This window comes from Thalassotalea euphylliae (assembly GCF_042682785.1).
Classification (GTDB): domain Bacteria; phylum Pseudomonadota; class Gammaproteobacteria; order Enterobacterales; family Alteromonadaceae; genus Thalassotalea_F; species Thalassotalea_F euphylliae.
On sequence record NZ_JBHUIB010000003.1, the window covers coordinates 692,058 to 922,743 of the forward strand.

Below are 230,686 nucleotides of genomic sequence, written 5' to 3' on the forward strand. Positions count from 1 at the left end.
CATTCCACCGCTCAGATTCACAATTTGGTGATTCAAACTGGTCTAACAGTAGTCAGTTAATGTATGTACCGACAGTGAACGATCCGTTAGTGACATACGCTGATGGTTTTGACGTTGATGGTTTCCACCAATGGATTGATGATGCTGGTTTAGGTAAGTACCGTGGTGGTATTGCACCTCGTAACCAATTAGACGCGGGTTGGTGGACAAAAGTTGACCTTAAAATCAGCCAAGATCTTCCTGGTCTAGTTGAAGGTCACAAAGGTAAAGTATTCTTCGTAATCGAAAATATCGGTAACATGATTAACGATGATTGGGGTGTATTGAAGCAATATAACTTCAACACGCAATCTGTTGTTAGCGCAGAAATCGATGCGGCTACGAACACATACATTTACGACGGTTTCCGTGACCCAGAAGCAACTACGCAACCTGTATCAACTTGGGAAATGCGTTTAGGTGTAGAATACAAGTTCTAATTGAACCTATTGCTTAAAAGAAAAACCGCACAACTTTGTGCGGTTTTTTTATTTTTACGCTAGTAATTACCTAAGCTGTGCATTAATATTTATATGTTGACCAAATGGTCAGGATGTTAGGGTGATTACAAAAATGAAAAAATCTAACTGGGGCGAATTAAAAGATAGAGCAAAGCTAGGTTACGACAACGCCTATGCTCCATATAGCCAATTTAAAGTAGGTGCAGCGTTGCAAGTAGGGAATGGCAGCGTCTACCACGGTTGCAACGTTGAAAACGCCTCGTACGGATTAACTGTGTGTGCGGAGCGTAATGCTATTGCGCAGGCAGTTATCGACGGTCAACAAGACATAACTGCACTGGTCGTTTACACCGAACAGGATAAACTGACGCCGCCTTGTGGCGCATGTCGTCAAGTTATCGTGGAGTTTATGGAACAAGACGCGACAGTAAAAGCAGTAAATCATAAAGGTGAAGAAATCTCTTGGCAGGTTAAGGACCTGTTGCCCAATGCTTTTACTCCTAAAGATCTCAAATAAAGGAACATAGATGATGTTACCGCAGGAAATTATTCGAATTAAGCGCAATGGTAAAGCACTTAGCGGCGATCAAATTAGACAGTTTGTTGAAGGGATCACGACAGGCGGATTTAATGATGCGCAAGTGGGCTCAATGGCGATGGCAATCTATCAACAGGGGATGAACACAGACGAGATAGTAGCATTTACGCAAGCCATGATGCATTCAGGTACAGTGTTGTCCTGGCCTGAATTAGACAAACCTGTTGTTGATAAACACTCGACTGGCGGTGTAGGTGATAAAGTCAGCTTTATGCTAGCTGCTATTGTAGCCAGTTGTGGCGTCTATGTGCCGATGATTGCAGGCCGTGGCCTTGGCCATACAGGTGGCACTGTAGATAAGCTTGAAGCGATAAATGGTTTTAATACCCAGCCTAGCATTCCACAGTTTAAGAAAATGGTGAAAGAATTAGGAATGGCAATTATTGGCCAAACATCTGACCTAGCACCAGCAGATAAGCGCTTGTACGGTGTTCGCGATATTACTGCAACGGTAGAGTCTATTCCACTTATTACCGCTTCTATTCTATCTAAAAAGTTAGCGTCGGGCCTGGATGCATTAGTTATGGATGTAAAAGTTGGTAACGGTGCCATGATGAACAATATCGAGGATGCAAAAGCACTGGCTCAAAGTATTGCCAACGTTGCTAACGGTGCAGGCGTGAAAACTGAAGCCATTATTACTGATATGAACCAAGTGTTAGGTGATAGCGCTGGTAATGCCTTGGAAATTATAGAAACGGTTGACTATTTGACTGGCAAATATCGCGAGCCACGTTTGCATGCTGTTACCGTTCGTTTAGCACAAAGTATGCTAGTAAATACTGGTGTAGCTAAGGACAATGATGAAGCTTTAGCTAAAATTAATCAGGCTTTAGACAGCGGTGCTGCGGCAGAATTATTTAGTAAGATGATTCATATCATGGGGGGGCCTTCTAATATACTGAACTCACCATGGGATGTAATGGAAAAGGCCAACACGGTTCAAGATATTGTTGCTCCGCATGATGGATATATCTCGAGCATGGATACGCGTGCTATTGGAATGACGATTGTATCTATGGGAGGAGGCCGTTCTGGTTCAGGCCAAGATATCGATCATAGTGTTGGTTTGGATGCTGTTAAGCCAGTTGGCACTCAAGTCTCTAAAGGCGATGTCATTGCACGCATACATGCGTCTAGCGCTGAACAGGCAAAAGAGGGTACTAATGGTTATATAAGTGCACTCAAATTTTCAGAAAAAGCGCCTGAAACTGTTCCTGAAATATATGATGTCATCAAATAGGGCCACTAAAGATCGGAAATAAAAAAGCGGCTTCTGCCGCTTTTTTATTATCACTTAAGAGTAATTGTCACTAAACAATTGTTCCAAACAGCTTATCACCAGCATCACCTAAACCTGGCAAAATATACCCTTTTTCGTTTAGCTTCTGGTCAACTGCAGCGATATATAAATCAACATCTGGGTGAGCTTGTTGCATTGCCTCTATACCTTCCGGTGCCGCTACAAGGAATAGGGCAACGATATCTTTAGCGCCTGACTCTTTAAGTAAATCGATAGCAGCAATTGCAGACCCGCCTGTTGCTAACATTGGATCGATAACCATAGCTTTGCGCTCGGCAATATCACTGACGATGTTTTGATAGTAACCTTCAGGTTCAAGTGTTTCTTCGTTACGTTTTAAACCAACCACACTGATTTTGGCACAAGGAATCACATTTAATGCGCCGTCTAACATGCCCAACCCCGCGCGCAATATAGGAACGAGCGTTGGGTTTTTATCCGCCATAATCGGTGCCGAAATGTTACCAGACCAACAAGAGATTGGTGCGTTTTTTAGTGCAATATTCGACGTAGCCTCAACGGTAAGTAAAGTGGCTATTTCATTGGCTAACTCCCTAAAAGACTTAACAGAAATAGAGTCTTCACGAAGTAAGCTAACTTTGTGTTTAACGAGAGGGTGATTACTTGCAAAAACAGCCATTTTATTTATTCCTTTTATTATTGCCAAACCAATTCTTTAAAGTGCTTACGGCACATTGATTCGTATTTTTCATTACCACCAACGTCTACCTGAGCGCCGTCTTTGATGGCCTTGCCATTCTCATCTAAACGTACTACAAAATTGGCTTTTTTACCGCAATGGCAAATAGTTTTTAACTCAATTAGTTTATCAGCCCAAGCTAATAACGCTGCACTTCCAGAGAAGGTTTCCCCTTGAAAATCGGTACGAATGCCGTAGGCAAGCACAGGGATACCTAACGTATCTACAACATCTGTTAGTTGCTTTACTTGTGCTTTAGTTAAAAACTGAGATTCATCAACCAGCACGCAATCTAATTTCTCAGCGTGATGTGAGCTATTAATTTGATCGAGCATGTTAGTGTCACTGGTAAACAACTCAGCATCTGCATGAATACCGAGTCGAGAAGCGATTTTCCCTTGCCCAAATCTATCATCTAGCGCCGCGGTAAATAACACACAACGCATTCCGCGCTCGCGATAGTTATAGGCTGATTGCAATAAGTGTGTAGATTTTCCTGCATTCATTGCAGAGTAATAAAAATAAAGTTGCGCCATTAGTAAGAACTTTCAGAAGGGGTGCTATCAATGCCAAGTGTACCTAGAAGTGCAGCGAGTAAGCTACTTGCTCCAAATCTGAAGTTGTCAGGCGTTACCCAGCTGTCGTCCATGATTTGTTTGGCTAGTTCTATATACTCTGCAGCATCTTCCGTCGTTTTTACACCGCCAGCAGCTTTAAAGCCGACTTTTTTACCGCTGTCTTTAATTGCAGTAATCATTACTTTGGCAGACGCTAATGTGGCGTTAACAGGTACTTTCCCTGTAGAAGTTTTAATGAAATCAGCACCTGCATTAATGCAAATCTCACTTGCCTTGCGAATAAGTGACTCTTCTCCCAATTCACCACTTTCGATGATTACTTTCAATAACACGTTAGAGGTTGAACATGCTTGTTTACATGCTGAAACCATATCAAAGCCTAATTGCTCATTACCTGACATTAACGCTTTGTAAGGGAAAACAAGGTCAACTTCATCTGCGCCATATGCAATTGCAGCTTTTGTTTCAGCAACGGCGATATCGATATCATCATTACCATGTGGAAAGTTCGTCACAGTAGCTATTTTGATATGTGCGGCGCCAACGTCACTGAGTGTTTTTTTAGCTAGCGGAATAAAACGCGGATAAATACAAATTGCCGCTGTGTCGCCGCCCTGATTGTGAGCTTGATGACACAGCGCGATAATATCTTCACTTGTTTCATTATCGGTAAGGCTTGTTAAGTCCATCAGCGAAATAGACTGTTTTGCGTAGTCTTGTGCAGAAATCATGAAAGTCTCCAGCTTATAGTCCGATAAATACGCCAGCAATTGCCGCGCTCATAAGGTTTGCTAACGTAGCAGCTAACATTGCTTTTAAACCCAGACGCGCTATGTCATGGCGACGAGAGGGTGCCATTGAGCCAATACCACCAAGTAAAATCGCGATTGAAGATAAGTTAGCAAATCCACAAAGAGCAAACGTGATAATTGCTTGAGTAGATTGACTCAATGTTTCTTTTACTTCAACAAACTGTACATATGCAAAAAACTCATTTACAACCACTTTTTGGCCTATAAAGCTGCCAGCAGTCAACATTTCATTAAATGGAACGCCAACGATAAACGCAATAGGCGCAAACAAGTAACCTAAAATCCACTCAATCGTAATACCTTCGAAACCTAAGAAGTTACCAATGCCTTGAACCATTGAATTTAGCAATGCTATTAGGGCAATGAAGGCTAGCAACATAGCGCCAACATTTACCGCTAATTTAAGACCTGACGCTGCACCAGATGCTGCCGCATCAATCACATTTGTTGGTCTATCTTCTTCTTTATCTTCTTCTATTTTGTCGCTTTTCAGTTTATCGGCTGGCTCTGTTTCTGGCATGATGATTTTAGCCATCAATAGACCACCAGGCGCGGCCATAAAAGAAGCTGCAATCAGATATTTAAGTTCCACACCTAAACCTGCATAACCAGCTAAAACAGAACCAGCCACCGATGCTAGACCGCCAACCATAATGGCGAACAACTCTGATTGGCTCATGTTTTTAATATAAGGACGAACGACTAAAGGGGCTTCTGTTTGCCCCACAAAAATATTGGCTGTTGCTGACAGAGATTCCGGTTTACTGGTTTTTAGTAATTTTTGTAAACCACCACCAATCACCTTTACCACTTGCTGCATAATGTTTAAGTAATAAAGGACGGCAATTAGTGAAGAGAAGAAAATAATGACAGGAAGAACACGTATAGCAAAGACAAAGCCTACACCATTTTCAAACATAGCATCGGTGCCGAGGCCGCCAAATAAAAATGCAATGCCTGCTTGTGCTGAGTCGATAACATGTTGTACGCCATTAGACATCGACGCTAACACATCTTTACCAAAAGGTATGTAAAGAACGAAAGCACCTAGCGCTATTTGTAGGGTAAATGCTAGAGAAACCGTTCTAAAATTGATACTTTTGCGGTTGTAGGACAGGGCATAAGCAATTGCTAATAAAGCAACAATACCTAACACTCCCCTAAGTGCAGTTACTTCCATAACTTCCTCATTTTTATAATTTTAATTGTTATTATTAGTTAGTTGTCTAATTTTTGCTTTGATGACTTCAATAGCCATACGATTTTTTCCGCCACGTGTAATAACAATATCAGCGTGTGCTTTAGCTGGCTCAATAAACTGATAATACATAGGGCGAACGGTTGATAAATATTGCTCTGAAATTGATTCGACCGTCCGGTCACGCTCAATCGTGTCGCGCTTTATTCTACGAAGCAAACAAATATCCAGCGGTGTATCCATATATACCTTTATATTGAAAACATCACGGAGTTTGGGGTTTGTTAACAACATGATGCCTTCAACTAACACTATTTGCGTTGGTTTGACAGGAGTTGTTTGGTCAATTCGAGTATGTGTTTTGTAGCAATAGACAGGGCTTTCGATAGCATTGCCGTCAATCAATGACAATAAATGATCATGCAAAAGCTCATGTTCAAATGCGTTAGGGTGGTCATAATTGGTTTTAACTCTTTCTTCCATTTCCAAGTGTGTTTGATCACGGTAATACGCGTCTTCCTTGATAATAGAAATTGCGTTATGACCTAACTCTGGAAGAAGCTCATCGTAAATCGTTTGTGCAAATAATGATTTGCCAGACGCTGACGCGCCAACTACTGCTATCAAAGTTGGTTTCATTCGGTAAAAAGATTCCGTAATCAAATTTAAAAGAAAGGTTACGTGTTATGTAATAACTGCTCTATTTTGGCTTATTTTCATTTCTTTTGCTTCTTTTATTACCTCTTACAGCGATAGTTAGTCGGCGCAAGGGTAAAATACCTTCGAAAAGATGAAAAAATGCACAAATTAAAGCCAGAATAACTGACCTTGGAAAAATTCCGTCAAAAATAACATAAGTTGACCGAATGGTCATGTTTGCTGTTAAAATAATTATTAGTTTTTCAATTAAAGGTAATTACACGAACATTAAACAGCCTTTGATTGATACGATATAATTAACTCTATGAGAGCTGTGTTAGTAACCACATAACGTTACTCACCAAAGATAGTCAGGAGAGAAAATGGCTCGCGTTATTTTAATGGTAATCGATGGGTTTGGTGTCGGACATGCGCCAGATGCAGATACGTTCGGTGATATTGGAGCCAATACCTTTGGTAACTTGGCAGGTGTTTTCGAACAACAAGAAGGTCGAAAGCTAATGTTGCCAAACCTTGGCAGTATGGGGTTGTTTGAATTAGCCAAGGCGTCATCAGGCTTTGACCAAACGCAAGACGTGACTCAAATCAATGGGGCGTACGGTTACGCAGCAGAATTAAGTACAGGTAAAGACACACCGTCAGGTCATTGGGAAATGGCCGGCGTCCCAGTTTTGTTTGATTGGGGGTATTTTACTGACAAAGAAAATAGCTTCTCTCCTGAGCTAATGGCTGAAATTAACCAAGCGACTGGCTATGAAGGTATGCTAGGTAATTGTCATGCCTCTGGCACTGTCATTATTGAGAAGTTAGGTGAAGAAAGTATCCGTACAGGCTTACCAATTTGCTACACAAGTGCAGACAGTGTTTTTCAGGTGGCAGCACACGAAGAGCATTTCGGGTTAGACAACCTTTATGAATATTGCCAAATAGTCCAAAAAATTGTTGAACCAATGAACATTGGGCGCGTTATTGCTCGTCCTTTTGTTGGTGATGATGCAAAATCATTTACTCGCACGGGTAACCGAAGAGATTACTCTATTTTACCTCCAGCGCCCACGGTGCTTGATCGCATCTCTGAGTCGGGTGGTACGGTTGTTAGTGTCGGTAAAATTGCTGATATTTATGCTCACCAAGGCATAACGTTGAAGACAAAAGCAACGGGTATTGAAGCGTTGACCGATGCAACCATTGAGCACATGGAAACGGCACCTGATAACAGTATTATTTTTACTAATTTGGTCAATTTTGATCAAGACTTTGGTCATCGTCGTGACCCCGTCGGCTACGGCCATGCGTTGGAAGCGTTTGATAAGCGTATAGTCGACATCAAAGCCGCGATGAAAGACGGTGATGTATTAATGTTTACCGCAGACCATGGTTGTGATCCAACATGGAAGGGCAGCGATCATACGCGCGAATTTGTCCCTGTGATTGCTTATCATTCGACCATTGGGTCAGTAAACCTTGGGCAAAGAGACACCTTTGCAGATATTGGGCAGACAATTGCAGAGCTTTTAAATGTAACAAAATTGTCTTACGGGACAAGTTTTTTAGACGAGCTTGCAATAAGGTAGTACAATGCACTCCCGAAATGGTTGGCTATAGTTAATAAGAACAATAAATTAGCCACTAATAAAAGCTTATATACCACTTCGGGAGAATATAATGAAACTGTTAAAACAGTCTTCAATTGCACTTTGCGTGCAAGCCGCTCTATTTTCTTCTGCAGCTGTAACTACTGTTGCACACGCAGAAGAAGCCGACAAACCAACTCAATTAGAAGTTATCGAAGTTACTGCACGTAAGCGTGTAGAGAACGCTCAAGAAGTTCCTGTTGCTGTTTCTGCTCTACAAGGCGAAAACCTAGACGCTATCAGCGATGCTGCAATGGATATTCGTTTCTTAAACGCTAAAATTCCAAGCCTTTCAGTTGAATCATCATTTGGTCGTACTTTCCCGCGCTTTTATATGCGTGGTTTAGGTAACTCAGATTTCGATTTAAATGCCTCTCAACCAGTATCGTTAGTTGTTGACGAAGTGGTACAAGAAAACCCAATTTTAAAAGGTTTCCCTGTATTCGATGTTGAGCGTGTTGAAGCGCTTCGTGGGCCACAGGGTACGCTATTCGGTCGTAACACACCTGCCGGTCTTATTAAGTTCGATTCTGTAAAACCGTCTCAAGACTTTGATGGTTTTGTTTCTCTATCATACGGTAGTAAAGAAACGTCTGATTTACGAGCAGCAGTAGGTGGCGGTTTAACTGACAAGCTATCTGCTCGTGTTTCAGTATTGCACCAAGATCGTGATGATTACATTGACAACCGTGCGCCAGGTTTTGAAGCTGATGACGTAACAGGTGGTTATACAGATAAAGCTGCGCGTATTCAGTTCTTGTATGAAGGCGATGATTTCAACGCTTTATTCAACTACCACATGCGTGACTTAGACGGTAAGCCAATCGTATTCTACGCAAACGCATTTAAGCCAGGCTCTAACAACTTAGTGAGTGGCTTCGAGCGCGACACTGCGTTTTTAGACTCGGCAGAGCGTTTAACACAAGACGTTGAGACTGAAGGTGCAAGCTTAAAATTAGAGTTTGATTACGGTGAATACACAGTTACGTCAATTACTGGTTGGGAAAGTGCTGAAATTTTCTCGCGTGGTGACGTAGATGGTGGTTACGGTGTTAACTTCATTGGCTTCCAAGGCCCTGGTGAAATTACTATCAGCTCAGAAACAGCTGACGCTATTCCTGATCATGATCAGATCACTCAAGAGCTTCGCTTAACAAGTAACTTCGATGGCAACTTCAACTACCAAGTAGGTGTTTTCTACTTTGACGAAGACTTAGAAATTGAAAGTTATTCATACGATGCATTGTTCACTGGCGGTGCTCAAAATGGTTTCGTTGTTCAAAAACAAGAAACTACTGCATGGGCGGTGTTCGGTTCATTCGACTACGATATCAGTGATGAAACTCAAGTAACGTTAGGTCTTCGTTACTCTGATGATGAAAAAGATTTTTCAGCTGAACGTTTCCAAGGTCCTTTAGCGGGCTGTTGTGGTCAACCTGACACAGCGTACGGTGAAGCCAACCCAGAAGATACACACGTAAGCTGGGACTTAAGCATAGTTAACAAAGTCACTGACGACGTAAATGTATACGCTCGCGTAGCGGATAGCTTCCGTGCACCAAGTATTCAAGGTCGTTCATTATTTGCGTTTGACGACGGTATTTCTGTAGCAGATTCTGAAACTATTCTTTCTTTCGAGACCGGTTTCAAAGCTGACGTTATGGATGGTTTAGGCCGTGTTAATGCGTCTGTATTCTACTTTACAATGGATGACCAACAGCTAACTTCTGTAGGTGGCGATAGCAACACAGCACGTCTTCTAAATGCAGACGAGACGACGGGTTACGGTGTAGAAGTTGATTCTGAGTGGGTTGTAACTGACAACTTAATCATGACAGCAAGCATCAGCTACAACAATACAGAATTAGATACTGATAACACTGTACCAGTATGTGCACTATGTACCGTAACTGATGAAGTGGTAGACGGCCGTGCAGTTATTGATGGTAACAGCCTTCCACATGCTCCAGAGTGGATCTCTGTAATTACCGCGCGTTACTCGAAAGAAATTGGTGAAGGTGAGTTATACGTTTACACAGATTGGTCATACCGTAGCGAAATTAACTACTTCCTATATGAAGCGAAAGAGTTTGAAGGTAAAGACCTATTAGAAGGTGGTTTACGTGTAGGTTACCAGTGGTATGCTGGTGACAACGAATACGACTTCGCTGTATTTGCTCGTAACATTACTGATGAACAGCAAGCAATTGGTGCTGTTGATTTTAGTAACAACACTGCAATTGTTAACGAAGAACGTTTCGTTGGTGCAGAATTTAAAGTGTCTTTCTTCTAAGCACTTTACGTTACGTATAAAAAAGCCGAACGTTATGTTCGGCTTTTTTGTTTTTGCATGTCGATGCTTTAATTTCTATAGAACACTTTCTAGTGTTAATTCCATCATGTCTTTAAACGTATTTTCACGCTCATCAGCAGTGGTTTGCTCACCTGTTTTAATGTGATCACTCACGGTAAAAACAGCTAGCGCTTTTTTGCCGTACTCAGCTGCTACACCGTAAAGGCCAGCAGCTTCCATCTCAACAGCCAGAATGCCGTGATTTTCCATCGTTTTAAACATTTCAGGCTGCGGTGTGTAAAACAGATCTGCGGTAAATACATTACCAACATGCACTTTTTTACCAATGCGGTCTGCAGTATTAACAACGCTTTGTAGCAAACCAAAGTCTGCACAGGCGGCAAAATCACAGTTGTTGAAGCGCTGACGGTTTACGTTTGAATCTGTGCTAGCTGCCATTCCAACAATCACGTCACGTACTTTGATGTCATCGCGAACTGCACCACATGAACCTATTCGAATAATATTTTCTACGCCGTAATCTTTGTATAGTTCTGTCGCATAGATTGAAATAGATGGGATACCCATACCTGAACCCATTACAGAGACACGTTTGCCTTTGTATGTGCCAGTATAACCAAACATATTTCGCACGCGCGTCACGCATTTTGCATCTTCTAAAAAGTTATCTGCAATAAATTTGGCACGAAGCGGATCGCCCGGCATTAATACCGTTTCTGCAAAATCGCCCGCTGCTGCTTCAATATGAGGTGTTGCCATAATAAAACCTTTTCAATGTTAGGTTTCAGTAAGTTTCAAGCCAGATTACTCTGCTATCAAGGGTTTTTTACTGAAGGTTGATAGTAAATGTGTGTAATTTTATTAACTAAAAAAACGTTCGACTAGCCAAGTGTAGCCTAAACCGCCAAGATAAATACCTACAATACCTGCGATACCTGAAATGACAGGTGGCGCTGGTAATGGCAGCTTAAATAATGAGAAAACAATTCCCACTACGGCTCCAGTAGCTAGTGATAAAAGCACTTCTGCCATAATCACTCCCTCAATGAGTTATATACTATTAAGTAGCGCTTTTTTCTCGCTGCTGGACAAGAAACTCATCTCAATAGCGTTTTGCTGAAGCTTGGTAAATTCGTCTTTACCAAAACCAAGCATTGAGTGCGCTAACTCGAATTCCTGTTTAATTTCGGTGTTTTCTACGGCTGGATCGTCAGTGTTTAAACACACAAGGTTGCCATTCGCTAAAAACGTTTTAATCGGGTGTTGCGATAAATCTGCCACAGTGCCCGTTTGATAATTCGACGTTAAACAAGATTCGAGCCCGATATTATACTTGACCATGTAGTCAAGTAAATCCTGATCTTGATAACTATTTACGCCATGTCCAATTCTTTCAGCTCCGAGAAGCTTTATTGCCTGCCATACACTATCAGGGCCTTGGGCTTCCCCTGCGTGGACAGTTATCCGCATGTCGTGATCACGTGCTTTTTTGAATAGGTCAACAAATAGCTCACAAGGGTAATTGGTTTCGTCACCAGCCAAGTCTAGACCCGTTATATGATGACGGTGAGTTAATATAGCTTCTAGTTCCGTGTTGCAATGTTCAACACCGAATGTTCTGCTCAGAATACCGAGAAGTTTAATTTTTACCGGATAATCTTTTTGTCCCAGAGTGATTCCATCAATCACAGCGGCGACTACGTCAGCAACTGGAAGGTTATGCGTCATTGCCATGTAAAAAGGTGAGAAACGTAATTCAGCATAGTGCAATCCAGCTTTGAAAGCGTCTTCAACATTTTCATAAGCAACTCTTTTTACATCATCGAGTGTGGCCAGTACTTTTACACCCCAATCAAGTTTTGCTAAAAACGCCAGTAAGTCGGGTTCGCTCTCTTGAATTTGAACATGAGGAAGTAATTCTTCTATGTTGTTGGCTGGCAATTTAATACCGTTTTTCTCAGCCAGCGACATGATGGTTGTTGCACGGATGTTGCCATCAAGATGACGGTGTAAATCGAGTAGGGGAAGTGATTGAATTACGTGAGACATTGGTACCTTAATTTTTAGAATATTTGTAAAGTAGCAACCTTTATAGAATAGGGTTTACTGCGTATTTTTAAATTATACCGCGATTTTCGTATTTATGGTTGGTATTAGCAAAATATCCTGATAGATTAACGGCGGGATTAGTAATTTAGGCGTCTAGACGTAAATTAAAACTAAGTAAAATACATTAAGTAGTAAATATAAAGAGAAAACACATGTTATACCAAACTGACGATGTTCGTATTAATCAAATCAAAGAGTTATTGCCACCAGTCGCGTTAATTGAGCGATTTCCGGCAACTGAAAAAGCATCTGAAACCGTGTTTAGCGGCCGAAAGGCTATCTCTAATATTTTTAATGGTAAAGACGACCGCCTGCTCGTTGTTATTGGTCCTTGCTCTATTCATGATCCAAATGCGGCAATTGACTACGGTAAAAAGTTAGTTGAGCTTAGAGAAAAATATAAAGATAACTTAGAGGTTGTGATGCGGGTCTATTTTGAAAAACCACGCACAACAGTTGGCTGGAAGGGACTGATAAATGACCCTTATCTAGACAATAGCTTTAAGTTAAATGATGGTTTGCGCATGGGACGCAAATTATTGCTTGATCTAAACGACCTGGGTCTTCCGACAGCCGGTGAATTTTTAGATATGATCACGCCACAATACATGGCAGATTTTATGTGTTGGGGGGCCATTGGCGCGCGTACAACAGAAAGTCAGGTACACCGTGAACTTGCCTCCGGTTTGTCTTGCCCTGTAGGCTTCAAAAATGGCACTGACGGTACTATCAAAATTGCGATAGATGCGATTGGTGCAGCCAGTGCATCACATCATTTTCTGTCAGTAACAAAACATGGGCACTCTGCCATTGTTGAGACAAGTGGAAATCCAGACTGCCATATTATTTTACGCGGCGGTAAAACAACGAATTATGATAGAGAGAGTGTTACAGATGTCACGTCTCAACTGGCATCTGCCAATCTCAATACAAAAATCATGATTGACTTTAGTCACGCAAACAGCAAAAAACAGTTCAAAAACCAAATGTTAGTGTGTGAAGATGTTGCCGGTCAAATTTCTTCAGGCAACGATGATATTTTTGGTGTCATGGTTGAAAGTCATTTGGTTGAGGGACGTCAGGACTTGGTTGACGGTAAAGCGTCTACGTATGGACAAAGTATTACTGATGCCTGTATTGGTTGGGAAGATACTGAATCTTTACTCGCCACTTTGGATGCTGCTGTCGCAGCGAGAAAAGCAAAGTAGCCTGTTATTGGTTAAAAAAGAAGCCGCTATAAGCGGCTTTTTTTGTGTTATTCGAAAACAGTTTTATGAATGTTGCCTTCTAGGCTCTCTAAATCGCTTACTATTAAGTCCTTTCTATTAACATCGAAGCTTGAAAAGCCATTGACTACAAACTTTTCCTTTGTATCAACATTAGACAAAGGAATAGAGTATAGATATTCACGCCCTTCTTCGGTTACAACGAAATAAAGGATATTTGAATCTATCTTTGCGTGATAAAAGCCTTGCGGAAGTGATATTGATGTTGAGATAAATTCATATTGTGTAGAGTCAAACAGTGCTATTTCTTCGCTAAGTAAGCCAACAAACAATGAATTTGTTTTTTGTTCAATGAAATAGATTTTTTTGGGGTTTTGCTTGTCACCCATCCCATACGCCCATCGTTCGCTTCGTACTATAGCACCTTGCTTTTGTAGGTTAAGTACCGTTAGCTCAGGATTACCATTTCTAACTAAGGTTAAAGAGATATCTGTTTCACTTAACCAATCAATAGCGATGATAGGGTGTTCACTTTTATAAACAGAATACTCTGATTTTAGCTCTGTCAGTATATTTGTTGTTAGCTCTGCAATGGGGACAATGAACACCTCGTTGTTCAAGGTAAGTAGTAAATATTTATCGCAAGGAGAAACTGCTAGAAGACCAAGCCAATTGGTGTCGGGTAGGTTGGTGACGACACGACTTGCCTTTGATTTTCTGTTTGCAAAATGAAGCTGCCTTGTACCCGTTCGCTTGGAAATAAAGAAATAGTCTGGACTTTCGTGGAGCATTGCAGGCGCAGTGTCATATACGGTTGAATTATCAAAAAATAATGTCTGCTGTGCAGAAGTAATCTGGCGCAAACCAAAATTCTTATTGGTTGTGTGAAATAAAATATTTTTATTATCGGGTATTCTGATTATTTTAGGTGCAAGTTCATTAGTTGCATTTACGATCGTCTTAGCATTGCTTCCATCAAAGTTACTCATCACTACAGTTTGAGAAGGAGGCGCACCAAAATAATATATTTGAGAGGAGTTGTGATGCCAAATGGCTTCGTAAACAGGGTAGTCGAATTTGATACCGATAGATACTTGATTCGTTAACAGGTCAAGTGACAGCAATTGGGTTTTAAAATCACTGTCTGTGCTCATAATTAGTAGTTTCTTGCCATCAGGAGATATATCGATACTGTGGTGTCCCCATCCAGTTGGCTTATTCTGGGAGACTATGCTGTGACGACCAGTATCGATATTGTATGCGTAGATGTGGTTGGGCCAATAATTCTTTGGTTGTGCGGTGTAATAAATTTTGTTTTGCTGGTAGTGAAAATCGATATCCTTAACCCGTTTATCGCTGCAATCAAACAGCCTTTCTGGTTCTTCTAACACTTGGTTTTCATCGCCAACCTGAGATAGCCACCCTTGATAAACGCCACAATTTTCCTGATGGATTATCGCGTAAATTAAGCGCAACTTATTGCTGCTAGGCTCTTTTTTAATGGCGATCAGGTGTGTCATTTTCGATCGCGCAATGTTTACTTTGCTCAGCAGCCCTGTTGCTATATTTTTTACAAATAAAGATGTAGTAAGCTCTCCATTATCCAATGTGTTTCTCTTCAGATAATAGAGGTGGGTGTTGTCAGGATGAAATACAGGTGACTCTTCAGTACCCGCATCTCTAGTCAATACAACAGTCTGATTGCTACTTTGATTACTTTCACCGAAATCGAGTATCAATAGTGAACTGAGAAAACTAATAAAAATGGCTATGGTTATGAATAGGTGTTTTAACGTAGTTGACGTAATTAGGTTGTGTGTTGAAAGCTTTGCGTCTCTATCAGTGGTTTTGAGTGGCCTATTAGATATCTCATCCGTATTTATTACTTTTTCGTCGATAGAGGGAAATTCAAAGTCAATGACATTGCAAATAAAACGGTATCCTCTCTTAGGAACAGTTTGAATATAACGAGGCGCCTTTACATCATCACCAAGTAGCTTTCTGAGGTTACCAATGGCTTTGTTAATCGCATTATCCGTTACTATTGAGCCCTGCCAAACAGTGTCGAGAATATCTTGTCGAGAGATAGTTTGTTTTGGTGTATTTAGCAACAGTATTAAAAGTTCCAAAAGTTTAGGGTCTATATGGATATCTTGTTGACCATCCTTTTCCCATAAACGTTTCTGCTCTTCGTCAACAATAAACTCACCAATTTGTTTCATAAAGTGTTTTCTAGGTTAATTTTTGAGTATATGTCGTATGAGGGTATCACAAGCTAAATTTTAAACAAAAGCAATTGGTTAGGTATACTGTTAAAAGCGCCGATATAGCAAAATTCACTTTTTCTTCACCTTTTTATCCCTCTTTTTTCATTACTCTTATCACCATTCAGAAAATGCTTATCAGTATATTCATGTGTCAATTAAACAAGGATTAATATGCTGATTAAAACAACGCTTTTCTTCATAGTCGTGATCGGAACATTTTCATGTCAAATTCAAGCAAAAGTAAGAGGTTACACAAGTACCGATGGACTTTATTCAAAGATACTGGATGAAAATAGGGAATTACTCATTCATTTACCTAATAGTTACCACCAAGCACCGAAACGTAAATATCCAGTCATGTACTTGTTAGACGGGCTAAGGAATTTTAACCATGCTGCAGGAACATTAGATTTGTTGAATCAGTCTTTTATAACTGAAGAAATGATCATAATAGGCATCAAAAATACGCACCGAACGAGGGATTTTACGCCCACTTATGATGAGAGCTATAACAAGTGGGGAATATCAGGTGGCGCAGACAATTTTTTGGACTTCTTGGAAAAGGAGTTAATTCCATACATAAATTATCGATATCGAGCCAATGATATAAGAATATTGTCCGGACATTCTCTTGGCGGCTTGCTCGCTGTTTACTCATTACACACTAGACCGTCGCTATTTCAAGCTCATTTTGCATTTAGTCCGAGCCTATGGTGGCATAATCGTGTTGTTTTGAAAAACGCCTTACAGTTTTACGCTAACGAGAAAACTGTGAGTAATTTTCTTTACATCAATATGGGGAATGAAGGAGGGCATATGCTAGAAACCTTTCAAGCATATAAAACCGTTCTCGATGAGGTATCAACAAAAAATGTAGCGTATCATGCTGATTTAATTGAACATGAAAACCACAATACAACCGCAATGGTAGGGCACAATAGCGCATATAGAGCGTTGACGTCTTATTTTAGTTGCCCAGACGACGAACTTTTGAAGGGAATTGAGAAAATAAGTGAATGCTATCAAATTAAGTCAAAGAGATACGGCATAACAATTACGCCTTCCTATCGCACAATTCGAGATGCTGCAAATTTGGCATTTAAAAATAAGGAAATGGATAGAGCGGTTTCAATCTACAAAACACTCATATCAACTTACCCTGATCACGCTGACGCACATTTCAGGTTTGCTTACGTACTTGAGGAAATAGGCGAACTAGACAAGGCTCTAGATGAAGTTAAAAAGGCGTTGGCAATAAGTGTTGAAGAAAATGTTGAAAACAATGCATATAAGACATATCGAGACTACTTAATATCTCGTATAAAAGACTAATTTTCCATTTTTCAAGAAAGGGCTAGGTTATTCTTAATAACCTAGCCAAAAAGCATTGACCTAACCACCTAGCATCGCTTTTAGCTGACCTAGTATAGCTATCTCGCGTTCGTCCAAATCTACTGGGGCTGTGCACCTCGGATCCGTTTTTTGAATCACTTTAATCATTTCTTTGGTAATAGGAATAGGATCACAGCCGTGACCTGTCTCACAAATCATATCAAACTCAGGACGCGCTTTTTTATGACAATCTAAGCAGTTACCACCGAATTTGTTCTTCACATTGTCAAAACCACGTGTAGTGAAAGTATTGCCCTCTTTTGACACGGCTAATTCAAAAAACTCCCAATCATTTGTTGTCGGATTTGTTCCTTTAGCGTGTTTAACCATGACTTCCGTTGGGACGAGCTGGACAATAGAACCTTCGGGATATTCACCTTGTCCGGCTTTGGCAACGGCAAGTGTTTTGTCGAGATTCTTTTTATTCAGATTATCGACAAAAAAGTCTCTAACAGGGCTCATATCGTTGATACACGTAAATGTAGATTCATCGACCTTAAGCAGTTGTTTTTGCTCATCAGCTAAGGCACTGTTCATGGTAAGTATTAGCGTGCTAAGACCAACTATTTTTGCGATAGTTTTCTTGAATGTTTTCATTATAATTTCACCATCAATTTTCCGTTATTACCGCCGGTAAAAAATAGATTTAACCCACTTATTGCAGACGTTAATCCTTGGAGGACATGGCTGCGATATTTGATTTTTCCTTGCATGACGTAAGGGGTGAGTTTTGTTAAAAGTGCCGGAATATCGCCGAAGTGATCTGGCATCGCATACCCTTGAACGGTTAAGCGCTTTTTAATCATAGGTATCCAATTGGGACCAGGCGATGGAACTGCTTTAGCATAATCTGCAATCATGCCACAGACCGCAATGCGGCCATGTACATTCATTCGGTCAAATACATGTTGCTGAATATCGCCACCGGTATTTTCAAAGTAAATATCAATGCCATCTGGCGTTAGGTCAGCGAGTTTTGATGCCAGATCATCAGTTTTGTAATTGATGGCGCCATCAAAGCCCAGTTCTTCTGTTATCCAGTTTGCCTTCTCGTCACTGCCGACAATACCGATTACGCGTAACCCATCAGCTTTAGCTAATTGTCCAACAATAGAGCCTACTGAGCCTGCGGCACCTGAAACTACAATAGTTTCCCCAGATACCGGCTTACCAATACTAAATAAGCCTTGCGTGGCAGTTAGCCCTGGCAATGCAAAAACAGAAAGAATGGTTTCGTCAGGTAAATCATTCTGAACTTTGTTAATGCCTTTCCCCGTTGATACTAGTAGCTCAGTCCAACCCAATAAACCCGTTACACGGTCCCCAACGGTAAAGTCGGGATGTTTACTTTCCACGACTTTTCCAATTCCACTGCTTCGCATTACTTCACCCAGCGCAACAGGTGGAATATAACTGTCGGTCGCTGGACTCATCCAGCCAAACATTGCTGGGTCTAAAGACATATGCGTTTGCTGGATGAGGAACTCACCGTCATTTATTTCTGGTTTGGGTAAATTGACGACTTCAAACAGCTCGTCGCTAATCGGTCCGCCACTTGGGCGAGCGATTAATTTTATCGCTTGGTACGTTTCCATCATGATGCTCTCTGCGTGTTGTTTATTTTTATTTTAAATACGTTAATGCTGTAGGAGTGTCTCTATCGGGCGCACATTTTCTGTTGTTTGGTTCTCAATGAAATCATGAAGGCCTTCTGCTAATTCGTCACTTCTTTCTAATACGTGGTGCCAAAGTTCAATGCGCTTACTAGTTTCAATGTCAGTAAAATCGGTTCTGTCCGGTATTTTCTGATTTGGAAGCGATTTAACGAATGCCTTTGACGGACAGAGCACGACGACATTATCGTAATTATCTGCACGTACTTTTCTTGTGGTGCTTTTATCGAACCAACCTGCTCGCAGTGAGTGGCTAAAATGAGGATAGAGAACCAATCCAGGATTGTGGAACTTTATATCAAAGTGATAATCGATAATGCCCCCATCTCTATACATACCTGGCGGGCAGTCTGGAATATCACGAATACCCTCCATTACCATGGGAATGGAGCCCGATGCCAAAAGGGCTGGCTTTAAGTTAGCACTACTCAGGTAGGTAATCTGCGTTGTAAAGTCATCGGGGTCGCTAATGGCTAAGCGACTTGTTTCTGGTTGGAATACAAATCGCTCATATTGGCTTCGTAAGCAGGTTCTGCTGAGTTTGTTTCTGGCGAAACTACTGGCAAGGCCAACGCCTTGCATTAATTTGTTTTCGCTAGCGACTAGACCGTTTGTTTTTGCGACGACAAAATGCGCTTTTCTTATCGGGTTTTCAATAATTTCTGTAACGCCGCTATCACCAAGTACTGTGTCTAACAAAATTCGACCAGTCTCGGTAATTTCTGCGGGCGATGGCTTGTTTGAGGCATAGACCGTATTTGCGTAATTTGTCGCTAACCGCTTTATCGCTGCAACAGGATCGTTTTGCCCAAAACAAGACGCTCTAAATGCGCCAGCACTAGAACCGACTATGTTTAGGGCTTCAGTGCGTTTGTGAAAGAATTGACCAAACAGGTATTTATCTAAGCCAAACAAAGTAAACCATTTAGGCCCTCCGCTTGCGCCAATAAAGCCTGTAAATAATTCTTGAGAAAAACCTTTTTCTTTAATGGTATTAAGCGCGGTGTTACCCGCGTATATCTCTATCATGAGTAGGGAAGTGTTCCTTATAAAAATGCGCTGCAGCCTAGGCCGCAGCTTTTTCCGACGCTAACGCGCGTAATTCTTTACGCAGTATTTTACCGACATTCGATTTGGGCATCTCATCGATAAACACAATTTCTTTCGGTACTTTGTAATTCGTCAGGTTTTCACGGGCATGGGCAATAACTTGGTCTTCGGTGAGCCCGTTATCACTCTTAACAATATAAACTCGTATTTTTTCACCTGTTGCTTCACAAGCGATACCAATAGCCGCGGCTTCAAGCACACCTTGGTGCATCGCCATGACTTCTTCAATTTCATTAGGGTATACATTAAACCCTGAGACGATGATCATATCTTTTTTACGATCAACGATTCGGAAATAGCCATCATCGTCCATCGTGGCAATATCACCTGTTTTCAACCAACCATCTTCAATGGCCTCTTCCGTAGCGTCAGGACGGTTTAAGTAACCCTTCATGACTTGTGGTCCTTTCACCCACATTTCACCAGGTTCGTCTATGCCTACGTCATTGCCTTGGTCATCTACCAAGCGAATGTCCGTTGAGGCGGCCGGTAGACCAATTGACCCATTGAATTCTGTTTGGTTATACGGGCTGATAGTGACCATTGGACAACACTCTGTTAAGCCATATCCTTCCAGTAGTCGGCAACCAGTTATCTTTTGCCATTTTTCGGCAACAGGTCGTTGTACCGCCATACCACCACCAAGCGCCGCTTTTAACCCTGAAAAGTCGAGTTTTTCAAAGCCTGGCGTATGCACTAATCCATTAAACAGGGTGTTTACGCCAGTAATTGCGGTAAAACGATATTTCGACAGTTCTTTGACAAAGCCAGGCATGTCTCTTGGGTTGGTAATAAGTAGATTCGTACCGCCATACGCTATAAAACAAAGACAATTCGAGTTGAGCGCAAATATATGGTATAGAGGCAGGGCAGTGACCATAATTTCTTCATTCACATCGAAAATAGGGTTTGTCATCGCTTTTGATTGTTCTAAGTTGGCAATCATATTTCTATGGGTCAACATAACACCTTTTGAAGGCCCTGTTGTACCGCCTGTATATTGCAAAAACGCAAGGTCTTCTGGCTTTGTATCAACGGCCTTATATGCCTGTTTACTGCCTTGTGCTAGTACGTGATTAAACTTAACAGCCTGTGGTAAATCGTATTTTGGTACCATCTTTTTGATGTGTTTAACGACGGTATTTACCATCATGCCTTTTATGGTGCCAAGCCTGTCGCCAAGACCCGTAACGACAACGTGTTTTACATTGGTTTTATCGATAACCGACGCTAGTGTGTTGGCAAAGTTTTCGATGATTAAAATGCCTTTAGCATCCGAATCTTTTAATAAATGTTCCAATTCGCGAGCGGTATAAAGAGGATTAACATTAACCACTGTGCAGCCAGCGAGTAAGCCGCCAAATAGCGCTATCGGGTACTGTAGACAGTTTGGCATCATAATCGCGAATTTATCGCCAGGCTTGAAACCCCATGTGTTTTGCAAAAAAGCAGCAAACGCCTTTGCTTGGTCTTCTAGTTCTTGGTAGGTGATGCTTGCTCCCATATTGACAAAGCTAGTGTTAGTCGAAAACTGCTTTGTGTAAGTCAGGAACATTTCACTGAGTGAAGAAAATTTATCAGGATCAATCTCGAACGGCACCCCAGGCGGGTAGCTTTTCTCTAGCCACACTTTTTCCATAATCTATCCTTCTATCTGAACGTATTGTAATAATTGTAAGTTGTATTCTTGATTACTGGCTTTTAATAAACTCTTGTTATTTCAGTGGTCTTTTTTAAGCCATGTCTTTTTTGTTGTTATAACGCTAGCTTTATTCTAGTCGCTATTTCTATCTTGACACTGTCTACACTAGCAAAGTTATGTATTAAAAAATAATCAAATTTATCTTTTTTATAACACTTCAAATAAACCCGCTGCTCCTTGACCACCGCCAATGCACATAGTGACTACAACATATTTAACACCACGTCGTTTTCCTTCTAATAGTGCGTGCATGACCAAGCGCGCGCCACTCATGCCGTAAGGGTGGCCTATCGAAATAGCACCTCCGTTAACGTTTAATTTATCCATATCTATGCCTAAATGGTTTGCACAATAAAGTACCTGTACTGCAAACGCTTCGTTAAGCTCCCATAGGCCAATATCGTCAATAGTTAGTCCATGACGTGCCAACAGTTTAGGAATGGCATATATTGGGCCTATGCCCATCTCATCGGGCTCACAGCCAGCAACTGCAGTTCCGCGATAAACGCCAAGGGGAGTTAATCCTTGTTGAGCGGCTAGTGATTTTTCCATTAAGACTAATGCTGCTGCCCCATCAGAAAGTTGAGACGCGTTGCCGCCTGTAATAGTCCCATTGTCTTTTACGGTGCGAACACTATTTAAGCCCTCTATCGTCGTATCTGGTCTGTTACCTTCGTCTTTTGTCAGGGAGACTTGTTGTGATGATATTTCGCCTGTTTCTTTGTTTTGGACAAGCTTCATGGTGGTGACGGACACAATCTCATCATCGAATAACCCTTGCTCTTGCGCTTTAGCCGTTCGTTGCTGCGACAATAAGGCATATTCATCTTGTTGCTCGCGTGAAATGTTGTAACGCTTTGCAACCACTTCTGCGGTATCTAACATTGGCATGTACACAGCGGGTGCGTGCTCTTTAACTAAATCATCGACGGCGCGATGCATATTCATCTTGTCGGTTTGTGCCAGAGAAATCGATTCACAACCGCCAGCCAACACTATATTTGAGCCGTCACATACAATTTGATTAGCTGCTGACGATACCGCCATTAATCCTGATGCACACTGTCTGTCGATGGTCATGCCTGCAACGGTTACTGGCAGCTTTGCGGCCATAGCCGCTTGACGCGCAAAATTCATCCCTTGCGTGCCTTGCTGAATAGCGGCACCCATAATGCAGTCATCAATTTCACTCGCGCTGATGTTTGCTTTGTCTAAAGCAGCATTTATCGCAACAGCAGCGAGTGAAGGGGAGGTCAAATTATTAAATGCTCCGCGGTACGCTTTACCTATTGGTGTGCGCGCTACTGAGACGATTACAGCTTCTCTAGTCATGCTATTTCTCCTTGGAATGTATGCGCGATTATCCGTTTTTCATTGACGCCATTGCTTTGCCAACAAATTTTTCACCTTGTTTTACGCCCGCTTCAAGCGCCTGATGATGAGTGGTGTCAGTAACCTGTTGCCATTTTTCTCTTATTGCCTCAGGGGTTTGTTGTTCTGGGCTTAAGAAAATGCCATCTGCCTCATAAATACTTGCTGTTGCATAACCACCAGCGCCCGCTGCTAATATCGTGCGATTAGGCGCATCGTCATCACATAAGGTCAATACGCCTGGCGTGACAAATTCTGGCGCAAACATTTTTAAGATATTTTCAGGCATGAGATCTTCGGTCATACGAGTACCGGCAGTAGGGGCGACGGCATTAATACGAATATCGTTTTTAGCGCCCTCTAGCACTAAAGTATTCATCAACCCCAGCACGGCCATTTTTGCAGCACCATAGTTACTTTGACCAAAATTACCGTACATACCGCTAGAGGATGTTGTCATCACAATGCGGCCGTAGTTTTGCTCGCGCATAATGTCCCAAACGGCCTTAGTACAATTTACTGAACCCATAAGGTGTACATCCATCACCAACTTGAAGTCATCAAGTGACATTTTGGCGAAAGATTTGTCGCGTAAGATACCGGCATTGTTAATCAAGATATCAACTCGCCCCCATTTATCCATGGTTTGCGCGACCATGTCTTGCACTTGTACAAAGTCAGCAACATTCGCACCATGACTAAAGGCTTCGCCGCCAGCAGAAGTAATTTCAGCGACGACCTCTTGTGCAGCCTCTGATGATTGTCCGCTACCATCTCTCGCGCCTCCTAAATCGTTTACCACGACTTTAGCTCCACGTTTAGCGAGAGCTAATGCATGCGATTTTCCTAAACCGTTGCCGGCGCCCGTGACGATAGCAACTTTTCCTTCAAAACTAATTGTCATGATTATATTCCTACTGATGCGTTACTTAACCATTTGAATACCAATCCACTCAGCAATTAATGCTGGCGTGTCTTGGCCTTCAATTTCCACACTCACTTCTGTTTTTATGCGAAATTGATTGGGTTTAGTCTCTTCTATATGAGTAACTTTGGCGTGCGCACGGATATTGCTGTTTACTTTTACGGGTGCTAGAAAACGGACTTTATCGAAGCCCGAGTTAATTCCCATGTAAACACCGTCTATCACTATGCTGAAAGACTCTGCAAAATGTGAAAGCATCGACAGTGTTAAAAAACCATGGGCAATTGTGCCGCCAAACGGCGTTTGCTTCGCCTTTTCTTCGTCAACATGAATGAACTGATGATCTAACGTGCAATCAGCAAAGTTGTTGATTTGCGATTGTGTGACCTGATGCCATGCGGTTGGCTCGGCTTCAAATCCAATGTAGTCATCAATTTGATCTTTTTTTATTATTGTCGGCATCTTTAATCCTTTTATGGGTTTACCATTTTTAAACGGTTAGAACCAATCGCCTTGCATGGCGTACGTAGTATCGTCTAAGTCGTTGAGCACTGCAGACCAGGTATAAATCTTAGGGAGTTCGTATCTGAAGAAAAATTGCATCGCCTGACACTTGCCCTTATAAAAAGCGACTTCATTTTCATGTAAATTTTCAGAAAGCGCTGACTGAGCGATTATGCCTTGTTTAAGCCATAACCAACTGATGACGATATGACCAAACATAGACAGGTAATGCACTGAGTTGGCCAGTACTAGATCAATGTTTTCACTGCCCATTGCTGTAAGCAAGGTATCAGTCGTTTTATTCAAGTGTTCAACAGCTTTTCCTAGCGATGTCGCTGGTTCACTTAATCCATCCATAGTGCTTGCGGTGACAATGGTGCTATGTATTTCACCTAGCATTGCTTTGTAACCAGCTAAACCATTCATTGGCACTTTTCTCGCTAACAAGTCCAAAGACTGAATCCCGGTCGTTCCTTCATGGATTGGATTTAGGCGGTTATCTCGATAGAACATCTCTACTGGGTGTTCGTTGATATAACCAGCACCACCAAGAACCTGGATAGCAAAGTCATTAGCCTTGGGGCCATATTCAGAAGGCCAGGTTTTAATAATTGGCGTTAAAAAATCGAGCAATACACTTGCGCGGGATCGCTCTTCATCGCTTAATGCAGTTTTCTCATCGTCGGATAACTGGCTACCAAGACAAACCAAAGCAAGTGCACCTTCGGCATAAGCTTTTTGTGCGAGCAACATACGCTTAATATCAGCATGCTCAATGATGTACACCATCGGGGAATGCGGATCTTTACATGACGGAAGGCGGCCTTGCGGGCGATTTTTTGCATAATCCAATGAATATTGAAATCCTGCTGAGGCAAGCGCAGCTGCGCCTGAACCTACCATAATGCGAGCTTCATTCATCATATGGAACATGTACATTAACCCCTTGTTTTCTTCTCCAACAAGGTAGCCTACAGCACCGCCATTTTCACCAAAACTAAGGGCAGTGGAGGTTTGTGCTCTACCGCCCATTTTATGGAAAAGACCCGCCAGTGCGACATCATTTTTCTCACCAAGTGAGCCGTCTTCATTCACTAGAAATTTAGGAACAACAAAAAGCGAAATACCTTTCGTTCCCTTAGGAGCACCTTTGACACGAGCAAGTACCAAATGAACAATGTTTTCGCTGAGGTTGTGATCGCCACCAGAAATGTAGATCTTATTACCGGTTATTAAATAATGACCTTCTTCTGTTTTCTCCGCCATGGTGATTAAGTCAGCTAACCCTGAACCAGCACCTGGTTCTGTCATGGCCATCGTACCCTGGTATTGCCCAGTACGAAGCGGCTTTACCCACTTTTCGATGAGTTCTTGGCTGCCGTGGGCTTGCAGTAAGTTCGCATTAGCTGTCGTCAACATGCTATAGCCTAAAGCAGTTCCACCTGCAATCGTCAGGTAGGCTCCAGCGAGATTGGCGACGATAGGGGGGAGCTGCATGCCGTTAAACTCATAATCAGCAGTCGCAGAAGGTAGACCTGATTCAATTAGCGCATCTAATGCTGGTTTTAGTTCATCGATTAAATGTACTTGCTTACCGTCAAACGAAGGCTCCTGTTTATCGAGTTTTCCTCTTATTGGCAAAAAATGTTTTTCAGCAATCTGTTTCGCCGTAGAGATAACTTCATTGAAGGTGGTTTTATCGTGGTCAGCATAGCGCTGACGTTCGCATAGCTTTTCCGTATCAAATAGTTCATACAATAAGAACTGAATATCACGTTCGTTTATCATGGGTGCAGACATAGCATTTCCTATCATTTACATGGCTGATACGCCGCCGTCGATGGCGATACACTGACCAGTCATAAAGGTATTTGCAGGGGATAGTAGTAACATCATAGTCGCTACCACTTCTTTGGGTTCAGCAAGTCGTTTCATAGGCGCTCGTCGTGCAAGGCCTTTTCTTCCTTCTTCATCTGAAACATCGGTAACCATGTTGGTAAGCGCAAAAAATGGACACACAGCGTTAATGCGAATATTGCTGCTTGCGTATTCAACGGCACCTGATTTTGTAAGCCCTACGACAGCATGTTTAGCGGCTGCGTAAGAGGAAATTGTAGGAGCTCCGCCAAGGCCTGCCATTGAGCTGACGTTTAAAATGACGCCTTGTTGCTGTTTGAGCATTTGCGCTATTTGGTGTTGCATGCCAAATTGCACGCCTTTGACATTGACGTTAAATTGTTTGTCTAATGTTGACTCATCGGTAAGGTGCAAAGGTGAGAACGCTGGGGCAACACCGGCATTATTGACTGCAATATCGAGTTGGCCAAATTCATTTACTGCTAAATTTACCAGTTGCTGTGCATAATCGTTAGAAGCAACATCGCCCGCTAGGTAAGCAACTTTTGCCCCTGTGGCTTTGAGTGATTCTGCGGTATCGGTAAGCTGCTCTGACTTGATGTCTCCAAGTACGACAGCAGCGCCACGTTCTGTCATTGCTGCTGCTAAGAGTTTTCCAAAACCTTGTGCTGCGCCGGTGATGAGTACGACTTTATCAGAAAAATTCAGCATGGAATCCATGATTGTTCCTCACTTTACAGTGTTAATGTTCGAATTGTTTTATGAGATTACGGCCTAGCTGCATCATATGTACTTGGTCTGGACCGTCGGCCAAGCGAAGCGTGCGTTGTCCTGCGAACATATGTGCTAAAAAGGTATCTTGCGAAACGCCGACCGCGCCATAAATTTGAATGGCTCTATCTAGTACGTCTAGTGCCATGTTTGGCGCGACAATTTTAATCATAGCGATTAAATCTTTGGCTGCCTTGTTGCCTTCTTCATCCATTTTTTGAGCAGCTTTCAACGTGAGTAAACGTGCTTGTTCAATTTGGCATGCTGACTTTGCGATGTCTTCACGTACGGATTGATTTTTGCTCATTGGCTGACCAAACACGTGACGTTGATTAACGCGCTCACACATCATATCGAGTGCTCTTTGTGCAGCACCAATCGCTCGCATACAGTGGTGTATCCTACCTGGGCCAAGCCTACCTTGAGCAATTTCAAAGCCTTTGCCTTCACCAACCAAAATATTACTAATAGGCACTCGCACATTATCAAATGTAACTTCAGCATGACCCTCAGGAGCATCGGTATAACCGAATACATGCATAGGCCTTACAATGGAGACACCAGGCGTGTTCTTCGGGACTAAGATTTGTGATTGTTGTATATATCGATTGGGGTTATCTGCATCAGTTTTTCCCATAACGATAAGAATTTCACACTGTACGCGACAGGCGCCGCTGATATAAAATTTTCGTCCATTGATGACATATTCATTGCCATCTCGTTCAATCCGGGTTTCTATATTGGTAGCGTCACTCGACGCAACGTCAGGTTCTGTCATCGCAAACGCTGAACGTATTTCACCATTGAGCAGAGGCGTTAACCATTTTTGTTGTTGTTCTTTGTTACCATATTTAGCCAATACTTCCATATTGCCGGTGTCTGGCGCTGCACAGTTAAACACCTCAGGTGCCCAATAGACTTTGCCCATTTCTTCCGCGAGTGGCGCATACTCGAGGTTTGTTAAACCTGCACTATGCTCGCCATAATTCACTGGGAGAAATAAGTTCCACAGACCTTTTGCTTGCGCTATTTTTTTAAGCTCTTCCATAAGAGGAGGTGTTGACCACCCATGCTCTTGGATTTGGTCATGCATCAATTGCTCGTTTGGATAAATATGTTCATCCATGAACGATTTTACCTGTGCAATTAGCTCGGTAACTTTCGGAGAATAGTTAAAGTCCATCTAGAAGCCCCTTTCATTTTTGATTTTCTACGTTATTGAATTGCTTAGCCGATCAAGTAACCGCCGTCGACATTGATTGCGGTGCCTGTTGTGTAGCTAGAGGCATTAGAGACGAGATAAAGCACAGTACCTGCCATTTCATCGGGTTCAGCAACGCGTCTCATCGGCACATGCTGCATTGCTTGTTCTAATATTTTGGGGTTTTTGACGAGTGTAGCTGCAAACTTGGTATCGGTGGCACCTGGTAATAATGCATTCACACGTATGTTGAAAGACGCGCATTCTTTTGCGAATGCTTTTGTCATTGAAATAACCGCTGCTTTGGTGATTGAATAGATACCTTGGAGGTCTCCAGGAATCACACCATTTACCGACGCAACATTTACAATGGCACCGCCGCCATTTTGCTTCATCAGGTTAGCGCCTTTAGTAGACATGAAAAAGTACCCTCGAATATTGACGTCGACTGTTTTTGTATACGCGCTCAAATCTGTTTCAAGGATATGGCCAAAATAGGGGTTAGCAGCAGCGTTATTCACTAAAATATCTAGCCGACCATGTGCTGATTCAATATGACCGTATAGCGAATCGACCTGTTCTATTTCGCCAATATGGCAGGCGAACGCTTCGGCTGAACCGCCAGCTTCTTTAATTTGGTCAACAACTGCTTGGCAACCTTCAATTTTTCGGCTAGATACCAGGACATGGGCACCATAAGCAGCTAGTGTTTTAGCAATACTTTCACCAATACCACGGCTCGCACCGGTGACTAAAGCAACTTTGCCCGTGAGATCAAATAAATTATTCATATCGTTGTCCTTGACCATGCGCTCATTACAGCAGCGCAAAATATGTGTGTTAAAAATCATATTATTGAGCTAACCTAAATTACACAAATGAATAATAGTTATCGGTCACTATTCGTGTGCCGAATTAATTACTCTAATAAAAGTAGGCAGTTTTAATGAAAATTGACTTAAATTTGTTTGTCGTGTTTGAAGCGATCTATTGTGAGGGCAATATCAGCAAAGCCGCCTCTGCATTGAATTTGTCACAACCAGCAGTCAGTCACTCTCTTGCTAAGCTAAGAGATCATTTTGGCGATAAACTCTTCGTTCGCCAAGGTAATCAAATGCGCCCGACGACGGTTGCAAAGAATGTTATAGGCGACGTGCGCGAAGCATTGAACCAGTTACATACTAGTTTGTATCAGTCACAAAAGTTTGAGCCGGCGACATCCAGAAAATACTGCACTGTCTCAATGCATAGCTCTTTGGAAGCGTCCTATTTACCGTATTTTGCAGAGAAGTTAATCACAGAATCGCCCAATTTGAACTTTACCAGCAAGCGTGTTCGGCGAAGTGAAATTGAAACCAAATTGGCCAGTGGTGATATTGATTTAGCCATAGATATATTGTTGCCTGTGAGCAACAACATCATGCATACACAGCTTACCAAGGACAAATTGGTCGTCGTGGCTAGAGAGGGGCACCCTATATTTACGGGTAAATTTGATATGCAGCGCTACTTGAGCCAAACACACGTTGTTGCTTCAGCTAGGACAACAGGACCAAGTGTTGAAGATTATGAACTAGGCCGACTGGGAATACAGCGAAAGGTTGGCTTGAGGTGTCAACATTTGCTGTCGGCATGTCGAGTGATTACAAACAATGATATGTTACTGACACTCCCCGAAAATTCTGCTCGTATGTACAAAGCTTTGCTACCCATCGGCATTGTACCATTGCCTATAGATGTCCCACCACTTGACGTACATATGTATTGGCACAAAAACCAAGACAAAGATCCCGCAAATTGTTGGTTAAGAAATAAAGTCTCTAGCAGTAACATATAGAGCGTTTACATCTGCAAACAATAAGAACTTGCTTATACTTTAATGAGTTATAGAGAATTAATTAACGTATAGGCAAGGGATATGTTCACTCCTACTACAATTGCTCCCAAGAAAATCCTTCTATTCCTTCTAGCATTTGCGACATTGTTTATGTGCAATTTCACGGCAGTAGCTAGCGATGCTTCACATCAAAATATAGCGTGGTCAGAAGCCTTCATGGGCCTTTTAGGCGGTTTGGCGCTTTTTTTATTTGGTATGGAACAAATGTCTGATGCGCTTAAGTCAGCACTAGGTGACCAAATGAAGATGCTGCTTGCGAAACTGACTAAGAACAGGTTTACAGGTGCGTTGACCGGGGCATTTGTCACAGCAGTTATTCAATCATCCTCTGTTACTACTGTATTAGTTGTTGGCTTTGTTTCGGCAGGCATGATGACAATGTCCCAATCTATTGGCGTCATCATGGGGGCCAATGTGGGTACGACAATAACAGCTCAAATAGTTGCTTTCAAAGTGGAGGAAGCCGCTTTATGGATGGTCGCATCTGGCTTTTTAATGATGTTTGCTGGGAAACGCGAAAAGACTAAACATTATGGGAATATGTTGATGGGACTGGGCTTAATTTTCTATGGCATGAGCCTTATGGGAGAAGCAATGGAGCCATTGCGACGCTACCCGCCATTTCTTGAGCTGATGGTTAAAATGGATGAACACCTGCTCGCTATTATGGTAGGGGCACTCTTTACCGCGTTAGTTCAGTCTTCATCGGCTACGACTGCCATTGTTATAACGATGGCTGGACAAGGTTTGATCAGTTTGGAAGCCGGCATTGCTCTCGCTTTTGGTGCGAATGTTGGTACTTGCATAACAGCGCAACTCGCCGCTTTGGGTAAATCAAGGGAGGCACTCAGAGCTGCGGTTGTCCACCTTGTTTTTAACTTAGGAGGGGTATTAATTTGGTTACCGTTTATCGGTGTTTTAGCGAGTTGGATTGTTACGATTTCGCCACAACACCCAGAACTTTTCGGGACTGCTAGACTGGCAGCCGAAGTGCCTAGACAAATTGCTAATGCGCATACGGTATTCAATGTTTTCAATACGCTGTTTTTTCTGTCGCTTACCGGTTTTCTAGCGCAGCTTGTGTTAAAGCTAGTGCCTGAAAAAGCTGAGTCATTGTCTGTCATAATAAAACCTAAGTTTCTTGATAATACTTTGATTGATACGCCGAGTTTGGCAATTGAGCGCGCAAGACTTGAAGTAGCGAGAATGGCGTCTATTGTCACTAATATGTTTGAGAAAATTCGTGAAGATGCGCAAAAGCGGGATGGAAATCTATTTACAAGAATCAAGCTAGAGGACGACAAAGTTGACCTGCTGCAAGGGGAAATATATCGATATTTGTCTGACATAAGAAAGCAACCGCTAAATGAGCAACAAAGTAAAGAGTTAAGTACGGTCATGCTTATGGCTGATGAAATAGAAAGTGTAGGGGATGTACTTGAAAACGATTTAGCGAGAGTGGCCAAAACAATTTATGACAACAACCTCAAATCCAGTAACACTATTAGGTACATATATCGGGAAATAGGTGACAAGTTATCTGTTGCTTTACAAAACTCGACACTGGCTATTAAAGACAACAACCAAATCGCTGCACAATCGGTGCTATCAATAAAAGGAGAGATAGATACATTGATTAAGCAGGCTTTTGAATTGCAAACCGAAAAGTTTACCGATGAAAACATAGAACTCGTGCGTCACGAGATGACCATTTTAGAAAATCTCAAACGGATTCATACATACTTGAAGCGCATAGCCAAAAGAGTTGTACCGCAAGAAATTGATGACTAGCTCGATGGATGGAGTTGGTAAAATGTTTTTACAGGCACTGCAAATGACAGTTTCAATAAGGTAGCAGCCATTATTTTGGTTATGGGCGTCGTTTGTTTTTTCAGAGAAGGAACCGATGAAATACGGTCATGTATCGCCAATAATATTGGTTCTTGTTGGTCGATAAGAAGCGTTGGTTGCGGGAGCCCTGTATTTTAACTGAAAGGGAACCGACGACCTAAGGTCGTGAATTACAACCCAACGTTTGTTTTGTTTCTAATGTTGATAAGAATTGGTTGCGGGAGCCGGATTTGAACCGACGACCTTCGGGTTATGAGCCCGACGAGCTACCAGGCTGCTCCATCCCGCGTCCGAATGGTTTACCGAAGTAAACGAGCCAAGGTTGTTTTGATTCTGACCTACAAAAGAATTAAGAATTGGTTGCGGGAGCCGGATTTGAACCGACGACCTTCGGGTTATGAGCCCGACGAGCTACCAGGCTGCTCCATCCCGCGTCCGAATGGTTTACCGAAGTAAACGAGCCAAGGTTGTTTTAATTCTGACCTATAAAAGAATTATGAGTTGGTTGCGGGAGCCCTGTATTTTAACTGAAAGGGAACCGACGACCTAAGGTCGTGAATAACAACCCAACATTTGTTTTGTTTCTAATGTTGAAAAGAATTGGTTGCGGGAGCCGGATTTGAACCGACGACCTTCGGGTTATGAGCCCGACGAGCTACCAGGCTGCTCCATCCCGCGTCCGAATGGTTTACCGAAGTAAACAAGCCGATAATGTTTGAATTCTATTATCAAAGAATTGTTTCACCTCTGTGAAAGCGAGGCGTATGTTAAGGATAGTTGAATTAATTTGCAACCTATATTTACGCTATTTTTACCGTTGGCCTATTAATTGTACGAAATGAAGCATATTTAGGCGTATATCGGATTTTCCTTACGTAAAATTACATAAATTTGACCGATAAATTACCGTAATGCCTAGGTAATCTATCTATGGTTGTTTATAATTGCCGCCAATTTTTCTGATGGAATACTTCTATGTTTCAATTTTTGGCGCTTACTTCTCCCGGCATTGAAATTTTGCTCGCTGATGAAATAAATCAACTTGGCGGAGAACAAGTGGTTCAAAAACCTGAAGGAGTTTATTTTTCTGCCGATTTGGCTACTGCATACAAGGTCTGTCTATGGACGAGGCTTGCAAGTCGTGTTTTGTTAAAGCTATCGGAAAGTGAAGCGAATGACAAAGACTCGCTATACGCAGGTGCTAAAGCCGTCGAATGGCCTGAAGTGTTTAATGTACAAAGTCCTTTCGCGGTTGATTTTGTGGGTAAATCCAAGGAAATAAGAAACAGTCAGTTTGGCGCACTAACGGTAAAAGACGCTATTGTTGATTGTTTTCGTGAGAATACTGATGTAAGACCGTCTGTAGACAAATCATCACCTGATATCCGTATTCAAGCGCGTTTGTTAAAAGGTAAAGTGAGCTTCTATCTTGATTTTTCTGGAAGAGGGTTATTCCAACGTGGTTATCGCAGAGACAGTGGTTCTGCTCCTTTGAAAGAAAACTTGGCAGCGGCAATCGTACTTCGCTCAGGCTGGTTATCGGATACCTCAAAACCATTAGTGGATCCTATGTGTGGTTCAGGTACTGTGCTCATTGAAGCTGTTTCAATGGCAACGGGGCAAGCGCCAGGCTTGGATAGGAGCTTCTGGGGCTTCGAATATTGGCTAGGAAATGACGAAGCAAGTTGGGAGTCTGCACTAAACGATGCAAAACAATTGTCAATCAATAACTTCGATAACTTTACTGGAAAAGTGTACGGCAGTGATATCGACCACAGAGTGATTAAAACGGCTAAACAAAATGCTGCCAAAGCGGGTTTTTCAGATTTAATCGAGTTTAGTTGTAAAGATGCCGGCAAAATTACCAATGTATTTTCAAAGCCAGGTGTTTTGTTGTTTAACCCTCCTTATGGTGAACGTATAGGTGAATTACCTGAGCTCGTAGAATTATTTAGCGAGTTTGGCCAAAAGCTCAAACAGCAATATGCCGATTGGACGGTGGCGATCCTAACTGCCAATCTTGAATTGCTTTCATTACTGAAGCTTGCGAGCACTAAACGCTACAAATTTAAGAATGGACCTCTTGATGCTGTGCTTGCAACATACCTGATCGATGAAAAACAAAAAGAGCGTGATGTTGCCCATGGCACCGTAGATTTAAATCAACAAGATTCAGATTTTGCCAACAGATTGAAGAAAAACTTAAAGTCACTCAAAGGTTGGATTAAGTCAGAGGGAGTAGAGTGTTATCGTTGCTACGATGCGGACATTCCTGAGTATAATGTCGCTGTTGATGTTTATGGAGAATATCTGGTTATTCAAGAATATGCTGCTCCAGCTAAGATTGCGCCAGAAAAAGTAGCAAAGCGTTTACAAGAAGTTATTTATTGGGCGCCTAAAGTGACTGAAACACCCACAAACAATGTGGTTCTAAAAACGCGTCAAAAACAGAAAGGCAGTAATCAGTATCAAAAGCTAAATAAAAAGAATCATGAACTCGTGATTCAAGAGTATGGTGCAAAGCTAAAAGTCAATTTGTGGGACTACCTCGACACAGGTTTGTTTTTAGATCATCGAAAAACCCGACAGATAGTAGCAAAGCTTGCCAAAGGAAAAACTTTCCTTAACTTGTTTGCTTATACTGGCTCTGTCTCAGTGCATGCGGCATTGCATGGTGCAGACTCCGTTACAACAGTAGATATGTCTAAGACTTATTTGACTTGGGCCGAAGAGAATTTTGCGTTAAACAAACTGCAAAGCCACAAATATGAATTTATTCAAGCTGATTGCCTTTCATGGTTAAAAGATAACGGCCGAAAATTCTCGTTTATTTTTATCGACCCACCTACCTTTTCAAATTCAAAGCGCATGGACGATACATTTGATGTACAACGTGATCATGTTGATATGCTCACTGATGCTTACAACGCATTAGAGCAAGGCGGACAGATTATGTTTACTAACAATAAGCGCAATTTCAAAATGGACTTAGACGCCATGAAAGGGCTAGGCTTCTCTGTTGAAAATTTAACAGAGCGCACGCGTGATAAAGATTTTGCTCGTAATAAGCATATCCATAACAGTTGGTTACTTACAAAAAAATAATATGTTAGAAAACGGATTCCTTTTATATAGCAGCGAAGGTTGCCACTTGTGTGAGGACGCGCTCGCGTTATGTCATCACTTGCCAGTTCCGATTATGTTGACTGTGGTTGATATTGTTGATGAGGAAGATTTAGTGAAACACTATGGGCAACATATACCGGTAATACAACGAGATATTGATGGTAAAGAACTATTCTGGCCATTTGACTTAGCGACATTGACTGCGTTCGTTACTGAACAAGTCGAAAAAGAGGCATAGCGTGGAACTAATAAGAATTACTAATGCTGAGCTTGCTTACGGAGATGGCAAAATTCTCGATGATGCTGACCTTAGAATAAACAAAGGTGAGCGTGTCTGTTTGGTTGGTAAAAACGGTGCCGGCAAATCTTCATTATTAAAAGTGATCAGTGGAGAACGTCAGCTAGACGATGGACAACTGAACTACTCAAATGAAATTCGGATTGCTATGTTGGCACAAGATCCCCCTGAGTCTTGTGAAGAAACTATTTTTGCCTATGTGGCTGAAGGTCTTAAAGACAATGCTGAACTAATCAATCAATACCATCAGTTGGTGGCACTGGTTGCAAGCGATCCTAGCGAAACTAACCTAGAAAAGTTGGCAAACTCTCAACAGAAACTGGAACAAGCAAATGCCTGGCAAGACGAGCAACGCATAGAGCAAGTGTTGAGTACTTTATTACTTGAGCCTGATGGAAAAGTGAGTGATTTATCTGGCGGCTGGTTACGAAAATTGGCATTGGCGAAAGCTTTGGTCACTAATCCTGATGTATTGCTGTTGGATGAGCCGACCAACCATCTCGATATCGATAGTGTGTTGTGGCTAGAGTCGTTTCTGAAAAATTACACAGGAACGATAGTCTTTATTAGTCACGATAGGGCGTTTATTCGCAAAATGGCGACAAGAATTGTCGATTTAGATCGTGGTAATTTAACGTCTTATCCTGGCGACTATGACAAATACATCGAGCAGAAAGAACACGATTTGAATGTTGAAGCGCAGCAAAATGCATTGTTTGATAAAAAGCTCGCTGAAGAAGAGACTTGGATTAGGCAAGGTATAAAAGCGCGAAGAACCAGAAATGAAGGTAGGGTTCGCGCGCTAGAAAAATTACGAGTCGAACGAAAGCAACGTCGCGAACTGAAAAAGCAGGGCGACATTGAGATATCGTCTGGCGATCGCTCTGGTAAGCTTGTTCTCGAAGCAACTGATATGAGTGTGAGCTTTGGTGACAAACACGTAATAAAGCATCTTAATTTACTTATAACCCGTGGCGATAGAATAGCGTTAGTTGGCGCTAATGGGACGGGTAAATCAACATTGATTAAGGTGTTAATGGAACAGTTAACGCCGAGCTCAGGCAAAGTACGCATAGGTGTCAACCTAAATATAGCCTACTTTGATCAGCACAGAGAACAACTTGATCCTAATAAAACGGTTCAAGATACCGTTGCTGACGGCAAACAAGAAGTGATGTTAAATGGCCGAAGTAGACATGTTTTGGGTTACTTACAAGATTTCTTGTTTAGCCCTAAACGTGCACGTACGCCGGTTAGAGCATTATCAGGTGGTGAGAAAAACCGCTTGTTGCTCGCTCGTCAGTTTTTACGACCCAATAACCTATTGATACTGGATGAGCCAACGAACGACTTAGATATTGAGACCCTAGAACTATTAGAAGAAGTGGTAGCAAACTATCAGGGCACTGTTGTGTTGGTTAGCCATGATAGGGACTTTGTGAACAATTGCGTAAACAGCTGTCTCTATTTCGATGGTAGTGGTCATATTGAGCAGATTGTTGGTGGCTATGATGATGTTGAACAGCACCTCGCATACAAGGCATCTCAGGCAAAACAAGCCGCTGAAATTCATGAAAGTAAAGTAAAAGAAGTATCAAAGAAGCCAACTAATCAGCAGACTAAGAAAAAATTGTCGTATAAAGAGGCAAGAGAGCTTGAAGCTTTGCCTGATGAAATAGATAATCTGGAATCTTTGATTGGTTCTCTGCAAGAACAAGTCAATCAGCCTGACTTTTTTACACAGGATAATGAGTCCACGCAGAAAATATTGAACCAGCTGCAAGAATATGAGTCAAAGCTCGAAGCTGCTTTCGACAGGTGGCAAGAGTTAGACGAAAAATAATAAGTGAGATAAGTAGTTAAATGAATAATATCGTAAAGTCTTTAGTCGCTGTTGGCGTGGCAAGTGCCATCTCAATTGCCAATGCAGCAACATACACAATAGTCGATAAAGGTGATGTAAGCTCACTTAAGTACACATATACACAACAAGAGAATGCAAGTTCAGAAACCGCAATCTCTGGCACAGAACTGTACAACTTTCCTGTCCAATTTGATGAACTGGATGAAGACGACTACGACAGTATCGTGAATCTTGCTGATGCTACACATGAAATTGTCCTTGCATTAGAAAATATTGAAAATGAAGAATTATTGCGTGCAGGGACGCCTACCGCCAATGATTTTGCTTGGACAGTAAGATGGTTAAGTGGGCGCAACAATAACTTCTATCAGCGTGTTGGTGACCAGGTTGCGATGATAAACGACGGTATCGAAACCAAAGAAGTTGTTGTATTTGATGAGCCTTTTGAAGGAACAGATACATTAACACGCTCAGTGTCAGATTTTGCCAATGGTATATCTGACAGAGGTTGGTTGTACGGCAATGGTTCTGCCCCTTATTTGCCACTGGTCTTTACAGACAGCGATGGCGATGACGATACATGGTGGCTGCGAGATTTTAATACTCGAGCATTTGTATCTGTTGATAATGGTGAAAGTGTTATTCCTGTTCTCCCCCCAGAGACAAGTTTCTATGAGGGTGAGTCTGCAATCCTTGACATGCGTGGCTTAATTGCCGTTGGGTACGCATCTGTCAGTACAAATCCAGAAATTGTAGAACGTATAGAAGATGAAACTGGCGGTTGTGCCGATCCAGATGTTGTCGACGATATTCCTTACTTAGCTTGTGTCCAAAACCTGTCGGCCAATTTATACAATTTGAACGCTTACATTTGGCGCTTTGACGAGAGTGGGAATATAGTTGATGAAGAAGCGTTAGGTATTTTGGTGACACCAGCAGAAGGTGATGACCGTACGTATCAAAGTTTCGGTCAAGCAGTAAATTCACAAGGTGTTGTTGTTGGCTATTCTCATGCATGGATCGACGAAACTGAGACTACACCTGGTAATAATGAAGATCGCTGGTTCTATGCATTTGTATACAAAGATGGCGAAATGGTCAGCTTAACACGTGACCATAGCGAATATTACGATTCTCGAGCATACGACATCAACGACGCTGGTATTGCAGTTGGACATGCAAGAACCAGTGTAAATGGTCGAATTCGCTCGAAATTTTATTACATCGATACGAATGTCCCGTCTGAAGAGCTTCAGCTAATATTTCCTGAAGATTTCTTTACTGGTTCGTCGAGCACAGCACGCGCGATAAATGAACAAGGATTTGTTGTAGGTGAAGGTGAAGTAGAAACCCAGAACAGTGAATTGCGACGCACCCACGGTTTCTTGTATGACATCAACAACGAAACATTTACCGATTTAAATGACTTCCTATCGTGCGACTCTGCGTATACGATTATCGAAGCTCGTGATATCAATGAACTTAATGAAATATCAGCAACTGCAATTGTCAAAGTACCTCGTAGAGATTCATATGGTGAACTTATGTTCGATGACAATGGTGACCAACTTGTAGAAGATGTGGTACGTGCTGTGACGATGAAGCCTATCGACGGTGAAATTGAAGACTGTTCAGAGGTTGAAGAAAAAGTAGAACGGAACGGTGCTAGCTTTGGTTTTGGTTTATTCGCCTTTTTACTGGGCCTTGGTGTAAGGCGACTGACAAGGTAGTATAAAAAGCGCTCACTGAGCGCTTTTTTTTGATCTATTTGTGCCTGTGAATCAACATATTACTTATTTGAGGAATAAGTAGCATTGCAATTCCCGCGTCTTTCTTCTATTCGTTAATATTGCGTCAAACGATTATAAATAAAGAAGGAGAGCGCACATATGATGAAAAGGCAAAAACGTGATCGTCAAGACCGAGCGCATTCTAGAGGATATCAAGCAGGCATTTCCGGTCGTTCTAAAGAAAATTGTCCATATCAAGCAGCAGATGCAAAATCAGAATGGTTAGGTGGTTGGCGAGAAGCTATTGCCGATAAACAAAATGGTTTAGTGAAATGAAAAAAGCCCGGTAACACCGGGCTTTTTTATAGTATAGCTTTAAACTTTATTGTTAAAAGCTAGATGTGTCTGCGAATAAGCCAACTTTTAAGTCTGTAGCTGTGTAAATAACTTTTCCATCTACAGACACTGTACCATCTGCAATACCCATAAATAATTTACGCTTTATGACGCGTTTAAGCTGAATATTGTAGGTAACTTTCTTTGCTGTTGGTAAAATCTGCCCAGTGAACTTCACTTCGCCCACACCCAATGCGCGACCACGACCGGGACCGCCAGCCCAAGCTAAGAAAAAACCGACTAACTGCCACATAGCGTCTAATCCCAGACAACCTGGCATAACCGGGTCGCCTTGGAAATGGCAATCGAAGAACCAAAGATCTGGGTTAATATCTAATTCAGCAACAATTTCACCTTTGCCGAATTCACCGCCTTCTTCAGTAATTAAGTTGATGCGATCCATCATCAACATATTGTCTTTTGGAAGTTTACTGTTACCTTCGCCGAAAAAGTCAGTCGTTCCAGCTAAAATAAGGTCTTCTTTTGAATAGGCGTTTTTTTGTTCCATGCGTAATAATATCGTTTGAAAATTTAAAGGCAGTACTTTAGCGAACACTTGTACACTAAACAACTCTGAACAGTTATTTTGTTGCATTTTGATAGGTTATGCGTAACCTATGTCGCTATACATACAGGCTAACTATAGCAAAGGATTATTATGGCGCTTTCAAACGCAGAAAAACAAAGAAGATTTCGTGAAAGGCAAAAAGAAAAAGGCAGAAAAGAAATGCGCGGTTATTTGTCAAAAGAAGCGATTGAGTGTTATGAATTGATTTCTGAACAAACACAATGGTCAGATTCGGTCATTTTAAGTAACGCTATCAGACTGACATATGCAGCATATAAAAATGGGCAAATAGGACTGCTTAATAATTGGCTTAACAAAAATGGATTGTAGTCTAAACTTTACTAATTATGACGAGTTGAATAGCTATTCATGATTAAGAGATTGAGTTGCAAACTAAATCGCTATATATTGCTGAAATATTCTCGTAACACGTTCGTAGTTGCGAGTTTTTATCGGGTTAAATAAGAATAAAGGGTAAACAGCTTGATTAATGTTCTTTTAGTAGACGATCACGAGTTAGTTCGTACAGGTATACGAAGAATTCTAGATGACGTTAAAGGCATTAAAGTCGTCGGTGAAGCGCAAACGGGTGAAGATGCTGTATCTTTATGTCGCAAGGAAGAACCGGATGTCGTCTTAATGGATATGAATATGCCGGGAATAGGTGGCTTGGAAGCGACTAAGAAAATTATCCGGTATGCGCCTGATGTAAAAGTCATTGTACTAACAGTTCATAGTGAAGATCCGTTTCCGACAAAGGTGATGCAAATAGGAGCAGCGGGTTATCTAACAAAGGCTGCTGGTCCAGATGAAATGGTTAACGCAATAAGAGCGGTTAATAGTGGGCAGCGCTACATTACTCCCGATATTGCGCAGCAAATGGCTTTGAATCAATTCAAATCAGCAGAAGAGAACCCATTTAATGCACTTTCTGAACGTGAACTGCAAATTATGTGGATGATCACACGTGGTGAGAAAGTGCCTAACATTTCAGAGCAACTTATGTTGAGCACGAAGACGATAAATAGCTATCGTTACCGCATGTTCGAAAAACTAAAAGTAAGCAATGACGTAGAGCTAACTCACTTGGCAATACGCCACGGTATGCTTAAAACAGAAAAACTATAAGTTTTGCCAGATAACAACTCATTTGATTCTCAAGCTTTTCTTAAAACGGTTACTGAAAAAGCAGGTGTTTATCGTATGTATAACCTCGAGCAAGAGGTTATATATGTGGGAAAAGCAAAGAACCTAAAAAAAAGACTCAGTAGTTATTTCAGAAAAGACGTCAATAGTGTTAAAACCAAAGCCTTAGTAAGGCAGATATTGGCTATTGATGTCACCATTACCCATACAGAGGGTGAGGCGCTCATTCTTGAAAATAACTACATCAAAAAGTATCAGCCTAAATACAATATATTACTTAGGGATGATAAATCTTATCCTTATTTACTGATTACTCAACACAAACACCCGAAATTGGGTATGCACCGTGGCTTTAAACGCCAAAAAGGTGAATATTTCGGCCCATTTCCGACTGCTGGCGCAGTTTGGGAGTCTCTGCGTCTAATGCAGAAAATATTTCCTATTCGTCAATGCGAAGACAGCTACTATAAAGCGAGAACAAGGCCGTGTTTGCAACACCAACTCGGTCGTTGCTCCGCACCTTGTGTTGATAAAATTTCAGTTGATGACTATGCCCAACAAGTTGACATGGCTAAGTTGTTTCTCCGAGGCAAAAGTTCAGACGTTATCGATATGTTGGTCGATAAGATGGAGCAGGCTAGCTTGGCATTAAAGTTCGAGCAGGCCGCGCAATATCGTGATCAAATAGCAACTCTACGCAAAGTACAACAGCAGCAATTTGTCAGTGGCGTTGCCGCAGAGATGGATGTGATAGGGGTTTACAGGCAAAAAGCCCAAGTGTGCATTCATTTGCTCTTTGTTAGAGACCATAAAATTTTGGGGAGCAAAAGTTATTTCCCAACAATTATGGCTGAAGATAGTGAAGAGGAGATTATTGCAGCGTTTATTGGTCAGCACTATTTAGTGAACGAGGCATTCCAAGGTGCAATTCCTAAAGAGATTGTCATCAGTCATGCAATAGAGAATGCAGCAGAGCTGGGTAAACTGCTCTCTATCCAATCTGACTATGAGGTAAAAATCTCAAGTAATGTCAGACAAGAAAGAAAACAGTACTTAAAGTTAGCCACCACGAATGCGGAGCAAGCACTTATCACTCGAAACAGTGAAAAAGAGTCAATGCAAAAGCGTTTTGAAAAACTTAATGAAGTATTTGAATTGCCACATGAAATACAGCGACTTGAGTGTTTTGACATCAGCCACACGATGGGCCAGCAAACGGTTGCATCTTGTGTTGTTTTCAATACAGAGGGCCCTTTAAAAAGTGATTACCGTCGATACAATGTTGTTGGTATTACACCTGGTGACGATTATGCAGCGATGTCTTTTGCCTTAAACAAACGTTATGGCAAAGTAACCGATGTCGATAAACTACCAGATGTTGTATTTATCGATGGGGGCAAAGGTCAGCTGGCTAGGGCAGAGGAATTTTTTCAGCAGCTTGCTCTCGATAGAACGCCATTGTTAGTTGGGGTTGCCAAAGGGGAGTCTCGAAAGCCAGGTCTTGAAACATTGATTATGGCGGGTAGTCACCAGTTAATTTCTTTACCCGGAAATTCTCCCGCGCTGCATTTGGTGCAACATATACGAGATGAAAGTCACCGTTTTGCAATAACGGGGCATCGTGCCAAGCGCCAGAAGAATGCGAAAACGTCGACATTAGAGAGCATTCCAGGTATCGGCGCTAAAAAGCGCCAGGCATTATTAAAGTATTTGGGGGGAATGCAAGAAGTTAAAAATGCGGACGTGAAAACGTTAGAAAAAGTCCCGGGTATTAGCACTGCACTTGCTCAGAATATTTATGACGCCTTGCATGACAATTGATTTAAAACACGTGTAGAATGCATTTAAAACGCCTTAACAATAAAGGCGAGTATAATAGTAGAAGTTGTTATGTGGACTATTCCGAATCAAATCACCCTGTTTAGAATTATTCTAATTCCTGTATTCATCATCGTTTTTTATCTACCGACCGATTGGAACCATTTTGGCGCGTTTGCCATTTTTTGGTTAGCTGCAATTAGCGACGCACTTGATGGGTATCTAGCTAGAAAATTAAATCAATCTTCTGCTTTTGGGGCATTTATTGATCCTGTTGCTGATAAGCTTATGGTTGCCGCTGCACTAATCATGATTGCTGAAGATTTTGCTGTTTGGTGGATTTCGGTGCCCGCGATGATCATGATTGCACGAGAAATTTTCATCAGTGGATTAAGAGAGTTTATGTCTTCTCGAGGAAAAAGAGATACGGTGGCCGTTTCGACCCTGGGGAAATATAAAACAGCAGCACAAATGCTCGGTATTATGGGGTTAATTTGGCAACCAAATTACGATATTCCATTAATTTTGTTCAATTTCCCTTATGAAATTTTGATGTTTGCAGCATACACGTTCTATTTTGTTGCGACAGTGCTCACTGTTTGGACAATGGTGTTATATTTCAAAGCTGCTTGGCCTGAATTGCGTGCAAAATAAGGCCATTAAAGCCAAAAAATCATCATATTAGACGCTTTTTAATCACTTGAAATATTTTTGAAATTAAATGGTTGACTCGCAGTAATTTCAATGTAGAATGCACCACCAGTTGACAGGGAGTCAACCAGGAAAGCGGCTGTAGCTCAGTTGGTAGAGCACCACCTTGCCAAGGTGGATGTCACGAGTTCGAGCCTCGTCAGCCGCTCCAAAATTTCCAAAGGAATACTACCCAACGTCGTAGTGAATATGGCGGGTTGGCAGAGTGGCTATGCAGCGGATTGCAAATCCGTGGACCTCGGTTCGACTCCGGGACCCGCCTCCATGTTATGCCCGGGTGGTGGAATTGGTAGACACAAGGGATTTAAAATCCCTCGCTTGTAAGAGCGTGCCGGTTCAAGTCCGGCCCTGGGTACCATTTCACTCGGTTGAAGGTTGTATTAGGAAAAAAGGTGCGTTAGAATGCGCGCCCTGAATTGAAAGGCGGCTGTAGCTCAGTTGGTAGAGCACCACCTTGCCAAGGTGGATGTCACGAGTTCGAGCCTCGTCAGCCGCTCCAATTTTCAATTCAAACTTTGATGTAATCAAAGATAAAGCGGCTGTAGCTCAGTTGGTAGAGCACCACCTTGCCAAGGTGGATGTCACGAGTTCGAGCCTCGTCAGCCGCTCCAATATTTTATCACTCGTTCTAGATGAATAAGTGGCCTTAGTGCCCGGGTGGTGGAATTGGTAGACACAAGGGATTTAAAATCCCTCGCTTGTAAGAGCGTGCCGGTTCAAGTCCGGCCCTGGGTACCATTTCATCTAAGAACACACTCAATGCGGCTGTAGCTCAGTTGGTAGAGCACCACCTTGCCAAGGTGGATGTCACGAGTTCGAGCCTCGTCAGCCGCTCCAAATCTTACAAACTTCACTTATCAGTAAGTAACGTTTTATCAAAAAATTCAGCTACATAGCGTTAGAGTTTTTCCATATCGCGTTTCGTCATCTCTGTACCAATTTTTTTGTCTCTGGCCTTTTTGGCTTATTATCTTGATAAATAAACAAAATACTGTTGCTGCTTCCTCTAAATTCCGGTAGCTTTTTACATATAATAATAAAATTTAAGCAACTCAATGAGCGTATCCCAACGTTTAAGTGGTTACAAAGTTGTGAAAAGAGCCAGTAAATCGAATTGTAATTAACTGTTATAATTTGTAAGGCTTATGTATTTATTATCTGAGTAAAACTAAACGTTACGGCGCACCTGGTAGGCTAGTTGTTTGAAAAAGTTAACCCGCAAATTATTAAACACCTTTTCACTTTCTTTCGCTTTGATCTGTTTGACGACGTACGTTTTACTGGTTTCGATGATTGCAAGAGAGTTAGAAATTCCAGAAGTTCTGCCACAACTTGACGTTCAAGGACTGCAAGAGCAGTCGTTAAGCGCTAAAGAGCGAATTCTCGTCGATGTTTTGTTACTTCCCGAAGTGAAAAAGTATGGTGAGATACTCGTTATTGAGTATCAAGACAATACAGGCCAAGAAAAAGCGCTAATTGTCAAACTTACAGTATTTAAAGCCTTGCTTGATATTCTTTTTCCGGTTTTTGCTTTGCTTGCTGTATCAATCATTATGTTCGTCATGTCAGGGAAATATCACAAAAGCAAGATTAATAGTTTGCTGCATGGACTAGCAAGTAAGGCAGAATTCTCTGCCAAAGCGCTTGGTAAAGATGTGCAAAGTGACCTTGATATGTCGCACTCGTCGCTGATGAGAATAAGTATGGCTCTTGAAGACTTGGCATCTTACACAGATTCTTATCAACAACGCTCTGAAGTAAATGCTTTTAGAGATAGACTGACCAAGTTAGTAAATCGGCATAAATTTCTTGACCACATTACGGAACAACTCGAATGTAGTGAGAAAAAGCAGTCAAAAAGTGGTTTATTGTTTATTGACCTAGATGGGTTTAAACAAGTGAATGACTCGTTCGGACACTCTTTTGGTGATGAAGTACTGATTCAGGTCGCCGAACGCTTAAAAACAATCGTAAGAAAAGAAAAGCTTTACTTTGAGTGCGAAAATGCAGAGTTAGAGTTAAATTTGGCGAGATTAGGTGGAGATGAATTCACGCTCTACATTAGCCAACTCGAAGATTCTGAGTACGCCGTTAATATTGCCAAACACGTGTTAAAAGAATTAGAGAAAGATTTCATTCTTGGTAACAAGGAAATCAAGATCAGCGCAAGCATTGGTATCGCTGTTTACCCTGATAGTGCCAATACGCCTGATGCCTTAGTGCAGATGGCTGATGTAGCTATGTACAGAGCTAAAAAGGAAGGGCGCGGAATATATAGAATTTACTCCCCAGAAATGGGTAGTACCATTCGGAGATACCACTATTTGCTAGAAGAAATGCGTATAGCGCTGGATACCAATAGCTTTTTCCTTTCTTTCCAACCTATTATTCATGTAGATGGCAGCGCCATTAGTTATTTCGAAGCCCTAGTGCGATGGCAACATCCAGTCGAAGGCACTATTTCTCCGGCAGAATTTATTCCCATTGCTGAAGATTCAAATTTAATTCTCAGATTAGGGGATTGGATTTTAGAAGAAGCGTGTCGTCAAATGTATGCTTGGCACAGTGCTGGTATGACAAAAACGAGAATGTCAGTTAACTTGTCTGGTGTTCAGTTAAAGCACAGACCTATCTTTGATTGGGTTATGAGTGTTTTAGATAAAACGCATTTGCCGCCTCGTTCACTGATGTTGGAAATTACAGAATCAAGCTTTGTCGATCTGTCAGATGATGTAGTGGAGCAACTCAACAAACTAAGAGAGCAAGGCGTAGTGATCGCCATTGATGACTTTGGTACAGGCTTCAGTTCCTTATCTGTATTGGCTAACTTGCCAGTAGATGTCCTGAAAATTGATAAGCTATTTATTAGTGAAGCGACCAAAAACAAAAAATACCATAAGATTTTGCATTCTATTGCAGAACTGTCGAATAAGTTAGACCTAAAACTTGTTGCTGAAGGGATAGAAGAAATAGAGCAGCTAGAGTTACTCAAATCTCTAGGGGTTGGCTACATTCAAGGTTACTTGGTTAGTAGGCCTGAATCTTCAGCTCACGTTGGTAGTCGGGTATTGAAACAAAGCGCAAATCATTTATCGATGACGGGCACAGGTGTTTGGCCTCCACAAAGCTCTCGAGTCATAAACACCATTGCCAATTAAACGTTTTGTAAAGTAACGTAAAGTGGTGTTTTCACAGCACTAAGTGATCCATATTATTAACCTTTTTCGAATATAGAGCATATATTTTATATAGCTCTAAACAAAAAGGTTAAGGCGTGGGCATTTCGAAGCAATCTTTTTATAAATCCCTCATTTTTGTTGCAATAACAACTGCCATTTCCGCATGTACTAATTCTAGCCATATATCCAAACAAGCAACGGCACCATTGTTGCCGGTTAGTTGGTCTGATGCTCAAAATGTATCCTCGGATAAAGAAAAGTTTTTGGGTGACTGGCAATTTATTATTGATGATGTCGCGTTGCAAAGCGCGATTAACACAGCATTAGAAAATAACTTTACGCTAAATGCCAAATATCAAGAGTTTCTCATAGCAAAGCAGCAACTTATTGTGAGTAATGCAACGGATTTACCTGAGTTGTCGTTAGGCGTTGATCAAAGTAGGCGGAAAACGGTTAATAGCAGCAATATATATTCTAACGATGCATCAATCTCCTTAGAGCTGCAATACGAAGTAGATATTTGGGGAAAGCTCAGAGATGAGCAAAAACAAGCGCAATTGCGTTTTCAAGCTGCAGAACTCTCTTTTCTTCAGGAGAAAAATCAAGTCATTACTAATGTAGTGAACGCCTGGTTTAATCTGGTAGAAGCGAGAACGCTAGAGAATCTCTACATTGAAAGAGCAAACAATCTTCGAAATAACCTAGAGATCATCGATGCGTCTTATCAGTTGGGTTTAAGTCAAGCGCTTGATGTTTATTTGGCGCAGAATGATGTTAATAGTGAACTCGCTCGCATTGAACAACAACAGCAAACCGTTTCAGAGCGAAAAAGGTTGTTGGAAATTCTGTTGGGTTACTACCCGTCTGGACAACAGTTTTCTGATATTACGTTAGAACTGCCTTCTTTAAACAATGAACTTTTTATAGATTTACCTGCAAACACATTAACCGCAAGTTATAGCATTCAAGCGAAATGGTTTGACTTGTTAGCGACAGATATGGGTGTTGCTATCGCTCATAAAAATCGTTTTCCTAGTTTTCGGTTATCTGCAAGCGGTGGTGACTCTAGTGATGAACTCAGTAATTTACTTGATGGTGGTTCGCTAGCTTGGTCGGTTGCTGGCTCTATTACAGCACCACTGTTTAATGCTGGCAGGCTAAAAGCGTTAGAAGAGCAAGCCAAGCTAACAGTTAAGCAGAAAGAGCAAGAATACTTGTTGTCGCTCTACAATACGTTTAGCGATATCGAAAACAATATTTCTAACCACTTCGCGCTCAATCAACAGCTGAATTATTTTGAAAAAGCGAAAGAAAATGCGTTGGCCGCTGAGTCACTCTCTTTTAACCAGTATCTAAAAGGTCTCGTTGAATATAGCACGGTACTAGAGGCACAGCGACGCGCGTTCGATGCGCAAACCAATGTAATACAACTGGCTAATCAAATTATTCAGAATCGTATTGCACTCTATGCAGAGCTTGGCGGCAGCCAGCTTTCTGCAGAATTCAAAGACAAGTTTACTGCACAACGTCAGGTGTCAAATGAACAGTTATAAGAAGTATATCCCTTTCGCCGTTTTGTTCGGCTTTTTGTTGCTAGCCTACATTGTTGTTAGTAATCCACCTCAATCAAAGCGCGGCAAACCAAGTTTAGCACCTCAGTTGAATGTTGAAGTGGTCACGCTACGCAAAGAAGACTTGGCGTTGAAAATTGACAGTTATGGCACAGTGCAGCCACGCACCAAAAGTATACTGATGCCACAAGTCTCGGGAGAGATTATGTATGTTAGTCCAAATTTTAGAGATGGTGGCTTTTTTGAAAAAGGTGATGTGCTAGTAAAATTAGATGACAGGGACTATCAAGCAGAAATCAATATTGCTAAAGCGACGTTGTTTAGTGCTAAACAAGCATTAAGCGAAGAACAAGCTAGAGTTGAGCAAGCGAAACAGGATTGGGAGCGGTTAGGCAATGAAGATATTGCTCCTGATCTTGTGTTAAGAAAGCCGCAATTATTAGCAGCGGAAGCAAGTGTTTATTCTGCTGAAGCGTCACTGACGAAAGCGCAACTCTCTCTAGAACGCACAGAAATTAAAGCGCCTTATACTGGGCGTATTTTGAAAAAATCTGTTGATATTGGGCAAGTCGTTTCCTCTAACACTCAGCTAGCTGAAGTGTATGCTGTCGATTATGTAGAGGTAAGGCTACCCATAAAAAACAGCGACCTACCATTCATGGTACTGCCTGAAGGAACACGATTTGAACAAGAATCTGTTCAACAACAACCAGCGGTGTCAATCTTTTCAGAGCTTGTCGCGCAACAAAAATGGTTTGGTAAGGTTGTTCGCACAGAAGGCGCATTTGACGAAAACTCGCAGCAATTATTTGTCGTAGCACAGATAGACGATCCATACGGAACCGTCGCTATGCAGGGCTTACCGATAAAAATTGGTCAATATGTCCGTGCTGAAATAAATGGCAAGGTCGTGAGTGACGCAATTAGAGTTCCTAACAAAGCGGTCTATCAAGGGTCTTATGTTTTTGTTGTAAATGACCAAGGTTTGCTCATGCGAAAAGACATTTCAATCGCATGGCAGAATAATAGTTTTTCGATGATAGAAACCGGATTGACAGAAAATGAACTACTTGTGCTTACTCCTTTAGGACAAGTAAATTCAGGTACACCGGTTGCTATATCGGTTAAAGATGGAGTTGCGATTAAACGCCAACAGTCTGCAAATGAAAAGGCTGGCAAAGACGGCAAAAAGCGAGATAAACAACAAAGTGATAAGCAAGGAGTAAACTCATGATAGCATGGTTTGCTCGAAATCATGTTGCTGCAAACTTACTAATGATCACTATTTTGCTAGTAGGCCTGTTGTCATTAAATTTGCGCATTCCTTTGGAAGTTTTTCCCTCATTTGAATCAGATGTCATCTCTGTGAATGTCACGTTGCGCGGTGCTACGCCTGAAGATGTAGAACAGGGTGTTGCGATAAAAGTTGAAGAGGCAGTACAAGATCTCGAAGGTGTAAAAAAGATCACTAGCCGATCACTTGAAGGTTCAGCCAGTGTCAGTATTGAAGCTGAGAGTGGCTATGATGCCAGAGAGCTTCTCACTGATATAAAAAGTCGAGTTGATGCTGTTAACACTTTTCCTGCTGACGCAGAAAAACCCATTATTGCGTTAAGGCAAAGACAACGCGAAGTTATCGCGGTAACAATCGCGTCAAATTACGGTGAAAAGGAATTAAGAGAATACGCAGAAAAAGTGAGGGACGATCTTCTGCGTTTGCCAGAAGTGACCCAGCTTGCGTTAGATGCGGTGCGTGATTATGAAATTAGTATCGATGTGACACAAGATAGGTTACGAGAATTTAATCTTTCTCTTGATAACATCGCGAATGCTATTAGCGACAGCTCAGTTGATTTATCAGCGGGCAATATTCGCACCGAAGGTGGTGATGTACTTGTACGTAGCAAAGGGCAGGCTTACCGTAAAGACGAATTTGAAAACATTGTCGTTAAAACAAACCCAGATGGCACTATCGTTAAATTACGCGATATCGCTGTTGTAAATGATGGTTTTGAAGAAACCAAATTAAGAGCGCGCTTCAATGGACAACAAGGCGCATTAATAGAGGTTTACCGTATTGGTCAGCAAAGTGCTATCGAAGTAGCTGATGCAGTAAAAAATTATATCGATGAGCAGCAAGCATATTTACCAGCTGGCTTTGTACTGAGTTACTGGGATGATGACTCTGAAATTGTTAAAAGTCGCCTTAACACGCTAATTTCAAATGCAATGCAGGGTGGCTTTCTCGTCTTATTGTTATTGACGCTATTTTTAAGGCCATCTATCGCATTTTGGGTGTTTATTGGTATCCCTGTAAGCTTTATGGGGGCGTTTGTATTCATGCCGTTGTTCGACATTTCTCTCAATATCATGAGCCTTTTTGGCTTTATATTGGTGCTTGGTATTGTTGTCGATGATGCGATAGTCACAGGAGAAAATATCTATCGGCATAGCCAGTTCTCAAAAACAGGTATTGAAGCGGCTGTAAATGGTACGCAAGAGGTCGCAACGCCAGTGACTTTTGGTATTTTAACGACAGTTGCAGCATTTTTGCCGCTAGGGTTTATAGAAGGTATGCGTGGCGCTTTGTTTGCTCAAATACCTGTCGTTGTTATCCCTGTATTATTGTTTTCGTTGATTGAGTCTAAGTTTGTCTTACCTGCCCACCTTAAAAACCTAAAACTTCGTCATGAGAAAAAAGAAACAGGTAAATTGACTGAATTACAACAAAAGTTTGCAGACGGGTTTGAGCATGCAATTATTAAGTATTATAAACCTCTTCTGAACAAAGCAATTAATAATCGTCTAACGACCTTATTTGGTTTTATCGGCGTTTTTATTTTGATCCTCTCTTTTATTACCAGTGGTTGGACAAAGTTTACTTTCTTCCCTCGGATTCCAAGCGAAACGGCGAGAGCGAATGTGACTATGCCTGTTGGCACTAGCTTTGATGTCATTGACAGTTATGTACAAAAAATGTCGAACGCTGCCAGTCAATTGCAGGAAAAATATCGAGATGAAAATGGCGAAAGTGTAATAACCAATGTGCTTGCGATTACAGGTGGTTCGTCGAATAGCAATGTAGGACGGGTACGCTTTGAAATTTTGCCTGCGGATAAAAATAATACAGGTGTAACCATAAGAGAATTGGTTAATGAATGGCGTGCGTTAATTGGGCCGTTACCAGGTGCAGAAAGCTTAACCTTTCGAGCCGAAATAGGGCGTGCGGGTGACCCGATTGACATTCAGCTCAGCGCAACTGATTTAACACTGCTAAAAACCGTTGCAGAAAAGGTCAAAGAAAGGCTTGCTACCTATCCAACAGCATTTGAAATCTCCGATAGTCTCTCAAATGGTAAGGAAGAAATCCAAATTGAGCTAACAGAGCAGGGCCACGCAATGGGAATGTCGGTAACATCCATCACACGCCAAGTGAGAAACGCGTTTTTCGGCGCTCAAATACAAAGAATTCAACGAGGTCGAGATGACGTTCGAGTGATGCTGCGATTCCCTTTAAAAGAAAGAGCATCGGTTGCGAACTTGTCTAATATGCTCGTCGCTACACCTACAGGAGGAAATGTACCACTGTCTCATGTTGCTGAACTAAGGCCAGGTAAGAGCCCTTCAGAGATTAATCGTATTGATCGTTATCGTACTGTGAATGTCACAGCAGATGTTGATAAAGAAAGTACCAATATGACGGTGTTGAATGCGGATCTAAAACCTTATTTAGATAAACTGATGGTGAAATATCCAGGTGTAAGCTACACCATGGAAGGTGAAGCACGTGAACAAAGCGAATCTTTTGGCAGTATGTTTTATGGATTGCTGTTTGTCTTTTTCATTATTTACTGCTTATTGGCAATACCGTTCAAGTCGTATTTGCAACCGATCATCGTAATGTCTGTAATACCCTTTGGTGCGATAGGTGCTGTACTTGGACATTGGATAATGGGTATGAACCTTACCATTATGAGTATGCTTGGATTAATGGCTTTGATAGGTGTCGTCGTAAATGACAGCTTGGTCTTAGTAGATTTCGTCAATAAAAAGCGAGAAGAAGGCAAAGCGTTAATGGAGGCGGTGTTAACGGCAGGGCAATCACGATTTAGGCCGGTTATGTTGACATCGTTAACAACATTTATTGGTCTAATGCCTTTATTATTCGAAAAGGCAACACAGGCTCAGTTTCTTATTCCAATGGCAGTCTCCCTAGGGTTCGGTATTATCTTTGCCACGTTTATCACATTAATTTTAGTGCCAGTGAACTACTTACTTGTTGAAGATCTAAAAAGTGCTGTAAAACCAAGTTCAAGTGATACACTGATGACAACCGGTTAATTTCAAGGATTTTTTAATGTCAGCCCAAACACCAGAAGAAACAATTTTTTCGAAAATTATTCGTCAAGAGATACCAACAACCTTGTTATATCAAGATGAACTGGTAACGGCTTTTCGAGATATTTCACCACGGGCCAGCACACATATTCTCATCATCCCCAACAAATTAATACCGACGGTTAATGATGTAAGTGATGATGATGAACTAGCGTTAGGTCGTTTGTTTACCGTAGCGCGAAAGTTGGCAAAAGAAGAGGGGATTGATGAAAACGGCTATCGCCTTATCATGAACTGTAATGAACATGGCGGCCAAGAGGTATTTCATATTCATATGCACTTATTGGGTGGTGAACCTTTAGGTCCTATGATCAGTAAATAAAACACTGTAATAGGCGGCATATTGTTGATATTATGCCGCCGCAAACCAAGGGGTGCCAACTAGGTTGGCTGAGACAGAAATGAACCCTTTGAACCTGAACCAGTTAGCACTGGCGTAGGAATGGTTAATTCAAAGCGACATGTTCTCGCTCGTGTCCCAATCATGCTGCGCTAGTGATATCAAAGAGAACAGCATGAAAATAACAAAGTCTTCACTTGCTACTGCTATATCGGCAGCGCTCCTTTCTTCATCATTATCGGTAATTGCCGAAGATAATATTGAAGTCATCACAGTTACAGCAGATTTTCGCAATTCTAGCTTACAAGCTTTACCTTCATCAGCAACCGTATTAGGCGATGACGACATTGCCATGCGTAATGCACAACATCTGGAAGAAATGATAGCGTTAGCGCCTAATGTCAGCTTTAGTCAAGGAACACAACGTGCACGCTACTATCAAATTCGCGGTATAGGTGAGCGAAGCCAATTCCAAGAGCCCATTAATCCGTCTGTAGGTATTATCATTGATGATGTTGATTTCACAGGCGTTGGTGGAATTAGCTCAATGTTTGATGTTGCCCAAGTAGAGGTTCTTCGTGGACCGCAAGGCACAGAGTTTGGCGCCAATGCACTCGCAGGTATTATTAATGTCAAAACGAATTCGGCAAGTGATGCGTTTGAAGGTCGAGTAAAACTCACTGCTGGAAATTATGATAGCTATGGTGCTGGAATAATGCTTTCAGGTCCTGCAACAGATACTGCGAATTACCGCCTGTCTGTTGAACAATATCAAAGCGATGGATTTATTGAAAACACGTATTTAGATGTTGAAGACACAAACGACCGAGACGAACTTACCGCTAGAGCGAAAATTGATTGGCAAATTAACAACCATTTATTAGCAAACATTGGTCTTTACGTGTTTGATTTCGACAATGGTTATGATGCTTTTTCTTTAGATAATAACCGAAAGACACGCTCTGATAATCCTGGTTTTGACAAACAAGATACCAAAGCAGCAAGCGCGAAATTTACATACACAAAATCGACAAATGCTAACCTAGAAATCATCATGTCTCACGCTGATAGCGAAATTGATTACGGTTACGACGAAGATTGGACGTACGAAGGATTTCACCCGTGGGAATACAGCTCAACTGACCACTACTTCCGTGACAAAAAAGTCACGACAGCGGAGATTCGCTTTACATCAAGCGAAGCAGGTCAACTTTTTGGTAATACTGACTGGGTACTTGGTGGTTATGCAAAAACCGAAGAAGAAGATTTGCTTCGCGAATATACGTACTTGGTGACTCCTTTTGATTCTTCTTTTGAAGCAGATACTTCTGCTATTTACGCTCAGTTTGATACCCAGTTAAATAGCAAACTAACAATCATTACAGGTCTACGTGTTGAACAAAGAGACTTTGAATACGACAACAGTGATGGTTATTCAGCGAGTCCTGATGAAACAATGGTTGGTGGAAAGCTTGTAGCAAATTATGCGTTAGATGAATCGTCAATTGTATATGCGTCTGTAAACCGCGGATACAAAGCCGGTGGTGTAAATACTGATGGTACTTTACCGGAAGAATTACGCGAGTTTGATAAAGAAACGGTCTGGAATTACGAGTTAGGGTACAAAGCTAGCTTTGATGATGTTTACCTACGTGCAGCAGCTTTTTATATGGATCGCGAAGATATGCAGGTTAAGTCGTCAAGAACCGTTACACGCCCCGACGGTAGCTCGGAATTCGTTCTATATTTGGGCAACGCAGCAAGTGGCACGAATTACGGCGTAGAATTGGAGTCTGGTTGGCAAATGACTGAAGCATTAGAGTTAGTCGCTAGTGTTGGCTATTTAGATACCGAATTGGATGATTACATCAACCAAGATGGCGTTGATGTATCAGGAAGGGAACAAGCACATGCGCCAAATTACACGGCGCACCTAGGTTTAAATGCTGTACTGACAGACAATTTAACTGCGCATGTTGGTATTGATGCCAAAGACGAGTTTTATTTTTCAGACAGTCACAATGAAAAGTCAGATTCTGAAGTCTTATTAAATGCTAGCGTTACGTATTCTGTAGATGCATGGACAGTTACCGCGTGGGGACGTAACCTTACTGATGAAGATTACAAAACACGTGGTTTTTACTTTGGTAATGACCCTCGGGATGGTTACGAAGCAAAACAGTATTATCAGTTAGGTGAACCGGCTGTTTATGGCGTGACTGTTGATTATCAATTTTAGAAAACAATATTTAGTGGGCGCTTTTTTGCGTCCACTAAGAATAAATAATTATGGAAATTTCTATTGAGCTCAGCCTTTACCCATTGGCTGAAGAAAAATATAAAGACGAAATTTGGTCTTTCATCAGCAGATTAAAAGCAAATACTGGCATTCGTGTAGAAACGAATGGCATGAGTACACAAGTATTTGGTCCCTATGACGAAACGTTGCAATTTGTGATGAATGAAATGAAATTAGTACATCAGGCTTGTCATTCAGCTGTATTTATACTCAAAATTATTGCAGCAGATCGACAACGACAATACGCATAATCAAATTCCTATGTGGTCTGAAACACTTTCTTATTACTTAAATACTTCTTATCTAGAGTGGCTCGCTGTAATTACAGCATTAGCTTACGTTGTGCTGGCTGCCAGAGAAAATATATTATGCTGGCCTGCAGCACTTCTAAGTACTTGCCTTTACACGTATATTTTTTATGAATATTACCTGTGGATGGATAGTGTACTTCAGGTTTACTACTTTGTTATGGCAGTCTATGGCTGGTACTGTTGGAAAGGCAGACATTTGCAACAAGAGGCGGTAAGCCTCAATCAACTTAGTTGGGGGTTTCACGCTACAACTATAGTTATTTTATCGGCAGTGTCAGTAGCTGTAGGTTACATCATGGATAACTATACGCCGACCACCTTTCCTTATATTGATGCAGCAACAACAGTATTTGCAGTATTTGCGACTTACCTCGTCACGCAAAAAGTCATCGAAAACTGGCTCTACTGGGTCGTAATCGATATTGTCTCTATCTATGTATATCTTGAAAAAGGTTTAGCACCAACTGCTGCCTTATTTATCGTTTATGTCTTTATTGCTGCATATGGCTATATAAACTGGCAGTCACAATATAAAAGGCAGGCAGCGATTGCTTAGTGATAAAAGCAATGCTCCAGTAAGCGAGCTAACGTCGCTTCGTTGCTTTTCAAGAAAAGACGTGACTGTAAAGTCTCTCCAAGGGGGGCTTCACAATAGTGTTTACCTTGTAAGTGAAAATGTCGTCGAAGAGACGAGCAGCGATTCTTCATTCACACAAATAGCACCTCAGCATTGGGTCGCTAAACGATTAAAATCTCCTTTAACAGCACAATATGAAGCAAACGCACAACGTATTGCTTCTGATCATGATATTGGTGCCAACGTTATAGATGTTGAGGGGCCTTGGATTGTCAGTGAATGGATACCGGGTGTACTGTTAGCCGATGAATCATTCCCAATCGAGTATAAGGTTCAGGTTCTGGTTGAAGTGCTTTCTCGGCTTGGGAGTCTGACTATTGAGACTAAAAACAATTTCAATCGACTGAGTATTCAATCGGTTCTTGAAGAATTATCTTTCGACGTCCGTTTAACAGATCTGCAACGAAAACTGCTTAGCTCAGCAAATAAACAAGCGACTAATTTAGATACGTCAACAAATGAAGAGTTACTCCAATTGGTGCATGGAGATCTAAATTTTTCAAATATCCTGATAGAAAACGAAAAATTTAAAGTAATCGACTTTGAATCTGCTGCTTTAGCTTCGCAAGAGTATGAGTTAGCCATGGCTATTGCGGTTAATGAAATTCCTCTAGATGTATTAAAAGAAATATTTGGAAAACTATGTAAATACAAGGGAATAGTTGAATTTGAGGTGGTTATGCGTAACCTTTTTTGTTGTTATTTAATTAACGCGCTTTGGTATGAAAACCAATATTTAGAAACAAAACAGCGGCAATTTTCAACGCTAGCGGCAAAACAGTGGAGACTTGCTGAAAACTTACATGATGAATTGATGAAATGAGATAAGCTGACAAAAAGTCGCGATTAAGTGTAGTGCGCCTAAACGGTTGATCTCTCATAATTATAAATGAATGTCATGTAATGGTTATATTTTGTGAATTGGAAAGAACTCATCGAAAACCGCAATAGATTTTTTTGGATTCTACATACCTGTGGATGGTTCGGTTTTGCGTTAGCACAATTTCTAGGTTCATTGCTCCACGATCTACGTGATATCTTCGTCATTGTCATTTTCTTAAACAGCTACGCCGGTTGGTTGCTTACTGTACCGCTACGATATGTATACCGCAGAGCTTGGAATTTAGCGCCCATTAAAATGATAGCGGTTATCATCATTGCGTCTTATTTGACGGCAGTTGTATGGCAAGTAATTAAGAATATTAACTACTGGGAAATATATAAGCACGGTTGGAAACCTGAATTCTGGCTGTATTACACGCAATCGAGTGTATGGTCTTTCTATATTATTTTAAGTTGGAGTGGTTTGTACTTTGGGATTAAGTACTACCAGATGTTGCAGAAAGAAAAACAAAACGTGTTCCAAGCGAACACATTGGCGCATCAAGCACAATTAAAAATGTTGCGTTACCAACTAAATCCTCATTTTCTATTTAACACGTTAAATGCAATTTCTACCTTAATTCTCGTACAGGAGAATAAGACAGCAAATGGCATGGTAACGAAATTAAGCGAATTTTTGCGTTATTCGTTGGATAAAGACCCAATGAAGCGAGTAACGCTAACCAGTGAATTGCATGCGTTAGAGTTATACCTAGATATAGAAAAGGTGCGATTTGAAGAGCGCTTGTCAGTTAGTCTTAATATTGCAGATGATTGCCAAAACGCTTTGGTGCCAAGCATGATTTTGCAACCGCTTGCTGAAAACTCTATTAAATATGCTATAGCGGTTAAAGAGAATGGCGGCACAATAACGGTGTCGGTCAATCGCTTTGGTAACGATTTGTTGCTTGAACTAGCTGATGATGGCCCTGGTGCTGAAATCAAAAATGGTAACTTACATCGCGAAAATGGTGTCGGTTTGGCCAATACGAGAGAGCGTTTAACAGCACTTTATAAAGATAATTATTCACTAGTTGTCTCCAATAATGTACCTTCTGGTGTTAAAGTTAACATAAGAATTCCGTACGAATTAGGAAGTTAGTATGTCTTCAACGCTATCAACCATCATCGTGGATGATGAACCGTTAGCGCGCAAGGGGTTAGCTATTCGACTAGCTGACCACCAAGATATCAACGTAATTGCCCAATGTGCCAATGGCCGAGAAGCGATTGAAGCGGTACGCGCTCATCAACCTGACCTTATGTTCCTTGATATTCAGATGCCAGGTATTAATGGCTTTGAAGTACTGGAGCAGTTAATCGAACAAGAATTACCAATGCCAGTGGTGGTGTTCGTAACCGCTTTTGATCAATATGCGATAAAAGCATTTGAAGTACACGCGGTTGACTATCTTATGAAGCCAGCTGACGAAGCTAGATTGGAACAAGCACTCGTTAAAATTCGTGAACAGATAAAGCACAAAGAAGATGCAGAGCATAAATCTAAGTTAGTGCAACTGGTGAGTGACGTAACGGGTAACGATCAAGAAACGATTCTAGAAGAGTTGGCAACCAATCAAGAAGTGTCGCTTTCACAATATTCAGATGTTTTACCGATTAAAGATGGCGGTGAGTTGAGCAGGGTACCTGTTGAAACCATCCTTTGGATTGATGCTGCTGGTGATTACATGTGTGTTCACACCAGTGAAGGCACGCACATTCTGCGTAAAACCATGAAGCAACTGGAAGAAATGCTAGATCCTCGCATTTTTATACGCAGTCATCGCTCTACGATTGTAAACAAGAATTATGTACAGAAATTCTGTAGCCAGTTAAATGGCGAGTACTATTTAGTGATGACCAATGGCAAAGAATTAAAAGTGAGCCGAAGCTATAAAGAAAAAGTGAAAACAGCCGTCACATCATAAATACGGCTGTTTACGATTGTCTACCTATTTGAATGGCAGCCAAAGGCCAGTATATCTTTGTGTGCCGCAACCATGTTCTCCGCTACATTTTTCGTATGCTGAATCGCGGTGACTAAAGGTACAAAAGACACTTCGTTATTTATCTCACCAATCATAATATTGGTTTTACCATCTTCAATCGCCTGAATTGCTTCAACGCCTAATTTAGTGGCTAGAATTCTATCTTTTGCTACGGGTGACCCCCCGCGTTGAATATGCCCAAGGATACATGTGCCTGTATCTATGTCGGCGCTAGCCAACGCATTGCTTAAATGAGTCACTCCACCTGGCCATAAGTTTTCAGCGATAACAATTAAATAACTAGCGTCTTTGTTTTCCTTGCTTTGCTTAACTTCTTTGATGATTTCTGCAACTTTTGTTTCTGTGTCGCCATGATGGAAATTTTCAAAAGAAATGATCTGCTCTGCGCCTGTAGCTATGCCAACATGGAAGGCAATATGACCACTGTGTCTGCCCATTAACTCAACAACAAAAACGCGATCAAAGGCATTTGCAGTGTCTCTTATTTTGTCGATTGCATTGATGGCAGTATTGATTGCCGTCGAAAACCCTATGGTTAAATCTGTGCCGTCGAGATCATTATCGATAGTCCCCGGTAAGCCAATCACTTGCCCATCCCAGTGTTCGGCAATTTTACTTAATCCGGTAAAAGAGCCATCACCACCAACAACGATAAGGGCATCTATTTTCAGCTTAATTAATGTATTAATTGCTTGATTAAAGCCTTCTTCCGTTTTTAATTCAGGACAGCGTGCGCTTTTTAACGTTGTACCGCCTAAATGAATAATGTTATCAACGGATGCTTTGTCGAGGAGAGAGCATTCACTGTTTATCAGACCATTGTAGCCATGGAAAAAGCCTATCACCTCATACTCCTTTATCGCTGAGGCAAGCACTACTGCTCTAATAGCTGCATTCATTCCGGGCGCGTCACCGCCACTGGTTAATATGCCAATCCTTTTTTTCATGGTAGCTCCGCAATATTTACTAACAGATTAACTAGTTACAAACTTATTCCATAACGATAACGTACAGTATACATTTAGTGTCGATTATTTTTATTAAAGTAAATCAAGGAAAGGTAAGGTTGCATGTTCACGGCAAACATCTGCAAAAAAGCGACAGTCGCATTAGGCTCTGTATTTTTAATTTCCGGCTGTAGCTTTAGTTTTATCTACAACAATTTAGGCTGGTGGACGAATTGGTATTTAGACGACTATGTATCGTTAACTGATGAACAACAAGCAGCCTTTGATGATGCGTTTGATGACCTGCATTTGTGGCATCGAAAAACACAACTTAATTTATATGCCGAGCAATTAACTGCGCTGAAGGCTGAGGTAAATGCTGGTATCACCGAAGAGCAAGTAGACAGTCAATTGGGCACGTTTCGTGAACATTGGGTTACTGCAAGAGAAAAAGCGAAACCAGAACTTGTAGAGTTAACTTACATGCTGTCGCCAGAGCAACGAGATACGTTAATAGAAAATTTAGAAGAGAATAATCGTGAAATCTTAGAAGAGCGAGAAGACCTCTCTGTTGAACAACGTGCTAAAAAAACGTGTCAGTCTCAACAGAAACAATTTCGAAAATGGATCGGTAAGTTAACGAAATCACAGAAAGAGAAAGTTTGTGAAATCTCTAAAGGTTTTGTGTCTACTTTTGATGAATGGATGACGTATCGAGGTGCGTGGCTTACTGATTTTAAATTAGCGATGTCGCCTGAAACTGCCAAGCAAGAATATGAACGTTTATTTGCGGAGCTCATTAGTAACCCTGATCAACTTAAATCTGAAAAATATATTCAAGACCAGGCTGCAAATAACAAAGTATTCAGTGAGTTGTTTGTTTACTTAATGAATAATTTGACGAAAAAACAGAAAAATAGATTTAATAATCGTATTGATGATTTCATTGAAGATTTGAATGATTTGGAAAGCGATAGCTAAGGTTAGACATTTTCGTAACTTAATTTAATAAAAAAGGGGACTTGCGTCCCCTTTATTGATTTTACATGTTGGTGTAAAAACAACGCTTATTTCAATAAGCTTTTAGTGACTTTCAGAATTTTCATGGTGTTCGTTGCACCAACGGTTTCCATTAAGTCACCGTGTGTAAATATCACTTTGTCACCTTCTTTAAGGTTACCCACTTTGATGACTTCTTTTAATACGTCTTTCGATAACGATTGATCGCTAGACTGTTTTGAATCAAACAACACCGGATAAACACCGCGATAGATAGCAGTTTTGTTTAACGTTTTGTTGTGGCGAGACAAGGAGTAAATAGGTAAACCAGACGTAATGCGCGACATAATCTTTGACGTTTGACCAGATTCTGTCAGTGCAATAATGGCTTTAACACCGTTAAGGTGGTTCGCTGCATACATTGCTGAAAGTGCTAACGTTTCAGAAATTTCTTCGAACATCAGCTCAATTCTATGTTTCGATGAGTTTACCGATCTGTGTTGCTCTGCACCGATACATACAGAGGCCATCGCTTGGACAGTCTCAACGGGGAATTTACCTGCAGCTGTCTCTGCAGAAAGCATAACTGCGTCAGTTCCATCAAGTACAGCGTTAGACACGTCCATTACTTCTGCACGCGTTGGCATAGGCTGTGAAATCATCGTCTCCATCATTTGTGTCGCTGTAATCACTACACGGTTTAGTTGACGAGAGCGAGCGATTATATGTTTTTGCTTACCGACAAGGGCAGGGTCACCAATTTCAACACCTAAATCGCCACGCGCAACCATCACAACATCAGACGCAAGTATAATATCATCCAATACTTTGTCGTCGTTGACCGCTTCAGCACGTTCAATTTTTGACACTAGGCGAGCCTCACAACCAGCTTCTTGAGCGAGTAACCTTGCTTCACGCATATCTGCTGCATCACGCGGGAAAGAAACTGCTAGGAAGTCAGCTTGTAATTTGGCTGCTAGTTTAATGTCTTCTTTGTCCTTGGCTGTTAATGCTGGCGCAGTTAAACCACCACCTTGGCGATTAATACCTTTATTATTTGAAAGAGGACCACCCACTACAACTTCTGTAAAGACGCTCGTACCTTCAGTGCTCAATACTTTTAATTGAACACGGCCGTCGTCCAATAACAAAACATCTCCACTGCTAACATCGCCAGGCAATTCTTTGTAATCAATGCCGACTTTTTCCTGCGTACCTTCGCCTTTTGGCAAAGCGGCATCAAGCTCAAACTTATCGCCAACATTTAGTTGAATAGGGCCGTTTTTAAACGTAGAAACTCTAATTTTAGGGCCTTGTAAATCGCCTAATATACCAACGTAAATGCCTAATTCTGCGGATATTTCACGTACAAGGTTTGCACGATTAATATGATCTTCAGGTGTACCGTGTGAAAAATTTAGACGTACTACATTAACACCTGCTGCAAGTACTTTTTTTAGCGTTTCTCTATCATCAGTTGCTGGACCAAGTGTCGCAACAATCTTCGTTCTTCTAGGCATGGTTGTCCTTCGCTAGTAAGTTAGTTTAATCAAAAAAGGCATACCATTTGGTATGCCTGTATTTTATTCGCGTCGCTCGAATCTAGAGCTACGTAGACTGTCTTTAACCTTTTTAAGGTTGTCTCTAAATTTGCTGCCACGTCGAAGTGTAAAGCCCGTCGCTAAAATATCGACTAATGTTAGCTGAGCAATACGTGATGACATCGGCATATATAAATCAGTGTCCTCTGCTACATCCACAGAAAGGACAAGGCTACATTCTTTAGCCAATGGTGTACCTTCTGTCGTAATACCAATAACAGTAGCATCGTTTTCTTTGGCCAGTGCAGCGACTTCAACCAATGATTTTGTGCGGCCTGTATGCGAAATAACAATGACAACGTCGCCTTGTTGACTGTTTATCGCACTCATTCTTTGCATTAGTACATCATCGAAATAAACAACAGGCACATTAAAGCGGAAAAACTTGTTTTGTGCGTCATGTGCTACAACGGCTGAAGCACCGAGACCAAAAAACGAAATTTTGTTCGCTTGAGTCAACAAATCAACTGCGCGGTTAACAAGCGTTGTATTTAAGCTTTTACGGGCTAATTCTAAACTAGCCATTGTTGACTCAAATATTTTGGCGGTGTACTCATCGGCAGTATCGTCTTCATCAACGTGACGATTAACATAAGGGGTTCCATTCGCCAGGCTTTGCGCCAAATGAAGCTTAAAGTCAGGGTAGCCTTTCGTGTCTAAACGACGGCAAAAGCGGTTAACTGTAGGTTCACTAATGTTCGCTTGCTTAGCGAGTGCGGCTATACTTGCGTGAATAACTGTATTTGGCGACGCTAGGATGACTTCAGCAACTTTTCTTTCTGATTTGCTGAATGTATCTAGTTCATTGGCGATCTTTTCTAAAATGTTCATTTAATTATCCAGATCTTTTTTGTAATAACTGTAATTAATTTTCTGCCTAAATAACAGAATAAATGAAATTTTCTTTCAAATATGCGCTTAATATAATCTATTCCGCAAAAAATTTGCAAATGTTTAATAAATAATCAGGAAGAAAAGCTATAATATATGCCATTAGAAAAAGGCTTCTTGGTATTGTAGTAAAATTACAAAAAGTTCTTTACTGTACTTAAAACAAGCGCTAAATTAACGGCAAATGTAGTTTAGTTACAATAGGTAAACTAGAGATAATTATATGAAAAATGCACAAGGCAACACGGCAGTAGACGTAGTATTATTTGGCGCCTTAGGTGACTTATCACGTCGCAAATTACTTCCTGCACTCTACCAGCTTGATCTGGCTGGGCTTCTGCATAGTGATACACGCATTATCGGTGTAGCAAGACATGACTACAGCGACGAAGACTTTGTGTCCTTTACCACAGAGAATTTAAACACTTTTGTGAAAGAGGGCATTAATGAGGATGTGTTCAAACGCTTTGTCGCACGTTTGGTTTATCAACAACTAGATTTTAAAGAAACTGAAAGTTACGGCGCGCTGGCAGACGTACTTAAGATTAAAAACTGCGAGCACATGTACTACTTCTCAACACCGCCGGCTATATACGGTGATATTACAGAAGGGTTATACAACGCAGGACTTATTAACCCGGAAGATCGTGTTGTGATGGAAAAACCGATTGGTCACTGCTTAGAGTCGTCTAAAGTGATCAACGACATGGTATCCAAGCATTTTAAAGAAAATCAGATCTATCGTATTGACCACTATTTGGGTAAAGAAACGGTACTAAACCTTTTGGTGCTACGATTCGGAAACTCATTGTTCACCAACAACTGGGATCGTAACTACATTGACCATGTTCAGATTACCGTCGCTGAAAGCGTTGGTATTGAAGGGCGCTGGGGCTTCTATGATGAAGCAGGTCAAATGCGCGACATGGTACAAAATCACTTATTGCAAGTCTTATCGTTGCTAGCAATGGAGCCTCCAGCAGATTTAAGTGCTGACAGTATTCGCGACGAAAAACTTAAAGTTATCAAAGCATTGGTTCCTATCACTCGTCAAAATGTGAAAGAAAAAACGGTGCGCGGTCAATATACGGAAGGTTTCTTGGGTGGCCAGGCTGTACCAGGTTACCTTGACGAAGAAGGTGCGAATAAAAGCAGCTCGACTGAGTCATTTGTAGCCATTAAAGCGGAAATCGATAACTGGCGCTGGACAGGCGTACCATTCTATTTAAGAACTGGTAAAAGAATGCCAGCCAAGCACAGTGAAATTGTTATTCACTTCAAAGAGCAGCCACATAATATCTTTAAAGATAGCTATGAAGACTTACCAGCCAACAAGCTAACCATCCGTTTGCAGCCAGACGAAGGTGTAGAGCTTCAAGTTCTCAACAAAATCCCAGGCATTGCATCTCAAATGAATATTCACGAGAACAAGCTTGATTTGAGTTTTTCTGAGACTTACGAAGACGAGCGCGTTGTTGATGCGTACGAACGTTTAATGCTCGAAGTTATCAATGGAAACCAATCATTGTTCGTTCGTCGAGATGAGGTGGAAGCAGCATGGACATGGGCAGACAGTATTATTGATGCTTGGTCAGCTAGTAATGATAAGCCAAAACCTTATGCAGCCGGTTCTTGGGGGCCTGTTTCTTCAATATCATTGATCGCTCGCGACGATCGCCAGTGGGTAGAGTAACGCATGTACAGTATTAACGAATTTGATTCTCGCGAAGATTTAGACCTCGCGCTAGCCGACAAAGTAGCTGATATTTTAACTACAGCTGTAAAGCAAAAAGGTAAAGCAAGTATTGCGGTATCAGGTGGCTCAACACCTAAAGGTTTTTTTGCAGCATTGTCTAACCGAGATCTTCCTTGGAAAGATATTACGGTTACTCTAGCTGATGAACGTTGGGTTGATATAAATGACTCTGCAAGTAACACAAAGCTTGTACACGAAAACCTTATTCAAAACAAAGCGGTAGATGCCAACTTTTTCCATATTAAGCAAGGTGAAGCATTAACACCTGAAGTGTTGGCAGATCTTAACCTAGCAGCTAATACCATTTTACCGTTTGATGTCTTGATATTAGGCATGGGTGAAGATGGCCACACAGCGTCTTTGTTCCCTTGTAGTGAAGAAATTCACGCTGCGTTAAGTAGAGATGCAGCACCTCTGTTGAAAGTTGTGCCAACAACGGCACCACATGACAGAATTACCTTTAGTTATTCGTACCTGGCTAAAAGTGAAAACACCATTTTGCATATTTGCGGAGACAGCAAAAAGCAGGTGTTAAATAAAGCAATTGATGGCGGCGACAATACCGAAATGCCAATAAGAGCGTTCTTGCATCACCCATCATTACAGACAACCGTATACTGGGCGGAGTAAATTATGAACCCTAAAATTAAAGCCATAACGGAACGTATAATCGAACGCAGTAAGCCGACGCGTAGCGCTTACCTTGATAAAATTGACAGAGCAAAATCTGAAACAGTACACCGAGCATCATTATCGTGCGGCAACTTAGCACATGGTTTTGCGGCATGTGGTAAAGAAGATAAGGCTAAGCTAAAAGGTTTAAACCACTCAGATATTGCAATTATTTCAGCATATAATGATATGTTGTCAGCGCATCAGCCTTATGAATCTTACCCGCCAATCATCAAAAAAGCGGTAGAAGAGACAGGTGGTGTAGCCCAGTTCGCAGGTGGTGTGCCTGCAATGTGTGACGGTGTAACACAAGGTCAGCCTGGTATGGATCTAAGCTTGATGAGTCGTGATGTTATTGCGATGTCAACAGCCGTAGGTCTTTCACACAACATGTTCGATGGCGCATTAATGCTCGGTATATGCGATAAAATTGTACCTGGCTTGTTAATTGCGAGCATGACATTCGGTCATTTACCCACTGTATTTGTCCCAGCAGGTCCAATGCCTTCTGGTATCCCGAACAAAGAAAAAGCGCGCGTACGCCAACAGTTTGCTAAAGGCGAAGTAGGTAAAGAAGAATTGCTAGCAGCAGAGTCGGCTTCGTATCACAGTGCCGGTACCTGTACCTTCTATGGTACAGCGAACTCTAACCAACTTGTTGTTGAAGTGATGGGTTTACACCTACCAGGGGCATCTTTCGTACAACCAAATGAAGGTTTACGTGAAGAGTTAACCAAAGCAGCAGCACGACAAGTCACTCGTCTGACTCAACAGTCAGGTAATTACCAGCCGATTGGTAAGATGATCGACGAACGCTCAATAGTAAACGCTATTGTTGCATTGCTAGCGACAGGTGGTTCAACAAACCTGACGATGCATATCATCGCATTTGCACGTGCCGCGGGTATTATTATCGACTTCCAAGACTTTAATGACTTATCTGACGAAGTACCTTTACTAACACGAATATACCCGAATGGCCATGCCGATATTAACCACTTCCAGCAAGCGGGTGGAATGGCGTTGTTATTCCGTGAGTTGCTTGGTGCAGGCCTATTGCACGAGGATGTTGAAACTATTTGTGGTAAAGGCTTAACGCGTTATACCCAAGAACCCGTACTAGACAATGGTCAGTTAAAATGGGTTGATGGCCCAACTGAGTCGGGCGACCCAGAAGTCATTGCTACCGTGGCAAATCCGTTTAAGCCTGACGGTGGTTTAAAAGTTTTAAAAGGTAATCTAGGTACATCTGTACTTAAAACGTCAGCACTTCGTGACGGTGCAACAGTTATTCAAGCACCAGCAGTTGTTTTTGAAGATCAGCATGATTTAGAAGCTGCATTCAAAGCTGGTGAACTAGAAAAAGACTTCGTTGCTGTTGTGCGCTTCCAAGGACCTAAAGCCCGCGGTATGCCTGAATTGCATAAACTGACTCCACCTTTGGGTGTGCTGCAAGACAAAGGGTATAAAGTAGCGCTAGTGACTGACGGTCGAATGTCAGGCGCTTCAGGTAAAGTGCCAGCAGCGATTCATTTGTGTCCAGAAGCACTAGACGGTGGTTTAATTGCGAAAGTTCGAAATGGTGACATGATTTCAGTGAATGGTGAAACTGGCGAGTTAATCTTGATGGTAGACGAAGCTGAGCTTAATGCACGTGAACTGTCTAAATTTAAGGTAAATGGTCACCATGAAGGTATGGGCCGAGAAATATTCGGCTTTATGCGTAATAGCTTAAGTACTGCAGACACAGGTGCTTGTTCACTTTTCCACACATTAGAGGGTGAACACTAAATGGCTGACGTAGTCAATCTAGTTGCAGATATTGGTGGGACTAACATGCGTGTTAGTCTTGCTCACGACGATGGTTCAACGAGTGAACTGTCGTTGTATCAGGGTGGCGATTACGACGGTGTAGAGCATGTCCTTAAACATTATATCGAAGAAAAAGGGCTCCAAGAAAAGAAAATCAATGTGTGCTTAGCTATTGCTTGTCCTGTTGAAAATGATCTTGTTGTTATGACTAACTTACCTTGGAAATTTAGCAAGCAAGCGTTAAAAACGTCGCTAAATTTAGAAAAGTTATTAGTTATAAATGACTACACGGCAATAGCGCATGCAATACCACAATTATCTGACTCACAGAAAATTAAAGTGGGGACTGGTGAAGCCATACTAGGTAAACCTATTTCAATTTGTGGCCCTGGAACAGGCTTAGGCGTTGCTAACTTAATTAATGATAATGGTAAATGGATTAGCTTAAGTGGAGAGGGTGGCCATGTAGATTTTGCGCCGATCGATAAGCAAGAAATCGACATCTTTACATTCTTACTTACTAAATACTCTCATGTTAGCTACGAACAATTGCTATCTGGACTAGGTCTTGAACAAATATATCAAGCACTAGCGAGCAAAAACGGTTCGAGTGAGAATTTAGCTGCTAAAGAAATAACTGCGAAAGCGTTGGACGAAGAATGTGAACTTTGTCAGGAAACGTTAGCGCAATTTTGTCGAATTTTGGGCAGTTTTGCCGGCAATTTGGCGTTAACTTTGGGTAGTTTTGGCGGTGTCTATATCGCTGGAGGCATTGTGCCACGCTTTATTGAATACTTTCAAAAAAGTGGTTTTAGGCAACGTTTCGAAGAAAAAGGACGGTTGTCAGGCTTTAATCAAAATATACCTACATACCTTATAACAGAAGCTCAGCCAGGCGTCTTAGGCGCTGCTGCATACCTTCTACAACATAATAAAGAGGCATTATGACGGATTCAAAGAATTGGCAAATATCGCCAAAAGAACTATTTGCAATGGGACCACTGGTCCCTGTACTGGTCATTGAAAAAGTTGAAGATGCGCTCCCTATTGCCGAAGCTCTATTAGCAGCTGACGTAAAAGTTTTAGAAGTTACACTTCGTACGCCATCCGCTTTACAAGTGATTGAAACGATCGCTAAAGCAATGCCGGAAGCTGTGGTTGGCGCTGGTACAGTAACAAACCGTGAATTACTCCAGCGCTCTAGAGATGCTGGTGCTAAATTCGCTATTAGTCCTGGCTTGACAAAAGACTTGTTAAAAGCTGGTAACGAAGGTGACATTGCATTAATTCCTGGTATTTCTTCTATCTCTGAATTGATGGATGGTATTGATTATGGTTACGATCATTTTAAGTTTTTCCCTGCTGAAGCTTCTGGCGGCGTGAAAGCGATCCAATCAATTGGTGGTCCTTTCCCTAATATTAAGTTCTGCCCAACGGGTGGTATTAACCTGAATAATGTTAACAACTACCTAGCGTTGAAGAATGTCGCATGTTGTGGTGGCTCTTGGTTGGTATCTGATAGTATTGTAAAAGCAAAAGATTGGTCTGCAATTACACAACTAGCCAACGAAGCTATAGCACACGTGTCTGACACGGTGACAGCTAAGTAAAAGCTCAGAATACTCAGTAAAAGAAAGCCCGCTTTTGCGGGCTTTTTTGTTAGCTATCTTCCTTTTTCGTTTTTACCATGGTTGGTATGTAGATATCTGGTGCAGGAAAGTCGTTTAGAGAAATCACTTTCGTTTTGCTAATACGGTGCCTATAAATTTCTCGTAAATACATGATAGCGTTCTTCACTGACTCTAATGACAAACGAATGTCGTTGATAGAGGTAAAGTTTTGCTTGTCATGGATGAGTTCGCGATATTTCTTTTCATACATGGGCTTGATGGCATACCAGTTTGTGTCGAGAATTTTTGCAGGGTTCTCATGAGATAGCAGCATTTCATCTAGTAATTCTTCATCTAAGTGAGGTGCTTTTATAAGCTCGATAATTGTTCTATCGAGTGTATCGTCAAAACGATAATTATCTTTGGCGAAACAACGTTTAATGTATGCAACGATTAGCGTTAAAAAGTCATCACTTAAACAAGGACTTTTAGCTATTAAAGTGGTTAACGATAGATTTGCAGAAGCGCCAATAACGAGTGCATATCGCTTCAAAGTGGTATTTGGGAACAAATTGTTTAAGTGCATCTTAAGCTTATTTAAGTCCATATACGAAAGCTTATAATCCTTTGGTAAAGATACAATAGATACAATAGAGGAACAGTTTTTAAAGAAATGTAAGTCTTTTAAATGTCTCGCATCATAACCACTTTCTTTATAGGTTTTTAGTGCCGTGCGATAATGAGCGGACTCGATAGGGAGAAGACTAATACCCTCTATCGCTTGCGTCTGTTTGTTAAAATGAGGCAAATCTATGGAACGGAAGAATAGATCGTCAACATCTAAATTTGAATCTTCTCCACCGAACAGTTTACTTTTTCCTTCGCCACTCACGTCGTATTCATGAACAACAGATTCTGCATACGCTATAGCGACAGGGCCTGCTAAAGACATAAATAGGTCGTTAGCATCTAGACGTATTGTTTCACCTATATCAATACCTGCACGACGGAAGTAATTTTCATCATAATCTGTGGTCACTGCTTGTGCAGTGAGGATATTAAATATTTGCTGGCTTATGTATTGATTGGCATGCCGTTCCATTGAGTTAACATCAATAAATTGTATGCCGCCTTCTGTGTCGTTTTGCTCCGCATAGCGCATAATGTCGTTAGAGATTAACATCATGGCATTCCACGGGCGGATACGCTGAATCATGTTTGATTCAGAAATAGACTCGTTGTCCACACTGTATGAAAAATTCCACTCCTCAGAAAGGTATTTACACAGGAGACGACCAGCATTAATGTGCAAAGCTTCTGACGTCTCAACATATTGCTCCGAGATATTCGGCAGAATGCAAATACCACTGGTAAATATGGGCTCAAAAACAAATGACTGGTTGTGACTGGCCAATTCTCTTTCTGAACGAATATCAAACGTTTTACTCATATATGAGTATTGTTGAGCCAGCCCGAATTCAGATGCCATACCAGAGCCCGTTCCGCCGCCAGCACTGAATATATAAAAGTACAGTCGAGATTGGTTTGCCTTTATACCGCAAGAGTCGATCAAATAAGAATGGATGAACTTCCAATCTTGGTTAGTAAATTGATTGGTGTCTTTGTTTAAAATGATTTTTGCGAGGTATTGCCCAAGAATAGGGGCGTTACCAGCACCGCCTGCATGCACTTCGGACAGATCCATTATGCGAAGCTTGTTATAATCTTTCAGAAAATTGTTATCAAAACCTTTAGATGAAAAGCGTATACGACCTTCTATATCTTTGTCCAAATCACCGAGCATGACTAAAGGCTCAATCAGAAATACAGGTTTAATCGCGTTGTCTTGATTTATATTGAGACTTTTTTGTATCCACCTAAATGGTTTATTTTCTTTTTCTTGTGCTTTTGATTGTGCGTCATGAAACTCATTTAAATAATAGTTACGTGCGTTATGTACCAAACACGCTACATCTAACGCGATATTTGAGCCACAACGGCCCAGGCCAATCAAGCAAACTGAAGGAAAATTAGGGGCGTTATCTGCGGGCTCTTCTAAACCACGTTCTGACGGGTAAACATGGTCTCTTAATGCGTCTAAATTTTTTAAAATGAGTGAGATATCATTTTCGGTAAAGTAGCTATATTTCGCATCGCTAACTTTTTCGCTGTCTTGATTTTCTGATTTTTGCGAGACACGGCGTTTTACGACGATGTCAAACTCATCGCTACTAGTTTCTGCCGGGTTAGGTTGCGCTTTTTTGTTTGTCGCTTTTGTTCCTGGCTTACGCGTTTGCATAAAACATCCCCTATAATGCAAGGGCAACACGAATGTATTGCCTAACTTCACTATAGGTGAAGGGACGAATTATTGCGTAAAAAACAAGCAAATAAAAAAGCCAGCTATCAAAGCTGGCTTTAGGAGTCGGTGTAAAAATTAATTTTGAATGTGAGCTACTAAATCTAATACTTTATTAGAGTAACCGATTTCGTTGTCATACCATGACACGATTTTTACGAAAGTGTCTGTTAGTGCAATGCCAGCACCTGCATCGAATACCGATGTACATTTTTCACCAATGAAATCGTTAGAAACTACTTGGTCCTCTGTATAACCTAAAATGCCCTCTAGATCTCCATGTGCAGCCGTTTTCATTGCATCACAAATTTCTTGATAAGTAGCTGGCTTCTCTAGATTTACTGTTAAATCAACCACTGAAACGTTTGGTGTTGGTACACGGAATGCCATACCAGTAAGTTTGCCATTAAGCGCTGGAATAACCTTACCAACTGCTTTGGCTGCGCCTGTAGAGCTTGGAATAATATTTTGACCAGCACCACGGCCACCACGCCAGTCTTTAGCAGAAGGGCCATCTACTGTTTTCTGGGTTGCGGTCGTCGCGTGAACAGTTGTCATTAAACCGTCGGTAATACCCCAATTGTCGTTAAGTACTTTAGCTACAGGGGCAAGACAGTTAGTAGTACAAGAAGCGTTCGATACTACATCTTCACCGTTGTAGTTGTCGTGGTTAACCCCCATGACAAACATTGGCGTAGCGTCTTTTGAAGGAGCAGACATGACCACTTTCTTAGCACCTGCCTCAATATGCTTACGGGCGGTTTCATCTGTAAGGAATAGGCCTGTAGATTCAACAACTACATCTACATCGATATCGTTCCACTTTAACTGTGCCGGATCGCGTTCTGCCGTTACACGAACTGTTTTTCCATTTACCACTAGATTTCCGTCAACTACTTCTACAGTACCATTGAAACGACCATGTGTTGAGTCGTACTTCAACATATAAGCCATGTAGTCTACTTCAATCAGGTCGTTAATACCGACGATTTCAATATCCTGACGCTCTTGTGCTGCGCGAAATACGAAACGGCCGATGCGTCCAAAGCCGTTAATACCAACTTTAATAGTCATGTTTAACCCTTACATTTTGTTAATGTAGTAAAATTACACCATTACACGAAAAATTCAAGGCGTAAATCCAATTTCATGAAAGTAAATTAAATAATATTTCGGATTGTTACCAAAATATTTAATTAATTTAGCAACTTTATTTTGCAGAAATGAGGCAACTCTATAACAGCCATGATAAAATAGGATAAGTCTCGTGTTTTAAACACGCCAATCTAAAATAAATTTAACCTCGGAAAATCAATATGACACAAGAGAAAGTATTGTGTGACATAGGCTTTATTGGCTTAGGTGTTATGGGTAAGAACTTGGTACTCAACTTAGCTGATAATGGATATAAAATAGCTGCATTCGATTTAAATCATGAAAAAGTAACCGATGCTATCGCTCAAGATAAGCTAGAAAACAAAACAGACTCCCCCCGTGTTTACGGTTGCTCCTCCTACACCGAACTACTTTCTCAATTAACAGCTCCGCATCTAATTGTTCTCTCAGTCCCTGCTGGAGAACCTGTTGACCAAGTTTGTGAAAGCTTAATTGGCGCAGGTATTCAACCTGACGATATCGTTATTGATACAGGTAACAGCCTCTGGGTAGATACTGTTGAGCGCGAAAAACGTTATAAAAATAAATTTATTTTATTCTCATCAGCGGTGTCAGGTGGCGAAGTGGGGGCGAGGTTTGGGCCAGCATTAATGCCGAGTGGTTCTCCATATGCTTGGACGCGCATTAAACCTATTTGGGAAGCAATTTCTGCCAAAGTAGATCCTGTTACAGGTAAACCGATAGAACGCACAGAGCCAGGTGAAGTTATAGAGCATGGAGATCCATGTGCTGCTTACATAGGTCCTGCTGGGGCTGGTCACTACGTGAAAATGGTGCATAACGGCATTGAATATGCTGATATGCAAATCATTTGTGAAGCATATCAAGTATTGCGTGACGGCCTAGGGATGAGCTGTGAAGAAATTGCAGATACGTTTGAAAAATGGAACCAAGGTCCTCTTGATAGCTACCTAATGGAAATCTCAGTCGAGGTATTGAGACACAAAATAGAAGACGGTAAACCTTTAGTCGATTTAATTTTAGATAAGGCGGGCCAAAAGGGAACAGGCTTATGGACGGCGGTAAGCAGCCTAGAAGTTGGTTGTCCTGCACCAACAATATCGCAAGCTGTATATGCGCGTTCTATTTCTTCCTTTAAAGCTGCACGTGTAGAAGCGTCTAAACTTTTATCGGGCCCAGAGCAACAAAGGTACTCTGAAGAAGAGAAAGCAGAATTTATTACACGCCTTCATGATGCGATTTACTGCGCAAAAATTTGTGCTTATGCTCAGGGCTTTCAACTTATGAAGCTAGCAGCGAAAGAACATAATTGGACATTAGATTTTGCGAGCATTGCAAAAATATGGCGAGCAGGTTGTATTATTCGTGCAGTGTTTCTTCAGTCAATTACTGAAGCGTTCTCAAGAAATGAAGATTTGGACAATTTATTGTTGGACGAATTTTTTGCGAAACAATTGAACCTTCACCAGGCTAATTGGCGTAAAGCTATTGCAGATATCACAATGATGGGTATCCCTGCTGGTGCATTGAGTTCTTCGTTGTCCTACTACGACTCCATGCGCATGGAAACATTGCCAGCAAACCTTTTACAGGGACAGCGAGACTTTTTTGGGGCTCATACATTTGAGCGTACAGACAAGCCTAGCGGTAAAAAATATCATGTAGAATGGGCAGTAGAAGGGCGTCCGATAATTTCGCTATAAGCTTATGACTGATGATGATTATAAACAAAAGTTAACGCCAGACGCCTACGCAGTGTGTAGGCTAGCGGCTACTGAACGTCCTTTTACGGGTAAGTATAATGATCATTGGTTAAAAGGTAATTATCACTGCGCCTGTTGCGAACGGGCGCTGTTTTCCTCGGACAGTAAGTTTAACGCGGGTTGTGGTTGGCCGAGTTTTTTCGAGTGTATTGATGGCACTGTATCTTATAAGGAAGACTTGACTCACGGTATGATCAGAACAGAAATTAACTGTGCGAATTGTGATAGCCATTTGGGGCATGTTTTTGACGATGGACCAGCACCTACGGGCAAGCGTTATTGTGTAAACTCGCTCAGTTTAGTATTCGAGTCTGATTTAGAATAACAGCAGCAATTTCAAAAAAGCGATCAATGCTTTGGCGCGGTAAATGTCCCTAACTCTATTTTTTCTAGTGTTGCTTGCGCAACTTGATCTAAAAATGGACCGTCTAACTGATATCCCTCACTATACTGCAATAGGTTATCATTGCTAATCGTCTCATCTTGCGGGTCATGTAGTTTGAGAATTTTAAGCCATATGTAAGCTTGTTTGTATTCTTCCTTGTCAGTAAATATTGTCGTGATTGCTTTAAAAATCTCTTTGTTGGGAACATCGCCTTCTTTCTGAAGTTCAAGCGCATGGAACAGTAACTCTAATGTTTTATCCGGGTCACGCTTGATGTAATAAGTGGCTAGATGAAATTGTGATGCAGGTGTTTCTAATGCAGCACTTCCTTCCATCGCTAAAAACTTTTCTAACGCTGTGTTGTTTAAGTAACGAGACCAGTGATAGTAAAGTAGTTCAGGGTGTTCTGAATTCTTCGTTTCTTCACTTAACTCTTCAATTCGTTGTTTTGCTTTTGCAAAGTTATCAATACGGTTGCGTTGTTTATACTTTAGTTTAATGTGTTCAATCTTCGATGCGTGCTCCATACATGCGGCATAGTCTTCATAAGCAATTAATAGATTATATTTTTGTTTGTCTGCACCTGATTGTTGTAAAGCATACTTGGCAAAAATTTTATCTCGGCGTTCTGTTTTGCACCACGTATCTTCGATGAAATCATTGCAGATGTTCGGTGATTCCTTACAAATTTTGGCGAGATCAGGGCCAGTGTCACAGCCTGACATGATTAAAAGGGGAAATAGAGTAAGTAAAGTGCGCTTCATTTATTGCTCAAATTTATTACAAAAATACGATGTAACTACTAGCGTAAACTTTCATGCTGAATTACAATGTGCGCCGCATCAAGCGGGTAACTATTATTAATATAGATAACATATACAACATTGATAATAGCTTACTGATCACTTTACTTAAATAAAAGGTTTACGTAATGACTTCTCATCTTGAGGAACAATATCAATCAAGCTGGCAAGAACGCCAAACATTCGCTGAAAACATGCTACCAATGATTAGCCAGTTATTCAGAAATAAAGGCATTGAAGTTGCCGTTTACGGTCGTCCTTTAGTGAATGCTTCGGCAATCGATATTATCAAGGCGCATAAATCAGTTGCGTTACACGAAGAAAGCAAACTGCGCCTTCGTGAAAGTTTCCCATTTTTAGAAGCATTATCAAAAATGCCATTAGCACCAGCGCGCATTGACGTTGGTAAACTAGCTTATCGTTACCTTTTCTTAGGTGGTGCAAATGGTCTTACTATCGAGCAATATCTAGAAAAAGAACTTGCTGATATTTTGCAAAGCAACTCTGAAGGCGATGATGCACAAGATGTTGTGCTTTATGGTTTTGGTCGTATTGGTCGTTTATTAGCACGCCTATTGATCGAAAAAACAGGTCCTTCTGCTAAATTACGTTTACGCGCTATTGTTATTCGTCCAGGAAAAGATGGTGACCTAGCCAAGCGTGCTAGTTTGCTTCGTCGTGACTCAGTTCACGGTTCTTTCAACGGCAGCATCTCTATCGACGAGGAAAATAACGTAATTCGCGCGAATGGTGCTTTTATTCAAGTAATTTACGCTAAGTCACCTGCGGAAATAGATTACACAGAATACGGTATTAACAATGCCCTTGTTGTCGACAATACGGGTATTTGGTCTGATGAAGAAGGATTAGGCCAGCATTTACAAGCAAAAGGTACATCAAAAGTACTTCTAACTGCACCAGCTAAGGGTGACATCAAAAACATCGTTTACGGTGTTAACCATGACATGATCTTGGCAGAAGATAAGATTATTTCTGCAGCGAGTTGTACCACTAATGCCATTACGCCTGTACTTAAAGCCGTAAATGATAAATTTGGTATTAAAAACGGTCATGTAGAAACGGTACACTCTTATACTAACGACCAAAACTTAATCGATAACTATCATAAATCACCTCGTCGCGGCCGTAGCGCACCATTAAACATGGTTATTACGTCAACGGGAGCGGCTAAAGCCGTTGCTAAAGCGTTACCAGAGCTGAAAGGATTGTTAACAGGTAATGCTATTCGTGTACCTACACCAAATGTTTCAATGGCTATCATGAACCTTAATCTTAAGGAAGCGACAGATACAGATGGTTTGAATAACTACTTACGTGAAATATCTTTACGTTCAGAGCTGCAGAACCAAGTAGATTACACAGCATCGACTGAAATTGTTTCGACAGATTTAGTTGGCTCTCGCTACGCAGGTGTTGTAGATTCTCAAGCAACAATTGTTGATGAAGACCGCGCAGTATTGTACGTATGGTATGACAATGAATTTGGTTATAGCTGTCAGGTGGTCCGTGTTATCCAAGAAATGGCTGGCTTAAATGTTCCAACGTTACCATTAGCGTAAACACTAATAGCTAATTATTACTAAAAAGGCGCTAAGGCGCCTTTTTTATTATTAAGGTTTTATTCGATAAAGCCGATAGAGTAAGGGAAGACAACGTTAATCAAAGTCGTATAACGGAGGAACTTATGTCTTTAACTATCGGTAATACCGATCCTGTACAAACTAAAGCAGGAACTGCAACAGAATTAAAAACAGCCAATTTAGCTAAAAACCAACAAGAGTTGGAAGGCCAAATGGCGCTTAATTTAATTCAGTCAGCGGCTCCAGCTGCGGTGCAGCCACCAACGGCAAGCTCAGGCAACAACATAAACATTAAAGTTTAAATGCAGCGTGCGGGCTTAGGTAGTCCAGCGTACTTTGTAGCCTGTTTAGCAGGGCCGTCAGGAAATAGTCGGTATAAATATCGACTATTCGCCTTTTCTTCACCAAATGATGCTTTCATTGCTTTCGTAAGTGCTCGAATAGCCGGTGATGTATTGAACTCTAAATAAAACGCACGCACGAAATTCACCACTTCCCAGTGTGCTTCCGTTAACTCGATATTGTCTTCTGCAGCAATTTGCCTCGCTAACGATTCATCCCAATCTAAGTGATTTTTTAAGTAGCCTTGAGCATCTCGCTCTATGGAGTCTAGTGCTGTATTCATTTACTTTATTGCCAGGTTAGAGTTTTATCGAATTGAAGAGAAAGTTCAATTAAGGTTTTCATGCTAACTGTTTGGATTGCATTATTAGTGTTGTCTAATCCACGTGCTTTAAAATGATGTTCGATCACATAAACAGTAGATACATGCTCAATTAGTTTGATGAGTTCAGGGTGTCCAATGTTATACACACCATCGTCTAGCAACATAATAGCATCATCTCCAGACAGCAACGCTGTTAGTGGTTGATGATCTTGCTGCGAATACCAAGAGCGTCTCACTAGGTGTAACGTTGTCATTAAAACCTCAACACATGCTTAAATTCAGTCAATTTTTGTTGAAGCGCTTCAGGTTGAGCAATTTGAGCATCAGCGAGTTCAAGTTGTGAAGATAAACCTCTTTCTTTGAGGCTTTTCGCGCACACATAAATTTCTTCAACGTCGTAAAATGCGAGTGCATTAAATGTTTTTAAGTAGTTTTTAACATTTAGCAGTTCAGGTTTTGTAGCATCTTTTAGCTGCCATACGCCATCGCCAACAAAGAATAGGGCAACAGTCTGCTCATACGAGCCAAATATTAGCGCCATATCAAGTGCATCTTTACCATTTGAATTTGCAAATGGCGCAGAGCTATTAATGATAGCTATTGATGTCATAATTGAATCACTCTATCCGCTGAGTTACTCAGTTCAACCATTTCACCTAGTCCCGATATAGTAAATGCTGGGTGAATGTTGTGATTATCTTTGTCGTCGGTCATACCGCGCTTTTCTGCCGCAGAAATACACAAATGTAAATCAAAATTATATTTTGTTTTTAGTTGGCAAAGAGCTTCAACAAACTGATATTCGTCACTAGGCTGGCTCGCTAGTTTGTTTGCCGCTAGCACACCATCTTGATAAAAAAACACACCGTTAATGGTATGTTCTTCAGTTGCATAAATAGCTTCTATTAATTCATTAGCAGTTGCAGACAACCCATGGAAAGGGGAGGTTGTTACAACGATGGTAAATACTGACACTGTAATTCCAAAATTTGGGCATTAAAAAGCCCCGTATTAACGAGGCTTAGTATAACCGATTAATTGTAAAGAATTAATCGTCTGAGCTAAACGCGCCTAAAAGTTGAAGAAGGCTAACGAATAAATTGTAAATGCTTAAGTATAGCGACACTGTTGCGCGGATATAGTTGCGCTCACCACCGTGGATAATACGGCTAGTATCGAACAAAATTAAACCAGACATAATCATTACGATAGCAGCATTTAAAGCTAGTGAAACCGCTGGAATACCCATAAAGATATTTGCAATACCGGCAATAAGCACAACGATTAAACCAACCATCAAGAAGCCACCCATGAACGAGAAGTCTTTCTTGCTTGTTAATGCGTATCCTGACAGTGCGAAGAAAATTACTGCTGTACCGCCAAGGGCTTGCATGATCAATGAGCCGCCATTTGGCAAGGCTGCGTATGCACTAAGTAATGGGCCTAGAGAAGCTCCCATTAAACCAGTGAAAGCGAATATCCAAAAGATGCCGCTCGCTTTATCGGCTTGTTTGTTTACAACGAATAGCAATCCAAATGCGACAAGCGTCATTACTAAGGCTGCAAGATGAGATAAACCCATCGCCATAGAAATGCCTGCTGTTACAGCACTGAACGCCAACGTCATACCTAATAACATGTAGGTATTACGTAATACCTTGTTAATTTCAATTGCGGTACTCTGACTAGCAGCACCTAGATTCATATTTGATTGCATAAGTCTTCCTCTATGAACTTTTTTCTACTTATTTAGATGGGGGCTGTCTTGAAAAAGTTCAAGTCAGAACGCCATCTTTGACATATTATGACACGGCTTTTCTCGTTTTACTACGGTCAAACCTGCTGAAATTGATCAATTATTTGTTTCTTTCTGTAACATCCATTTGCATGGTCGTTTACCATACCACAAGCTTGCATGTGAGCGTAAATAGTTGTTGAACCTACAAATTTAAACCCACGTTTTTTGAGGTCTTTACTAAACGCATCTGACTCTTTCGTGGTCACTGGGTAATCTTCAAGAGTCTTTATTGAATTTACAATGGTTTTGTTACCCACAAATGACCACTGATAAGCAGCAAATGAACCAAATTCTTTCTGAATTTCTATAAACCGTTTAGCATTATTGACTGCGGCTTCTATTTTCCCACGATGACGAATGATAGAGGCGTCCGTTGAAAGTAAAGCTATTTTGCTCTCATCAAAGCCCGCAACTTTACAGACGTCGAAATCATTAAAAGCTTTTCTATATGCCTCTCGACGCTTAAGTATGGTGTACCAACTTAAACCAGCTTGCATACATTCTAGTGTTAAGAATTCAAAAAGTTTATTGTCGTCGTGGACGGGGACGCCCCATTCTTCATCATGATAAACAACATAGTCGGGTTTTGTTTCATCTAACCAGGGGCACCGGCAAATGTCTTGATTTTGCATTTTAATCCTTTAATTTTGTTCTAGTAATCTACAATTAGACTAAAAATGTAGCAGTTGAATTAATTTTTTATATTTAGGCTTTACAAGCGAATAGGGACACATTAATATTCGCTCCGTCTTAAGGCAAGCGCCTTATTTCAATTGGTGAGATGGCTGAGTGGTCGAAAGCACCGGTCTTGAAAACCGGCAGGGGTTTGTAGCCCCTCTAGGGTTCAAATCCCTATCTCACCGCCATATTCTAAAGCCTCGCAATCGCGAGGCTTTTTTCGTTTCTAGCGCTTAAAAAAATGCTTAACAATCCTATTTAAGCTTGAAGGATTCGTTTCTAAATTTGTAAAAAAATCAGTACTAAAGTGCACTAAATTACTTAATCATAAGTATTTTCTTTACTACACTTACAGAAAATACAATAAACGAGAAAAAGTAAATGAAGACTAAAGCCGCAGTTGCATTCAAAGCCGGACAGCCACTCGAAATTGCTGATGTAGACCTTCAAGGCCCTAAAGCAGGCGAGGTATTGATAGAAATAAAAGCAACAGGCGTTTGCCATACCGATGCCTTTACCTTGTCAGGTGATGATCCTGAAGGTGCATTTCCCGCAATTTTAGGGCACGAGGGTGCAGGAGTCGTTGTTGATGTGGGGCCCGGCGTCAGTTCTTTGAGCGTAGGCGATCATGTGATTCCATTGTATACACCCGAGTGTCGTGAATGTGATTTTTGTTTGCACCCAAAAACAAACTTATGCCAAAAAATAAGAACGACTCAAGGTCAGGGCTTAATGCCTGATGGCACGTCACGTTTTTCATTAGATGGAGAACCAATCCTGCATTATATGGGCTGCTCAACGTTTTCGAACTACACAGTACTACCTGAAATTGCAGTAGCAAAAATTCGTAAAGACGCACCTTTTGACAAAGTTTGCTATATCGGTTGCGGCGTAACAACAGGCGTTGGTGCTGTAATCTTTGATGCCAAGGTAGAACCAGGTAGTAATGTGGTTGTATTTGGTTTAGGCGGTATTGGGTTAAATGTTATTCAAGGTGCCAAGTTAGCAGGTGCAAATAAAATCATTGGTATTGATATTAATGAATCAAAGGTACCGCTAGCTAAAGAGTTTGGCATGACTGAATTTATTAACCCTAAGAAAGTTGATGATACCGTTGCTACGATTATCGAACGCACTGGTGGTGGGGCTGACTATAGCTTTGAGTGTATTGGTAATGTCAATACGATGAGACAAGCACTGGAATGCTGTCACAAAGGCTGGGGTGAAAGTTGGATTATCGGCGTCGCTGGTGCAGGGCAAGAAATATCTACTCGTCCATTCCAACTAGTAACTGGTAGATCGTGGCGCGGCACAGCATTTGGCGGTGCAAGAGGGCGTACCGATGTGCCTAAAATAGTTGACTGGTATATGGACGGTAAAATTAACATTGATGAGTTAATTACACATACCATGCCGTTAGAAAAGATTAATCATGCGTTCGATTTAATGCATGAAGGTAAATCTATACGTTCAGTTGTGTTGTTCGATTAGGAGCCGTTTGTGGAATTAATTTCGTCACATAAATGTTTTGAAGGAAAACAGCTCAGGTATAAACATCACTCAGATGCAAACCAGTGTGAAATGACCTTCTCTATTTTTTTACCACCACAAGCGGAACAAGAAAGGGTTCCGATGCTAATGTGGCTCTCGGGTCTTACATGTAATGATGAAAACTTTGTCGTAAAAGCGGGGGCCCAAAAATATGCCGCAGAATATGGCATAGCTATCGTTACACCAGATACGAGCCCCCGCGGCGAAGCGGTAAAAAATGACGACGCCTATGATCTAGGACAAGGGGCTGGTTTTTATCTGAATGCGACTGAGCAAGGCTGGGCGGAGAATTTTAACATGTATGACTACATTACCCAGGAATTGCCCCAAGTTTTGTTAGATCATTTTCCATTAAATGGTGCTTCGTCTATTTCTGGTCATTCAATGGGAGGGCATGGTGCATTAACACTGGGACTACGGAATCCAAAACTTTATCGCAGTATTTCTGCTTTTGCTCCCATTTGCCACCCTATCAATTGTCCTTGGGGACAAAAAGCGTTTTCGAACTATTTGGGGGAAAACTCGCAAACTTGGGAAATGTATGATGCTTTGAAGCTATTAGAATCAACTGAAACGCCTCCGCACATATTAATAGACCAAGGTGAGGCTGATAGCTTTTTAGAAGAACAATTGAAATTAGATGTTTTTACCGATGAAGCATTTAGGCATCAAAATATCAGTATTAATAGACGAGAAGGCTATGATCATAGTTACTTTTTTATCGCTAGTTTTATTGAATCCCATATTATTTTTCATAGCAAATACTTAGCGTAGGTTTGCAAGAAAGCCGTGTTAGAGTAAATGATTATAAGAGGTAAGTAAGGACAGGGTGACGCCGTATGTTTAAAACACTCGTTAAAGCTGTTTTTCCATCTTTAGCTACTCGTGCGGCTACCCCAAACTATGAAGTATTTGCTCAATCTAAAGGTCTTGAGAAAAACGAAAAAACTGAAGCTTTAACGCAATTAAGCGAATCGCTCAGTAACAATCAACAAATCCAATTAAGGCAGTGTAAAAATGATGAGGAACAGTTCCTCGCTTATTTGTTTGGTGAAACTTTCATTGAAGCAAGTCAAGACGAGTTAGCAAGTTATTTATCTGAAAAAATAACGCTAGTATTGAAGCAGCCATCGCTGGTGTTAAACGAAATGCCCGTTATGCCATCAAGTGTCGCGCTAATAATCGATGAAATTAATAATGAAGAATTTAATACAGATGCACTCATTGAATTGATCAATACGGAGCCTAGCATTGCAACCAATGTAGTTAGTGTAGCTAACAGTGCTAAGTATAAGCGTGCTAAGGAAATCACTGACATAAAATCTGCTTTTATGGCGATGGGCGCTGAAGGGTTAGTCCAAGAGGTGCTAGAAAGTTTTCTTAAATCATTCAAACCCGCAAACAACATTTATTTTAAACAATTTGGTGAAAAGATTTGGCAGCACTGTTTACAAACAGCAGTGCTGTCGAAGCAAATAGCCAAGAACCTTGATCCTACGTTAGCTTCCACTGCTTATTTAGCGGGTTTACTTTCCAATGTTGGTACGATGATCGTATTTCAGTTAACAACAGAGGCTTTTTCGGTAGTGAGTCCCGATGCATCTCCCGGTTCAGCAACGTTTCAGCGTTTGATTATCGATCATGCAAAGAAGGTTAGTTTCGCTATTGGCAAACACTGGGAGCTTCCTCCTGAAATCAATAAAACGTTGGCATTGCAAGAGCGAATTATTAGCAAAGCGCATTTGCAAGAAGCGCAGCGTAAACTTCCTTTGGCTGCCATTGTTTTTCAAGCGAGTAAACTCAGCCAGCTACTTTGTTTGTTTGAACACCAAAAGTTGGACGACAACAGCCTAGCCCAATATAGCAGAGAGTATTTTATAGATAATTGGTGTATGGAAAAGATTCAACAGAGCATTAAAAACGTAACTAGTGACTAATAAATGTGCGTTCAGTAAAAAAATCAAAAATACTTAGCAATAAAAGCTTTACAAGTGTTTCATCAATCTTTAATATTCGCACCGTCTTAAGGCAATGCCTTAATTCAATTGGTGAGATGGCTGAGTGGTCGAAAGCACCGGTCTTGAAAACCGGCAAGGGTTTGTAGCCCTTCTAGGGTTCAAATCCCTATCTCACCGCCATATTCTAAAGCCTCGCAAATGCGAGGCTTTTTTCGTTCTAGTCTCTTGAAAATATTTTCAGCTTATTTCTCTGTCCCAACATGTAAATGCAAAGATTTGTAAAACTACCTGCGTAGTCATTCAAATAAGCCCACAATGTTGATAACGTAGTTCAAAAAGCGTCTGTAGGATTTGCATGAATCATTACTTTGCGGCTCATCGTTATGGCTTTGGTATAGGCAAGAACCAGTCATTCGACAGTAAAACGAATACTACTGATTGGCTTATATCTCAATTGAAAGCACCGTTAAAAAATGAGTTGGATAGTACATTACCAAACTCGGCTCAAATTAGTCTCCAACTTTCAAAAGAAAGGGTTGCAAAAAAAGTAGCTAAGAAAGAGGGAAAGGTATTTAGAAGCTCATACTCCAAAGACACTTATCGAAATTACTGTATCGACAGTTTTAACGCTTATCTACAATCAACTAATGGGTTCGGTTGGCGTGTCCTCGATTTTTTCTCAAATCATTTTAGTGTATCTGCCCAAGGGCGCGTAATGACGGCATTGGCGCCAACGCTGGAGCGTGAGGCAATTTTGCCTTACTTGAATGGCTACTTTGGCGATATGTTACGCGCTGTTATTAAGCACCCGGCAATGCTTATTTACCTTAATAATGAAAAGTCCTTTGGTCCAGAATCCAAACTTGGCCTGCGTCGAGGAAAGAGTTTCAATGAAAACTTAGCGAGAGAAATTCTTGAGTTACACACCTTAGGAGTAGATGGCGGCTATACGCAAAAAGACGTGAATCAACTTGCATTGGCGATAACGGGGTGGAGTGTAGCTAACCCAACTAAAGAAGGTGAAACTGGTTTTAAGTTTAGAAGGAATGGGCATCAGGGAGGAAGCCAAACCATACTAAATAAAGTTTATGCACAGCCAGGTATCAATAAAGGCGAAATAATCTTATCTGATTTATCACAGCATCCTAGCACCATTAAACATTTAGCCACCAAAATAGCTTCACATTTTATTGTCGATAAACCATCAGACGATCTAATTTCACAGTTGTCTGAGACATGGGCTAACTCTAAAGGTCACATACCTAGTGTTATGAGAACACTTTTAGAGAGTGAACAAGGACAGTCCTTGACTCGAAGGAAATTTAAAACTGGACGTGAATACGTTATTTCTTCACTTCGTATGGTGGGGGTTAAAAAACTCAAGCCTAAACAAGCAATGCGCTCATTAAGTTTAATGGGGCAGCAACCATTTAAAGCAGGCTCTCCAGCAGGATTTGATGATTCAGAAAGTACTTGGCTAGCGCCAAACGCTTTGCTCAACAAAGTTGAATGGATAAGCCTTGTCAGCCAATACGGTAATGTTGAAATTAACGATATTGTACAGCGTGTATTTGCAAACAACACCACATCAGATAACAAATCAGTAGTTGAAAGGGCCGAATCTAAACAGCTAGCCATTTCTTTAGCTTTGCTTAGCCCAGAATTTATGAGGAAGTAATATGGATGCTTCAAGACGAAAAATACTTAAAGGGCTATCTGCGTCTTTGTTACTCTCAGGTTTTCCTTCTTTTGCCGTCGTGAACGCTGTTACACAAAGTAGAAATAGCCATTCGGCAAATAAAAAGGTTGTTTGGGTATGCTTACGCGGCGCATTAGACGGTTTACATACCGTTATTCCTCATAATGAAAAACAATTGGGTGAATTAAGACCTACATTGTTCAATGACAGTCTAAAAGGTTGCTTCCCTTTGAATAGCGCATTTTCGTTGAACGGTGCTTTACCCACTTTAGCTTCTTGGTATCAGCAAAAGCAGTTGCTTCCTGTGATTGCGGTAGGCTCTGGCTATAAAGGTCGTTCCCATTTTGATGGCCAAGATTTTTTAGAGTCAGGTTTACCCGTAATCGACGCTGAAAGCGGTTGGTTAGCCAGGGCAATTAGTGGAAATAGTCATAATGCTGTTGCTATTTCTCAACGCATTCCATTGTCTTTAAGGAAAACTGATAAAGCGTCCAGTTGGTATCCTAGTCGATTAGAGGCAGCAGACAATGAACTTATTAGTCAACTACACAGGATGTATGCAAATGACAATGCATTATCTATGACGCTTAAAAACGCGCTATCGGTAAAGGAAATGGCTGGAGATATAAAAGTAAAAGGTAAGCATAAGTTTGTCGAGTTAGCTAAAGCCGCTGGCACTTTGCTTAAAGAGGACAATGGACTAACCGTAGCAACGTTAGAACTCGGTGGTTGGGATACTCATAATAACCAGACTCCACGATTAAAAAGAATGCTATCTCAGCTAGATAAAGGTTTACTAGCGCTCAAACAATCCTTAGATGAAGAATGGGAAAATACCCTCGTCGTTATTGCGTCTGAGTTTGGACGAACAGCGAAGGAAAATGGCACCAAAGGGACTGATCACGGAACAGGAAATGTACTGTTGTTTGCAGGAGGCTCGCTAAAAGGTGGGCATGTATTAGGTGAATGGCCTGGTTTATCAGCCAACCAATTATTCGAAGGCAGGGATTTAAAACCAACGTCCAATATTTTAAGTTGGATAGCCACAGGTTTGAGCCAACACTGGCACCTTAGCAATGAGCAGCTGAAGACCGTATTTCCATCCGCACAAATCTATTCCTCCAGAATTATCTAGCTAAAGCGAAAGGCGTCATAATAAACATGCAATTATCAAAATATTTTGCATATAAAAACTAGCGCCATTCAATTATGCTTGTCGCATATTATTTATTAAATGTGCGCTTAGAAAGTAATTTGTATGTCGACTACCACGCTTGATGTTGTAAACCCTTATGATTTAACTGTTTTAGATAGAATTAAACTCGAAAATTGGGACGCAATTGATAAATATCTGGCTGATGCAGAGAGGCTCTTTAATAGTCGAGAAAAATGGCTGCCTACACACAAAAGAATACAAATTTTAAATAATATAGCGGATAAGATGCAGCATCGATCTGACGAACTTGCATCACTCATAGCTGCTGAAGGCGGAAAGCCGCTGATAGATTCACGTGTTGAAGTCGAAAGGGCAATTGCCGGTATTCAATTGTGTGTTTCGCAATTAAACAGCGATAGAGGTGTGGAAATTCCGATGGATCTCACAGCCGCTGGAGCAGGGCGATGCGCTTATGTAAAAAAAGAGCCTATTGGTGTTGTCGTCGCTATTTCAGCATTCAACCACCCGTTGAACCTTATCGTTCATCAAGTTGCTCCTGCAATAGCAGTAGGGTGTCCCGTGCTTGTTAAGCCTGCTTTGGATACTCCCCTAAGTTGCAAAGTATTCGTAGAAATCGCGCGTGAATCCGGTTTACCCGACATGTGGTGTCAGTTGGTACTTTGTGATCAATTAGTTGCCGAAAAGATGGTTACTGATAAGCGAGTATCTTTTCTAAGTTTCATTGGATCAGCAAAAGTCGGCTGGATGTTAAAGTCGAAACTAGCACCGGGTACAAGATGTGCGCTAGAACATGGCGGTGTCGCGCCTGTGATAGTCGATGATAACGTAGATATAGATACTGTTGTCCCCTCTATTCTTAAAGGCGGGTTTTATCACTCAGGACAGGTGTGTGTCTCGGTTCAACGTGTTTATGTGCCAATAAATACGGCAAGGGAGTTTGCTCTGCGCCTAGCAAAAGAGGCGGTTCAACTTATTGTGGGAAATGCTACGGAAGAAGAGACGCAATGCGGCCCTCTAATTAGGCCAACTGAAGTAGAAAGAGTTGAAAAATGGGTAAATGAAGCCGTAGAAGAAGGAGCCGAATTAATAACGGGCGGAAAGAAGTTGTCGTTGACGACCTATGCACCTACTGTGCTATTGAATCCTTCGAAGCATAGTAAAGTGTCTGAACAAGAGGTGTTTGGTCCAGTTGTATGTATATATAGCTATGACAACTTGGATGAAGCAATTTCACTTGCTAATGCTTTGCCGTTCGCGTTTCAGGCGGCTGTTTACACAGAAAATATGGTTACAGCTCAACATTGTATAGACAATTTAGACGCTTCAGCTGTTATGGTGAATGACCATACCGCTTTTCGTGTCGACTGGATGCCTTTTGCTGGTCGTAAACTATCAGGATACGGTACAGGTGGTATTGGCTATACCATGGAAGATATGACACAAACTAAAATGGCGGTGTATAAACGCCAATAAAGGCAATGTTTATTGTAAAAATGTAAGTCTTTATTAATAAATTCTTCATCAAAATGAAAAAGTGAGGGAATGGATTACACTTAAGTTGTAGTGGCAGTTATAAGGCTATATATGAAAAGCTTTTTCATTATCTTTCTTGCAATTGTACTGTGTGCTTGTAATTCGACCCCTGAAAACAAGTACGCAACGCCTAGTGTTGTTCCTGAACAACTTATTCAAGAATCTTTATTTCCTGCGGCCGCAGATATCAACATAGAGAGCGAAGAAGACATATATCGTCTTAGCGATGAAATGAAAAAGGTGGTACATAGCTCTTTCATTCCAGAACGTTCTAATCACAATAGAGCCATGAAGCTTGTAAAGCATATATTTTCAAGCGAGCAATCTACAGTAGCTTACCAAAGCAATGCAAATCTTACGGCTAGTGAAGCATATAGAGACAAAACTGCGAATTGCATGTCTTTAACGATTATGGCTTATGCGCTGGCTAAAGAAGCAGGGCTGAATGTCAGATTTCAAGACGTGCAAGTACCAGAATACTGGGTTCGAAATGGCCAGTACAATATGCTTACTGGGCATGTAAATTTAGTGATCACGGGTGTTAAAAATCCACTAGTGAGTGTTGTTTGGGGCAACAACAATATAGAGATAGATTTCGACCCATTTATTAAGAAAAAGCAATTTCCTAAGCGCAAAATATCGCGTGATACCGTTACCGCTATGTTTTACAACAATAAAGGTGCGCAAGCCTTAGTTAGAAAAGATTATGATGAAGCGTTTAGGTACTTTACCGCAGCGATTGATGTAGATGAAAACTATCCAGCAAGTTGGGGAAATTTAGGCATATTGTACCGGTTTACAAACCATAATACGTTGGCTGAAAAAACATATCGCCATGCTATTGGCTTGTCGCCAAGCAGTCTGAACACTATGACCAATTTAGCTATTTTGCTTGAAAAACAGCAACGCTATGATGAGTCTCGCAGGCTAGACAGCTTAATACTCAAACAACGTATTAAAAACCCTTATTATCATGCGTTACTTGCGGATGAAGCTTTCTATGCAGGCAATAAAGAAAGCGCAGTTAGACACTATAAAAGAGGAATAAAAGTAAATCCTAAAGTCCATGAACTGTATTACGGATTAGCGAAGGTGCTTAATGCAATGGGCAGAACAGACCAAGCTAAATTAGCGATGAAAAAAGCCATAAATGCTAATAAGATACCGTCAATTGAACGAGAGTATATTGCTAAGCTTAGCTTATTAAATGAAAACTAGATGTTGTTGAAGTATTTGTTAATTGCCGTAGCGGCGCTCGGACTAGTTGCGTGTGTAGCAAATAAGTCATCAAACACGCCAGTTCCACAATTCCACTATCATCTTGATAAAGACATCTTGCTAAAGCACGTACAATATATTTCGGCAGAAGATAAAAAGGGCCGAAAAACGGGCACTGCAGAAGCTAACCTAGTAGCGAAATACATAGCAGAAAAACTAACAGAGTTTGGTGTTAGCCCACTTAAAACGCAAAACAGTCTGTTACATCAATTTTCCTTCAAACGTAACTTTTCGACTCGACAAGGTGAAAATGTTGTTGGGAAAATTAAAGGCACTAAACACCCCAATAATTTTATCGTACTAACAGCACATTACGATCATATTGGCACGCAAGGCGTTAGCGTATTTAATGGTGCTGACGACAATGCTTCGGGTGTGGCTGCTTTGCTGGAATTTGCACGTTTACTTACTGTAAATCCGCCAGAACATAGCATTATTTTGTTATTCACTGATGGTGAAGAGCTTAATTTTAAAGGCGCCAAAGCATTTGCTAAACAGTACAAGGGTATTCTTTCAAATACCGTATTAAACATTAATGTAGATATGATAGGTGGTGATAGCCGGACTAAGTCGCTACGTTATATTTACCAACGTTTCTATTCGGTGCTCCCCAACGATTCAAAGAAAGGGTTTAAATTACTCTTACAAAGCTCTCCCATCAATGTAAAAAAAGGCTTTGATAGGGCGACGAACATAAAGAACGGCACAACATCTTCTTGGTACTTAGCGAGTGATCACGCCATTTTTTATAAGAAGAAAATCCCTTTTATCTATTACGGTGTAGGTACACATCGTAATTATCATAAAACGACTGATACGTTTAAAAACCTAAATAAAAATATGCTTTGGGAAACTAGTAATACTATTTATCAGCATCTACGCTTTTTAGATCAACATATCGAAAAGAATAGTTAACCAACTAGTCAATATTTTGTTAAAATAGGGCGCTTATGCATCCTGTTTGTTTTTTGAAGGGTAATCTCCGAAATGGATAAAAAATTTATCTCAGCGCAAGAGCTACTTGAAGACTCTTTCCGCGTAGCCGCTAAAGTATATGAAGACGGGTTTAGACCTGACTATATTGTTGGTATTTGGCGCGGTGGCGCTCCTATTGGCATTGCAGTACAAGAATATTTCGACTTCAAAAAAGTAGAGACTGATCACATCGCAGTACGCACATCTTCTTACTACGGCATAAACCAGCAAAGTAAAGAAATCAAAGTGCATGGCCTTCACTACATCATTGAAAATGCAAACACTGAAGACAGCCTTTTAATTGTTGATGATGTGTTTGACTCAGGTCGCAGTATTGATGCACTTATCAAACAATTAAAGCAGCTTATGCGCAATAACATGCCAAAAGATGTGCGTGTAGCTACGCCTTGGTATAAACCTAAAAACAGCAAAGTTGATATTGTTCCTGATTATTATGTACACGAATCAGATGAATGGTTGGTGTTCCCACATGAACTATCAGGTCTTTCAGCCGAAGAAATTGCTAATGGAAAAACAGATTTAGCAAACATCAAAGACTTATTTATTTAAAAAAGGGGCGTTATGCTCCTTTTTTATTTCATATGTATAAGGATTTCCAGTGCAGTACTTTCTATTGGCGCTTGTTTTATTTTCGTCTTCCGTTTTAGCCAACTATGCACCAACAGTATTAATTTCGATAGACGGATTGGCTAACCATCAGTTCAAAAAACTTAAGCCAAAAAACCTTACAAAAATTGCAGAAAGCGGACTCGTTGCAGAAGCGTTGTTGCCTGTTTTTCCAACGAAAACCTTTCCAAACCATTTGTCTATTGTTACCGGTAAATACCCAGGTGAACATGGCATTCTGCACAACCGATTTTTCTCTAGAAGCAGAGATAAAAACTATAAATTAGGAGATGGAAAGTATGATCCGACATGGGTAAAGGCCAAGCCTATTTGGGTTATTGCAGAAGAGCGCGGGTTAAAATCGACTAGTTATTTCTGGCCAGAGTCTGAATCAACACTATTTGGTCATTCGCCATCTGAATTTTATCAGTACTTACAGTCAACTCATGCGAAAACAAAGCTAGATAAAGTATTAGCTTGGTTGAGCCTGCCAGAAAGTGAGCGTCCAAAATTTATCACCACCTATTTTTCGATCGTAGACTCTACTAACCATAATTACGGCGCTTTTTCACCGCAAGCAAAAGAAGAGCTTACAAAGCTCGATGTATTATTAGGCGAATTTTTTGCCGAAATTGAAAAGCGTAATATTAACGCAAATATCATATTGGTGTCTGACCATGGTATGACAGATGTTCATACCAAGTTAGAGATGGATAAAGTGAATTTTCCAACTACCACTAAAATCGTAGATGGCCAAACACAACTGTTTATTTATGAAAAAGATAAACGAAAGCTAAGACAAGTTGCAGATACGTTAAATGATATGGCAGCAGGGCGCTTCACTGTATATAACCAACATCAGTTTCCTGAGCACTGGCATTTGAAACCTAGTCCAATAAATGAAGATGTTCTGCCTGATATTATCGTTAATGCCAAGCCAGGGATTATCTTTACAACTAAGCGTTATGAAACGAGTGCTACACATGGCTATGACTTAACAGATACAAATGAGATGGAAGCTATTTTTATAGCAACTGGTCCAAACATAAAACAAGGCACGATGCCTGCGTTTCAAAACATCTATGTCTTTAATTTATTACTGACGCTGTTGAACATAAATGAATACAAGGATAAGCCAGAAAACTCGCCAGACTTTATACCATGGCTGACACTACAACATTAATAGGAACGTTAACTAAAGGTCACCAAGTAGCGTCTGGCAGGGCGACAGATAATCCTTTCAAAGGTTCTACTATCGCTTTACAAAAACCTTATTTTAAAGCACTTGGGGTGGATATCGACTGGTGTTATAACGGTACACTAAATATCGCTTTTGATACTGCAATTACATTAACGAAACCCGATCACCATTTACCAAGCGTTAGTTGGTTTGAAGGTTTTCCGGCAGAAGATTTTAGGTTTGCTAGATGTGAAGTCACATACAAAAACAAATGTTATAAAGCGCTTATTTATCAGCCAAGTAAAGAAACAAAGGTTGACCATTATCAGCCTGAAAATGTACTTGAATTTATCACCGAATACATTGAAGATATGCCGTACGGAAGCAAGGTATCTGTGAGCTTTAAAAGCGACGCGTTTACGCTTCACTCTTAACTCGTTTCTCCACTTTTATTCAAAAGGATTTTGAATGCTTAGCCGATTCATCATTAAATTTTTAATTCTTGGCGCATTGGGCACCGTCGCTTTTACGTTTTATATTCGCCACTACGGTGAAAATATTGATTCGCGCTTATCTATAAAGGAAATGACTTTCGAAGAATTTGAACTACATAGAGCAAAACAAATAGCTGATTATGTGGTTAATGAATCAAAACAACTCCAACATAAAATAGCCACAAGCTCTCCATTTAGTGATGAAAAAGAGCAAATAGCTGAATTTGATATACCCGCATTAACCGATGCAGATAGGGCGTGTAACAAAGCTATAACAGCCTATTTTTCTGATAAAAGTGCAGAAGCTAAAGCTAGAAAAGACAAAGCGTGTGCGCATAATAAGTAACGATAACAAAATGTTAGCCTCTGTACTACAAGGGCAACATTACAATAACTAGCTGTTCCAATCTTAGAAAACAAGCCTGCCACTTTAAAACTAAGCTAGTTTGGAAGGAAATTAACTTTTTAGTTTTCCTGAGCTTTTGCACCTTTTTTATTACTGTATGTGTTAACGAAAAATTTACAAAATTTTGGCGATAACTGTAATTACGAGCTTTAATTAATAAATAGTATAAATAAGCCAGAAGGTCTTCGGTTTTGTTTAAATACATTTCATCACGATTAAACCTCTTTATTATGGTGCCATGCATTTTGCTGGCACTTGTTGTTAGCTACGATGTTTATCACTCGTATCAACGAATGGCTAACGCATATGAGTCTGAATACAACGCTTTTTTATCTCATCAAACGTTAGTTCTAGTGCATGAAATTCAAAAAGAGCGTGGTTTAACCGCTGGTTACATAGGGTCAAAAGGCAAAAACTTCGGAGGTGAGTTAAGTCGACAACGATTGCTTGTTGATGATGCATTTGAGACCTTAAAACGTCGACGAGATAATTGGCAACTTAGTCATGAAATGAACAAAGCGTACAAAGATTTTATTGAACCATTTAAGCATATTTCCAAAACACGACGTGACGTCGACTCTCTATCAATGCAACTTAACGAAGCATTGAGTTTTTATACCAATACTAATTCTTTAGGTCTTCATATCGTAATTATGGCGTCAAAGCTAAGCTCAAATCAGGTTATTTCTGCAGAACTATTTAGCATTTATAACTTTTCAAGTACTAAGGAGTCAGCTGGTATAGAGAGAGCTGTGTTAGCTAATGTACTTTCAGCAAATAGGTTTACTCCTCAACTAAGAATCAAGCACACAGAGCTGGTAACGAAACAAAAAGTATTTACTTACGAGGCATTGGAGTCAGCAACTTCAGATATTATAGATATATTCAATGAAGCGCTTAGCAGTGAATCCAATACCAAAGTAGAAGCATATAGAAAAGTTATTTCGAGCAAAAATTCAAATTTTAGCATTCAATCGTCAGATTGGTTTGAGGCAGCTACGGAGAGAATTAACGTACTGAAGCAAGCTGAAGAAAAAGCATTACAAGTGGTTGATGAGACAGCTATTGCTATTCAAACAGAGGCAGTAATTATTCTCGTTGTTGAATTGGTTATCTTAATAATTGGAATTGTCGTTACTATTGCACTTTCTATGGCTATTCGCATTAGGAAAAATCAGTCAGATATGATTAAAAAAGGAATTGAAATAGCCGTGGATGAGCGTGACTTAGCCGACGAGATTCCCGTTGTAAGCTTTGATGAGCTTGGCGAGGCAGCTAAAGGGATAAATTCATTAACGAAGCTGTTTTCAAACGACCTAAAAGAGTTTTTGTTAGCATCTCAAAATATAAATACTTCATCACTAGAAACAGCTACTGCCATTAGTCAAAGTCAACACAACTTAGAAAAACAACAGACGGAGCTAGAAGGCATTTCTGCATCTATCTTACAAATGGATGCTAGTTTCAATGATATTGCTAGCTCTATGGAAAATAATACGAACTCAATCCACAAAGTGGTAAATGAAGCAATAGACGGTAAGGGCGTTGTGACTAATGCTGTTACTGTGATTCAAGAAGCCGCCAGGGATATGACCGAATCGGCTGAATCAATAAACCACTTGAACGAAAGAGTCGGAAGTATAACTAGCATGGTTCAGTTAATTCAGGGTATTGCAGAACAAACTAACTTACTTGCGCTTAATGCCGCAATAGAAGCTGCCAGGGCTGGAGAGCAAGGTAGAGGCTTTGCAGTTGTTGCAGACGAGGTACGCTCACTTGCAAGCCGCACACAACAATCTACGGAAGACATTGCTCGAATTGTTAGTGAATTACAAGAAGGATCAAAACAAGCATTTAATATTATCGAACATGGTAAAGAAAATGCCTTGGATGCTTCAACTCAAGCGGAGTTAATTAAAGAAACACTAGATAGAATCAGCACACAAATTTGTGAGGTTCAAATTGTGTCGGATAAGGTTACCAGTAGCACTAAAGAACAAGCCGGTGCACTTGAATCGGTAAGTGAAAGTATTGCCAATATATCTCAGCGTTCATCAGAAAATGTAACAGGAGCCAAGCAAATTTCGACTGCAGCAGAGTTGATTGCGCAGTCAGCAGACGATATGGATGAAAATATTCTTAAATACAAAACATAAGTAAATGCGTGTAGTTTTATTCTACTTTTTCCGCTAAGTACTGCTGACGATGAAAGTATTCCGCAATCGTTTTTTGACCTCTAACAGATAGGTCGGTGAATCCGTTGTTCCATAATAGGTCTGTAAAACTTCTATTTTTTATAGAATATGATTTCATAAGTGCAGCTTTCCTTTTATAACTTTCAAAAATAATAAAATGATTAAATTTGAGAACAAAAACAGGGTTTTAGGCCGTGTTTAGGGAAAGCATATAACGTACAAAAACAAGTCTTTGACACATTTATAAAGGTCTGCGGCTTATTAGTAATAGTTTATAAAGGTCTGCGGCTTATTAGTAATAGTCTTATGCGTTTCTACAGAAAACACTTGAATTATTACTTATTAAAATCACTATTTTAAAAGATAATGAATATGTTATCCTTACATATAAACAAATTTCCTTATTTATAGCTAGTTTGGCATCTTTATGGACGTAATTCGCTGTTTTTAATGGATTTGAGGATTTGTTTAAAACCACGTAAAAAAGTACGTTAACCTTTATAATACGGGGCTTACAGCCTAGTTTATAGTTTTAAATGCGTGACGCTACGTGAAATCTGATGCGTTTTGGGTGTTATTACCCGTCAGAATTCACGTAGAATCACCCTAAATTGTTGATTTATGTTTGAAAATAAAACAGCTTCTGAAATTTATCTATTGTCGCTTCAGTCACAACAAAGCCGAGTTACCATGGACTCATTACTAAATGTTGTAGCGTTTAAATTTCAAAAAAAGAAACGTCATCAAGATGTTGATTGGTCTCAGTTAAGCTACCAGCATATTTTATTATTATTGTCTCAGCTGTCAGATGAAGGAAAATCACCAGCGACTATTAATGTATATCTAAGTGCGCTTAAAGGTGTTGGAAAAGAGGCTTGGCGAAAAAAACTTATTTCCGTTGAAGACTATCAACACATAAAAGAAATTAAACGTGTTAAAGGTTCGCGCACAACTAAAGGTCGCGCACTTGAACTAGATGAACTTAATCAGCTTATTGATTATTGCATGATGCAAGACGGTGTTATCGCAATGCGTGATGCCGCTGTTGTTGCTTTAGTTTATGGTGCTGGACTTCGCCGCCATGAAGCGGCTGGTTTGATGTTGTCTGATCTTAATATTCGCGAAGCTTCGTTGCGCGTTATTGGTAAAGGAAATAAAGAGCGTGTAAACGCCCTGCATAATAGGATCCTTGAGATCCTCGATGTCTGGTTAATGGAGCGTGGATTAGAACCAGGTCCGCTTTTCCAACGTGCTCGCAAAGGAAATCGTTTAATTAACGAACCTATATCTGGCCAAACAATTTACGACATTATTATCCGTCGTTATAAAGAAGCAGGTTTAAAACGTTTAACGCCGCATGACTTGCGTAGAACCTTTGCTACAAAACTATTAGAAAATGGTGAAGACGTTTTCTTGGTGCAGGATTTAATGGGACATTCATCGGTAGAAACCACTAAAAACTACGACCGACGTGCTGAACATGCTAAGAAAAAAGCAGCGAAAGCGTTACCTTTCTAACTGCCACTTTTCTACAATCTTTTTCAACTTTCCATTTTCTTTCAATGTCTTAATGGCATTGTTAAAACGATCAACGTCTTGTTGTGAACGTGTTTTTTTGCTGAGCATAATAAAGATGTCGTCTTCATATATTTCTAAGGGGTGTATTTCAAATTTCCCCTGCAATTTATATTTATGAACAAACGAATTTAAGGTGATCGGGTCTACTAAAAAGCCATCTAAGTGCCCTTTTAATAACATAGTCACATTTTCTTCAAGGTCTATTACTTCGCTAATATGATCACGAAATGCAGAGTCAGTAATGAGTTTTTCGTAATTTTTACCGTAGTAATAGCCACCTTCAACCCCAATGAAATAAGGGCTGTCGATAAGATCTGATAGTGTCTTAAGCTTTATTCGTTCTGTAGCGCCTTTTAATACAACCAAATTAACGATTTCTTTTCGGTATGGCAGTGTAAAATAGGCATATTCTCGTCGTTCATCCGATATTGAAGCACCCATAGCGATATCCATCTGCCCTGCTTTTATCATATTTAAATGGCGCTTCCAGGGGAGCTCCGTTAGCGAATATTCGAACCCAGCTTGATTAGCAATTAGTTCAAACGACTCAATGTCTAAGCCGACGAGTTGTTTATTTTCATCATGATATTGATAGGGATACCAAAGCTCCCAACCGGCGAGCAAGAAGCTTTGATTATTTGCAGATATTGAGAAGCTTTGGAATAAGAGTAACGCAGTAACTAATATTCTCATTCAATTAATTGTTTAGCGACACCTTCAACGCTAATGCAGGGTCTAGACGAGTTTGAAACCAATTTACTCGCCAATCTAGATGTGGCCCCGTTGAACGTCCGGTTGAACCGACGGCTGCTACAACATCTCCTTGTTTTACGATATCACCCACTTTCACATAACTGTCACTCAAATGCAAAAATGTTGAAGTGATTCCATGGCCATGGTCGATAATCATGGTGCCACCTGAATAGAACATGTCAGGTACATTTAGCACGATTTTACCTGAAGCTGGTGCTTTAACTGGATCACCTTGCTTGCCTGCGTAATCGATACCAAAGTGAGGTGTTTTAGGTACATCGTTGTATACGCGCTGGCTACCATAAACACCTGTTACAACACCATCAATAGGCTTAATAAACCCAGTACTAAAGTAAGTTAAGTCACTATCCGTTGTTCTTGCTTCGCGAACTTGTTTGCTGTCTTTTTTAGCACGCGCTACATTTTTTGGATTCGGGTTCATGATACTTTTTTTAATACCATTGATACGTTGAATCTTATACTCACGCTTTTTAGGTGTTATTTTTTTTGTATTTTCATTTCCGTTTTTGTCGATAACTTTCAACGTATAGGTTTTACTGTCATCTCGACCAAAACCAAACGCAAAACGTCCGTCTTTACTCACTTTAAGCGGCGTTTCGTTTAAGTACACCTTGTCTGTAGCTTTCGTTTTACCGACAACCAAACCGCCTTGAATAAACTCACCTTCAAGCGAGAGGGTGGCGTGCGCTGAAGTTGCTACTAAAATTGAAGCAAGTACGCATAACTTTTTAAGCATCGGCAATAGCTCCTTTTCCTACTCCTTCAAACGCAACAACCGTTATATCGTTGTCCATATGCATTGCTTTGAGTTGTCTTGCTATATAATCAGCCAGCAATTCTACGGTTGAATCACAATCAACCACTTCTAATACCTTTTCCTCAACTGCAATATCAAATCGTCCTTGAGGGGCATAATAAGAGAAATAGCGATGGTCTGGAGTTAAGTCTTCAAGTGCGTGTGCAGATAACTCAATTTTATCGCGCGATATTTCGTCATCATCGGTTGCAAGGTATATATCTTCCCAACGGTCACACCAATACCTTTCGATTGAAGCGTCACGTTTACCGTTATTTAAAACTTGAATCGTTGAACGGTGGCCATGTGCAATACGTTGACAATTACCGTCATGCTTTTTCAGACCATGGGTATAGTGATAAAAATCACCCTCGATTTTTTCCGGACGAAGCGTTAAATGTAGGCCACTAACGTTCTCAGGCATTTCGACAATAATCACGTCTAGAAGGTGTTTAGTGACCGAATCAATCGAAATTTCATCACTTTCAATTTTTGCGAACGCTTCTTTAGGTGACTGTAAAAAATAAGCGGCCCTTTCAGAATAAAAGTCAACGTATTCATGGTCTTGTCGAGCACCTGAGTTGGTTATGCGTAACTTCTTAGAGCCTGTTGCTAGCAGTAATTTATGGTCTACAGCATCATCTATAATGGCTTTGATTTGTTTTTTAACAACACCAAAGTCTAGCACCATACTCATGGCGTTTAAGTCACCTTCAAGTAGTACATCCACTATCCAGCTTTCACCAACAATGCCACGTTTTTCACATAGGTATGAAAAATCTATTACGGTTAAATCATTAACGAATAATTTCACGTACGTGCCCTACTTGTTAACTACGCGCCACTGGATTTGTTCACCGGCTTTAATTGGCACAACAACATCGTTACCGAATGCCATGGTTTCTGGTACGTCCCAATTTGCTTTTTCAATAGTGATACTGTCAGTGTTTTCTGGTAATCCATAAAAACGAGGACCATTCTTACTAGCGAAACCTTCTAGCTTATCTAATGCATTTTCTTGCTCAAAGACTTCCGCATAAAGCTCTATTGCAGCATGTGCAGTATATGAACCTGCACAACCACATGAGCTTTCTTTAGCATGTTTTGGATGCGGAGCACTGTCGGTACCTAAAAAGAATTTCTCATTGCCACTTGTTGCTGCCTCAACAAGCGCTTGTTGGTGAATATTGCGTTTTAGAATAGGTAAACAGTAAAAGTGTGGTCTTATGCCACCCGCTAACATATGATTCCTGTTGTACAGTAAATGGTGAGCGGTAATTGTTGCTGCTACGTTTTCACCAGATTCTTTAACAAAATCAACCGCGTTCTTGGTGGTAATATGTTCAAGTACCACTTTTAAGGTTGGATGTTTAGCGACAAGCGGCTTAAGAATATTTTCAATAAATTCTGCTTCGCGATCAAAAATATCAATATGGCTATCCGTTACTTCACCATGTACGAGAAGCAAAATACCTTGTTTTTCCATTTCAGCTAGTACATCGCTGATGTTATTGACATCGGTGACACCAGAATCAGAGTTTGTTGTTGCACCTGCTGGGTATAATTTACACGCGAAAACCAAACCACTTTGTTTTGCATCGATAATGTCTTGAGGTGTCGTTTTGTCAGTTAGATATAGCACCATTAAAGGCTGGAAGCCTTCTCTCGGCTTGGCAGCCATAATGCGCTCATGGTATTCGGTTGCTAGTTTCGCGTTGGTTACTGGCGGCACTAAGTTGGGCATAACAATAGCGCGGCCAAAATAACGACTAATATCTGCAACTGTATTTGGTAAAACGTCTCCATCACGAAGGTGAACGTGCCAATCATCTGGGCGAGTAATGGTTAATTGAGTCATGAAATATCCTTCAGTTGCTTGCAATTATTCTTCGTTCTTAAGTAACTGTAATAATTGTTCTTTGAGATTAGGTGGAACCTTATAGATAGTAAGGCTGTCATTGGCGGCATTATACACTACATCTTGGCCAAAGTGACTACGTTCAAAGCTGATGCTAATGCCTGCGCCATAACCCGAATACTTCGTTACTTTATTGACAACAGCTTGGTCATGCGGGAAGCTTTCTTCTATATCGTATTCTTGGGTTTGGCAAAACTCATAGAAGCTTTCGCCGCCATCGTCTTTAGAGACCATTTTGTCTACTTCTTTAAGAGACACTTCCTGATCAGACTCTTTTTGCTCTTTACAATAGCTTAAAAGCTCTTTTCGCGTTTGTTGCTTTTCTTCAGCATCTAATTGATTTGATGCAACATAGTCTTCTACCGCATTCACAAGATTTTGTGTTTGTGCCTTAGCGTCTACGCCTTCTTCACAGCCTAAAAAATCTAGGAAAAAGTCTGACACTTTACGACCAGCACGACCTCGGATAAACGTAACATAGCGGTCACCAGAGGCATTTTGCTGGTAATCAAACAAATCAATACGCGCTGCTAACTGGAGTTTGTCCGTATCTAAATGTTGATTGGCTGAGATGTTGAGTTCACTATCTACCGAATAGTGCTCAGAAATAGGAATAATTGCAGCGATTAAGTAACGTCCACCCATGTGTTCGTAATGACAAAGCACTAAATAACCCGTTTCCGCTAGGTCATATTTAGTAAGTTCATTCTTAAGTAAATTGGTGGCTTGTTGGCTGAAAGCGTTGAAACTTTGGTTTTCACCTAAATAGCTTTCCATGATGTCAACAAAACGTGCTTCGTCACCTTCTGCTGGCATTGTAGAGAAATGGCCGTAGCCTTTATTTCCCTTTTTGTTATAAATACTGTGAAGAGACTCCACAAAGTTTTGAATTCTATCACTTACGTCGATTGACTCTGGGCCAAACCGGATAATGACTTCGCCTGTTTCTTCTTTCTTTGTGAGAAAATGCAGGGCTATGTTTGAAATTATTAAGCTCATAATAAATGGTCGGTATGATAATGATTATGCTTTTGATAAACTTAGCTAACTATCAATGACAATTAGAAAATTATGCCTATTGTATCTAAGTATTCTAACGAACGTGTAGAAAAAATTATCGATAACCTGTTAAACGTATTAATTGAAGAAAAAGCAGGAGCTGATTTATCTTTAATGTGCTTAGGCAACACCATAACAGAAGTGGTTAATCAACAAGTGCCTGCAGAACAGCGTGAAGCAATCGTTGAAAACTTCGCAAAAGCATTAAAACAATCTGTACAAAAATAACAATAACAGCAGAGTTAGCCGATAAATGGTGTCATTCGAAACGAAACCTTACAGTAAAAAGCTACTGCACTTGATTAGTTGGGGCCACTGGTTCACCTTCTTCAATATTATTGCAGCAATAGTTTTATCGTCTGTTTACCTTATAAATGAAGCATCGCCGGAAACTTTCACGGGATATCTTTACTTAGGAACTACCTGGTTGAGCCACATGGCTTTCCTGACGTTTATCACGTTTGTGTTAACGGTCTTTCCTTTAACCCTGCTCTTTCCTCGAACTCGGTTTATAAGGGCGTTTGCTTCGATAACCTTTACGGTAGTTCTCCTTCTTCTGTTACTCGACGCATTTGTATATAACCGTTTGGGCTACCATATTAATGCGAGTTCAGCTGGTCAAATTATTCAGCTTATTTCAGCAGAGATTAGCGAGGACAGACGCACATTTTGGTTTATCACCATTATTCTTACGCTGTTTATATTAACCTTTGAGCTTGTTGCCAGTAATTATGCATGGAAACACCTTAAGCAACTGCAAAAAACAGTCTTTCCAAAATTCGTAGTGTTTGGATTCGTCACATGTTTTTTTGCTAGTCACTTAATGCATATTTGGGCTGACGCAAATTTAGAATATGACGTATTAAAACAAGACACGATTTTGCCTTTGTCGTACCCTACTACGGCAAAAACACTTTTAACGAAATATGGCTTATTTAACAAAACGGATTATCTAGAGCGTAAAACAAGTCCACTGTCGTTCAATGATCCAATGCCAATTTATCCTACAATCGGCCAATGTAGTGCTGAACAACTGTCGCAAAAAACATATATTGTGTTAACAAAGGCGATGCTGACAGATGAGCAGATTTCTCAGTTTCAGCAACGTTCAAGCACATCAACGATATTGCTTAGCCACCACGTAGATAATGCGCAACCAGAAAATGCGTGGTTTAACCTTTTCTATGGTTTGCCAACGATTTATCAGTCTGCCATTAAAGAAAATAATGCATCATCTGTGCTGTTCCAAGCGCTTAAAAACAATGAATTGGCGTCGTCATTTACTACGATAGGAAATGGTTCTAAAAATGAAAGCATAGCCTGGTTAACTGAGAACTTTGATAAACAACAACAAGTAGAAAACATTTCACCTTTAATTTTCGACCGTTCACTCTCTAAGTTACCGTCAGGCCTTCATGTGTTTTATTTCGACAGTGACACCAATTATGAAGTTGAGTTGTTTATTGATGCGCTGCTGCTTTCACAAAAACTAAAACCGCAAAAAGACAATATAATTATTACGTCAGTTGGTAACCAAAACCTCAATACGAGATTAGCTATTAAGCCAACCCTGTTAGTTTGGCCTCATAATAAAACTAAGCAAATAGATAAATTAACGAGCCATATGGATATCGTTCCAACGCTGTTAAAAGAATGGTTAGCCTGTGATGACGTTGCACACTTGTCGGCAGGTAAAAGTCTATTGGGACTAAATGAAGATCGCGTAATAGCGAATACGGTTGATCAAGGCATCGTTGTTTTCAACAAAGACAAATCTGTATTTATTGATCAAAATGGAAATTTCCAAAGCTATTCTAGGCAACTTGCAGCGCCAATTACGGTAAGCTCAGATTTTCCACTCATGATTGATGGTGTTCATTTCATCAAGCAATTTAGTCAAAATAATCAAAGCGTTCAATAATTGTTCGTTTAGTTAATTATTCGTGAAAGTGGCATTGCAAATGCCATTTTTCGCGGTAATATACCAAGCACATCGGGATATAGCGCAGTCTGGTAGCGCGTGCGTCTGGGGGACGTGAGGTCGCAGGTTCAAGTCCTGCTATCCCGACCACTCCTTCTTTATTTGCTTACTCGGCATCTTCTTCGTCTTTTAAAGCAATTTCTACTTCACTAGCTGATAGCGAGAACTCTAGAAACTGCTCTTCTTCCTCGGTTAACACACCATTTTCTAAATCAAAAGAAATCATATTTAGTTGGTAACTCTTCGATAAATATTTGAGCGGTATTCTATAAGCCCCGATACCGTACAACTGTTACAGCAATGAAGTTTTTCTAAATTAAATCCTATTTAAGCCTTATTGCCGTGTAACCACTTTGTTCGCTTGCCTTTCAAAATCACATAAAACTTTAACGTATTAACACATTTCTGTTTTTATTGATTGGTTATTCTTTAGTTCTACATTTTTAATTGTTTTAGTTGCTTTTATCACCTAACTTGTACAGGTTACTGTAAGGAATTTAGTGAATAAAAAGAGGATATTATGGGATTTGAACTCATTGATGGTGTACTAAAGATGCATGCATTCCATGCCGTTAGTTTTGGCATCATCGTTTTATTTTTAGGCCGACAGTTGAATCAACGCTACCGTTTGCTTAGTGAATTTAGTATTCCTGAGCCTGTTAGCGGTGGCATTGTGGTTTCCATACTTCTTACACTAATTTACGCCGTTTTTGCCGTAGAAGTTGAATTTGATTTGGCTGCAAGAAACCTATTACTCATCTACTTTTTTACCACCATTGGTTTAAATGCAAATTTAAAAGATTTACTAAAAGGTGGTAAACCACTTGTTATTCTTTTAGTTGTCACTATTGGCTACATGGCTATTCAAAACCTTACGGGTATATCTGTTGCAAAGGCTTTTGATTTAGAAAGCGCAGTTGGTTTGCTGGGTGGCTCTGTTTCTCTTATTGGCGGGCACGGCACTGCAATAGCTTGGGCTCCACAAATTAAAGAAGAGTTTGGTATAGATAGCGCTGTAGAAATGGGTATTGCATGTGCCACATTTGGTCTTATATTAGCAAGTATTATGGGTGGCCCTATTGCGAAATACCTCATCACTAAATATGACTTAAAACCGAACCAAGAAGATTTAGCGTCCCCAGATAATGTGTCTGAAGATGAAAATAAACGTATAACGAGTTATGAATTCTTAGACGCTATTTTAGCTATTCATTTCACAATCTTCTTGGGGTTATTTTTAGATCGAGCGATAGAAGCGACAGGATTGCAGTTGCCCTTCTTCGTCAGTTGCTTATTTGCAGGTATTATTCTCACTAACGTAATTCCTGCGAATCGCAAACGTATCAGTGGCATGAAATGGCCGAGCAGGACACCAGCGATTCATCTAATTGCTGAAATTTCTTTAGGTACCTTCTTATCGATGTCGCTAATGAGCATGCAACTTTGGGTATTAGTCGACTTAGCTGGGCCAATTATCGCCATCTTAGGTGCTCAATTTATTGTAGCAATTTTAGTGAATATTTTTATTGTGTTTAGGGTTATGGGGAAGAGCTATGATGCTGCTGTTATTTGTTCTGGTTTCGGTGGCATATCTTTAGGCTCCACACCAACAGCAATGGCAAATATGTCAGCTGTCTCAAATAAGTATGGTAATTCTGCAGTTGCGTTTATCGTTGTCCCTTTGGTTTGCGCGTTCTTTATCGACTTAGCAAATGCATTAATGATCCCTTACTTCCTCAGCAATTTTTAAGTGCTATTACTTTTTTGCTAGCTATTTTACAGCCCCTTTTTAGGGGCTTTTTTATTTTCGAACCATTCGCTTACACCAATTTAAGCCTCTAATTGAGTCTTTCTTTGCCAGCATACTTTGACATAAATAACTCTAATACCCCTTAGTACTTACCGACGATAGTAAATTTTGCACTTTGCTATTAGCAAAGAGCACGATTAATTAATTTAAGTTTCTTAACAACAGTAAACACTTACACCAAATCACAATGGAGTTGTCGGGGTTATCATTGATTTTATTGTAAGGGTTACCAGGGTTATCGCCAAAGCTCATTAGGGAGTTACCGGGGTTATTAAAGGTGTTTACTTTCAGGGTTATAGGGGTTATTGTGTTTTTATGTGAAATTGGAGAAATAAATGAACTACCCCATCAATATTTCAAAAAATGAAAATGGTCAGTACATGGTGATGGTTCCTGACTTGCCAGGATGCTCTGTACAAAGCGAATCCATTGAGAAAAGCTTCGGTGATGTGAAAGACGCCATAGCGTCTCACTTAATGATTTTGGCTGAATATGGTGAAGCGATACCACCAGCATCATCTATCGAGACATTGAACACCAGGAAAATAGTTGGTGAAGTTTGGGGGTTAGTTGAGATTGATATCACGCCCTTTTTAGGAAAAAGCCATAAGATCAATGTCACCCTACCTGAACTGTTAATAAAACAAATCGATGATCGGGTGAGTAAATCAGATGACTATAAATCGCGTTCAGGGTTTATTGCGCAGGCTTGTATCGCAGAATTGAGAAAGAGCTAAACCAAGTTTGTTTGAACAATTAGGCATTTGTTGATAAATGAATTAGCAAATGTAAAAAAGGCTCTTATAGCGAAGAGCCTTTTTTATTATAAATTAGGAGTGGATATATACTCAGACGCTTCTACTGCATCTTTTACTCTCGGCACTACGCCAAGACAAGGGGCCGGCAGTAGACGTTTTAATTCATTTATATTTTCTGTTTGAACATCCATATTTTCAATACAGTTCGCTATCCAACCTACACATTCTAGACCGTCACTTTTTATCGCTTCAAAGGTAAGCAACGCATGGTTTAAACAACCAAGTTTCATATTGACAACTAGTACAACGTCTTGACAGCTTTGTTGTGCGAATGACGACAAGTAATCCCCGTTTCCTATTGGGAGTCTCCATCCACCCGCACCTTCCGAAACGATAATATCCGGTTGGTACATAGCGATGCTATTGAAATGCTGAATAATGTCTCGCGTCGTAATCGACACATTGCTCGCATTAGCGGCTATATGAGGCGCGATTGGATCTTTAAATGCTATTGGGTTAACTGATGACAGGGTTTGACCGCAATTGCTGCTTTTGCGTAACTCAATAGCATCACCGTTTTGTAATTCTCCATCAACATTCTCACAGCCTGCGCTTATGGGTTTGAAAACAGCTACTTTATTTGTTTTAGTAAGTTTTTGTACTAATGCACTTGCTACTAACGTTTTGCCTGCGTCTGTATCTGTAGCGGTTACAAAGATATGTTTAGTCATTGAGTTTTACTGCGACTCCTGAAAATACTTTATAGGTTGCCGGATAAATTCCCGTTGGCTCAATGAAGTCTTCATAGGCTTTCGTCATTTTTTGCCATTTTTCTTTTCCTGCCAAACCTCTGTTCGCCTTCTTAGGAACATGATTAGCACCTAACCCTTTTAATTCACGAGCTAAGTGAATTACGTTTTCATATTCAAGCACGACATCTTGAACTTTGTATTCCAGCATAGTGCTATTTTCTTTTTGAAAAGCGCCAAGCACTTCGATGTCTCGTTTAAAGTCAATGACATGCTTGTCATCATCAACCTGTGACCACGCTGACTTTAATTCACTGAGCGTTTGATCTAGTAAGGTTGTAAACACAAAGGTTCCACCTGGCTTTAACACGCGCATGATTTCTTCCACTGCATGCTCGAGGGGATCGCACCACTGAATGACCAAATTTGAGTAGATTAAATCTATGGAATTATCTCTGAAAGGCAAATGATACGCATCACCAGCGACCAATCTTAAATCTTTATTTCTGTTTTCACGGGTAAAGTTAAGCATTTTATTTGAAATATCGACACCGATTACACTCTGGTATCGGCTAGCTAGTATCTCTGAGAAAAAACCTGTACCACAACCTAAATCAATCACCGTAAGATCATTTTTATTGGGTAACCAAGGCATTAAATGTTTACCTGTGTAGCGCTGTAAACGCGCTGATACATCGTAAGAATTAATCGCTAAATCGAATGATTTTGCAATCTTGATACGATTTTTCGTATTTGGCATTTAAACCAGAACCTCATTTATACAATCTGCTAAGTACTTGATATCTTTTTCTTTATGATTAGCGCAGATGGTAACACGTAACCGCGAAGTTCCTTTTGGGACCGTTGGTGGGCGTATAGCTGTCACCCAAATTCCTTTTTCTTTTAGCTTTTCGCTTGCTAATAAAGCAGCTTCTTCTTTTTCAACATTAATGGCATGTATAGAAGATGATGTTGGTAGCAAGTTAATTTTTTTATCAAGTAAATTTTTAAACAAAAACGACAGTGAATTTATGTTATCCCGTCGCCAATTTTCTTTTCTAACAATCTCTATACTCTTTTTTGTCGCCCAGGCAACTGCAGGCGAAATGGCCGTTGAGTATATGTAGTGCCGAGCTACATTCACTAAATATTCTTGGAGTTCACTATCACAAGCGATAAACGCGCCAGATGTTGCTAATGCTTTACCGCATGTGGCCATAATGATATCGACATCTTTATGACTGCATCCTTGGCCGCACAATCCTTTCACTCCAATACTGTGAGCTTCATCCACAATAGAAAGTGCATTGTAGTGTTTTGCTATTTCTGCAATTTTCCCAGTGTCAGTTTGATCACCGTCCATACTAAAAATAGCTTCAGTCGCTACAACGAGCTTTTTATCCGTATTTTTTAGACAATGAGAGGTTAGCTGCTGATAATCATTGTGAAGATAACGTTTCACTTGTGCTTGGCTTGTGAATGCCCCATCAATAATAGACGCGTGCGACAATTTATCCAGTAGCAACAACGAATCTTTTAATCCGAATGCATGCATTAAAGCGACATTTGCAGCGAAGCCACTAGTAAACAGTAATGCTTTATCTCGATTCAACCAGTCGCAAATTTCTGCTTCTAAAGCAGCATGTGCATAGTTATAGCCTGTAACTAAGCTCGAGGCAGTGCTAGATACCCCATAGTTTTGAGCACCAAATTGAAGTGCAGACAATATGTCCGGGTGGTTATTTAAACCAAGATAGTCGTTCGACGAGAAGTTCATATACTCCTCGCCATCGACAATTATTTTGGAACCAGCAACTCCATTTAATGTTACACGCTGTCTATAACGGCTTTCTTTTTTGATGTCACCGACAACTTGACGGATATGATCACGCATGCGCAAAAAACTAATTGGCAGCGTTGTAAAATAAGTCGCTGTTAGCTTTATCGCTCAACGCAGTGTGGATTTTACGTTGTTCACTCCCATCATCTACAGAGCTCTCAATTGTCTCGGTATTGATGCCCAATTTTTTGAATAGCATCATGTCTGCATTGGTTTCTGGGTTAGACGTAGTTAACAACTTACATCCATAGAAAATGGAATTAGCGCCTGCTAGGAAACACATAGCTTGCATTTGTTCATTCATTGCCTCGCGGCCAGCTGATAAACGTACATGGCTTTTAGGCATCATAATTCGAGCAACTGCAATACAGCGGATAAAGTCGAATTCATCTAAATCAGCAACGTCCGCTAACGGCGTACCATCAATTTTTACGAGCATATTAATGGGTACACTCTCCGGTTGAGGTGATAAATTTGCTAGCTGAGCTAATAATGATGCTCGATCATTTGCTTTTTCACCTAAACCAACAATACCACCACTACATACTTTCATACCTGCTGAACGCACATTATCCAGCGTATCTAAACGATCTTGATAGGTACGTGTTGTAATAATTTGGTTGTAATGCTCTGGAGAGGTATCTAAATTGTGATTGTAGTAATCAAGCCCCGCATCTTGTAATGAGTCTGCTTGATCCTTTGATAGCATGCCCAATGTCATACAGGTTTCCATACCCATGGCTTTAACACCTTTAACCATCTCTAATACATATGGCATGTCACGTTCTTTAGGGTTACGCCAAGCAGCGCCCATGCAGAAGCGAGTAGATCCTTGTGCTTTTGCTTGTTTAGCTGCCTCAAGTACTTTTTCCACTTCAATTAAACGTTCTTTTTCAAGGCCCGTTTTATAGCGCGCACTTTGAGAACAGTATTTACAGTCTTCTGGGCATGCACCTGTTTTAATTGAAAGCAGCGTACTTACCTGAACTTCATTCGGGTTAAAATGTTGACGATGAACAGTTTGCGCCTCGAACATCAAGTCGTTAAACGGCTTATTAAAAAGCGCATTAACTTCTTCGATGGTCCAATTGTGTCGTACTTGTCCTGACTGATTCATGTGGAATTACTACCTGTCTTTTCTTGTTTGCAAGCGTTATAAATTACGGGTAGTCTAGCCGCCTTATTCAAGTTGTCAACGCAGACCAGCAAGTAGAGTTTACATATGAACAATATATGTACTAATGATATCGACTTCGATAAAGCCCATATTTGGCATCCGTATACCTCAATGACAAATCCATTACCCAGTTACAAGGTAAAGTCTGCTCACCAATGCACGTTAACGTTAGATGATGGTAAAGAAGTCATAGATGGCATGTCTTCTTGGTGGGCTGTAGTTCATGGTTATAATCACCCTCGCCTAAACGCAGCGATTAAAAACCAAGTAGACAACGTTTCTCATGTCATGTTCGGCGGTATTACCCATCAACCTGCTATAGATTTATGTCGCAAACTTATTACGTTAACCCCAGACAGACTAGAAAAAGTATTTCTTGCTGACAGTGGTTCGGTATCGGTTGAAGTTGCGATTAAGATGGCATTCCAGTATTGGCAAAGCCTCGGTAAATCCGAAAAATCAAAATTGTTAACGGTTAGAAACGGCTATCATGGTGACACTTTCGCTGCTATGTCAGTTTGCGATCCCGTTAATGGCATGCATCATATTTTTAAAGAAAGCATGCAACAACACCTTTTTGCGCCAACGCCCACACCTGCTTTCGGTGAAAAGTGGGACGATAGCCACATCAAAGAATTAACAACGTTATTTAAAAACCATCATCAGCATATCGCAGCTTTTATAATCGAACCGATAGTACAGGGGGCTGGTGGCATGAGGATGTATCATCCTGAATACCTCAAAGCGTGTCGTCGGTTGTGTGACAAGTTCGATGTTTTGCTGATTTGCGATGAAATTGCTACGGGTTTTGGACGAACGGGCAAATGGTTTGGCTGTGATTGGGCAGATATAACTCCGGATATTATGTGCTTAGGTAAAGCCATTACTGGTGGTTATATGACCTTAGCGGCAACAATGACGACAAAAAAAGTTGCCGAGGTTATCAGTAATGGTGAAGCTGGCTGTTTTATGCATGGACCAACGTTTATGGGTAATCCACTTGCATGTGCGGTTGCGAATGAAAGCATAGCGTTGTTAATGGAAGACCAATGGCAAGATCAGGTAGCAAACATAGAGCTGCAGTTGAACGCGCTACTTTCTCCATTGAAAAGCCACAAACGGGTCAATGACATTAGAGTGTTGGGTGCTATAGGTGTTGTTGAAGCAAGTCACGCGGTAAATATGCCAGTCATTCAAGCGTTATTCGTCGAACATGGCGTGTGGATACGTCCATTTGGCAAGTTAATTTACTTAATGCCCCCTTACGTAATGACTGATGGGGAGCTTCAACAATTAGTTGCTGCGATTAACATAGCACTTGATAGTGACGACTGTTTCAACGCGTAATTTGAGCATTATCGCTTAACTACTACCAATACGCGTGACGCGCTATATAAATGACCCAAGCGAGACAGACAATAAAGAGTAACGTTAAGTTGTAGTATTTATTGTCTGTTGCCCTACGCGTTCGAAAATGGCTGATAATGAGCGCGGCTAGGCTAAACAAAGCTGTTACCCATAAAAGGCCATATAAATAGTCCGTTAATGGCGACTCCCAATAATCTCTTACTTCGATACCAAAATAACGTGTAATGCCATACTCTTTTTCTGGTGCGGCATAAAATGAAACAACAAGTGCAACCGTAAACATACTCCAGCCGATAAGCGATAAACGTTGAAAAATGACCACCCAGATATCTTTGTTTTTTCGCCTGTCAGGCCCCTGCCATTTTTCCTTTTTATCCATCATCTCTCAATATGGCCTACAAATACTGAATTAATTACGATTATTCGTTAATTTTTACTTGTTAAACATAATAGTCACGTTAACATAATACGCCCTAAAATTAAGTATTAAACACAATCATAAAGAGGTCATTCAATGTCAGTTATTTCTATTACTGATGTATTAGCAGGCAAGTTCCCTGTTAACGAAGAGATCACTGTTCACGGTTGGATCCGCACACGTCGTGATTCAAAAGCAGGTATCTCATTTTTAGCTATTCACGATGGTTCATGTTTCGACGCCATCCAAGCTGTTGTACCGAATGATCTGAATAATTACGAAGAAGAAGTCTTAAAACTAACTACTGGCGCATCAGTAAAAGTCACAGGCACGCTTGTTGAGTCTCAAGGTCAAGGTCAAGCATTCGAAATACAAGCAACAAACGTTGAAGTACTCGGATATGTTGATGATCCTGACACTTACCCAATGGCTGCCAAGCGTCACAGTGTTGAGTTCTTGCGTGAAAATGCACATCTTCGTGTACGTACAAACTTAGGTGGTGCCGTTGCACGTGTGCGTAACTGTTTATCTCAAGCTATTCACCGTTTTTACCATGAACGTGGTTATCTTTGGGTAGCAACGCCTTTAATCACGGCAAGTGATGCTGAAGGTGCAGGTGAAATGTTCCGTGTAAGCACGCTAGACTTGGAAAACTTACCACGTACCGAAAAAGGCGAAGTAGATTACAGTGAAGACTTTTTTGGTCAAGAATCATTTCTAACCGTATCTGGTCAGTTAAACGTTGAAACATACTGTAGCGCCCTTTCTAAGGTTTATACATTCGGCCCTACTTTCCGTGCTGAAAACTCAAACACTTCTCGCCATTTAGCTGAATTCTGGATGGTTGAGCCTGAGATTGCATTTGCTGATTTATCAGATGCCGCAAACCTTGCTGAAGACATGCTGAAGTATGTATTAAAAGCACTATTAGAAGAGCGTGCTGACGATATGGCATTCTTTGAGCAGCGTGTTGATAAAGACTGTATCAACCGTATAAAGGCTGTGATTGAAAATGACTTTGTTCGTATGGATTACACTGACGCGATCGAAATCCTAGAAAACTGCGGTAAGAAATTTGAAAACCCTGTTTCTTGGGGGATCGACTTAAACTCTGAGCATGAACGTTACCTTGCGGAAGAGCATGTTGGTGGTCCAGTTGTGCTGCAAAACTATCCGAAAGACATCAAAGCATTCTACATGCGTCTAAACGATGATGGTAAAACGGTAGCAGCAATGGATATTTTAGCGCCAGGAATTGGTGAAATCATTGGTGGTGCGCAACGTGAAGAACGTTTAGATGTGTTAGATAAGCGTATGGCTGATATGGGTGTTGATGGTGAACATTTAAGTTGGTATCGCGATCTACGTCGTTACGGGACAATGCCACATGCTGGGTTTGGTCTAGGTTTTGAACGTCTGATTTCATACGCTACAGGTGTTGCTAACGTGCGTGACGTTATTCCATTCCCGCGCACACCGAAAAACGCTGCTTACTAAGCAAACGTTAACCTACGCTAGAGGCCCGCTTTTTGCGGGCTTTTTTATGCCCTAAAGAATTCACTGTAATTAACGGTTACAACGTTAAAATTGCACTCTTTGAAGTCAAAGACAAACTAAGTGGCAATATTTGCCGTTTATCGCTCGCGTTGATGCACAACTAGAAAAAACAAATCTCCTTTTAGAGCCTGTGTCCTAAAGAAACGTAACTAAACCCACTCAACCTCATTAAGAAATATTTACCTATATAAAGATTTCTATAGTTTTGTCAGTACTATGTAAATACGGCTGCTTACATGTACACATGGTCTTTTAATTGCCTCACTAGTATTGCTTTTAATTAAAAAGGAGAAGCAACATGAATGTGTCAGGTTCAATGGCAATACGTCCACCTATGGCGCCAACCCAAGAGCAAATGCAGGAACGATTCACTAATGCTGATGTCGATGGCAGTGGTGGCCTAACTATCGAAGAAATGGCAGCTAGCGCACCAGAAGGTGCCGATTTATCAAAGCTGCAAGAAAAGTTCGCAAAACTGGATACTGATGGTAATGGAGAAGTAACCACAGCTGAGCATCAGGCCGCTATGGAAAAGCGCATGGAAAAGATGGAAGCGATGAGCGGTCAGCAATCATTTGGTCAGTTTAATAGCCAATCAAATACACTCGATAGTCTACTTGAAAGTCTCAGTGACTCGGATGATTTAACTGAACAACAAAAAGCAAAAGTAAACAGTTTACTTAGTCAACTTGAAAACGGCCCCTCTAAATCAGTGCTCGATGATACTTTTTCATTATTGGAAGAAGTGATTCCATCGATAAATGTTATGGCGTAAATCAGCTAAGCTGATAGTAAAACGCTATCAGCTTATTCTTATGCATATACAACAGTTAATAAACGAGTGGTTTCATAAATGGGAGACTGGTGACTATACCAATCTTCCTATTACTGAAGACTTTATACACGAAAGTCCGTTCGGAGAAATTTCCGGTAAAAAAACATACCTTGCTTTAGTGCAAAGTAACGAAGACAAATTTCTTGGTTACACCTTCTCAATTATCGACGCGATAACATGTGGTGAAAAGGCTTGTGTTCGTTACGTTGCCAAACAGGACGACTTTGAGTTGAATGTAAGTGAATGGTATTACGCAAAAAATGATAAAATTCAAAAGATTGTCGCTTATTACCATATCGGAGATATTCAAACGTCGCGGCAGCTAACAGGTGGTTGATATAACTAATTCAAAAAAAGCTGAATATAAATTCGCATCTTCGAGGTCTTGTCCACTATTGCAGTATAACAGGACAACATTATGAACAATCGGCAGTCAGATTTTATCATCTCTGGCATTCTAACGTTTTCGTTAGTACTTTTAGGTATTTCATTTCTCCTTGGTGCCAACCCCAAAGCACTAAACGCCACGTTTAACTTTTACCAGTTAAGTAGCCTAATACCTGAAAATCTGCTCATTGTTATTGCGTCTATCTACTTTATCTTTGCAGGCATAAGCATAACAGTATTTACAAAAACGCAACGATTTGGCGTTATAAGCGCATTCAGCCTCGTTACATTAGCAGTAATTCCACTAGTAACATTACTTGATAGTGGTCGTTGGATGGCGAGCCTTGGCGGCTTTCCAATCATTGGTTCAGGCCAAGGAATCATTAAATATTTCGCTTTAATCCCACTTGTTTTATTCCTAGTGTATAAAGATAAATTCTCTTCTTCTCAACATGCACTTTTAAACGTTATTCCTGTCGCAATTGTCATGTTATGGATTGGTGGCATGAAGTTTTATGAATTTGAAGCCAAAGGTATAGAATCTTTAGTCGCCAACTCACCGTTAATGTCATGGATGTATAGTGTTGGTGATTTACAAGAAGTCTCAAATGCGATTGGTGTATACGATCTATTAGTAACCCTGGCGTTGGTGCTAGGCGTTGCACTGCGCCATCGATTGCTACTTTTAGCCGGCATTTTAGGCTGTGGTGCTGTATTTGTTGTGACACAAACCTTTATTTTTACCACTGGCGGTGGATTAAGTGCTGAAACGTTGTTAACAGGGCTTAGCCAATTCATTATTAAAGATTTATGGTTAGTGGCTAATTTAATCGTTGTTTGGCGCGTTGTATCTGAAAAAATCCAGAGGCCATCAAACTAAGTACTAGCCCCCCTATTCTTATATAGGTAAAGTAACGGCCAAGTTATGCAATGCGTTAAACAAATGGATAGTCTTGGCCAATTAAAACAACTCCTTCGTGATGACTCGTTAGAAGTAAAAGAAAACGTACAAAACTTGTGGAGCGGTTACGGGCAAATTGTCCGTATTCATAGCAAGAAGCAGCAACAACAATATGTTGTGAAAATAGTGGCCCCACCGGCAAACACATCTCACCCCCGAGGATGGAACACTGCTACCGGACATCAACGTAAGTTACTGTCTTACCAAGTCGAATCAGCGTTTTATCAACACTACGCTTGTCATACGGACAAAAAATGTCGAGTGCCAAAACTTATCGCTCGATTCACTCATGACAACAAAACCTTATTAGTGCTAGAAGATCTCGATGAATCCGGCTTTTTTGTTAGACAAGAGGCCGGCAACAAAGAAAATTTAACTATTGCTCTTGATTGGCTAGCGAACTTTCATGCATCTTTTCTACACACCAATGCCGACCAGCTATGGCCGATAGGGACCTACTGGCATCTAGGTACACGCAAAGATGAATGGCAAAAAATGGCATCTTCACAATTCAAAACACATGCTAGAGAAATAGAAACGGCATTAAATAATGCAACTTTTCAAACTTTAGTTCATGGCGATGCTAAATTTGCAAACTTGTGTTTTCATCATGATGCGAAATCGTTAGCTGCGGTCGACTTTCAATATGTTGGCCTAGGCTCTCCTGTGAAAGATATTATGTATTTGGTTGGCAGTGGCCTAGAAAGCGAAGCGCTCTATAGCTTAGAAAATTTCGTACTTGATACCTATTTAGCAAAACTTAAATTGGCAATTAATCATCACGACCCAAGGTTTTCTTCTTGGCACGCACTGGAAGAAGAAATCCACATGCTGTACCCAGTCGCTTGGGCAGACTTTTATCGATTTTTAATGGGGTGGAACCCAGATAGCTGGAAAGTTTGTCCCTACATGGAAGAAAAAGCAGAAGAAGGATTATCATATGTCAAACATAAACAATAATTCTCTTAATGTAGCATTAGTTTTAGGAGCATGTTTTTGTTTTGTGGCTGCTGGTTTACACCTTGCATGTATTGTTTTTGGGCCAAGTTGGTATTTAGCGATGGGAGCTGGTGAAGACATGGCACGCATGGCAGGACAAGGAGAACTTTATCCAAGTATTGTCACTAGTGTCATAGCCACAATTTTATGCATATGGGGCTATATCGCACTTGCCGGCGCTGGTGCGGTGAGACGGCTACCTTTTCAAAAGCTCGCTCTTGTCATGATATCTGGCGTATTTCTTTTTAGGGGCGCTGGTGCTGTATTGATTATGCCCATGTTTCCGGGCAACAGCTTGTTGTTTTGGGTGGTTAGCTCAGCGATTTGCTTAATTATTGGGGCATGCTTCGCCATTGGTATAAAACAGCAATGGCGTGTGCTATGACATGTGTAATCCTAGATTTTAAGCGCTTATAGGTAACGCGTTACTTCTGAGAAATCTTTGCGCGCCTTTGTAGCTAAGGCTTTTGATTCGGTGCCCAAATAGAGATACCCAACAATGTCGTTATCCGTATCTATGCCTATTTTTTCTTTTACAACGTGACAAAACGCCATATCACCTGTTCGCCACATTGTGTTATAGCCCAGCGATAAGGCTGCATATTGCATGGCATGTGCAGCACATCCTGCAGAAATTAGCTGTTCACATTCCGGCACTTTTGGGTGGTCTTGATAATTGGTGCTGACAATTAACATCATCGGCGCACGAAAAGGCATTTTTTCTGCTTTTACTAATTTTGCGTCGTCGCCACCATTCGCTTTAACCGAAGCGACAAATGCTTCAGCTAATTTTGCTCTTGCTTCACCTGACACTACCGTTATTTGCCAAGGCGTTAATCCGGCATGATCGGGTGCCGACATGGCTGACTGCAAAATCTGCTCTAGTTCGCTTGCTGAAGGAGCAGGTTCACAGAGGTTTGGGTTAGAATAACGTTGTTGCAGAAATTCAATAAAAGATGACGACATACACATTCTGTAATTTACTGTTTAATCATATGGTACCGTATCTCCCATCAATAAAAAAACCCGCAATATGTGCGGGTTTTACTTGTACGCGTCTCATTAAGGGCTTTAAAGCCGTTTATTCTTTTGCTAGCAAGCGCCTTCCTAAGTAGTAATCGACACTTGTATAACGTCCTGCTCCGATAAACAAAAGTGCCAGTAGCATAATGAAGTACGTGACGGCGAATTCGATACCATTGTTTAATACCACAATAGAGCCATTCGCATATAACCAGTCAGTGTTTCCATTTTCTTCTAAAATTTCTCGCATTTTGTTGAGGCGAGTAGAAGTGCCTTCAGAATTACTCAAGCTTTCTTCGGCGCCTGGAATACCCACCCAAGAAAGCGCTTTAGCAGGGCTCGTATCAGGGTTTGTAGGCGTTATAGCAAACCAACCATTGTCTAAATGCACTGATGTGGCCGCGATAAACATGGTAAACATTAACGGTATAGAGATAAGTCTGGTAAGTAATCCAAAAACAAGTAACCAACCACCTAAAAATTCTGTCCATGCTGCTAAATTTGCTAGCAATGTCGGAAAAGGTAGTCCTAAGCCCCATTCTGGATTACCAAACCAACCGACAATATTGGGGTCTGCTGTTAGTGAAGCCAAGCCTGTTACATCAGGGTTGCCAAGCTGTAACTTGGAATAACCCGCCATAATAAAAATCGGCGCTAAATAGAGTCTGATCGCTAAAGCTGGTATGCCGTCAAAACCAGGAAGCTTTGCAATCATTCGTGCGTATATTTGTTTAAGAATCATAAGCTAAAGTGTTGATAATTTTTATATTTAGAACGGTAAAAACCGAATTAAATTTCAAACCGTACTTTAAAGATAATAAATTTTACAATTTTTACTACTGTCACCGGTAATTATTAAGTAGCATTAACGGTTTAGTGAATATAAATCCTTTGCGGCTAGGAATTAAATGAATAAAAAACGCGGTCTGTTTTCCCGCTTCTTTGGCGGTGTATTTAGCGTACTGAACACTACGCGCATCGTAGTGATAAATGCTGTCTTTCTGTTGGTGGTGTTTCTTTTTATTATCATGCTAACAACCGACGATACCCAGATAACTGTCCCTAACAATAGTGCTTTAGTTCTCAACCTTCGTGGTGATCTCGTTGAGCAAAAAGTTGCGGTCGATCCAATGGATGCATTTTTAAATGAAGCGTTTAATCGTCGCGAAGAAAACCCAGAAGTTCTGCTTGCTAATGTGATTGACGTTATCGAATCAGCTAAGCACGATAATCGCATCAACATGATAGTGCTGAAACTAGATCAGTTGACAGGTGCTGGCTTAAGTAAACTTCAAGATCTAGGACATGCCCTTTCCAACTTTAAGGAAAGTGGCAAAGAAATTATCGCAGTTGGCGGTGCCTACAGCCAAGGACAGTACTATTTAGCAAGCCATGCCGACGAAGTATGGTTAGACCCAAAAGGCTTTTTACTCCTTGATGGTTTTGGCAGTTACCAACTGTATTTTAAATCTATGTTAGAAAAGCTTTCCGTATCACAACACGTCTTTCGTGTAGGAACATACAAGTCAGCAGTTGAACCTTATATCAGAGACAATATGTCAGATGAGGCAAAGGCGGCAAACAAACTATGGTTAGGTGACTTGTGGCAACAGTATAAGCAAGACGTCGCAATTCAAAGAAACGTAGATATTGAAAATTTTGATGAAGACGCTGACACATTAATTGAAAAATTTAGCAAAGCAAATGGCAGCTATGCAGAATACGCGCTTCAAAATGATTGGGTAGATAGCCTAAAAACTAAGGCAGCTATGCGACAAGCGCTAATCGAAAAAGTGGGTAAAAGTAGTTCTGGCGATTCATTTAAACAAATAGATTACAAAAGTTATTTGAAGAGTTTGAATGGCGACTTAAGCCTTGACGGCAGTAATGCAGCAAACAAAATTGCAGTTGTGGTAGCAAAAGGCACTATTTTAAACGGTTCTCAACCTGCAGGTACCATTGGTGGTGAAAGCACAGCAAATCTGCTTAGAAAAGCACGCTATGATGATTCAGTAAAAGCCGTTGTACTTCGTGTTGATAGCCCGGGCGGCAGTGCTTATGCGTCTGACGTGATCAGACAAGAAATTGAACTCATCAAGCAAGCAGGTAAACCTGTTGTTGCTTCTATGGGATCATTAGCCGCATCAGGGGGTTACTGGATTTCAGCTGCTGCCGACAAAATCGTCGCTTCTCCAAGTACCATTACGGGCTCTATCGGTATTTTTGGCATGTTTATGACGTTGGAAAATACCTTATCTAAGGTGGGAATATACACTGACGGTGTAGGTACAACAGATTTATCTGGCTTTGGCGTCACACGCCCTCTTTCTAATGAAATGTCGACTTTGTTTCAAATGAGTATAGAACGCGGCTATCGTGACTTTATTGATTTAGTTGCGACAAATAGAGGCATGAGCGTTGAACAAGTCGACCAAGTTGCACAAGGCAGAGTGTGGTCGGGTGTAAAAGCGAAAGAGCTTGGTCTTGTAGACGAGTTAGGCTCTTTAGACGAAGCAATAGCTATTGCCGCAGAGCTTGCTGAATTAACCGATTACGACAGAAAGCTTATTGAAAAACGACTCAGCCCTACCGATTTATTCTGGCAAAACTTTTTAGACAGCGCTTCCAAATACGTCGGTGCCATTTATGGTGATCGTGCACCGATTACCAAAGGTCCAGCCTCTCAACTCGTACAACAGTTTATGAATGAAGTTAAACAGCTCGATCAATTTAACGATCCACAAGGTATTTATTCATTTTGTTTGACTTGCCAACTAAATTAATACTTAATGCCCCGATTCATCGGGGCTTTTTATTTTTGACGCAATGAAAAAGAAAATATACGTCGCGTATACGGGCGGCACGATCGGTATGAAACAAAGTGAAAATGGCTACATTCCTGTGAAGGGCCATTTAACAGACGCAATTCAGGCGACACCTGATTTCTATCGAGATGAGATGCCAGAATTTGTTATTAACGAGTATGACCCACTTATTGATTCATCTAACATGACACCCAATGATTGGCAACGCATAGCAGATGATATCTACGCGCATTATGACGAGTTTGACGGATTTGTTGTATTACATGGCACTGATACCATGGCGTACAGTGCATCCGCGTTGTCTTTTATGTTTGAAAACCTATCAAAGCCCGTCATTATTACAGGATCTCAAATACCTTTAAGCCAACTGCGCTCTGACGGCCAAGTTAATGTCCTCAACTCGTTATTTATTGCTGCCAACTATCCCATTAATGAAGTAGGTTTATTTTTTAACAATAAGCTTTTCAGAGGTAATCGCAGTATAAAAGCTTATGCTGATGGTTTCGATGCGTTTAATTCCCCTAATCTAGAACCTCTACTAGAAGCAGGTATCAACATTAAGGTTATCTCAGGTAAAGTTAATGAGAATATCGGTGGTGATATCACATTAAATAAGATTACGCCTCAGCCTGTTGGTGTTGTGCACTTATACCCAGGTATCAGCCACGAGTTAATTGAAAACGTACTACAACAACCTGTTAAAGCGCTTATTTTGAGAAGCTACGGCGTCGGTAATGCACCGCAAGATGAAAAGTTACTGAAAACACTAAAAGGCGCGACAGACAAAGGTATTGTCATCGTCAATATCAGTCAGTGCATCAAAGGTAAAGTCAATATGGATGGTTACGCAACGGGCGCTAGCCTAAACAAGTGTGGCCTCATTAGCGGCGCAGATATGACGCTTGAAGCGACATTGACAAAACTGCACTACCTACTGAGCCAAAACTTGGACTATCAGGAAGTCTGTTCATTGATGCAAACTGACCTTCGGGGCGAGCTCACCCCTTAATATCGGTTTCAGGTGTTTATTGTATTGATATAAAAAAACCGGCGTTAATGCCGGTTTTTACTTTATTCGCTTGAATTTGTTTACTTCAAAATTATCGGGCGAATGCGTTGCAAATATACAAGGTCCCCGCTTGATAAACTGCTAGCACTTAGCCATTGCCAGAACTTATCCTCCACCGTGGTAAGTTCTCCTGAGTTCATTTTGTCTTGCATCATACCCACCTGCACTTCCATACGCTTACTTTCATCTTCGCTAGGCGATTCAATGCCAGCGAGGATTTCCATTTGTAACGTCATTAAATGTCTATCGCCGTCGCTCTCATTACTTAAAGCATCCAACATTTTCCGTTGCATGGTTGGTGTTAATTGCTGGTCTTGTTCATTGGTTAGTACATCGACTAAATCACTATCACCGTTCATTGCAAGCTCAGTTAAGTCGAATATACGTTGCCACTGCGATTTCTTGGCTGCTTTTTTTAATGTGCTTTTTAGCCTTTGGCTTCGTTCAATAAACTTTTCAATCGCGCCGTATGCGTCTTTTGAGTTTGCTTGTTCCTTTAACGTAGTTGCTTTGTTTGCAATTTCGTCAATTTGCTTTTCGTTTGTCGCCTGGTCCAGGTCTTTCTCTAGAGACGCCAACGTCTCTTGGATTTGTTCAGTTACTTTTGCAACATATGCCAGCTTTTCTTGATTTACTTCAGAGCGTTTAGCAAATATCTCATCGTTTATGGCTCTAAAAGCTGTCCAAAGCGCGTTTTCTTTTTTAACACCTGCATAGCCAACCGTTTTCCATGTAGCTTGGATTTCCTTGAGTTGTTGCACGGCACTGTAAACATCGTCTAAGGCTTTTAGTGATTCTGCTTTACTAATCAATTTCTCTTTTTCAGTAATATTAACATCGTGATAATGCTCTACAGCTGCTTTAATTGGCTTAACGGTAGTTAAGAAGTCTTGATTGATCTTCTTATACACTTTGCGATCAACTTCTCCCGCGCTTCTCCAACTCTGCTGAATCTTGTTGAGCTTTGCCTCCACATGTTTATAGTCAACGCCTTCACCTTGGTGCTCGTTTGCTAAACATTTTGCCTCAGCTAATATGGCATTTCGTTTTTCCAAATGCATTTCTCGCACCTTTTCCTGCTCAGCGTAAAACTGGCGGCATGGCGCAAATGCTTTCTCACACATATCGTTGAACGCTTTGTTTAGCTCTTGGTCGATAGCTTCATCGGCATGGCCAAGCGAGTTCCATGTTTTTCTGAACTGCTTCACTTTCTCCGCTTGCTCACTAGGATTATCTAATGGCGTTTCTGCAAGCGCTGTTACTTCACTAAGTAATTCTTGCTTACGAGGTGTGGCGATATAGTGTTCCCAATCGCTGAGCTCTGCCATTTTTTCAGATAACTGCTCAAAATCACGTTGTAGTCTTCGCTGGTAATCCGTATTCAATTCGTCGAAGAGCTTTTTAAACTTATTAAAAACACCAAAGGCCGCATTATATTTACCTGAACTTAACAGGCGCTTTAAATCCGAGACTTTTCGTTGAGTAAAATGAAATTGTTTATCTTGTGCTTTTTCTAACGGTGCTAATGCACTTAACCAAGAAGATTTAATTTCTTTATGTGCTTCTATCAGTGATTGAGGCAACACGCCATCTGCTTTTTGTAAATTCTCACGCCAATCTTTAAGCCATTGCTTAAATTGTTCTTGTTTCTCTGTATATTCAGACATCTCTTGAGGCGGAGATTGCTGTGTCATACGTGAAATAAGTTGTGTGGCGATTGATACTGATTCAGCAATATCACTTACCTTTTCTAGACGTTCTAGCAATGCATTAGCATCTTTAGCGAAACTGGCTTTTTCTAATTCTGGTAGATTCGACGCAGATACTTGTTTGCTAAAATCTGTGAGGTTTTCTGATACTTTTGCTTCGTCAATGGATGCATTTTCAAAAATTGCTTCAGAAATGGCTTGTGATTGCGCACTTATAAACGTTTTAAAAGAAACTCTTGCTTCTTCTTGCTGCTGTTTCGCTTTAAATGCAATTTGCTCTTGTTCGTATTGTTCCTTCTTGGCTACAAACACTTTGTCTAATGTTACTGAAATATGTTCAAATTTATTCTGTAGTTCTAACGACTTATCGTGTTCTAAATTCGTCACATCATCTGAAATTGAAGACCACTCGTTTTCTAAAGTTGCACGCTTTTCAATCACAACGCGATAATCAGTATTGTCTTTCAACGCGAGTAGTTTAGATAAAATTAACTGTGCAGCTTTTGCTACTTTCAGAGGTTTTTCCTTCGCCTCTTGTATGGCCAGTATCTTGGTATTCAGTGTTTGCAACACATCTTCTTGTGTCGTTTTCTTCGTCAGCTTTTCAAGCGTAGTTATATCGTCTATTTGATCCACAATGAAATGTTGGATTTCAGACGATTGCTTTTTACAAAACAAAGCAACGAGCTGTTGCTGCTTTTCAACTTGTTTTACGAGCGAGAGCACAAGTTGTGCATCATTGGACTTTTCTAAGATTTGGTCACAAAGTTGTTTAGGCAAAAGCGGAAGCAAAGATAACTTTGATTCTAGTTTTTCATTGCTATCAAGCATGGTGTTAACTATATGCTCTGCTGCAAGTTTTTTAACCGCTTGATTGCTGTCTTGTAAACCTATTGACTGCCAAAATGAAGTGTCGTTTAGCTTTAATAGCGCAGCGCGCCGCACTAAATCACTTTCATCATTTTTTGCTAGCTCAACGATGATTTGCTTATCTTCATTGCTGTCGAGCGTTAAATCCTTTTCAAGTGCGATAACCCGATTGCTCGGGTTTTTATCTTGCCATGCTGCTTTTGAAGCAAACAGTTTGGAAAAAATCATATATCAGAAAACCTGGCAATATTATTTGGATCGTTAAACTCTTCTTTGAGCTCACGTTTGGTTTTGTTAACAATTTGTCCGTCTTCACCGACCGTTAACATATCTTTAGATTTAAGAACACGAGACTGGTAAGCCATGACAATTTGCATAGCCATTTCTCGTTGAGGCTTATCTACTTCAGTACCTTCAGGCCACTTGCCTGTTTCAGCAGCACTTTTGAATCGCAGGTACATATCTTCATTGAGATTATCTACTACTGATAAAATATCCATGTTTACTTTGAGTTTCTCTTTAAAAGTAAAAGTCTAACGCGTGTAACCAAATAAAAAATGAATCCAAATACTGTTGCCGTCATCGCTGTCATATATTGCCAAGATCCCGGTACTACATCTTGCCAAAATAGAAAAAGGAAACCGCCACAGAACAATAGCAGCGCAATGAAAGAGTGGTTCATTAAACTTTGGTGTTTAGCAACTCGTTTTTCTCTTTCTAGCGTTGCTAACTTATCACTACTCATTCCGTCTAATTCAAGACCACAATGAGAACAAGTTTTTGCTTTATCTGAAATTTTTTTATTGCATGCTGGGCAATCAATAACAGCCATAGAGATTCCTGTTGGTTTAATTACCCGTGTATTTTAACCAAAAAAAACGCCCTTGCGGGCGTTTTTTTTAATACTGATTATTACTTTTTATCTTTCCAGATATCTGCGTTTTCAATACCTAAACTTTCAGGGTCGAACGTATACTCTTCGACACCTTCTTTTTGTTGGCGTTCATAGTCTTTCAACGCCTTAATAGCTGGTTTTGCCATAAAGAAGATGATTAAGATACCGATGATATTTAACCATGCCATCAAACCAACACCAATATCACCAAGTACCCAAGCAGCGCTTGGTTCGGCGATTGTTCCATAGAAAACCGCAGCCATAATACCTACTTTCAACACAAGTCTTAGTACTGGCATTTTAAACGTTCGGTTGATATATGAAATATTGTTGTCCGCAATAAAGAAGTACGCCAACACCGTTGTAAATGCAAAGAAGAACAGTGCTAATGCGATAAACGGCTTACCTACACCTGGTAATACGCTATTAACTGCCAATTGCGTGAATGCTGGGCCACTAATCTCTGTATTCAATGCTACATTTTGTACAATAGCTGCACTACCTTCTGGTATTACGTTGTATTGCTGTGTGATTAGGATCATGAATGCAGTTGCTGAACAAACAAATAATGTATCAATATAAACAGAGAATGCTTGCACTAAACCTTGCTGCGCAGGATGTTGAACTTCTGCTGCGGCAGCTGCATGAGGACCAGTTCCTTGACCAGCTTCATTTGAATAAACGCCACGTTTTACACCCCATCCAATGGCAGCACCGACACCAGCCATAGGCGTAAATGCATCAGACACAATCAGTGAGACTATGCCTGGAAGCATATCTAGGTTTAACGCAATTATTGAACACGCAATGATGATGTAAGCAAGAGCCATGAATGGAACCACTACTTGAGTGAAGTTAGCTATACGCTTAACACCACCAAAAATAATGAAACCTAACACCACTACGATGAAAAATGCCGCGTAGACTTTTGTTAACGCAACATCACCGATGAACGTTGAAACCGTGCCACCGCTACCAAACACGTTAACTAGCGAGTCACCGATACCGTTTGATTGAACAACCGGTAGTAACGCACCACAGGCTAAAATGGTTGAGAAAGCGAATAACCACGCATACCACTTTTGACCCATTGCTTTTTCGATGTAGTAAGCAGGACCACCACGGTAAATGCCGTCTTCCTCTTCTTTATAGATTTGAGCGTTAGTTGATTCTACGTAAGCTGTTGCAGCACCAAAAAATGCCACTACCCACATCCAAAATACTGCGCCTGGACCACCAAAACCTATAGCAGCTGCAACACCTGCAATGTTACCAGTACCTACACGGCCAGAAAGCGATACCGCTAGAGCCTGAAAAGAAGAAATACCCTGTTCTGAGCTTTTACCTGAAAGTAAAAGTCGACACATTTCTTTGAAATGTCTTACTTGTACAAAACGTGTAATAACAGAAAAGAAAAGACCTGCACCTAAACAAAGGTAAATGAGCGCGGGACTCCAAATAATACTATTTAAAGTTTGAAATAGATCTGACACCTAAATACTCCGGTTGTTATTATTATCTTAAGTCGTCTACTACGTGGTAGATGGCTGTTAGTACATCACGGCCAAATAAGCTACTACGCTCCCCTGACCAACCAACACTGTAATCTGGCAGTAAACAATTGTCCTTGAATGGCATTTCAATTGTGTATGCTAAACACTTAAACGTTTCACCAACCCAATTACTTCCAACAGTCAAGTTGGCTTGGCCTGGCTCGTCTTTATCGTAACCTTTGTCATCTTGGAACTCAGGTGTGATGGCAAGCAGCACTTGTTTAAATTTGTCTTCAAGCGCTTTGTGGCGTTCATCATATGACGGTATCCCTTCACAACCTGCAACGAAGTTATACGGCAGGGCCTCATCGCCATGAATATCTAAATGCATATCAACACCAGTTTCATGCATCTTTTCAGTGACCAAATATACTTCAGGGCTATTTTCCATCGACGGCGATTGCCACTCTCGATTTAAATTTACTCCTTTCGCATTAGTTCTTAAATGACCACGAACGCTGCCGTCTGGATTCATATTTGGTACTAAATAGAACACGGCTTTATTAAGTAAAGCGCGTGCTGTACCGTCATCTTCATCAAGTAAACGATCAATAAATCCTTCCATGAACCATTCTGCCATGGTTTCACCTGGATGCTGGCGGGCTGTTATCCACACCACTTTCTTCCCTTCACCTTCTTCGCCAATTTTAAGTAGCGACATGTCACGGCCATCTAACGTTTGCCCAAGCACTTGAAGTTGGCAGTCAATATCTAGTTGTGCTTGGTGCAATAGATCTTGATGACGTTCATAGCTGTATGGTTGAAAATAAGCGAAATAGACAGAGTCAAATTCCGGCATTAAAGAAATCGTAAGGTTTTGGCCATCATATTCGGTTGGCACTCTAAACCAGTGTTCACGATCATAAGAGGCAACGGCTTGGTAGTCATCCCACCCTTCTACATATGCAGATTGACCTGCATTCTTGATGGTGAGTTTATGTTCTACACGCTCATTGTTATGGAGTTTGAAATGGAACCACTGATAAAACTCAGAGTCATTATCTTTGACAATTTCCAGCTGGATATCACTAGGAGAATCAGCAGCAATAACACGAATATTGCCACTGTCGAAATTTGCAGTGATTTGCATAGACATTATTCTTTTTTTAATTTGTGAAACGCTAAGTGTACACAAACAACGGGGTGATCAGAAGCCTTAAAGCGATCTTAAGTAGATACCCAGCTCTGTAGAATAACCAAGTGCTTTAGATGTCACTTTATTACCTTCATCTACAACGTAGTAACTTGGGTATCCTGATATTTTAAAGTCTTGTTTAACACTTTCATTACCCAGTAGTACAGGAAACGTAAGTTGATGACGTGCCGTGAATTTTTCAACTTCTTGTTGCGATGTAAAGTCCAATGCTATGGCGTATACATCGAGGTTTTCGTTCTTTTCATAGACAGATTGCAAATTACCAATACTTAAGTGGCAAATCTCACACCACGGTGCAAAAAAATAAAATACAGCTGGCTTATCACCCGTAGCTAAATTAATTTGCTGACCGTGTAAATCAGACAATACATATGACTGTTCAATTTTAGTGTCTGTAGCCAACATGTCTGTTTCTCTTATCCAAGAAATAAACATAAATATGGCAATAAAGACAATAGCTTGAAGTAATAGATTTTTAATCAAGAATAAACACCTGGCTCAGAAACAACGACTATTGCTATGTAAGACCTGTTAACTTGAAAAGCGCTTACAAAAAATCCGGCAAAAAGCCGGATTTCTTTCTAACGATGAAGATGCTACTTGCCTATGTGGGTTTGACCACCCATGTATGGCTGAAGTACTTTTGGAATTTCTACACTACCATCTGCTTGTTGATAATTCTCTAGAATAGCAACTAATGTGCGCCCTACTGCTAAACCGGAACCGTTCAATGTGTGCATTAATTCTGGCTTATTCGTTTCGCTATTACGAAAACGTGCTTGCATACGACGAGCTTGGAAGTCACCCATGTTTGAACAAGACGAAATTTCACGGTACGTATTTTGTGCCGGCAGCCAAACTTCAATATCAAATGTTTTTGTCGCACTAAATCCGATATCCCCTGTACACAGCACAACGGTTCTAAACGGAAGCTCTAATTTTTTCAGAATGTTTTCAGCATGGCTTGTTAGCTCATCCAGCGCATCGAATGAAGTTTCTGGTTTTACTAACTGTACCATTTCAACCTTGTCAAACTGATGCTGACGAATTAGGCCGCGAATGTCTCGCCCCGAAGAGCCGGCTTCACTTCTGAAACACGGAGTATGTGCGGTCATTTTAATCGGTAGCTCTTGCTCATCAACAATTTCATCACGAACAAGGTTGGTCAAAGGTACTTCAGCGGTTGGAATCAAGCTAAATGTTTTTGAAGACAGATCTGTATGGAATAGATCTTCACCAAACTTAGGTAATTGACCAGTACCGTAAAGTGAGTCATGGTTAACTAAATATGGTACATACATTTCTTCGTAGCCATGTTCGTTGCTGTGCACATCCAACATGAATTGTGCTAGTGCGCGGTGTAATTTAGCAATTTGACCGCGCATTACAACGAAACGTGTACCTGCTAATTTTGCACCACTTTCAAAGTCTAAGCCTTTATCAAGCGCTGTCGCCACATCAACATGATCCTTCACATCAAAATCGAATTCACGTGGTGTACCCCAGCGACGCACTTCTACGTTATCATCCTCACTTTCACCTGTGGGCACGGATTCATGCACAATATTGGGGACGCCAGAAACAATATCGTTAATTGCTTTAAGAACGCTTTTTTCTTCTTCTTTGGCAGCTTCTAGTTGCTCACCTAATTGACCTACTTCAGCTAATAGTGGCTGAATATCTTCACCACGTGCTTTTGCCTGACCAATTGATTTAGAACGTGTGTTACGCTCACTTTGTAGTTCTTGCGTTTTCACTTGAATAGCTTTGCGTTGCTCTTCAAGCGTTTTTAATTCTTCTGTGTTTAATGTAAAACCGCGCTTTGCGAGTAAAGCGGCTGTTTGTTCGATGTCTGTTCTAAAAAGTTTTGCGTCAAGCATTGTTTGTCACTTGTTATCTATTTGTCACAATATACATACCTATCGCCGCAGCACTTACACATAGCACTACATTAAGTAATACATTGGCGATAGCTTTCAAAAATTCACCTTGTTGAATTAACAACACGGTATCTAACGAGAAGGTCGAAAACGTTGTAAATGCGCCAAGAAAACCAATTCCAACTAATGTTCGTGAAATTGAAACGCTAATTACACCTTGTTCAATTAACCCGTATAAAAAACCCATAATAAATGAGCCGGAAATATTAACGATCAATGTCGCAAAAGGGAATCCCTTTCCGAGCCAATTTAACACGATTTGCGAAATAAAAAAGCGCAACGTCGCTCCGGTTGCACCACCGATAGCGACTAGCAGGTACAAATGTAAATTACTTATAGCGCTGCTCATGGCTTTCCCTGTTTAATTTATCCAAAAATTCGCGCTTTTCCTTTAACTGTCTTTCAAGTCCCCTATCACTCGGGAAGTACAAACGTGTATCGCTTATTGGTTCTGGTAAATAAGACTCTCCTGCCGCAAAAGCATAATCTTCATTATGTGCGTATCGATACTCAGCGCCATGTCCTAGCTCTTTTGTTATTTGGCTGGTTGCATTTTTTAAATGTGGAGGAACGTCTAAGTGACTTGTTTGTTTAGCAAGCTGCTTTGCTTGATTAAATGCTTGATACACAGCGTTTGATTTGGGTGCTAGCGCTAGATACACAGTAGCCTGAGCAATAGCTCTTTCGCCTTCAGTCGCACCAACACGTTGAAACGTATCCCAAGCATTGATAGCAAGTTGCATTGCACGAGGGTCGGCATTTCCAACATCTTCGCTTGCGATAGCCAACAGGCGACGAGCGACGTAAAGCGGATCTCCTCCGGCAGTAATAATTCTTGCGTACCAATACAGCGCCGCATCGGGATCAGAGCCCCTTACAGACTTATGATAAGCGCTAATTAAGTCGTAAAATGCGTCACCACCTTTGTCGTACATCGCTACTTTTGAGCCGGCGACCGCAAGAACTTCCTTTTTTGTTAACGCTTCAAGTTCCTGATACTGGTCTACGCAGTTTTCAAGAAGGTTCAACAGTCGTCGAGCATCTCCCGACGCAACAGCTAACAGGTTTTCAGTTGCTTCTTCGTCTAGTAAAACGTTTTTCCCTCGCTCATTTGACAACAATACCAGTGCTCGATTGAGTACTAAGCGAAGGTCTTCATTGTCTAGAGACTTCAATGTGTATACGCGTGTTCGAGACAGTAATGCTCTGTTTAACTCAAATGCGGGGTTTTCAGTGGTAGCGCCGATAAAAATGATAGTGCCATCTTCAATATGCGGTAAAAAAGCATCTTGTTGGCTTTTGTTGAACCTATGTACCTCATCTACAAACAACACCGTTCGTTTGCTGTGGTGTATTAAGCGCTCTTTTGCCTCGTCTATCGCCTTTCGAATTTCTTTTATACCGTCTGTGACGGCTGAGATTCTTGCTATGTCAGCGTCAGCGTGGCTGGCAATAATTTCAGCTAACGTTGTTTTACCCGTACCTGGTGGCCCCCAAAAAATGACAGATTGACTTTGCTTTTGCTCGATTGCTAATCGAAGTGGTGAATTCGGCCCTAAAATATGTTGTTGACCTACATATTCATCCAGGTTTTTGGGGCGCATGCGAGCAGCCAGTGGCATAAAGCCGCTTGGCTGTTCGAATGACAAATCTAATGTACCGTTAGCGTTGGTCATCTAACAAAATCCCTTCAGGGACTTCAAAACTAAATAGGCCATTCGGCAACGTTTGATTCATTTGGATATCTGCGAGGCTAAAATAACTTTTTTGACCAGTCACATCTTCAAATGAAAAGCTCGTTAGCACGTTTCCACTGAACGCTAAACTAAGTGTCTTAATTTGCGCGTCTTGGTCTTGTGAAGAAATGTGGAAACCGTTTTCTAAATTTCCCTCAACAAGGTAGTTATCCCAGAGTGACTCATCTGTTGTGGTAAGCAGTAATATTGGGGTATTTTTCACACTTTGCGCCAAGGAGTATGCCGTTACTTGCTCAATAAAAGGGTCAAACAACCATATAGTCTCACCGTCCGACGTAATCGTGGATTCATCCGGTAAAAAGGTTTGCCATACCATTAGGTTAGGTTTAGCAATAACAAATTTACCTTCCCCTTGTTGAATGAGTTCATCGCTGGTGTCTTTGACATCTTGCTTAAACGATGCAGACAAGTTGTTCATTTGTGCTAGCGTAGACATAAGCGTTTGCTTTGCAACGCTCTTTTCCTGTGTTTCTTTCAATACAGTTAAATTTTCTACTGTTTCTGCTTCACATGAAAAAGAAACTAGGTAGCCAATCGAAACAGCTATCGCTGCCGCGAGTGGCTTCAATTTATCTATCATAAAATTCTCTTAATCTTTAACCGGTGGTGGAGCAAGCACTTCCCTAGCGCCATTGTGCCCTGGTTTTGACACCATGCCTTGCATTTCCATCTCTTCTACAATGCGAGCTGCACGGTTATAGCCAATTCTAAATTTACGTTGAACGGAGGAAATAGATACGCGACGTGTTTCTGTGACAAACATTAACGCTTCATCAAATAGTGGATCTAGCTCTGCAGCATCAGCTGCTTCTGCTTGCTCGCCTGGTAATAAAATTTCTTGTTCCGTGTCACCCGACTTGATTTCTTCAATATAGTCAGGCGTTCCGCGTGACTTCCAATCGTTCACAACAGAGTGAACTTCGTCATCATTTACAAATGCACCATGAACACGCACAGGTACCGCTTCACCTGGTGGTAAATAAAACATGTCTCCCATACCTAACAATTGCTCAGCACCTTGCTGATCTAAAATGATACGAGAATCTATGCGAGAGCCAACACGCAGTGCCATTCGTGTAGGTATGTTTGCTTTAATTAAACCGGTAATTACGTCAGCTGATGGGCGTTGAGTCGCTAGAATTAAATGAATACCAGCTGCACGTGCCTTTTGGGCAATACGCGCTATCAACTCTTCAACTTTTTTACCCACTATCATCATCATGTCAGCAAATTCATCTACAACAATGACAATTGAAGGCAGTTTTTCAAGCGTAGGTGGAGTTTGGGTAAATGCGTCTGTTGGTTGCCACAAAGGATCGATAATTGGCTCACCTGCCTCTATCGCTTTTAAGACTTTGTCGTTGTAACCTTTTAAATTACGTACACCTAACTTAGACATGAGTTGGTAACGACGTTCCATTTCACCTACACACCAGCGTAAAGCATTTGCCGCTTCTTTCATGTCTGTAACCACCTCAGAAAGTAGATGTGGAATACCTTCATAAACGGCCATTTCAACTTGTTTAGGGTCGATTAGTATCATACGTACGTCTTCAGGTGATGACTTGTAAAGGATACTAACTAACATTGTATTAACGGCAACTGACTTACCCGCACCTGTTGTACCAGCAACTAATAAGTGCGGCATTTTAGCGAGATCTGCAACAACTGGATTGCCAGAGATATCACCACCAATTGCCATAGCTAAATTTGATTTAGAATTAGCAAACGCTTCACTTGAAATGACGTCCGAAAAATACACGGTTTCACGATGTTTGTTAGGTAACTCGATACCAATAAAAGACTTACCTTCAATAACTTCTACTACACGGACACTTTTTGCAGATAAAGAACGTGCAATATCTGTGGCTAAGCCAGATACCTTACTTGCTTTAATACCTTTGGCTAAGTCAACTTCAAAACGAGTGATGACAGGGCCTGGGTATACCCCCTCAACAGTTGCAACAACGCCAAATTCAGCAAGCTTTTCTTCAACTAGGCGAGAGACTTTATCTAGTTGTTCTTGGTCGATTGGGTTGCGCTTTTTATCAGAGCGGTCTAACAAATCCAGCGATGGCATAGATGAAAGATCTGGTCCCACTTCTTTTTCTTCAGCCAGCTGTTTATGAATTTTATCGTGGAGTGTTGGTGTGTCTTCTTCTACTTCGATTTTTTCAACTGGTTCAAACGCTGCTGCTATTTCCGCATCACTCACATTCTCTTGTACATTGTTACCTGAGGTTCCAGAGAGCAACTCATCGATTTCAATAAACGGTTCAACACGATCATTACTGTTAATGTCATCTTGGGTAGATTGTTCTTCATAAGGCCCTAAAGCATCACTGATTTCATCTTCAGTAAGTGAGTTGTCTGGATCATGACTTAATTGAATATCATCAAAGCCCTCTTTTACAGGATCTGGTGTTGGCTCAAGTTGATTGTCAATCTGAGGTGTTTCAAACAGCGGATCAATGTCATCATTGTTTTTGGGTTCGCCTTTTTCTTTTGCTGGCTTGATAGGCGGTTCTAACTCGCTAGTACCGAACTTCTCTGCCAATATTTTAGGTAAACCAAGTAAATACATGACAGCAGCAATTGCATATTTACCAATATTGTCGACGATATTTATCCATGAGATTCCAGTAACAAAGACAAAACCTGAGCACGTCAACAACAAGAAAAGGAGCGTACTACCAACGAAAGACAAATAAGGCAAGAAAGTGCCACTGAGTATATCCCCTACGATGCCACCCGCTGAAAAGTAATAGATATCATCAAAATTCATACTCGCTAGCGACGTCACTCCAATGTAGAACATGAAAAAACCAACTAGCTTGAGCCCAAGTGTGAGGTAATCTAATTGCATCAACCGATGGTATTTTTGAAACAACAACCAGCCTACAACTGCAACGGCAAATGGAAGGCTGTAGGCAATAACGCCAAACAAATTCAACAACAGGTCTGAAACGTATGCGCCAATTGAACCACCTAGATTTCTAACAGGGGTTTGATAGCCCGTTTGTGCCCATCCTGGGTCAGCCGGGTCAAAGGTAAATAGTGCAAGCATTAGATACATGGCGATTACTGTACAAAACAATAAGCCTGCTTCTAATAATCGTTGAACACCGTTTAATTTTTCATTCGATGAAGACAATGAAGGAATACCACTGAAAATAATTATTCTAATAAACGCTAAAATAGCAAAGATTTAGGTTTGATAAAATGGGCTAACGTGCGATAGGTAAGACATTCGCCGATTTTACCTCTTCCATAACCACATATGTCCGGCTTTCGCTCACAGCTGGTAGCCTTAATAAGGTGTCTCCCAATAATTCTCGGTATGCTGCCATATCTTGCACGCGTGTTTTGAGTAAAAAATCAAAATCTCCAGACACAAGGTGACATTCTTGGATGACATCAAGCTCTTGAACCGCTCTAGAAAATTCGTCGAACACGTCAGGGCTAGTTTTGGTTAACGTTATTTCAACGATAACCAGCAACGCAGCATCTAGCTTAACTGGATCTAATATCGCTCTGTAGCCGACGATATAGCCATCCGCTTCGAGTCTTTTCACTCGTTCAAGACAAGGCGTAGGACTTAGCCCTACTCTCTTTGATAGCTCGACATTCGATAATCGACCATTTTTTTGAAGTTCGACTAAAATATTACGATCTATGCGATCAATTTTTTTATTAGCTTGGTTAGGCATATTTATCAAACACTATTGCATCGCGTTTTTGTAGTTATATATTCTGCAATTTAACAAATAACGGCAGGATGTTCTACATAATTACCACTATACTAGTCAGCAATTTCAACCCAGAGAGTATAAGAATATGATTATCGGTGTACCTAAGGAAATTAAAAACCATGAGTACCGCGTTGGTATGGTACCAGCAAGTGTACGAGAACTAATTAACCACGGTCACAGTGTAATTGTAGAAACAAATGCTGGTATCGGCATTGGTTTTTCTGATCAAGACTACGTTGATGCAGGTGCGTCTATTTTAAAGACAGCTGAAGAAGTCTTTGCACAAGCAGAAATGATTGTAAAAGTAAAAGAACCACAAGCTGTAGAACGTGCAATGTTACGTGAAGGCCAAATCTTATTTACTTATCTACACCTTGCACCAGACCTTCCGCAAACAGAAGATCTAATCAAAAGTAAAGCAATCTGTATTGCGTATGAGACCGTTACTGACAATCATGGTGGTCTTCCACTTCTTGCTCCTATGTCTGAAGTTGCGGGTCGTATGTCAATTCAAGCAGGTGCTCAAGCGTTAGAGAAGTCAAATGCTGGTCGCGGTATGCTATTAGGTGGCGTTCCAGGTGTTGAGCCAGCTAAAGTTGTCGTCATTGGTGGCGGTATGGTTGGTGCTAATGCAGCACAAATGGCTGTAGGCATGGGTGCTGACGTTGTAGTGCTTGACCGTAACATCAACGTATTGCGTAAGCTAGATGCACAATTTGGTAACCGCATCAAAGCAGTTTACTCAACGGCTGATGCTTTAGAAAAGCATGTGTTAGACGCTGACCTAGTAATTGGTGGTGTACTTATTCCAGGCGCTGCTGCACCTAAGCTAGTCACGAAAGAGCACATCAAAAACATGAAGCCAGGCTCAGCAATTGTAGACGTTGCGATTGACCAAGGTGGTTGTATTGAAACTTCGACGCCTACTACACATGCTGAGCCAACTTTCATTGTTGATGATGTAGTTCACTACTGTGTAGCTAACATGCCTGGTGCTGTTCCTCGCACATCAACATTCGCTTTAAACAACGCAACACTTCCTTATATTATTCAATTAGCGAATAAGGGATACCAAAAAGCTTTATTAGATGACAAACATCTTCTAAACGGCTTAAACGTAATTGCTGGTCAAGTAACAGTGAAAGAAGTCGCTGAAAACCTAGGCTTTGAATACGTTGATCCGGGTGTTGCATTGTTAAATGCATAAGCAATTTGCTTAAAAACCTATCAAAGGTGTAAATAAAAAAGCGCATTTTTATCAATGCGCTTTTTTTGTATCTCACTAAACTTAATATACCCCCTTGAATTTATTTCATAGAATCCCTATCAATTAAGCAGATTGAATTAAGTTTTGGAGTTTCCATGAGCGACGTAAGACATTGTCCTCTTCTAATTTTGGGTTCTGGCCCTGCAGGTTACACAGCAGCGGTGTATGCGGCTCGTGCAAATTTAAACCCAGTAATGATCACGGGTATGCAACAAGGTGGTCAATTAACTACAACCACTGAAGTTGAAAACTGGCCTGGTGATGCAAATGACCTAACTGGCCCTGATTTGATGGTGCGTATGCAGCAACACGCTGAAAAATTCGATACCGAGATCATCTTCGACCATATTGAAGAAGTTGACTTGAACGTTCGCCCATTTAAATTGAAAGGTAGCTCAGAATATACATGTGATGCGTTAATCATTTGTACAGGCGCATCTGCTCAATACCTTGGTCTTGAGTCAGAAACGGCGTTTATGGGTAAAGGTGTATCTGCATGTGCAACATGTGATGGTTTCTTCTATCGTAACCAAAAAGTAGCGGTAGTTGGTGGTGGTAACACGGCTGTTGAAGAAGCGCTTTATTTATCGAATATTGCTAGCGAAGTTCACCTAATTCACCGTCGTGACACGTTCCGTTCAGAGAAAATCTTAACGAAGCGTTTAATGGATAAAGTTGAGAAAGGTAACATCACTCTTCATTTAGACCGTACATTAGATGAAGTGCTAGGCGACGATATGGGCGTTACAGGTGTTCGCATCAAAGATACCAAGTCTGACGCAACTGAAGAGTTTGATGTTCAAGGTGTGTTTATCGCAATTGGCCACAAGCCAAATACAGATATATTCAAAGGCCAACTTGACATGAAAGACGGTTACCTAACAATCAACAGTGGTACAGAAGGTAACGCGACACAGACTAGTGTTGAAGGTGTTTTTGCTGCTGGTGATGTGGCTGACCACATTTACCGTCAAGCAATCACATCTGCCGGTGCAGGTTGTATGGCTGCTCTAGATGCAGAACGTTACTTAGACGCTAAGTAAACGAGCACTCGTCTTATATGAGCCAAACTATCTCTTTTATTCATCCAGATAGTTTGGCGTTTCCTCCCCTCTCTCAAGCACTTGATGAACCTAATGGTCTATTGGCCATTGGCGGTGATTTAACACCAAGTCGACTAATTTCAGCCTACAAATCAGGTATTTTCCCTTGGTATAGCGAAGGTGAGCCGATCATGTGGTGGTCGCCTGATCCTCGCGCGTTAATCCCTACAAATGACATCAATATAAATCGAACGCTACGAAAGTTCATTAACAAACAGAAATACCAAGTAACGCTAAACAAAGCATTTGAACAGGTGATACAGTTTTGTGCAGATGCGCCGTTTAGAAATGAAGACACATGGATAACGGATGAGATGCAGCTTGCCTATCTCACGCTGCATGAACAAGGACATGCACACTCTATTGAAGTATGGGATGAAGATATTCTGGTGGGGGGATTATATGGCGTAGCTATAAATGGTTTCTTTAGTGGTGAATCCATGTTTTATGCCGCACCGAACGCCTCAAAAGTTGCGCTTGTAGCACTTGCTAATCATTTAAAATCGGCACATATTAAATTTATAGATTGTCAGTTAACGAATCCTTTTTTAGCAGACATGGGATGTATTGAAATATCTAGAAAGCAATTCATCGATGAAAAAACAGTTGCACAGTTAATTGTGCTACCTGAAAATTTTTGGTCACCAAAATTATTAGATTACTAGAATTTATAGGCGTTTAATGAAGTACGATTTCCGTTTAGGTATCACAAAGCCGTTTCCTTGCAATTACTTACCTAAAAAAGAAGAACGTTTATTACTTGTCATCGACAGCATTGAAAAAGACTCAGATCAATATGACTGGCTAATGTACCAAGGGTTTCGTCGCAGTGGCTCACAAGTATACCGCCCCCACTGTGAGCAGTGTAATAGATGTCAGTCTATCCGAGTTAGAGTGCCTGACTTTACACCAAGCAAAAGCCAAAAAAGACTCTATAAAAAAAATAAAAACTACTCGATAAGAATAACAGATCAAAGCGCTGAACATTATTACGAGTTGTATGAACGCTACATCAATACTCTTCATCAAGACGGTGCTATGTATCCGGCTACACGAGAGCAATACCAGGGCTTTGTGTTTAGTAGCGTATGTCATTTTGTATTTTTAGAAATATATGACGGCGAAAAACTTGTTTCTGTCGCGGTGACGGACGTTTTACCGTCAGCACTTTCGGCGGTATACACATTTTATGACCCAGACTATCGTAAACAAAGCATGGGTATGTTCTCAATTTTGTGTCAGCTAGAGTACGCTAAAAAAATTAATAAACCTTATCTTTATTTGGGCTATCAAATTGATGAGTGCCAGAAAATGAATTACAAAAATAAGTTCCTGCCACATGAACGCTTAGTCGGTAATCGCTGGCAATTAATAAATAAATAGTCCCTATCGCTTTACATTGCTGCCACAATTGGGCATGATCTGCGCAGTTTTATTATCGACACACTTTTAGAGGTTTGACGCCCAATGGCGAAAGAAGAAAATATTGAAATGCAAGGTACGGTTTTAGAAACCTTACCTAACACTATGTTCCGAGTAGAATTAGAAAACGGTCACGTTGTTACAGCTCACATCTCAGGTAAAATGCGTAAAAACTACATCCGTATTTTAACTGGTGACAAAGTAACAGTTGAATTGACGCCGTACGATTTATCGAAAGGTCGCATTATTTTCCGCGCTAGATAATAAAAACCCTATAAAAGAAAAGCCCCTAAGTTAGGGGCTTTTTTATTGGTAAAAGTAAAACAAGAATTACTCTTGCTCTACCAATTCCTTTTTGTTTTCGGTTTCAATGACTAACGCGTCTTTTTTCACTTTTACTTTAGCAACACCACCACCTGTCAAATTGCCAAACAGCAATTCATTTGCCAAAGGTTTCTTCAGCTGCTCTTGGATAAGACGTGCCATAGGTCTAGCACCCATCGACTTATCGTAACCATGCTCAGCCAGCCAAGCTTTCGCATCTCGTGTTAGCTCAAGCGAAACCCCCTTCTCATCAAGCAACGTTTCTAACTCGACGATAAACTTGTCGATCACTTGGTTGATAATCTCAGTATCAAGATGATTAAACCAAACGATATTATCTAAACGGTTTCTAAATTCAGGGGTGAATACGCGGTTAATCTCGTCCATCGCATCAAGGCTATGATCTTGTTGTTTAAAGCCTATAGATTTGCGAGTTGTTTCCTTTACCCCCGCATTAGTTGTAAGCACCAGAATAACATTTCTGAAATCTGCTTTGCGGCCATTGTTATCTGTTAACGTACCATGATCCATCACTTGAAGTAGGATGTTATAAACATCTTCATGTGCTTTCTCAATTTCGTCTAACAACACTACTGCGTGTGGGTGTTTTATTACAGCATCAGTTAACAAACCGCCCTGCTCATACCCTACATAACCTGGAGGCGCACCAATTAAACGACTTACCGCATGCTTTTCCATATACTCAGACATGTCGTAACGCAATAATTCAACGCCCAGTATTTTCGCCAACTGTTGTGTTACTTCTGTTTTACCAACACCCGTAGGGCCTGCAAACATGAAAGAACCTATCGGCTTTTGTTCAGCGTTTAGACCCGCTCGAGATAGACGAATAACCGATGTTAACTCATCGATTGCCTTATCTTGACCAAATACAACGAGTTTTAGGTTTCTGTCTAAGTTTTTAAGGCTGTCTTTTTCCGTACTTGAGACCGACTTTTCCGGAATACGGGCAATTTTTGCCACGATAGACTCGATGTCTGTATTGTTAATCACTTTCTTACGCTTTGAGCGCGTCACCAACTGCTGTTTAGCACCGGCTTCGTCAATTATATCGATAGCCTTGTCCGGTAAAAAGCGTTCATTGATGTATTTGTCAGCTAATACAGCTGCAGCTTTTAACGCTTTATTGGTGTAGCGAATACCGTGATGAGACTCGTATTTATCTTTTAAGCCTTGCAGTATTTTGGTTGTATCATCAACGCTAGGCTCTACTATATCTATTTTTTGGAAACGGCGAGCTAGCGCGCGATCTTTTTCAAAAATACTCTGGTATTCCTGATATGTCGTCGAGCCCATGCAACGAAGTTTGCCTGAAGAAAGTAGTGGCTTAATTAAATTTGAAGCATCCATCATTCCGCCAGATGCAGCTCCTGCACCTATTATCGTATGAATCTCATCAATAAAAAGAATCGCTTTTTCTTCTTTTTCAAGCTCTTTTAACAGTGATTTGAAACGTTTTTCAAAATCACCGCGGTATTTCGTACCCGCAAGCAAAGCCCCCATGTCTAACGAGTAAATAGTCGCATTTTCTAGAAACTCTGGAACTTTCTCTTCAACAATTAATGATGCTAGGCCTTCAGCAATTGCGGTTTTACCAACCCCTGCTTCACCAACAAGTAACGGGTTGTTCTTGCGACGACGGCTAAGCACTTGAAGCGTTCTTTCTAATTCATCGTCACGTCCAATAAGTGGATCAATATTTCCTTTCTTTGCTTCTTCGTTAAGATTCACGGCAAAGCTTTCAACGACACGTGGCTCTTCTTCTTGACGCTGTTCGATATCTTCAACCGAACCGGTCGTTGATTCGTCACTTTCTATTTTGCTAATACCGTGCGAAATAAAATTAACAACATCTAAGCGCGTAATATCAGATTTTTTTAGGATATAGGCTGCCTGTGATTCTTGCTCGCTGAAAATAGCAACAAGCACGTTTGCACCGTTAACTTCGCTCTTACCGCTTGATTGGACATGAAACACAGCACGCTGTAACACGCGTTGGAAGCCCAGCGTTGGTTGAGTTTCTCTATCTTCTTCGCCGTCCGGAATGACGGGCGTTGTTTCACCAATAAAATCGACTAGATTTTTACGCAATTTAGGCATGTCTGCGCCGCATGCTTTAAGCGTTTCAACGGCAGACGGGTTGTCTAGAAGCGCGAGTAATAAATGTTCTACCGTCATAAATTCATGGCGAGATTCCTTAGCTTGACGGAAAGCTAAGTTTAGGGAAATTTCTAAATCTTTATTTAGCATAGGTCATACTCCAGCTCACAACTTTGCACATTTACGCTTTTTCCATCGAACACTGCAAAGGGTGTTGATGTTCATTAGCATACCGGATGACTTGGTCTACTTTTGTCTCTGCAATTTCTGCAGAATATGTGCCACACCGAGCTTTGCCTTTATAATGGATAGTTAGCATGATTTCGGTAGCCTTCTCAGAATTCATATTAAAAAACCTACGCAAAACTTCAACTACAAAATCCATAGGTGTGTAATCATCATTTAATAGCACAACATGATAACGTGGCGGCTCATCAACTTGCTCCTCAATTTCTTCCGCAATGTCATGCTCTGTTTCAATCAATTCTTTCCAGTTACTCATACGTTTATATTAGTCTCTAGGTCTTAATTTTGCTGAATCTTTTAGTAAAAAAGATTGTATTAAAAAAATGTAAAAATCTTTGTATTTTACTTGACTATTTTTTCACATATTCTACGATTTAGAAGTGACTATTTTTTAGTCACAGCGATATTCGCATTTTTATATGGGAAGCATACCTAAATTATACCGCAGGATATAGAAGGAAGTAGAAGTATGGCTCACGGTACAGTTAAATGGTTTAACAACGCAAAAGGCTTTGGTTTTATCCGTCCGGATGATGGTGGTGAAGACATATTTGCACACTATTCTACTATTCAAATGGATGGCTACCGCACGCTCAAAGCTGGTCAAGATGTAAATTACGAGTTGAATGAAGGACCAAAAGGTCATCATGCTGCGAGTATTGTACCTATTGAATCAGAACTAGAGAAGTAAGAGCTAATCACTAAGCGCAAATAAAAAAACACAGCAACGGCTGTGTTTTTTTATGCCCTGAAATAGTTAAGACATCTGACTTATAATCTCGTCACCAAATTGTGAACAAGATACTAAGGTTGCAGAATCCATCAAACGTTCGAAATCATACGTTACAGTCTTAGCGCCTATCGCCCCAGACATACCTTTTAGCATAAGATCTGCTGCTTCAGTCCAACCCATATGACGCAACATCATTTCAGCTGAAAGAATAACCGAACCAGGGTTAACTTTATTTAAGCCTGCATACTTAGGCGCTGTACCATGTGTTGCTTCAAAAATCGCTACTTCGTCACTAATATTAGCGCCAGGTGCAATGCCTATGCCCCCTACTTGTGCGGCAAGTGCATCTGATAAGTAATCGCCGTTGAGATTCAAGGTTGCAATTACGTCATACTCTTCAGGTCTTAACAAGACTTGCTGAAGCATCGCATCAGCAATAACGTCCTTAATAATAATTTCTTTGCCATTCTTTGGATTTTTTAACGATAACCATGGGCCACCATCCAACAGTTCTGCACCGAATTCATCATGTGCTAGTTGATAGCCCCAATCCTTAAACGCTCCTTCGGTAAATTTCATAATATTACCTTTGTGTACAAGCGTTACAGAATCGCGATCATTATCGATGGCATACTGTATGGCTTTGCGAACCAATCGTTGCGTACCTTCTTTAGACACCGGCTTTATACCGATACCACAATCTTCGACAAAACGAATTGACGATGCAGACATTTCATTCGTTAAAAATTGGATTACCTTTTTCGCTTCTTCACTACCCGCTTTGTATTCAATGCCTGCATATATATCTTCTGAATTCTCACGGAAAATAATCATGTCAACAGCTTCAGGGTGTTTTACCGGACTCGGAACGCCAGTAAACCATTGCACTGGTCGTTGACATACATACAGATCTAGTACTTGTCGAAGCGCCACGTTTAATGAGCGAATTCCACCACCTACTGGGGTTGTCAATGGACCTTTAATACCTACTCGGTACTCTTTAAACATGTCCAACGTTTCTTCGGGTAACCACGTTTCTGAATCGTATATCTGTGTTGCTTTTTCACCAGCAAACACTTCCATCCAATGAATCTTTTTCTCGCCTTTGTATGCAATCTCGACTGCTGCATCAACCACTTTCCTCATTGGTGGTGTTACATCAACACCAATACCATCTCCCTCAATAAAAGGAATAATTGGATTATTTGGAACAGTTAATCGACCATTTTCAATCGTGATTTTTTCACCTTGCGCTGGTATTTGTACCTTAGAAGACATAAGGTTCCCCCTTGTATTAGCTGCAATTTTGAAGCGACGTCATTGGTATGACCTCTACCTGTTAAGCTAAATCAAAAAGAGCATTTACACTAATCACGCTGGAATTATACCCAACATTCACCTGGTGAATATTTAAGCATCTCTGGAATAAGTATTCACCTAAATAAAGCATAAATGAATAGTTATTTATTAATAGAAGAAGTTTAGCGCTCCTGACAGCCGAGCAAACCCTACTCCAAAAACGGCACTATATTCTTGGCGAGTATGTTGCAAGATAACGCACTAGGATGAAAGCCGTCCTCTGCAAAGTGTACTTTTTCAGCTTGAATTTCAAGTGGCAAAAACGCTCCATTCTCATGGTTTTTAATTATCGACGCCGACACCGTATTTAGTCTTGAAGAGCGATAACCCATTACACTCGATAATGGCCAAGGCAATAACGGGAATTGCTCTAAAGGTGGTGTAGCAAGTAATACAACTTTCGCATTTGGACATCTACTATCTAATAGCGCCAACAACTTCGACAGCTGAATGATCCACTTTTTCGAAGATGTGAAACCTTTCGCATCATTTACGCCGACAGAAATGACGATGTTTTTTGCTGGCAATGTCTCAGACGTCTCTATATGTTTAATAACATCAGAAATCTTATCGCCAGAGCGTGCTATAACCTGATAGCTTGTCGCTCGCCCCATAGTTTTCAGCTCTTTAACGACCTGACCGGCCAATGCTTCAGATATCTGTTCGATACCAACACCAGCGGCCACTGAATCTCCAGTAATGAGCAGCTCAACTTGATCACAGTTTGAAGAACTTTTCATTAATCGACTGCCATTGGCCTCGGGTAACCGCATGGCATACTTCTTAGTTCTTAGACCTTGAACAACCCAGACAGGCGATGTTAGTAGCGTAAAAACATACCCTATGAATCGATTAGTGATATATGTGACCATCTGTGTACTTTTTAACTAAGTTATCTATCGTACCGTCTGCTTTAACCGAGGTAATCGCTGCATTTATTTGTGGCAATAAATGGCTGAATTCGGATCTGAGCCGGATATGTAACATACCACTGGAATGTAGCTCTTGAAATTTTATCTCAACCCCTAACTGAGACGCCCAATATTGAGCTGGTAGCTTCCCAATTATGGCAACTTTGATTCGTTTTGTAGAAAGCGCCATCACTAAGTTCTTTTCAGACGAAAAGTCTACTCGTTTATATTGATCATCATCGTGGTAAAGGTAGCCTCTTACCGTACCTACTCTATTCCCTTTGTAGGGGATATGTTGGGTACTGCTTGCCAATTTAACCGTATATTCTTCTATCGACATTATATCTTCGCTGAACACGAATTGCCCAATGCGTTCATTTGGCTTAATCCAACTAGGGCTAATAATGTCAAAATCAATAACTCCCCCCTCTAGCGCCTTATTCATTCGCGCTGCAGGTAACACTATTTTCTTACCTTTGATTTTACTGCGCGCTAACACGAGCGGTATTAGCTCGCCCATAATACCGGGTTGCTCCGATTCTGCTATATAGTAAGGAATCCATGTACTAGAGCCCGATGGATCATATTTCAGCACTAATTCGCTAGCAGTGAGCGCATAAGGAAGAAGAACAAGCAGTGATATTAAGATTTTGGTAAACATATATACATACAAACTTCATGCATACTATTAACTATAACCAATTTACGAAAAAACGGTGGTAATCAGTTCATTAATTCATTTTAGTTGTTAAGACTTTGAGGCCCATCAAGACCATCGCACCACCTAGAACACGATCTATCCAGTGACCCATTCGTTCAAATTTAGCGTTAAGCTTGGGCGAACTCAGTAAAAATACGACTGTAGAAAACCACAAAAATTGTAACACCATCATCCAAATACCATATACAAATAGTTGATATACGGGCATATCCGGTGACAAAACCATAGTAAATAAGGCAACGAAGTATATTGGGGCTTTGGGATTTAACGCATTACAAAAGAAGCCCATGACTATGGTTTTCCAATTTGACATTTCTTTTGCTGGTTCGGTATGTATAGAGGCATTTTGGGGTTTGGCTTTCAGGCCGCTAACCCCCAGATAGATAAGATAAAGCCCACCTAGAATTTTTATCCCCCAAAGAAGAGATTCGGAACTTGCGATGACTGCGGCAAGCCCTAAGCTTGAATAGAGAATATGTACTGCTAGGCCCAACGCGATGCCAAAGCTCACTAACAAGCCTGCACTTTTGCCCCGAGATAGAGTTTGTTGTGAGACCAGCACGAAATCTGGCCCTGGCGATGCAGCCGCCAATAGATGAACGGTTGTAATTAACAACAAGCCTTGCAAAAAATCCATACCTTCCTCTTTGAAGCCCCACTGAAAACAGCATGTAACTTATACATAAAATTGAAGAACTGAAAGTAAAACACATTCGTTCGAAAACAAAAAGCCCGGCTATTGCCGGGCCTTAATATGGAATTTAACTATTGATTATAAAAGTGTGTTTAAAATCGTGTTAAATGTTTCACTTGGACGCATAGCGTTGCTTGCCATTTCTTCACTCGGGAAGTAGTAGCCTGCGATATCCATGGCAACCCCTTGTGCACCGTTTAATTCACCAACAATCTTTTCTTCTTGCTTGGTTAACGCTTGTGCTACAGGACCAAATGCTTGCGCAAGCTCAGCATCTTTGTCTTGTGAGGCTAGTGCTTCTGCCCAGTACATCGATAAGTAGAAGTGTGAACCACGGTTGTCTAGCTCATTTACTTTACGTGAAGGTGACTTGTTCTCTTGTAAAAACTTCGCTGTAGCAGCATCTAATGTATCAGCTAACACTTGCGCTTTTGTATTGTCTGCAAAGTTTGCAAGGTGCTCAAGTGATGCCGCTAACGCTAAGAATTCACCTAAAGAATCCCAACGTAAGTGGTTTTCTTTTTCAAACTGCTGAACGTGCTTAGGCGCAGAACCACCAGCACCTGTTTCGAATAAACCACCACCGTTCATTAGAGGAACAATTGACAGCATTTTCGCTGACGTACCAAGTTCTAAAATTGGGAATAAGTCAGTGTTGTAGTCGCGTAAAACGTTACCTGTTACTGAGATAGTGTCTTCACCATTACCGCAACGTATTAACGTGTGCTTACACGCTTCAGTTGGCGCTAAAATGCGAAGGTCTAAACCGTCAGTATTGTGTTGTGGCAAGTACTCATTCACTTTCTTAATGATTTCTGCATCGTGTGCACGGTTTTCATCTAACCAGAACACAGCAGGAGTGTTTGAAAGGCGTGAGCGAGAAACTGCTAGTTTCACCCAATCTTGAATTGGTGCGTCTTTTGTTTGACACATACGGAAAATATCACCTTCAGAAACCTCTTGAGAAAGTAATAAATCACCTGTTTCAGCATTTACAGAACGGATAACACCTTCACCTGGGGCTACAAATGTTTTGTCATGCGAACCGTATTCTTCAGCTTTCTTAGCCATTAAACCCACGTTAGGTACAGTACCCATTGTTGTTGGGTTGAATGCACCATTTTCACGACAGTAATCGACTACTGCTTGGAAAACACCAGCGTAGTTACGGTCTGGAATAGTGAACTTGGTATCTTTTTGCTTGCCATCAGGGCCCCACATTTGACCAGAAGCACGAAGTGCTGCAGGCATTGACGCATCGATAATAATGTCGCTTGGTACATGTAAGTTTGTAATACCACGGTCAGAATCAACCATCGCCATAGGTGGGCGAGTTTCATATACCGCTTGTATGTCCGCTTCAATTTCTGCTTTTTTGTCTGCTGGTAAGCGATCGATTTTGGCGTAAACATCGCCAATACCATTATTCGCGTCAACACCTAATTGTTCGAATACGTCGGCGTGCTTTTCAAACACAGCTTTGTAGTAAACTTTTACACAGTGACCAAAAATGATTGGGTCTGACACCTTCATCATGGTTGCTTTCATGTGAAGTGAAAACAATACGTCTTCTTCTTTTGCTTTATCAATTTCTTGCTCGAAGAATGACACTAGCGCTTTTTTACTCATCACAGATGCATCAATGACTTCTTTGTCTTCTAAAGCAACTTTCTCTTTTAATACAGAAACATTGCCTGCTGCATCTACGAATTCAATGCGCATATCAGTTGCACCTTGAACTGTCATTGACTTTTCGCTGCCGTAGAAATCACCAGCCGCCATATTAGCTACATGAGATTTAGATTCAGAAGACCAAGCACCCATAGAGTGTGGGTTATTCTTTGCGTATTGTTTTACCGAGCCTGGCGCACGACGGTCTGAATTACCTTCACGCAATACGGGGTTAACCGCAGAACCTAATACCTTTGCATAAGTCAATTTGATTGACTCTTCAGCTTCGTTTTGTGGTTCTTCAGGGTAGTCTGGAAGATTATAGCCTTTTGCTTGAAGTTCTTTGATCGTTGCTTGTAACTGAGGAATAGACGCACTGATATTTGGTAGCTTAATAATGTTAGCTTCAGGTGTTTTAGCAAGTTCACCCAATTCAGCTAACGCATCACCAATTCGTTGCTCTTCAGTTAAGTACTTAGGGAAGTTTGCAATAACACGACCGGCTAATGAAATATCGCGAGTTTCAACATCAATACCCGATGAAGCAGTAAAGGCTTTGATGATAGGTAATAGAGAGTGAGTCGCTAATGCTGGCGCCTCATCGGTAATCGTATAAATGATCTTTGATGTATCTTTACTCATTGAATGTCCTAATTGTCTTCCTACACTAAGATAGTGCCGTTTTGCGAGCTAACCGCACTACAAAAAATTTTTAGCTGGCGCATAGTACTTAAATTCAAAGCACATTAAAATAGCCAGCGTTTATCGAGGTTTCAAAATTTATAGGCAAGTTAAGTTGACAACTAACAAAAGCAAAGCAACGACAAGGGGTAACGGTCAATTTCGACGCAAGGTACGACCAGTTAACAAAAAGCCCCCTGTCACTCCTGAACAACAAAAAATCGTGTTATTTAACAAGCCTTATGACGTGTTATGTCAATTTACAGACGAACAACAACGTAAAACGTTAAAAGATTACATCACCATAAAGGATGTATATGCAGCTGGAAGGCTAGATAGAGATAGCGAAGGTCTTTTGCTGCTAACCAATGATGGTAAATTGCAAAATCGCATAGCGAGCCCTAAATTCAAAGCCCCTAAAACGTATTGGGTCCAAGTAGAAGGCGCTCCAGATGAATCTTCATTAAATGCATTACGTAACGGTGTAGAATTAAAAGATGGTTTAACTAAACCAGCAAAAGTAAAGGTAATTCAAGAGCCTAATGTATGGGATCGCGTTCCTCCAATAAGGGAACGAAAAAATATCCCTACAACGTGGTTAGAAATCATTATAACTGAAGGTAAGAACCGACAAGTAAGAAGAATGACCGCGCATGTTGGCTTCCCTACTCTTAGACTGATTAGATATGCAATAGGCGAATATACGCTAAATAATATTGCTAATGGCGAATTTGTTCTTCTTAGTAATTCACACCGTAGTAACGTTAAACACAAGTCCTAGTGAAGAGACAAAAGAGTTAAAAACATGATTGAACATGACCACACTCATGGAAAAGAACAATTTAAACCGAATACTACCGTGGCAGCTGTAGTTCACCATGATGGTAAATTTCTATTGGTAGAAGAACGTGAAAACGGTAAAACCGTTTTTAACCAGCCAGCGGGTCATTTAGAGGCAAACGAAAATCTCGAAACAGCGGTAAAGCGAGAACTGACTGAAGAAACGGGCTTATCACTTTCCCCACATTATATCTCAGGCATTTACTATTTTCATCGCCCTGAATTTGGCTTGTATTTCCTTCGATTTAGCTTCGTATTTGAGGCTTCAGAGTGTTTTTCGACCTCCCCTCAAGATGCAGATATTGTCGCTTGCCATTGGCTTACATTAGAGGAAATTAAAGCGAAAAAAGCACAATTAAGAAGCTCTATGGTACTGGACTGCATACATGATTATTTAGCAGGTCAAAAAGTACCACTCTCAACAATAAAAAGTAACCTTTAGCTACTATTCCGGTACATTTCACTGTGCTATAATTCGGCGCCTTTTTTCTATAGTGGTCAAAGAGTTTTAATGTCGTTAAACGAAAATTCATCGATGGATAATTCACCAGTCAGCAAAGCGCCGGAAGATACGCGCGTGATTGTTGGTATGTCTGGTGGTGTAGATTCTTCAGTTTCAGCTTACTTGTTACAAAAACAAGGCTATCAAGTTGAAGGCTTGTTTATGAAAAACTGGGAAGAAGATGACACGGATGAATACTGCGCTGCAGCTGACGATTTGAAAGACGCGCAAGCGGTATGTGAAAAGTTAGGCATTAAATTACACACCATTAATTTTGCTACAGAATATTGGGACAATGTATTCGAGTATTTTCTTGCTGAGTACAAAGCAGGTAGAACGCCTAACCCCGATATCATGTGTAATAAAGAAATTAAATTCAAAGCTTTCTTAGAATTTGCTTGTGAAGACTTAGGCGCGGATTATATTGCGACTGGCCACTATGTGCGCCGTGCCTTCCTTCAAGATCACGAGGGCCATGGGAAATGGCATATGATTCGTGGTTTAGATAACAACAAAGATCAAAGCTACTTTCTTTACACATTAAGCCACAAACAAGTGGGTCAAACGTTATTTCCAGTGGGCGATATTGAGAAGCCAGAAGTTCGTGCTATTGCAGAAGAAGCAGGCCTTATTACGCACAATAAAAAGGACAGTACAGGTATCTGTTTTATTGGTGAACGTAAATTTAAAGACTTTCTTCAGAAATTTTTACCTGCACAACCGGGCAAAATTGAATCGGCTGAGGGTGATGTTGTTGGCGACCACGATGGCTTGATGTATCACACCCTTGGCCAACGAAAAGGTCTTAGAATTGGTGGCCTAGCCAATGCGGGTGACGAGCCTTGGTATGTTGTAGACAAAGATTTGACTCGAAACGTACTTGTTGTTGGTCAAGGTCATAACCACCCTCGCCTTTTTTCTAAAGGTTTGGTTGCCAACCAACTGCATTGGGTTAGTCGCGATGACATTACCCAGCCTTTCAAATGCACCGTAAAAACACGTTACCGCCAAACGGATGTAGAATGTACCGTTACACCGTTAGAAAATGGCGAGTTTGAAATCCTTTTTGAAGAGCAGCAAAGTTCTGTAACACCAGGCCAATCAGTCGTGTTTTACCAAGACGATGTGTGTTTAGGTGGTGGCATAATCAATACATTGATTCGTTAATTATATGAGAGAACAAACCTTAACCTTTGCGGCAATTTGCCAAATTGCCAGTATGGTTCAAAAAATTGCGAGAAATGGTTCTACTGATGAGCAGCAACTAGACACGATGTTGCGCTCTATCATCAATACTTCTCCTGAAAATACATTAGCGGTGTACGGCGGCGAGTTAGCTAACGTAAAGCAAGGTTTAGAGATTGTTGTTAATCACCTTGGTGATGAAAACAAACAAAAAGACCCTGAACTAACACGCTACATTGTGAGCCTACTTAACTTAGAGCGCCGATTAACCAAAAACAAAAAGCAACTGGCTGCCCTTGGCCAAAGAATTGAGCAGGCACAACGTCAAACAGAACACTACGAGATTAATAGCAGCACTTTACTTGCTAGTTTTGCGGGTATTTATAGTGACCTTATTAGTCCGCTTGGTGCTCGTATTCAAGTCGCTGGAGAGCCAGCCATTCTGAAACAAGAATCTAATCAGCATAAAATTCGAAGCCTGCTATTAGCAGGTATTCGAAGCGCTGTGCTATGGCGCCAGGTTGATGGCAAAAGAAGAAATATTCTGTTTTCGCGCACGAAAATACTGCAGTGTGCTAAACAATTACTGAACGAAATTTATTAATTTTTAGATTAACCCTATTTGTAGGAAACCATTATGGAACTTTCAGCATTAAGTGCAATTTCACCAGTAGATGGGCGTTACGGCAGCAAAACAAAGTCGTTACGTCCAATTTTTAGTGAATTTGGATTAATTAAATACCGCGTCACAGTAGAAGTACGTTGGTTACAAAAACTGGCAGCGCAAGCTGACATTGCTGAAGTTCCAGCATTTTCTGAAGACGCAAATGCTGTTTTAGATGCAATCGTTGCAAACTTCTCTGAAGAAGATGCAATGCGAGTTAAAACGATTGAAGCAACCACAAACCATGACGTTAAAGCGGTAGAGTATTTCTTAAAAGAAAAAATTGCACACAACGCTGAATTGAATGCTGTGACTGAGTTCATTCACTTTGCTTGTACATCAGAAGATATAAACAATTTATCGCACGGTTTAATGCTTACAGAAGCACGTGACCAAGTTGTTTTGCCAATTATCGATGAGATCCTAAGCGAAATTAAAAACCTAGCGGTTGAATACAAAACCATCCCTATGATGGCGCGTACTCACGGCCAACCAGCCTCTCCTACGACTATGGGTAAAGAGATGGCAAATGTTTACGTTCGTTTAAAGCGCCAACGTGACCAAATTGCTGCGGTAGAAATGCTAGGTAAAATCAACGGTGCGGTTGGTAACTACAATGCACACTTATCAGCATACCCTAATGTTGATTGGCACACTTTCTCTAATGAGTTTGTAACTTCATTAGGATTAACGTGGAATGCGTTTACAACACAAATTGAACCACACGACTACATTGCCGAGCTATTTGATGCCGTTGCACGCTTCAATACCATCTTAATTGACTTTGATCGTGACGTTTGGGGCTATATTGCTTTAGGTCACTTCAAGCAAAAGACTGTTGCTGGTGAAATTGGTTCTTCAACCATGCCTCACAAAGTTAACCCTATTGATTTTGAAAACTCAGAAGGTAACTTAGGCATTGCAAATGCACTATTTGCTCACTTAGCACAAAAACTACCAGTTTCTCGCTGGCAGCGTGACCTGACGGACTCTACTGTGCTTCGTAACTTGGGTGTTGGTTTCGGTCACTCACTAATTGCTTACGCTGCGACACTAAAAGGTATCAGTAAGTTACAAGTAAATGCAGATAGCTTAGCGAATGAGTTAGACCAAAACTGGGAGCTACTTGCAGAGCCAATTCAAACAGTTATGCGCCGCTACGGTATTGAAAAGCCATACGAAAAACTTAAAGAACTTACGCGCGGTAAACGTGTTAACGCTGAAGTTATGCGTGAATTCGTAGCAGGTTTAGATATGCCAGAAAGTGCTAAAGCAGAATTAGCAGAGCTTACACCAGCTTCGTACATCGGCCGTGCTATTGCATTTATTGATGAGCTATAGCCAGTAAGCATTGTATAAAAAGAAGACTTCGGTCTTCTTTTTTTGTGCCTACAATTTATATCTATCGAATAAAAGAACCGAATACAGTTAATTAAGGTTGTTCACATTATGTATACCGTAAACTGGGGCGAACTAACGCCAGAAAAATTTCTAGAAGAATATTGGCAGAAAAAGCCACTGCTTATAAAAGCAGGCTTTGAAAACTTTGAAGATCCGTTATCAGCAGATGAATTGGCGGGTCTGGCTATGGAAGAAGAATTAGAGTCTCGTATTATTTCAAATAACCAAAATACGTGGAATGTATCACATGGACCGTTTGAAGACTTTTCAACCTTTGGTGAAAACAACTGGACATTACTTGTGCAGGCAGTAAACAATTGGTCTGAAGCCACAGGACAGTTATTGAAGCCGTTTCAATTTATACCAAACTGGCGCATTGACGACGTGATGGTGAGTTTCTCAACGCCAGGCGGAGGTGTTGGGCCTCATTTAGACCAATACGATGTATTTATTATTCAGGGTGAAGGCAAACGTCACTGGAAAGTTGGACTACCTGATGCGTCCCTGGAGCAGCTGCTTCCACATGAAGACCTAAAGCAAGTTTCAGCATTTAAACCAGTGATAGACGCTATTACTGAGCCTGGTGATATTTTATACATACCGCCCAACCATCCCCATGATGGTAGCGCTATTGATAATTCTTTAAATTATTCTGTCGGCTTTCAAGCCCCTAATAGCCAAGAGTTAATTTCCGCACTAGCAGACGTATTCATTGATAGAAATATTGGTGAACAACGAGTTGATGATAAAGACAGACAAAAAACAGCATCACCTGAAACGCTGACAAAAAAAGACATTTCAAAGCTACAAAATTTCTTAATCAGTGAAATAAACGATGACAACTTGATGAGCGATATGCTGGCTAGTTTTCTCACCCGTAATCATCACGCGCTAGAAATATTAATGCCAGTCAATCCTTTCACTGAAGGAAGTGTTGTTGAATACCTTAAAGATCCTGAAATATTTGTACGCCCAGTTTTAGGGATTAAAGTACTGATAAACGAACAAAATGGTGATCTTTATATTAACGGTGATCGGGTTGCATTAACGGATGAAACGAAAGAATTAGGTATTCTTTTGGCTAAAAACCAGCCTTTGACAGCAGAAATATTAAAAAGTTCACTGGATTGTTTGATTAATGTACAGTTGTTAACTAGTGTTTTAAATATGGGGTATTGGTATATAGATTAGGGAAATGCATTACAGCGTTAGCAGAGTTTCTTGGCAGCACGCAGCACCTCTTTTAAAAACAGTACGAGAGCGCGTTTTTATTTGTGAACATCGCATACCAAAGCGAATAGAGTTTGATCGTAAAGACAGACAAGCCATTCATATGCTTGTCTGTGACGACGAGAGCCAAGAGCCTGTTGCCACAGGAAGAATATTACCTTCCGGCGAAATTGGTCGTATAGCGGTTATTCGAGAATATCGAAAAAAACAACTCGATAATATTGTTATTAAAGGTCTCATCAAAATAGCAAAAGATTTGGAGCTTTCCGAAATTTTTATCTACAGCCCATTAGAAGCCGTAGATTACTTCTCTCGAAACAATTTTTATCCGGTTGGTTCAGTGTTTATGGAAGCAGGACTTCCCAAGCAAAGAATGGCATGTCCAATTGAACAAGTAACACCTAAAAAGTGTTACTTGAGCCATTAACAAGTCGCTTGCTATCAAGTTCCGTCCCAAATAACCTCATCTTCAAATAATCGATAAAGGGCGTCGGCCTTATCCTCTAGTGAAACGCCTAACTTGCGCTGCATCTCATCATTACTGCTACGTAGTTTGTCCGCTTGTAACTGCCACTTCAGTGAAAAATGCCGTAACGCTTCACGGGCTTCTGGTGCGGTCTCTACATTGACATGATCACTGGGAATGTTACCGCTAATAACCCAATATCCATTTTGTCTTTTATCTTCAATGTGCCAGACCGAAACTATCGGCACAACATACCGACTCAGTCGCTCTTTAACCTGAGTGTCTACAATACCTTTACCCGCTAGATATTTAATTGCAGCGAGGTGTTGCTCCCGTATCCAAACGACTTTTTGTTCTTTAGAAATATACTCGTTGTTTTCCATATCTTTACCCTACTTTGTAGGTGCTGGTGAAAGATTACACCTTGTATTTATATGTGAACACTTTACGCGAAATGAATTACTGTAATGTTATAGATTGACGTTTACGTAAATGATAATGTGCGCTGACATTTATTACAGCAACGCTATATTCAGTATATACCAACACTCAAATAATAGAGATGACAAGAAATAAAACTGAGTAGAGCACAACAATCCACGGAGACAAACAGTGGCTTTTTTTGATTTAGTAGATTTTGACGATCACGAACAGGTTGTATTTTGCAGCGATAAAGAGACAGGTTTAAAAGCAATTATTGCAGTACATTCAACCAAGCTTGGTGCTGCAGTGGGTGGATGTCGTATGTGGGACTATGCCTCTGACGAAGAAGCATTGGTAGATGTATTGCGTTTATCTCGCGGTATGACATACAAAAATGCGATGGCAGGCCTTTCTATGGGCGGCGGTAAATCGGTCATTATTGGTGATGCAAAATCAATTAAATCTGAAGCATTATTCAAAGCATTTGGTCGTGCACTGAACGGTTTAGGTGGACGCTATATCAGTGCAGAAGATGTCAACATTACCACTGGCGACATAGCCATTGCGAATACAGAAACACCTTACGTTACTGGCACTGAAGGTAAAAGCGGCAACCCTGCACCATATACAGCATTAGGTACCTACCTTGGTGTTAAAGCAGCTGTAAAACACAAGCTAAGAAGAGACGATTTAGAAGGCCTTACGGTTGCAGTACAAGGCCTAGGCAGTGTCGGCTTTTACTTATGTGAACACCTTCACAAAGCGGGTGCTAAATTAGTAGTCACAGATATAAATGAAGATGCTTTGGCTAGAGCAAAAGCTGAGTTTGGTGCTGAAGTTGTTGGCTTAAATGAAATATATGACGTCGATTGTGACATTTATTCTCCATGTGCGTTAGGTGCAACCATTAATGACGGAACTATTGATAGAATCAAAGCAAAAGTTATAGCCGGTTGTGCAAATAACCAATTAGCTGAACCAAAACATGACCAAGCACTAGTCGATCGTGGCATTTTGTATGCCCCTGACTACGTGATCAATGCCGGTGGTATCATCAACGTGTCTTTTGAAGAAGACTATTGTGCAGACAAAGCGACGAGAAAAGTTGAAGAGATTTACGACACGCTTATTGATGTATTTACTAAAGCTGACCAAGAGCAAAAGCCTACAGGTATGGTGGCAGATGAATTAGCGCGTGAAATTATCGCTCGTGGTGGCAAGTAACCTGATTAAAATCAAACTATACGTAAAAGCCCGCTCTATAGCGGGCTTTTTGTTTATTTTTGGACCAAAATTACGTTAAAGCAACAATCGGACATACCCCATGTCATTAGATATCCTGACATCTTTCTTTGGTTGGATGACCTTAATCAACGTCGTATTGATTACATTTACCGCGTTAGTACTCATATTTGCCAAAAACACAATAGTAAGAACACACCAAATTTTCTTTTCATTAACCGAAGAAAACCTAGAAGCCACCTATTTTCGCTATCTCGCCAACTACAAACTCGCGGTATTGGTTTTTAATCTAGTCCCTTACATCGCATTATTATGCATGAGCTAAGCGCTTAAAACCTTCTTCAAGATCATGAATCAAATCTTCAACGTCTTCTAAGCCGATATGAACACGGACTAATGGCCCTTGATGAGACCAAGTGGAGGCAGTTCGCATAGCACCCACATTTTGAACTGCTAATATCAAACTCTCAAAGCCTCCCCAAGAGTACCCCATTTTAAAATGATGCATACCATCTAAAAATGCAGTGATGTTTTTGACGTAATCAGCCTTTAAAACAAAAGAAAATAAACCATTACTACCGGTAAAGTCGCGTTTAAATACATCGTGACCAGGGCATGATTCAAATGCAGGATGGAGTATCGTCTCTACTTCTGGACGTTGTGACAACCAAGCTGCAACTTTCAGCGCATTTTCTTGATGTTGTTTCATTCTAACACCGAGCGTTCTAATGCCGCGAAGCGCTAAATACAAGTCATCCGGCGAGGTACATTGTCCCATCGTGTAACTGTTTTCTCTTAAGGTGGGCCAGTATTCTTCGGTCGCGGTTGCAGTACCTAACATCACGTCAGAATGACCTACTATATATTTGGTTGCCGCTTGTATCGAAACATCAACACCAAGCTCAAAAGGTTTAAGGTTAACCGCTGCGCCCCATGTATTATCTAGTAGAACCATTACGCCATGTTTGTGGGCGACCTCAGCAATTGCAGGAATATCTTGGACTTCCATGGTCAATGAACCAGGCGACTCTGTAAAAACTAAACGCGTATTTTCTTGAATTAGAGATTCTATATTTTTACCAATAAGAGGATCATAGTAAGTCGTTTCAACGCCAAGCTTTTTGAGCATGTTGTCACAAAACGCCCGCGTAGGTTCGTATGCAGTATCAACCATTAAAATATGGTCACCACTGTGAACGAAAGCCAGTATTGCATTGGTAATGGCAGCGGTGCCAGAAGGATAAAGCGCACAACCTGCCCCTCCCTCAAGCTCAACCATAGCGTCACTGAATGCAAATGACGTACTGGTGCCGCGTCTGCCATAAAAAAGGACCTGGTTTGCTTTGTTTGCTGTGGCATGTTTCATCTCTTTAACAGAGTCAAAAACCACAGTGGAAGCACGTTGTACGCTCGGATTAACGACACCATTCGTCCACTTGCTTGACCTGCCAGCATTTACTATTTTGGTTTGTTCTTTCATAACTCGTCCAATCAAACAACAATTAATGGCTATCTAGCCGTCTAAAACCATTAGAGCAGTCGAACACCGAAAGCACAAGCAAAAGTTCATGCTTAAAAGGTATATTTATACCAATTAGATTAATGATTTGTGTCCTCAGCGAGATTTAAAAGGCTTAGAGGCAAGGCATAGATTGCCGAGAAAGGTGGTTCCCTTGTCAAAATCAATAACGCTGCATGTAGGCCTTTTAAACTCGCCTTTCAGGAGCTTGTCAGATGCAAGATAACTACGGCAGTTTTGCTTGCTGTAGGATAACTATATCTTTACAAAACTTTCTTGTTCTCTCACCTCTGACATAGCTCTGAGTTGATTAAATCATTAGTCCAATTGGTATTATTTAAAGAAACAAATTGAGTTGATCGTCTACAATGTCGTCAAAGGATAATTGAATAAAAGGCAGAATAGCGTCAGCAACTGATTTTAACTGGCGCTCGATATATAAATCGTAATCCAGCGGAGCATTTTGAACTTCAATAGCTTGGGGGCCAGCAGTCGTTATTACGTATTCGATATAACCCTTATTTTGATATTTTTGCTTTTTACCGGCAGCTTTATGAATATCGTCCGCTGCACGCGCTGCTCTTATATGTGGCGGAACATTTTTTTGATAATCTCCCAATTTTCGACGTATTCTTTTTCTGTAAACGAGCTTTTCGTCCATTTTACCAGCTCTCGTTTTTTGTACAGTATCTTGCACAAAATCGATAACGGGCTCGTCATTAAATACTTTCCAATATAAAGTTTGTTGAAATTCTTTTGCTAAAGGTGTCCAGTCTGTTCGAACGGTTTCTAGTCCTTTAAATACGATGTTTCGTTCACCATCTTTTTCAACAAAGCCAGCATATCGTTTTTTAGTGCCAACATCTAAACCTCGAATAGTTGGCATAAAAAACTTAGTGAAGTGCGTTTCAAATTCTATTTCCAGCTTACTGGTAACCTCATAATCCTCACTAATTAATTGGTGCCATTTATCATTTATTAAAGCCTCAAGTTCTTTACCTAGCTTCCTGGCGTCATTTGGTTCATGTTCATTACCAATGTGGACAAAGATAGAATCAGTATCGCCATAGATAACCGAGTATCCTATTTTTTCAATCCAAAGCTTTGTTGTCTTTAAAATTTGATGACCTCGCTTAGTGATTGAGCCAGATAAGCGCGGATCGAAGAACCGACAGCCAGTTGAACCCAGCACACCATAGAAGGAGTTCATGATAATTTTAATCGCTTGAGATAACGCACTATTCTTTTGCCGTTTAGCAATATCTCGCTCAGCCCAAAGTTCATCGATTATTGCAGGTAGAAAATGTTCGTCTCGCGAAAAGTACGCTTCGTCAAAACCAGGTACTGCAGTTGCAGGTGCTTTTAGCCCTTCTACAAGACCCATAGGATCAATAAAGAACGTTCGAATGATAGAGGGGTAAAGAGACTTAAAGTCGAGTACCAAAACATTAGCATATAGCCCGGGTATTGAGTCCATCACGTAACCGCCTGGCGATACTAAATCAGAGCGTCCGTCCCCCAAATTTGGCGCAATATAACCGGCTCGATGCAGTTTGGGTAAATATAGGTTGGTAAATGCTGCGACCGAGCCACCTACTCTATCCAACGATAGACCGGTTAGCTTGCTTCGGAGCTTTGCAAAACTTAATAACTGGGTATGTTCAAATATTTCCCAAACTAGCTTACAATCTTCAAGATTATATTGTGCTAAAGCGACTTTATCATGATGAAAATTATGAATTATTTCATTCAAGCGGTTTTCAACATCATCTACTTTTTTATGTTTACCTAACAGTGTGCTAGCAACATTTTCGAGTGAAAAGCTAGGGAAGTTATATGTCGCTGTTTTTAATAAATCGATACCATCAATGACCACTCGGCCAGCAATATCGAGAAACTTTTGGTCAGAATTGCGCTGATTACGCCAATAAGGCTCTTTTCCATCGCGCCCAATAGTAAAGGCAATATTGTGAAAATCGCAGCGCTTTTGCAGTAAACTAAAATCAAAATTGATGACGTTCCAACCAATGTAAATATCAGGGTCATTAACAGTCGTCCAGGCAATAAATGCATAAAGCAACGCCTGTTCGTTTGCTACCGTCTCCATATATTCGCAGCCAACAACATCTTCATTTGAGGCGCCAACCATAAATACTTTTTGGTGCTTGTCACTGTACAAACCAATAGAGTACAGCTCGCCTTTCGGACTACACTCGATATCAACAGACACCATATCAAGTTGAATATCTTTGGTTTCCTTTTTAAGTTTACATTGCAGTAATTGAGGGTAATTGTTGTTACTAGTTGGGTTTCCAACGAAGGCCGCAACATCAGTAATAAAGCGCTCCATCGTGAAACGCTCTTCTATCCGAATATCGTCTTCATAGCACTTAACTCTATGTTGCTTGAGCGTGTCTCTTGCTTGGTAAAAATCTTTAAGCGAATTAAAATAAAGTCCGCATACCTGTTCGCCGCCAAAAGTAGACAACGTCAGCGGTTCTATTTTATCTAAAACAATGCCGTGCTCTGATAAGATACGCTCGCTTTTCTCTTGGGCATGCTGCTCTATGAAAAATAGCGCTTTTTGGCCATCCACAAGACAATTTATAGGGCCCTCTGCCGTTTTTAACCACAACGAAATAATGATACCGCGCGACGTATCGTACGCTTTTTTGGTTAAAACAAAACCAAATGATTGTGTCGGATGCATTAATACTCGCCAGCCAAACCAATAAACTGTTAATATATACAGCAGTTTAACGAATTCTTACCGAGTTGGAAATAAAACAGCGCATGCTTAGTGAAAAAGTCAAAGACGTCATACGTGGTTCATATAAATCTATCGGTGAGAACCTACCCAATTTTAATCCGCGAAAACAACAAACGTTTTTGATTGCAGAAATAGCAAAAACCTTGGCTGGTGAATACGACAAAAGCCGACGAATAATTGCTGTTGAAGCGGGAACAGGAACGGGTAAATCCTTAGCTTACTCAGTAAGTACCATCCCTCTTGCCTTGATGCGTCAAAAAAAGCTCGTTATCTCAACAGCAACTGTTGCATTGCAAGAGCAGCTTATTGATAAAGATTTGCCGTTTCTAAAAGAACACGGCGGTTTGGATTTTAAATATACGTTAGCGAAAGGCAGACAACGTTATGTCTGCCGACAAAAGTTAGAAATAGTCGCAAACGACAATGACGAGCCACAAGCTGGGTTCACATTTGCTGAAAAGCCAAGCGATTATGACATTCGACTGATTAAACAGCTCAAGAAGTCCCTAGACGAAGGAAAATGGCAAGGCGATAGAGATTCTTGGGTAGATCACATTCCAAATCATATATGGCAGCTCATTCAGTCTGACAAGCATAGTTGTTTACGCCACTTGCCTGAGCACACACATTGTCCTTTTCATAAAGCGCGAGAAACAATGGACGCAGCAGATGTTGTTGTCGTTAATCACTCTTTACTTCTTTCTGATCTCGACATGGGCGGCGGGAAAATCCTGCCAGAGCCCGATGAAACTTACTACGTAATTGATGAAGCGCATCACTTACCAAAGGTTACACGTGACCATGCTAGTGCTGCAATAACGCTAAAAGGTTCTATTGATTGGCTTCAAAAGCTTTCCGAAAGTGGTGATCGATTATCTAAACTGGTTAAAACTCAATCTGCCATTTCTCCATCACTTAAACTGGCCGATGACTGCCAAGATATTCTCGTGTCGATGCAAAAGGTTGTGCAGTTTATTGAAAGCAATCAACAGCAACTCTTTAAAAAGCCCGACAACAAAAATGAAGATGAGCTACTCCACCGATTTGAGCATGGCATTGTGCCGCAAACAATTAAGTCAAACGCTGAAGAATTGTACGAGCTTAGCAAAAAATGTCTGAATCATACGAATAAACTATACATGCTACTTGTTGAAGCAATAAAAGATGGCGAGGTAAAAAATTACCTCGCTGAACCTTTACTGGCTGAATTTGGTTTCTATACACAACGTCTAGAGAATTTTTCAGCACTCTGGGCAATGTATGCAAAAACAGATAGTGAAAAAGCTGCACCATTAGCAAGGTGGTTAGAAAAAACAGTGGGCAAAAAACAAGACTACGTTATTTCAGCGTCACCTATCGAAGTCGGTTTTACCCTAGAAGATAATTTATGGTCAAAATGTGCAGGAGCTGTTTTGTGTTCAGCAACCATTGTCGCGCTAAAATCGTTCGAACATTTTCGAAGACAGGTTGGCCTTGGGCAAAATGACGGTACGCAGTATCAACAAGTCAGTTCACCATTCAATTATAGAGAAAATGCGACGTTAGTCATTCCAAATACCCGCGTTGAACCAAGTCATACAAAGTTTACCGATGAACTCGTTCGGCTGTTACCTGATCTTATTAAACAAGATGAAGCAACATTAGTGTTATTCTCTTCGTACTGGCAAATGGAACAAGTTGCTCAACAGTTGCGCGAGAAACATAAAATATCTTTGCAAATGCAAGGTGAGCAATCTCGACAGCAAATCATCGCTAATCACAAGACTAAACGAGACATCGGTAAGCCTAGCCTTATTTTCGGCACACAGAGTTTTTCTGAAGGACTCGATTTACCAGGTGATTACCTAACACACGTGATCATTACCAAACTCCCCTTTTCAGTCCCGACATCCCCCATAGAAGAAGCACATGCAGAATATGTAACCGCGAAAGGTGGTAACCCTTTTATGTCAATAACGGTGCCTGAAGCCTCTAAAAAGTTGATCCAAGCATGTGGCAGGCTATTAAGGAATGAAAAAGATTACGGCACGATAACGCTTTTAGACCGACGAGTAGTGACTAAGCGATACGGCAGTGAACTGTTAGACTCTCTCCCTCCTTACAAACGAGAGGTTAAGTACTAACATGTTAATTGTCTATTTTAGATTATCGTTAATATGGCCTTGCTCATGAATGATAGCTTTTAAACTGATGGTTAATGCTTCAACAAGGTGATGGTGTTTATGCTGGACAAGGTGATAGCCTTTGACCGTTCTTATCACTTGTTTTTGAACGTTATCAACAAGAATGTTGTCATTATTCCCTGTACGAAATAACGACTGACCGCCAATTTCAAAGGTAAGAATGTAATCTAGCCGGCCCTTAGCAAACATATCTGTTAATTGTGCCCCGTCCGCGATTTGATAGGTGCTAGCCTTTTTTTGTTTCATGAATTGGGTCGTTAAATTTAAACCACCCAGAGTGCCGATAACCAACTCTGGATTATCAAGCACAGCTAACTCGCAAATAACTGACGCCTGACAATACAAGGCTAAATCACCTGAGATTAGCGGGACAGGCACTTTAATCATATCAAGTGTATTCGCTATTTCTTCAACGCGAACTGCGAGACCGTCCAGTTCTCCGGATTTTGCCATTTTTGCACTTCTTCCTGGTGACAATGCAATAAGATTTACTCGATAGCCTATACGACTGTAGGCTTTAACAAGATACTCTTCTACAGGTTTAAAGAAGTGAATATTCGGCTGCGAGTCGATAGATACGGTTGGTTTATCTTGTGCGAATGCGGTCAACGGCAATAAACAAAGAAAACGTAATCCTAAAAAACGGCGCATACTGTGGCTCAAAAAATCCTTTTAGTACAGTATGTGCCGGGGGCTAGATTTTTGCCAATATGGCTCAAGCCAATGCGCTAAAATAGCTAAATATTTTTGTGCTCATGCAAATTGGTTGACGATAATTTAGTTTTTGGCCGTTTGAGTATTATTGTTTACTTTAAGCACAACGCGTCGGTCATAAAAACTAGACTTTTGCTGAGCGTTTGCAACGACTGGCTGTGAGTCACCAAACCCTTGCGTAGAAATCTTATCGGCATCTACGCCATAATTTACCAGTTTGCTTTTAACCGCTTCGGCACGAGCTAGGGATAGTTTTTTGTTTAATGTTGAATTTCCCAACAAATCGGCATGGCCAGATAAGTCAATCGACAGCTCATCGTGTTGATTTAAAATGCTCGCTAGTGAAGCAATTTGTTCTTCATAATAAGTCGGCACCTCACTAGAACCGGTTTTAAACTGCATACTGAGTAATAAATTCGCAGCTGCCAACGCGCTGTGTTTTCCATTCTGTTGTTCTAATGCAATTAATTCTTGTTGATGTTGCTGCTCTGCTAACATCATTTGATGATTAAGCTTGGCTAACTGCATATCAAAGTCTTTTGCTTGCTGAGAATGTTGAGCAACTAACGTGTTTATTTCGTCATCCTGATTAACCGTTTTAACTAAGAATGTACTGGCCAAACCGGTAATTAAAGCCCCAGCAGGACCACCAAAAATAGCACCTACTACTGCGCCAGTACCAAACCCGATTTCTTCTTTTTGAGCATCGGTTAAGCCGTCGTCTTTTGCTAATGTCGCAGGACTTAATACAAGCGAAGTGATTACTGCTGATGTGATTAATGCGTTTTTCATGTTCATTTTCCTTTCATGGATTGTTTGTTTTGCTTGGTATTCATTAAACAACTGAAAAAAGCCCATTTAGGGTGAACATAATGGCAATTTGACGATCAAATATGGCAACAAAATGGCAATTCGCCATAAAACAAGCATTTGCATTGTTTTTTATATATAGTCCTCAAAAAATGCTAAACAGGTACAGCTATGTCAAAGCGAATTGCTATCGTGGAAGATGATGATGCAATCAGAGAAAACTATGCTGATGTGCTACGCCATCAGGGTTATCAAGTGCAAAGTTTTGCAAATCGAGACTCTGCGATGTCTGCATTTACGGCCCAATTACCTCATCTGGTCATATTAGATATTGGATTACACCACGAATACGATGCAGGCTTTGAGCTGTGTAAATGGTTAAGACAAAAGTCAGATACCTTGCCCATCATCTTTCTAACGGCCCGAGATAATGATGTAGATACTGTATCTGGATTAAGAATTGGCGCGGACGACTATTTAACAAAAGATATTAGCCTACCTCACCTAACAGCACGTATCGCTGCGCTGTTTAGAAGGCAGGACGCACAAAATAAGCCCGTAGAACAAGAAAACCTCATAGAACGTGGCCACCTTTGCATCGACAGCCAAAAAATGACTATCCAATGGCAACAACAGTATGTAGAGCTAACGGTTACAGAGTTTTGGATGATTTTCGCACTCGCTAAATCACCTGGACATGTAAAGAATCGCCAACAATTGATGCAAGATTCACAAATTTTTGTCGACGACAGTACGATAACATCACACGTCAAACGTATTAGAAAAAAGTTTATGAAAATAGATCCGACATTTAACTGTATTGAAACGGTATACGGTATGGGCTACCGTTGGAATGACAGCGAGGAAAGTATTTAATGTCGCTAAGGATAGGCCTGCGTACAAAACTAGTATTTCTTTCCTGTTTTCTTTTCACTATCCCATGGTTTGGTTATCAATACGTATGGGAAATGGAAAAATATTTACGTTACGGCCAAGAACAAACGTTAGTAGGCACCGCTCGTGCCCTAGCGACTGCATTGCATGATCGCCCTAATTTGTTCAATAGACAAGCATCATTCTTAGCCAGCGTTGAACGAGGTAAAGACTTGTATGGTTTTCCTATTCGGCAACCCATTCAACTCGACGGTAAATATCAAGACTGGGCGCAGTTTGAGCAAAAATCTCACTTTTACCATCAAGACAATATTATCTGGCAAGCGTTTGATTCTCCACCAATCAGCCAACAATTTAATGCTGCTGTTGGTAAATACGATAAGTTCTTATATCTATTTTTTAATGTCACTGACAATGCGGTTGTTTACCGGGGCCAGAACTCACGTTCGATATTCCTTAACGACCACATTGCTATCAGTGTCAAAAACAATATTGGCGAATTCAAACAATATATTGTTAGCAATAAGCAAGATGGGTGGATAGAAGCTTTTGCACTGGAAGGAGAAAATAAGAAGCCGTCACCTACTACTGAGTTACAAGGTGTTTGGCTTCAAACCAATACCGGCTTTAATGTTGAACTTCGTATACCACTTGAACATGTCGGTAACAATATCGCTTTTTCTGTAGGCGATGTAGATACGCCTCAAACGAAAGTCTTTCGATTAGTGGGTTCTGCCAATACGTCAGAAGTTGAGCAACTTGGCACTATACTCGTACCGTCTCCTGAAATTGAGCGTATTGTAAAAGGCATGAGCAATACGCAATCTAGCATTTGGGTAGTTGATAAACACCAACGCGTGTTAGCAAGTGCAGGAAGTCTAAATGAAGCCAACGGCGTGTGGCGGGCCACTGACGCGAACACTAACGAGGAGACTATTTGGGGAAAGATAGAGCAAAACATTCTTCATCCCATCTACTATCGAGTACTTACCAAACCCGCTAAAGATTTTTATGATCAACTTTATGATGAAAGCCATTTGACAGGTAAACACATCGACCAAGCACTATTGGGCGACGTTAGCAGTAGTTGGCGCCTCAGTACCGACAAACGTGCCGTTATTTTATCAGCAGCATACCCTATTTTTATAGACGATAACGTGCAAGGTGCTGTTATTGTTGAAGAAACAACTAACGGTATAAAATCGCTAAGAAACAAAGCACTTGAACAGTTATTTACTTCGATTCTCGCTATTTTAATAGTGGGCACATTGGCGTTCTTCTTTTTTGCTTCTCGGATTTCCGGTCGAATAAGAACGTTACGGAATCAAGCTGAGAAAGCAATTGATGAACAAGGCAAAGTCAAAGGAGAGCTACCTCTTGTCACGACTAACGATGAAATCGGCGATCTATCTCGCAGTTTTACCACTGCAGTCTCGCGCCTCAGTCAATACAACCAGTATTTAGAGAATTTGTCCTCGCGTTTATCTCACGAACTAAGAACACCTATAGCTGTTGTTCGCACGTCACTTGAAAATATGTCTCTGTTTAATATGCCTAAAGAGGCGAAGCCATACGTAGACCGCGCGCAATCGGGTATTAACCGTCTAAACCACATCATCACAAATATGACCGAAGCCACAAGGGTGGAACAAATTCTACAGAACACGGAAAAACAGGTATTCAACGCTTATGACGTGGTAAACGGTTGTGTCTTGGGCTTCAGACAAATTTATCCGGAAGTGACTATTGAGTTTGAAGCGTTAACACACAAGGCTGACATCGACGGCTCTCCTGAACACTTTGCTCAACTTCTGGAAAAGGTGATTGCCAATGCTATCGACTTCTCTTCAGACAATCAGATAAAAGTCGTGTTGATGACACACAAACAACGCATGATTCTTTCTATTAAAAACAAAGGAGAGCTACTGCCAAAAGAGATCGAAAATACACTTTTTGATTCTATGGTCTCAGTAAGAAAAGACGAAAAACAAGACCAACCTCACCTAGGGCTTGGGCTTTTTATTGCTCGCTTAATTTGTGATTACCACAACGGTAGTATTAGTGCGCAAAACACAGAAGATAAAAACGGCGTACAAGTCAGCATTGATATCCCTCTCGATTAGAAATTAATAACGAATTAACCGAACAAAACACATTGCTCCATATTCTTTGCACATTTGATTGTTAACATAGCCCTGTAATTAATAGATCGAACCAGCACTTTCAATTTATTGGGGTAATTATGTTTTCGAAAATTTTTCCGAAGATAAAGTACGGAACACTATTTTTATTAGCCATGATGTCTTTTACATCGGTAAACGCCAACGCGGGGCTTATTTTGTTTACAGATCGCGATGAGTGGGAAAGCGCGGTAGGCACATCACTTGATTTTGAGGGCTTTAATAGCGCTGATGATATACTAGTCGATTATTCAAGTGGTTCGTTAAAGCGCACTTCAAGTTTAATTAGCGAAGGGGAACGTGCGCTTTCAGTTAAAGAAGGAAACCTGTTAACCATCACATTTAGTCATGAAGTATTTGCGATTGGTTTTGACTTGAATGAGCTAAACACAAACAACCTCGACTATTTTGATAGTGCTGGCCATGAGATTCTTGATGCATTAAAAGTAACGGCTATTTGGAACGAAAGTACATTTTTTGGTTTGATTAGTGACACCGCTTTAACTTCATTTTCTCTACAAGGTTTTAATACCAGCACAAACAACCCTGTTTATGGTCTAGATGCATTAGCTTTTACATCTGCAACACAAGTAAATGAGCCAATGACAGCATTCTTGATGATGTTTAGTGTAGCAGGCCTAGCACTTGCGAGAGTTCGTAAGTCTTAGCCAAACACTCCCAGTTTCTAGGGGCTACTTACTGCACATCCTTAATGCTACCACTGTGCAGAGCCCCTAACCTCAATATCATTTGGTTTTGCCCGTAGCCCAAAACTTTCTGTATTTGCAGAGAGAATCACTACAAAAGTCTCTACTATTTTACCCAGCCAATACTAAGAACATAACGCCTACCACTTGTAACCCTGGTTACTTGATGTTCGGAAATATCAGGCCTAAAAAACTTTACTCTTGAAGACTCGTAAATTGGGGTATTACAGATAAACTTGCCGCCCTGCTTGGCCTGTTTTAATACAAAATTTAGGCGAAAATGTTTTCCATCTAGCACTTTATCAATATGCGCTGGCACTAAACTTCCTTCAGGAAACCTCAACAAATAGACATCAAACGGTATTGGTCGGCGTCCTGTCGCCAGCAGAAGCTTGTCGTACCCTGTTTCTTGCCGTCCTTTTTGCCACCGAAAGAGCTTTTTCATTGCTGCCACTCTAACTTTCTATCGGAACCGTTTAGATAGCGGCTTATTCTATGCCGATATATTTATGGACTTGAACAGATAGGCGCCAGTCATTTTCTATACATGTTTTAATGGCAAGTTCAGTTGCTCGTTGCTTTTGACTTATGGGCTGCAAATACACTTGCTTATCTGTCACCTTAAACTCGTTTAGTAAAGACTTTAAGTCATCGACATGTTGCTCAGTGGCTACAGGGTGCTTAATTTCATTGGCACGTTCCATAGCTTGAGCCAAAATGGGATAACCCCCTCGCATGTTAACCTTTGGAGACACGGTTACCCAACAAGCATCGGTTGTCTTTACTTCGAACGTGCCTGACGTTTCAATTTGCGTAGAGTAACCTTGCTGCTCTAAAGCATGACATAGGGGAGTTAAGTCAAACATACAGGGCTCGCCGCCAGTGATAACAATATGCTTTGCTTGGTAGCCTTGCTGATTGAATAGTTGGATTATCTCTTCAACCGAGAGTACAGACCAATGTTCAGAGTCACCTTTTTTAGCAAGTAAATCCTTTACCGGTATAGAAAATTCAGGTTTGGCTTCCCACGTATGTTTTGTATCGCACCAAGAGCAACCTACCGGACACTCTTGTAATCGGACAAACACAGAAGGTTGACCTGTAAAAGAGCCTTCGCCTTGCAAGGTTTCAAAGATTTCATTGATTTTATAGGTAATTGCCATTGAATCGCTTTAGCCAGACGGCTAGATAAAGTAAAATTCGAAATTATTGTGATTATACCCTAAGAGACAACGTAAATGACCGAAAAAGTTGTTGTGATATATTCTGGCGGCATGGACTCGTACACTGTCCTTAACCGCGCTATTAAAGATGGGAAAGCGGTTTACGCCTTAACATTCGATTATGGACAACGGCACGTCAAAGAAGTAGACGTGGCAAAAGGTGTATGTGAACGGTTAAATATACCACATAAAGTCATCGATATATCTGCCATAAATGAACTACTAGCGGGCTCTTCACTGACAGACAGTATAGATATTCCTGAGGGACATTACGAAGAAGAAAGCATGAAGTCGACCGTAGTGCCTAATAGAAACATGATTTTACTCTCTCTGGCGGTAGGCTACGCAGTTTCTGTAGAAGCGGGACAAGTATACTACGGCGCACACTCTGGCGATCACGCAATTTATCCTGACTGCCGCCCTGAATTTGTCCTTAAAATGAATGATGTATGTAAGATTGCCAACTACGAACCAGTAGAAATACACAGCCCTTATTTACACGTTTCTAAAACCGCTATACTCACAGACGGCCTTAAAATGGGTCTTGATTACAGTGAAACTTGGACGTGTTATAACGGGCGCGAAAAGGCGTGTGGTAAGTGTGGTGCTTGTCAAGAAAGACTCGAAGCATTCCGAGATAATAACGCAATAGATCCATTGAGCTACGAATAGCAATATTAAACACCAACGTCTAGGTATTCGTCTGGGATACAATAAACTAACTAGCCAATAGCCTTAACAGGGTATTGGCTTTTTTTATATCACGTTATATGCTCAAAATACGTTACAGCAGTTAGATAACTCAATGTTTCTAAACGCCATAAAATCTACGATTGACTATTGTTTGTTTACATTAGGTTTTGTTATTGCCGTCCAATTGCCGGAGTTCATCCAACAATACAAGCAATTTCTTGCAGGAAAGTTGAGTGAATCTCAATGGCATTTAAGCAGTTATCAAAGTATTGCGGATCAACAATTTGCTGGAAGTTTAAAAGCACTAGTAGATACGTATAAACAAAGCGACCAATTAGCCATTCAACAAACAGGCGACCATGTTGCAACCATGGTTGACAGACACAACACGATTACACAACAACTTAACAGCTTCGATACTGCAAGCTATATCGACCAAATTATCGCCATGATATCGGGTATCAAGATCGAAGATGCTCAAACGGTATTAAGTTATTACCAATTGGCAGTACCACTGACAGTGGAGGCAATTTCGACGGGTGTAATCTTTGCATTTTTATTGGTTTGGAGCCGAATGATATTAACTAGCCTATTACACAAGTTAGTTGGCCGCAGTAGTCATCCGTCGTATTAATGAAAAGAAATCGAGAATAAAAAAGGCTGCATTAGCAGCCTTTTTCAATTATTGGTCTTGACCGTTGCCGTCTTCTACACGGCTTTTCAATTTCTGGCCAGGTCTGAAGGTAACCACTTTTCGCGCAGAAATCGGAATGTCTTCACCAGTTTTTGGGTTTCTACCCGGGCGTTCACTTTTCTCTCTAAGATCAAAGTTTCCAAACCCCGAGAGTTTCACTTGTTCACCGCTTTCAAGGGTTTCGCGTATTTCTTCGAAAAATATCTCAACCATATCTTTGGCGTCACGTTTACTCAACCCAACTTTTTCATAAAGGTGCTCTGCGACTTCTGCTTTGGTTAGCGCCATTGCTTAATCCCTCAGTGATGCATTCAACTCGTTTTTCAATGTATCGACCACACGATCCACCACTTCAGTGATGTCTTTTTCTTCAAGCGTTTTTTCGGTATCTTGCAATGTCATCGCAATTGCAAGACTCTTGAAGCCCGGTTCGATACCTTTACCTTGGTATACATCGAACAAGTTTAGATCAACTAAATAATTTCCGCCAACCTTTTCAATAAGTTGTAGCACTTTTTTTGCTTCAACTTGCTCTTCAACAACAACAGCGATATCACGTCGGTTTGCTGGGAAGCGCGAAATTTCGCGTGCTTCAGGCACATTTAAGTCTAAAATTTGCTCAAGCGATAATTCGAACACTAAAGTACGACCGTTTAATCCTAATTTTCTTTCTAATTCAGGATGTAACGCACCAATGTACCCAATCAAAGTATCTTGTTTGTATATAGCAGCCGTTTGCCCCGGATGCAAAGCTGGATTCTCACTTTTTACAAAATGAAACGCTTCTAACTTACCTGTTACACCCAGTAAACCTTCAACATCCCCTTTCATATCGAAGAAATCAGCAGCAGCCTTTTCAAGATTCCAGTGTTCTTGATGGCGAGCACCTGAAATAACACCAGCGATCATTTGATCTTGGCGAACACCATTTTCCGCAGAGTCATCAGGTATAAAACGTAAACCTGTTTCAAAAAGACGAACTCTCGCTTGTTGACGGTTTTGGTTATAGCTAACGGCTTGAAGTAACCCTGTCCAAAGACTTAGGCGCATCACAGACATTTCCGAAGAAATTGGATGTGGTAACGTCATTACCTCTTCACTTGGGTGCAATAATTCTTGCACTTTAGGGTCGACAAAGCTGTAGGTAATAGCTTCTTGATAACCTCTATTCACTAGCGTTGCACGCACTTTAGAAAGACTTAACTTGCTTTCTTGATGCTTACGCATAGACAAAGATGCTTGCGGTGCTACGTTAGGAATATTGTTGTAACCAAAGATGCGGGCTACTTCTTCAATTAAATCAACTTCAATTGAAATATCAAAACGATATGCCGGTACTGAAACGTTCCACACATCGTCTGCAAAATCGACCGTGAAACCTAAACGCGTTAAAATTTCAGTGACTTTATCTGTGTCGATGTGAAGACCGATACGTTGATCTAACTTTGCACGTCGCAGACTTACCGTGCGTGGTGCAGGAATGTTTTCTTCAGAAACCGCTTCAGTAATTGGTCCTGCTTCACCACCCACAATATCAAGTAACAATGCAGTTGCTCTTTCCATTGCATCTCGTTGCATTTGTGGATCTACACCACGTTCATAACGATGTGATGCGTCTGTGTGCAAGCCGTATTGACGTGCCTTGCCCAGAATAGCAAGCGGTGCAAAGAAAGCACTTTCTAAAAAGATATCTTTGCTTCCTTCGGCTACACCTGAATGTAAACCACCGAAAATGCCAGCCATAGCAAGCGCTTTTTTGTCGTCAGCAATGACTAGAGTTTCTTGAGAGAGCGTTACTTCATTCTCATCAAGTAAAGTTAACTTTTCTTCTTTATTTGCAAAGCGTACATCAATCGAACCGTCAATTTTATCTAAATCGAATGCATGCATTGGATGACCAAGTTCCAACAGTACGTAGTTTGTAACGTCAACAACGGGGTCAATTGAACGAACACCACAACGACGAAGTTTTTCAACCATCCACAGTGGAGTCGTTGCATCTAGGTTAATGTTTTTAATAACACGGCCCAAGTAACGAGGACATGCTTGTGGCGCTGATAATTTTATTTCACGAACATCATCAATAGTTGGCGATACTGGCTCAATTTCTGGGCCGTTCACTTCTAGGCTATTTAACACACCTACTTCACGTGCTAAGCCTTTAATACCTAAACAGTCACCGCGGTTAGCGGTTAAATCAACATCAATAGTGACATCATTTAAATCAAGGTATTCACGAATATCTGTGCCAATTGGGGCGTCTAGTGGCAGCTCAATAATGCCGTCAGCACTTTCGGCTAAGCCTAGCTCGGACTCTGAACACAGCATTCCGAATGACGGTTGACCACGTAGCTTGGCTTTCTTAATCTTAAAGTTACCAGGTAAAACGGCACCAACCATAGCAACAGCAACTTTTAAACCCAAACGACAGTTCGAAGCACCACAGACGATATCAAGCAATTCACCATCTTCACTTGCACTACCGACATTAATTTTGGTGACTTGTAATTTATCAGCATCAGGGTGTTGACCACATTCAACAACTTCACCGACCACTACGCCAGTAAACTCACCTGCCACTGGGTCAACACCATCGACCTCTAAACCTGCCATGGTAATTTGATGAGCAAGTTCATCTGCCGTGCTATTCGGACTAACCCACTCTCTTAACCAAGAATTACTAAATTTCATAATTGCTAGTCCTACTTAAACTGTTTTAACAAACGAAGATCGTTTTCGAAGAAAGAACGTAAATCATTAACGCCATAGCGCAACATTGTTAAACGTTCTACACCCATACCAAAGGCAAAGCCTGTGTATTCTTCTGGGTCGATACCGACAGATTTAAGTACATTTGGATGAACCATTCCGCAGCCTAGAACTTCTAACCACTTACCATTTTTACCCATCACATCGACTTCTGCAGACGGCTCTGTAAATGGAAAATAAGACGGACGGAAGCGGATCTCTAAATCTTCTTCAAAGAAGTTATGCAAGAAGTCGTGCAAAATTCCTTTTAAGTGCGTAAAGCTTACATCTTTGTCTACTAGTAAGCCTTCTACCTGATGGAACATTGGCGTATGTGTTTGATCGTAATCGTTACGGTATACACGACCCGGAGAAATAATACGCAAAGGTGGCTTCTCAGCTTCCATTGTACGGATTTGAACACCCGATGTTTGTGTACGTAAAACTAATTTAGGATTGAAGTAAAACGTATCATGGTCTTGGCGTGCAGGATGATGCTCAGGGATATTAAGTGCATCAAAGTTATGGAAATCATCTTCGACCTCAGGACCAGCTTTAACTTCAAAGCCTAGCTCAGAAAAAAATGACTCGATACGCTCTATCGTGCGAGTTACTGGGTGTAATCCACCAATCTCACTTGTATTACCTGGTAACGTTACGTCAATTGACTCTGCCGCTAACTTCGCTTTGATCTCTTCAGCACGCAAAAATTCACCGCGTTCAGTCAACAATTTTTGCACTTGCTGCTTTGCCTGGTTAATAACCTGACCAGCTTTAGGTTTTTCTTCTTTCGGCAACTGGCTAAGGCCTTTCATTAGTTCGGTGAACTGGCCTTTCTTACCAAGAAAGCCAACACGAACGTCATCTAATGCTGCCGGCGTACCTGCTTCAGCGATAGCTTTTTCGGCTTGCAAAATAATTTCGTCTAAATTCATGAGATCCTCGAAAAGCGAACTACCCGCTTTTTATAGACTGAACAAAATAAAAATGGTGGATAATTCTACACAAAATAAACGCGCAAAAGTAGCGTAAAATAAGGCTTTTTAATGTTTTTTTTATCCTAAATAACCGAGTATTTAGCGACAGATAAAATTTTGTACAAATTGTGATGATTTCACTAATGAAGGAGATTCGCGACGATAATCCATGCTAAAATATCGCGTTTTTTATTAATTTTGAGAAATCCGTGACTAATAACGACATTTTTAGACGCTTACGCTTTTGTTTTAACCTGAACGACCATCAAGTTAGGGACGTTTTCGCTTTAGCGGATGTAGGTGTCACTGAACAGCAAATTAGTCATTGGCTTAAAAAAGAAGACGATGTGCAACAGGTTAATATGCCAGATGCGAAGTTAGCTGCTTTCCTTAATGGCTTTATAACCTATAAACGCGGTCCGAAAGACGGTGATAAGCCTGCAATAGAAAAAAAGCTTAATAACAATCTTATTTTCACCAAGCTTAAAATTGCACTTAATTACAAGGCGGAAGACATTATCGCACTATTAAGTTCTGTCGATTTTCGCTTAGGAAAGGCAGAGCTTAGTGCGTTTTTTAGAAAACCAGATCACAAACATTTTCGCGAGTGTAAAGATCAAGTACTAAGGAACTTTCTTACTGCACTACAAAAACAAGAAAGGCCAACCGTTAATAACGCGCACTCTACCTCTGTAAACAAAGTACAGCCACAAAAGTCGCACGCTAAGAAAAGTGCAACTCAAAAAAGCAGCAAAAAAGATAAAAAGATTTACCACAACCCGAATGCCGCTAAACAAGATAGTAGCCGCAATGTTTTAAAATTAAAGCCAGAGCAAATCTGGGGTAAGAAAACTGAAGATTAATATGATGAATGAACTAACTTTTTCTTTCTCGCCACTAGAAATAAAAACAGAGTTTGATTGGCAGTTATGGCAAGAGCTAAATGTATTTGAAGGTGACGAACTCATCGCAAAAGCAGAGTTTGAGGTTATTACACTGAATAAAAATCGCGGTGCTAAGGAAACCTACGAGAAGCTTGACGATCTGGGCGCGACAGATTGGGAATTACCGTTGAACTTGTTTTTTACTAAACAAAACTTAAACCCAACCACTAGTAAGTTAATTGAAGCGAAAACAAACGACAAAAAAGCGCAACAACATATCATGCTCGAGGCTTTGTCTGTAACGCCTAACCGCAGACGCAAAGGTATTGCTAGATTAATGCTTCAAAAAATAGTTGAGGAACACAACAAAGCCCAAAGCCTATTCACTTTGGCTATGCCAATGAGTAACTTTGTTGATGCAGATGCGTGTGAATTAGAAAGTGATAAAGTGTTTTATCAATCTTTGGATTTAATTAACGACGATACTAACCAGCAACAGGTTGTCGATTTTTTTTCACAAGTTGGCTTTAAAGCGTTGGAAGTAGACGAATCCTTGTTAGCAGAACCGTTGCCGTATGCCCTATTAGTGAGTTCACCTCAATTGATAGCCAAGGAACAGTAGTACTTCTTTTAAATGTCTAATTATATTAGCTAAACATGTATAACCTATAGTTACTTCTATAAAAAAGCCACCTACACAGGTGGCTTTTTCTTATTCTCATTAGAAGTCTTGCCATTCATTAACGACAGTGTTTTGAGCTCTCCGCTGCACAGGGCGTGGGCGTCTAACTTCTCTTACCGGCTCTGGGATTACATTACTTCCTTCGTCACCTATTTTAAAGTTCGACACTTGTGCTAATAAGCTTTGCGCCTGGTCTTCCATTGACTTGCTGGCCGCTGTTGCTTCTTCTACGAGTGCAGCGTTTTGCTGAGTCATAGTATCCATTTGAGAGACTGCTCCACTTACTTCACTGATACCAGCAGATTGCTCGCGTCCTGCAGAATCAATGTCAGAAATCATGGTAACGACTTCTTGCACTGCCGAGACCAGCTCGCCAAAGGTTTTACCTGTGTCGTCAACAAGCTTGCTACCTTGATTAACCGCATCAACACTGTCACTAATCAAACCTTTAATTTCTTTTGCGGCAGACGCACTGCGCTGTGCTAAGTTCCTAACTTCACTGGCAACGACAGCAAAACCTCTGCCTTGCTCTCCAGCGCGCGCTGCCTCTACGGCGGCATTCAAAGCTAATAGATTTGTTTGGAAGGCAATTTCATCGATAACACCAATGATGTCTGATATCTTCTTACTCGACTTTTCGATAGCTTCCATAGCAATAATTGCATTGTTAACGACTTCTTTACCATCGCTTGCTTTGTTCATCGCGTTGGTTGACAGTTTTGTTGCTTCCGTTGCATTTTGGGCATTTTGTTGTACTGTTGATGTCAACTCTTCCATTGCGGCAGCCGTTTCTTCAAGGCTAGAGGCTTGAGATTCAGTTCGTTGGCTCAATTCATTATTACCTACTGCCAGCTCTCGAGATGACGTAAACACGTGATCCGCTGCATCACGAATCGTATGCATCATGCCACTCAAGTTATCCAACAACCCATTCATTGACTCGCCTAAGACATTAAACTCTTCGCCCAAATCAACCTCAATAGAACTAGTTAAGTCGCCTTCGGCCATCGACATAATGGCTGATTTAATTTCAGCGATCGCTTGCTTACGCTGTGTGATGTCTGTAGCGTATTTCACTACTTTGTAAGGGTTACCGTTCAAATCAAAAATGGGATTGTACGAGGCTTGAATCCACACTTCTTTGCCAAATTTTCCAAGTCGCTTGTATTCGCCAGAATCAAACTCACCTTGATTTAGTTTATGCCAAAACATTTGATATTCAGGAGAACGTGCTAACTCTGGCTCGGCAAACATACTGTGATGTTTACCGCGAATTTCTTCAATGCCATACCCCATGGTCAATAGGAAGTTGTCATTGGCATCGATAATGGTGCCGTCCATATTAAACTCAATAACCGCTTGTGACTTGCTGATCGCATCTATTTGGCCTGAGTAATTTGCATTTTGTAACTTTTGTTCCGTTACATCTGTCGCGTATTTAACGACTTTATAGGGGTTACCATTGGGATCTAATATTGGGTTATAAGAAGCTTGGATCCAAATTTCCCGTCCTCCTTTGGCAAGACGTTTGTACTCTCCCGTATCAAACAAACCTTGGTTCAGTTTCTGCCAAAACACTTTGTATTCAGGTGAATTAGCATAGTGAGGTTCAGCAAACATACTGTGATGTTGGCCTTCAATTTCCGCTAGGCTATACCCCATTGCTGCCAAGAAATTTTCATTCGCATTAATAATAGTGCCATCCATATTGAATTCGATGACCGCTTGCGATTTGCTGATTGCGTCTATTTGACCAGAAAAATCTGCGGCCTGAAGTTTCTGTTCCGTAATGTCGCTCGCGAATTTAACCACTTTAAATGGCTCACCATTTAGGTTCATAATTGGGTTATAAGAAGCTTGAATCCAGATTTCTCTGCCGCCTTTGGCTAAACGCTTGTATTCGCCAGAATCAAAGTTGCCTTTATTCAAGTTTTGCCAGAACATTTTGTACTCAGCTGAAACCGCATATTCAGGCTCTGCAAACATTGAGTGATGTTGGCCAACAACTTCATCTAACGTGTAGCCCATAGCTGACAGGAAATTGTCATTTGCCGTAATTATCGTGCCGTCCATATTGAATTCGATAACTGCCTGTGATTTACCTATTGCGGCAATCTGGCCTTCATAATTGGCCGCTTGCATTTTTTGAGCAGTAATATCTGTCGCAAATTTAATTACACCAACGGGCTTACCGTTCTCATCAAAAACAGGGTTATAGGAAGCACTTATCCAAACCTCTTTGCCACCTTTGCCATAACGTTTGTATTCACCTGTATCAAATTCACCACGATTCAATTTCTCCCAAAACGCTTTGTATTCTGCGCTTTGTGCGTATGTCGAGTCGGCAAACATACTGTGATGCTGTCCTTGTATCTCGTCTAAGCTATAACCCATCGCATTGAGAAAATTGTCGTTAGCGGTAATGATGGTACCATCGAGTTTAAATTCTATAACCGCTTGAACTCGATTGATTGCCTCTACTTTTGCGACAAGTTCCTGTTCGGAGTTTGATTGTGCTTTAGACGCCGTTGCCATAGTGATATATCCTTTCGTTTTTCTTAGATCCCAAGAAGGACTGAATTAAGCGAAGAAATGCTTAATGTTAGTTACGATACTTATAGTGCAATGCAGTAATAAATAACAAGTTTAATCTAGTGTTTTTAACAATTTATCAATGAAATTCAACAAAAATTTAGCATTAGGCTAAGTAATAAACAGCTTTAAATGTACCAAAACGTAAAAAGCCCAAATTGCGAACAATTTGGGCTTTTGGGAAAGCTATTCAATTAAGCATCGATTAGCTGATAATCTTCTGCCAATACTTTTATTATTTCTGCCTTAGGGTTTTCGCTCAAAATAATTTTCTGGCCAGTAATTTTCTCTGCGATACCCGTGTATGTTTTTGATACTTCCATCAACACTTGCGTAGGCAGTTCATTATCTCTGGCTAACGCTTCTCTCTCATCCATACGCGCTTTGTTAAGCAGGATATCAGGATCCGGAAAATGATTGAGTAATAACTGACGGAAACTCTCTTTCGAGTTTTCAACAACCAGGCCATTACGATATTGTTCACCGTCCCAAATACGAGATGAATCTGGCGTGCCTACTTCGTCCATATAAATCAGTTTATCGTTGCCCGCTTTATCTTTGACATAACCAAACTCAAATTTAGTATCAACAAAGATTTGATCCAACTTACTAAGCGCTTCTGAAATTACATCAAACCCTTGAGTCAGCAATTGCTCGTAAAGCGAAATATCATCAGCAGATTTAAAATTAAATGCAGCGAAATTGTCTTCGATATTCTTACGTGTAATATTTACGTCATCTGCCTCAGGAACTCCTGGAATACCTTTTAAAATACCTTTAGTGGAAGGCGTTTGAAGTAATTCTGGCAACTTACTATCTTTTGATAGACCCTCTGGCAAATTAATACCGCAAAATTCTCGCTCACCTTTTTCATAAGCGCGCCACATCGACCCTGTAATGTATTGACGACAAATAGCCTCAATCATTACCGGCTGTGCTTTTTGCACAATCCAAACAAATGGATGCGGGATATCAAGAATATGACTATCTGCCAAGCCTTGCTCTTTGAACAACTTAAACCAATGGTTAGACACTGCGTTTAGTGCAGCACCTTTACCAGGAACACCACGCATTCCGCCTTCACCGGTCCAAATACAATCAAATGCTGAAATACGATCACTAATCACCATAATCGCCAGTGGTGTATCAGCTGGTACATCGTAGCCTTTTTCATCAATCAAACGACGGCTATCAGCCTCTGTTAACCAATAAACACTACGTACTTTTCCACTGTGAACTGGCTTGTCTGTACGAATAGGTAAATCATCATTTACCGCCAACACTTGATCTGCAAGACTCATGCTTTAAACCTTTCTTGTAAAGAATCTATTTGTTTAAACCCACCCTATAAGATTAAACAAATAAACTCTTTTAAAATACTAAAGTGATATTTTTGAAGGTAATGCGTTTTAGAGCAAGGAAAATAAACGGAGTTTACGAATGTAAGTGAGTATATTTAACGTAGCTATTAAACGGATTAGCAATAAAAATAACCTTTAAAAAGAGAAAAGGACGCTAGAAGCGTCCTTTTACTGTCTCATTCAACTGTGATTATGCAGCTAAAGCAGCGTTTGCTTTTTCTACTAATACAGTGAAAGCTGCTTTATCGTATACAGCGATGTCAGCTAGGATCTTACGATCGATCTCGATAGAAGCTTTCTTAAGACCGTTGATGAAACGGCTGTAAGATAAACCATTTTGACGAGATGCTGCGTTGATACGAGCAATCCAAAGTTGACGGAATTGACGCTTACGTTGACGACGGTCACGGTATGCGTATTGGCCAGCTTTAGTTACAGCTTGGAAAGCAACGCGATATACGCGACTACGAGCACCGTAGTAACCTTTCGCTTGCTTTAAAACTTTTTTGTGAGAACGGCGTGCTACAACACCACGTTTTACTCTTGCCATTGTCTAAGTCTCCTATTAAGCGTGACGTAACATTTTTTTAACTGACTTGATGTCAGACGCGGCAACTAGGCACTTAGCACGTAGGTGACGCTTAACTTTGGTACGGCGCTTAGTCAGGATGTGACGAAGACCAGCTTGCTTGAATTTATAGCCGTTAGCTGTAGGCTTAAAGCGCTTTGCAGCACCTTTGTTAGTTTTCATTTTAGGCATGAAAATTACTCCGCATTTCTGCCATTAATATTAAGTTATTAGGGCGAGAGTGCTTATCGCGCTCTACTTGCAGGCCTCAATAACCAGCTTCAAGATAATAGTGGTGAGCTAAAACCGAAGTTTTGAACTACTTGTAGACCAAGCTATTAACGTTTAATTGGTGCTAGAACCATTATCATCTGACGACCTTCTGCCTTTTTAGGGAAGAATTCGACTGATGCAATGTCTTCTAAATCGGTTTTAACGCGAGTTAAAAGCTCTATACCAATTTCTTGGTGGGCCATTTCACGACCGCGGAAACGTACTGTTACCTTAGCCTTGTCACCACCTTCTAAAAAGCGCTTCAGGTTGCGTAGTTTGACCTGATAGTCGCCTTCATCTGTGCCAGGACGGAATTTAATTTCCTTAACCTGAATCTGTTTTTGCTTTTTACGCTGTTCTTTTTGCTGTTTGCTTTTCTCGTAAAGGAATTTACCGTAATCCATTACGCGACAAACTGGAGGTTTAGCTGTTGGACTGATCTCAACTAAATCAACGCCTGCTTTTTCTGCTTCGTCTAACGCTTCGTTAAGTGAAACGATACCAATAGCTTCGTTATCGATACCTTGTAAGCGCACTTCCTGCGCAGTAATAGCTTCGTTTATACGATGTGCTGGCTCTTTTTGCCCGCCTTTTTGACCACCTTTAATAGTCAATTCCTCCAAAGAACTTAAAAATATCAGGCGTGGTTTCTCATTCACGCCTGCGTAAAAAGTGTATTATGCCCGTGTTTCAACTTCTTGCGACAATTTAGCAATAAAGTCTTCTACCGACATTTTACCTAAATCTTCACCACCACGCGTTCGAACGGCAATTTCACCATTCTCCATTTCTTTGTCACCAACAACTAAAAGATATGGAACACGCTTTAATGTGTGCTCGCGGATTTTAAAGCCTATCTTCTCATTTCTCAAGTCAAGTTTTGTTCTAAAGCCATTTTCTTTCAGTTTTTTAACAACTTTTTGACAATATTCGCTTTGTTTTTCCGTAATATTCATCACAGTCGCTTGAACTGGAGCTAACCAAGTTGGGAATTTACCCGTATATTCCTCGATTAAAATACCAATGAAACGTTCTAAAGAGCCAAGAATTGCACGGTGAATCATCACCGGTATATGACGTTCGCCATCTTCGCCGATATAAGAAGCATCTAAACGGCCAGGTAAAGCAAAATCTAACTGCACAGTACCACATTGCCAATTACGGCCTAAACAATCCAATAGTGTGAATTCAATCTTTGGACCATAGAACGCACCTTCACCAGGCAAGTACTCAAATGGGATGTCTAAGCTTTTAAGTGCATTTGCTAAACCTTCTTCCGCTTTATCCCATATTTCATCCGCGCCTATCCGTTTCTCAGGACGAGTAGAAAGCTTCACCAGAATATCTTCAAAACCAAACGTTTTATATACGTCATAGACCATTTCGATACATTTAGTAACTTCTGCCTGAACTTGATCTTCTGTGCAGAAAATGTGTGCATCATCTTGAGTAAAACCACGCACACGCATTAGGCCGTGCAAAGCACCTGATGGCTCATTACGATGACAACAACCAAATTCTGCCATACGCAGCGGTAAATCGCGGTATGATTTTAAACCTTGATTAAATATTTGAACATGGCCTGGACAGTTCATTGGCTTAATAGCATATTCACGCTTTTCAGATTCCGTAGTGAACATGTTCTCAGCGTATTTATCCCAATGTCCGGAGCGTTCCCACAACTGACGGTCCATCATTAATGGACCTTTTACTTCATCATAATCATACTCGTGAAGTTTTTCGCGAACGAACTTTTCAAGCTCAGTGTAAATAGTCCAACCATCGTTGTGCCAAAATACCATACCAGGCGCTTCTGTTTGCCAGTGGAATAAGTCTAATGCTTTACCAATTTTACGGTGGTCACGTTTCTCTGCTTCCGCTAAACGTTGTAAGTAAGCTTTCAACTGCTTCTTGTCAGCCCAAGCTGTACCGTATATGCGTTGCAGCATTTTGCGTTCAGAATCACCACGCCAGTATGCACCAGCTACATTCATCAACTTAAAGTGATGACAGTGCTTCATGTTTGGTACATGAGGACCGCGACACATGTCGATATATTCTTCGTGGTGGTATAAACCAGGACGGTCGTCTTTAGAAACGTTCTCGTCTAGGATTTCAATTTTGTACGGTTCGCCACGCGATTCAAAGGTATCACGGGCCTCTTGCCAAGAAACTTTTTTCTTAACAACTTCATAATTTGTCTTGGCTAGTTCAAGCATACGCTTTTCTAGCTTTGCTAAATCTTCATCATTTAGCGGGTGCTCAAGGTCTACATCGTAGTAAAAACCGTTATCAATCGTCGGACCAATGGCCATTTTTACGTCAGGGTATAGCTGCTTAATTGCATGACCCAATAAGTGAGCACAAGAGTGGCGAATAATCTCTAGACCGTCTTCGTCTTTCGCGGTAATAAGCTGTAGTTCACTATCTTCGGTGATCATTTCACACGCATCCACGCGTTCACCATTGATTCGACCCGCTAAAGTAGCTTTCGCTAAACCAGGTCCTATGTCTAAAGCAACATCCATTACAGATACAGCGTTATCGAAAGAGCGTTGACTTCCGTCAGGGAGAGTAATTACAGGCATGAATTTTCCTTTAATACAGTGGCGACACACACGAAGCGCCGCTTGTTAACATTCACCACAGAGTATATTGTGGTCTAATAATTTGTAAGCTCGGAAATATAGGGAAATTCCCCCGCTTTTTCAATGGAAAAATGGAATAAATACAAGCTAATTCAGCATTTTCACCAAATTGTCATTTTTTTTCTGGTTTTTTCATCGGTAATGCCAGCAACTGCCCAAGAAAACGAGTGGCGCTTAGTGAGGTCAAATGACGTAATTAACATTTGGCAAAGCAAGTCAAAAGCTGACGGAATCTCGACAATCAAAGCAGAACTAACAACAAAATCGACGTTGTCAGGTTTCCTTTTGTTTTTACAAGACACCGCTAACATCCCCAACTGGCTCGACAACTCAGATTACAGTGAAATAATTGCCCAACTAACGCCAACGAGAAATGTGTTTATTACCCAATTTGAAGGAGTGTGGCCAGTTAAATCGAGAAATATGGTAATAGAGACAGAATATGTGCAAAACGACGATTTTAGTATTGATATTTTTGTACAGGACGCATCAACAAAAGCAGAACAAATTTCAGACTCTATTCGGGTCACCGTAAACCAAGCGCACTGGCACATTAAGCCAATCATTGATTCGGGTATACAGATTCAATACCAGTTTTCTGTTGATCCCAATGGCGCAATTCCAGATTGGTTGGTAAACAAAATGACGCTAGATTCAGTGTGGAAAACGTTGAATAACATACATCAACAGCTGCCAAGTTCGTCTTGGCAGGATTTCTCTATCAGTAATATTGAAGAGCCTACGAGGGAAAATAGCGCTGAAATGCGCTAATTTTGGGAGAAATACTTCTGTAGTAAAACCGTGTTTATACGCCTGTAATTGGTGCTTCTGGGCATTATTAGCCATACTGTAATTAGCATTGAATAAGAGAAAATAACGATGTGGCAAACCATAGAAGAAGCTATTTCAGAGGCAACTCGCACCGATTTTCATATTTCGGAAAAATCTGAGGTCACCGGAGGCGATATTAATCTTGCTTATCGCATATCTAATGGACAACGCGATTACTTTGTAAAATTAAATGATAGAACCGCTTATGGCTCCATGGAACAAGAGGCTTACTCACTTTCTCAGATAAAAAATTTAGCCCCCATTTCTTGTCCTTCTCCAATAACCACTGGTGTTACATTAGATAAAAGCTTTTTGGTGATCGAGCACTTAAATCTTTCAGATAAAGGAGATTGGTTTGAGCTTGGCAGTCATCTAGCGAAAATGCACAAACAGTGCACCCATGGGGAATATGGATGGCAACACGACAACTTTATTGGCAGAAATTTGCAACCAAATAAATGGCAAAAAAATTGGAGCATGTTCTTTTCAGAACAGCGCATTGGTTGGCAATTGCAACTGCTTCATGAAAAGTCGATAACATTTGGCGATATCGACCATATATGCCAATACGTCCATGAACAACTCGTTTCTCATCACCCGCGACCTAGTTTACTACACGGCGACCTATGGTTAGGGAATGTCGCTTTTAGTGACCAGCATGGTGTCATTTATGATCCAGCATGTTATTACGGTGATAGAGAATGTGATATCGCAATGACAGAATTATTTGGTCAGTTCCCTAGCGCCTTTTATCGAGGATACAAAGAAGTCTTTCCACTACAAAAAGGGTATGAAACGCGCAAACATATCTACAATTTTTACCATATTCTTAATCATGCCAATCTCTTTGCAGGCGTTTATATTGACCAAGCAAGAGCCTCTCTACAGCGATTATTTTCACTACACTAAGTGTCAAACGATTGAAAATATGACACTAATTTGAAAACTAGCACTCACATGTATTTGCGCCATAATTAAAGGAGTGTGCGACACTTTCGAGAGGTGCAATATGCTCGAAGAACTTAAACAAGAACTCAAGCAAGTCCGTATCAAATGCCCACATTGTGGACACCATCTTCACGTACTTTTAGATCCAACCGCAGGTGACCAGGATTACTATGACGAATGCCCCGCTTGCTGCAGTGACATTCATCTAAACATGCACATTGATGAAGAACATCAAAGTATCGAATTAAGTGTAGACGCGGATGATGAACAGTATTTCTAAGCGAGCTTGAGCTTCATTCGTTCTATAGTTTCGACTATCGTCATAGTTTGCTGATCAAACTCAATATTGACATTATCCCCTATGTCCAACAGCCCTATGTTTGTTCTCTCTAACGTTTCAGGAATTAGGTGAACCGAAAACATGCTCCCCTCTACATTTCCTATCGTCAAACTCGTGCCATTAATGCTGATAAATCCCTTTTCAACGAGATACTTATTCCAATTGCCCTGACAAATAAATGTAATTGCAACATTATCAGCATTGTTTACAATACTGTGCGCCGACGCAATGGTATGAACATGACCAGAAACTTGATGTCCGCCAATTTCGTCACCAACCTTTAACGAACGCTCAAAATTAACGAAATCACCCTCTTTCAACGCCCCTAAATTGGTTACGCGTAACGTTTCATCAATCACGTCAAAAGCAATACTTGCTTGATTTTCCTCAGCATCATCTACTGAAACCACCGTTAAGCAGGTTCCGTTTATCGAGATACTCGCTCCAAGCTCAATTTGTTCCGCATTTTCGCTATTAACTTGAATCACTAAACGACATATTTCATTGTTAATCGTCGTCGACAGTATTTTTGCCTTTGCTTGAACGATACCTGTAAACATAACCTACACTTTACCCATATGATTTGTATCAAATTTATTTAAACAAATGACGAATTACTGTATTAAGTGCAAGGTGAAAAAGCTATGATTGCGCTTCTGCAGTGTCGACACATGTTTCCTTAGCCATGCATTTTACGCGATTTATTTCTCAGTCAAAGAGTTTACTTAAACTAGCCTACCCAATTTTGATCGCTCAGTTGATTCAAAACTTAATGGGATTCGCTGATACCGTGATGGCGGGACGCGTCAGTGCGACAGATATGGCAGCAGTTGCCGTTGCCAGCAGCGTATGGTTACCCGCTATTTTAACTATTTCCGGTATAATGATGGCACTTGCCGCCATTGTTTCTCAATATACTGGTGCGAAAGAGTACGACAAAATTGCCAGTGCGACATACCAAACCGCATGGATTGGCGTTGTTTTAGGTGTTGCTTTAATACTTCTGAATACATTTCTGGCACCCGCTATTTACGACTCTGTCACGCTCGAACAAAACTTAAAAGACCTGATGTTTGATTACCTCGACTATATTGTTTGGGGTGGTCCTGCGTTTTGCCTGTATTTTGTTCTGCGCAATTACTCCGAAGGCATGTCGCATACTCGGCCTACGATGATTATTAGCATCATTGGATTGATTATTAATATACCTGCTAATTACGTCTTTATTTATGGCGAATTTGGCATGCCAGCCCTTGGTGGCGCCGGATGTGGTTTAGCAACGGCAATTGTGTATTGGGTAATGTTTATCAGTATGCTGCTGTACACCTACTTCTCTAAACACCTTAAAAAAGCCCACCTTTTTGATAAGTTTTTCTGGCCCAATTGGCATGAAATTAAAGGAATTTTAATAGTCGGTGTGCCTATAGCCTTCTCGCTTTTGTTTGAAGTCAGTCTCTTTGCTGTTGTTGCGATAATTCTTGCGCCATTTGGTGCTGAGGTTGTCGCGAGCCACCAAATAGCCATTAACTTTTCTGGGTTAGTTTTTATGGTACCGCTAAGTTTAGCCATGGCTGTTACCATCAAAGTCGGCTTCGCTGTAGGAAACAAGGAATATCAACAAGCAAAAGACCTTTGTTTCTATTCGGTCATGTTAGGACTCGTAATAGCAGTAGTAACGGCTACCGGTACTATTATTTTTAATTCGGAAATAGCATCAATTTATACAACAGAAACCAAAGTTATCGAACTTGCCGCTAGCTTGATGTTTTTGGCGGCTATGTTCCAATTCTCCGATGCGATACAAGTTATATCTGCAGGAGCCTTGAGAGGTTATAAAGATACAACGGCTATCCTCATTATCACATTCTTTGCTTATTGGATTGTCGGCCTTAGTATTGGGTTAGTGCTGGGCTTAACTGACTGGATAATTGAGCCTATTGGCCCCTATGGATTCTGGATTGGTTTTATTTCGGGGTTAACAGCAGCAGCTATTATGCTTGCGATTCGTTTAAAGGTGATTCAAACAAGAATAGAGAGCAATGGTTAACACTGCTCTCTTCTTAAGAAAGTAATTATTTTTCTACAACCACTTTTTCAGTGACTTCAACACGCGCCATAATGCGGCGGTTTTCACTGTGTGCTTCGGCGCTATTCTCTGAATTTAATAAACGCTCTTCACCATAACCAACAGCATTCAAACGACTTGCTTCAATGCCATAGTTATTGACTAGCATGTCAACGATGGCTTGAGCGCGTTTAAGTGAAAGCTTCTTGTTGTAGTCAGCATTACCAACAGCTGAAGAGTGACCTTCTATGGTCAAGTTCGCTTGCTGGTAGGCATTTAAGAAGTTAGCAGCTTTCTCTATTTCGTCTGTATATTCATTTTTAACTTCAGCACTGTTGTTATCGAAGTTTACTAACAAACGCATTGATTTCACTTCATCACTAAACAATGTACAGCCTAAACTATCAACCATATGATTCTCAGGTGTATTTGGGCAGCTATCTTTGCTGTCCATCACACCGTCATTATCTGAGTCTTTGTCAACATTTGCGACTAACGCTGGTTCTGTTGTTACCACAGGCTCTTTCGCTACAGTACGTTTCTTATTTTCACCGAAGAAGTACATTAAACCAATTGATGCTGTCCAATCTTTGTGATGGTCTTCAAATTGGTAGTGGCCTTTACCCTCGATGTAAGCAGCGAAGCGTGTGCTGAAATAATGGCGGATACCAATACCTACGTTTGCTGACACTTCTTTATCTTCAAGGTCGATGTCTTTGAAACCACCAACATAGTAAAACTGTTGTTTATTTGGAAAATGCAATAAATCTAACGCGACAGATGAACCGTCCTGCTCGCCAAATAAACTACTGTCAGCATCTACAGACAAATCCGTATATTGGATTCGAATTTCGTTCATTTCAGAAAAGCGATAACCTAATTCAACGCCTAGTCCATCACCATCATCTAGTGTTGAGGCGGCATTATCTAAGATTTTGTAGCGGTCATCATCAGCATTAAAGTAGCTGTAGTGCACACCACCGTATGCCTGACCAACGAGCTGAGACGCGTCCGGTTGTTCACCCGCTACAGTGTGTGCAGAAAGTGAAGCTAGCGCCAAGAGTGAGAGTGTTTTATTTTTCATGGCATTCCCTTTTAAATTATTGTTAAAGCTATTATAACAAAATGAGTTACAAACGATTTACAATTTATTCATTAATTTAAAATAAAGTGATTGTTACCATAAAACCAGCATTTTGATTGCAATTTGAACGAACAAACATCAATTGTCATATTTTGCGTGAAAACTACTTGCAACATTAATTCAGCACCGATAACATAGCGCTCCGTTGCTTAAGCAACATCCCTTTGGGAGCGTAGCTCAGTTGGTTAGAGCGCATCCTTGACATGGATGAGGTCGCTGGTTCGACTCCAGTCGCACCCACCAAATTCTAAAAAGCCGCATTAAATGCGGCTTTTTTCGTTTATATCCCTCGAACACTAGCTGGCAGCGTATTGCTTTCCTTCAATCAAAGTTAAGTCCACATTCTCGCGGTAGTTCACCACATCCCCAACAATAATCAATGCCGGACCAACGAAGTCATTTAGCATACTAGAAGGCTCTATCGTACCTAAGGTTGAACACACGACTTTTTGTTCTGTACTTGTACCTTGATCAATAACCGCCATTGGCATTGACGGCTCCATTCCATTCTGAGTTAGTTTTTCTGCGATTAATGCAACTCTGCTTAACCCCATGTAAAACACTACAGTTCCCTGCTCTTTGGCTAATTGCTGCCAGTTACACTGCTCATTTTCGTCTTTTAAGTGAGCGGTAACAAATTTTACTGATTGAGCACAGTCTCTATGCGTCAAAGGTATACCAGAATATGCGGCGCAACCGCTCGCTGCAGTTATCCCTGGCACAATCTGAAAAGGCACGTTGTTTTTCTGTAGCGTTGCTGTTTCCTCAGCTAGCCTTGCGAAAATACTCGGATCACCACCTTTTAAGCGGACAACTCGTTTGTTTTTCTGAGCCTCTGCTAACAGCAACGCATTAATATCCGGCTGCTTCATCGAATGTTTGCCACATTTTTTGCCGACAAAAATACGTTCTACATGCGCGGGAATGAGCGTGTTGATTTCAGGGTTTACCAGCCAATCAATAAGTACAACATCTGCCTGTTGCAATGCCTTTACTGCTTTCAGTGTCAAAAGTTCAATATCCCCGGCTCCGGCACCGACGAATACAACTTCACCGCGTTTATTTTCATCTTGAAGTGGTTTTTTTGGTTTAAACAAACGATTTAAGAAGCTGCCACTCCACAGCTGTTCACGCTGCTTTGCTTCCAACCCATTTGATTTGATGCGTTTAAAAGATAATACCGACAACATACTGGCTCCTTTCTACGCCGTTGCAACTTCTGTCACGGGAATTTGTTCACCGTGTAGATGCTTGTTAATAAGACTTTGAAGTTCAGGTTTGCACGAGCCACAATTAGTGCCGCATTTTAATTGTTTACCCAACTTCGTTACGCTATCACTACCTGCTTCTAAAGCTTGTTGTATTTCATACTCACTAACATTAAAACAGGTACAAACATTACGACTGTTTAGTCCTGGCGAAGGTGGACTACCTGACAGCAACGTTTGTATCTCGGCAAATGGCAGTGTTGCCTTATTAAAAAACTCACTTGTCCAAAGGGGTTCAGCGAACGCTTCATTACGTTGAAAAACTGCACATATTAGTTTGCCATTAGCCAAACAAATATGCTGTTCACCTCCTCGTACGGAAGCACTTATCCATTCTCCCTGAAACGCTTTGTGCCTCTTAATTGATAGAATATCAAAAGTAGCTTCGCGGTTAGCAAACTGATAATGATTAAAGGCTTCTTTCTTGCCAAATACTGCGTAATCACTATCTGACATCATACTTTGGGGCAGAGATGCAGACGCAAGTACGTCTATATACTGAGAAAATTCCGCTTTATCGAGCTTAACCCCAGTGTGCTTTGCTTCTGGCTGACCACTTAATGGGTCTACTTTCCTTTGATATAAGTTAGTTACAACGGCGTTAGAGGCAAACTGAGCATTCCAGTGAATAGGCATAAAACATTGCCCCTGAGTCACAGAGTCACTCACTAATACAGGTACTGTAATCTGTCCAGTTGCGTTCGTTACATGAGCAATATCTTCGTTTTGTAAACCAAGCTTTTTGGCGTCAAACGTATTTACTGACAAATATGGCTTTGCCAAATGCTGATTCAATTTTCCCGCATTACCCGTTCTTGTCATGGTGTGCCAGTGATCTCGGAACCTACCACTGTTTAATACCAGTGGATATTCATCACTAATTTGTTGTACAGGCAATTTAGGCGTTATAGGGAACAGGCGCGCTTTAGATGATTTTGTAGCAAAACGACTATCGCCAAACAGTCGCTTTGTACCAGTAGGATTAGCAGTGTTTATAGGCCACTGGATCGGTGCCAAGTTTTGATACTCGCGATCACTTAAGTCAACGATTCCAGACAAATCTAGAAAACGGTTGGTCTCACCACTATTTTCAAAAGCAGTTAATGCTGTAAATTCATTAAATACATCGGAAGGTTTGCGGTAGTCAAACCCGTCAAAGCCCATAGCAGTCGCCACTTCAGAGACAATTTCCCAGTCGTGTTTTGCTTGTCCGCTTGGTTCTATGGACGGACGTTGCCTTGAAATGCAACGTTCAGAGTTAGTTACCGTACCGTCTTTTTCAAGCCAAGGTGTAGCGGGCAACTTGACATCAGCAAAGGCTAACGTATCGTTTTTCGCTACGCAGTCAGAGACAACGACCAGTTCACATTTCTCTAGCGCCTTTTTGATTAGCGCATTATCAGGCAAACTCACTGCTGGGTTCGTTGCCATGATCCAGACGGCTTTTATTTTGCCTTCTGCCATCTGCTCGAACATATCCATCGCTTTTGCACCTGGTTTCTCGCAAATCGTTGGTGACTGCCAGAAGCGCTGCACTAAATCACGGTGCTTATCATTTTCAATATCAAGATGAGCAGCCAATTGGTTAGCAAGTCCACCTACTTCGCGCCCGCCCATAGCATTGGGTTGACCAGTGATAGAAAACGGGCCTGAACCTGCTTTGCCAACTTTACCAGATGCCAAGTGCGCATTAATAATACTGTGGCACTTATCAACGCCTGACGTAGACTGGTTAATGCCCATAGAATACATCGTGATAACGCGTTCCGATTTTGCAAAACTCTGGTAGTACGCAGTAATTTCTTCTACGGATAACCCGCAAAAGTTCGCTACTTTCTCCAACGTCCAGTTTTTTGCTTCTGCCAACGCTTCTTCAAAGCCTTCACAGTGCTGATCAATGAATGCGTCATCAATATGGTTTGTTTTGTCTAAGTATTGCAATAGCCCGTTAAACAATGCTGCGTCACTGCCGGGCTTAATCGCTAAATGTAAATCAGCGCCTTCAGCAGTAGCCGTTTTACGGGGGTCAATAACAATGATTTTGAAATCTGGATTTATTTGGCGTGCGCGCTCAATTCGTTGAAATAACACTGGATGCGTCCACGCGGCGTTTGAACCAACGAGCACAAGTAAATCAGTTAACTCTAGATCTTCATAGTTACATGGAACGAGATCTTCGCCGAATGCGCGTTTATATGCAGATACCGCTGATGACATACATAATCGCGAGTTAGTATCTATGTTCGCGCTGCCGATATAGCCTTTCATCAGCTTATTGGCGACATAGTAGTCTTCCGTTAGCAACTGACCAGAGACATAGAAGCCAACCGCATCAGGACCATACTCTGTAATAATATGATTGAGTTTTTCTGCAACATGAAATGTTGCTTTTGGCCAAGAAACACGTTCACCGCCAATTTCTGGGTACAGTAACCTGCCTTCAGCCTCAACTGTATCCAGTAAATGCGAACCTTTAACGCACAAGCGGCCAAAATTCGCTGGATGTTGAGGTGAAGGTGACAGCGATACTGCTTCACCTTTTTCTACTTTTATATCAACGCCGCACCCTACACCACAGTATGCACATGTTGACTGTACTATTCTGTCTTGGTGTTGGGTACTTAACGCGCTAGCAACGGACGCCGCCAAAGCACCATTTTTTGTACGATTTGGCGTGTCCATGTGCTCGAAAGTTATGCTTTCTGCCATGACACGACCCGCCCTTGCTTAAATTAAAACCTGCACTGCTTGTTCTTCAATGCGCACTGGGTATGCCCCTACTTGCGCTTCTTCCTGCAAGCAAGTACCCGACTTGAGCGAGAACTGCTGTTTGTATAAAGGTGATGCGACAACAGGCTCACCTTGATTACAACCAACAATCCCGCGGTAAAGCACATTCGCTTTACCAATTGGGTCGAAATTATCAATAGCAAAAACCTGCTCAGGCGTTGAAGGAATATTGAAAATAGCAATTTGTTTGTTTAAATCTTCAATTAACGCACATACACCCGCGTTCAACACTAAGTCATCACTGTTACAGATGGTTCTCCAAGATTTTTGTTCAGCCATGATTAGTCCTCCAACACTGCTACTTTAGGTTCAACGATATTTACAATAGATATTTTTTCTTCATCGCGCGCAGGACGAATTTGCTCACGCTCGGTAACGAACTGAATATTTGAATCTGTTGAATCTGAATTAACAAACTGACGGAAACGTTTTAACGCTTCAGGATCGTTTATCGTTGTTGTCCATTCACATTGGTATTTGCCAATAATGGCAGCCATCTGTTTTTCCAGCTCATCGCAAATGCCCAAATGGTCATCAATCACAACTTGTCTTAGGTAATCTAAACCACCTTCAAGGTTTTCCATCCACACAGATGTACGTTGCAATCTGTCTGCTGTTTGAATGTAGAAACCAAAAATACGGTCGATGTATTTAATTAATGTTTCGTCATCTAGGTCTGTCGCAAACAAATCCGCATGGCGAGGTTTCATCCCCCCGTTACCACATACATAGAGGTTCCAGCCTTTATCTGTCGCTATTACACCAAAATCTTTACTTTGTGCTTCCGCACATTCACGTGTACAACCAGACACAGCGAATTTAACTTTATGTGGTGCACGAATACCTTTGTAGCGATTTTCAATATCAATAGCCATACCGACACTGTCTTGCACACCATATCGGCACCAAGTACTGCCCACACATGACTTAACGGTTCGCACTGACTTACCGTATGCATGCCCTGTCTCTAAACCAGCATCCACCAATTCTTTCCAGATATCTGGCAGTTGCTCAACGCGTGCGCCGAACAAATCAATACGTTGACCTCCTGTTATTTTGGTATACAGGTTGTATTTTTTAGCCACTTCGCCAATAACGATCAGTTTCTCGGGCGTAATTTCACCGCCCGGAATACGCGGCACAACCGAGTATGTACCGTCTTTTTGCATATTTGCTAAGAAAGTGTCATTGGTGTCTTGAAGCGGGATATTACTTTTATCAAGAATGTATTCATTCCACACCGACGCTAAGATTGAGCCAGCGGCAGGTTTACAGATTTCACAGCCTAAGCCCTTACCGTGTTTTTCAATGAGTTGCTCAAACGACGTAATTTTTTCAACTCTAACAATGTCATACAGTTCACGACGTGAATAAGCAAAGTGTTCACAAATGTCTTTCTTCACTTCTACGCCACGGCTTTCCAACTCTTTATCTACAACATCTTTTAATAGTGCCGCACAACCGCCACAACCCGTACTCGCTTTAGTGCAAGATTTAACATCTGCTACTGAGCATGCGCCACCATCAATGGTTTCAATGATGTCGCCTTTGGTGACATTCAAACATGAACAAATCGTCGCAGTATCAGGCAGAGCGTCTGCGCCGAGCATCGGTTTGTCTGCAGCCATAGGAAGAATTAGTGCTTCTGGTGCTTCAGGTAACTCAATACCGTTTAACATGTATTGCAATAAACTGTCGTATTCAGTGCAATCACCAACCAGCACCGCACCTAACAACAGCTTTTTATCTGCTGAGACAACAATTTTTTTGTAAACACCTTCTGGCTGATTTTCATAGGTGTATGACAATGCACCTTCGGTGCGTCCATGAGCATCGCCAATTGAGCCAACATCAACACCCATCAGTTTTAATTTGGTGCTCATATCAGCACCAGTAAATGCGTCTTCTGTCGAAGTATCTAACACATGCTTAGCTGCGACTTTTGCCATGGTGTAACCTGGTGCAACCAAGCCATAAATCATGTTGTTGTATAAGGCACATTCTCCAATAGCGTATATGTCGCTATCCGATGTTTGACACTGGTCATTAATGACGATACCGCCACGTTCGCCTAGTGTTAGGTCGAACTCACGGCCTAGGTTGTCGTATGGGCGAATACCTGCAGAAAACAGCACTAAGTCTGTTTCTAGTGACTCACCATCGCTAAACACCAAGCGATAGCGGCACGTTTCACCGGCTTCTATTACGGTTGTCGCTTTTGACGTGTGAACAGTTACACCTAACTCTTCAATTTTATCTTTAAGTAAACGACCGCCCCCTGCATCCACTTGAACAGCCATCAGTTGCGGCGCAAATTCAACAACGTGTGTTGTTAAACCGAGTTCTTTTAGTGCATTTGCTGCCTCGAGGCCTAATAAACCGCCACCGATCACCACACCAACTTGACTGCAACTTGCACTTTCTTTGATTGACTCCAGGTCGTCAATGGTTCTGTATACAAGGCAATGAGATTGATCTCCCCCAGGGATCGGTGGCACAAACGGGTAAGAACCTGTCGCTAAAATCAATTTATCGTAAGCAAAAGATTCACCTGACTCTGTCGTCACAATTTTTGCTGATTTATCGATGTGTGTAACTTTAGCGTTGGTTTTGAAACTAACTTGCCATGAATCGTAAGTAGCTTCGTCTGTTAACGCGAGATCTTGTGCTGTTTTACCAGAAAAGTACTCTGACAAATGAACACGGTCATAAGCCAAGCGGTCTTCTGCTGATAATACGGTGATTGATACGGCTTCAGGCGATTGACGTAAGTTTGCCAATTGTTCGACAAAGTGATGTCCTACCATACCGTTGCCTACAACAACGACTTTTTGCGTATCCGCTGGGTGGGTATTCGCACTCATTTTCACTATCCTACTTCATTGCATTTTAGTTTTACTTGTAATCAGCAGAATCACGCGCCATGGCGAATCCACTGTTATAAAAGCTTGATAGCAAAGCGAGTGCCAAATATTTATTCGTTACATTTCAGTAACTTAAAAATATCAAAAATAAAATTTTAAAGTTTTTGCACTAGGATGAAAATAAAAGTGCACAACAAAAGTGCGGTTTTTAAAGTATGCGGCCTCTTCCAAACGAATGACAGTTTCGTTAAGTCGACAACGACGCAATTAAAAGAATAATCAGCAATACAGACAACCCTTTCCAGAATAAGACAGGATCGCGTTGCAAGAGCGGTTGGCTTTGATACTCTTTTACTGCAGACATATTAGGTTTGCATATGTCCGCCTCGAACTCAGAATATGCTTGATAACGTTTTGATGAAACGGGTTCGGTCGCTTTTTGAAGTGCATAATCCATCCAAACGGGTAAATCAGATCTAAACTGCTTAATGCTACGATATTGCCAATTTTGTTGTTCAGCTTTTAATGCATCTTGCCGCGTCATTGGTTTAAAAGGTAATTCACCGGTAAGTAACTCATACGTGATAACGCCAAGCGAAAATAAGTCACTGTAATAGTCAGCGTGCATATTCAGCAGCGTTTCTGGCGCAATGTAGTTAACCGTGCCTTGCGGAACCTCATTTTGAATCGTATTGGCGTCTTCATCTAAAGCCGCTACGGCTGCCGTACCGTAGTCAATAAGTGTAATTTTGCCAAACTTATCAATCATAATATTATCTGGCTTTAAATCACGATGCAGTACTTCCATTCGCTGAAATGTTCGCAAGGCAGCAATCACCTGCTTCACAATATCTCTTACAACAGCGATACTTGGCTTTGGATTATCATGCATCCAGTCACTCAACGTTTGACCATCAATATACTCGCAGTAATGATACAAATACTCGCTATTGCGAGCCTGTGTCACCTTCATAATATTGCGATGATTTACCCGCTCACCTAGCCAAGCTTCACGAATAAACCCCTGAATATAGTGGACATCATCGGTGAAGTTTTGAGAAGGAACCTTTAACACACGCGGCTCAGGCTCATCAGGCCTTTTAACTAGGTACAAATGCGAACGTGTACTTTCGTGAAGTGTTTTAATCACTTCATACCCATCTAACTTCAAGCCAGGTCCTAATGCCGGCAGAATTCTCTTACTGAGTAATTCTCTTTCTAGCTCAACCATTTCTTTGACCGGCAATGACTCTACGTATGCAATTAGACAACTTACATTGTCGTCACTACCGTTTTCCATCGCTTTTTGAGCAAGCTCCCTGCCAGTAGTTTCAAGTAAGTCACTGTCGATATCGCCAGACAAATTAGCCAATGTATTTGCAACGTATTCTTTGTCGACAAAATCGTGGAACCCATCGCTGGAGAGTATATAAAAATCACCTTGTTGCACGGCTAATTCAAATGCATCGATTTTTACTCTTGGCTCACCACCAAGTGCACGTGTAAGCACCATATGCTGTTTTCCATGCTTACGGCTATGATCTTTCGTTAAGTACTCAAAATTACCGTCTCGCACTTGTGCAATACGAGAGTCGCCAACGTGAAAAAGGTATCCCGTTGAGGACTTTATAATCAAAGATGAAAACGTTGTAAGCCACTGCTGATTATTATGCTTTACATCATCAGATTGCGCATAAAGCCAATCGTTTAAACTGGAAACAACTTTAAAGGCTGATTTTTGCGTAGACCACGTCGGTGGTGTTGAAAAGTAGTCGGTTAAGAATTGTGTGACAACCAGTTGCGCCGCTTCTCTGGCATGTGATGCGGTAGACAAGCCATCAGCGATTGCTGCAGCAAACCCTTTTTCGTCAATCGTATAGTTTGAAGGTGAAAAAGCAGAAAAGGCATCTTGATTTTCAATCTTGATGCCTTCAGTACTAAAACCGCCATAATGCACCACCAACTTTCGTGGTGCATCCGGCCGTTTTTTTATTGGTACAACATTAGCTGACATGTATTAGTTCAATTGATCCATCTTCTTTTACTTCTGTGATCGTACCCTGTGGCTCTTCCATAAAGAGTAATGTAATGAAGCCAAGAACTGCTGTGCCAGCAATAACCAAGAAGAATGTCTGGTAACTTACCATGGAAAGTACAGTAAGATAAACAACGGCGCCAACATTGCCGTATGCCCCTGTCATACCGGCGATTTGACCAGTTAACCGACGTTTAATTAACGGAACGGCAGCAAACACAGCCCCTTCACCAGCTTGCACAAAGAACGAACACGCCATCGCAGCAACTACTGCCAATGCTAAAGGCCATGCACTATCAATTGTGGACATCACAAAGTAACCGGCCGCTAGGCCTGCTGTTAATATGAGTAACGTTTTTTTGCGACCAAATTTATCGCTGATCCAACCGCCACCCGGGCGAGACATTAAGTTCATAAATGCATATAGCGACGCAAGTAAACCAGCGTAAACCATATCCAGTTCAAACGTTTCAGCAAAAAACAATGGTAGCATTGACACCACAGCTAACTCTGAACCAAAAGTTGCAAAATATAATACGTTTAACACGGCAACCTGTTTGAATTTGTATTGATGGACTTCATCTACAGGTTGTTTGAACAAATGGCCATTGACGGTGTACGTTTGTTTAACTTCAAGTAAATAAAGTGCAACAAGGCCAATATAAACAATAGTGGTGATCGTTTCTGATAATAATGAAACACCAGCAGGTGATAACTTCCACGTTAGCAAAGCAAGCGCACCATACATCGGCAACTTCATAATCAATAGGAAATAAAAGTCGCTTACGCTGGTGACTTCCATTGCACCAGTTTGCTTTGGCTTAAAGTACGTTGACCCTTTCGGTGTATCCGTGACGTTTGCATACCAAATAAAGCTAAATGCTAAACTCATCACACCAGTAATGCCAATTGCATAACGCCAACCGTCTTCACCACCAAATAATAAAGCGATAGTAGGCAACAACATAGCGCCTGCTGCTGAACCAAAGTTACCCCAGCCACCATAGATACCCTCTGCTGTACCTAATTGGTTCGCAGGAAACCATTCACTGACCATGCGTATACCAACAACAAAGCCTGCACCAATAAAGCCCAACATAAAACGAGCAATTGCGGCTTGTTCAAAGGTATCTGCCAAAGCAAACATAAAACAAGGAATACTGCAGACAGCAAGCAATACAGCATAGGTGATACGGGGCCCAAATTTGTCAGTGAGCATGCCTATAACAATACGCGCAGGAATGGTAAGCGCTACATTGAGAATGAGAAGCGTCTTAATTTCACTGCCTGTCAGGCCAAGTGACTCGCCAATTACGCCTAATAATGGTGCATGGTTAAACCAAACAAAGAAAGTGATGAAAAATGCCATCCAACTGAGGTGAAGTATTTTCATCTTCCCCGTAAATGACATGATTTTTATACCTACATCTGCGCTCATTTTTATATTTTTCCCTACAGCGATACATTTCACTGAGGCTAGAGCAAAGCAAATGCCAATTTAAATTATGAAAATATGTCTTTATTTTTCAACGCTCTATAAAAACATAGAATATGAAGGGTGTAAAAGGTGCACTATCATTGACGTAAAAGCACTAATTTTACGCACATTATTCGTGCATAAAATTAGACTATAACGCCAGTGCACCAAAAGGCGATAAAAACAAAATATGTAGACTTTATTTTTATCGCTATTTAATTGCGATATTCGGGAAAGTTTAGAATTTAGCGCCTACCCAAACCCATAATTTATCAGTGTCGACTTTACCTGCACCACTATCGCCCTCTCCATACGCGGCAAACTTTATACCGCCAGAAAACGTTTTGTTAAATGCACGACCGTAAGAAATACCCAGCTCATCACCCAAGTCATCAACCGTGTCACTATCTTCATCCGCATTAAAGTCATGATAAACCACTGACCACTTACCACCATAAGCTTTACCAGAAACAGATACGTACATATCCGTTAAACCCTCTTTAGGCGTAGTTAAGAATTGATCGGTCCAGCCATTGAACGCATGAAGTGTCGCAAGCGGTGTCGAAAAGCCGTACTCGCCATCATCACTGCCTAACAATTCATAGCCGCCTTTTATGGTAATACCATTAACTACGTAGCCTAGCTCTGCAAGCATATAGTCAGCATCGTATTCTACGCTGCCACTTTCAGATTCCTGTGTTGCATATTCAAACGCGTATACCCACTTGTTTTTTCCGTGTTTTTCACTACCCGCAAAACGCACACCATAAGTATCTAGGCTATTGTCTGCACCTTCGTCTACTTCCAACATGTAACTATATGCTGATAGCTTACCCAATGCAGTTTTGTAACCAATATTGATTAAGTGGTCTTTTGCATCGAGATCTTTCTCTTCACCGAAAATACGATTACGTTTGGTCACGTAGGCGTATGTCATATCTAACTTATCATTGGCTTTATAGTTAAATGATGCCGCATCAAACGTTTGTTTGTCTTGACGCCAGCCTACATGCCCAACAAAACGGTGATTATCAAACGTAATGACTTGGCGGCCGACTTTCGCAATTACGCCATTTGCGGCGTATTTTACATATGCTTGATCAAGCTCAGTGGTCTCAGGATCAGCAATCACTGAATATTCCGTATTGTTACCATTCGTGTCGTTATAGTCCTCTACACCTACTGCGCGAGAGTCTTCAAACTCAACAAAAGCTGAAAAGTTTTGATAGTTCGCCGTGGTAAAGTTAAGACGCGTTCGGAGTGTTAAAGCATCAGCGTCTTTTAACGCATTGTCTTGTTCAACACTTTCATAGCGTAAGCGGAAATCAATTGTGGCTTTACTTTCATTGTTAGCAGCATAAGCAACGGTTGGCGCTAGTACACTTGCAGCTACTAAAGGCAATAATACCTTAGAGATCTTATTAAGTTTCATGAGGTTCCCTTATTTTCTTTATTATTAAATCGGTGTTTCTTCGATTTATTGACCTAACTATAGTCAATAAAAATGTTTTATTTATTAAGCAACATCAACTTTTGCACTATTTTTGTGCGGTTGTTCCGCTTTATTTGTAACTTTTGTTGATATTGTTTCGACTTTGCGCTGCTTCTCATACAAGAAGGTCAACACGGACGAGCGTAAACGGTTGTACTCATCATCTTGGGCTAGTGTGATACGGTCGCGAGGTCGTGGTAAATTGACATCTAAAATCTCGCCAATCGTTGCTGAAGGACCATTAGTCATCATCACAATACGATCAGATAACAATACAGCCTCATCGACATCATGAGTGATCATAATGACTGTGTTGTTAAGCTCATCTTGTATTTCCATCAACGAGTCTTGCATATGGGCGCGTGTTAACGCATCTAGCGCACCAAAAGGTTCATCCATCAGTAGTATTTCTGGTTGCATTGATAATGCTCTCGCAATGCCAACACGTTGCTTCATACCGCCAGAGATTTCATCAGGGCGCTTGTGCATCGCATGTTCCATATGCACTAATGTAAGGTTGTGTTCTATCCACTCTTTCATTTCAGCTGGCGACATTTTCTTGTTGAAAATTTGCTTTACTGCAAGCTCAACGTTTTGATAGGCCGTTAACCATGGCAATAACGAATGATTTTGAAATACTACCGCCCTTTCAGGCCCTGGCGCGTTAACCTCTTTATTGTTAAGTAAAACTCCGCCACTGGTAGCTTGGTATAAACCTGCCACAACATTCAGAACAGTCGACTTACCACAACCTGAGTGTCCGATTAATGAAATGAACTCGCCTTTTTTAATTTGTAAATCAACATTTTTAAGCGCGGTAAAGTCACCTTTTGGTGTTGGAAACACCATGTCGATGTTACTGATATCAAGTAATGTACTCATCGTATTATCCTCTTCTTTCTTATCGTTTAGCGCTTGCTTTGTCCCATGACAAAACACGTTGAAGTTGCAACATTCCTCGGTCTAACAAGAAGCCGATAAAACCAATGACGAATACAGCAGTCATAATCCGGCTTAATGATTGTGAGCTTCCGTTTTGGAACTCGTCCCAAACAAACTTTCCAAGGCCAGGGTTTTGCGCCAGCATTTCTGCTGCAATAAGGACCATCCAGGCAATACCGAGCGATAGACGCATACCGGTAAAGATTGCAGGGATAGAAGCAGGTAATACGATTTTTTGGATATGTGTAAGATTAGGTAAGCGTAAGACGCGGCTTACGTTTACCCAATCTTGATTGATTGCCGCAACACCCACCGACGTATTAATAACCATTGGCCAAATACAGCAAAGCGTTACGGTAATTAGTGAGTTAATAAATGACTTAGCAAACATAGGCTCTGGCGATGTATATACCGCACTTACCACCATAGTCACTAATGGAAGCCAAGCTAGTGGCGACACTGGTTTGAAAATTTGAATAATCGGATTAATCGCGGTATTCAAAGATTTACTCAAACCAATGGCAATACCCAGTGGAATAGCAATCAGAGCAGCGAGTACAAAGCCGCTCATTACTGTCACCAAACTGGTACCAATTTGATCAAGAAACGTTTCTTTACCTGTATATGCACGAATTTTCGGTACATAGTCAGGATCTTTGGCAATACGCGCTGCATTGCGCTTTTCTTGACGTTCATAAAATGCAGTGGCCTTTTCTCGCTCTGCATTGTGTTCTTCATATAAATTAACGACCTGTTCAGCAACCGCCGTTGGTCCAGGAAACTTACCGAGTGAAGTATCAATACTGTTTGCAACAACTGACCATACAAGTAAGAACACTGCGATGCCCACCATAGGCAATAGTATTGCCTGTGCACGGTTAGACACAAAGTGCACTACTTTGCTCAAAGCTCCATTGCTATTGCTGCCAGCGATAAGTTTGTTTGTTAGCGTCGTCATAAATTAACTCCTTGCGCACTGCGCGAGTGCGCATATTTTTACCTTTGATAAACGATTAGATCTTGTCGCCAGCTTTTAAACCGATGCTGAACTTATTGATGTATTCGTTAGGCTTTGTGCCGTCGTAAACAATGTTATCGATGAAATGTGTTTGTGGATTTCTAAAACCGTCTTCACCTGTTAACGATGCAAAATCAGACGCTGACATTAATTTTTCTTTGACTAAAGAATTTGCCGCTTTCATGTAGATGTCTGGGCGATATACTTTCTTGGCTACATCGAAGTACCAGCTATCAGGCATGTCTTCGCTAATTTGGCCCCAGCGGCGCATTTGCGTTAGGTACCAAATGGCATCTGAATAGTATGGATAAGTCGCGTTGTAACGGAAGAACACATTAAAGTCAGGTACCTCACGCTTATCGCCTTTTTCGTATTCAAACGTACCTGTCATGCTATTTGCGATAACATCGTAATCAGCACCTACGTAGTTTGATTGTGATAAGATTTTCACTGCTTCCGGACGGTTAGCGTTATCGTTCTCATCCAACCATTTCGCAGCACGAATTAATGCGCGAGTTAGACGTACGGTGGTATTTGGGTATTTCTCTGCAAATGCCTTAGTGATACCGAATACCTTCTCTGGATTATCTTTCCAGATTTCATAGTCAGTCACGACTGGTACACCGATACCTTTAAATACCGCCTGTTGGTTCCATGGTTCACCCACACAGTAACCATAGATTGTTCCCGCTTCTAATGTCGCAGGCATTTGCGGTGGTGGCGTTACAGAAAGTAAAGCTTCTGCATCAATTTGACCTGAAGTATCACCTTTATGCGGAGCATAGAAACCAGGATGGATGCCGCCAGCAGCTAACCAGTAACGTAACTCATAGTTATGGGTCGATACTGGGAATACCATACCCATGTTGAATGGCTTACCTTCGGACGTGTATTTTTCTACAACAGGCTTTAATGCATCTGCTTTAATTGGATGAACTGGCTTACCGTCAGCTCGCTTAGGAATATTCGCTTTCATTTGTTTCCAAATATCATTGGAAACCGTAATACCATTACCGTTTAAATCCATTGAAAACGGTGTAATGATTTCTGCTTTGGTGCCGTAGCCTATAGTCGCCGCTATCGGCTGACCTGCTAACATGTGCGCGCCATCTAAACGTCCATCGATAACGCCATCAAGCAATACCTTCCAGTTTGCTTGCGCCTCAATGGTTACGTATAACCCTTCATCTTCGAAATAACCTTTTTCATAGGCAATCGCAATCGGTGCCATATCGGTTAATTTGATGAAGCCAAATTTTAGTTCTTCTTTTTCTGGATACCCTATTTCTTCTGCTGTTGCACTGACACTAAATAGCGACGTTGCTACACAGATACTTGCGACTGCTGCTTGCCCTATAAGCTTGCGACAGAAAGTCTTAGGTTGGTTTAACATGCGTGAAAACATTTTTTTCTCCCAATAAAAAAGCCCGATACGAACTCACCATAGTCAGTCGTATTCGGGCTGCTTTGCCAAACTAATTTGATGCCACGCCATTGTGGTGTAATTAGTTAAGAAATCTTTTTGTAGCGCATTTAAATTCCATGCTTTAAATGCTTATGCTGCACTCGTTGCAGTACTGAGTAGTTTTACGTTTTGCTCAGTTTCAAACGTTCCCTTATTTCTTTACACAAATAGTGCCAATACACTAATTATTTTTTATCTCTTTGTATTTATTGGTTTTATTTTGTTTAGGTGCCTATTGTGAAAACCGACGCACCCTTTCATTGCCTCGTTTTGGCGCACTAACGTGCTATTTTGGTACTTGGCAATAGACTCAGTGTTTTGGCGCATTTATTCGTTTTACCACTAATTGCATCACGGTAGATGTCAGGGCGATATACAGCAGAGACTAAGTCCTCAGGAATGTCCTGTTTCACATGATTATGTTTTCTCATGTGGTTCAACAACCATTCGCCATGAAAGTAATCCGGCTGATTGATAGTATCGCCTTCACTGCCGCTGAAACGATTGTAATTAGGTACTGATCGAGGTGACAGTTCGTGGTGAACGAGACAACTACCAATTAATGAAGGGGCTATAACAGAGACATGCAGATCTAAATAATTGTGTTGACTCAGCATTCGTGCAGCTTCAAAACGATTTCCAACAAAAGACAGCCAATCACAAGCCTTTTTCAATGCATAAATAATCGCTTTTGTCGATTCAGGGTTGTCTTGCTGCCACTTACTTTTAAGCGCCAATACTTTTTCGGGTACATTTGGCCATATATCGCAAGAAGTTACACAGGTAACACCTACGCCATCTCTAACGGCCTTTGCATTCCATGGTCCACCAACGCAAAAACCATCAATATCTTCGGCCTGAAGAGCCTCTACCATGCTTGCTGGTGGGATGATAACTATTTCAATATCTTCCATAGCGACATTGTTTTGTTCAAACCATGTTGAAAGTTGATAGTAGTGACAACTGAATGGAAATACTGTCGCAAATCTCAATTTTTTGCCCGCAGAGCGACGTTGCTCAATAATGGGCTTTAATAGTGACGCACTAAGTGGCAATTGCAACGCTTGCGTTTGGTGAGTGAATTTTAACTCTTCATATAAGGGCATAGATAAGGTAATGGCATTACCATTTTGGCTAAGCACCATACCCGCAATTACATCAACAGGCTCACCGTGCATGCCTAGTGTACTTGCTAAAGGCATAGGAGCCAGAAATTGCGCCGCATCTAGCACGCCTGCATGCAACTTATCGCGCATGGTTGCCCAAGAATATTGCTTTTTCAGCGTAACTGACAAACCTTGTTCTAAAAAATAGCCATTCTCATATGCAACAATGATCGGCGCACAATCTGAAAGCGGCATAAAACCTAACTTCACATGGTGTTGTTCGATATCAAATTTCTTAGATTGGCTCACGATGATTTCTCCAGCATGTTCGCCAGCGACATAATGTTGCGAGCAACGCTTTCAAGTTTTTGACTATTATCCATCGCCATTTTTCTAAGGCTGTGATAAGCCTCTTGCTCTGTCAGCGCTTTAGATTCCATTAACCACGCTTTGGCTTGATCAACAACACGTTGATTCGCGGCTTTGGTTTTCGCCTCAATTGCTTCTTGTCGGTAAACTTGATATTCGTTAAATCGAGCAATCGCAATATCAAGAATTTTACGCACTTTGTCTGTCGCTACCCCACCAGCAACATAAGCACTCACGCCTGATTGCACCATATGGTGAATCGTTTCCTCTTCATCTTGGGAGAGCATAATCACAGGCTTAGGGTTAGTTGACGAGATCACAGCAAGGCTATCGAGCATGTCGCGATTTGGCGACTCGATATCAATAAGAATAATATCAGGTTGCAATTGCTCTACTTGTTTAAGCAAAGGCATACCTGAAGATGTTACATGACGTATGCAGTAATTTGACTGTACAAGTGCTTCGATAAGTAACGCGGCTTTGCGTTTATCATCTTCGACTAACAGTACACTAAGTTCATCTATTTCAATGTTTGGCATAAATCCAGCTGAAAAGGTTTGCTAAACATAACTGCTTTAACAAATTCAATTTACATACCAACCAATAGGTCATTGTATTTATTGAATATTTTGACATACCAATCAATTGCATTAAAGTAAATGTTCTATTTTAACGCAACGTTTGCATCAATTTGGTGAGACCCATTTGCACATTTTAGCGCGATTCACCGATGGCTCTTTAAAAGAACCGCATGCGTTTAAGCTGCATTTTAAAACAGAAGAAACACAATCAATTACGGCGTCATTCGGGCAAAATAAATTTCCAATACTGTCAATTATGTCAAATACACGCCAATCAGAAACATGAAGGCCGACTTACAGCGTAACGATTAAACCTTGCTTAGCATCTTGCTTGCCCAACAATATTGATTGATAGTGACGTTCAAGGGTATTCATATCACTAATTCCTTCAATATCGATGTGTGCAAAGCAAAACGCTATAAACGGGTTGAGCATTTGGGCGATATTGACCATGAGCTTCTCACTGCCCCACTCGTTGCTCCGTTTTTCTACTTGATGCGGTGCAAAGAAATTAATGGGCTTAGGACCGACTAATTCCCCTTCAAAATAAAGATCGTTAATATGCGTTGCCCCTACTCGGCTTGAAAATTTGAGGTTGCCAGCAAAAAGTTGATGAATGTTTGATAGCACCGTGTTTGAACCTGCCATATCAACAACAATTGAAGGGGTGTTAGCATCTAAAGATGCAATGTCGTCATAGTCGATGACGTTGTCATAAACGCCCAGAGACTTAACATAGTCGACACGACTTTTAGATGTTATGCCAACACTAGGTTTCAAACCTCGCTGTTTAACACAAAATGCTAACGCAATACTTGTTTTACTCGATGCGCTGGTTATCAAGTATTGGTCGGCGCCAAAAAAATTGTTGTCAAACATAAAGTCGTCGATTAGCCACGACGTGGTATATAACCCTTTAACCAACATTTGATAGTCTTCTGTACCTTTCTGATAAAAAGGGTTGGCAGCGACACGCTCAAAACGCGCGTATACAGGAGAAAGTCCTTGTCGATGTTCGCTAGTATCGAAAAAACCTGATACCGACACTCTACCCGCATTTATCGTGAGGTATTTACCCATTGGGAAGAAGCCATACACTCGCTCACCAACGGAGATATCGTCATGGTTAGAGGCAACAACATCAGCAAACCCCATGACGGGTAATCGCCCCCAGCCTTTATTGGTTGGGAAAAAGCGCCAATAACCAAGCATATCACCGGTAATACCGTACGTAACATTGTTCGCCGTTAATGCAAACTTATCGACTTGCAGTAACACTTGACCTGCCGCTAGCGGCCAGTCAAAAACCGACGTGCACACACGTGTTTCATTAAGCGATTTTTTGGCGACTTCGAATACGTCGTACTCACGCGCTTGGCTATTAAATACCTTTTCCATATTAACTTCCTTTTTATTATTGAGTTATTCTTACCCTTAGAACTGCTTTCGTAACGTTACGCCAAAAGTTCTTGGCTCTGACACATAGGCGTTCATCTTGCCATCTTGGATCGGCACATTGAAATTATTGCCATTTACGTATTCTTCATCAAACACATTACGACCCCACAGAATAATGTCTAAGTCGTAGTCTTGGAGATGAGCAAATAACCTTGCATTAACCAAACTGTAACTGTCTTGTTGGGCGTAAGGGTCGTTACTGCTATCAAGTACCATATCGCCTGTATAGCTATAATCTATTTGGAAAAAAGAATAGATACTCTCTAGAAAAACCAGTTCTTGTTTAATACTTAGCGCCGCAAAGTCTTCTGGTTCACCAGCTGGTCTATCACCGGAACGATTACAGTAAGGATTTGGGTTAGCAGGATCTGTACTCTCCTGGCCAGGATCGGTAATGCCGGTATGCCATGTATAAGCAACCCAACAATTTCCACGTTCAAAGTTATCAAACTCGGCATTAACACGCGCATAAGCAAAATGAACTTCCATTTCATCGGTTGGCAACCAAGTCACCTCTACTTCAACGCCATCAATTTTATAGTCACCAGCATTTTGAAGGTTAAAACCATTTCCGGTGTATGCGTTCGCTTGAAAATCTTCAACCTCAGTGTAATGCGCTGCCGCATTGATGCGAAGCTTGTGATCAATAAAGTCCTTCTTGATGCCGACCTCATATGAAGTAGAAGTTTCTGCGTCAAAAATAGGGTCAAAACCTTCGGCTAATCGATCCGTATTTGTTCCGCCTGATTTGTAACCCGTGCCAATTGACGCATATACCATTGCATTTGGGTCAAGTTGATAACTTAACTTTGCCGTACCCGTTACTTTGTCATCCTTCAATGTCTCGTCAACATTGGAACGCTGAGAGGTCACGGGACCGAGTGGTTGGAAACCCCAGCCAGGTGTCTGAAATGGCACAAAGGCTTGCAATGCTGCTTGTCCATCAGGCGTCGTAATATCTATCTGACCTGTTGCAATTCCATCAGCAACAGCACCAGCTACTGCAGCACCATAAATCAGGCTCCCTGGCACGATAGTCTCGGGATTAGCAGGATCCCCTACCGAATTAAAAAAAGGAACGAAAGTGGTACCATTTGGCATATTTTCAAAATAGTTCGTCGATATTTCTTTCTTTTCGTCGGTATATCGCAACCCTGCAGTAAGGGTCATTTTTTCACTCAGCCGATAATCAAACTGGCCAAAAATTGCGTAACTTTCGTGGTCTTGTTTAGATATATGATCAAAACCAACGCCAGCTGGCGCCGCTTGTGCCGAGGGAGCGACTAATCCGCCTGTTAGTGCGCTTATTTGATCAATACCTGATAGTAAGGGATCAAGTGCACCTTCGAACCCCGCCATATAGAATTCATTGAATAAACCATCCGTATATTGGCTGTAGTCCAAATCCAGATCTTGTGTAAAATAATACAGACCGACGATATAGGTTAAATCCTTACCTGAATACGTCAAACGAAGTTCTTGCGAAAACGAGCTCTGCTCAACATCGTTTATCGTTCCAAACAGTGCGACATCAGAATAATCGGTATCTATATGGTCGTAAGAGTCAAAGTTTCTGAAACCCGTAATTGATGTCACGCGATAACGCTCATCTACATCCCAATCTAACTCAACGGATATCCCAGAGTCTTTCATCGTCGACTCAGGTAAAAATGTATCGTTGACCTTGCGTTCAAAGAAATCTTCACCACTAATAAAGGTTCCGTTAAACGGTGGTTGCGTTAACAAAGCATCGGTACCAAACTTTCCCGGAATTTCTCTTGCGGTAAAATTACTAATTAGTGCAGGAGAGCCACAGCATATTTCATCTATCTCACTGTGGTCAGCAATAACACGTAAACTGATATCGCTACTTGGTGTATATAACATTTGTAAGCGGGCACCCCAGCGATTTCTATCATTTTGGGTTTCATCACCTAGTATGATGTTATCGACAATCCCGTCCCTATCACTGCTAAATGCAGTGGCACGAAAAGCAAGCACATCCTCTATAGCGGAGAAAGATTTAGCCCCTGAAAAATTCAATAGGCCATAATTTCCTGCTGTAACCTCTAAAAATCCATCGTCACTTTCATGACTAGGCTTCACCGTTCTTACGGTGACCGCGCCAGACGGGGTGTTTTTACCGAATAACGTCCCCTGAGGCCCTTTCAGCACTTCTACCGCTTCAATGTCGACAAAATTATTTATCATGGAATTTTGACGTGCGCGGTATACACCATCGACATACAAGCCCACGGAAGATTCTAAGCCAAAGTTTTGTGAAGAAGTGCCTACCCCTCTGATTGAAAAGAAGGATTGCGTGGCACTTTGATGCTGAAACGCATTAAAAGCCGGAACAAGCGTTTGTAAATCGTACACATCCTTGATAATTGCTTCTTGAAGTTGTTGCCCTGAAAAAGTAGTCACAGCAATCGGGACTTCTTGCAAATTTTGTGTACGCTTTTGCGCTGTGACCGTAATTGTCTCTAAAAATGTATCAGTATCACTTTTGTGGGAGGTATTATCGCTATGCTCAATATTTTGAGCTTCTGACGTAAGGGAAAATGAGGCGAAAATAGCCATCGCTAACGCTGAGCGACGGGTATGTAAAGTAAACATGGTATCTCTCCAAAGGATTCTACAGCCTTTACCAGTTTGATTATTTATTTAGAACTAAATTTGCATCTCAACAAGAGTGTTCGATGCTAACTCACTACTAATAGTCCATATTTACACTTTTAACGCATTAAAGTTATTGCTTTGAAAAAGGTTGCTTTGATGCGCTTTTTAAACCAGTCTTTTATCTATTGTTATTGACTGTTAACTGCCTTCCGCTGAGCTTTATCGGTAGTTTGTTTATTCACCAACGGTGTAATTAAACGCTGGCTTATAAGTTATGTAGCGAAAGATACTACACGAATAACCGCCGTTTAAAAATTAAAACACTCATTTAAATTATCTGTTTAACAAATTAATCACATTTGTCATTAACCATAAGCTGTCTATTTAATAAATTTATCAATGGCTTGGTTAATTTCGGCCGAACATTCGTGTTGGAGCCAATGAGTCGCATTAGGAAACCTTACTAACGTTAAATCGGTTACATAGTGTTCTAGACCGTCCAGCGTCTCCACCACAAACGCCTGGTCTAGCTCCCCCCAAAGTACAAGGGTTGATTGACTAACTCTGATATTTGGAATGTGGGCTTGTTCAGCCTGCATTTCGGGTGAAGGTTGCGTATTAGCCGCTATTGAACCTTCCTTAATCCCAGGTTCTCTCTCTGCCAGCTGCGGCATAGCTCGGTAATATCCCATCATGCCAGCTACCGCCCCTTCGATGGACCAAACGCTCTTGTACTCCCGCATGAGCTCAGTAGAAACGGCATCAGGATTCATCGTAGAAAATATTTTTTCGCCAAGATAGCTATAATCATTTGCAGATAAACGCTCAACAGCATCGTCAGCGATTAAATCGTGTATGTAATCGCTCTTTACGCGCTGTGCGACATTATTAAACATTTCTCGGGTAAAAGTACTTGGGTGGGCAGCGTTTAAAATAACCAATTTATTGACTAGGTCTGCATGAAATGCAGCTAAAGGCCATGCAATTGCACCGCCCCAATCATGTGCAACTAGAATTACGCGATTGCCTTGAGCGACTTTCTTTATGAACTTTGAAAAAAAACTAACTAAGTTAGGTACTTGATAGAATGTATTGTCGTTTGGTTTATCGCTTAGGTTATAACCCGGTAAGTCTGGTGCAACTAAATGAAATTGACCAGTGAAGTATGCTAGTTGCTCTTTCCAAGTACCCCAATATTCTGGGAAGCCATGAAGGAAAATAATGGAAGCATCGAAATTATCAGCTTTACCACTTTCTTTATAGTGTATGCTGACGCCATTAACGTCAACATACCTACTTTTTAATGCTTCAATACTAACCATAAAACTGAACGGCGTCGTTTAACGAAGCTCTGTCTGTGCGAGCTTTATTGGCATTATTCGATACATCCTCATAACCAAACGACATACCAAACAAAATCCCTCTATCAGCGGGTAATTGAAGCACCTCTCGCACGGGATCAGGGAACTGCCCTAGCGCACCTTGCATACAATTACTAATGCCTTTTTCAGCCATAAGCAAAGACAGTGTTTGTGCATAAATACCTAAGTCAACAGCGCCCATAATGTCCAAATACTTGTCCATCGTGAAAAATACCGCATGCGGCGCTCCAAAAAATTGCCAGTTGCGCAACATAGCCATTTGCCTGGCCTGTTTGTCTTCGCGCGCAATATCCATTGCAGAATATAGAGCATTTGCAGACCCAAATTGTCTATCTCGGTGAATTCCTTGATATTGCGGTAACCAATTAAAATCTGGGTTTGGTTTCGTCCCCCCCATTAGTAGGCTAACAAATTTATCTTGTAGCGTGTTTTTCGTGTCTCCTGACACGACACATATCTGCCATGGTTGAACGTTACAATTAGATGGTGAAAGTTGTGCGTTATTAAAAATGTCGTCTAATACACTTTGTTCAATAGGCGTATTCTGGAATGCACGAACGGAATGACGTTCTTTTAATAATTCAGCTAAAGACATAAATCCCTCTTTATAAAAATAAACGCCCTAGCGAAAGCTAAGGCGGATTATTGATTGGTTCTAGAACAATGAATATACGAAAGCTGGGGATCTCGCTTTATTCATTGCCCTAAAACCAAAACTATTTACTACTTTTAAAAACGTTTTTTCAAGGTAATACCATATGTTGCTGGTTCAGAAACATATGCGTTCATCTTGCCGTCTTGGATAGGTACATTAAAGTTAGTACGGTTAATGTACTCTTCATCTAAGATGTTACGTCCCCACAGAATAAGATCTAAATCATAGTCTTCAAACTTCACAAAGAAGCGAGCATTGAGCAAGTTATATGAGTCTTGCATTGCATAAGGGTCGTTACTACCATCAAGCACCATATCACCTGTGTAACTATAATCGGCCTGTAAATATGAATATATGGTATCTGACAGGTAGAACTCTTGTTTAACACTCAGAATAGCGAAGTCCTCTGGCTCACCACCTGGACGGTCCCCTGTTCGATTACAGTATGGATTAGGGTTTGCCGGGTCAGTACTTTCTTGACCAGGGTCGACAATACCCGTGTGCCATGTGTATGCATTCCAACAGTTACCACGTTCAAAACTATCATATTCAGCGTCAACCATTGCATAAGCAAAATTTATTTCAGTGCTATCCGTTGGGAACCATGTCGCCTCTAACTCAAAGCCAGAGATTTTATAGTCACCTGCGTTTTGCAAATTAAAGCCGTTACCTGTAAATGTATTCGCTTGGAAATCATCCACTGTCGTATGGTGGGCGGCTGCGTTGATACGAAGATCTTGCTCAACAAAGTCTTTCTTCCAGCCTATTTCAATAGACTCTGACGTTTCTGCTTCAAAAATTGGCTCAAAACCTTCAGCAATACGGTCAGTGTTAGTACCGCCTGATTTATAGCCAGTACCGTATGAAATATAAGCCATTGAATGTCGATCAAACTGGTAGCTAAATTTCAACGTACCCGTTACTTGGTCGTCTTCAAGAGTTTCTACAATATCAGAGCGTTGAGCTGTCGTAGCACCTAACGGTTGGAAACCCCAACCTGGTGTTTGGAATGGCACTAATGCTTGAAGCGCCTGCTGACCTTCAGGGGTTGTAATATCAATTAAACCTGCTGATATGCCTTGTAACACTGCGCCAGCAACACCCGCACCATAAATTAATGTTCCAGGAACGATAGACTCAGGCGTGGAAGGATCACCAATACTGTCAAAGAATGGTACGAACGTATTGCCATCTGGCATATTCTCAAAGTATCGTGTTGAAAGATCTTTTGTTTCGTCGGTGTAACGAAGACCCGCAGTCACCGTTAGCTTATCCGTTAACTTGTAATCAACTTGGCCGAAAATCGCATAACTTTCATGTTCTTGTTTAGCGATATGGTCAAAACCTACACCGGCTGGTGCAGCTTCTGCCGACGGCGCCACTAATCCCCCCGTTAAAGCACTGATTTGATCAATACCGTTTAATACCGGATCAAGTGCCCCTTGGAAGTTCGCCATATAGAACGTATTAAACAGGTCATCTGTATAAAGGCTGTAGTCTAAGTCTATATCTTGCGTGAAGTAATAAAGACCCAAGATATAATTAATATCGTCTCCAGCATAAGTCAGACGAATCTCTTGTGAAAATGAGTCCTGCTCTGCATCGTTCGTGGTACCAAATAAGTCAGCGTCGGTAAAATCACTATCAATATTGTCGTAAGACTCAAAACTACGGTAAGCAGAAATAGATGTTAACGTAAATTTATCGTCGATATCCCAATTAATCTCTGCTGATAACCCTCTATCTTCCATGCTCGATTCAGGAAGAAATGAAACAGCAACTTTTCTATCGTAGAACTCATCGTCACCAAAAACCGTAGCATTAAACGGAGGTTGGCTTAAGAAGGCATCGCTACCAAACTTGCCAGGAATTTCACGTGCTTGGAAATTACTTACTTGTGTTGGCGCAGCACAACAAATCTCGTCAATTTCACCATGGTCCGCAATAATACGCAGTGAAAAGTTATCGCTAGGCGTGTACAACATTTGTAGACGAGCTCCCCAACGATCGCGATCGTTTAAAACTTCATCACCTAAATTAACATCGTCTACGATTCCGTCTCTATCACTTGTAAAGCCAGTAACGCGAAAAGCTAATACATCTTCGATTGCAGAAATCGACATAGCGCCGGCAAAGTTTAACAATCCATAATTACCCGCTGTTACTTCAACAAAACCGTCATCGCCATCATGGCTAGGCTTAATTGTACGGACCAACACAGCACCAGACGGCGTATTCTTACCAAATAGTGTGCCTTGTGGGCCACGCAACACCTCAACCGCCTCTACATCAATCAAGTTATTGATCATCGAGTTTTGGCGCGCACGGTATACACCGTCAACATACAAACCTACTGAAGACTCTAAACCATAGTTTTGAGACGACGTCCCTACACCACGAATTGAAAAGCTAGACTGAGTCGCACTTTGACTTTGGAATGCGCCAAGTGCTGGTACAGCTTTTTGTAGGTCATATAAATCCTTGATCACTGCCTCACCCATTTCGTCACCTGAAAATGCAGTGACTGCGATGGGTACTTCCTGTAAGTTTTGAATACGTTTTTGTGCAGTTACGGTAATGGTTTCTAGATATGAATCGTCTTCTTTATTCTCTGTAGACTCTTCTTGTGCGTGCGCTGCGCTAACGAACAACGACGTAACGATGGCCAACGCTACTTTAGAACGTTGAAAGCTTGTTGTTTTCATGGTGCCTCTCCCCAAAAGCCCCTAGCTTTTCACTAGTTTTTGTTATTTTTCTGATAAATGTGCTGATAGTTCAGCGGTTTTATTGAATGATATTTATCAATTTCTACTGTGTGGAGAGACTTGAAATCTGTCAACGAATCAAATAGAGTGGCGACTCTATTTCGTATGATAAGTTAAAAGAGCGAAATTTTTCGTAGAATTTTTAATCAGTCATAGCGCAGCCTGTAGGCAACCTCTGGTCTTACCATCGTACATAATTCACCAAATCAATAGTGAATATTCACAATAGTCATTATTCGTAAAACGAATACAGATTTGGAAATCCAATGAATATTTATCCAATATTGGCATAATTGGCAGTAACTCTGTCTTCTACCGCCTGCTTTAATCAAAAGTTCTATTAATTGTGCGAATAGCTTTTGCTACACTGCAATGGATTTTTAACGACAATAAAGAGCATCATGATAAAGCCTGGAAAATATCAACACTTCAAAGGTAACTATTACCAAGTAACGAATGTCGCTAAACACAGTGAGACAGAAGAGCAGCTGGTCATTTACTACCCGCTTTATGGCTCTATCGAAAAAACGGGTGAACCCGAGTATTTCGCCAGACCTCTAGCGATGTTTGATGAAATAATTGAGCGGGATGGAAAGACGTTTAAACGTTTTAATTTTATTGAGTGAATCGATAAAGGCACTAGTAACTAGCATTTGCACTAGTTACTAGTTAGAAAGAATTAACCGATAGAGAAATGGTTATAAGACTGATAATCCACCTGGTTGTGTTGAACGGCAGACACCTCTGCTTTTGATGGGCCATGGGACAACCATTCCAGCATTTGATTAACATTACTTTCTTCACCGCAAACCATCACCTGAACATCGCCATCGGCTAAATTTTTAGCGTATCCACTTAATTGCAAATCGATTGCTTTTTGCTGGCAAGACGCCCGGAAATAAACTCCCTGTACTTTCCCACTTACATTAGCAAGACAACATATCGCCATAATTCCGCTCCTTTCATTGCACCGCTATGTGCCTTTCACTACAATCTGCACACTTTTCTTTTCTCTAAGTATAGGCACATGTCAGCAAGAATTTATTTAAATGTTGGTCGCGAAAAATCACTACGCCGCAAACACCCGTGGGTTTTCTCCAAAGCGATTGCAAAAATCAAAGGTAAACCTATGCTTGGAGAAACCGTTGATGTCCTAGATAGCAAAGGGAACTGGCTGGCTAAAGGGGCCTACTCTCCCGAATCCCAAATGCGTGTTCGTGTTTGGAGCTTTAATGAAAGCGAACAAATAGACCGTGATTTTTTTGTTAAAAAATTTAAACAGGCACAATCAAGACGAGATTGGTTCATCGAAAAGGGAGGATTAACCGGTTATCGTCTAATTGCTGGCGAATCTGATCACATGCCTGGTATTACTATTGATAAATATGACGACATTATTGTTTGTCAGTTGCTATCAGCTGGAGCGGAGTTCCACCGACATACCATCGTTGATGTATTAACAGAGCTTTATCCTAACTGCGGAGTCTATGAGCGCTCCGATGTAGATGTTAGAAAAAAAGAAGGCTTAGACAAACAAGTTGGTTGGTTAGCTAACGAAAAAGAAAGCACAGAGCGCATTATTAAAGAACACGGCGTTAGCATTATTGTTGACGTTGCGACGGGTCACAAAACAGGTTTTTATTTAGACCAGCGCGACTCTCGTGTTGCAGCAGGAAAGTACGCTGAAAATAAAGACGTCCTTAATTGTTTTAGTTATACGGGTACCTTCAGCTTACATTGCGCTGCTAATAGCGCAAAAAGCGTTACCAACGTTGATGTATCTCAACCAGCACTGGATATCGCTAAAAGAAACGTAGAAGCAAATGGATTAACCGACAAAAACGTCGCTTTTGTAAAAGAAGACGTATTTAAGCTATTGCGAAACTACAAGAAAGAAGGCAAAAAATTCGACATGGTGATTATGGATCCCCCAAAATTTGTCGAAGCAAAGTCACAGCTAACAAGTGCCTGTCGAGGTTATAAAGATATTAACATGCTAGCAATGCAGTTATTAAACCCTGGCGGATTGCTATTAACCTTTAGCTGTTCAGGTCTACTAGACGCTGGCCTTTTTCAAAAAGTTGTTGCCGATGCCGCTTTAGACGCAGGGAAAAACTGCCACATTGTCGAACGATTACAACAAGCTGGTGACCACCCTATTTTGGCGGCTTACCCTGAAGGCTATTACTTGAAAGGTCTTGTGTGTCAAATCAACTAGTCTTTCGGTCCCTATTTGCTTTTAGATAAGCGCGTGAACTGGAATATAACTGAACAAAAAAGGAAGCCTTATGCTTCCTTTTTTACGCTATATACCCGCTTACTTACGCGCTACCATGTGGACGGTGCTAGTCGAACGCTCTAAGAAAGCTCCTTCACAGTACCCTAAGTAAAATAACCAAAGTCGCTTAAATTGCTCATCGTAGCCGAAATTAATTAGCTCAGGCCATGAGGCTAAAAACCTTTCACGCCAATCTGCTAACGTTTTAGCATAATCTAGACCGATATCATGCAAGCCTTCAATGACCATACTGGTATTTTTGCTCACTTGTTTTGCCATAAGCTCGATCGAGGGTAAAAAGCCACCTGGGAAAATATAACGCTGAATAAAGTCAACGTTGTTTAAGTAATGCTCAAAACGCTGGTCAGCAATAGTTATTGCCTGAATTAACAATTTTCCGCCAGGCTTTAATCGATCGTTGCATTGCTTAAAAAAGCTATCCATGTATTCAAAACCAACGGCTTCGATCATCTCTATTGAGACTAATTTGTCGTATTGACCTGTTAAATTTCTATAATCTTCTTTTAGTAAAGTGATTTTGTCGCTTAAGCCAAGCTTTTCGATGCGATTTTTCGCATACTCGTGTTGAGCATCAGAAATCGTTGTTGTTGTTACTCTGCAGCCATATTTTCCCGCAGCGTGAATCGCTAATCCACCCCAACCCGTGCCAATTTCTAATAGGTGATCATCTTCTGTTAATTCTAATCTTTGGCATATTTTGTCCAGTTTATTAAGCTGGGCAGTTTCGAGGCTTGCGTTTTCATCTGGGTAAATAGCTGAGCTGTACATCATTTCTTTATCTAAAAAACGTGTGTAGAGTTCATTTCCTAAATCATAGTGAGAAAGGATGTTTTTCTTCGAGCCCGTCTTCGAATTTCTGTTGCGATAGTGAAACCATTTATTTTGGAGGCGAGTAAACCAACTGACATACTTTTCAAACTTGTCAGTGACTTCCTGTGCTTTGGCGAACACACGAATCATTGCCGTTAAATCTGGGGTATCCCAGTCATGGTTAATATAAGCTTCCGCCGCACCTATACTACCGCCTTTGACAAGCGCCACGTATGTTGCCATATCATTTACAATAATTTGCGCGCAAACATTATTGTTGTCGAATTCACCAAACTTGTATGTTTTATCTCGTTCTTTAACTTCAATCCCTGCCCCTTTAATTTGACCTAGGATAGCAAATACAATTGATCGGCAGCGTTTCTCAAACCAACTCGCTTCGTTTATTTGCGCAGAAATAGCAACATTTTCCACAATATGCTCCTGTGAACGCACTACGATTGTTTTTCCTGATATGGCACAAAAGGTACGCGTTTTATTAGTAGTTTAAGTGCTTGATAATAAATACCGGCAACAACTTTTAATGTCATGGCTGGCAACTGCGCCCAAACTTTGACCATGTTTTTGTTCGTAAAAGCTTGTTTATTCAGCGCTAACGTAGCATCAAAAAGTTTTTGATGATCGTTCTTATTTTCAATATGCACTAATAGTTTCTGTTTATTTTCTTCGGGTGGCCTTACGCGCCAATGGTAGCGCATATTTAAGTCCATAAAAGGTGACACATGGAAAGACTTTTCAATAGATACGTCATCTTCCATGGGAACTAGATAATAGTGACGTTTGTTCCACGGTGTATTACTGACTTCTACCAACATACAAAAACATGAGTCGTTTTTGTCGTAACAGAAAAAGAAATTCGCAGGGCTAAAATAAAGTCCAAAACACCTTACTTGCACCAGAATTGTAATACGGGCCACCTCTTTGGCTTCACCCAAAGAAATTACTTTATCAACAATACGTTGACGTAAATTTCCCGGTTCACCACGTAAATAATCTTTTTCAACAAATCGTATTGGATTGAACCATTTATAACCAAACAGACCTGTAGGTAGTTGATGATTTACTGCTTCGTCAACATCAAGAGCCAACATATATAGCGTGTAGTTAAAAACATTTTTTGCGGGTGTAAAGCGTCTGTGGCGAACGTTACCGCTGTATACCGCGCTTTTTAATGCCGAAACTTCACTCATAATTCACAACCAAACCTTTTGCCGACATCTACAGCACTTCTTACGCCGTCTTCATGAAATCCGTTATACCAGTACGCACCTGCAAAATGCGTATTGTTTTTCCCGCAAATAGTTTCACGTTGCAGTTGAGCAGCCATCGATTTTTTGTTGAAGACTGGGTGATGATAAACAAATTTACGAATGACTTTTGAATCATCAATCGCTTCGTCCTGATTTAGCGTTACACAAAACGTTGTCGCATTCTCAAGCCCTTGCAATATGTTCATATTGTAAGTGACGCTCGCTGGACTCGTGCGGCTTTCAGACAATTGATAATTCCAACTTGCCCAAGCTTTTTTGCGTTTTGGTAGCAAAGATATATCTGTGTGCAGCACAACACTATTAGCCGTGTAAGGAATGCTTGAAAGTACAGACTTCTCTTCTGCATTTGCATCGCCGAGTAAATTCAACGCTTGGTCTGAATGACATGCTAGAACAATTTCATCAAACTCTTGTACACCATCAGCAAAATGAATTTGTACCTTGCCCTGCTGACGTGTAATTTTTTCAATCGCCGCGTTCAATACAATATTTTCTTTAAACGTCTCTGTGAGCGGTGCTATGTATTGTTTAGAACCACCTGGCACAACATACCACTGTGGTCTGTCCGCTATGTTCAACAGGCCGTGGTTTACAAAGAAACGAATAAAGAATTTCAATTCAAATGCTTCCATCTCTTCGATAGAGCTCGACCATATAGCCGCTCCCATAGGGAGAATGTAATGCTCAGCAAAGAAACGACTAAAGTTGTGTTCGGAGAGAAAATCACCAAGTGTTTTGTCTTCAACTTTTAATCCTTGTTCATATTCAAACTTACACTGTTTATTAAAACGAAGAATTTCGCGTATGAGATGCCAAAACTTGGGCCTAAGGATATTGCTACGCTGAGCAAATAATGTATCGATATTGTGGCCGTTATATTCAAACCCTGTTTCGGCATTATGCACCGAAAAGCTCATTTCAGTCTCTTGGCGACCTACACCAATGTCAGCCATTAACTTTAAAAAGTTAGGGTATGTTCTATCGTTAAAGACGATAAAGCCTGTATCTATGGCTAGCTTTTCGTTGTTGTACTCTATATCAATAGTCGCGGTATGGCCGCCAATATACTCATTCTTTTCAAACACTGTGACGTTGTGCTTTTTTGAAAGAAGATATGCGCTTGTTAAACCGGCAATACCAGAGCCTATTACTGCAATGTTTTTCAATTTAGGATCCTTTCAACACCATACGAGCCCACCATGACTTTGGCAGAATGGCGATAAACTTCATTAAATACATAAATCTTTTGGGGAACTGTATAAGGCTTTTACCACGCCCTATACCGTCAAATATACGCTCTGCAGCTTCATCACTTGTCATCAGGAAAGGCATATCAAAATCATTTTTGTCCGTTAGCGGTGTTTTGATAAATCCAGGATGGATAAGGGCTACATGAATACCTTTCGGCGTAAGTTCTAATTCCAACGTTTTTGCCAGGTAATCAACCCCTGCTTTCGATGCACCATAAGCCTGCGCTCTTGGAAACGGAAGGTTTGTAACACTTGAGCTCATTAATGCCAGCGTACCTTGTTGATTCAGTTTGGGAATTAACGCTGACACTAGATACCCCATACTAATCAAATTGACAGTAACAACCCTTGCAAATAAGTCAGCATCAAATGCCATTACATCGTCAATGTACTCACAATCGCCAGCATTTAAAATAGCAACATCCAAGTTTTCAATAGCTGATATCGCCTTATTTATCTGTATGTTATCCGTGATATCAAATACAAGCGTACTAATTTTAGGGAACTGAGTTTTGAGGCGACTTAATTTTTCTTCGCTTCGACCGCATGCAATTACGTCATAATTGCTACGTGAATAGCGCTCGACAAGAGAGAGCCCGATACCCGATGTTGCTCCCGTGATCAGCACTTTCATTAGGAGTTCGCTCTATTTTTAATGAGCTTTACGATACCGCCAATGACTGGAATATGTTCATAAATCATTGCGCCAAGGTCTAGATAGTCACGATGATAAATCACTCTATCTCCCATCCCCTTCAATCGCGTATGACCTTGTACAGTAACAGTTTTGCCTTTGTTCAACTTAGGGTGACTATATTGCATGGTCCAGTATAGAGCGGCTTCATCTCCGCAATTCATTACGTCGTTTATCACAAACGTACAACTGCTAAGGTTGGTATACAGACTCGTAAAATAATCTTCTAAGTTTTCAAATCCAGATATTTGATGCATCGGATCTATAAAGATAACGTCATCAGCATATATCTCGCCAAGTAGCTCTAAGTTATCGGTCCCAAGCTTTTGGTACGTCTCTACAAAACGTGACAACCACACTGGAAAGTCGAACTGCTCAATCGGCTGAATAAGTTCCATAAAATTGCCTTTAAAAACTCAGCTAGCGCTTTGTTATATATATTTTTTATAAAATGCGAGTGCTATTTCTCTAGCCGCTTTATGGTCAACTATAGGCGACAGATACACATTTCGCTTCGTATTGTTAATATATTCATGTGGAAAGTGAATATATTTATCTGGTATTTCAGTAAGTTCTGGCAAATATTTACGGATAAACTCACCCTTTGGATCAAATTTCTCGCTCTGGGTGATAGGGTTAAATATGCGAAAATAAGGTTGGGCATCACACCCTGTACCTGCTGACCACTGCCAACCGCCATTGTTAGCAGCAAAGTCCCAATCGATTAGCTTTTTAGTAAAGTAGCGTTCACCCAGGCGCCAATCAATTAAGAGATGTTTAGTCAGGAAACTGGCGACAATCATCCTGAGTCGGTTATGCATCCATCCTGTTTGATTAAGTTGTTTCATAGCGGCATCAACTATTGGGTACCCCGTTTCGCCACGTTGCCATTTTCTTAACGCCTTACGGTTATTCGGCCATTTCAAACCAGCATATTTTTCACCAAAGACTCGCCCTTTAATCAAATTCGGTTCGTGGTGCAGTAGATGTCGATAAAATTCGCGCCAGACTATTTCATTTAGCCAGGTAAACGCCTTATGGTCTGTGTCAGTAAGAAGATCTGGGTATTTATTCAAAAGAATGGCTAATACATAGCGCGCGCTAAGTGCACCGATCGCAAAATATGGTGATAAACCGGACGTAGCTTTGATGCCCGGAAAGTCACGCCACCGGCTATATTCTTCAACTTTTTCATTCAAAAATGCTGGCAGAACATGGGCTTCTATATCATTCACTAAAGGCCACTTTTCAGATACGCCAGTATGATGATTGAAAGATCCTAACTTTTCTGTGTGTTCAGGAAACTGCGGGCAATTGCTAGGCCGTGTACCGTAGTTGAACCCATTGAGTTTCACAAACGTTAACCAAGCGCGTTTAAAAGGCGTAAAGACTTTGAACATTTCGCCTGATTTATTGAGCAGTTGCCCTTTCGGTAGAATGACATCCGACTCAAACGTTATTAAATCAACCCCATTACTAGCGAGTTTTGCATCGCGTTGACGCTCGTTTAACTCAAGTTCTTGGTTAACAATAATAGACTGACCGCCAAAATGCCTCGTTAGGTACTCTGTTTGCGCATCAAAGTCTTCAACTTCAACGACGTTGAGTGCAATATCAAGACTTTTAAGTTGTGCTCTTAACAACTCAACATGGCGTAAAATAAAATCAATTTTGATTGGCGCCATATGATGCTTGCGCCACTGACCGTATGAAACAAAAAAAATGGCGTCACGAGCGCCATTTTGTAATGCATATTCTAATGCGGGATTGTCTGTAATTCTAAGGTCGTTACGAAACCACAGTAACATCAACCTGTCCTTTTCTAATTGCTACATTCCATACCTAAGCTTTAATTCAGCAGGGTAAGGTGCTAGATAAAATTGCTTTTTCAAATAGTCTTTAGGGAATCGACGTAAATGGTGTCGAATCAAGGTAAGGGGAACGAATAAAGGTACAAGGCCTTTTCGGTACTCCTCTATTTGTTCACAAAGCTCTTGCTTCTCGTCACTATTTAGTTCTTTAGCAAAGTAACCTTGAATATGCTGCAATGTATTTGCATGTTTTTTGCGCGTTGCCTTAATAGTCAACGCCGCCATTAACCCATGAATATACTGCTCAGCCATTTCTTCAAGTGGTAGGTCTGCTCTCGCCAATAACTGTCCAAGTTCTTTGTAAGCGATTAAATCGTGACTCATCACCGTGTATTTGAACTGACTGTGAAAGGTTGTCAGTTTGTGTTTTGATAACCCACTCGCCTCAAGCAGTTGCCATTTTCTATATGCATAAACGCGGGCGACAAAGTTTTCTCGGATAATAGCGTCGTTCAATCTACCATTTTCTTCACACGGTAATAACGGATTTGCTTTCATTACTTCGCGAGCAAAGACACCGACACCATCAGACGTAGAACCTTTACCGTCTTCGCTGTACACCTTCACACGTTCCATACCGCAACTCGGGCTTTTGGCACAGAAGATGAAACCGCTTAAATTCCTCGAATAATTGCCAATTTTCTTTCCGTACTCTGCTAATGCTTCTGTTACATCACCACTGCCGTCCGGTCTTGATACCGTGATAACGTCATCTTTACGAATTTGGCGAATCGTAGGTCGCGGTACTGGCAAGCCTACGGCGACTTCAGGACATACTGGCTTGAACTTAACGTAATTACCTAACTCCTTCATACAGAAGTGTGACGTCTTCGAGCTTGAATCAAACCTGACGTTTTCCCCAGCTACGCAAGCGCTTATACCAAGAGTGATATCACCTAATTCAGATAACTGCGCGTCGTTCATGTCATGCTCCTAGTAGATAAGTGAGCCAATTGGGTTTAATAGTTTATTAAAGCCTTGAGTAAAGTGTAGTGCATCATCAGCCACCGTGTAACACAAACACCCGTTCTCTGTTGTTGGGTTGTGAGTGTGTTCACCATCAAGCATTATGAAATCGCCAGGTCCGTATGTTCCCATTTCGTCTTCAAAGTAGCCGTCTAATAACAACGTTAACTCAAAGCCTTTGTGTGTATGTTCTGGCACCGTGCCACCTGGCTGTATTTGCAATAAGCTCGCATGCAGGGGACCTTCTTCTACGTCAAAACGCGCTCTTGCGAGCTTGCCAAGGCTTGTCCAGCTTCCCATTGCCATATTCGTTAATGCGGTCGGTAGCTTGTAGTCTTGTCCCTTTACCGAGATATGCTTCTCTTTCCTATCTACTGTGATTGCAATTTCTTCACTCGCCGTAATCGCATCGATCATATCTGTAATACTTAAAGCATCTAGCTGCGTATCAGCCTCTGGCATTTCGAATGCTTCGAAAGCGTTTTGTTCTGATGCTTCAGCAACAATTTCAGCACACTTCGGGCACATGTCTACGTGAACAGCAACAGCTGCTGCCAATGATGCTGGTAAATCCCCCTCTGCGAATTTAACCAACAATTCTTTAGTTGGGTGATGCTTAATCATGTGCTTCTCCAATGTACTGCTTCAGCTTGGCCAGCGCCAAACGTAATCTTGATTTTACTGTGCCTAATGGAATGTCGAGATGAATCGCGAGTTGTTCTTGTGACATTTCCATAAAATAGAAACCCTTAATCACTAGCTTTTGGTTTTCCGGCAGTTTCTCGATGCATTCAAGCATCTCTTTGTCAGCTAAATGGTCAGAAAATGGCTCTTCTGTTTCTAGCTGGCCTTCTACTAACGGCCAAAAGTCGTCGCTCAGGTTATCTTCTTTCTTCGTTTTGATTTTACGAAGTAAATCAAAACTGACATTACGCATAACGGTGTAGACCCAAGTGGTTGGCGAGCCTTTGTCAGAATTAAACAAGTGTGCCTTGCGCCACACGTTGGTCATTGTCTCCTGCACCACCTCAGACGCAAGCGTTTCATTGCCATACTTGCTTGAGGCAATACGCTGGATTTTTGGGGCGAAGTAGCGAAACAGCTCAGTGAATGCCTGTTTCGACCGAGTCTCTGCAACTTCTATCAACCAGCCAGCCAGCTGTTGATGTTCATTAGAAGCCGCCGCAGCCATCGCGCCACTCTGTGTTTTGTTTTGATTCAATGTATTTATCGAACTCTGCAACATGGGTCTGTACTTCCATCAAACGTTAACCTGCGTTTTATGTCAACTACGCAGCGTGTTTCACTAGAGATCAGCTTTACGAAGGTTTTTCATCAAAAATAATAGTCGTGAGGAAGTCCACTGCTTGTAAAAAACTGTTTGGATGAGCAAAGTGACGCTTGTTTTCAAAGCTCACCGGCAACAACTCAAGCCAGCGTGCACACACCCAATCGTAATTATCAAACTGAGGCTCGCTGTATAACTTTTGTAAAGAGGGATGATCTTCAAACAATCGTTGTAGCTGATGCTTCAACTGAATGCATCTATCATTTGACGTTGTCTCTGGCCAATGAGGCAAAACTTCAACCTCCCCGGTCAGCAGTTGGTCTGGCTGTCTTTCGGTTTCACCTATCGACACCAAGTGTTTGCATTTAACTAGAAGGTTTAAAACGCCATCGTCACCTTGGTCGAAATCAACAATGTCGACCCAACTGCCCCACTCGCTAATTCTGTCGTCCCCCACAGTGTGGACTATTACAAACCCGTTAGTTTTTTGGCTATTTCGTACCATGGTTAAGTAGCGCTGCTCAAATATACGCAACTGTGTAACGCCGCTAGGTAAAAGGTAAACAGGTAATGGGAATAAAGGTAATTTCATAACATTTTCATCATACTAAACTGTCAGTTAATACGGCTATGCTGGCTAAACTGATTACTTTGATTTTCAAAAATTCAAGGTAATAAAAAAGGAAGCCTAAGCTTCCTTTTCAATAATTGTGTTATTTGTGCATTAATTAATCAGTAATTACCGTATCGATAACATGAATAACACCATTGGTTGTGTATATGTCTTTCGTTACGACATTGCTGCCTTGTACCTGCAATGACGTTTGACTTTGCTCTGCTAAGAACCATACATCACCAACACCTTGGCCGTTAGTATCACCTGCAGCTTCGTCTCCCGCAAAGAAATATAAAGGTCTGCCTAGGTAAGTTGCTTGCATAGTGCCATCATCACGCATCACTGTCGATACACCAGGAATTGCTGTTACACTGCCATCAGTGACGAGCAGTGGTGGCCAGTTTGTTGCACAAGTGTCATTACATGCACTGCCTGAAGTGCCTAAATCAGTATCAAATACATATAGCGACATACCCGCCATTGTCGAACCCATGCCGCCCACGAAGCGCTCATTTATTGCGTCGTAAGCGACTTCTTCTGCCATACCGTCTTGATAGGTTGCAAAATTAACAATCGATACTGACACATTGTCACCACCTACGGTTCCTACCATTGCGCCGTTCGCAGCATACGCGTCAACAGAACCGATTTCTGCTGCAACCACATGTTTTAATAACACAGCGGTTAGCGCATCGGTGTCTGCTAACAAACCGCTTAATACCGTTGAATCAATTTTGCTAAACGCTGCATTTGTTGGCGCAAATACAGTAAAGGTCGCTGATTCATCTGCTAGTGTGTCTACAAGGTCAGCTGCTGTGAGCGCCGCAACAAGCGTAGAAAAGTTTTCATCGGCTAAAGCGACGTCCACAATTGATTGTGTCGGTTCACCTTTCATTGCTGGTGGTAAAATAACAGAGTCGATTACGTGAATAACACCGTTATCAGCACCAACATCAGCAGCACTGACTGCACTATCATTGATAAATAATTGTGAACCAGTTAGCGATAACGCCGCCATGTCACCGTTTGCCATTTCAACTTTTTTATCCATTGAGTTTGCAACAGCTAACGCGCCATCTGCCATCACTTTGCTACCTGAAATAACATGATAAAGCAGTATGTTAGATAACGTGTCAGGGTCTGCAAGCAACGCTTGTATAGTTTCGTCACCTAGCTTGGCAAATGCAGCATCAGTCGGCGCAAATACAGTGAAGTCTGTCGAGTCGTCAGCCAATACAGTATCCAGGCCTGTCGCTTGCAATGCAGCAACTAACGTTGTAAATGAGCCCGCACCTACAGCTACATCAACGATGGTGTTGCCTGTCATTGGCACTTCTACATCACCAACGATAACCGCATCAATGACATGGATCACGCCATTAGTGGTGTAGATGTCTTTGGTAACAACGTTTGCACCACCAACAGTGAGCATATCAGTATCAGCATTGATCATGATATCCACCATTGCACCTGAAGCTGTTTCAGCCGCCATACCGTTTAACGTAAATGCAGTCACTGAATCGACGCTTCCTGCAACGACGTGCTGAAGCAATATACTAGAAAGCACCTCTGGGTTTTCTAGTAGCGTAGCGATAGTTTCTTCGCCCAACATTGCAAATGCATCATCTGTTGGCGCAAATACTGTGTATGTAGTGCTTTCATCGGCTAGCACAGCATCCAACCCCGTCGCTTGAAGCGCTGCAACAAGGGTATTGAAACTACCTGCCCCAACAGCAGTATCCACGATATTTGCAGTAGGCATTCCCATATCAGCTGGTGGGATAAGTACTGCGTCAATCACATGGATAATACCGTTGTCGGTCTGGATATCTGTCGCTGTGACCGTTGCTGTATTCACTAGAAGACTATCGCCACTTAAGCTCAATGCCAACTTGTCACCGTTAACCATATCTACTGTTTGGCCAGCAGATGCAACTGCAGCTGTTGAGTCTACTGCCCCTGATATAACGTGGTAAGTTAGAATGTCAGACAGTGTATCTGTGTCTGCGAGTAAACCATTGATAGTGTCTTCACCTAGCAATGCAAATGCATCATCTGTTGGTGCAAATACAGTAAACGTAGCAGATTCATCGGCAAGCGTCTCATCTAATCCCGTTGCTTCTAAAGCTGTAACCAAGGTTGTAAAACTTCCATTTGCTACCGCCGCATCTACAATCGTTGTGGTTGTTACTGGTTCCGGCTCAACAACAGTCACTGTTGGACTGCTGCTATCATCGTCACAAGCTTGTAAAAACATCACACTTGCGAACGCTGTTATTATCATTTTTGACGTTTTCAAAATTTATTCCTCGTTTTTGTCCATGACGACTTCTTTACGAGGTACATAATTTAAACAGATCACAACCTTTTGAAATATTTTATGCTTTTATTTCATGCAGTTAACTTATTTCCCAGACGAAAAAAGGCCCTCGGTTTGTCGCCCGAGAGCCCACTACTAAAGCTGAAATGTTATGATTTCTTACAACTTCTTAGAGGCTGTTCTTTGTCAAAAAATAAAGTAATTTCCGCTACTTCGATGCCAAATTTTCGCATCGATGTTCTATTGAATACGCGATAGTCGTCAATTTTATAAATCCAATCATCTAAAAAGAATTCATATTCGCTATCATCTATTTTTACCTGTAAAGAGTACTGCCACTGAAACACCGAACCCTCAGTTTTCCCCGAAGCAACGCCAAAGACATCCTCCGCCGTTCCCGAGTACTCGTTACCATTCTTCGTTAACCGCCAATTTCGAAAGCTCACTTCGCCGTCGTCAAAGTAAAAAGTTTCTTCAAGGAGCCCCTTGTTGCCTTCCCAGCTCCCTTCAATTTCTACGCAAAACCGGCGGGTAAGTTTTTTGTTGTAATCTTGGACCATACCCCACGCAATTACTGGCCCGTCAAAATATTCATCCAAGGTTAACGTGGGCGCAGTGTTAGCATAGTCATTAATATGTTGGCTTCCACAGCCAACTAACATTGTTGCGCCTGCAAACACAGAAAGTAATTTAGACATCAATTCAACCCCAGTAATTCTTTGCGGAGTTTGGGCTGCGAGGTTTTCGGAGAAAGCCAAATGGCTGAAAACATGTTGCCGAACTCAGAATCTGCAATCGTTCCAACCAACTCTTGATTGAAATAAAACGCTGTCGAGTGCTCGTCAACCCACATGGTCAAACTGTCACCTTTTTTGATATCAGGCCAAAACTGTGCGAGCTTGGGCAAATACGTTTCGTACAATGGCGCGTCAATGCCTATGTGCTGCCATTGCTCTACCGTTCTCTCGATTAAGTCTTCGCTAGAGATATTCTTTAAATAGGTAATCTCGAACATAAAACTTTGTTGTTCATCATATGTGCCTGTTTTGGTCAGCAACTGACTGTCGTAGATGTCCCAAAATAGCACTTTAAATCGTGTTTCACCGACAAGTTTGAGGGCCTGTTTCAGTTCAGTTGAGCTAGCAGGTGCAACTATAGACGATGCACTGCTTTGACGCGGAAAAACCACTAAAAGCAGTGTAAACATAAACCACACAAGGTTACGCATAACTTTTATTTTCCTTGATATTCAATGACGTAAGGAACCTAAACAAAAATACCCAAATGACAGAAAGTATGAGCATAGTAGCAACATGATTAAACCCAAATGCAACAGCACCCAGCTTCTCGCCCGCCAAATAGCTCATTGGAACGCACAACGCACCTACAGCCAATTGCACATATTTAGAGCGTGTGAAAAATTGCATGCTGTGATTCAATGTTGCGGAAAAAGCAAGCCAGAGAGCAATTAACCAAAATGGAATAATGACGCCTTGCTCGTTGAAATTAAATACACCCGCGTGCATGAGGATTGTGTCTACAGTGACACCGCACAGCGTTGCTATTGAAATGGTTTTGATTTCTGATTCAGGCGATTTGGATAGCAAGACATGAAAAAGCACCCAACCCAAAGCGACTGGAGCAAACGTGTTACCCCAAAAGATAAGGCCGAACCAAGAAAGGTTGAACAGCAGCGCGTTAATAATCATGTTTAGCTAGTTTTGTAGGTTTAAAGGGTAATACGAACTACAAAACAACTAGGATTACTAACGTCCTACTTTTCTTACTGTTTATCGAGTTATCGTGGCAAATTAATCAATATCATCAATTGATACGCC

General features: G+C 41.0%; 210 protein-coding genes, 14 tRNA genes and 1 riboswitch (2 of these 225 only partly in view). Of the genes, 106 read left to right on the forward strand and 118 right to left on the reverse strand.

The window, feature by feature from the left end:
- The 3 genes from ACFSJY_RS10350 to deoA all read left to right on the forward strand — a co-directional run.
- A protein-coding gene (locus ACFSJY_RS10350) for a TonB-dependent receptor (RefSeq protein ID WP_386033942.1) crosses the window boundary here: on the forward strand, nucleotides 1–479 show its final stretch. It extends 2,635 nt beyond the left edge of the window; 479 of the gene's 3,114 nt are visible here — the last part of the coding sequence; its start codon lies beyond the left edge, outside the window; it ends in the stop codon at nucleotides 477–479.
- 133 nt (nucleotides 480–612) lie between these two features.
- Nucleotides 613–1,017 (forward strand): cytidine deaminase, encoded by a 405-nt coding sequence (locus ACFSJY_RS10355; RefSeq protein WP_386033944.1) that lies wholly within the window; start codon nucleotides 613–615, stop codon nucleotides 1,015–1,017.
- Nucleotides 1,018–1,027: 10 nt separating this feature from the next.
- Nucleotides 1,028–2,341, forward strand: coding sequence for a thymidine phosphorylase (gene deoA / locus ACFSJY_RS10360; RefSeq protein WP_386033946.1), 1,314 nt, complete (start codon nucleotides 1,028–1,030; stop codon nucleotides 2,339–2,341).
- A 70-nt stretch (nucleotides 2,342–2,411) separates the two neighbouring features.
- Here deoA and upp read toward each other — a convergent pair whose 3' ends face one another.
- From upp to udk, 5 genes are read right to left on the reverse strand one after another with little or no spacing between them, the layout of a single operon-like run.
- Nucleotides 2,412–3,041: a uracil phosphoribosyltransferase gene (gene upp / locus ACFSJY_RS10365; RefSeq protein WP_386033948.1), complete on the reverse strand. Its 630-nt coding sequence runs from the start codon at nucleotides 3,039–3,041 to the stop codon at nucleotides 2,412–2,414.
- Nucleotides 3,042–3,058: 17 nt separating this feature from the next.
- Nucleotides 3,059–3,637 (reverse strand): thymidine kinase, encoded by a 579-nt coding sequence (locus ACFSJY_RS10370; protein WP_386033950.1) that lies wholly within the window; start codon nucleotides 3,635–3,637, stop codon nucleotides 3,059–3,061.
- A complete protein-coding gene (gene deoC / locus ACFSJY_RS10375) occupies nucleotides 3,637–4,410 on the reverse strand; it encodes a deoxyribose-phosphate aldolase (RefSeq protein WP_386033952.1) in 774 nt (257 codons plus the stop codon). The genes ACFSJY_RS10370 and deoC overlap by 1 nt, the downstream gene beginning before the upstream one ends.
- 13 nt (nucleotides 4,411–4,423) lie before the next feature.
- On the reverse strand, nucleotides 4,424–5,671 hold the full coding sequence (locus ACFSJY_RS10380; protein ID WP_386033954.1) for a NupC/NupG family nucleoside CNT transporter: 1,248 nt from the start codon (nucleotides 5,669–5,671) through the stop codon (nucleotides 4,424–4,426).
- A gap of 21 nt (nucleotides 5,672–5,692) precedes the next feature.
- Nucleotides 5,693–6,328, reverse strand: coding sequence for a uridine kinase (udk, locus tag ACFSJY_RS10385; protein WP_386033956.1), 636 nt, complete (start codon nucleotides 6,326–6,328; stop codon nucleotides 5,693–5,695).
- Between the two features lie 383 nt (nucleotides 6,329–6,711).
- On the opposite strand from udk, the gene ACFSJY_RS10390 reads away from it, so the two are divergent.
- Both ACFSJY_RS10390 and ACFSJY_RS10395 read left to right on the forward strand, forming a co-directional pair.
- On the forward strand, nucleotides 6,712–7,923 hold the full coding sequence (locus ACFSJY_RS10390) for a phosphopentomutase (protein WP_386033958.1): 1,212 nt from the start codon (nucleotides 6,712–6,714) through the stop codon (nucleotides 7,921–7,923).
- A gap of 91 nt (nucleotides 7,924–8,014) precedes the next feature.
- The gene (locus ACFSJY_RS10395; protein ID WP_386033960.1) at nucleotides 8,015–10,276 is read left to right on the forward strand and encodes a TonB-dependent receptor; all 2,262 of its coding nucleotides are present in this window, start codon (nucleotides 8,015–8,017) and stop codon (nucleotides 10,274–10,276) included.
- A gap of 75 nt (nucleotides 10,277–10,351) precedes the next feature.
- Here ACFSJY_RS10395 and deoD read toward each other — a convergent pair whose 3' ends face one another.
- From deoD to add, 3 genes are all read right to left on the reverse strand, one after another.
- Nucleotides 10,352–11,056: a purine-nucleoside phosphorylase gene (deoD, locus tag ACFSJY_RS10400; RefSeq protein WP_386033962.1), complete on the reverse strand. Its 705-nt coding sequence runs from the start codon at nucleotides 11,054–11,056 to the stop codon at nucleotides 10,352–10,354.
- Nucleotides 11,057–11,158: 102 nt separating this feature from the next.
- The gene (locus ACFSJY_RS10405; RefSeq protein WP_386033964.1) at nucleotides 11,159–11,329 is read right to left on the reverse strand and encodes a XapX domain-containing protein; all 171 of its coding nucleotides are present in this window, start codon (nucleotides 11,327–11,329) and stop codon (nucleotides 11,159–11,161) included.
- A gap of 18 nt (nucleotides 11,330–11,347) precedes the next feature.
- The gene (gene add, locus ACFSJY_RS10410; protein ID WP_386033966.1) at nucleotides 11,348–12,346 is read right to left on the reverse strand and encodes an adenosine deaminase; all 999 of its coding nucleotides are present in this window, start codon (nucleotides 12,344–12,346) and stop codon (nucleotides 11,348–11,350) included.
- Nucleotides 12,347–12,558: 212 nt separating this feature from the next.
- On the opposite strand from add, the gene aroG reads away from it, so the two are divergent.
- Nucleotides 12,559–13,614: a 3-deoxy-7-phosphoheptulonate synthase AroG gene (aroG, locus tag ACFSJY_RS10415; protein ID WP_386033968.1), complete on the forward strand. Its 1,056-nt coding sequence runs from the start codon at nucleotides 12,559–12,561 to the stop codon at nucleotides 13,612–13,614.
- Nucleotides 13,615–13,661: 47 nt separating this feature from the next.
- Here the strand turns inward: aroG and ACFSJY_RS10420 are convergent, their stop codons facing one another.
- A complete protein-coding gene (locus ACFSJY_RS10420; protein WP_386033970.1) occupies nucleotides 13,662–15,854 on the reverse strand; it encodes a winged helix-turn-helix domain-containing protein in 2,193 nt (730 codons plus the stop codon).
- A gap of 216 nt (nucleotides 15,855–16,070) precedes the next feature.
- Between ACFSJY_RS10420 and ACFSJY_RS10425 the strand changes: the two genes are divergently transcribed.
- Nucleotides 16,071–17,231, forward strand: coding sequence for an alpha/beta hydrolase-fold protein (locus ACFSJY_RS10425; protein WP_386033972.1), 1,161 nt, complete (start codon nucleotides 16,071–16,073; stop codon nucleotides 17,229–17,231).
- Nucleotides 17,232–17,291: 60 nt separating this feature from the next.
- On the opposite strand, the gene ACFSJY_RS10430 is transcribed toward ACFSJY_RS10425, so the two are convergent.
- From ACFSJY_RS10430 to ACFSJY_RS10480, 11 genes are all read right to left on the reverse strand, one after another.
- Nucleotides 17,292–17,888: a hypothetical protein gene (locus ACFSJY_RS10430; protein WP_386033974.1), complete on the reverse strand. Its 597-nt coding sequence runs from the start codon at nucleotides 17,886–17,888 to the stop codon at nucleotides 17,292–17,294.
- Nucleotides 17,888–18,886, reverse strand: coding sequence for an NADP-dependent oxidoreductase (locus ACFSJY_RS10435; RefSeq protein WP_386035014.1), 999 nt, complete (start codon nucleotides 18,884–18,886; stop codon nucleotides 17,888–17,890). The genes ACFSJY_RS10430 and ACFSJY_RS10435 overlap by 1 nt, the downstream gene beginning before the upstream one ends.
- Before the next feature lie 42 nt (nucleotides 18,887–18,928).
- Nucleotides 18,929–19,993, reverse strand: coding sequence for a patatin-like phospholipase family protein (locus ACFSJY_RS10440; RefSeq protein WP_386033976.1), 1,065 nt, complete (start codon nucleotides 19,991–19,993; stop codon nucleotides 18,929–18,931).
- A 37-nt stretch (nucleotides 19,994–20,030) separates the two neighbouring features.
- A complete protein-coding gene (locus tag ACFSJY_RS10445; protein WP_386033978.1) occupies nucleotides 20,031–21,713 on the reverse strand; it encodes an AMP-binding protein in 1,683 nt (560 codons plus the stop codon).
- Between the two features lie 210 nt (nucleotides 21,714–21,923).
- Nucleotides 21,924–23,108, reverse strand: coding sequence for an acetyl-CoA C-acyltransferase (locus ACFSJY_RS10450; protein WP_386033980.1), 1,185 nt, complete (start codon nucleotides 23,106–23,108; stop codon nucleotides 21,924–21,926).
- Nucleotides 23,109–23,136: 28 nt separating this feature from the next.
- Nucleotides 23,137–24,051: an SDR family NAD(P)-dependent oxidoreductase gene (locus ACFSJY_RS10455; protein ID WP_386033982.1), complete on the reverse strand. Its 915-nt coding sequence runs from the start codon at nucleotides 24,049–24,051 to the stop codon at nucleotides 23,137–23,139.
- A gap of 21 nt (nucleotides 24,052–24,072) precedes the next feature.
- Entirely contained in the window at nucleotides 24,073–24,534 is a 462-nt protein-coding gene (locus ACFSJY_RS10460; protein WP_386033984.1) for a MaoC family dehydratase, read from the reverse strand.
- Between the two features lie 36 nt (nucleotides 24,535–24,570).
- Nucleotides 24,571–26,376: an acyl-CoA dehydrogenase gene (locus ACFSJY_RS10465; protein WP_386033986.1), complete on the reverse strand. Its 1,806-nt coding sequence runs from the start codon at nucleotides 26,374–26,376 to the stop codon at nucleotides 24,571–24,573.
- Between the two features lie 15 nt (nucleotides 26,377–26,391).
- A complete protein-coding gene (locus ACFSJY_RS10470) occupies nucleotides 26,392–27,153 on the reverse strand; it encodes an SDR family NAD(P)-dependent oxidoreductase (RefSeq protein ID WP_386033988.1) in 762 nt (253 codons plus the stop codon).
- Between the two features lie 22 nt (nucleotides 27,154–27,175).
- Complete coding sequence (locus ACFSJY_RS10475) at nucleotides 27,176–28,387, reverse strand: acyl-CoA dehydrogenase family protein (protein WP_386033990.1); 1,212 nt, start codon at nucleotides 28,385–28,387, stop codon at nucleotides 27,176–27,178.
- Between the two features lie 44 nt (nucleotides 28,388–28,431).
- Nucleotides 28,432–29,196, reverse strand: a complete 765-nt coding sequence (locus tag ACFSJY_RS10480; protein ID WP_386033992.1) for an SDR family oxidoreductase — start codon at nucleotides 29,194–29,196, stop codon at nucleotides 28,432–28,434.
- Between the two features lie 155 nt (nucleotides 29,197–29,351).
- On the opposite strand from ACFSJY_RS10480, the gene ACFSJY_RS10485 reads away from it, so the two are divergent.
- Nucleotides 29,352–30,242 (forward strand): LysR family transcriptional regulator, encoded by an 891-nt coding sequence (locus ACFSJY_RS10485; protein WP_386033994.1) that lies wholly within the window; start codon nucleotides 29,352–29,354, stop codon nucleotides 30,240–30,242.
- A gap of 81 nt (nucleotides 30,243–30,323) precedes the next feature.
- The gene (locus ACFSJY_RS10490; RefSeq protein ID WP_386033996.1) at nucleotides 30,324–32,093 is read left to right on the forward strand and encodes a Na/Pi cotransporter family protein; all 1,770 of its coding nucleotides are present in this window, start codon (nucleotides 30,324–30,326) and stop codon (nucleotides 32,091–32,093) included.
- A gap of 272 nt (nucleotides 32,094–32,365) precedes the next feature.
- On the opposite strand, the gene ACFSJY_RS10495 is transcribed toward ACFSJY_RS10490, so the two are convergent.
- The 3 genes from ACFSJY_RS10495 to ACFSJY_RS10505 all read right to left on the reverse strand — a co-directional run bounded on the left by ACFSJY_RS10495 (nucleotide 32,366) and on the right by ACFSJY_RS10505 (nucleotide 32,831).
- A tRNA-Met gene (locus ACFSJY_RS10495) sits at nucleotides 32,366–32,442 on the reverse strand.
- Nucleotides 32,443–32,510: 68 nt separating this feature from the next.
- A tRNA-Met gene (locus ACFSJY_RS10500) sits at nucleotides 32,511–32,587 on the reverse strand.
- A gap of 167 nt (nucleotides 32,588–32,754) precedes the next feature.
- A tRNA-Met gene (locus ACFSJY_RS10505) sits at nucleotides 32,755–32,831 on the reverse strand.
- Between the two features lie 297 nt (nucleotides 32,832–33,128).
- Here ACFSJY_RS10505 and rlmKL point away from each other — a divergent pair.
- The 5 genes from rlmKL to rmf all read left to right on the forward strand — a co-directional run bounded on the left by rlmKL (nucleotide 33,129) and on the right by rmf (nucleotide 39,507).
- Nucleotides 33,129–35,258 (forward strand): bifunctional 23S rRNA (guanine(2069)-N(7))-methyltransferase RlmK/23S rRNA (guanine(2445)-N(2))-methyltransferase RlmL, encoded by a 2,130-nt coding sequence (rlmKL, locus tag ACFSJY_RS10510; RefSeq protein WP_386033998.1) that lies wholly within the window; start codon nucleotides 33,129–33,131, stop codon nucleotides 35,256–35,258.
- A gap of 1 nt (nucleotide 35,259) precedes the next feature.
- Nucleotides 35,260–35,517, forward strand: coding sequence for a glutaredoxin family protein (locus ACFSJY_RS10515; protein WP_386034000.1), 258 nt, complete (start codon nucleotides 35,260–35,262; stop codon nucleotides 35,515–35,517).
- A gap of 1 nt (nucleotide 35,518) precedes the next feature.
- Nucleotides 35,519–37,420, forward strand: a complete 1,902-nt coding sequence (uup, locus tag ACFSJY_RS10520) for an ATP-binding cassette ATPase Uup (protein WP_386034002.1) — start codon at nucleotides 35,519–35,521, stop codon at nucleotides 37,418–37,420.
- A 20-nt stretch (nucleotides 37,421–37,440) separates the two neighbouring features.
- On the forward strand, nucleotides 37,441–39,171 hold the full coding sequence (locus ACFSJY_RS10525) for a DUF3466 family protein (protein ID WP_386034004.1): 1,731 nt from the start codon (nucleotides 37,441–37,443) through the stop codon (nucleotides 39,169–39,171).
- Nucleotides 39,172–39,333: 162 nt separating this feature from the next.
- Nucleotides 39,334–39,507: a ribosome modulation factor gene (gene rmf, locus ACFSJY_RS10530; RefSeq protein ID WP_386035016.1), complete on the forward strand. Its 174-nt coding sequence runs from the start codon at nucleotides 39,334–39,336 to the stop codon at nucleotides 39,505–39,507.
- A 52-nt stretch (nucleotides 39,508–39,559) separates the two neighbouring features.
- Here rmf and fabA read toward each other — a convergent pair whose 3' ends face one another.
- The gene (gene fabA, locus ACFSJY_RS10535) at nucleotides 39,560–40,075 is read right to left on the reverse strand and encodes a bifunctional 3-hydroxydecanoyl-ACP dehydratase/trans-2-decenoyl-ACP isomerase (protein WP_386034006.1); all 516 of its coding nucleotides are present in this window, start codon (nucleotides 40,073–40,075) and stop codon (nucleotides 39,560–39,562) included.
- Between the two features lie 150 nt (nucleotides 40,076–40,225).
- On the opposite strand from fabA, the gene ACFSJY_RS10540 reads away from it, so the two are divergent.
- The 22 genes from ACFSJY_RS10540 to ACFSJY_RS10645 all read left to right on the forward strand — a co-directional run bounded on the left by ACFSJY_RS10540 (nucleotide 40,226) and on the right by ACFSJY_RS10645 (nucleotide 59,355).
- A complete protein-coding gene (locus ACFSJY_RS10540) occupies nucleotides 40,226–40,465 on the forward strand; it encodes a hypothetical protein (protein ID WP_386034008.1) in 240 nt (79 codons plus the stop codon).
- 153 nt (nucleotides 40,466–40,618) lie between these two features.
- Nucleotides 40,619–41,263, forward strand: a complete 645-nt coding sequence (gene uvrY, locus ACFSJY_RS10545) for a UvrY/SirA/GacA family response regulator transcription factor (RefSeq protein WP_386034010.1) — start codon at nucleotides 40,619–40,621, stop codon at nucleotides 41,261–41,263.
- Between the two features lie 3 nt (nucleotides 41,264–41,266).
- Nucleotides 41,267–43,102 carry an excinuclease ABC subunit UvrC gene (uvrC, locus tag ACFSJY_RS10550; protein ID WP_386034012.1) on the forward strand — a complete coding sequence of 612 codons (1,836 nt, stop codon included), beginning with the start codon at nucleotides 41,267–41,269 and terminating at the stop codon, nucleotides 43,100–43,102.
- Between the two features lie 69 nt (nucleotides 43,103–43,171).
- The gene (pgsA, locus tag ACFSJY_RS10555) at nucleotides 43,172–43,753 is read left to right on the forward strand and encodes a CDP-diacylglycerol--glycerol-3-phosphate 3-phosphatidyltransferase (RefSeq protein WP_386034014.1); all 582 of its coding nucleotides are present in this window, start codon (nucleotides 43,172–43,174) and stop codon (nucleotides 43,751–43,753) included.
- 132 nt (nucleotides 43,754–43,885) lie between these two features.
- A tRNA-Gly gene (locus ACFSJY_RS10560) sits at nucleotides 43,886–43,961 on the forward strand.
- 40 nt (nucleotides 43,962–44,001) lie between these two features.
- A tRNA-Cys gene (locus ACFSJY_RS10565) sits at nucleotides 44,002–44,075 on the forward strand.
- A 6-nt stretch (nucleotides 44,076–44,081) separates the two neighbouring features.
- A tRNA-Leu gene (locus ACFSJY_RS10570) sits at nucleotides 44,082–44,168 on the forward strand.
- Between the two features lie 65 nt (nucleotides 44,169–44,233).
- Nucleotides 44,234–44,309, forward strand: a tRNA-Gly gene (locus ACFSJY_RS10575).
- A gap of 36 nt (nucleotides 44,310–44,345) precedes the next feature.
- A tRNA-Gly gene (locus ACFSJY_RS10580) sits at nucleotides 44,346–44,421 on the forward strand.
- A 40-nt stretch (nucleotides 44,422–44,461) separates the two neighbouring features.
- Nucleotides 44,462–44,548, forward strand: a tRNA-Leu gene (locus ACFSJY_RS10585).
- A gap of 23 nt (nucleotides 44,549–44,571) precedes the next feature.
- Nucleotides 44,572–44,647 (forward strand) — tRNA-Gly (locus ACFSJY_RS10590).
- Between the two features lie 365 nt (nucleotides 44,648–45,012).
- The gene (locus ACFSJY_RS10595) at nucleotides 45,013–46,968 is read left to right on the forward strand and encodes a putative bifunctional diguanylate cyclase/phosphodiesterase (protein WP_386034016.1); all 1,956 of its coding nucleotides are present in this window, start codon (nucleotides 45,013–45,015) and stop codon (nucleotides 46,966–46,968) included.
- 116 nt (nucleotides 46,969–47,084) lie between these two features.
- Entirely contained in the window at nucleotides 47,085–48,542 is a 1,458-nt protein-coding gene (locus ACFSJY_RS10600) for an efflux transporter outer membrane subunit (protein WP_386034018.1), read from the forward strand.
- Nucleotides 48,529–49,794 (forward strand): efflux RND transporter periplasmic adaptor subunit, encoded by a 1,266-nt coding sequence (locus ACFSJY_RS10605; RefSeq protein ID WP_386034020.1) that lies wholly within the window; start codon nucleotides 48,529–48,531, stop codon nucleotides 49,792–49,794. The genes ACFSJY_RS10600 and ACFSJY_RS10605 overlap by 14 nt, the downstream gene beginning before the upstream one ends.
- Nucleotides 49,791–52,901: an efflux RND transporter permease subunit gene (locus ACFSJY_RS10610; protein WP_386034022.1), complete on the forward strand. Its 3,111-nt coding sequence runs from the start codon at nucleotides 49,791–49,793 to the stop codon at nucleotides 52,899–52,901. The genes ACFSJY_RS10605 and ACFSJY_RS10610 overlap by 4 nt, the downstream gene beginning before the upstream one ends.
- Before the next feature lie 16 nt (nucleotides 52,902–52,917).
- Complete coding sequence (locus ACFSJY_RS10615; protein WP_386034024.1) at nucleotides 52,918–53,280, forward strand: HIT domain-containing protein; 363 nt, start codon at nucleotides 52,918–52,920, stop codon at nucleotides 53,278–53,280.
- 38 nt (nucleotides 53,281–53,318) lie between these two features.
- Nucleotides 53,319–53,418: riboswitch (TPP riboswitch) on the forward strand.
- A gap of 55 nt (nucleotides 53,419–53,473) precedes the next feature.
- Complete coding sequence (locus tag ACFSJY_RS10620; protein ID WP_386034026.1) at nucleotides 53,474–55,537, forward strand: TonB-dependent receptor; 2,064 nt, start codon at nucleotides 53,474–53,476, stop codon at nucleotides 55,535–55,537.
- A 50-nt stretch (nucleotides 55,538–55,587) separates the two neighbouring features.
- The gene (locus ACFSJY_RS10625) at nucleotides 55,588–55,848 is read left to right on the forward strand and encodes a hypothetical protein (RefSeq protein ID WP_386034028.1); all 261 of its coding nucleotides are present in this window, start codon (nucleotides 55,588–55,590) and stop codon (nucleotides 55,846–55,848) included.
- Nucleotides 55,849–55,858: 10 nt separating this feature from the next.
- A complete protein-coding gene (pnuC, locus tag ACFSJY_RS10630) occupies nucleotides 55,859–56,464 on the forward strand; it encodes a nicotinamide riboside transporter PnuC (RefSeq protein ID WP_386034030.1) in 606 nt (201 codons plus the stop codon).
- Nucleotides 56,465–56,525: 61 nt separating this feature from the next.
- The gene (locus ACFSJY_RS10635) at nucleotides 56,526–57,368 is read left to right on the forward strand and encodes a phosphotransferase (RefSeq protein ID WP_386034032.1); all 843 of its coding nucleotides are present in this window, start codon (nucleotides 56,526–56,528) and stop codon (nucleotides 57,366–57,368) included.
- Nucleotides 57,369–57,461: 93 nt separating this feature from the next.
- Entirely contained in the window at nucleotides 57,462–58,529 is a 1,068-nt protein-coding gene (locus ACFSJY_RS10640; RefSeq protein ID WP_386034034.1) for a sensor histidine kinase, read from the forward strand.
- A 1-nt stretch (nucleotide 58,530) separates the two neighbouring features.
- The gene (locus ACFSJY_RS10645) at nucleotides 58,531–59,355 is read left to right on the forward strand and encodes a LytR/AlgR family response regulator transcription factor (RefSeq protein ID WP_386034036.1); all 825 of its coding nucleotides are present in this window, start codon (nucleotides 58,531–58,533) and stop codon (nucleotides 59,353–59,355) included.
- Nucleotides 59,356–59,375: 20 nt separating this feature from the next.
- Here the strand turns inward: ACFSJY_RS10645 and ACFSJY_RS10650 are convergent, their stop codons facing one another.
- Complete coding sequence (locus tag ACFSJY_RS10650; protein ID WP_386034038.1) at nucleotides 59,376–60,383, reverse strand: ATP-dependent 6-phosphofructokinase; 1,008 nt, start codon at nucleotides 60,381–60,383, stop codon at nucleotides 59,376–59,378.
- A 123-nt stretch (nucleotides 60,384–60,506) separates the two neighbouring features.
- On the opposite strand from ACFSJY_RS10650, the gene ACFSJY_RS10655 reads away from it, so the two are divergent.
- Complete coding sequence (locus ACFSJY_RS10655; protein ID WP_386034040.1) at nucleotides 60,507–61,364, forward strand: DUF6279 family lipoprotein; 858 nt, start codon at nucleotides 60,507–60,509, stop codon at nucleotides 61,362–61,364.
- Nucleotides 61,365–61,450: 86 nt separating this feature from the next.
- Here ACFSJY_RS10655 and pyk read toward each other — a convergent pair whose 3' ends face one another.
- Both pyk and ACFSJY_RS10665 read right to left on the reverse strand, forming a co-directional pair.
- Nucleotides 61,451–62,902, reverse strand: a complete 1,452-nt coding sequence (pyk, locus tag ACFSJY_RS10660; RefSeq protein ID WP_386034042.1) for a pyruvate kinase — start codon at nucleotides 62,900–62,902, stop codon at nucleotides 61,451–61,453.
- Nucleotides 62,903–62,965: 63 nt separating this feature from the next.
- Complete coding sequence (locus ACFSJY_RS10665; protein WP_386034044.1) at nucleotides 62,966–63,814, reverse strand: MurR/RpiR family transcriptional regulator; 849 nt, start codon at nucleotides 63,812–63,814, stop codon at nucleotides 62,966–62,968.
- 283 nt (nucleotides 63,815–64,097) lie between these two features.
- Between ACFSJY_RS10665 and zwf the strand changes: the two genes are divergently transcribed.
- Genes zwf through ACFSJY_RS10690 form a run of 5 tightly spaced genes read left to right on the forward strand, consistent with a single transcriptional unit; the run spans nucleotide 64,098 to nucleotide 69,724 of the window.
- Nucleotides 64,098–65,567, forward strand: a complete 1,470-nt coding sequence (gene zwf, locus ACFSJY_RS10670; RefSeq protein WP_386034046.1) for a glucose-6-phosphate dehydrogenase — start codon at nucleotides 64,098–64,100, stop codon at nucleotides 65,565–65,567.
- 3 nt (nucleotides 65,568–65,570) lie between these two features.
- Nucleotides 65,571–66,260: a 6-phosphogluconolactonase gene (gene pgl, locus ACFSJY_RS10675; protein WP_386034048.1), complete on the forward strand. Its 690-nt coding sequence runs from the start codon at nucleotides 65,571–65,573 to the stop codon at nucleotides 66,258–66,260.
- Between the two features lie 3 nt (nucleotides 66,261–66,263).
- A complete protein-coding gene (gene edd / locus ACFSJY_RS10680; protein ID WP_386034050.1) occupies nucleotides 66,264–68,093 on the forward strand; it encodes a phosphogluconate dehydratase in 1,830 nt (609 codons plus the stop codon).
- Nucleotides 68,094–69,062: a glucokinase gene (locus ACFSJY_RS10685; protein ID WP_386034052.1), complete on the forward strand. Its 969-nt coding sequence runs from the start codon at nucleotides 68,094–68,096 to the stop codon at nucleotides 69,060–69,062.
- Nucleotides 69,059–69,724 carry a bifunctional 4-hydroxy-2-oxoglutarate aldolase/2-dehydro-3-deoxy-phosphogluconate aldolase gene (locus ACFSJY_RS10690; protein ID WP_386034054.1) on the forward strand — a complete coding sequence of 222 codons (666 nt, stop codon included), beginning with the start codon at nucleotides 69,059–69,061 and terminating at the stop codon, nucleotides 69,722–69,724. Before ACFSJY_RS10685 ends, ACFSJY_RS10690 begins: the two co-directional genes overlap by 4 nt.
- Nucleotides 69,725–69,773: 49 nt before the next feature.
- On the opposite strand, the gene ACFSJY_RS10695 is transcribed toward ACFSJY_RS10690, so the two are convergent.
- Nucleotides 69,774–72,023 carry a hypothetical protein gene (locus tag ACFSJY_RS10695; RefSeq protein WP_386034056.1) on the reverse strand — a complete coding sequence of 750 codons (2,250 nt, stop codon included), beginning with the start codon at nucleotides 72,021–72,023 and terminating at the stop codon, nucleotides 69,774–69,776.
- Nucleotides 72,024–72,161: 138 nt separating this feature from the next.
- Nucleotides 72,162–73,157, reverse strand: a complete 996-nt coding sequence (gene gap / locus ACFSJY_RS10700; RefSeq protein ID WP_386034058.1) for a type I glyceraldehyde-3-phosphate dehydrogenase — start codon at nucleotides 73,155–73,157, stop codon at nucleotides 72,162–72,164.
- A gap of 242 nt (nucleotides 73,158–73,399) precedes the next feature.
- On the opposite strand from gap, the gene gndA reads away from it, so the two are divergent.
- On the forward strand, nucleotides 73,400–74,923 hold the full coding sequence (gene gndA / locus ACFSJY_RS10705) for an NADP-dependent phosphogluconate dehydrogenase (RefSeq protein ID WP_386034061.1): 1,524 nt from the start codon (nucleotides 73,400–73,402) through the stop codon (nucleotides 74,921–74,923).
- Nucleotides 74,924–74,927: 4 nt separating this feature from the next.
- Nucleotides 74,928–75,308: a peptide-methionine (R)-S-oxide reductase MsrB gene (gene msrB, locus ACFSJY_RS10710; protein WP_386034063.1), complete on the forward strand. Its 381-nt coding sequence runs from the start codon at nucleotides 74,928–74,930 to the stop codon at nucleotides 75,306–75,308.
- A gap of 23 nt (nucleotides 75,309–75,331) precedes the next feature.
- Here msrB and ACFSJY_RS10715 read toward each other — a convergent pair whose 3' ends face one another.
- The gene (locus tag ACFSJY_RS10715) at nucleotides 75,332–76,132 is read right to left on the reverse strand and encodes a DUF2989 domain-containing protein (protein WP_386034065.1); all 801 of its coding nucleotides are present in this window, start codon (nucleotides 76,130–76,132) and stop codon (nucleotides 75,332–75,334) included.
- A gap of 167 nt (nucleotides 76,133–76,299) precedes the next feature.
- On the opposite strand from ACFSJY_RS10715, the gene ACFSJY_RS10720 reads away from it, so the two are divergent.
- Both ACFSJY_RS10720 and ACFSJY_RS10725 read left to right on the forward strand, forming a co-directional pair.
- Nucleotides 76,300–77,751, forward strand: a complete 1,452-nt coding sequence (locus ACFSJY_RS10720) for a glyceraldehyde-3-phosphate dehydrogenase (protein ID WP_386034067.1) — start codon at nucleotides 76,300–76,302, stop codon at nucleotides 77,749–77,751.
- A gap of 125 nt (nucleotides 77,752–77,876) precedes the next feature.
- Entirely contained in the window at nucleotides 77,877–78,074 is a 198-nt protein-coding gene (locus ACFSJY_RS10725; RefSeq protein ID WP_386034069.1) for a hypothetical protein, read from the forward strand.
- Here ACFSJY_RS10725 and ACFSJY_RS10730 read toward each other — a convergent pair.
- From ACFSJY_RS10730 to ACFSJY_RS10755, 6 genes are all read right to left on the reverse strand, one after another.
- Nucleotides 78,071–78,397 (reverse strand): TusE/DsrC/DsvC family sulfur relay protein, encoded by a 327-nt coding sequence (locus tag ACFSJY_RS10730; protein ID WP_386034071.1) that lies wholly within the window; start codon nucleotides 78,395–78,397, stop codon nucleotides 78,071–78,073. The genes ACFSJY_RS10725 and ACFSJY_RS10730 overlap by 4 nt on opposite strands.
- Nucleotides 78,398–78,402: 5 nt before the next feature.
- Nucleotides 78,403–78,693: a sulfurtransferase complex subunit TusB gene (tusB, locus tag ACFSJY_RS10735; RefSeq protein ID WP_386034073.1), complete on the reverse strand. Its 291-nt coding sequence runs from the start codon at nucleotides 78,691–78,693 to the stop codon at nucleotides 78,403–78,405.
- Nucleotides 78,693–79,049 carry a sulfurtransferase complex subunit TusC gene (gene tusC, locus ACFSJY_RS10740; RefSeq protein WP_386034075.1) on the reverse strand — a complete coding sequence of 119 codons (357 nt, stop codon included), beginning with the start codon at nucleotides 79,047–79,049 and terminating at the stop codon, nucleotides 78,693–78,695. The genes tusB and tusC overlap by 1 nt, the downstream gene beginning before the upstream one ends.
- On the reverse strand, nucleotides 79,046–79,414 hold the full coding sequence (tusD, locus tag ACFSJY_RS10745; RefSeq protein ID WP_386034077.1) for a sulfurtransferase complex subunit TusD: 369 nt from the start codon (nucleotides 79,412–79,414) through the stop codon (nucleotides 79,046–79,048). The genes tusC and tusD overlap by 4 nt, the downstream gene beginning before the upstream one ends.
- A gap of 73 nt (nucleotides 79,415–79,487) precedes the next feature.
- A complete protein-coding gene (locus ACFSJY_RS10750; RefSeq protein WP_386034079.1) occupies nucleotides 79,488–80,156 on the reverse strand; it encodes a Bax inhibitor-1/YccA family protein in 669 nt (222 codons plus the stop codon).
- Between the two features lie 116 nt (nucleotides 80,157–80,272).
- Entirely contained in the window at nucleotides 80,273–80,869 is a 597-nt protein-coding gene (locus ACFSJY_RS10755; protein ID WP_386034082.1) for a DNA-3-methyladenine glycosylase I, read from the reverse strand.
- 143 nt (nucleotides 80,870–81,012) lie between these two features.
- On the opposite strand from ACFSJY_RS10755, the gene ACFSJY_RS10760 reads away from it, so the two are divergent.
- The 16 genes from ACFSJY_RS10760 to ACFSJY_RS10835 all read left to right on the forward strand — a co-directional run bounded on the left by ACFSJY_RS10760 (nucleotide 81,013) and on the right by ACFSJY_RS10835 (nucleotide 97,506).
- A tRNA-Ser gene (locus ACFSJY_RS10760) sits at nucleotides 81,013–81,103 on the forward strand.
- Nucleotides 81,104–81,296: 193 nt separating this feature from the next.
- Complete coding sequence (locus ACFSJY_RS10765) at nucleotides 81,297–82,406, forward strand: S-(hydroxymethyl)glutathione dehydrogenase/class III alcohol dehydrogenase (protein WP_386034084.1); 1,110 nt, start codon at nucleotides 81,297–81,299, stop codon at nucleotides 82,404–82,406.
- A gap of 9 nt (nucleotides 82,407–82,415) precedes the next feature.
- A complete protein-coding gene (fghA, locus tag ACFSJY_RS10770) occupies nucleotides 82,416–83,240 on the forward strand; it encodes an S-formylglutathione hydrolase (protein WP_386034086.1) in 825 nt (274 codons plus the stop codon).
- A gap of 65 nt (nucleotides 83,241–83,305) precedes the next feature.
- Entirely contained in the window at nucleotides 83,306–84,403 is a 1,098-nt protein-coding gene (locus ACFSJY_RS10775) for an HDOD domain-containing protein (RefSeq protein WP_386034088.1), read from the forward strand.
- Between the two features lie 110 nt (nucleotides 84,404–84,513).
- Nucleotides 84,514–84,604, forward strand: a tRNA-Ser gene (locus tag ACFSJY_RS10780).
- Nucleotides 84,605–84,779: 175 nt separating this feature from the next.
- Entirely contained in the window at nucleotides 84,780–86,102 is a 1,323-nt protein-coding gene (locus ACFSJY_RS10785) for a DUF1800 domain-containing protein (protein WP_386034090.1), read from the forward strand.
- Nucleotide 86,103: 1 nt separating this feature from the next.
- Nucleotides 86,104–87,258: a DUF1501 domain-containing protein gene (locus tag ACFSJY_RS10790; protein WP_386034093.1), complete on the forward strand. Its 1,155-nt coding sequence runs from the start codon at nucleotides 86,104–86,106 to the stop codon at nucleotides 87,256–87,258.
- 123 nt (nucleotides 87,259–87,381) lie between these two features.
- A complete protein-coding gene (locus ACFSJY_RS10795; RefSeq protein ID WP_386034095.1) occupies nucleotides 87,382–88,773 on the forward strand; it encodes an aldehyde dehydrogenase family protein in 1,392 nt (463 codons plus the stop codon).
- A 111-nt stretch (nucleotides 88,774–88,884) separates the two neighbouring features.
- The gene (locus ACFSJY_RS10800) at nucleotides 88,885–90,051 is read left to right on the forward strand and encodes a tetratricopeptide repeat protein (protein ID WP_386034097.1); all 1,167 of its coding nucleotides are present in this window, start codon (nucleotides 88,885–88,887) and stop codon (nucleotides 90,049–90,051) included.
- Nucleotides 90,052–91,026, forward strand: coding sequence for a M28 family peptidase (locus ACFSJY_RS10805; RefSeq protein ID WP_386034099.1), 975 nt, complete (start codon nucleotides 90,052–90,054; stop codon nucleotides 91,024–91,026).
- Nucleotides 91,027–91,098: 72 nt separating this feature from the next.
- Nucleotides 91,099–91,656 carry a phosphoribosyltransferase gene (locus tag ACFSJY_RS10810; RefSeq protein WP_386034101.1) on the forward strand — a complete coding sequence of 186 codons (558 nt, stop codon included), beginning with the start codon at nucleotides 91,099–91,101 and terminating at the stop codon, nucleotides 91,654–91,656.
- Between the two features lie 49 nt (nucleotides 91,657–91,705).
- Nucleotides 91,706–92,896 carry an alkaline phosphatase family protein gene (locus tag ACFSJY_RS10815; RefSeq protein WP_386034103.1) on the forward strand — a complete coding sequence of 397 codons (1,191 nt, stop codon included), beginning with the start codon at nucleotides 91,706–91,708 and terminating at the stop codon, nucleotides 92,894–92,896.
- Nucleotides 92,875–93,327, forward strand: coding sequence for a hypothetical protein (locus ACFSJY_RS10820; RefSeq protein WP_386034105.1), 453 nt, complete (start codon nucleotides 92,875–92,877; stop codon nucleotides 93,325–93,327). The genes ACFSJY_RS10815 and ACFSJY_RS10820 overlap by 22 nt, the downstream gene beginning before the upstream one ends.
- 34 nt (nucleotides 93,328–93,361) lie before the next feature.
- On the forward strand, nucleotides 93,362–93,733 hold the full coding sequence (locus ACFSJY_RS10825) for a hypothetical protein (RefSeq protein ID WP_386034107.1): 372 nt from the start codon (nucleotides 93,362–93,364) through the stop codon (nucleotides 93,731–93,733).
- A 251-nt stretch (nucleotides 93,734–93,984) separates the two neighbouring features.
- Nucleotides 93,985–95,949 (forward strand): methyl-accepting chemotaxis protein, encoded by a 1,965-nt coding sequence (locus tag ACFSJY_RS10830; RefSeq protein WP_386034110.1) that lies wholly within the window; start codon nucleotides 93,985–93,987, stop codon nucleotides 95,947–95,949.
- 660 nt (nucleotides 95,950–96,609) lie between these two features.
- Nucleotides 96,610–97,506, forward strand: a complete 897-nt coding sequence (locus ACFSJY_RS10835; RefSeq protein WP_386034112.1) for a site-specific integrase — start codon at nucleotides 96,610–96,612, stop codon at nucleotides 97,504–97,506.
- Here the strand turns inward: ACFSJY_RS10835 and ACFSJY_RS10840 are convergent.
- From ACFSJY_RS10840 to yejK, 5 genes are read right to left on the reverse strand one after another with little or no spacing between them, the layout of a single operon-like run.
- Nucleotides 97,495–98,259: a substrate-binding periplasmic protein gene (locus tag ACFSJY_RS10840; protein WP_386034114.1), complete on the reverse strand. Its 765-nt coding sequence runs from the start codon at nucleotides 98,257–98,259 to the stop codon at nucleotides 97,495–97,497. The genes ACFSJY_RS10835 and ACFSJY_RS10840 overlap by 12 nt on opposite strands.
- Before the next feature lie 4 nt (nucleotides 98,260–98,263).
- A complete protein-coding gene (locus ACFSJY_RS10845; RefSeq protein WP_386034116.1) occupies nucleotides 98,264–99,076 on the reverse strand; it encodes a M23 family metallopeptidase in 813 nt (270 codons plus the stop codon).
- Nucleotides 99,069–99,950, reverse strand: a complete 882-nt coding sequence (locus tag ACFSJY_RS10850; RefSeq protein ID WP_386034119.1) for a 6-carboxytetrahydropterin synthase — start codon at nucleotides 99,948–99,950, stop codon at nucleotides 99,069–99,071. Before ACFSJY_RS10850 ends, ACFSJY_RS10845 begins: the two co-directional genes overlap by 8 nt.
- Before the next feature lie 9 nt (nucleotides 99,951–99,959).
- Nucleotides 99,960–100,994, reverse strand: a complete 1,035-nt coding sequence (gene pyrC / locus ACFSJY_RS10855; RefSeq protein WP_386034121.1) for a dihydroorotase — start codon at nucleotides 100,992–100,994, stop codon at nucleotides 99,960–99,962.
- Nucleotides 100,995–101,018: 24 nt separating this feature from the next.
- Nucleotides 101,019–102,053, reverse strand: coding sequence for a nucleoid-associated protein YejK (gene yejK / locus ACFSJY_RS10860; protein WP_386034123.1), 1,035 nt, complete (start codon nucleotides 102,051–102,053; stop codon nucleotides 101,019–101,021).
- A 72-nt stretch (nucleotides 102,054–102,125) separates the two neighbouring features.
- Between yejK and ACFSJY_RS10865 the strand changes: the two genes are divergently transcribed.
- The 5 genes from ACFSJY_RS10865 to ACFSJY_RS10885 all read left to right on the forward strand — a co-directional run bounded on the left by ACFSJY_RS10865 (nucleotide 102,126) and on the right by ACFSJY_RS10885 (nucleotide 106,641).
- The gene (locus ACFSJY_RS10865) at nucleotides 102,126–102,341 is read left to right on the forward strand and encodes a YejL family protein (protein ID WP_386034125.1); all 216 of its coding nucleotides are present in this window, start codon (nucleotides 102,126–102,128) and stop codon (nucleotides 102,339–102,341) included.
- Between the two features lie 25 nt (nucleotides 102,342–102,366).
- Entirely contained in the window at nucleotides 102,367–104,034 is a 1,668-nt protein-coding gene (locus ACFSJY_RS10870) for a DUF3413 domain-containing protein (RefSeq protein ID WP_386034128.1), read from the forward strand.
- A 73-nt stretch (nucleotides 104,035–104,107) separates the two neighbouring features.
- Nucleotides 104,108–104,184: transfer RNA gene (locus tag ACFSJY_RS10875), tRNA-Pro, on the forward strand.
- 430 nt (nucleotides 104,185–104,614) lie between these two features.
- A complete protein-coding gene (gene gltS / locus ACFSJY_RS10880; protein ID WP_386034130.1) occupies nucleotides 104,615–105,844 on the forward strand; it encodes a sodium/glutamate symporter in 1,230 nt (409 codons plus the stop codon).
- Between the two features lie 395 nt (nucleotides 105,845–106,239).
- The gene (locus ACFSJY_RS10885) at nucleotides 106,240–106,641 is read left to right on the forward strand and encodes a type II toxin-antitoxin system HicB family antitoxin (RefSeq protein ID WP_386034132.1); all 402 of its coding nucleotides are present in this window, start codon (nucleotides 106,240–106,242) and stop codon (nucleotides 106,639–106,641) included.
- Between the two features lie 86 nt (nucleotides 106,642–106,727).
- Here the strand turns inward: ACFSJY_RS10885 and bioD are convergent, their stop codons facing one another.
- Genes bioD through bioB form a run of 4 tightly spaced genes read right to left on the reverse strand, consistent with a single transcriptional unit; the run spans nucleotide 106,728 to nucleotide 110,368 of the window.
- Nucleotides 106,728–107,393 carry a dethiobiotin synthase gene (gene bioD / locus ACFSJY_RS10890; RefSeq protein WP_386034134.1) on the reverse strand — a complete coding sequence of 222 codons (666 nt, stop codon included), beginning with the start codon at nucleotides 107,391–107,393 and terminating at the stop codon, nucleotides 106,728–106,730.
- Nucleotides 107,386–108,171 carry a malonyl-ACP O-methyltransferase BioC gene (bioC, locus tag ACFSJY_RS10895; RefSeq protein ID WP_386034136.1) on the reverse strand — a complete coding sequence of 262 codons (786 nt, stop codon included), beginning with the start codon at nucleotides 108,169–108,171 and terminating at the stop codon, nucleotides 107,386–107,388. Before bioC ends, bioD begins: the two co-directional genes overlap by 8 nt.
- On the reverse strand, nucleotides 108,172–109,305 hold the full coding sequence (locus ACFSJY_RS10900) for an aminotransferase class I/II-fold pyridoxal phosphate-dependent enzyme (RefSeq protein WP_386034138.1): 1,134 nt from the start codon (nucleotides 109,303–109,305) through the stop codon (nucleotides 108,172–108,174). It lies immediately after the preceding gene.
- Between the two features lie 10 nt (nucleotides 109,306–109,315).
- On the reverse strand, nucleotides 109,316–110,368 hold the full coding sequence (gene bioB, locus ACFSJY_RS10905) for a biotin synthase BioB (RefSeq protein ID WP_386034140.1): 1,053 nt from the start codon (nucleotides 110,366–110,368) through the stop codon (nucleotides 109,316–109,318).
- Between the two features lie 105 nt (nucleotides 110,369–110,473).
- On the opposite strand from bioB, the gene bioA reads away from it, so the two are divergent.
- On the forward strand, nucleotides 110,474–111,775 hold the full coding sequence (gene bioA / locus ACFSJY_RS10910; protein WP_386034143.1) for an adenosylmethionine--8-amino-7-oxononanoate transaminase: 1,302 nt from the start codon (nucleotides 110,474–110,476) through the stop codon (nucleotides 111,773–111,775).
- A 22-nt stretch (nucleotides 111,776–111,797) separates the two neighbouring features.
- Here the strand turns inward: bioA and ACFSJY_RS10915 are convergent, their stop codons facing one another.
- Nucleotides 111,798–112,178, reverse strand: a complete 381-nt coding sequence (locus tag ACFSJY_RS10915; protein WP_386034145.1) for a hypothetical protein — start codon at nucleotides 112,176–112,178, stop codon at nucleotides 111,798–111,800.
- 132 nt (nucleotides 112,179–112,310) lie between these two features.
- On the opposite strand from ACFSJY_RS10915, the gene asnS reads away from it, so the two are divergent.
- The 6 genes from asnS to ACFSJY_RS10945 all read left to right on the forward strand — a co-directional run bounded on the left by asnS (nucleotide 112,311) and on the right by ACFSJY_RS10945 (nucleotide 117,338).
- Nucleotides 112,311–113,711: an asparagine--tRNA ligase gene (gene asnS / locus ACFSJY_RS10920; protein WP_386034147.1), complete on the forward strand. Its 1,401-nt coding sequence runs from the start codon at nucleotides 112,311–112,313 to the stop codon at nucleotides 113,709–113,711.
- Nucleotides 113,712–114,069: 358 nt separating this feature from the next.
- Nucleotides 114,070–114,546, forward strand: coding sequence for an EF-hand domain-containing protein (locus ACFSJY_RS10925; RefSeq protein WP_386034149.1), 477 nt, complete (start codon nucleotides 114,070–114,072; stop codon nucleotides 114,544–114,546).
- Nucleotides 114,547–114,586: 40 nt separating this feature from the next.
- The gene (locus tag ACFSJY_RS10930) at nucleotides 114,587–114,943 is read left to right on the forward strand and encodes a nuclear transport factor 2 family protein (RefSeq protein ID WP_386034151.1); all 357 of its coding nucleotides are present in this window, start codon (nucleotides 114,587–114,589) and stop codon (nucleotides 114,941–114,943) included.
- 81 nt (nucleotides 114,944–115,024) lie between these two features.
- Nucleotides 115,025–115,873, forward strand: coding sequence for a DUF417 family protein (locus ACFSJY_RS10935; protein ID WP_386034153.1), 849 nt, complete (start codon nucleotides 115,025–115,027; stop codon nucleotides 115,871–115,873).
- 45 nt (nucleotides 115,874–115,918) lie between these two features.
- Nucleotides 115,919–116,914 (forward strand): phosphotransferase, encoded by a 996-nt coding sequence (locus ACFSJY_RS10940; RefSeq protein WP_386034155.1) that lies wholly within the window; start codon nucleotides 115,919–115,921, stop codon nucleotides 116,912–116,914.
- Complete coding sequence (locus tag ACFSJY_RS10945; RefSeq protein ID WP_386034157.1) at nucleotides 116,895–117,338, forward strand: hypothetical protein; 444 nt, start codon at nucleotides 116,895–116,897, stop codon at nucleotides 117,336–117,338. Before ACFSJY_RS10940 ends, ACFSJY_RS10945 begins: the two co-directional genes overlap by 20 nt.
- A gap of 26 nt (nucleotides 117,339–117,364) precedes the next feature.
- On the opposite strand, the gene ACFSJY_RS10950 is transcribed toward ACFSJY_RS10945, so the two are convergent.
- Complete coding sequence (locus tag ACFSJY_RS10950) at nucleotides 117,365–117,919, reverse strand: nitroreductase family protein (protein ID WP_386034159.1); 555 nt, start codon at nucleotides 117,917–117,919, stop codon at nucleotides 117,365–117,367.
- A gap of 115 nt (nucleotides 117,920–118,034) precedes the next feature.
- A complete protein-coding gene (locus ACFSJY_RS10955) occupies nucleotides 118,035–118,691 on the reverse strand; it encodes an HvfX family Cu-binding RiPP maturation protein (RefSeq protein WP_386034161.1) in 657 nt (218 codons plus the stop codon).
- A 193-nt stretch (nucleotides 118,692–118,884) separates the two neighbouring features.
- Between ACFSJY_RS10955 and sppA the strand changes: the two genes are divergently transcribed.
- A complete protein-coding gene (gene sppA, locus ACFSJY_RS10960; RefSeq protein ID WP_386034163.1) occupies nucleotides 118,885–120,759 on the forward strand; it encodes a signal peptide peptidase SppA in 1,875 nt (624 codons plus the stop codon).
- Nucleotides 120,760–120,802: 43 nt separating this feature from the next.
- Nucleotides 120,803–121,810 carry an asparaginase gene (gene ansA / locus ACFSJY_RS10965; RefSeq protein ID WP_386034165.1) on the forward strand — a complete coding sequence of 336 codons (1,008 nt, stop codon included), beginning with the start codon at nucleotides 120,803–120,805 and terminating at the stop codon, nucleotides 121,808–121,810.
- Between the two features lie 80 nt (nucleotides 121,811–121,890).
- Here the strand turns inward: ansA and ACFSJY_RS10970 are convergent, their stop codons facing one another.
- The 12 genes from ACFSJY_RS10970 to lrp form a co-directional block, all read right to left on the reverse strand.
- Complete coding sequence (locus ACFSJY_RS10970) at nucleotides 121,891–124,677, reverse strand: DUF349 domain-containing protein (RefSeq protein WP_386034167.1); 2,787 nt, start codon at nucleotides 124,675–124,677, stop codon at nucleotides 121,891–121,893.
- Nucleotides 124,674–124,949 (reverse strand): YeaC family protein, encoded by a 276-nt coding sequence (locus ACFSJY_RS10975; RefSeq protein WP_386034169.1) that lies wholly within the window; start codon nucleotides 124,947–124,949, stop codon nucleotides 124,674–124,676. The genes ACFSJY_RS10970 and ACFSJY_RS10975 overlap by 4 nt, the downstream gene beginning before the upstream one ends.
- 2 nt (nucleotides 124,950–124,951) lie before the next feature.
- Entirely contained in the window at nucleotides 124,952–125,281 is a 330-nt protein-coding gene (locus tag ACFSJY_RS10980; RefSeq protein WP_386034171.1) for a zinc-ribbon domain-containing protein, read from the reverse strand.
- Between the two features lie 80 nt (nucleotides 125,282–125,361).
- Nucleotides 125,362–126,837, reverse strand: a complete 1,476-nt coding sequence (locus ACFSJY_RS10985) for an alanine/glycine:cation symporter family protein (protein ID WP_386034173.1) — start codon at nucleotides 126,835–126,837, stop codon at nucleotides 125,362–125,364.
- Between the two features lie 22 nt (nucleotides 126,838–126,859).
- Nucleotides 126,860–127,987 (reverse strand): M14 family metallopeptidase, encoded by a 1,128-nt coding sequence (locus ACFSJY_RS10990; RefSeq protein WP_386034175.1) that lies wholly within the window; start codon nucleotides 127,985–127,987, stop codon nucleotides 126,860–126,862.
- A gap of 66 nt (nucleotides 127,988–128,053) precedes the next feature.
- Nucleotides 128,054–128,536, reverse strand: a complete 483-nt coding sequence (locus ACFSJY_RS10995; protein ID WP_386034178.1) for a TlpA family protein disulfide reductase — start codon at nucleotides 128,534–128,536, stop codon at nucleotides 128,054–128,056.
- Between the two features lie 113 nt (nucleotides 128,537–128,649).
- A complete protein-coding gene (serS, locus tag ACFSJY_RS11000) occupies nucleotides 128,650–129,933 on the reverse strand; it encodes a serine--tRNA ligase (RefSeq protein WP_386034180.1) in 1,284 nt (427 codons plus the stop codon).
- Nucleotides 129,934–129,946: 13 nt separating this feature from the next.
- Nucleotides 129,947–130,342, reverse strand: coding sequence for a fluoride efflux transporter CrcB (crcB, locus tag ACFSJY_RS11005; RefSeq protein WP_386034182.1), 396 nt, complete (start codon nucleotides 130,340–130,342; stop codon nucleotides 129,947–129,949).
- A complete protein-coding gene (locus tag ACFSJY_RS11010) occupies nucleotides 130,323–131,669 on the reverse strand; it encodes a replication-associated recombination protein A (RefSeq protein ID WP_386034184.1) in 1,347 nt (448 codons plus the stop codon). The genes crcB and ACFSJY_RS11010 overlap by 20 nt, the downstream gene beginning before the upstream one ends.
- Nucleotides 131,656–132,330: an outer membrane lipoprotein periplasmic chaperone LolA gene (gene lolA, locus ACFSJY_RS11015; RefSeq protein ID WP_386034186.1), complete on the reverse strand. Its 675-nt coding sequence runs from the start codon at nucleotides 132,328–132,330 to the stop codon at nucleotides 131,656–131,658. The genes ACFSJY_RS11010 and lolA overlap by 14 nt, the downstream gene beginning before the upstream one ends.
- A gap of 9 nt (nucleotides 132,331–132,339) precedes the next feature.
- Complete coding sequence (locus ACFSJY_RS11020) at nucleotides 132,340–134,904, reverse strand: DNA translocase FtsK (protein ID WP_386034188.1); 2,565 nt, start codon at nucleotides 134,902–134,904, stop codon at nucleotides 132,340–132,342.
- Between the two features lie 73 nt (nucleotides 134,905–134,977).
- Nucleotides 134,978–135,460 (reverse strand): leucine-responsive transcriptional regulator Lrp, encoded by a 483-nt coding sequence (lrp, locus tag ACFSJY_RS11025; protein ID WP_386034190.1) that lies wholly within the window; start codon nucleotides 135,458–135,460, stop codon nucleotides 134,978–134,980.
- A 127-nt stretch (nucleotides 135,461–135,587) separates the two neighbouring features.
- Here lrp and ald point away from each other — a divergent pair, with 127 nt between their 5' ends.
- From ald to infA, 5 genes are all read left to right on the forward strand, one after another.
- Entirely contained in the window at nucleotides 135,588–136,709 is a 1,122-nt protein-coding gene (gene ald / locus ACFSJY_RS11030) for an alanine dehydrogenase (RefSeq protein ID WP_386034192.1), read from the forward strand.
- A 155-nt stretch (nucleotides 136,710–136,864) separates the two neighbouring features.
- The gene (trxB, locus tag ACFSJY_RS11035; RefSeq protein ID WP_386034194.1) at nucleotides 136,865–137,812 is read left to right on the forward strand and encodes a thioredoxin-disulfide reductase; all 948 of its coding nucleotides are present in this window, start codon (nucleotides 136,865–136,867) and stop codon (nucleotides 137,810–137,812) included.
- Between the two features lie 17 nt (nucleotides 137,813–137,829).
- Nucleotides 137,830–138,537: a leucyl/phenylalanyl-tRNA--protein transferase gene (aat, locus tag ACFSJY_RS11040; RefSeq protein WP_386034196.1), complete on the forward strand. Its 708-nt coding sequence runs from the start codon at nucleotides 137,830–137,832 to the stop codon at nucleotides 138,535–138,537.
- A gap of 16 nt (nucleotides 138,538–138,553) precedes the next feature.
- Entirely contained in the window at nucleotides 138,554–139,255 is a 702-nt protein-coding gene (locus ACFSJY_RS11045) for an arginyltransferase (RefSeq protein ID WP_386034198.1), read from the forward strand.
- An 84-nt stretch (nucleotides 139,256–139,339) separates the two neighbouring features.
- On the forward strand, nucleotides 139,340–139,558 hold the full coding sequence (infA, locus tag ACFSJY_RS11050) for a translation initiation factor IF-1 (RefSeq protein WP_093328826.1): 219 nt from the start codon (nucleotides 139,340–139,342) through the stop codon (nucleotides 139,556–139,558).
- 66 nt (nucleotides 139,559–139,624) lie between these two features.
- Here the strand turns inward: infA and clpA are convergent, their stop codons facing one another.
- Together clpA and clpS are read right to left on the reverse strand one after the other, a co-directional pair.
- On the reverse strand, nucleotides 139,625–141,889 hold the full coding sequence (gene clpA, locus ACFSJY_RS11055; RefSeq protein ID WP_386034201.1) for an ATP-dependent Clp protease ATP-binding subunit ClpA: 2,265 nt from the start codon (nucleotides 141,887–141,889) through the stop codon (nucleotides 139,625–139,627).
- Nucleotides 141,890–141,920: 31 nt separating this feature from the next.
- Complete coding sequence (gene clpS / locus ACFSJY_RS11060; RefSeq protein WP_386034203.1) at nucleotides 141,921–142,241, reverse strand: ATP-dependent Clp protease adapter ClpS; 321 nt, start codon at nucleotides 142,239–142,241, stop codon at nucleotides 141,921–141,923.
- Nucleotides 142,242–142,454: 213 nt separating this feature from the next.
- On the opposite strand from clpS, the gene cspD reads away from it, so the two are divergent.
- Nucleotides 142,455–142,676 carry a cold shock domain-containing protein CspD gene (cspD, locus tag ACFSJY_RS11065; RefSeq protein ID WP_386034205.1) on the forward strand — a complete coding sequence of 74 codons (222 nt, stop codon included), beginning with the start codon at nucleotides 142,455–142,457 and terminating at the stop codon, nucleotides 142,674–142,676.
- Nucleotides 142,677–142,742: 66 nt separating this feature from the next.
- Here the strand turns inward: cspD and icd are convergent, their stop codons facing one another.
- The 5 genes from icd to ACFSJY_RS11090 form a co-directional block, all read right to left on the reverse strand.
- Nucleotides 142,743–143,996, reverse strand: a complete 1,254-nt coding sequence (gene icd, locus ACFSJY_RS11070) for an NADP-dependent isocitrate dehydrogenase (protein WP_386034207.1) — start codon at nucleotides 143,994–143,996, stop codon at nucleotides 142,743–142,745.
- 230 nt (nucleotides 143,997–144,226) lie between these two features.
- Nucleotides 144,227–144,850, reverse strand: coding sequence for an SGNH/GDSL hydrolase family protein (locus ACFSJY_RS11075; protein WP_386034209.1), 624 nt, complete (start codon nucleotides 144,848–144,850; stop codon nucleotides 144,227–144,229).
- 79 nt (nucleotides 144,851–144,929) lie between these two features.
- Nucleotides 144,930–145,649 carry a substrate-binding periplasmic protein gene (locus tag ACFSJY_RS11080; RefSeq protein WP_386034211.1) on the reverse strand — a complete coding sequence of 240 codons (720 nt, stop codon included), beginning with the start codon at nucleotides 145,647–145,649 and terminating at the stop codon, nucleotides 144,930–144,932.
- Between the two features lie 70 nt (nucleotides 145,650–145,719).
- A complete protein-coding gene (locus ACFSJY_RS11085; RefSeq protein ID WP_386034213.1) occupies nucleotides 145,720–146,346 on the reverse strand; it encodes a LysE family translocator in 627 nt (208 codons plus the stop codon).
- A 135-nt stretch (nucleotides 146,347–146,481) separates the two neighbouring features.
- Nucleotides 146,482–148,716, reverse strand: coding sequence for an NADP-dependent isocitrate dehydrogenase (locus ACFSJY_RS11090; RefSeq protein ID WP_386034215.1), 2,235 nt, complete (start codon nucleotides 148,714–148,716; stop codon nucleotides 146,482–146,484).
- Nucleotides 148,717–148,870: 154 nt separating this feature from the next.
- Here ACFSJY_RS11090 and ACFSJY_RS11095 point away from each other — a divergent pair, with 154 nt between their 5' ends.
- The 7 genes from ACFSJY_RS11095 to ACFSJY_RS11125 all read left to right on the forward strand — a co-directional run bounded on the left by ACFSJY_RS11095 (nucleotide 148,871) and on the right by ACFSJY_RS11125 (nucleotide 155,004).
- Nucleotides 148,871–149,536: an rRNA large subunit pseudouridine synthase E gene (locus ACFSJY_RS11095; RefSeq protein ID WP_386034217.1), complete on the forward strand. Its 666-nt coding sequence runs from the start codon at nucleotides 148,871–148,873 to the stop codon at nucleotides 149,534–149,536.
- Between the two features lie 24 nt (nucleotides 149,537–149,560).
- Nucleotides 149,561–150,037 carry an NUDIX hydrolase gene (locus ACFSJY_RS11100; RefSeq protein WP_386034219.1) on the forward strand — a complete coding sequence of 159 codons (477 nt, stop codon included), beginning with the start codon at nucleotides 149,561–149,563 and terminating at the stop codon, nucleotides 150,035–150,037.
- Nucleotides 150,038–150,130: 93 nt separating this feature from the next.
- The gene (gene mnmA / locus ACFSJY_RS11105; protein ID WP_386035018.1) at nucleotides 150,131–151,264 is read left to right on the forward strand and encodes a tRNA 2-thiouridine(34) synthase MnmA; all 1,134 of its coding nucleotides are present in this window, start codon (nucleotides 150,131–150,133) and stop codon (nucleotides 151,262–151,264) included.
- A 4-nt stretch (nucleotides 151,265–151,268) separates the two neighbouring features.
- On the forward strand, nucleotides 151,269–151,886 hold the full coding sequence (gene hflD / locus ACFSJY_RS11110) for a high frequency lysogenization protein HflD (RefSeq protein ID WP_386034221.1): 618 nt from the start codon (nucleotides 151,269–151,271) through the stop codon (nucleotides 151,884–151,886).
- A gap of 33 nt (nucleotides 151,887–151,919) precedes the next feature.
- Nucleotides 151,920–153,287 (forward strand): adenylosuccinate lyase, encoded by a 1,368-nt coding sequence (purB, locus tag ACFSJY_RS11115; protein ID WP_386034223.1) that lies wholly within the window; start codon nucleotides 151,920–151,922, stop codon nucleotides 153,285–153,287.
- Nucleotides 153,288–153,395: 108 nt separating this feature from the next.
- Nucleotides 153,396–154,538: a JmjC domain-containing protein gene (locus ACFSJY_RS11120; RefSeq protein WP_386034225.1), complete on the forward strand. Its 1,143-nt coding sequence runs from the start codon at nucleotides 153,396–153,398 to the stop codon at nucleotides 154,536–154,538.
- A 4-nt stretch (nucleotides 154,539–154,542) separates the two neighbouring features.
- Nucleotides 154,543–155,004, forward strand: a complete 462-nt coding sequence (locus ACFSJY_RS11125; protein WP_386034228.1) for a GNAT family N-acetyltransferase — start codon at nucleotides 154,543–154,545, stop codon at nucleotides 155,002–155,004.
- 14 nt (nucleotides 155,005–155,018) lie between these two features.
- Here the strand turns inward: ACFSJY_RS11125 and ACFSJY_RS11130 are convergent, their stop codons facing one another.
- Nucleotides 155,019–155,426, reverse strand: a complete 408-nt coding sequence (locus ACFSJY_RS11130; RefSeq protein ID WP_386034230.1) for a DUF4826 family protein — start codon at nucleotides 155,424–155,426, stop codon at nucleotides 155,019–155,021.
- A 229-nt stretch (nucleotides 155,427–155,655) separates the two neighbouring features.
- Between ACFSJY_RS11130 and ACFSJY_RS11135 the strand changes: the two genes are divergently transcribed.
- Nucleotides 155,656–156,690, forward strand: coding sequence for a Leu/Phe/Val dehydrogenase (locus ACFSJY_RS11135; protein WP_386034232.1), 1,035 nt, complete (start codon nucleotides 155,656–155,658; stop codon nucleotides 156,688–156,690).
- Nucleotides 156,691–156,790: 100 nt separating this feature from the next.
- Nucleotides 156,791–157,033, forward strand: a complete 243-nt coding sequence (locus tag ACFSJY_RS11140; protein WP_386034234.1) for a DUF6868 family protein — start codon at nucleotides 156,791–156,793, stop codon at nucleotides 157,031–157,033.
- On the opposite strand, the gene ACFSJY_RS11145 is transcribed toward ACFSJY_RS11140, so the two are convergent.
- Together ACFSJY_RS11145 and ACFSJY_RS11150 are read right to left on the reverse strand one after the other, a co-directional pair.
- A complete protein-coding gene (locus ACFSJY_RS11145; RefSeq protein WP_386034236.1) occupies nucleotides 157,019–158,188 on the reverse strand; it encodes a cystathionine beta-lyase in 1,170 nt (389 codons plus the stop codon). The two genes, ACFSJY_RS11140 and ACFSJY_RS11145, sit on opposite strands and share 15 nt — an antisense overlap.
- 376 nt (nucleotides 158,189–158,564) lie before the next feature.
- The gene (locus ACFSJY_RS11150) at nucleotides 158,565–160,937 is read right to left on the reverse strand and encodes a DNA polymerase II (protein ID WP_386034238.1); all 2,373 of its coding nucleotides are present in this window, start codon (nucleotides 160,935–160,937) and stop codon (nucleotides 158,565–158,567) included.
- Between the two features lie 83 nt (nucleotides 160,938–161,020).
- Between ACFSJY_RS11150 and dinG the strand changes: the two genes are divergently transcribed.
- Complete coding sequence (gene dinG, locus ACFSJY_RS11155; protein ID WP_386034239.1) at nucleotides 161,021–163,120, forward strand: ATP-dependent DNA helicase DinG; 2,100 nt, start codon at nucleotides 161,021–161,023, stop codon at nucleotides 163,118–163,120.
- A gap of 12 nt (nucleotides 163,121–163,132) precedes the next feature.
- On the opposite strand, the gene ACFSJY_RS11160 is transcribed toward dinG, so the two are convergent.
- Together ACFSJY_RS11160 and pdsO are read right to left on the reverse strand one after the other, a co-directional pair.
- The gene (locus ACFSJY_RS11160) at nucleotides 163,133–163,831 is read right to left on the reverse strand and encodes a hypothetical protein (RefSeq protein WP_386034241.1); all 699 of its coding nucleotides are present in this window, start codon (nucleotides 163,829–163,831) and stop codon (nucleotides 163,133–163,135) included.
- Between the two features lie 126 nt (nucleotides 163,832–163,957).
- Nucleotides 163,958–164,686, reverse strand: coding sequence for a sortase-associated OmpA-like protein PdsO (gene pdsO / locus ACFSJY_RS11165; protein WP_386034243.1), 729 nt, complete (start codon nucleotides 164,684–164,686; stop codon nucleotides 163,958–163,960).
- 189 nt (nucleotides 164,687–164,875) lie between these two features.
- Between pdsO and pdsR the strand changes: the two genes are divergently transcribed.
- The 3 genes from pdsR (at nucleotide 164,876) to ACFSJY_RS11180 (ending at nucleotide 168,446) form a co-directional block, all read left to right on the forward strand.
- Nucleotides 164,876–165,580: a proteobacterial dedicated sortase system response regulator gene (gene pdsR, locus ACFSJY_RS11170; protein ID WP_386034245.1), complete on the forward strand. Its 705-nt coding sequence runs from the start codon at nucleotides 164,876–164,878 to the stop codon at nucleotides 165,578–165,580.
- Entirely contained in the window at nucleotides 165,580–167,721 is a 2,142-nt protein-coding gene (gene pdsS, locus ACFSJY_RS11175; protein ID WP_386034247.1) for a proteobacterial dedicated sortase system histidine kinase, read from the forward strand. The genes pdsR and pdsS overlap by 1 nt, the downstream gene beginning before the upstream one ends.
- A gap of 119 nt (nucleotides 167,722–167,840) precedes the next feature.
- Nucleotides 167,841–168,446 carry a hypothetical protein gene (locus ACFSJY_RS11180; protein WP_386034249.1) on the forward strand — a complete coding sequence of 202 codons (606 nt, stop codon included), beginning with the start codon at nucleotides 167,841–167,843 and terminating at the stop codon, nucleotides 168,444–168,446.
- Between the two features lie 145 nt (nucleotides 168,447–168,591).
- On the opposite strand, the gene ACFSJY_RS11185 is transcribed toward ACFSJY_RS11180, so the two are convergent.
- Both ACFSJY_RS11185 and queE read right to left on the reverse strand, forming a co-directional pair.
- Nucleotides 168,592–168,939 (reverse strand): 2OG-Fe(II) oxygenase, encoded by a 348-nt coding sequence (locus tag ACFSJY_RS11185; protein ID WP_386034251.1) that lies wholly within the window; start codon nucleotides 168,937–168,939, stop codon nucleotides 168,592–168,594.
- A 34-nt stretch (nucleotides 168,940–168,973) separates the two neighbouring features.
- The gene (gene queE / locus ACFSJY_RS11190; RefSeq protein ID WP_386034253.1) at nucleotides 168,974–169,648 is read right to left on the reverse strand and encodes a 7-carboxy-7-deazaguanine synthase QueE; all 675 of its coding nucleotides are present in this window, start codon (nucleotides 169,646–169,648) and stop codon (nucleotides 168,974–168,976) included.
- A gap of 75 nt (nucleotides 169,649–169,723) precedes the next feature.
- Between queE and queC the strand changes: the two genes are divergently transcribed.
- Both queC and ACFSJY_RS11200 read left to right on the forward strand, forming a co-directional pair.
- Nucleotides 169,724–170,380: a 7-cyano-7-deazaguanine synthase QueC gene (queC, locus tag ACFSJY_RS11195; protein ID WP_386034255.1), complete on the forward strand. Its 657-nt coding sequence runs from the start codon at nucleotides 169,724–169,726 to the stop codon at nucleotides 170,378–170,380.
- A 133-nt stretch (nucleotides 170,381–170,513) separates the two neighbouring features.
- Nucleotides 170,514–171,035: a DUF2937 family protein gene (locus ACFSJY_RS11200; protein ID WP_386034257.1), complete on the forward strand. Its 522-nt coding sequence runs from the start codon at nucleotides 170,514–170,516 to the stop codon at nucleotides 171,033–171,035.
- A 48-nt stretch (nucleotides 171,036–171,083) separates the two neighbouring features.
- Here ACFSJY_RS11200 and ACFSJY_RS11205 read toward each other — a convergent pair whose 3' ends face one another.
- Genes ACFSJY_RS11205 through pheS form a run of 3 tightly spaced genes read right to left on the reverse strand, consistent with a single transcriptional unit; the run spans nucleotide 171,084 to nucleotide 174,778 of the window.
- On the reverse strand, nucleotides 171,084–171,383 hold the full coding sequence (locus tag ACFSJY_RS11205) for an integration host factor subunit alpha (RefSeq protein WP_386034259.1): 300 nt from the start codon (nucleotides 171,381–171,383) through the stop codon (nucleotides 171,084–171,086).
- A 3-nt stretch (nucleotides 171,384–171,386) separates the two neighbouring features.
- A complete protein-coding gene (gene pheT, locus ACFSJY_RS11210; protein WP_386034261.1) occupies nucleotides 171,387–173,786 on the reverse strand; it encodes a phenylalanine--tRNA ligase subunit beta in 2,400 nt (799 codons plus the stop codon).
- A gap of 11 nt (nucleotides 173,787–173,797) precedes the next feature.
- Entirely contained in the window at nucleotides 173,798–174,778 is a 981-nt protein-coding gene (gene pheS, locus ACFSJY_RS11215) for a phenylalanine--tRNA ligase subunit alpha (RefSeq protein WP_386034263.1), read from the reverse strand.
- Nucleotides 174,779–175,029: 251 nt separating this feature from the next.
- Between pheS and ACFSJY_RS11220 the strand changes: the two genes are divergently transcribed.
- Nucleotides 175,030–175,683: a YehS family protein gene (locus tag ACFSJY_RS11220; protein ID WP_386034265.1), complete on the forward strand. Its 654-nt coding sequence runs from the start codon at nucleotides 175,030–175,032 to the stop codon at nucleotides 175,681–175,683.
- Nucleotide 175,684: 1 nt separating this feature from the next.
- Nucleotides 175,685–176,326 carry a hypothetical protein gene (locus ACFSJY_RS11225; RefSeq protein ID WP_386034267.1) on the forward strand — a complete coding sequence of 214 codons (642 nt, stop codon included), beginning with the start codon at nucleotides 175,685–175,687 and terminating at the stop codon, nucleotides 176,324–176,326.
- A gap of 99 nt (nucleotides 176,327–176,425) precedes the next feature.
- Here the strand turns inward: ACFSJY_RS11225 and ACFSJY_RS11230 are convergent, their stop codons facing one another.
- From ACFSJY_RS11230 to thrS, 6 genes are all read right to left on the reverse strand, one after another.
- Nucleotides 176,426–178,921, reverse strand: a complete 2,496-nt coding sequence (locus ACFSJY_RS11230) for a methyl-accepting chemotaxis protein (protein WP_386034269.1) — start codon at nucleotides 178,919–178,921, stop codon at nucleotides 176,426–176,428.
- Between the two features lie 251 nt (nucleotides 178,922–179,172).
- Nucleotides 179,173–180,279, reverse strand: coding sequence for a phosphoribosylaminoimidazolesuccinocarboxamide synthase (locus ACFSJY_RS11235; RefSeq protein WP_386034271.1), 1,107 nt, complete (start codon nucleotides 180,277–180,279; stop codon nucleotides 179,173–179,175).
- 250 nt (nucleotides 180,280–180,529) lie between these two features.
- Nucleotides 180,530–180,889, reverse strand: coding sequence for a 50S ribosomal protein L20 (gene rplT / locus ACFSJY_RS11240; protein ID WP_116000136.1), 360 nt, complete (start codon nucleotides 180,887–180,889; stop codon nucleotides 180,530–180,532).
- 15 nt (nucleotides 180,890–180,904) lie between these two features.
- On the reverse strand, nucleotides 180,905–181,099 hold the full coding sequence (rpmI, locus tag ACFSJY_RS11245; RefSeq protein ID WP_116000135.1) for a 50S ribosomal protein L35: 195 nt from the start codon (nucleotides 181,097–181,099) through the stop codon (nucleotides 180,905–180,907).
- Nucleotides 181,100–181,245: 146 nt separating this feature from the next.
- Nucleotides 181,246–181,803, reverse strand: a complete 558-nt coding sequence (infC, locus tag ACFSJY_RS11250) for a translation initiation factor IF-3 (protein ID WP_386035020.1) — start codon at nucleotides 181,801–181,803, stop codon at nucleotides 181,246–181,248.
- Nucleotides 181,804–181,857: 54 nt separating this feature from the next.
- On the reverse strand, nucleotides 181,858–183,768 hold the full coding sequence (thrS, locus tag ACFSJY_RS11255; RefSeq protein WP_386034274.1) for a threonine--tRNA ligase: 1,911 nt from the start codon (nucleotides 183,766–183,768) through the stop codon (nucleotides 181,858–181,860).
- Nucleotides 183,769–183,969: 201 nt separating this feature from the next.
- On the opposite strand from thrS, the gene ACFSJY_RS11260 reads away from it, so the two are divergent.
- From ACFSJY_RS11260 to ACFSJY_RS11270, 3 genes are all read left to right on the forward strand, one after another.
- A complete protein-coding gene (locus tag ACFSJY_RS11260; protein ID WP_386034276.1) occupies nucleotides 183,970–184,599 on the forward strand; it encodes an SRPBCC family protein in 630 nt (209 codons plus the stop codon).
- Nucleotides 184,600–184,707: 108 nt separating this feature from the next.
- Entirely contained in the window at nucleotides 184,708–185,568 is an 861-nt protein-coding gene (locus ACFSJY_RS11265) for a fructosamine kinase family protein (protein WP_386034278.1), read from the forward strand.
- Nucleotides 185,569–185,668: 100 nt separating this feature from the next.
- Nucleotides 185,669–185,887: a CPXCG motif-containing cysteine-rich protein gene (locus tag ACFSJY_RS11270; protein WP_386034280.1), complete on the forward strand. Its 219-nt coding sequence runs from the start codon at nucleotides 185,669–185,671 to the stop codon at nucleotides 185,885–185,887.
- Here the strand turns inward: ACFSJY_RS11270 and ACFSJY_RS11275 are convergent.
- Nucleotides 185,884–186,507: a riboflavin synthase subunit alpha gene (locus tag ACFSJY_RS11275; protein ID WP_386034282.1), complete on the reverse strand. Its 624-nt coding sequence runs from the start codon at nucleotides 186,505–186,507 to the stop codon at nucleotides 185,884–185,886. The two genes, ACFSJY_RS11270 and ACFSJY_RS11275, sit on opposite strands and share 4 nt — an antisense overlap.
- 101 nt (nucleotides 186,508–186,608) lie before the next feature.
- On the opposite strand from ACFSJY_RS11275, the gene ACFSJY_RS11280 reads away from it, so the two are divergent.
- Complete coding sequence (locus tag ACFSJY_RS11280) at nucleotides 186,609–187,994, forward strand: MATE family efflux transporter (RefSeq protein WP_386034284.1); 1,386 nt, start codon at nucleotides 186,609–186,611, stop codon at nucleotides 187,992–187,994.
- A 25-nt stretch (nucleotides 187,995–188,019) separates the two neighbouring features.
- On the opposite strand, the gene ACFSJY_RS11285 is transcribed toward ACFSJY_RS11280, so the two are convergent.
- The gene (locus ACFSJY_RS11285) at nucleotides 188,020–189,096 is read right to left on the reverse strand and encodes an OmpA family protein (RefSeq protein WP_386034286.1); all 1,077 of its coding nucleotides are present in this window, start codon (nucleotides 189,094–189,096) and stop codon (nucleotides 188,020–188,022) included.
- A 226-nt stretch (nucleotides 189,097–189,322) separates the two neighbouring features.
- Here ACFSJY_RS11285 and ACFSJY_RS11290 point away from each other — a divergent pair.
- A tRNA-Val gene (locus ACFSJY_RS11290) sits at nucleotides 189,323–189,399 on the forward strand.
- 53 nt (nucleotides 189,400–189,452) lie between these two features.
- Here the strand turns inward: ACFSJY_RS11290 and cobA are convergent.
- The 17 genes from cobA to ACFSJY_RS11375 form a co-directional block, all read right to left on the reverse strand.
- Entirely contained in the window at nucleotides 189,453–190,346 is an 894-nt protein-coding gene (gene cobA, locus ACFSJY_RS11295; protein WP_386034288.1) for a uroporphyrinogen-III C-methyltransferase, read from the reverse strand.
- A gap of 12 nt (nucleotides 190,347–190,358) precedes the next feature.
- Nucleotides 190,359–193,133, reverse strand: a complete 2,775-nt coding sequence (locus tag ACFSJY_RS11300) for a nitrate reductase (protein WP_386034290.1) — start codon at nucleotides 193,131–193,133, stop codon at nucleotides 190,359–190,361.
- Between the two features lie 18 nt (nucleotides 193,134–193,151).
- On the reverse strand, nucleotides 193,152–193,493 hold the full coding sequence (gene nirD / locus ACFSJY_RS11305) for a nitrite reductase small subunit NirD (protein ID WP_386034292.1): 342 nt from the start codon (nucleotides 193,491–193,493) through the stop codon (nucleotides 193,152–193,154).
- 2 nt (nucleotides 193,494–193,495) lie between these two features.
- Nucleotides 193,496–196,078, reverse strand: coding sequence for a nitrite reductase large subunit NirB (gene nirB, locus ACFSJY_RS11310; protein ID WP_386034294.1), 2,583 nt, complete (start codon nucleotides 196,076–196,078; stop codon nucleotides 193,496–193,498).
- Between the two features lie 247 nt (nucleotides 196,079–196,325).
- Nucleotides 196,326–198,092, reverse strand: a complete 1,767-nt coding sequence (locus ACFSJY_RS11315; protein WP_386034296.1) for a bifunctional protein-serine/threonine kinase/phosphatase — start codon at nucleotides 198,090–198,092, stop codon at nucleotides 196,326–196,328.
- Entirely contained in the window at nucleotides 198,082–199,551 is a 1,470-nt protein-coding gene (locus ACFSJY_RS11320) for a NarK family nitrate/nitrite MFS transporter (RefSeq protein ID WP_386034298.1), read from the reverse strand. The genes ACFSJY_RS11315 and ACFSJY_RS11320 overlap by 11 nt, the downstream gene beginning before the upstream one ends.
- Before the next feature lie 277 nt (nucleotides 199,552–199,828).
- A complete protein-coding gene (locus tag ACFSJY_RS11325) occupies nucleotides 199,829–201,022 on the reverse strand; it encodes an alginate export family protein (protein WP_386034300.1) in 1,194 nt (397 codons plus the stop codon).
- Between the two features lie 84 nt (nucleotides 201,023–201,106).
- Nucleotides 201,107–201,964 carry an ABC transporter ATP-binding protein gene (locus ACFSJY_RS11330; RefSeq protein ID WP_386034302.1) on the reverse strand — a complete coding sequence of 286 codons (858 nt, stop codon included), beginning with the start codon at nucleotides 201,962–201,964 and terminating at the stop codon, nucleotides 201,107–201,109.
- Nucleotides 201,965–201,983: 19 nt separating this feature from the next.
- Nucleotides 201,984–202,877 (reverse strand): ABC transporter permease, encoded by an 894-nt coding sequence (locus ACFSJY_RS11335; protein WP_386035022.1) that lies wholly within the window; start codon nucleotides 202,875–202,877, stop codon nucleotides 201,984–201,986.
- Nucleotides 202,878–203,037: 160 nt separating this feature from the next.
- On the reverse strand, nucleotides 203,038–204,447 hold the full coding sequence (locus ACFSJY_RS11340; RefSeq protein WP_386034304.1) for a CmpA/NrtA family ABC transporter substrate-binding protein: 1,410 nt from the start codon (nucleotides 204,445–204,447) through the stop codon (nucleotides 203,038–203,040).
- Nucleotides 204,448–204,785: 338 nt separating this feature from the next.
- Nucleotides 204,786–205,922, reverse strand: a complete 1,137-nt coding sequence (locus ACFSJY_RS11345; RefSeq protein ID WP_386034306.1) for a CmpA/NrtA family ABC transporter substrate-binding protein — start codon at nucleotides 205,920–205,922, stop codon at nucleotides 204,786–204,788.
- A complete protein-coding gene (locus ACFSJY_RS11350) occupies nucleotides 205,919–206,521 on the reverse strand; it encodes an ANTAR domain-containing response regulator (protein WP_386034308.1) in 603 nt (200 codons plus the stop codon). Before ACFSJY_RS11350 ends, ACFSJY_RS11345 begins: the two co-directional genes overlap by 4 nt.
- Nucleotides 206,522–206,857: 336 nt before the next feature.
- On the reverse strand, nucleotides 206,858–207,961 hold the full coding sequence (locus tag ACFSJY_RS11355; RefSeq protein WP_386034310.1) for a DUF2855 family protein: 1,104 nt from the start codon (nucleotides 207,959–207,961) through the stop codon (nucleotides 206,858–206,860).
- Between the two features lie 36 nt (nucleotides 207,962–207,997).
- Nucleotides 207,998–210,640, reverse strand: a complete 2,643-nt coding sequence (locus ACFSJY_RS11360; protein WP_386034312.1) for a TonB-dependent receptor — start codon at nucleotides 210,638–210,640, stop codon at nucleotides 207,998–208,000.
- Between the two features lie 383 nt (nucleotides 210,641–211,023).
- Nucleotides 211,024–211,965: an alpha/beta fold hydrolase gene (locus tag ACFSJY_RS11365; RefSeq protein ID WP_386034314.1), complete on the reverse strand. Its 942-nt coding sequence runs from the start codon at nucleotides 211,963–211,965 to the stop codon at nucleotides 211,024–211,026.
- A complete protein-coding gene (locus ACFSJY_RS11370) occupies nucleotides 211,958–212,620 on the reverse strand; it encodes a nitroreductase family protein (protein ID WP_386034316.1) in 663 nt (220 codons plus the stop codon). The genes ACFSJY_RS11365 and ACFSJY_RS11370 overlap by 8 nt, the downstream gene beginning before the upstream one ends.
- 134 nt (nucleotides 212,621–212,754) lie before the next feature.
- Entirely contained in the window at nucleotides 212,755–215,385 is a 2,631-nt protein-coding gene (locus ACFSJY_RS11375) for a TonB-dependent receptor (RefSeq protein ID WP_386034318.1), read from the reverse strand.
- Between the two features lie 461 nt (nucleotides 215,386–215,846).
- On the opposite strand from ACFSJY_RS11375, the gene ACFSJY_RS11380 reads away from it, so the two are divergent.
- On the forward strand, nucleotides 215,847–216,071 hold the full coding sequence (locus ACFSJY_RS11380; RefSeq protein ID WP_386034319.1) for a DUF1653 domain-containing protein: 225 nt from the start codon (nucleotides 215,847–215,849) through the stop codon (nucleotides 216,069–216,071).
- A 53-nt stretch (nucleotides 216,072–216,124) separates the two neighbouring features.
- Here the strand turns inward: ACFSJY_RS11380 and ACFSJY_RS11385 are convergent, their stop codons facing one another.
- Nucleotides 216,125–216,394, reverse strand: coding sequence for an acylphosphatase (locus ACFSJY_RS11385; protein ID WP_386034321.1), 270 nt, complete (start codon nucleotides 216,392–216,394; stop codon nucleotides 216,125–216,127).
- Between the two features lie 78 nt (nucleotides 216,395–216,472).
- On the opposite strand from ACFSJY_RS11385, the gene ACFSJY_RS11390 reads away from it, so the two are divergent.
- On the forward strand, nucleotides 216,473–217,663 hold the full coding sequence (locus tag ACFSJY_RS11390; protein WP_386034323.1) for a class I SAM-dependent methyltransferase: 1,191 nt from the start codon (nucleotides 216,473–216,475) through the stop codon (nucleotides 217,661–217,663).
- A gap of 99 nt (nucleotides 217,664–217,762) precedes the next feature.
- On the opposite strand, the gene ACFSJY_RS11395 is transcribed toward ACFSJY_RS11390, so the two are convergent.
- The 15 genes from ACFSJY_RS11395 to ACFSJY_RS11465 all read right to left on the reverse strand — a co-directional run.
- On the reverse strand, nucleotides 217,763–218,986 hold the full coding sequence (locus ACFSJY_RS11395; RefSeq protein WP_386034325.1) for a class I SAM-dependent methyltransferase: 1,224 nt from the start codon (nucleotides 218,984–218,986) through the stop codon (nucleotides 217,763–217,765).
- 20 nt (nucleotides 218,987–219,006) lie between these two features.
- Nucleotides 219,007–219,762 (reverse strand): DUF1365 domain-containing protein, encoded by a 756-nt coding sequence (locus ACFSJY_RS11400; RefSeq protein ID WP_386034327.1) that lies wholly within the window; start codon nucleotides 219,760–219,762, stop codon nucleotides 219,007–219,009.
- On the reverse strand, nucleotides 219,759–221,009 hold the full coding sequence (locus tag ACFSJY_RS11405) for an NAD(P)/FAD-dependent oxidoreductase (protein WP_386034329.1): 1,251 nt from the start codon (nucleotides 221,007–221,009) through the stop codon (nucleotides 219,759–219,761). The genes ACFSJY_RS11400 and ACFSJY_RS11405 overlap by 4 nt, the downstream gene beginning before the upstream one ends.
- Before the next feature lies 1 nt (nucleotide 221,010).
- A complete protein-coding gene (locus tag ACFSJY_RS11410; RefSeq protein WP_386034331.1) occupies nucleotides 221,011–221,727 on the reverse strand; it encodes an SDR family NAD(P)-dependent oxidoreductase in 717 nt (238 codons plus the stop codon).
- On the reverse strand, nucleotides 221,727–222,185 hold the full coding sequence (locus ACFSJY_RS11415) for a nuclear transport factor 2 family protein (protein WP_386034333.1): 459 nt from the start codon (nucleotides 222,183–222,185) through the stop codon (nucleotides 221,727–221,729). Before ACFSJY_RS11415 ends, ACFSJY_RS11410 begins: the two co-directional genes overlap by 1 nt.
- 33 nt (nucleotides 222,186–222,218) lie before the next feature.
- A complete protein-coding gene (locus ACFSJY_RS11420; RefSeq protein ID WP_386034335.1) occupies nucleotides 222,219–223,595 on the reverse strand; it encodes a cryptochrome/photolyase family protein in 1,377 nt (458 codons plus the stop codon).
- Nucleotides 223,596–223,616: 21 nt separating this feature from the next.
- A complete protein-coding gene (locus ACFSJY_RS11425) occupies nucleotides 223,617–224,582 on the reverse strand; it encodes a YbgA family protein (protein ID WP_386034337.1) in 966 nt (321 codons plus the stop codon).
- A gap of 9 nt (nucleotides 224,583–224,591) precedes the next feature.
- Nucleotides 224,592–225,248: a ChrR family anti-sigma-E factor gene (locus ACFSJY_RS11430; protein WP_386034339.1), complete on the reverse strand. Its 657-nt coding sequence runs from the start codon at nucleotides 225,246–225,248 to the stop codon at nucleotides 224,592–224,594.
- Nucleotides 225,241–225,816 (reverse strand): sigma-70 family RNA polymerase sigma factor, encoded by a 576-nt coding sequence (locus ACFSJY_RS11435; RefSeq protein WP_386034341.1) that lies wholly within the window; start codon nucleotides 225,814–225,816, stop codon nucleotides 225,241–225,243. The genes ACFSJY_RS11430 and ACFSJY_RS11435 overlap by 8 nt, the downstream gene beginning before the upstream one ends.
- Nucleotides 225,817–225,943: 127 nt before the next feature.
- Nucleotides 225,944–226,504 carry an LON peptidase substrate-binding domain-containing protein gene (locus ACFSJY_RS11440; protein ID WP_386034343.1) on the reverse strand — a complete coding sequence of 187 codons (561 nt, stop codon included), beginning with the start codon at nucleotides 226,502–226,504 and terminating at the stop codon, nucleotides 225,944–225,946.
- A 136-nt stretch (nucleotides 226,505–226,640) separates the two neighbouring features.
- A complete protein-coding gene (locus ACFSJY_RS11445; protein ID WP_386035024.1) occupies nucleotides 226,641–228,812 on the reverse strand; it encodes a fasciclin domain-containing protein in 2,172 nt (723 codons plus the stop codon).
- A 185-nt stretch (nucleotides 228,813–228,997) separates the two neighbouring features.
- Entirely contained in the window at nucleotides 228,998–229,546 is a 549-nt protein-coding gene (locus ACFSJY_RS11450; RefSeq protein ID WP_386034345.1) for a DUF3833 domain-containing protein, read from the reverse strand.
- Entirely contained in the window at nucleotides 229,546–230,076 is a 531-nt protein-coding gene (locus ACFSJY_RS11455) for a chalcone isomerase family protein (RefSeq protein ID WP_386034347.1), read from the reverse strand. The genes ACFSJY_RS11450 and ACFSJY_RS11455 overlap by 1 nt, the downstream gene beginning before the upstream one ends.
- Nucleotides 230,069–230,557: a DUF2878 domain-containing protein gene (locus tag ACFSJY_RS11460; protein ID WP_386034349.1), complete on the reverse strand. Its 489-nt coding sequence runs from the start codon at nucleotides 230,555–230,557 to the stop codon at nucleotides 230,069–230,071. The genes ACFSJY_RS11455 and ACFSJY_RS11460 overlap by 8 nt, the downstream gene beginning before the upstream one ends.
- A 102-nt stretch (nucleotides 230,558–230,659) precedes the next feature.
- Nucleotides 230,660–230,686, reverse strand: partial view of a PilZ domain-containing protein gene (locus ACFSJY_RS11465; RefSeq protein WP_386034351.1) — the 3' portion only. 273 nt of this gene lie beyond the right edge of the window; only the last 27 of its 300 coding nucleotides appear in the window; the start codon falls outside the window, past its right edge; the stop codon is at nucleotides 230,660–230,662.

Bases quoted from the DNA above. Each gene is read 5' to 3' on its own strand.
- ACFSJY_RS10355 (WP_386033944.1), top strand. From the start codon at position 613: ATGAAAAAATCTAACTGGGGCGAATTAAAAGATAGAGCAAAGCTAGGT.
- deoA (WP_386033946.1), top strand. From the start codon at position 1,028: ATGATGTTACCGCAGGAAATTATTCGAATTAAGCGCAATGGTAAAGCA.
- upp (WP_386033948.1), bottom strand. From the start codon at position 3,041: ATGGCTGTTTTTGCAAGTAATCACCCTCTCGTTAAACACAAAGTTAGC.
- ACFSJY_RS10370 (WP_386033950.1), bottom strand. From the start codon at position 3,637: ATGGCGCAACTTTATTTTTATTACTCTGCAATGAATGCAGGAAAATCT.
- deoC (WP_386033952.1), bottom strand. From the start codon at position 4,410: ATGATTTCTGCACAAGACTACGCAAAACAGTCTATTTCGCTGATGGAC.
- ACFSJY_RS10380 (WP_386033954.1), bottom strand. From the start codon at position 5,671: ATGGAAGTAACTGCACTTAGGGGAGTGTTAGGTATTGTTGCTTTATTA.
- udk (WP_386033956.1), bottom strand. From the start codon at position 6,328: ATGAAACCAACTTTGATAGCAGTAGTTGGCGCGTCAGCGTCTGGCAAA.
- ACFSJY_RS10390 (WP_386033958.1), top strand. From the start codon at position 6,712: ATGGCTCGCGTTATTTTAATGGTAATCGATGGGTTTGGTGTCGGACAT.
- ACFSJY_RS10395 (WP_386033960.1), top strand. From the start codon at position 8,015: ATGAAACTGTTAAAACAGTCTTCAATTGCACTTTGCGTGCAAGCCGCT.
- deoD (WP_386033962.1), bottom strand. From the start codon at position 11,056: ATGGCAACACCTCATATTGAAGCAGCAGCGGGCGATTTTGCAGAAACG.
- ACFSJY_RS10405 (WP_386033964.1), bottom strand. From the start codon at position 11,329: ATGGCAGAAGTGCTTTTATCACTAGCTACTGGAGCCGTAGTGGGAATT.
- add (WP_386033966.1), bottom strand. From the start codon at position 12,346: ATGTCTCACGTAATTCAATCACTTCCCCTACTCGATTTACACCGTCAT.
- aroG (WP_386033968.1), top strand. From the start codon at position 12,559: ATGTTATACCAAACTGACGATGTTCGTATTAATCAAATCAAAGAGTTA.
- ACFSJY_RS10420 (WP_386033970.1), bottom strand. From the start codon at position 15,854: ATGAAACAAATTGGTGAGTTTATTGTTGACGAAGAGCAGAAACGTTTA.
- ACFSJY_RS10425 (WP_386033972.1), top strand. From the start codon at position 16,071: ATGCTGATTAAAACAACGCTTTTCTTCATAGTCGTGATCGGAACATTT.
- ACFSJY_RS10430 (WP_386033974.1), bottom strand. From the start codon at position 17,888: ATGAAAACATTCAAGAAAACTATCGCAAAAATAGTTGGTCTTAGCACG.
- ACFSJY_RS10435 (WP_386035014.1), bottom strand. From the start codon at position 18,886: ATGGAAACGTACCAAGCGATAAAATTAATCGCTCGCCCAAGTGGCGGA.
- ACFSJY_RS10440 (WP_386033976.1), bottom strand. From the start codon at position 19,993: ATGATAGAGATATACGCGGGTAACACCGCGCTTAATACCATTAAAGAA.
- ACFSJY_RS10445 (WP_386033978.1), bottom strand. From the start codon at position 21,713: ATGGAAAAAGTGTGGCTAGAGAAAAGCTACCCGCCTGGGGTGCCGTTC.
- ACFSJY_RS10450 (WP_386033980.1), bottom strand. From the start codon at position 23,108: ATGACTAGAGAAGCTGTAATCGTCTCAGTAGCGCGCACACCAATAGGT.
- ACFSJY_RS10455 (WP_386033982.1), bottom strand. From the start codon at position 24,051: ATGACAATTAGTTTTGAAGGAAAAGTTGCTATCGTCACGGGCGCCGGC.
- ACFSJY_RS10460 (WP_386033984.1), bottom strand. From the start codon at position 24,534: ATGCCGACAATAATAAAAAAAGATCAAATTGATGACTACATTGGATTT.
- ACFSJY_RS10465 (WP_386033986.1), bottom strand. From the start codon at position 26,376: ATGTCTGCACCCATGATAAACGAACGTGATATTCAGTTCTTATTGTAT.
- ACFSJY_RS10470 (WP_386033988.1), bottom strand. From the start codon at position 27,153: ATGGATTCCATGCTGAATTTTTCTGATAAAGTCGTACTCATCACCGGC.
- ACFSJY_RS10475 (WP_386033990.1), bottom strand. From the start codon at position 28,387: ATGGACTTTAACTATTCTCCGAAAGTTACCGAGCTAATTGCACAGGTA.
- ACFSJY_RS10480 (WP_386033992.1), bottom strand. From the start codon at position 29,196: ATGAATAATTTATTTGATCTCACGGGCAAAGTTGCTTTAGTCACCGGT.
- ACFSJY_RS10485 (WP_386033994.1), top strand. From the start codon at position 29,352: ATGAAAATTGACTTAAATTTGTTTGTCGTGTTTGAAGCGATCTATTGT.
- ACFSJY_RS10490 (WP_386033996.1), top strand. From the start codon at position 30,324: ATGTTCACTCCTACTACAATTGCTCCCAAGAAAATCCTTCTATTCCTT.
- rlmKL (WP_386033998.1), top strand. From the start codon at position 33,129: ATGTTTCAATTTTTGGCGCTTACTTCTCCCGGCATTGAAATTTTGCTC.
- ACFSJY_RS10515 (WP_386034000.1), top strand. From the start codon at position 35,260: ATGTTAGAAAACGGATTCCTTTTATATAGCAGCGAAGGTTGCCACTTG.
- ACFSJY_RS10525 (WP_386034004.1), top strand. From the start codon at position 37,441: ATGAATAATATCGTAAAGTCTTTAGTCGCTGTTGGCGTGGCAAGTGCC.
- rmf (WP_386035016.1), top strand. From the start codon at position 39,334: ATGAAAAGGCAAAAACGTGATCGTCAAGACCGAGCGCATTCTAGAGGA.
- fabA (WP_386034006.1), bottom strand. From the start codon at position 40,075: ATGGAACAAAAAAACGCCTATTCAAAAGAAGACCTTATTTTAGCTGGA.
- ACFSJY_RS10540 (WP_386034008.1), top strand. From the start codon at position 40,226: ATGGCGCTTTCAAACGCAGAAAAACAAAGAAGATTTCGTGAAAGGCAA.
- pgsA (WP_386034014.1), top strand. From the start codon at position 43,172: ATGTGGACTATTCCGAATCAAATCACCCTGTTTAGAATTATTCTAATT.
- ACFSJY_RS10605 (WP_386034020.1), top strand. From the start codon at position 48,529: ATGAACAGTTATAAGAAGTATATCCCTTTCGCCGTTTTGTTCGGCTTT.
- ACFSJY_RS10610 (WP_386034022.1), top strand. From the start codon at position 49,791: ATGATAGCATGGTTTGCTCGAAATCATGTTGCTGCAAACTTACTAATG.
- ACFSJY_RS10615 (WP_386034024.1), top strand. From the start codon at position 52,918: ATGTCAGCCCAAACACCAGAAGAAACAATTTTTTCGAAAATTATTCGT.
- ACFSJY_RS10620 (WP_386034026.1), top strand. From the start codon at position 53,474: ATGAAAATAACAAAGTCTTCACTTGCTACTGCTATATCGGCAGCGCTC.
- ACFSJY_RS10625 (WP_386034028.1), top strand. From the start codon at position 55,588: ATGGAAATTTCTATTGAGCTCAGCCTTTACCCATTGGCTGAAGAAAAA.
- pnuC (WP_386034030.1), top strand. From the start codon at position 55,859: ATGTGGTCTGAAACACTTTCTTATTACTTAAATACTTCTTATCTAGAG.
- ACFSJY_RS10645 (WP_386034036.1), top strand. From the start codon at position 58,531: ATGTCTTCAACGCTATCAACCATCATCGTGGATGATGAACCGTTAGCG.
- ACFSJY_RS10650 (WP_386034038.1), bottom strand. From the start codon at position 60,383: ATGAAAAAAAGGATTGGCATATTAACCAGTGGCGGTGACGCGCCCGGA.
- ACFSJY_RS10655 (WP_386034040.1), top strand. From the start codon at position 60,507: ATGTTCACGGCAAACATCTGCAAAAAAGCGACAGTCGCATTAGGCTCT.
- pyk (WP_386034042.1), bottom strand. From the start codon at position 62,902: ATGCCTAGAAGAACGAAGATTGTTGCGACACTTGGTCCAGCAACTGAT.
- ACFSJY_RS10665 (WP_386034044.1), bottom strand. From the start codon at position 63,814: ATGAACATTTTAGAAAAGATCGCCAATGAACTAGATACATTCAGCAAA.
- zwf (WP_386034046.1), top strand. From the start codon at position 64,098: ATGAAAAATGCACAAGGCAACACGGCAGTAGACGTAGTATTATTTGGC.
- pgl (WP_386034048.1), top strand. From the start codon at position 65,571: ATGTACAGTATTAACGAATTTGATTCTCGCGAAGATTTAGACCTCGCG.
- edd (WP_386034050.1), top strand. From the start codon at position 66,264: ATGAACCCTAAAATTAAAGCCATAACGGAACGTATAATCGAACGCAGT.
- ACFSJY_RS10685 (WP_386034052.1), top strand. From the start codon at position 68,094: ATGGCTGACGTAGTCAATCTAGTTGCAGATATTGGTGGGACTAACATG.
- ACFSJY_RS10690 (WP_386034054.1), top strand. From the start codon at position 69,059: ATGACGGATTCAAAGAATTGGCAAATATCGCCAAAAGAACTATTTGCA.
- ACFSJY_RS10695 (WP_386034056.1), bottom strand. From the start codon at position 72,023: ATGCAAACGCGTAAGCCAGGAACAAAAGCGACAAACAAAAAAGCGCAA.
- gap (WP_386034058.1), bottom strand. From the start codon at position 73,157: ATGACTATTAAAGTTGGTATTAACGGCTTTGGACGCATCGGCCGTTTC.
- gndA (WP_386034061.1), top strand. From the start codon at position 73,400: ATGACACAAGAGAAAGTATTGTGTGACATAGGCTTTATTGGCTTAGGT.
- msrB (WP_386034063.1), top strand. From the start codon at position 74,928: ATGACTGATGATGATTATAAACAAAAGTTAACGCCAGACGCCTACGCA.
- ACFSJY_RS10715 (WP_386034065.1), bottom strand. From the start codon at position 76,132: ATGAAGCGCACTTTACTTACTCTATTTCCCCTTTTAATCATGTCAGGC.
- ACFSJY_RS10720 (WP_386034067.1), top strand. From the start codon at position 76,300: ATGACTTCTCATCTTGAGGAACAATATCAATCAAGCTGGCAAGAACGC.
- ACFSJY_RS10725 (WP_386034069.1), top strand. From the start codon at position 77,877: ATGTCTTTAACTATCGGTAATACCGATCCTGTACAAACTAAAGCAGGA.
- ACFSJY_RS10730 (WP_386034071.1), bottom strand. From the start codon at position 78,397: ATGAATACAGCACTAGACTCCATAGAGCGAGATGCTCAAGGCTACTTA.
- tusB (WP_386034073.1), bottom strand. From the start codon at position 78,693: ATGACAACGTTACACCTAGTGAGACGCTCTTGGTATTCGCAGCAAGAT.
- tusC (WP_386034075.1), bottom strand. From the start codon at position 79,049: ATGACATCAATAGCTATCATTAATAGCTCTGCGCCATTTGCAAATTCA.
- ACFSJY_RS10750 (WP_386034079.1), bottom strand. From the start codon at position 80,156: ATGCAATCAAATATGAATCTAGGTGCTGCTAGTCAGAGTACCGCAATT.
- ACFSJY_RS10755 (WP_386034082.1), bottom strand. From the start codon at position 80,869: ATGCAAAATCAAGACATTTGCCGGTGCCCCTGGTTAGATGAAACAAAA.
- ACFSJY_RS10765 (WP_386034084.1), top strand. From the start codon at position 81,297: ATGAAGACTAAAGCCGCAGTTGCATTCAAAGCCGGACAGCCACTCGAA.
- ACFSJY_RS10775 (WP_386034088.1), top strand. From the start codon at position 83,306: ATGTTTAAAACACTCGTTAAAGCTGTTTTTCCATCTTTAGCTACTCGT.
- ACFSJY_RS10785 (WP_386034090.1), top strand. From the start codon at position 84,780: ATGAATCATTACTTTGCGGCTCATCGTTATGGCTTTGGTATAGGCAAG.
- ACFSJY_RS10790 (WP_386034093.1), top strand. From the start codon at position 86,104: ATGGATGCTTCAAGACGAAAAATACTTAAAGGGCTATCTGCGTCTTTG.
- ACFSJY_RS10795 (WP_386034095.1), top strand. From the start codon at position 87,382: ATGTCGACTACCACGCTTGATGTTGTAAACCCTTATGATTTAACTGTT.
- ACFSJY_RS10800 (WP_386034097.1), top strand. From the start codon at position 88,885: ATGAAAAGCTTTTTCATTATCTTTCTTGCAATTGTACTGTGTGCTTGT.
- ACFSJY_RS10805 (WP_386034099.1), top strand. From the start codon at position 90,052: ATGTTGTTGAAGTATTTGTTAATTGCCGTAGCGGCGCTCGGACTAGTT.
- ACFSJY_RS10810 (WP_386034101.1), top strand. From the start codon at position 91,099: ATGGATAAAAAATTTATCTCAGCGCAAGAGCTACTTGAAGACTCTTTC.
- ACFSJY_RS10820 (WP_386034105.1), top strand. From the start codon at position 92,875: ATGGCTGACACTACAACATTAATAGGAACGTTAACTAAAGGTCACCAA.
- ACFSJY_RS10825 (WP_386034107.1), top strand. From the start codon at position 93,362: ATGCTTAGCCGATTCATCATTAAATTTTTAATTCTTGGCGCATTGGGC.
- ACFSJY_RS10835 (WP_386034112.1), top strand. From the start codon at position 96,610: ATGTTTGAAAATAAAACAGCTTCTGAAATTTATCTATTGTCGCTTCAG.
- ACFSJY_RS10840 (WP_386034114.1), bottom strand. From the start codon at position 98,259: ATGAGAATATTAGTTACTGCGTTACTCTTATTCCAAAGCTTCTCAATA.
- ACFSJY_RS10845 (WP_386034116.1), bottom strand. From the start codon at position 99,076: ATGCTTAAAAAGTTATGCGTACTTGCTTCAATTTTAGTAGCAACTTCA.
- pyrC (WP_386034121.1), bottom strand. From the start codon at position 100,994: ATGACTCAATTAACCATTACTCGCCCAGATGATTGGCACGTTCACCTT.
- yejK (WP_386034123.1), bottom strand. From the start codon at position 102,053: ATGAGCTTAATAATTTCAAACATAGCCCTGCATTTTCTCACAAAGAAA.
- ACFSJY_RS10865 (WP_386034125.1), top strand. From the start codon at position 102,126: ATGCCTATTGTATCTAAGTATTCTAACGAACGTGTAGAAAAAATTATC.
- ACFSJY_RS10870 (WP_386034128.1), top strand. From the start codon at position 102,367: ATGGTGTCATTCGAAACGAAACCTTACAGTAAAAAGCTACTGCACTTG.
- gltS (WP_386034130.1), top strand. From the start codon at position 104,615: ATGGGATTTGAACTCATTGATGGTGTACTAAAGATGCATGCATTCCAT.
- ACFSJY_RS10885 (WP_386034132.1), top strand. From the start codon at position 106,240: ATGAACTACCCCATCAATATTTCAAAAAATGAAAATGGTCAGTACATG.
- bioD (WP_386034134.1), bottom strand. From the start codon at position 107,393: ATGACTAAACATATCTTTGTAACCGCTACAGATACAGACGCAGGCAAA.
- bioC (WP_386034136.1), bottom strand. From the start codon at position 108,171: ATGCCAAATACGAAAAATCGTATCAAGATTGCAAAATCATTCGATTTA.
- ACFSJY_RS10900 (WP_386034138.1), bottom strand. From the start codon at position 109,305: ATGCGTGATCATATCCGTCAAGTTGTCGGTGACATCAAAAAAGAAAGC.
- bioB (WP_386034140.1), bottom strand. From the start codon at position 110,368: ATGAATCAGTCAGGACAAGTACGACACAATTGGACCATCGAAGAAGTT.
- bioA (WP_386034143.1), top strand. From the start codon at position 110,474: ATGAACAATATATGTACTAATGATATCGACTTCGATAAAGCCCATATT.
- ACFSJY_RS10915 (WP_386034145.1), bottom strand. From the start codon at position 112,178: ATGATGGATAAAAAGGAAAAATGGCAGGGGCCTGACAGGCGAAAAAAC.
- asnS (WP_386034147.1), top strand. From the start codon at position 112,311: ATGTCAGTTATTTCTATTACTGATGTATTAGCAGGCAAGTTCCCTGTT.
- ACFSJY_RS10925 (WP_386034149.1), top strand. From the start codon at position 114,070: ATGAATGTGTCAGGTTCAATGGCAATACGTCCACCTATGGCGCCAACC.
- ACFSJY_RS10930 (WP_386034151.1), top strand. From the start codon at position 114,587: ATGCATATACAACAGTTAATAAACGAGTGGTTTCATAAATGGGAGACT.
- ACFSJY_RS10935 (WP_386034153.1), top strand. From the start codon at position 115,025: ATGAACAATCGGCAGTCAGATTTTATCATCTCTGGCATTCTAACGTTT.
- ACFSJY_RS10940 (WP_386034155.1), top strand. From the start codon at position 115,919: ATGCAATGCGTTAAACAAATGGATAGTCTTGGCCAATTAAAACAACTC.
- ACFSJY_RS10945 (WP_386034157.1), top strand. From the start codon at position 116,895: ATGTCAAACATAAACAATAATTCTCTTAATGTAGCATTAGTTTTAGGA.
- ACFSJY_RS10950 (WP_386034159.1), bottom strand. From the start codon at position 117,919: ATGTCGTCATCTTTTATTGAATTTCTGCAACAACGTTATTCTAACCCA.
- ACFSJY_RS10955 (WP_386034161.1), bottom strand. From the start codon at position 118,691: ATGATTGCAAAGCTTCCTGGTTTTGACGGCATACCAGCTTTAGCGATC.
- sppA (WP_386034163.1), top strand. From the start codon at position 118,885: ATGAATAAAAAACGCGGTCTGTTTTCCCGCTTCTTTGGCGGTGTATTT.
- ansA (WP_386034165.1), top strand. From the start codon at position 120,803: ATGAAAAAGAAAATATACGTCGCGTATACGGGCGGCACGATCGGTATG.
- ACFSJY_RS10970 (WP_386034167.1), bottom strand. From the start codon at position 124,677: ATGATTTTTTCCAAACTGTTTGCTTCAAAAGCAGCATGGCAAGATAAA.
- ACFSJY_RS10975 (WP_386034169.1), bottom strand. From the start codon at position 124,949: ATGGATATTTTATCAGTAGTAGATAATCTCAATGAAGATATGTACCTG.
- ACFSJY_RS10980 (WP_386034171.1), bottom strand. From the start codon at position 125,281: ATGGCTGTTATTGATTGCCCAGCATGCAATAAAAAAATTTCAGATAAA.
- ACFSJY_RS10990 (WP_386034175.1), bottom strand. From the start codon at position 127,987: ATGCAAATCACTGCAAATTTCGACAGTGGCAATATTCGTGTTATTGCT.
- serS (WP_386034180.1), bottom strand. From the start codon at position 129,933: ATGCTTGACGCAAAACTTTTTAGAACAGACATCGAACAAACAGCCGCT.
- crcB (WP_386034182.1), bottom strand. From the start codon at position 130,342: ATGAGCAGCGCTATAAGTAATTTACATTTGTACCTGCTAGTCGCTATC.
- ACFSJY_RS11010 (WP_386034184.1), bottom strand. From the start codon at position 131,669: ATGACCAACGCTAACGGTACATTAGATTTGTCATTCGAACAGCCAAGC.
- lolA (WP_386034186.1), bottom strand. From the start codon at position 132,330: ATGATAGATAAATTGAAGCCACTCGCGGCAGCGATAGCTGTTTCGATT.
- lrp (WP_386034190.1), bottom strand. From the start codon at position 135,460: ATGCCTAACCAAGCTAATAAAAAAATTGATCGCATAGATCGTAATATT.
- ald (WP_386034192.1), top strand. From the start codon at position 135,588: ATGATTATCGGTGTACCTAAGGAAATTAAAAACCATGAGTACCGCGTT.
- trxB (WP_386034194.1), top strand. From the start codon at position 136,865: ATGAGCGACGTAAGACATTGTCCTCTTCTAATTTTGGGTTCTGGCCCT.
- aat (WP_386034196.1), top strand. From the start codon at position 137,830: ATGAGCCAAACTATCTCTTTTATTCATCCAGATAGTTTGGCGTTTCCT.
- ACFSJY_RS11045 (WP_386034198.1), top strand. From the start codon at position 138,554: ATGAAGTACGATTTCCGTTTAGGTATCACAAAGCCGTTTCCTTGCAAT.
- infA (WP_093328826.1), top strand. From the start codon at position 139,340: ATGGCGAAAGAAGAAAATATTGAAATGCAAGGTACGGTTTTAGAAACC.
- clpA (WP_386034201.1), bottom strand. From the start codon at position 141,889: ATGCTAAATAAAGATTTAGAAATTTCCCTAAACTTAGCTTTCCGTCAA.
- clpS (WP_386034203.1), bottom strand. From the start codon at position 142,241: ATGAGTAACTGGAAAGAATTGATTGAAACAGAGCATGACATTGCGGAA.
- cspD (WP_386034205.1), top strand. From the start codon at position 142,455: ATGGCTCACGGTACAGTTAAATGGTTTAACAACGCAAAAGGCTTTGGT.
- icd (WP_386034207.1), bottom strand. From the start codon at position 143,996: ATGTCTTCTAAGGTACAAATACCAGCGCAAGGTGAAAAAATCACGATT.
- ACFSJY_RS11075 (WP_386034209.1), bottom strand. From the start codon at position 144,850: ATGCGGTTACCCGAGGCCAATGGCAGTCGATTAATGAAAAGTTCTTCA.
- ACFSJY_RS11080 (WP_386034211.1), bottom strand. From the start codon at position 145,649: ATGTTTACCAAAATCTTAATATCACTGCTTGTTCTTCTTCCTTATGCG.
- ACFSJY_RS11085 (WP_386034213.1), bottom strand. From the start codon at position 146,346: ATGGATTTTTTGCAAGGCTTGTTGTTAATTACAACCGTTCATCTATTG.
- ACFSJY_RS11090 (WP_386034215.1), bottom strand. From the start codon at position 148,716: ATGAGTAAAGATACATCAAAGATCATTTATACGATTACCGATGAGGCG.
- ACFSJY_RS11100 (WP_386034219.1), top strand. From the start codon at position 149,561: ATGATTGAACATGACCACACTCATGGAAAAGAACAATTTAAACCGAAT.
- mnmA (WP_386035018.1), top strand. From the start codon at position 150,131: ATGGATAATTCACCAGTCAGCAAAGCGCCGGAAGATACGCGCGTGATT.
- hflD (WP_386034221.1), top strand. From the start codon at position 151,269: ATGAGAGAACAAACCTTAACCTTTGCGGCAATTTGCCAAATTGCCAGT.
- purB (WP_386034223.1), top strand. From the start codon at position 151,920: ATGGAACTTTCAGCATTAAGTGCAATTTCACCAGTAGATGGGCGTTAC.
- ACFSJY_RS11120 (WP_386034225.1), top strand. From the start codon at position 153,396: ATGTATACCGTAAACTGGGGCGAACTAACGCCAGAAAAATTTCTAGAA.
- ACFSJY_RS11125 (WP_386034228.1), top strand. From the start codon at position 154,543: ATGCATTACAGCGTTAGCAGAGTTTCTTGGCAGCACGCAGCACCTCTT.
- ACFSJY_RS11130 (WP_386034230.1), bottom strand. From the start codon at position 155,426: ATGGAAAACAACGAGTATATTTCTAAAGAACAAAAAGTCGTTTGGATA.
- ACFSJY_RS11140 (WP_386034234.1), top strand. From the start codon at position 156,791: ATGTCATTAGATATCCTGACATCTTTCTTTGGTTGGATGACCTTAATC.
- ACFSJY_RS11145 (WP_386034236.1), bottom strand. From the start codon at position 158,188: ATGAAAGAACAAACCAAAATAGTAAATGCTGGCAGGTCAAGCAAGTGG.
- ACFSJY_RS11150 (WP_386034238.1), bottom strand. From the start codon at position 160,937: ATGCATCCGACACAATCATTTGGTTTTGTTTTAACCAAAAAAGCGTAC.
- dinG (WP_386034239.1), top strand. From the start codon at position 161,021: ATGCTTAGTGAAAAAGTCAAAGACGTCATACGTGGTTCATATAAATCT.
- ACFSJY_RS11160 (WP_386034241.1), bottom strand. From the start codon at position 163,831: ATGCGCCGTTTTTTAGGATTACGTTTTCTTTGTTTATTGCCGTTGACC.
- pdsO (WP_386034243.1), bottom strand. From the start codon at position 164,686: ATGAAAAACGCATTAATCACATCAGCAGTAATCACTTCGCTTGTATTA.
- pdsR (WP_386034245.1), top strand. From the start codon at position 164,876: ATGTCAAAGCGAATTGCTATCGTGGAAGATGATGATGCAATCAGAGAA.
- pdsS (WP_386034247.1), top strand. From the start codon at position 165,580: ATGTCGCTAAGGATAGGCCTGCGTACAAAACTAGTATTTCTTTCCTGT.
- ACFSJY_RS11180 (WP_386034249.1), top strand. From the start codon at position 167,841: ATGTTTTCGAAAATTTTTCCGAAGATAAAGTACGGAACACTATTTTTA.
- queE (WP_386034253.1), bottom strand. From the start codon at position 169,648: ATGGCAATTACCTATAAAATCAATGAAATCTTTGAAACCTTGCAAGGC.
- queC (WP_386034255.1), top strand. From the start codon at position 169,724: ATGACCGAAAAAGTTGTTGTGATATATTCTGGCGGCATGGACTCGTAC.
- ACFSJY_RS11200 (WP_386034257.1), top strand. From the start codon at position 170,514: ATGTTTCTAAACGCCATAAAATCTACGATTGACTATTGTTTGTTTACA.
- ACFSJY_RS11205 (WP_386034259.1), bottom strand. From the start codon at position 171,383: ATGGCGCTAACCAAAGCAGAAGTCGCAGAGCACCTTTATGAAAAAGTT.
- pheT (WP_386034261.1), bottom strand. From the start codon at position 173,786: ATGAAATTTAGTAATTCTTGGTTAAGAGAGTGGGTTAGTCCGAATAGC.
- pheS (WP_386034263.1), bottom strand. From the start codon at position 174,778: ATGAATTTAGACGAAATTATTTTGCAAGCCGAAAAAGCTATCGCTGAA.
- ACFSJY_RS11225 (WP_386034267.1), top strand. From the start codon at position 175,685: ATGATGAATGAACTAACTTTTTCTTTCTCGCCACTAGAAATAAAAACA.
- ACFSJY_RS11230 (WP_386034269.1), bottom strand. From the start codon at position 178,921: ATGGCAACGGCGTCTAAAGCACAATCAAACTCCGAACAGGAACTTGTC.
- ACFSJY_RS11235 (WP_386034271.1), bottom strand. From the start codon at position 180,279: ATGAGTCTTGCAGATCAAGTGTTGGCGGTAAATGATGATTTACCTATT.
- rplT (WP_116000136.1), bottom strand. From the start codon at position 180,889: ATGGCAAGAGTAAAACGTGGTGTTGTAGCACGCCGTTCTCACAAAAAA.
- rpmI (WP_116000135.1), bottom strand. From the start codon at position 181,099: ATGCCTAAAATGAAAACTAACAAAGGTGCTGCAAAGCGCTTTAAGCCT.
- thrS (WP_386034274.1), bottom strand. From the start codon at position 183,768: ATGCCTGTAATTACTCTCCCTGACGGAAGTCAACGCTCTTTCGATAAC.
- ACFSJY_RS11260 (WP_386034276.1), top strand. From the start codon at position 183,970: ATGCCAGCAACTGCCCAAGAAAACGAGTGGCGCTTAGTGAGGTCAAAT.
- ACFSJY_RS11265 (WP_386034278.1), top strand. From the start codon at position 184,708: ATGTGGCAAACCATAGAAGAAGCTATTTCAGAGGCAACTCGCACCGAT.
- ACFSJY_RS11270 (WP_386034280.1), top strand. From the start codon at position 185,669: ATGCTCGAAGAACTTAAACAAGAACTCAAGCAAGTCCGTATCAAATGC.
- ACFSJY_RS11275 (WP_386034282.1), bottom strand. From the start codon at position 186,507: ATGTTTACAGGTATCGTTCAAGCAAAGGCAAAAATACTGTCGACGACG.
- ACFSJY_RS11285 (WP_386034286.1), bottom strand. From the start codon at position 189,096: ATGAAAAATAAAACACTCTCACTCTTGGCGCTAGCTTCACTTTCTGCA.
- cobA (WP_386034288.1), bottom strand. From the start codon at position 190,346: ATGTTGTCGGTATTATCTTTTAAACGCATCAAATCAAATGGGTTGGAA.
- ACFSJY_RS11300 (WP_386034290.1), bottom strand. From the start codon at position 193,133: ATGGCAGAAAGCATAACTTTCGAGCACATGGACACGCCAAATCGTACA.
- nirD (WP_386034292.1), bottom strand. From the start codon at position 193,493: ATGGCTGAACAAAAATCTTGGAGAACCATCTGTAACAGTGATGACTTA.
- nirB (WP_386034294.1), bottom strand. From the start codon at position 196,078: ATGAGTGCGAATACCCACCCAGCGGATACGCAAAAAGTCGTTGTTGTA.
- ACFSJY_RS11315 (WP_386034296.1), bottom strand. From the start codon at position 198,092: ATGTCAGCTAATGTTGTACCAATAAAAAAACGGCCGGATGCACCACGA.
- ACFSJY_RS11320 (WP_386034298.1), bottom strand. From the start codon at position 199,551: ATGAGCGCAGATGTAGGTATAAAAATCATGTCATTTACGGGGAAGATG.
- ACFSJY_RS11325 (WP_386034300.1), bottom strand. From the start codon at position 201,022: ATGAAACTTAATAAGATCTCTAAGGTATTATTGCCTTTAGTAGCTGCA.
- ACFSJY_RS11330 (WP_386034302.1), bottom strand. From the start codon at position 201,964: ATGAGTACATTACTTGATATCAGTAACATCGACATGGTGTTTCCAACA.
- ACFSJY_RS11335 (WP_386035022.1), bottom strand. From the start codon at position 202,877: ATGGTGGGCATCGCAGTGTTCTTACTTGTATGGTCAGTTGTTGCAAAC.
- ACFSJY_RS11340 (WP_386034304.1), bottom strand. From the start codon at position 204,447: ATGTTTTCACGCATGTTAAACCAACCTAAGACTTTCTGTCGCAAGCTT.
- ACFSJY_RS11350 (WP_386034308.1), bottom strand. From the start codon at position 206,521: ATGCCAAACATTGAAATAGATGAACTTAGTGTACTGTTAGTCGAAGAT.
- ACFSJY_RS11355 (WP_386034310.1), bottom strand. From the start codon at position 207,961: ATGGAAAAGGTATTTAATAGCCAAGCGCGTGAGTACGACGTATTCGAA.
- ACFSJY_RS11360 (WP_386034312.1), bottom strand. From the start codon at position 210,640: ATGTTTACTTTACATACCCGTCGCTCAGCGTTAGCGATGGCTATTTTC.
- ACFSJY_RS11365 (WP_386034314.1), bottom strand. From the start codon at position 211,965: ATGGTTAGTATTGAAGCATTAAAAAGTAGGTATGTTGACGTTAATGGC.
- ACFSJY_RS11370 (WP_386034316.1), bottom strand. From the start codon at position 212,620: ATGTCTTTAGCTGAATTATTAAAAGAACGTCATTCCGTTCGTGCATTC.
- ACFSJY_RS11375 (WP_386034318.1), bottom strand. From the start codon at position 215,385: ATGAAAACAACAAGCTTTCAACGTTCTAAAGTAGCGTTGGCCATCGTT.
- ACFSJY_RS11380 (WP_386034319.1), top strand. From the start codon at position 215,847: ATGATAAAGCCTGGAAAATATCAACACTTCAAAGGTAACTATTACCAA.
- ACFSJY_RS11385 (WP_386034321.1), bottom strand. From the start codon at position 216,394: ATGGCGATATGTTGTCTTGCTAATGTAAGTGGGAAAGTACAGGGAGTT.
- ACFSJY_RS11390 (WP_386034323.1), top strand. From the start codon at position 216,473: ATGTCAGCAAGAATTTATTTAAATGTTGGTCGCGAAAAATCACTACGC.
- ACFSJY_RS11400 (WP_386034327.1), bottom strand. From the start codon at position 219,762: ATGAGTGAAGTTTCGGCATTAAAAAGCGCGGTATACAGCGGTAACGTT.
- ACFSJY_RS11410 (WP_386034331.1), bottom strand. From the start codon at position 221,727: ATGAAAGTGCTGATCACGGGAGCAACATCGGGTATCGGGCTCTCTCTT.
- ACFSJY_RS11415 (WP_386034333.1), bottom strand. From the start codon at position 222,185: ATGGAACTTATTCAGCCGATTGAGCAGTTCGACTTTCCAGTGTGGTTG.
- ACFSJY_RS11420 (WP_386034335.1), bottom strand. From the start codon at position 223,595: ATGTTACTGTGGTTTCGTAACGACCTTAGAATTACAGACAATCCCGCA.
- ACFSJY_RS11425 (WP_386034337.1), bottom strand. From the start codon at position 224,582: ATGAACGACGCGCAGTTATCTGAATTAGGTGATATCACTCTTGGTATA.
- ACFSJY_RS11430 (WP_386034339.1), bottom strand. From the start codon at position 225,248: ATGATTAAGCATCACCCAACTAAAGAATTGTTGGTTAAATTCGCAGAG.
- ACFSJY_RS11435 (WP_386034341.1), bottom strand. From the start codon at position 225,816: ATGGCTGCGGCGGCTTCTAATGAACATCAACAGCTGGCTGGCTGGTTG.
- ACFSJY_RS11440 (WP_386034343.1), bottom strand. From the start codon at position 226,504: ATGAAATTACCTTTATTCCCATTACCTGTTTACCTTTTACCTAGCGGC.
- ACFSJY_RS11445 (WP_386035024.1), bottom strand. From the start codon at position 228,812: ATGATAATAACAGCGTTCGCAAGTGTGATGTTTTTACAAGCTTGTGAC.
- ACFSJY_RS11450 (WP_386034345.1), bottom strand. From the start codon at position 229,546: ATGTCTAAATTACTTTCTGTGTTTGCAGGCGCAACAATGTTAGTTGGC.
- ACFSJY_RS11455 (WP_386034347.1), bottom strand. From the start codon at position 230,076: ATGCGTAACCTTGTGTGGTTTATGTTTACACTGCTTTTAGTGGTTTTT.
- ACFSJY_RS11460 (WP_386034349.1), bottom strand. From the start codon at position 230,557: ATGATTATTAACGCGCTGCTGTTCAACCTTTCTTGGTTCGGCCTTATC.